Origin of the sequence: Chitinophaga sp. S165, from assembly GCF_003182155.1 — a bacterium.
GTDB lineage: Bacteria > Bacteroidota > Bacteroidia > Chitinophagales > Chitinophagaceae > Chitinophaga.
The window spans coordinates 1,546,991-1,777,676 of record NZ_QGTG01000001.1; the positions used below are offsets into that span (position 1 = coordinate 1,546,991).

At 45.5% G+C, this 230,686-nt stretch carries 172 protein-coding genes and 1 tRNA gene (1 of these 173 only partly in view); 73 read left to right on the forward strand and 100 right to left on the reverse strand.

Annotated elements, in window-relative coordinates; translation table 11 throughout:
- Positions 1–141: 141 nt before the first annotated feature.
- A complete protein-coding gene (locus tag C7475_RS05630; RefSeq protein WP_110052038.1) occupies positions 142–993 on the forward strand; it encodes a hypothetical protein in 852 nt (283 codons plus the stop codon).
- Here the strand turns inward: C7475_RS05630 and C7475_RS05635 are convergent.
- The 5 genes from C7475_RS05635 to C7475_RS05655 all read right to left on the reverse strand — a co-directional run bounded on the left by C7475_RS05635 (position 990) and on the right by C7475_RS05655 (position 9,159).
- A complete protein-coding gene (locus C7475_RS05635; protein WP_110052041.1) occupies positions 990–3,713 on the reverse strand; it encodes a response regulator in 2,724 nt (907 codons plus the stop codon). The two genes, C7475_RS05630 and C7475_RS05635, sit on opposite strands and share 4 nt — an antisense overlap.
- Positions 3,714–4,117: 404 nt before the next feature.
- On the reverse strand, positions 4,118–4,546 hold the full coding sequence (locus C7475_RS05640) for an SRPBCC domain-containing protein (protein WP_110052827.1): 429 nt from the start codon (positions 4,544–4,546) through the stop codon (positions 4,118–4,120).
- A gap of 149 nt (positions 4,547–4,695) precedes the next feature.
- Positions 4,696–5,136, reverse strand: a complete 441-nt coding sequence (locus C7475_RS05645) for a GNAT family N-acetyltransferase (RefSeq protein ID WP_110052044.1) — start codon at positions 5,134–5,136, stop codon at positions 4,696–4,698.
- 79 nt (positions 5,137–5,215) lie between these two features.
- Complete coding sequence (gene xrtN, locus C7475_RS05650) at positions 5,216–6,574, reverse strand: exosortase N (RefSeq protein WP_110052046.1); 1,359 nt, start codon at positions 6,572–6,574, stop codon at positions 5,216–5,218.
- Entirely contained in the window at positions 6,571–9,159 is a 2,589-nt protein-coding gene (locus tag C7475_RS05655; RefSeq protein ID WP_110052056.1) for an XrtN system VIT domain-containing protein, read from the reverse strand. The genes xrtN and C7475_RS05655 overlap by 4 nt, the downstream gene beginning before the upstream one ends.
- Positions 9,160–9,375: 216 nt before the next feature.
- Between C7475_RS05655 and C7475_RS05660 the strand changes: the two genes are divergently transcribed.
- From C7475_RS05660 to C7475_RS05685, 6 genes are read left to right on the forward strand one after another with little or no spacing between them, the layout of a single operon-like run.
- The gene (locus C7475_RS05660; RefSeq protein ID WP_110052059.1) at positions 9,376–9,657 is read left to right on the forward strand and encodes a DUF427 domain-containing protein; all 282 of its coding nucleotides are present in this window, start codon (positions 9,376–9,378) and stop codon (positions 9,655–9,657) included.
- A 26-nt stretch (positions 9,658–9,683) separates the two neighbouring features.
- A complete protein-coding gene (locus C7475_RS05665; RefSeq protein ID WP_110052061.1) occupies positions 9,684–11,066 on the forward strand; it encodes a mercuric reductase in 1,383 nt (460 codons plus the stop codon).
- A 43-nt stretch (positions 11,067–11,109) separates the two neighbouring features.
- Entirely contained in the window at positions 11,110–12,096 is a 987-nt protein-coding gene (locus C7475_RS05670) for an ABC transporter ATP-binding protein (RefSeq protein WP_110052063.1), read from the forward strand.
- On the forward strand, positions 12,071–13,639 hold the full coding sequence (locus tag C7475_RS05675; protein ID WP_110052066.1) for an ABC transporter permease/substrate-binding protein: 1,569 nt from the start codon (positions 12,071–12,073) through the stop codon (positions 13,637–13,639). Before C7475_RS05670 ends, C7475_RS05675 begins: the two co-directional genes overlap by 26 nt.
- A gap of 9 nt (positions 13,640–13,648) precedes the next feature.
- The gene (gene egtB, locus C7475_RS05680) at positions 13,649–14,800 is read left to right on the forward strand and encodes an ergothioneine biosynthesis protein EgtB (RefSeq protein WP_110052068.1); all 1,152 of its coding nucleotides are present in this window, start codon (positions 13,649–13,651) and stop codon (positions 14,798–14,800) included.
- Between the two features lie 29 nt (positions 14,801–14,829).
- Positions 14,830–15,822, forward strand: coding sequence for an L-histidine N(alpha)-methyltransferase (locus C7475_RS05685; protein WP_110052070.1), 993 nt, complete (start codon positions 14,830–14,832; stop codon positions 15,820–15,822).
- Positions 15,823–16,038: 216 nt separating this feature from the next.
- Here the strand turns inward: C7475_RS05685 and C7475_RS05690 are convergent, their stop codons facing one another.
- Positions 16,039–16,524, reverse strand: coding sequence for a DinB family protein (locus tag C7475_RS05690; protein WP_110052072.1), 486 nt, complete (start codon positions 16,522–16,524; stop codon positions 16,039–16,041).
- A 175-nt stretch (positions 16,525–16,699) separates the two neighbouring features.
- Between C7475_RS05690 and C7475_RS05695 the strand changes: the two genes are divergently transcribed.
- Together C7475_RS05695 and fabF are read left to right on the forward strand one after the other, a co-directional pair.
- Positions 16,700–17,260 carry a TetR/AcrR family transcriptional regulator gene (locus tag C7475_RS05695; protein WP_110052074.1) on the forward strand — a complete coding sequence of 187 codons (561 nt, stop codon included), beginning with the start codon at positions 16,700–16,702 and terminating at the stop codon, positions 17,258–17,260.
- 173 nt (positions 17,261–17,433) lie between these two features.
- A complete protein-coding gene (fabF, locus tag C7475_RS05700; RefSeq protein ID WP_110052076.1) occupies positions 17,434–18,687 on the forward strand; it encodes a beta-ketoacyl-ACP synthase II in 1,254 nt (417 codons plus the stop codon).
- Positions 18,688–18,699: 12 nt separating this feature from the next.
- Here the strand turns inward: fabF and C7475_RS05705 are convergent, their stop codons facing one another.
- The 5 genes from C7475_RS05705 to C7475_RS05725 form a co-directional block, all read right to left on the reverse strand.
- Positions 18,700–18,927 carry a DUF3820 family protein gene (locus C7475_RS05705; protein WP_110052079.1) on the reverse strand — a complete coding sequence of 76 codons (228 nt, stop codon included), beginning with the start codon at positions 18,925–18,927 and terminating at the stop codon, positions 18,700–18,702.
- Between the two features lie 387 nt (positions 18,928–19,314).
- Positions 19,315–20,538 carry a hypothetical protein gene (locus tag C7475_RS05710; protein WP_110052081.1) on the reverse strand — a complete coding sequence of 408 codons (1,224 nt, stop codon included), beginning with the start codon at positions 20,536–20,538 and terminating at the stop codon, positions 19,315–19,317.
- Between the two features lie 142 nt (positions 20,539–20,680).
- Positions 20,681–21,358, reverse strand: coding sequence for a DUF3823 domain-containing protein (locus C7475_RS05715; RefSeq protein WP_110052083.1), 678 nt, complete (start codon positions 21,356–21,358; stop codon positions 20,681–20,683).
- 18 nt (positions 21,359–21,376) lie between these two features.
- Complete coding sequence (locus C7475_RS05720; protein ID WP_110052085.1) at positions 21,377–23,266, reverse strand: RagB/SusD family nutrient uptake outer membrane protein; 1,890 nt, start codon at positions 23,264–23,266, stop codon at positions 21,377–21,379.
- A 19-nt stretch (positions 23,267–23,285) separates the two neighbouring features.
- Positions 23,286–26,453 carry a TonB-dependent receptor gene (locus tag C7475_RS05725; RefSeq protein WP_110052087.1) on the reverse strand — a complete coding sequence of 1,056 codons (3,168 nt, stop codon included), beginning with the start codon at positions 26,451–26,453 and terminating at the stop codon, positions 23,286–23,288.
- A gap of 115 nt (positions 26,454–26,568) precedes the next feature.
- On the opposite strand from C7475_RS05725, the gene C7475_RS05730 reads away from it, so the two are divergent.
- Together C7475_RS05730 and C7475_RS05735 are read left to right on the forward strand one after the other, a co-directional pair.
- Positions 26,569–26,913: a hypothetical protein gene (locus tag C7475_RS05730; RefSeq protein ID WP_146217480.1), complete on the forward strand. Its 345-nt coding sequence runs from the start codon at positions 26,569–26,571 to the stop codon at positions 26,911–26,913.
- Positions 26,914–27,105: 192 nt separating this feature from the next.
- A complete protein-coding gene (locus C7475_RS05735) occupies positions 27,106–27,648 on the forward strand; it encodes a hypothetical protein (RefSeq protein WP_110052092.1) in 543 nt (180 codons plus the stop codon).
- 14 nt (positions 27,649–27,662) lie between these two features.
- Here the strand turns inward: C7475_RS05735 and C7475_RS05740 are convergent, their stop codons facing one another.
- Together C7475_RS05740 and C7475_RS32920 are read right to left on the reverse strand one after the other, a co-directional pair.
- A complete protein-coding gene (locus C7475_RS05740; RefSeq protein WP_110052094.1) occupies positions 27,663–28,103 on the reverse strand; it encodes a hypothetical protein in 441 nt (146 codons plus the stop codon).
- 70 nt (positions 28,104–28,173) lie between these two features.
- Positions 28,174–28,341 (reverse strand): hypothetical protein, encoded by a 168-nt coding sequence (locus tag C7475_RS32920; protein ID WP_158286428.1) that lies wholly within the window; start codon positions 28,339–28,341, stop codon positions 28,174–28,176.
- Between the two features lie 620 nt (positions 28,342–28,961).
- Here C7475_RS32920 and C7475_RS05750 point away from each other — a divergent pair.
- On the forward strand, positions 28,962–33,218 hold the full coding sequence (locus C7475_RS05750; protein WP_110052099.1) for a sugar-binding protein: 4,257 nt from the start codon (positions 28,962–28,964) through the stop codon (positions 33,216–33,218).
- A gap of 164 nt (positions 33,219–33,382) precedes the next feature.
- On the opposite strand, the gene C7475_RS05755 is transcribed toward C7475_RS05750, so the two are convergent.
- Together C7475_RS05755 and C7475_RS05760 are read right to left on the reverse strand one after the other, a co-directional pair.
- Positions 33,383–33,775 carry a hypothetical protein gene (locus C7475_RS05755; protein ID WP_110052102.1) on the reverse strand — a complete coding sequence of 131 codons (393 nt, stop codon included), beginning with the start codon at positions 33,773–33,775 and terminating at the stop codon, positions 33,383–33,385.
- Between the two features lie 11 nt (positions 33,776–33,786).
- A complete protein-coding gene (locus C7475_RS05760) occupies positions 33,787–34,140 on the reverse strand; it encodes a hypothetical protein (protein ID WP_110052105.1) in 354 nt (117 codons plus the stop codon).
- 188 nt (positions 34,141–34,328) lie between these two features.
- Here C7475_RS05760 and C7475_RS05765 point away from each other — a divergent pair, with 188 nt between their 5' ends.
- Both C7475_RS05765 and C7475_RS05770 read left to right on the forward strand, forming a co-directional pair.
- Complete coding sequence (locus C7475_RS05765) at positions 34,329–35,225, forward strand: LysR substrate-binding domain-containing protein (protein ID WP_110052108.1); 897 nt, start codon at positions 34,329–34,331, stop codon at positions 35,223–35,225.
- Between the two features lie 78 nt (positions 35,226–35,303).
- Positions 35,304–35,576, forward strand: a complete 273-nt coding sequence (locus C7475_RS05770; protein ID WP_110052110.1) for a hypothetical protein — start codon at positions 35,304–35,306, stop codon at positions 35,574–35,576.
- Positions 35,577–35,578: 2 nt separating this feature from the next.
- On the opposite strand, the gene C7475_RS05775 is transcribed toward C7475_RS05770, so the two are convergent.
- The 21 genes from C7475_RS05775 to C7475_RS05875 form a co-directional block, all read right to left on the reverse strand.
- Entirely contained in the window at positions 35,579–36,049 is a 471-nt protein-coding gene (locus C7475_RS05775) for a hypothetical protein (protein ID WP_110052113.1), read from the reverse strand.
- A 1-nt stretch (position 36,050) separates the two neighbouring features.
- Entirely contained in the window at positions 36,051–36,431 is a 381-nt protein-coding gene (locus tag C7475_RS05780) for an SRPBCC domain-containing protein (protein WP_110052115.1), read from the reverse strand.
- Positions 36,432–36,599: 168 nt separating this feature from the next.
- Positions 36,600–36,884, reverse strand: coding sequence for a hypothetical protein (locus tag C7475_RS05785; RefSeq protein WP_146217481.1), 285 nt, complete (start codon positions 36,882–36,884; stop codon positions 36,600–36,602).
- A gap of 47 nt (positions 36,885–36,931) precedes the next feature.
- Positions 36,932–37,225: a hypothetical protein gene (locus C7475_RS05790; RefSeq protein ID WP_110052120.1), complete on the reverse strand. Its 294-nt coding sequence runs from the start codon at positions 37,223–37,225 to the stop codon at positions 36,932–36,934.
- 419 nt (positions 37,226–37,644) lie between these two features.
- Positions 37,645–38,004 carry a hypothetical protein gene (locus C7475_RS05795; RefSeq protein WP_110052122.1) on the reverse strand — a complete coding sequence of 120 codons (360 nt, stop codon included), beginning with the start codon at positions 38,002–38,004 and terminating at the stop codon, positions 37,645–37,647.
- Between the two features lie 7 nt (positions 38,005–38,011).
- Entirely contained in the window at positions 38,012–46,522 is an 8,511-nt protein-coding gene (locus tag C7475_RS05800) for an RHS repeat-associated core domain-containing protein (protein WP_158286429.1), read from the reverse strand.
- Positions 46,523–46,550: 28 nt separating this feature from the next.
- On the reverse strand, positions 46,551–47,336 hold the full coding sequence (locus C7475_RS05805) for a hypothetical protein (RefSeq protein ID WP_110052127.1): 786 nt from the start codon (positions 47,334–47,336) through the stop codon (positions 46,551–46,553).
- An 18-nt stretch (positions 47,337–47,354) separates the two neighbouring features.
- The gene (locus C7475_RS05810; protein ID WP_110052129.1) at positions 47,355–54,782 is read right to left on the reverse strand and encodes a hypothetical protein; all 7,428 of its coding nucleotides are present in this window, start codon (positions 54,780–54,782) and stop codon (positions 47,355–47,357) included.
- A 46-nt stretch (positions 54,783–54,828) separates the two neighbouring features.
- Positions 54,829–55,320, reverse strand: coding sequence for a hypothetical protein (locus C7475_RS05815; RefSeq protein ID WP_146217482.1), 492 nt, complete (start codon positions 55,318–55,320; stop codon positions 54,829–54,831).
- 240 nt (positions 55,321–55,560) lie between these two features.
- On the reverse strand, positions 55,561–56,274 hold the full coding sequence (locus C7475_RS05820; RefSeq protein ID WP_110052134.1) for a hypothetical protein: 714 nt from the start codon (positions 56,272–56,274) through the stop codon (positions 55,561–55,563).
- Between the two features lie 684 nt (positions 56,275–56,958).
- Entirely contained in the window at positions 56,959–57,294 is a 336-nt protein-coding gene (locus C7475_RS05825) for a hypothetical protein (RefSeq protein ID WP_110052137.1), read from the reverse strand.
- A 16-nt stretch (positions 57,295–57,310) separates the two neighbouring features.
- A complete protein-coding gene (locus tag C7475_RS05830; protein WP_146217483.1) occupies positions 57,311–65,938 on the reverse strand; it encodes an RHS repeat-associated core domain-containing protein in 8,628 nt (2,875 codons plus the stop codon).
- Positions 65,939–65,966: 28 nt separating this feature from the next.
- A complete protein-coding gene (locus C7475_RS05835) occupies positions 65,967–66,767 on the reverse strand; it encodes a hypothetical protein (RefSeq protein WP_110052141.1) in 801 nt (266 codons plus the stop codon).
- A gap of 15 nt (positions 66,768–66,782) precedes the next feature.
- Positions 66,783–74,240 (reverse strand): hypothetical protein, encoded by a 7,458-nt coding sequence (locus C7475_RS05840; protein WP_110052143.1) that lies wholly within the window; start codon positions 74,238–74,240, stop codon positions 66,783–66,785.
- Positions 74,237–74,734, reverse strand: a complete 498-nt coding sequence (locus C7475_RS05845; protein WP_146217484.1) for a hypothetical protein — start codon at positions 74,732–74,734, stop codon at positions 74,237–74,239. Before C7475_RS05845 ends, C7475_RS05840 begins: the two co-directional genes overlap by 4 nt.
- On the reverse strand, positions 74,734–75,831 hold the full coding sequence (locus C7475_RS05850) for a DUF928 domain-containing protein (protein WP_146217485.1): 1,098 nt from the start codon (positions 75,829–75,831) through the stop codon (positions 74,734–74,736). Before C7475_RS05850 ends, C7475_RS05845 begins: the two co-directional genes overlap by 1 nt.
- A 7-nt stretch (positions 75,832–75,838) precedes the next feature.
- A complete protein-coding gene (locus C7475_RS05855) occupies positions 75,839–78,238 on the reverse strand; it encodes a hypothetical protein (protein WP_146217486.1) in 2,400 nt (799 codons plus the stop codon).
- Between the two features lie 10 nt (positions 78,239–78,248).
- A complete protein-coding gene (locus C7475_RS32750; RefSeq protein WP_146217487.1) occupies positions 78,249–78,962 on the reverse strand; it encodes a hypothetical protein in 714 nt (237 codons plus the stop codon).
- 18 nt (positions 78,963–78,980) lie between these two features.
- Positions 78,981–79,697, reverse strand: coding sequence for a hypothetical protein (locus C7475_RS05865; RefSeq protein ID WP_110052154.1), 717 nt, complete (start codon positions 79,695–79,697; stop codon positions 78,981–78,983).
- Positions 79,698–80,736: 1,039 nt separating this feature from the next.
- Positions 80,737–83,055 carry a family 20 glycosylhydrolase gene (locus C7475_RS05870; RefSeq protein WP_110052157.1) on the reverse strand — a complete coding sequence of 773 codons (2,319 nt, stop codon included), beginning with the start codon at positions 83,053–83,055 and terminating at the stop codon, positions 80,737–80,739.
- 75 nt (positions 83,056–83,130) lie between these two features.
- Positions 83,131–83,769 (reverse strand): pseudouridine synthase, encoded by a 639-nt coding sequence (locus tag C7475_RS05875; RefSeq protein ID WP_110052159.1) that lies wholly within the window; start codon positions 83,767–83,769, stop codon positions 83,131–83,133.
- A 95-nt stretch (positions 83,770–83,864) separates the two neighbouring features.
- On the opposite strand from C7475_RS05875, the gene C7475_RS05880 reads away from it, so the two are divergent.
- From C7475_RS05880 to C7475_RS05890, 3 genes are all read left to right on the forward strand, one after another.
- On the forward strand, positions 83,865–86,270 hold the full coding sequence (locus C7475_RS05880; protein WP_110052162.1) for a beta-L-arabinofuranosidase domain-containing protein: 2,406 nt from the start codon (positions 83,865–83,867) through the stop codon (positions 86,268–86,270).
- 29 nt (positions 86,271–86,299) lie between these two features.
- Positions 86,300–87,121, forward strand: coding sequence for an MBL fold metallo-hydrolase (locus C7475_RS05885; RefSeq protein WP_110052164.1), 822 nt, complete (start codon positions 86,300–86,302; stop codon positions 87,119–87,121).
- An 85-nt stretch (positions 87,122–87,206) separates the two neighbouring features.
- Complete coding sequence (locus tag C7475_RS05890; RefSeq protein ID WP_110052167.1) at positions 87,207–88,502, forward strand: acetyl-CoA hydrolase/transferase family protein; 1,296 nt, start codon at positions 87,207–87,209, stop codon at positions 88,500–88,502.
- 6 nt (positions 88,503–88,508) lie between these two features.
- Here the strand turns inward: C7475_RS05890 and C7475_RS05895 are convergent, their stop codons facing one another.
- Positions 88,509–88,907, reverse strand: coding sequence for a helix-turn-helix domain-containing protein (locus C7475_RS05895; RefSeq protein ID WP_110052169.1), 399 nt, complete (start codon positions 88,905–88,907; stop codon positions 88,509–88,511).
- A 104-nt stretch (positions 88,908–89,011) separates the two neighbouring features.
- Here C7475_RS05895 and C7475_RS05900 point away from each other — a divergent pair, with 104 nt between their 5' ends.
- Genes C7475_RS05900 through C7475_RS05910 form a run of 3 tightly spaced genes read left to right on the forward strand, consistent with a single transcriptional unit; the run spans position 89,012 to position 92,203 of the window.
- A complete protein-coding gene (locus C7475_RS05900; protein WP_233259770.1) occupies positions 89,012–89,731 on the forward strand; it encodes a DsbA family oxidoreductase in 720 nt (239 codons plus the stop codon).
- A 58-nt stretch (positions 89,732–89,789) separates the two neighbouring features.
- The gene (locus tag C7475_RS05905) at positions 89,790–90,854 is read left to right on the forward strand and encodes a winged helix DNA-binding domain-containing protein (RefSeq protein ID WP_110052172.1); all 1,065 of its coding nucleotides are present in this window, start codon (positions 89,790–89,792) and stop codon (positions 90,852–90,854) included.
- A 20-nt stretch (positions 90,855–90,874) separates the two neighbouring features.
- The gene (locus C7475_RS05910; RefSeq protein ID WP_110052174.1) at positions 90,875–92,203 is read left to right on the forward strand and encodes a S41 family peptidase; all 1,329 of its coding nucleotides are present in this window, start codon (positions 90,875–90,877) and stop codon (positions 92,201–92,203) included.
- Positions 92,204–92,209: 6 nt separating this feature from the next.
- Here the strand turns inward: C7475_RS05910 and C7475_RS05915 are convergent, their stop codons facing one another.
- The 4 genes from C7475_RS05915 to C7475_RS05925 form a co-directional block, all read right to left on the reverse strand.
- Entirely contained in the window at positions 92,210–93,382 is a 1,173-nt protein-coding gene (locus tag C7475_RS05915; RefSeq protein ID WP_110052177.1) for an efflux RND transporter periplasmic adaptor subunit, read from the reverse strand.
- Positions 93,383–93,393: 11 nt separating this feature from the next.
- Entirely contained in the window at positions 93,394–97,752 is a 4,359-nt protein-coding gene (locus C7475_RS05920; protein ID WP_110052179.1) for a CusA/CzcA family heavy metal efflux RND transporter, read from the reverse strand.
- A 41-nt stretch (positions 97,753–97,793) separates the two neighbouring features.
- A complete protein-coding gene (locus C7475_RS32755; protein ID WP_146217488.1) occupies positions 97,794–98,069 on the reverse strand; it encodes a hypothetical protein in 276 nt (91 codons plus the stop codon).
- An 81-nt stretch (positions 98,070–98,150) separates the two neighbouring features.
- Complete coding sequence (locus C7475_RS05925) at positions 98,151–99,152, reverse strand: YeiH family protein (protein WP_110052181.1); 1,002 nt, start codon at positions 99,150–99,152, stop codon at positions 98,151–98,153.
- A gap of 219 nt (positions 99,153–99,371) precedes the next feature.
- On the opposite strand from C7475_RS05925, the gene C7475_RS05930 reads away from it, so the two are divergent.
- From C7475_RS05930 to C7475_RS05945, 4 genes are all read left to right on the forward strand, one after another.
- On the forward strand, positions 99,372–99,956 hold the full coding sequence (locus C7475_RS05930; protein ID WP_110052183.1) for a TetR/AcrR family transcriptional regulator: 585 nt from the start codon (positions 99,372–99,374) through the stop codon (positions 99,954–99,956).
- 65 nt (positions 99,957–100,021) lie between these two features.
- Positions 100,022–100,762 carry an SDR family oxidoreductase gene (locus C7475_RS05935; RefSeq protein ID WP_110052185.1) on the forward strand — a complete coding sequence of 247 codons (741 nt, stop codon included), beginning with the start codon at positions 100,022–100,024 and terminating at the stop codon, positions 100,760–100,762.
- Between the two features lie 64 nt (positions 100,763–100,826).
- Positions 100,827–102,368, forward strand: coding sequence for a DHA2 family efflux MFS transporter permease subunit (locus C7475_RS05940; RefSeq protein WP_110052187.1), 1,542 nt, complete (start codon positions 100,827–100,829; stop codon positions 102,366–102,368).
- A gap of 94 nt (positions 102,369–102,462) precedes the next feature.
- Entirely contained in the window at positions 102,463–103,101 is a 639-nt protein-coding gene (locus tag C7475_RS05945; protein ID WP_110052189.1) for a class I SAM-dependent methyltransferase, read from the forward strand.
- 117 nt (positions 103,102–103,218) lie between these two features.
- On the opposite strand, the gene C7475_RS05950 is transcribed toward C7475_RS05945, so the two are convergent.
- The 3 genes from C7475_RS05950 to C7475_RS05960 form a co-directional block, all read right to left on the reverse strand.
- The gene (locus tag C7475_RS05950) at positions 103,219–104,115 is read right to left on the reverse strand and encodes an SDR family oxidoreductase (RefSeq protein ID WP_110052191.1); all 897 of its coding nucleotides are present in this window, start codon (positions 104,113–104,115) and stop codon (positions 103,219–103,221) included.
- 16 nt (positions 104,116–104,131) lie between these two features.
- Positions 104,132–104,344, reverse strand: coding sequence for a hypothetical protein (locus tag C7475_RS05955; protein ID WP_110052193.1), 213 nt, complete (start codon positions 104,342–104,344; stop codon positions 104,132–104,134).
- Positions 104,345–104,501: 157 nt separating this feature from the next.
- Positions 104,502–104,900 (reverse strand): hypothetical protein, encoded by a 399-nt coding sequence (locus C7475_RS05960; RefSeq protein WP_110052195.1) that lies wholly within the window; start codon positions 104,898–104,900, stop codon positions 104,502–104,504.
- A 276-nt stretch (positions 104,901–105,176) separates the two neighbouring features.
- Between C7475_RS05960 and C7475_RS05965 the strand changes: the two genes are divergently transcribed.
- From C7475_RS05965 to C7475_RS05995, 7 genes are all read left to right on the forward strand, one after another.
- Positions 105,177–105,893, forward strand: a complete 717-nt coding sequence (locus C7475_RS05965) for a pirin family protein (protein WP_110052197.1) — start codon at positions 105,177–105,179, stop codon at positions 105,891–105,893.
- Positions 105,894–105,976: 83 nt separating this feature from the next.
- Positions 105,977–106,555, forward strand: coding sequence for a nitroreductase family protein (locus C7475_RS05970; protein WP_110052199.1), 579 nt, complete (start codon positions 105,977–105,979; stop codon positions 106,553–106,555).
- 9 nt (positions 106,556–106,564) lie between these two features.
- The gene (locus tag C7475_RS05975) at positions 106,565–106,876 is read left to right on the forward strand and encodes a hypothetical protein (protein ID WP_110052201.1); all 312 of its coding nucleotides are present in this window, start codon (positions 106,565–106,567) and stop codon (positions 106,874–106,876) included.
- 26 nt (positions 106,877–106,902) lie between these two features.
- Positions 106,903–107,763: a pirin family protein gene (locus tag C7475_RS05980; protein WP_110052203.1), complete on the forward strand. Its 861-nt coding sequence runs from the start codon at positions 106,903–106,905 to the stop codon at positions 107,761–107,763.
- 17 nt (positions 107,764–107,780) lie between these two features.
- Entirely contained in the window at positions 107,781–108,716 is a 936-nt protein-coding gene (locus C7475_RS05985; RefSeq protein ID WP_110052206.1) for a ring-cleaving dioxygenase, read from the forward strand.
- Between the two features lie 12 nt (positions 108,717–108,728).
- The gene (locus C7475_RS05990) at positions 108,729–109,034 is read left to right on the forward strand and encodes a GNAT family N-acetyltransferase (protein ID WP_110052208.1); all 306 of its coding nucleotides are present in this window, start codon (positions 108,729–108,731) and stop codon (positions 109,032–109,034) included.
- On the forward strand, positions 109,031–109,672 hold the full coding sequence (locus tag C7475_RS05995) for an alpha/beta hydrolase (protein ID WP_233259771.1): 642 nt from the start codon (positions 109,031–109,033) through the stop codon (positions 109,670–109,672). The genes C7475_RS05990 and C7475_RS05995 overlap by 4 nt, the downstream gene beginning before the upstream one ends.
- 173 nt (positions 109,673–109,845) lie before the next feature.
- Here the strand turns inward: C7475_RS05995 and C7475_RS06000 are convergent, their stop codons facing one another.
- Positions 109,846–110,427, reverse strand: a complete 582-nt coding sequence (locus C7475_RS06000; RefSeq protein WP_110052211.1) for a Crp/Fnr family transcriptional regulator — start codon at positions 110,425–110,427, stop codon at positions 109,846–109,848.
- A gap of 122 nt (positions 110,428–110,549) precedes the next feature.
- Between C7475_RS06000 and C7475_RS06005 the strand changes: the two genes are divergently transcribed.
- The 3 genes from C7475_RS06005 to C7475_RS06015 all read left to right on the forward strand — a co-directional run bounded on the left by C7475_RS06005 (position 110,550) and on the right by C7475_RS06015 (position 114,924).
- The gene (locus C7475_RS06005) at positions 110,550–113,006 is read left to right on the forward strand and encodes an MG2 domain-containing protein (protein WP_110052213.1); all 2,457 of its coding nucleotides are present in this window, start codon (positions 110,550–110,552) and stop codon (positions 113,004–113,006) included.
- A gap of 89 nt (positions 113,007–113,095) precedes the next feature.
- Complete coding sequence (locus C7475_RS06010; protein ID WP_110052216.1) at positions 113,096–114,256, forward strand: MFS transporter; 1,161 nt, start codon at positions 113,096–113,098, stop codon at positions 114,254–114,256.
- A 2-nt stretch (positions 114,257–114,258) separates the two neighbouring features.
- Entirely contained in the window at positions 114,259–114,924 is a 666-nt protein-coding gene (locus tag C7475_RS06015) for an HAD-IA family hydrolase (RefSeq protein WP_110052218.1), read from the forward strand.
- A 155-nt stretch (positions 114,925–115,079) separates the two neighbouring features.
- Here the strand turns inward: C7475_RS06015 and C7475_RS06020 are convergent, their stop codons facing one another.
- Positions 115,080–115,319 carry a hypothetical protein gene (locus C7475_RS06020; protein WP_110052221.1) on the reverse strand — a complete coding sequence of 80 codons (240 nt, stop codon included), beginning with the start codon at positions 115,317–115,319 and terminating at the stop codon, positions 115,080–115,082.
- Positions 115,320–115,430: 111 nt separating this feature from the next.
- On the opposite strand from C7475_RS06020, the gene C7475_RS06025 reads away from it, so the two are divergent.
- Together C7475_RS06025 and C7475_RS06030 are read left to right on the forward strand one after the other, a co-directional pair.
- Positions 115,431–116,039, forward strand: a complete 609-nt coding sequence (locus C7475_RS06025; RefSeq protein ID WP_158286431.1) for a DUF4142 domain-containing protein — start codon at positions 115,431–115,433, stop codon at positions 116,037–116,039.
- An 18-nt stretch (positions 116,040–116,057) separates the two neighbouring features.
- Positions 116,058–116,447, forward strand: coding sequence for an SPW repeat protein (locus tag C7475_RS06030; RefSeq protein ID WP_110052226.1), 390 nt, complete (start codon positions 116,058–116,060; stop codon positions 116,445–116,447).
- 2 nt (positions 116,448–116,449) lie between these two features.
- Here the strand turns inward: C7475_RS06030 and C7475_RS06035 are convergent, their stop codons facing one another.
- From C7475_RS06035 to C7475_RS06090, 12 genes are all read right to left on the reverse strand, one after another.
- Positions 116,450–116,839, reverse strand: coding sequence for a DUF6766 family protein (locus C7475_RS06035; RefSeq protein ID WP_199236173.1), 390 nt, complete (start codon positions 116,837–116,839; stop codon positions 116,450–116,452).
- Positions 116,840–116,855: 16 nt separating this feature from the next.
- Entirely contained in the window at positions 116,856–117,815 is a 960-nt protein-coding gene (locus C7475_RS06040; RefSeq protein ID WP_110052229.1) for a TIGR03885 family FMN-dependent LLM class oxidoreductase, read from the reverse strand.
- Positions 117,816–117,857: 42 nt separating this feature from the next.
- Entirely contained in the window at positions 117,858–118,109 is a 252-nt protein-coding gene (locus C7475_RS06045; protein WP_110052231.1) for a hypothetical protein, read from the reverse strand.
- Between the two features lie 32 nt (positions 118,110–118,141).
- A complete protein-coding gene (locus tag C7475_RS06050) occupies positions 118,142–118,690 on the reverse strand; it encodes a 4'-phosphopantetheinyl transferase superfamily protein (protein ID WP_110052234.1) in 549 nt (182 codons plus the stop codon).
- Positions 118,687–118,941 (reverse strand): phosphopantetheine-binding protein, encoded by a 255-nt coding sequence (locus C7475_RS06055; RefSeq protein WP_110052237.1) that lies wholly within the window; start codon positions 118,939–118,941, stop codon positions 118,687–118,689. The genes C7475_RS06050 and C7475_RS06055 overlap by 4 nt, the downstream gene beginning before the upstream one ends.
- A 5-nt stretch (positions 118,942–118,946) precedes the next feature.
- Positions 118,947–120,218 carry a beta-ketoacyl synthase gene (locus tag C7475_RS06060; RefSeq protein ID WP_110052239.1) on the reverse strand — a complete coding sequence of 424 codons (1,272 nt, stop codon included), beginning with the start codon at positions 120,216–120,218 and terminating at the stop codon, positions 118,947–118,949.
- Complete coding sequence (locus tag C7475_RS06065; RefSeq protein ID WP_110052242.1) at positions 120,211–120,657, reverse strand: 3-hydroxyacyl-ACP dehydratase FabZ family protein; 447 nt, start codon at positions 120,655–120,657, stop codon at positions 120,211–120,213. The genes C7475_RS06060 and C7475_RS06065 overlap by 8 nt, the downstream gene beginning before the upstream one ends.
- On the reverse strand, positions 120,654–121,457 hold the full coding sequence (locus C7475_RS06070) for an SDR family oxidoreductase (protein WP_110052244.1): 804 nt from the start codon (positions 121,455–121,457) through the stop codon (positions 120,654–120,656). The genes C7475_RS06065 and C7475_RS06070 overlap by 4 nt, the downstream gene beginning before the upstream one ends.
- On the reverse strand, positions 121,451–122,503 hold the full coding sequence (locus C7475_RS06075; protein WP_110052247.1) for a type III polyketide synthase: 1,053 nt from the start codon (positions 122,501–122,503) through the stop codon (positions 121,451–121,453). The genes C7475_RS06070 and C7475_RS06075 overlap by 7 nt, the downstream gene beginning before the upstream one ends.
- Positions 122,500–123,213 (reverse strand): methyltransferase domain-containing protein, encoded by a 714-nt coding sequence (locus C7475_RS06080; protein ID WP_110052249.1) that lies wholly within the window; start codon positions 123,211–123,213, stop codon positions 122,500–122,502. Before C7475_RS06080 ends, C7475_RS06075 begins: the two co-directional genes overlap by 4 nt.
- Before the next feature lie 6 nt (positions 123,214–123,219).
- Entirely contained in the window at positions 123,220–124,344 is a 1,125-nt protein-coding gene (locus tag C7475_RS06085) for an NAD(P)/FAD-dependent oxidoreductase (protein ID WP_110052252.1), read from the reverse strand.
- Between the two features lie 252 nt (positions 124,345–124,596).
- Entirely contained in the window at positions 124,597–125,553 is a 957-nt protein-coding gene (locus tag C7475_RS06090; protein WP_110052254.1) for a manganese catalase family protein, read from the reverse strand.
- 251 nt (positions 125,554–125,804) lie between these two features.
- Here C7475_RS06090 and C7475_RS06095 point away from each other — a divergent pair, with 251 nt between their 5' ends.
- The 4 genes from C7475_RS06095 (at position 125,805) to C7475_RS06110 (ending at position 129,836) form a co-directional block, all read left to right on the forward strand.
- Positions 125,805–126,050, forward strand: coding sequence for a hypothetical protein (locus tag C7475_RS06095; protein WP_110052256.1), 246 nt, complete (start codon positions 125,805–125,807; stop codon positions 126,048–126,050).
- Positions 126,051–126,154: 104 nt separating this feature from the next.
- Complete coding sequence (locus C7475_RS06100; protein ID WP_110052259.1) at positions 126,155–127,873, forward strand: carbamoyltransferase C-terminal domain-containing protein; 1,719 nt, start codon at positions 126,155–126,157, stop codon at positions 127,871–127,873.
- 7 nt (positions 127,874–127,880) lie between these two features.
- A complete protein-coding gene (locus C7475_RS06105; RefSeq protein ID WP_110052261.1) occupies positions 127,881–128,852 on the forward strand; it encodes a glycosyltransferase family 2 protein in 972 nt (323 codons plus the stop codon).
- 3 nt (positions 128,853–128,855) lie between these two features.
- Positions 128,856–129,836, forward strand: a complete 981-nt coding sequence (locus C7475_RS06110) for a glycosyltransferase family 9 protein (RefSeq protein ID WP_110052831.1) — start codon at positions 128,856–128,858, stop codon at positions 129,834–129,836.
- Here C7475_RS06110 and C7475_RS06115 read toward each other — a convergent pair.
- The 5 genes from C7475_RS06115 to C7475_RS06135 are packed head-to-tail and all read right to left on the reverse strand — an operon-like array spanning position 129,801 to position 135,295.
- Positions 129,801–130,919 (reverse strand): glycosyltransferase family 9 protein, encoded by a 1,119-nt coding sequence (locus C7475_RS06115; protein WP_110052263.1) that lies wholly within the window; start codon positions 130,917–130,919, stop codon positions 129,801–129,803. The two genes, C7475_RS06110 and C7475_RS06115, sit on opposite strands and share 36 nt — an antisense overlap.
- On the reverse strand, positions 130,919–132,403 hold the full coding sequence (rfaE2, locus tag C7475_RS06120; RefSeq protein ID WP_110052265.1) for a D-glycero-beta-D-manno-heptose 1-phosphate adenylyltransferase: 1,485 nt from the start codon (positions 132,401–132,403) through the stop codon (positions 130,919–130,921). The genes C7475_RS06115 and rfaE2 overlap by 1 nt, the downstream gene beginning before the upstream one ends.
- A complete protein-coding gene (locus C7475_RS06125; protein ID WP_110052268.1) occupies positions 132,375–132,974 on the reverse strand; it encodes an HAD-IIIA family hydrolase in 600 nt (199 codons plus the stop codon). Before C7475_RS06125 ends, rfaE2 begins: the two co-directional genes overlap by 29 nt.
- Positions 132,971–134,239 carry a glycosyltransferase family 1 protein gene (locus C7475_RS06130; protein WP_110052270.1) on the reverse strand — a complete coding sequence of 423 codons (1,269 nt, stop codon included), beginning with the start codon at positions 134,237–134,239 and terminating at the stop codon, positions 132,971–132,973. Before C7475_RS06130 ends, C7475_RS06125 begins: the two co-directional genes overlap by 4 nt.
- Before the next feature lie 15 nt (positions 134,240–134,254).
- Positions 134,255–135,295 (reverse strand): glycosyltransferase, encoded by a 1,041-nt coding sequence (locus tag C7475_RS06135; protein ID WP_110052273.1) that lies wholly within the window; start codon positions 135,293–135,295, stop codon positions 134,255–134,257.
- A 431-nt stretch (positions 135,296–135,726) separates the two neighbouring features.
- Between C7475_RS06135 and C7475_RS06140 the strand changes: the two genes are divergently transcribed.
- The 4 genes from C7475_RS06140 (at position 135,727) to C7475_RS06155 (ending at position 139,509) form a co-directional block, all read left to right on the forward strand.
- The gene (locus C7475_RS06140; protein WP_110052275.1) at positions 135,727–136,884 is read left to right on the forward strand and encodes a zinc-dependent alcohol dehydrogenase; all 1,158 of its coding nucleotides are present in this window, start codon (positions 135,727–135,729) and stop codon (positions 136,882–136,884) included.
- Positions 136,885–137,121: 237 nt separating this feature from the next.
- Positions 137,122–138,642: an FAD-dependent oxidoreductase gene (locus C7475_RS06145; protein ID WP_110052277.1), complete on the forward strand. Its 1,521-nt coding sequence runs from the start codon at positions 137,122–137,124 to the stop codon at positions 138,640–138,642.
- Between the two features lie 91 nt (positions 138,643–138,733).
- Positions 138,734–139,237 carry a CinA family protein gene (locus C7475_RS06150; RefSeq protein ID WP_110052279.1) on the forward strand — a complete coding sequence of 168 codons (504 nt, stop codon included), beginning with the start codon at positions 138,734–138,736 and terminating at the stop codon, positions 139,235–139,237.
- Between the two features lie 47 nt (positions 139,238–139,284).
- The gene (locus C7475_RS06155) at positions 139,285–139,509 is read left to right on the forward strand and encodes a hypothetical protein (RefSeq protein WP_146217489.1); all 225 of its coding nucleotides are present in this window, start codon (positions 139,285–139,287) and stop codon (positions 139,507–139,509) included.
- A gap of 43 nt (positions 139,510–139,552) precedes the next feature.
- Here C7475_RS06155 and C7475_RS06160 read toward each other — a convergent pair whose 3' ends face one another.
- The 3 genes from C7475_RS06160 to C7475_RS06170 form a co-directional block, all read right to left on the reverse strand.
- Entirely contained in the window at positions 139,553–139,957 is a 405-nt protein-coding gene (locus tag C7475_RS06160; RefSeq protein WP_110052283.1) for a putative quinol monooxygenase, read from the reverse strand.
- Positions 139,958–140,131: 174 nt separating this feature from the next.
- Positions 140,132–140,695: a hypothetical protein gene (locus C7475_RS06165; protein WP_110052286.1), complete on the reverse strand. Its 564-nt coding sequence runs from the start codon at positions 140,693–140,695 to the stop codon at positions 140,132–140,134.
- A 411-nt stretch (positions 140,696–141,106) separates the two neighbouring features.
- Positions 141,107–141,484: a response regulator gene (locus C7475_RS06170; RefSeq protein WP_110052288.1), complete on the reverse strand. Its 378-nt coding sequence runs from the start codon at positions 141,482–141,484 to the stop codon at positions 141,107–141,109.
- A 258-nt stretch (positions 141,485–141,742) separates the two neighbouring features.
- Between C7475_RS06170 and C7475_RS06175 the strand changes: the two genes are divergently transcribed.
- Complete coding sequence (locus C7475_RS06175; protein ID WP_233259772.1) at positions 141,743–142,483, forward strand: 4'-phosphopantetheinyl transferase superfamily protein; 741 nt, start codon at positions 141,743–141,745, stop codon at positions 142,481–142,483.
- Between the two features lie 241 nt (positions 142,484–142,724).
- On the opposite strand, the gene C7475_RS06180 is transcribed toward C7475_RS06175, so the two are convergent.
- The 5 genes from C7475_RS06180 to C7475_RS06200 form a co-directional block, all read right to left on the reverse strand.
- Entirely contained in the window at positions 142,725–143,876 is a 1,152-nt protein-coding gene (locus C7475_RS06180) for a putative sensor domain DACNV-containing protein (protein WP_199236174.1), read from the reverse strand.
- A 28-nt stretch (positions 143,877–143,904) separates the two neighbouring features.
- Positions 143,905–145,443: a SulP family inorganic anion transporter gene (locus tag C7475_RS06185; RefSeq protein WP_110052292.1), complete on the reverse strand. Its 1,539-nt coding sequence runs from the start codon at positions 145,441–145,443 to the stop codon at positions 143,905–143,907.
- Between the two features lie 191 nt (positions 145,444–145,634).
- The gene (locus tag C7475_RS06190; protein WP_158286432.1) at positions 145,635–146,378 is read right to left on the reverse strand and encodes a LytTR family DNA-binding domain-containing protein; all 744 of its coding nucleotides are present in this window, start codon (positions 146,376–146,378) and stop codon (positions 145,635–145,637) included.
- Positions 146,344–148,185: a tetratricopeptide repeat-containing sensor histidine kinase gene (locus tag C7475_RS06195; protein WP_110052297.1), complete on the reverse strand. Its 1,842-nt coding sequence runs from the start codon at positions 148,183–148,185 to the stop codon at positions 146,344–146,346. The genes C7475_RS06190 and C7475_RS06195 overlap by 35 nt, the downstream gene beginning before the upstream one ends.
- 5 nt (positions 148,186–148,190) lie before the next feature.
- Positions 148,191–148,661, reverse strand: a complete 471-nt coding sequence (locus tag C7475_RS06200; RefSeq protein WP_110052299.1) for a hypothetical protein — start codon at positions 148,659–148,661, stop codon at positions 148,191–148,193.
- Between the two features lie 48 nt (positions 148,662–148,709).
- On the opposite strand from C7475_RS06200, the gene C7475_RS06205 reads away from it, so the two are divergent.
- Positions 148,710–149,675: a DnaJ C-terminal domain-containing protein gene (locus C7475_RS06205; protein WP_233259773.1), complete on the forward strand. Its 966-nt coding sequence runs from the start codon at positions 148,710–148,712 to the stop codon at positions 149,673–149,675.
- 10 nt (positions 149,676–149,685) lie between these two features.
- Entirely contained in the window at positions 149,686–149,979 is a 294-nt protein-coding gene (locus C7475_RS06210) for a chaperone modulator CbpM (protein WP_110052304.1), read from the forward strand.
- 279 nt (positions 149,980–150,258) lie between these two features.
- Here C7475_RS06210 and C7475_RS06215 read toward each other — a convergent pair whose 3' ends face one another.
- The 3 genes from C7475_RS06215 to C7475_RS06225 form a co-directional block, all read right to left on the reverse strand.
- The gene (locus C7475_RS06215) at positions 150,259–151,572 is read right to left on the reverse strand and encodes a sorbosone dehydrogenase family protein (RefSeq protein ID WP_110052306.1); all 1,314 of its coding nucleotides are present in this window, start codon (positions 151,570–151,572) and stop codon (positions 150,259–150,261) included.
- A 184-nt stretch (positions 151,573–151,756) separates the two neighbouring features.
- Positions 151,757–152,413, reverse strand: coding sequence for a GDSL-type esterase/lipase family protein (locus tag C7475_RS06220; RefSeq protein WP_110052308.1), 657 nt, complete (start codon positions 152,411–152,413; stop codon positions 151,757–151,759).
- Positions 152,410–152,703, reverse strand: coding sequence for a hypothetical protein (locus C7475_RS06225; protein ID WP_110052310.1), 294 nt, complete (start codon positions 152,701–152,703; stop codon positions 152,410–152,412). The genes C7475_RS06220 and C7475_RS06225 overlap by 4 nt, the downstream gene beginning before the upstream one ends.
- 135 nt (positions 152,704–152,838) lie before the next feature.
- Between C7475_RS06225 and C7475_RS06230 the strand changes: the two genes are divergently transcribed.
- Complete coding sequence (locus C7475_RS06230) at positions 152,839–154,179, forward strand: NAD(P)/FAD-dependent oxidoreductase (protein WP_199236175.1); 1,341 nt, start codon at positions 152,839–152,841, stop codon at positions 154,177–154,179.
- Here C7475_RS06230 and C7475_RS06235 read toward each other — a convergent pair.
- The 3 genes from C7475_RS06235 to C7475_RS06245 are packed head-to-tail and all read right to left on the reverse strand — an operon-like array spanning position 154,163 to position 157,260.
- Complete coding sequence (locus tag C7475_RS06235) at positions 154,163–155,335, reverse strand: DUF5009 domain-containing protein (RefSeq protein WP_110052834.1); 1,173 nt, start codon at positions 155,333–155,335, stop codon at positions 154,163–154,165. The genes C7475_RS06230 and C7475_RS06235 overlap by 17 nt on opposite strands.
- Position 155,336: 1 nt before the next feature.
- Positions 155,337–156,953 (reverse strand): alpha,alpha-trehalase TreF, encoded by a 1,617-nt coding sequence (gene treF / locus C7475_RS06240; protein ID WP_110052313.1) that lies wholly within the window; start codon positions 156,951–156,953, stop codon positions 155,337–155,339.
- 37 nt (positions 156,954–156,990) lie between these two features.
- Positions 156,991–157,260 (reverse strand): hypothetical protein, encoded by a 270-nt coding sequence (locus tag C7475_RS06245; protein WP_110052315.1) that lies wholly within the window; start codon positions 157,258–157,260, stop codon positions 156,991–156,993.
- A 128-nt stretch (positions 157,261–157,388) separates the two neighbouring features.
- On the opposite strand from C7475_RS06245, the gene C7475_RS06250 reads away from it, so the two are divergent.
- The 3 genes from C7475_RS06250 to C7475_RS06260 all read left to right on the forward strand — a co-directional run bounded on the left by C7475_RS06250 (position 157,389) and on the right by C7475_RS06260 (position 159,791).
- Entirely contained in the window at positions 157,389–158,486 is a 1,098-nt protein-coding gene (locus C7475_RS06250) for a DNA alkylation repair protein (protein ID WP_110052317.1), read from the forward strand.
- Between the two features lie 109 nt (positions 158,487–158,595).
- The gene (locus tag C7475_RS06255; protein WP_110052320.1) at positions 158,596–159,357 is read left to right on the forward strand and encodes a thioredoxin family protein; all 762 of its coding nucleotides are present in this window, start codon (positions 158,596–158,598) and stop codon (positions 159,355–159,357) included.
- An 8-nt stretch (positions 159,358–159,365) separates the two neighbouring features.
- On the forward strand, positions 159,366–159,791 hold the full coding sequence (locus C7475_RS06260) for a hypothetical protein (protein WP_110052322.1): 426 nt from the start codon (positions 159,366–159,368) through the stop codon (positions 159,789–159,791).
- On the opposite strand, the gene C7475_RS06265 is transcribed toward C7475_RS06260, so the two are convergent.
- Positions 159,777–160,709, reverse strand: a complete 933-nt coding sequence (locus C7475_RS06265; RefSeq protein WP_110052325.1) for a hypothetical protein — start codon at positions 160,707–160,709, stop codon at positions 159,777–159,779. The genes C7475_RS06260 and C7475_RS06265 overlap by 15 nt on opposite strands.
- 193 nt (positions 160,710–160,902) lie before the next feature.
- On the opposite strand from C7475_RS06265, the gene C7475_RS06270 reads away from it, so the two are divergent.
- Positions 160,903–161,817: a hypothetical protein gene (locus C7475_RS06270; protein WP_146217490.1), complete on the forward strand. Its 915-nt coding sequence runs from the start codon at positions 160,903–160,905 to the stop codon at positions 161,815–161,817.
- A 123-nt stretch (positions 161,818–161,940) separates the two neighbouring features.
- Here the strand turns inward: C7475_RS06270 and C7475_RS06275 are convergent, their stop codons facing one another.
- Both C7475_RS06275 and C7475_RS06280 read right to left on the reverse strand, forming a co-directional pair.
- The gene (locus C7475_RS06275; protein WP_110052331.1) at positions 161,941–163,650 is read right to left on the reverse strand and encodes a GMC oxidoreductase; all 1,710 of its coding nucleotides are present in this window, start codon (positions 163,648–163,650) and stop codon (positions 161,941–161,943) included.
- Positions 163,651–163,664: 14 nt separating this feature from the next.
- Entirely contained in the window at positions 163,665–164,216 is a 552-nt protein-coding gene (locus C7475_RS06280) for a gluconate 2-dehydrogenase subunit 3 family protein (RefSeq protein WP_110052333.1), read from the reverse strand.
- Positions 164,217–164,338: 122 nt separating this feature from the next.
- Between C7475_RS06280 and C7475_RS06285 the strand changes: the two genes are divergently transcribed.
- Positions 164,339–165,982, forward strand: coding sequence for a carboxylesterase/lipase family protein (locus C7475_RS06285; RefSeq protein WP_110052336.1), 1,644 nt, complete (start codon positions 164,339–164,341; stop codon positions 165,980–165,982).
- 890 nt (positions 165,983–166,872) lie between these two features.
- Entirely contained in the window at positions 166,873–167,760 is an 888-nt protein-coding gene (locus C7475_RS06290; protein ID WP_110052338.1) for a hypothetical protein, read from the forward strand.
- Positions 167,761–167,945: 185 nt separating this feature from the next.
- Here the strand turns inward: C7475_RS06290 and C7475_RS06295 are convergent, their stop codons facing one another.
- The 13 genes from C7475_RS06295 to C7475_RS06355 all read right to left on the reverse strand — a co-directional run bounded on the left by C7475_RS06295 (position 167,946) and on the right by C7475_RS06355 (position 190,367).
- A complete protein-coding gene (locus tag C7475_RS06295; protein WP_110052340.1) occupies positions 167,946–169,319 on the reverse strand; it encodes an MFS transporter in 1,374 nt (457 codons plus the stop codon).
- A 12-nt stretch (positions 169,320–169,331) separates the two neighbouring features.
- Positions 169,332–171,656 carry a glycoside hydrolase family 65 protein gene (locus C7475_RS06300; RefSeq protein WP_110052342.1) on the reverse strand — a complete coding sequence of 775 codons (2,325 nt, stop codon included), beginning with the start codon at positions 171,654–171,656 and terminating at the stop codon, positions 169,332–169,334.
- A gap of 43 nt (positions 171,657–171,699) precedes the next feature.
- Positions 171,700–172,362, reverse strand: coding sequence for a beta-phosphoglucomutase (pgmB, locus tag C7475_RS06305; protein ID WP_110052345.1), 663 nt, complete (start codon positions 172,360–172,362; stop codon positions 171,700–171,702).
- Positions 172,363–172,388: 26 nt separating this feature from the next.
- Entirely contained in the window at positions 172,389–174,248 is a 1,860-nt protein-coding gene (locus tag C7475_RS06310; protein WP_110052349.1) for a glycoside hydrolase family 13 protein, read from the reverse strand.
- Positions 174,249–174,330: 82 nt separating this feature from the next.
- Positions 174,331–175,368 carry a SusE domain-containing protein gene (locus C7475_RS06315; protein WP_110052351.1) on the reverse strand — a complete coding sequence of 346 codons (1,038 nt, stop codon included), beginning with the start codon at positions 175,366–175,368 and terminating at the stop codon, positions 174,331–174,333.
- A gap of 42 nt (positions 175,369–175,410) precedes the next feature.
- Positions 175,411–177,003, reverse strand: a complete 1,593-nt coding sequence (locus tag C7475_RS06320) for a RagB/SusD family nutrient uptake outer membrane protein (RefSeq protein ID WP_110052353.1) — start codon at positions 177,001–177,003, stop codon at positions 175,411–175,413.
- 19 nt (positions 177,004–177,022) lie between these two features.
- Positions 177,023–179,986: a TonB-dependent receptor gene (locus C7475_RS06325; protein ID WP_110052356.1), complete on the reverse strand. Its 2,964-nt coding sequence runs from the start codon at positions 179,984–179,986 to the stop codon at positions 177,023–177,025.
- A 553-nt stretch (positions 179,987–180,539) separates the two neighbouring features.
- Positions 180,540–181,571 (reverse strand): LacI family DNA-binding transcriptional regulator, encoded by a 1,032-nt coding sequence (locus C7475_RS06330; protein ID WP_110052358.1) that lies wholly within the window; start codon positions 181,569–181,571, stop codon positions 180,540–180,542.
- Positions 181,572–182,655: 1,084 nt separating this feature from the next.
- Positions 182,656–184,125: an efflux transporter outer membrane subunit gene (locus C7475_RS06335; protein WP_110052360.1), complete on the reverse strand. Its 1,470-nt coding sequence runs from the start codon at positions 184,123–184,125 to the stop codon at positions 182,656–182,658.
- Positions 184,122–187,310: an efflux RND transporter permease subunit gene (locus tag C7475_RS06340; protein ID WP_110052362.1), complete on the reverse strand. Its 3,189-nt coding sequence runs from the start codon at positions 187,308–187,310 to the stop codon at positions 184,122–184,124. Before C7475_RS06340 ends, C7475_RS06335 begins: the two co-directional genes overlap by 4 nt.
- Positions 187,311–187,321: 11 nt before the next feature.
- Positions 187,322–188,455, reverse strand: a complete 1,134-nt coding sequence (locus C7475_RS06345) for an efflux RND transporter periplasmic adaptor subunit (protein ID WP_110052365.1) — start codon at positions 188,453–188,455, stop codon at positions 187,322–187,324.
- A gap of 59 nt (positions 188,456–188,514) precedes the next feature.
- Positions 188,515–189,114 carry a TetR/AcrR family transcriptional regulator gene (locus C7475_RS06350; protein ID WP_110052367.1) on the reverse strand — a complete coding sequence of 200 codons (600 nt, stop codon included), beginning with the start codon at positions 189,112–189,114 and terminating at the stop codon, positions 188,515–188,517.
- A gap of 494 nt (positions 189,115–189,608) precedes the next feature.
- Positions 189,609–190,367 carry a hypothetical protein gene (locus tag C7475_RS06355; RefSeq protein ID WP_110052370.1) on the reverse strand — a complete coding sequence of 253 codons (759 nt, stop codon included), beginning with the start codon at positions 190,365–190,367 and terminating at the stop codon, positions 189,609–189,611.
- Positions 190,368–190,752: 385 nt separating this feature from the next.
- Here C7475_RS06355 and C7475_RS06360 point away from each other — a divergent pair, with 385 nt between their 5' ends.
- From C7475_RS06360 to C7475_RS06375, 4 genes are all read left to right on the forward strand, one after another.
- Positions 190,753–190,998 carry a hypothetical protein gene (locus tag C7475_RS06360; RefSeq protein WP_110052372.1) on the forward strand — a complete coding sequence of 82 codons (246 nt, stop codon included), beginning with the start codon at positions 190,753–190,755 and terminating at the stop codon, positions 190,996–190,998.
- Positions 190,999–191,403: 405 nt separating this feature from the next.
- Positions 191,404–191,985: an inclusion body family protein gene (locus tag C7475_RS06365; protein WP_110052375.1), complete on the forward strand. Its 582-nt coding sequence runs from the start codon at positions 191,404–191,406 to the stop codon at positions 191,983–191,985.
- A 149-nt stretch (positions 191,986–192,134) separates the two neighbouring features.
- Positions 192,135–192,434 (forward strand): cytochrome c, encoded by a 300-nt coding sequence (locus tag C7475_RS06370; protein WP_158286433.1) that lies wholly within the window; start codon positions 192,135–192,137, stop codon positions 192,432–192,434.
- A gap of 20 nt (positions 192,435–192,454) precedes the next feature.
- Positions 192,455–192,982, forward strand: a complete 528-nt coding sequence (locus tag C7475_RS06375; RefSeq protein WP_110052835.1) for a DUF1772 domain-containing protein — start codon at positions 192,455–192,457, stop codon at positions 192,980–192,982.
- A 65-nt stretch (positions 192,983–193,047) separates the two neighbouring features.
- Here the strand turns inward: C7475_RS06375 and C7475_RS06380 are convergent, their stop codons facing one another.
- Together C7475_RS06380 and C7475_RS06385 are read right to left on the reverse strand one after the other, a co-directional pair.
- Positions 193,048–194,445 carry an aminopeptidase P family protein gene (locus C7475_RS06380; protein ID WP_110052380.1) on the reverse strand — a complete coding sequence of 466 codons (1,398 nt, stop codon included), beginning with the start codon at positions 194,443–194,445 and terminating at the stop codon, positions 193,048–193,050.
- Positions 194,446–194,499: 54 nt separating this feature from the next.
- Positions 194,500–195,546 carry a serine hydrolase gene (locus tag C7475_RS06385; RefSeq protein ID WP_110052382.1) on the reverse strand — a complete coding sequence of 349 codons (1,047 nt, stop codon included), beginning with the start codon at positions 195,544–195,546 and terminating at the stop codon, positions 194,500–194,502.
- 257 nt (positions 195,547–195,803) lie between these two features.
- Between C7475_RS06385 and C7475_RS06390 the strand changes: the two genes are divergently transcribed.
- Entirely contained in the window at positions 195,804–198,158 is a 2,355-nt protein-coding gene (locus C7475_RS06390) for a GAF domain-containing protein (protein WP_110052384.1), read from the forward strand.
- 81 nt (positions 198,159–198,239) lie between these two features.
- Here C7475_RS06390 and C7475_RS06395 read toward each other — a convergent pair whose 3' ends face one another.
- The gene (locus C7475_RS06395) at positions 198,240–199,469 is read right to left on the reverse strand and encodes a family 16 glycosylhydrolase (RefSeq protein WP_110052836.1); all 1,230 of its coding nucleotides are present in this window, start codon (positions 199,467–199,469) and stop codon (positions 198,240–198,242) included.
- A gap of 276 nt (positions 199,470–199,745) precedes the next feature.
- Between C7475_RS06395 and C7475_RS06400 the strand changes: the two genes are divergently transcribed.
- The 6 genes from C7475_RS06400 (at position 199,746) to C7475_RS06425 (ending at position 212,275) form a co-directional block, all read left to right on the forward strand.
- Entirely contained in the window at positions 199,746–202,682 is a 2,937-nt protein-coding gene (locus C7475_RS06400; protein ID WP_110052387.1) for a triple tyrosine motif-containing protein, read from the forward strand.
- 66 nt (positions 202,683–202,748) lie between these two features.
- The gene (locus tag C7475_RS06405) at positions 202,749–203,363 is read left to right on the forward strand and encodes an RNA polymerase sigma factor (protein WP_158286434.1); all 615 of its coding nucleotides are present in this window, start codon (positions 202,749–202,751) and stop codon (positions 203,361–203,363) included.
- Positions 203,364–203,439: 76 nt separating this feature from the next.
- Positions 203,440–204,654, forward strand: coding sequence for a FecR family protein (locus C7475_RS06410; protein ID WP_158286435.1), 1,215 nt, complete (start codon positions 203,440–203,442; stop codon positions 204,652–204,654).
- A gap of 316 nt (positions 204,655–204,970) precedes the next feature.
- On the forward strand, positions 204,971–208,216 hold the full coding sequence (locus C7475_RS06415; RefSeq protein ID WP_158286436.1) for a SusC/RagA family TonB-linked outer membrane protein: 3,246 nt from the start codon (positions 204,971–204,973) through the stop codon (positions 208,214–208,216).
- A gap of 55 nt (positions 208,217–208,271) precedes the next feature.
- Positions 208,272–209,669, forward strand: a complete 1,398-nt coding sequence (locus C7475_RS06420) for a RagB/SusD family nutrient uptake outer membrane protein (RefSeq protein WP_158286437.1) — start codon at positions 208,272–208,274, stop codon at positions 209,667–209,669.
- A 65-nt stretch (positions 209,670–209,734) separates the two neighbouring features.
- Positions 209,735–212,275: a zinc-dependent metalloprotease gene (locus tag C7475_RS06425; RefSeq protein ID WP_110052399.1), complete on the forward strand. Its 2,541-nt coding sequence runs from the start codon at positions 209,735–209,737 to the stop codon at positions 212,273–212,275.
- 143 nt (positions 212,276–212,418) lie between these two features.
- Here the strand turns inward: C7475_RS06425 and C7475_RS06430 are convergent, their stop codons facing one another.
- Entirely contained in the window at positions 212,419–213,342 is a 924-nt protein-coding gene (locus C7475_RS06430) for an NAD(P)-dependent oxidoreductase (protein ID WP_255412640.1), read from the reverse strand.
- Between the two features lie 247 nt (positions 213,343–213,589).
- Between C7475_RS06430 and C7475_RS06435 the strand changes: the two genes are divergently transcribed.
- The 3 genes from C7475_RS06435 to C7475_RS06445 all read left to right on the forward strand — a co-directional run bounded on the left by C7475_RS06435 (position 213,590) and on the right by C7475_RS06445 (position 220,634).
- On the forward strand, positions 213,590–216,757 hold the full coding sequence (locus C7475_RS06435) for an Ig-like domain-containing protein (RefSeq protein WP_110052404.1): 3,168 nt from the start codon (positions 213,590–213,592) through the stop codon (positions 216,755–216,757).
- 306 nt (positions 216,758–217,063) lie between these two features.
- Positions 217,064–220,459 (forward strand): carbohydrate-binding protein, encoded by a 3,396-nt coding sequence (locus C7475_RS06440; protein ID WP_110052407.1) that lies wholly within the window; start codon positions 217,064–217,066, stop codon positions 220,457–220,459.
- 102 nt (positions 220,460–220,561) lie between these two features.
- Positions 220,562–220,634, forward strand: a tRNA-Lys gene (locus tag C7475_RS06445).
- A 181-nt stretch (positions 220,635–220,815) separates the two neighbouring features.
- Here C7475_RS06445 and C7475_RS06450 read toward each other — a convergent pair.
- Complete coding sequence (locus tag C7475_RS06450; protein WP_110052409.1) at positions 220,816–221,442, reverse strand: hypothetical protein; 627 nt, start codon at positions 221,440–221,442, stop codon at positions 220,816–220,818.
- Between the two features lie 487 nt (positions 221,443–221,929).
- Positions 221,930–222,343 carry an SMI1/KNR4 family protein gene (locus C7475_RS06455; RefSeq protein ID WP_110052412.1) on the reverse strand — a complete coding sequence of 138 codons (414 nt, stop codon included), beginning with the start codon at positions 222,341–222,343 and terminating at the stop codon, positions 221,930–221,932.
- Between the two features lie 344 nt (positions 222,344–222,687).
- Here C7475_RS06455 and C7475_RS06460 point away from each other — a divergent pair, with 344 nt between their 5' ends.
- The 3 genes from C7475_RS06460 (at position 222,688) to C7475_RS06475 (ending at position 226,051) form a co-directional block, all read left to right on the forward strand.
- Positions 222,688–223,674, forward strand: coding sequence for a YhcG family protein (locus tag C7475_RS06460; RefSeq protein ID WP_110052415.1), 987 nt, complete (start codon positions 222,688–222,690; stop codon positions 223,672–223,674).
- A 540-nt stretch (positions 223,675–224,214) separates the two neighbouring features.
- Positions 224,215–224,937 (forward strand): hypothetical protein, encoded by a 723-nt coding sequence (locus tag C7475_RS06465; RefSeq protein WP_146217491.1) that lies wholly within the window; start codon positions 224,215–224,217, stop codon positions 224,935–224,937.
- Between the two features lie 574 nt (positions 224,938–225,511).
- Entirely contained in the window at positions 225,512–226,051 is a 540-nt protein-coding gene (locus C7475_RS06475) for a hypothetical protein (protein WP_110052422.1), read from the forward strand.
- A 90-nt stretch (positions 226,052–226,141) separates the two neighbouring features.
- Here C7475_RS06475 and C7475_RS06480 read toward each other — a convergent pair whose 3' ends face one another.
- Positions 226,142–228,541, reverse strand: coding sequence for an ABC transporter permease (locus C7475_RS06480; RefSeq protein ID WP_110052424.1), 2,400 nt, complete (start codon positions 228,539–228,541; stop codon positions 226,142–226,144).
- A gap of 338 nt (positions 228,542–228,879) precedes the next feature.
- Between C7475_RS06480 and C7475_RS06485 the strand changes: the two genes are divergently transcribed.
- Together C7475_RS06485 and C7475_RS33245 are read left to right on the forward strand one after the other, a co-directional pair.
- Positions 228,880–229,464 (forward strand): Crp/Fnr family transcriptional regulator, encoded by a 585-nt coding sequence (locus C7475_RS06485; RefSeq protein WP_110052837.1) that lies wholly within the window; start codon positions 228,880–228,882, stop codon positions 229,462–229,464.
- A 219-nt stretch (positions 229,465–229,683) separates the two neighbouring features.
- Positions 229,684–230,686, forward strand: the beginning of a protein-coding gene (locus tag C7475_RS33245; RefSeq protein ID WP_110052427.1) for a sigma 54-interacting transcriptional regulator. Its footprint extends 2,177 nt past the window's final position; 1,003 of the gene's 3,180 nt are visible here — the first part of the coding sequence; it begins with the start codon at positions 229,684–229,686; its stop codon lies beyond the right edge, outside the window.

The following is a 230,686-nucleotide window of genomic DNA, read 5'->3' on the forward strand; positions in this document are numbered from 1 at the left end:
ACATACCTTTAATGTTTCTTTATTGCCGCGGTATTCAGGGAGTTATCATCTGAATCCGGCTAAAGCGGAAATGCAATACTTTCCGGTATTTATGGGCAGGGAGGCTTTGAAGAAAGTGAATATTCACTAATTTTAACGATCATGAAAAATTACTCATATTTCTTACTCGCACTGATCCTTGCAGGTTGCGTGGAAAATAAAACAAAGGAACAACAGGCAGACAGCACGGTTCAACAGGTAGAAAACAACACCGCTCTTTCTGAGGTACCGGAAACAGCAACACCGGTTGCACCGCCTGCTGCGCCTGAAAAGATCATCAGGGAAAGGGCGCAGGGCAATGTAACGTTGCTGGACTCGGTGAATGGTCATCCTATTGTACAGCTCAATGATAACGTGCAACTGGAAGCCGGTATTCCGGCGAAAGGCTGGGCTTCTACACTGGTCACTACAGAGCTGAGTGAAACACAGACGGAAGGCCAGTTATTGAAGAAGGGCTCGCCCATTATTGCAAATGGTAAAACAGTGGGAAAAGTGCTGGAAGATGTTGTGATAGAAATGACATTTAAGAACGATAAGGGAGTTAATACAGGTGTATTCCATGCAGCGGTACAGCAAAGCAAGATAAAGACCGGTACGATCATAGAAAACGTGCTTGCCGCTTATCTGAAGGAGCATAGCGGCCGTACATTATCTGACATGCAGTCTTTTATCAAACAGTTCCAGCTGGAAGCGCTTGATATCAATAAACCTTATATCGAGTATTATAACTATGAAAGCGCAGCGGATGATCCGTCTCCGGGCTATCGTACCGTATTGGTATTCCACCAGGATAAACTGATCGGCGTGGTTGACTCCAGAACCTTACAGCTGGAAGGGGCAAAACACTATCAGCTTGACAGGGAGTATCATGGTTATTTCTTTACAGATACAGATGAGAAGATCAGGAAGGCCTATATTATGAAGTTTAACCAGTTTGTGAATTCGGCCGACTAAAGTTTAGCCATCTGTTCTTTCATGAGCCGGATCACTAGCGTAGATTCCTCTTGCATGGATTCTATGAGGAAACCGAATTCCGGCTCGCGCTTGACGGTTAGCGTATCTAACTGGTCTGCAATGCGGGCCAGTTTGCCCAGACCGATGATCTGTGAAGTGCCGCGTATTTTATGACCGATGCGGTTGATCTTACGGATGTCGACAGCAGCTGCGGCAGATCGTAATTCTGCAACGGAAGATTGCAGTTCTTCGATGGTCAGTTTTAACAGTTGTTTCAATACAGATCTGTCCTCACCCACCAGATAGGCTTCGAGGGTACCCATATCAAAATGGGCTTCTTTCGCTTCCTGTTCGGTGGTGAGGATCGCAGGTCCCTCTTCGATAACGATGGTCAGCCATTTACGGAACAGTTGTAATAGCTTTTCCTGGACCAACGGCTTGCCGATGAAATCGTTCATACCGGCCTCTATACACTTTTCTCTTTCCCCTTTCAGGTTACCGGCAGTTAATGCAATAATGGGTATACGTTGTCCGCCTGTTATTTCACGGATCTTCTTCGTAGCCTCATAACCGTTCATTACCGGCATTTGTACATCCATGAGGATCAGATCGGGCGTTGTGCCGCGACATACCCGTACGGCCTCAATACCGTCCTGTGCTTCATAGATACGTGCATCATGTGCGATCCTTCTGACTACGGTAGTGGCCAGCAGCATATTGACTGGATTATCCTCTACAATGAGGATATTCAGCCTGCCCCCGATCCATTGTTCTTCTTTTTCTTCTTTCTGATACCTGGTCTTTTTTTCTTTTCGGATCAGCATAGAAAGGCTGTTATAGAGTTCATTTATTTTGATCGGCTTCACCATACGTAATCCTATTTCCAGCTGATCGCAGACCCTGATGATCCTTTCATCGTCGGAAGAGCTGTGCAACAGCACAACCCCATGTTCTCCAGGTAATCTGCCGAATTGATGCCTGATCTTTTTCACTGTTTCCAGACCGTCCATGTATGGCATATGGTAATCCATGAGGATGACGTCATAGTTATCGCCCTTCGACAGGAACTCCAGCGCATCAAATCCGCTACGGGCTTCTGTACAGGCAATGCCTTTCATCGACAACATCTCTTTCAGGATGATACGGTTGTTATCGTTATCGTCCACGATCAATACCTGCCGGATCTTCTCAAGGCTTTCCCATTTATCGGCCGGTGCTTCAGCAGTAGCCAATTCTATATCAAAGAAGAAAGTGCTCCCTTCGTTTATAGTGCTTTTTATCTGTAAATGGCTGCCCATCAGGGCGAGTAGTTTATTGGAAATGGTCAGTCCTAATCCGGTACCACCGTATTTCTTGGTAGTGGAAGCATCTTCCTGACGAAAGGCTTCAAAGATCTTGTATTGCTTTTCCGGTTTAATACCGATGCCTGTATCCCTTACTTCAAAGCGGATGCTCGCCCTTCCATCTTTCTTTATTTCGAGCGGCACTACTTTTAATTCGATCTCGCCACTGCTGGTAAATTTAACTGCGTTTCCCAGCATATTGATCAGGATCTGTTTCAGGCGGACCTCATCGAACCAGGCGAAGCGGGGCAGATTGGTAGACACGTTGAGCAGCATTTCAAGTCCTTTGTGCTGGGCCTGATAGCAGACGATATCACTTACCTGACTGCTGAACTCATAGAGGTCATATTTATCAATATCAAGCTCTAATTTACCTGATTCTATCTTGGAGAAATCGAGGATGTCGTTAATGATACTTAAGAGCGCATTGGCAGACTGGTTTACGATAGATAGGTATTGATGCTGGGTCTCGTTCAGGTCTGTTTTTAATACGAGTTCTGTAAACCCTATCACGCCGTTTAGTGGAGTGCGGATCTCGTGGCTCATGTTAGCCAGAAATTCTGACTTCGCCTTATTGGCTTGCTCCGCCTGTTGTTTAGCGGCTGCGAGGCTCGCCTTTTGGGAGATCAGTTCCTGTTCGGTCTCTTTTGAAACGGAGATATCCTGGAAGGTACCATACAGTCTTTTACATTTACCGTTCTCAAATTCCGCATTGCCGATAGCACGTACCCAACGTTCGTTCCCTTTTGCAGTAACGATCTGTAGTTCGAGGTCCCAGGGCTGTCCTGTTTCGATAATGTCTTTAAGGGCGGCGGTGATCATCTTCCGGCTGTTCCCTTCTTTATAAAAACCGACAGCGGCAGATAAAGTAGGTTTAAAGCCCGGCGGCACTTCGTGAATGGTTTTTGTAATATCCGACCAAAACATTTCTTTGTGCACGAGATCAGCCTCCCATCCGCCTATGCGCGATAACTGGCTGGTACGCTGGAGGATCTCCCGGGTACGTTTCAGGTCTTTCTCTAATTCGAAGAATGCGGGAAAGTCACGTTCACTGATCTTCAATGCTTCTCTACGTCTATGATTAATGATTTCGGTAGTGATATCGGCAATGATCACGTCAATGGCTCTCCGCTGCCGGGCATCAAGTTGCCTCGGCGACTTATCCATGAGGGTTAAAGTGCCAAGCAGCGCTCCGTCTGCAGATGTCAGATCGTATGAAATGTAGAAGGCAGCGTCTTTTTGAGCTATGGCAATGCCATATGCAATGACAACGGATTGCTGTTGATCATTCATGATAGAGATCGTTGCTACCTGTACATTGCAAACCAGAGAGGCTAATTCAGTTTGTCTATTTAATTTCTCCTGTAAGATTTGCATTCAACCACTAAAATCTTTTTCAGTGTAACGAATTCGATGCTGATAATTATTACTGTTCTTATTGCAAAAGCCGTTTATGTAGAGTTGTGAAGATACGTAAATAAATGTATGCTACAACAGCGTGAAAAACAGATAGTTGATACGTTAAAGTTGTTCCGGCCGATATCCGGCGAAATCAGGCACTGATAAGGGTTTAAGAGAACAAGTGTATAAGTTACGTTTGCGGATGTGCTATTTATCGGGGGATATTTATGGACGCTGAACACCAGGCTGGACCATTGCAAAACGGCATAAAATCTAAAGGAAATCTGAATCAGTATTGTTCCTGGAGGGATATGAAATAACGATGCGGATACACAATGGTATGATACCATCGTGCATCCGCAAAGGTATATGCCTTGTTCTTATGCCTTCTCTACAAACTTCTTTAATGAAGTTCCGATCAGCTCTGTCCAACCCATTACAAAGTTCTCCTTTGCGAAAGCCTGTACTGCTGGGAAAGTTTCCAGGCCGGCATGTGTCAGTTTTAAGCGTGTTTTATTGCCCTCCGGGAAGAGTTCGAACGTAACGAAGGAATTTCCTTCGTATCCCTTATACCTCCAGCTGTAGGTCAGTTTCCGGTCTGTTTCGACCTCCGTCACCTTACAAAGATGGTTGTACTCATGTCCTTCGGTACCGATACCGGTAAATTCGAATTCTGTCCCTATTTCGGGCTTAAATGCAGGAACATCGAAATACCACTGTTTCATCTGGTCCTTATTGGTAATGGCGTCCCAGACTTTTTTCACCGGCGCATCATAAGTTCGTTCGATAACAAATGGTTCGCTTTTCATGATCTGTATCATTTTAACATGTTTAGATGAGCAGATAATATATATAACCGATCGGTTACAAATATAAAGGAAACCTTTCGGTTACAGAAATTATTTTCTCAACTACAGCCGGTCTGGGGGATCATATCTTCCTCCGGATGGGTTTCAGTTTACAGTTCTTTGATCATTTTAAAGTGTGGGATCCCTACTTCAGTAAACTGGTCGCCAACAATGGTATATTCGTTTTTAAGGTAGAAATTAACGGCTTCCTGGCGGGCATTCAGCTCAATGCGGGAATACCCCCTTTCACGGGCCACTTCTTCGCTGAACTTTACCATCCGGGTACCGGCATTAATGCCCCGGGCTGTTTCAGCAACCGCTACCTGCCTCATTTTGACATATCCCTGCCCAGGGGTCAGGATAAGCGTACCGATCAGCTCCGTATTATGGAACAGGCCAATATGGATATCGTTTACTTCTTTACTCAGGTCTTCGGTGAGCAGGTCCATGCCAAGCGGCTTACGGAGTATCTCATTCCTGAGTTTCACTTCCTGATCGTAATCGGGTCCCGGACAGGCTATTATTTTTGCGACGAGCTTTTCTGTGTTCATATCTTTCGTTTATTTCTAATCTCCGCAAAATTAGGCCTATCAGCGGAAGAAAAAGAAACAGGACATAAAACAAGTTCCTTTACAAAAAAACTGACAACTCTTTTTCAGTCAGTATTTTGTTTACCGCTAATCTGAGTTCTTCCTCGGAACTGGCAGTGACGTTCACGAGAGAGTAAGCATGCGCTCCCAATAACATGTCCATGCGCCACTCCAGTTGCCTGTTTGTTGTTGCTACACCGTTATCATACCACCATGCTGTATACAGCTGATCTTTGTCCTGCTGCAATAAGGCCGTGTATATTGTATGTCCGGCCACCAATGTCTCCTTCACTTTATACAAGTTATATCCGCTGCCTTTCCAACAGATCATGGGATTGTGCTCGGTATAATAACTGGCCGGGATATGTTTAATGTAAACAAGTAAGGTGTCGTTCTGTATCCTGATAATATTTCCAGGTAAAGGTTGTACAGCGAAGCCCTTCATTGCCGGCAAACCGGATAAGAGTTGATTGCCTGTCTCCCTGGGCTTGTTGACGAGGAATGCTGTTATCAGGCCTACGGGCAATAGTGCGTTCAGCAGGAACAACTTTACTGCAGAACGGAGTATGTAATATTTCCTGTGCAGCACTACCGGTTTGCCGTACCTGCGTACAAGCCAGGGTATGAGGAACAGCAGCGGAACGATCACGTACAACACAAGGCACATCATGCCTGCCACATCGTGCATGATTGTTCCTGGCATAATATTCAGCCACACAATGAAGATGATACGTAAAAGATTAGATACGACGTTCATCAATATCATAGCAGCCAGCAAGGCTAATACCAGCCATAGGTTTAACTCTTTTTTATACTGCTTCTGATAAAAGCCGATAAGTATGATGCCACACAACAATGCAGTTACCATCATTTGTAATCCCATGCAGGTAGGATCTACAGAAAACTCATTGCCATTGCAGATGATCATGTTACCCTGTACGCTGACCTGCTGACCTGCTACCCGGATGGCACTGCCGGCCCATGCGGTCAGTGCCAGGCGTATCGGGAAACTGAACACGTTCATGGCATATTCAAAGATCGGGGACATCATCACCAATACCAGGACGGGCAGGGAATTGATCCGTCCGTAAAAGGTTTCTGCCAGCAACAGGCATCCGCACAAACAGGAAACACAGAGGAATGTTTTGGCAGGTACCAGTAAATACAGGAACAGGGCTGTTACAGCAAGATAAAAATAGCGTGTATTACCTCTTTCGCTTTTGTTGAATGATGTAGTGAAAAGTAATGCGATCACTCCCAGCACAAGTCCGGCATCTAATACCAGATAACGGTGCAGCCCCACCAGCAGCACAAAGCCGTAACATGCAAGCACCGCCAGCGGCCAGCACCGGCCAGCCCGCAGGATGCCTGTTGTTAATGCAAAAAGTCCCTTGCTCATATATTGTCAGTACGTTTGAATAATGCAGGTCTGTATTTCAGGTATGCGATGAGCAGCAGACCGAGTACGATCAATAACCATTCATGCGGTTCCGGCACGGCGCCTTTATTCTTCAGCCCTGCATTTTTCAGACTGTTGTTGCTGTCTTCGATATTAAAGCGGTCATAGTCTGCCTGTGTTTCCAATACCACCAGGCTGGATAAGGGCGTTACTACGTATGCTTCCGCCGCCTCTGCTACAAGCGTATCACTTTCCTGTCCACCGGTCAGCAGACGAGGTCCCATGGCATGCATGATATGATTGTAGGCAAACAAGCGCTTCAGATGGTCCGGTGCTGTAGAGACTTCCGTGCCCGGTGTGCGTGTAATGGTCATACCGGCAGTTTCTATCACAACACGGTTGTCATTTTCAATACTGGATGGGAAACGGTGGTCGTCCAATAACGTTTGCAGACCGGCGATATCTCCCTGGTCATAACGGAAGGTCCTGCATTCCTTGAGCGTTCTGAGGTAAGGCGATAGTTCTCCTCCGAGATTGTACAACATTACATGCTGGTTGCCGCCCAGCCATTTTTTCAGGACCTGTATGAAAGATGTCCGCTCTATATTCTCCTGATCCTGCATAAAAGATACTTCTTCCAGATCATTTATTGCCGGTGAATTAGTAACACTTTTGGTAATGACAAGCGCGGTAGCCGGTTGAGAGATCTGGAAAAACGGGAACAGGCTGAAACGGTCCTCAGCAGCCTGCTCAAACAGTCCGTCAGTATTCGCCGGGGTTACCTGCTCCATCTTATCATTAACGTATACCCAGACACGCTTGTTATTCAGCAAAGCGAGTACGCTGCGGTACTCCTGTTTGCTCCAGGCATTATTGACATCCAGGTATACATCAGCGATATCCGCAGCGGCCAGTTCTTTTCTATAAGGAGACACGGTAAATGTCTGATTATTGTGGCTGAACAACTTGTGCACCAGCCCTTCATCCTTAAAGGAAACTTCCCAGTCTGCCAGGTAAGGGCCACCCGCAGTCAGGCGGTCATCATTTCCTTTACTGAAGATGCCTGACTGGTTGAGATCTGACGGTGGTGTTTCGAAGGAAATGTCAACGTGTTCGCCCGTGCCGGCTATAGATGGACCATCGAAATAAATATTGCGGTACATCAGTTTACCATGTTCCAATGACAATGGCGCGGTGATACCAATTTTAAACTGACGTTCTTCATTATCCAGTACGGGGAATACTCTCACAGTAACGGTATTTCCTTCCTGCCAGTGCACGACCGAAGGATCGCGTTGTTCAACGCCTACAATAGTTTTGTAGGCACTATCGGCTTTTGCTTTAGTAGTGAGAATGCCTTTTTCTTCCTTGTTATTGATCCAGAGGGACAGCGAAGAAACGACCGCTCCTTCAGGAAGATGAAAAATGTAGATGGCCTCTTCACTGTCTCTCCATCGCCCGCGACCGGCATTTCTCATATTCCTTACGCTAACCGTTTTTTCTGTGTATGCCATTCTTAACCGGGGCCATATGCGGGCAGCAGTCTGCACATGGGTAGTTTGCAGATCATCACCCGACCACAAACGCTCTTCTGCCTGGTAACGGGAATCGTACGTAGCCTTCAGCACTTTTATACGATCTTCCTCATACATTGACGAGTTACCGCCTAATGCGGCAGCGATCATTACAAGCGGGTCATGTTTTTTCCCTTCATTCCATCTGGATGGACCGATGCCAAAAAAGGAGTCGCTAGCCCCCCAGGTATCGGGAGTTGTATATACCATATCGGCCTTTAGTATCCTCTCGGTAATGAAATCAGGGGTAATATGCTGGGCGACGTTTAGCCAGCCGGGTAAGTAAGTATCACCTGTAACCGGTCTATAACGAGCCTTATCCATCTCCAGTACTTTAACCCTCCATATCAGTGAGTATACCATTACGATCAGCAGCGTAGTGCCGATACCAGACAAGAATGCCAGTTTATAAGTCCGCTTCTTCGCGTAACTGCGAAGGAACAAACGGATAGTATATAAACAGAATAAAAGCGGAACGAGGGCGTGCAGCGAAATACCAAAGAAAAAACTGGCTATGATACCCAATATAGCATAGGGACCTATATAGATGATCATATACAGGAAACAACAGAAAGACAATCCTAACAGGAAGAACATCGTCACGCGTACGGGAACCGGCATCACGCGCAGAAAGGCAAAGGCCGCATAGTTAACGGTACAGAGCACTATTGTTATGGCAAACCATGTCGTCGATACTTCAAAGATGGTGAAATAGCGGTTGAGGGAGTATGCACTAACCAGGAACATCAACAGGAAAAGAAAAAAAGGATGCAGCCCTTCCCTACCCTTGCGCAATCGTCGGCTGAATAATAAAATACAGAAATAAAGTACGGTAATAGCGTGGTTCATACAGAACCAGATGAATCCTTCTTCTACCGGTATGAGGACCGGCATCAGGTCGGGAATAATGAAAACGATCAGGGTAACAGCGAGGAGTATCAATCCTGCGCAATAGATCGGATCACTAAAATGTTTTCTTATAATTTTCAAAGGTATAGTTTGTCTGTTCATAATTAAATCACTTTGAATCACAAAGCACGTAGGGCTAAAAAAACAGGCTGTAGCCCGTTTAGATGTTTAATATTTACTTTGAGATACAAAGTAAGTAAAAGAAAATGATCTATGCAAATTCCATGTCAAAAAAAAGTGCTATCTTCTGACATCGCGACCTACCTCCGCAGGTATAATATTTGGTCCTGTAATTATAACACATTAAACGACAACACGATGAAAGCAATCTGGCAGAATGAGGTCATAGCGGAAAGCGATAATACTGTGGTAGTCGAGAACAATCATTACTTTCCTCCATCATCAGTAAAGACGACCTTACTGAGTCCTTCTAAAACGCATACGCACTGCCCGTGGAAGGGAGACGCCTCTTACTACGACGTTAACATTCACGGTAAAACAAACAGGGATGCCGCCTGGTATTATCCTGAGCCCATGAAAGCGGCGGAGAACATTAAAGGCTACATTGCCTTTTGGAAAGGAGTAGAAGTTGTACAATAAGAAACCTCTAAACACAAAGCTGAGTCATGAGAAAATTTGATGCAATTATCGTTGGCTCCGGCCAGGGCGGTATTCCGTTGGCTAAAAAGCTTGCGAAAGCCGGCTGGCAAACAGCCATCATTGAGAAAAGATGGATCGGTGGCACCTGTATCAACGATGGGTGTACGCCTACCAAATCGATGATCGCCTGTGGTGCGGCTGCGCACATCATTGCTAATAGCGAGGAATGGGGTATTACCGTGAGTGATTTTAAAGTAGACCTTGAGAAGATCGTTGCAAGAAAGAATAAAGTCGTGCAATCTTTCCGGCAAGGCAATATCAAAGGGTTGGAGAAAACAGAAGGGCTGACCATCATGTATGGAGAAGCTGTTTTTAGTGGTGATAAAACACTGACGGTAACTTTAAAGGACGGCGGGCAGGAAGAGATCGCTGCGGATCATATTTTCCTCAACACCGGCACGCTACCGACGATACCACCGATACCCGGTCTTGACAGTGTCAACTATCTCACTAACACGACCATCATGGAGCTTACCAAACTACCATCTCATCTGATAGTATTGGGAAGCGGTTATGTGGGACTGGAATTTGGTCAGCTGTTCCGCAGGCTCGGCTGTCAGGTGACGATCATTGACAAGAACAAGCAATTGCTGAATCATGAAGATGAGGATGTTGCTGTAGCTGTTAGAAAGGTCATGGAAGCTTCAGGCGTTACGATGGTTAGCAGTGCTAATGTTCAGAAGGTAGAACAAACCGGTGATGTGATCAGGTTACAACTGACAGCTAACGGGGAGACGCACGCTATCACGGGTTCTCATCTGCTGGTTGCGGTGGGCCGTACGCCACAGTCCAAATCTTTGCTGCCGGAGAAAACAGGGCTTAAACTTGACGAAAAAGGATACATCCCAGTTAATGATAAACTGGAAACGAACGTACCGGGTATTTATGTGATAGGTGATGTGAAGGGCGGACCGGCGTTCACACATATTTCTTACAATGACTATCTTGTTATTTATAAAAATATCATCAACAAGGAAAATATTTCTATCAAAGACAGACCTATCCCCTACTGCATGTTCACAGATCCACAACTGGGTCGTGTGGGTATGACAGAAAAGGAGGCAAAACAAGCCGGTTATAAAATAAAGATCGCCTGCCTTGACATGACAAGAGTAGCGCGGGCCATTGAAACCGGCAATACCCAGGGCTTTATGAAAGCCGTTATAGATTCTAACACGGATAAATTACTAGGAGTTGCTATCTTGGGGCCGGAAGGCGGAGAAGTGATGTCAGTTTTGCAGATGGCAATTATTGGTGGAATAACAGTGACACAATTAAAAGAAATGATCTTCGCACACCCATTATACTCAGAGTCTATCAACAATTTATTTATGACGCTGGACAGGTAGCCGGCAACAAAGTGCGGATTAAAATCCTCAATGGATCCCAACCATGATAAAACTTGAACATGTCAACAAATCTTTCCATAACAGCAAGCTGGCTGTCAGGGATGTATCCTTCGAAGTGAACACGGGGGAAACACTGATATTGCTTGGTACAAGCGGCAGCGGAAAGACGACAACCCTACGCATGATCAACCGGCTGATTGCTCCGGATAGCGGAGAAATACATGTGAATGGCGAGCAGGTAAATGCACAGCAAATTGAATCGTTAAGACGGAATATCGGGTATGTATTGCAGGATAATGGTCTCTTTCCTCATTATACGGTTGCCGAAAACATTGGCATTGTACCCACATTGCTCAAATGGGATAAAAAACGCATAGAAGAACGGACACGTTCTTTGATGGAGAAGCTGCATTTGTCTGCAGCGGACCATTACCATGCGTATCCGCAGCAACTTAGCGGCGGACAGCAGCAAAGGGTCGGACTGGCGAGGGCACTCGCTGCTGACCCTCCGGTATTACTGATGGACGAACCTTTCGGAGCACTTGATCCGGTAACACGGGCCAGTGTGAGGAAAGAATTCAGAACACTGGATGAGATCAGCAATAAAACTGTGATTATTGTCACACACGATGTGCAGGAAGCTTTCGAACTTGGCGACAGGATCTGCCTGATGGACGATGGTGCTATACAGCAATTGGGAACACCGGCAGAACTGTTATTTCAGCCTGCCAATGATTTCGTTAGCAGTTTCTTCCATGAACAACGTTTCTTACTGGAATTAAATGCATTGCGGCTGGCGGATATCAGGCCCTGGCTGGATATGTCTGTGCCTGCTGAAAGCAACGGTCCGGTCCTGCATGGAGATGATTCCTGCTGGGACGCGCTGGAGCAGCTGACTACGCTGTCTGCTCCCGTCACTATTTCATTTGAAGATGCGCTCATTCGCCTTGACACAAGCGAATTGATGCATGCCTTTACTCAGTATAAGCAAACTGTCAGCGGACATGGAAGAACAACCGGGCTTTCCTGAATTTGTGCAACAGCAAGCCGGCAAATTGCTGGAACAGACGTTGCAACATATCGGGCTTACATTTATTTCTTTGTTGATTGCCGTGATAATAGGCGTGCCGCTGGGCATCCTGATCACGCGCAGAAAAAAACTGGCAGGCATTGTACTGGGAATTGCAGGCGTATTGCAAACCATTCCCAGCATTGCGTTGTTAGGGTTTATGATACCATTGTTAGGCATCGGCGCTAAACCGGCTATCGTGGCATTGTTCCTTTATGCGTTGCTGCCTATCATCAGGAATACTTACACTGGTATCCTGCAGGTTGACCCGACGGTCATTGACGCGGCAACAGGCATGGGTATGAGTAAAAAGCAATTACTTTATCAGGTGCAACTGCCACTGGCAATGCCGGTATTATTGGCAGGAATACGGACCGCTACTGTCATCAATGTAGGCGTGGCTACCCTTGCTGCATATATTGCAGCCGGCGGATTAGGAGAATTCATTTTCGGCGGCATTGCCCTGAATAATTCGAATATGATACTGGCAGGCGCCATTCCGTCAGCATTATTAGCCATCCTCTTTGACTGGGGCATCGCCCGATTACAAAAGGTAAGAATGCAGAAGGTCAAAACGGCACTTTATCTGTTACCTTTCCTGTTAGTCATATTGTCATCTTTCTATCTTCTGCCGGCGGCTTATGGAACAAGTCTTGTGGCAGGGTTCACGCCTGAATTCATGGGCAGAAAAGATGGCAGTCTGGGGTTAAAACAGGTATATGGGCTTGACATGCGGACTGTCGTGATCAGTGACATGATCATGTACAAAGCGGCTTATGAAAAGACGCTGGATGTGATCAGCGGCAGTACTACAGACGGCAGGGTAAAGGCTTTTGACTTACAGGCGCTTGAAGACGATAAACATATTTTTCCGCCTTATTATGCGGCCCCGATAGCACGTCAGGAGACACTTGATAAGTATCCGGAGCTGGAACCTGTGCTGAATAAACTATCTGGTATAATTAATGATAGTATAATGACTGAGCTGAACTACAGGGTCGATTATCAGAAACAGGACCCGGCGGCTGTAGCCAGCGATTTTTTAAAAGCTAAAGGATTATTGCAGACTGCGAGACATGGTACTAAGGGAACCATTGTAATAGGCGCCAAGATGTTTGGCGATGGTTATGTCCTGGCCAATATCTATAAATTATTGGTGAACGGATATACGGACCTGGAAGCTGTGACAAAAACAGGTTTGGGGGGCACCAAGATAGCATTTGAGGCACTTACCAATGGTCAGATAGATCTTTACCCGGAATATTCTGGCACCGGATTACTGGTGATCCTGCAGACCAATAAAGCTGTTGTTGACACATTGATCAGCGATAAGCAGAAAGTATATGACTATGTTTCGAGAGAATTTATGCAACGGTACCGGATCAAATGGTTACCTCCTGTCGGCTTCAATAACACATATGCATTAATGATGCGCAGGCAACAGGCCGCGGATTTGCATATCACCACTATAACAGACTTAAAGGAATATTTACTGCATCACTAACACCAGCATATGCAATTGAAAAATGATTTTAATACCGTGCGAAAAAGGTCCATGCATATCTGCGCACCCTTGAAAACGGAAGACTATGTGGTCCAGCCAGTCGTGGATGTTAGTCCGCCGAAATGGCACCTGGGCCATACCACCTGGTTCTTTGAAACATTTCTTTTAAAACCACATGTTCCCGGTTACAAAGAATTTGATCCGAACTACAATTTTGTATTCAATAGTTATTACGAAACTGTAGGCGCCAGGGTGATACGTACGGACAGAGGTAATTTAAGTCGCCCGGCAGTAGAAGACGTTATGCGCTACCGTGAGCATGTTGACAAAGCGATGTCATCGTTCCTGGAAACGGAACTGACGGACGAATTACGTACCCTGGTCGTATTAGGCCTGAACCATGAAGAGCAGCACCAGGAGTTGTTGTATACCGACATCAAATACATATTGGGACATAATCCGCTGATGCCGGCATATTCTGAAACGGCAGCGCCTAATTATACTGCGCCCGCGTCGGGCACTCCTTTCCTGCAAATGGCAGCGGGTTTGTACGAAATCGGTTACGATGGAGACGGCTTCTGTTTCGATAATGAGCTGGGCAGACATAAGGTTTACCTGCAGGATTATCAGATCAGCACACAGCTGGTGACCAACGGGGAATACCTTGCGTTCATGGAAGCGGGTGGTTACGGAGATTTCCGTCACTGGCATGCGGAAGGTTGGGACTGGGTAAAAAGAGAGCAGGCAAAAGCGCCGTTATACTGGCATTTTGTAGATGGCAAGTGGCAGCATTATACATGGCAGGGATTACAGCCCGTAGCGATGGACGATCCGCTTTGTCATATCAGTTATTATGAAGCAACAGCCTACGCGGCGTGGAAAGGAATGCGTCTTCCTACTGAGTTTGAATGGGAGGCAGCTTCTCCACAACTGGCCTGGGGCCAGCGCTGGGAATGGACAGAAAGCGCTTATCTGCCTTATCCGGGCTTCACGAAAGCACCCGGAGCTATCGGTGAATACAATGGTAAATTTATGGTCAGCCAGATGGTGCTGCGGGGAGGATCGGAAGTAACACCTCCCAATCACAGCCGTCCTACGTACCGCAATTTCTTCCATCCTTCATTGAGATGGCAGTTCACCGGTATCAGGCTGGCGAAATAATAATTCTCTTTACACTTAACAATTACATTATGGCCACCACTTCTGTAATGCATACGGTATTAGTTCCTGTAAAACAGGACAGGCTGGAGATATTTTCACAGGATGTGACCCGCGGTCTCAGCGCAAAGAACAAATACCTGAACTCCAAATATTTCTATGACGCGGAAGGCGACCGCCTATTCCAGGAGATCATGCGTTGCCATGAGTACTATCTGACGGATTGTGAGATGGAAATATTACAGGAGCAGTCAGCTTTGATCAGTAAGACGATCCTCTCTCATGCCAAACAATTTGACGTAGTGGAACTTGGTGCGGGAGATGCTACTAAATCCATTCACCTGCTGAAGGAACTGTTAAAGACGGGACAGGATTTCACTTATTATCCGGTGGATATTTCAGGTAATGTAATTACGCAGCTGGAGCAATCATTGCCCAAACAATTACCTGCGCTGAAAATGCACGGCCTTAATGGTGAGTATTTCGAAATGCTGCAGCAGGCCGGCGTATTATCGCATAAGAATAAGGTTGTGTTGTGCATGGGCGGTAATATCGGCAACTTCTCTCCTTCAGAAGCGAGGAAGTTCTGTCGTCAGTTGCGCAGCTACCTGCAACCCGGCGACCTCGTGATCATCGGGATTGATCTAAAGAAGCATCCGAGGATCATCCTCGATGCATATAACGATACGGGCGGCTTCACAAGGGACTTCAACCTTAATTTGCTGAAGCGCATTAACCGGGAACTGGAAGGTAATTTTGATATCACGAAGTTTGATCATTATGCTACTTATGATCCGGGAACAGGGGCTTGTAAGAGCTATCTTGTGAGCCTGGAAGAACAGGATGTGAAGATCGGTGATCAGACGTTCCACTTCTCACTTGATGAGCCGATCTATATGGAGATCTCGCAGAAATATGATCTGGAATCGATCGAGCAGATGGCTACGCAATCGGGCTTTGAAACGGTAACGGATTTCTTTGACAGTCGCAGATGGTTTGCCGACTGTATGTGGTTGTGCGTATAATGTCGGAGAAAAATATATTGTGCCGGGGTGTAACATCTAAAATGTTATACCCCGGCCTATTTTTTCTGAGGTGTCATTTATCCGACGTTGATACCGGTATATTATTCCCCGGCATTACGTTCCCGGGGTTTACACCCCGCGTTACAAACAAGGGATTCCTACGGAGTCCTATTGTGTTTTGTTAGTATTGTGTTTTGTTAGTTTACATATGTCTATCTATGATTTCCAGGCTCCTAATAATCTTCTTAATACGATGATCTCTCCGGTGTGATAGCTGGTATGGTCGGCTATTAGTAATGCTTCACGCAGCAGATGCTGGCCGTCGCCATGTGGAAAGGGTGCGTACAGATCGGCTTTAGGGTCTTTTAACAGACCAATAAATTCTTTCAGGTCGCTTTTGATCTCTGCAAGACATTTCTTCCAGGCGGATTCGCTGGCAGGCACAGCTTCTTTGGGCCAGTATCCTTCGGGCCATGAGGGAGATTCATGTTCAGGGTTGCGGGAAAATTCCAGTATATCCCACTGCGTTATGCGTATGTGCTCTACTAACTGCCAGATGCTATAAGGCATTCCTTCAGGTACCACTCCCCGCAGTTCAGCAGGCAGCTGTTTTACAGCGTCATCGAAGGTAGCATGTGCATGCCCTCCTATTAGGAATTGTTCCAGCGTTTTTATGAGCTCTTTATTGTTTGTTGCCGTCATTGTTTAAAGATTATTGATGTGTTAAATGATTATTGATGTGTTGATTCGATGCGTTGAATCGATGCGTTGAAGATATCGATGTGCTGAAGATAATTGAGTTCCGGTTCTTCCTTCAATAAAAGTGCCAGCCGAAATAATTTGCTTACTTACTTACAAGTAAGTAATTTTGTAGTCTATGCAGGATACAAAAGAGAGAATTATTTCATTGGCGGACCAGCTGATAAAGACCAGGGGATATAATGCCTTTAGCTATAAGGATATATCTGATCCTCTGGAGATAAAGAATGCCGCAATACATTATCATTTCCCCACCAAAACAGACCTCGGAATAGCGGTAGTAGATATTGAGGTTGAACGCTTTACGACACAAACGGCCAAGTTGGCGGCACAACCGGAAGATAAACAGCTGAAGTTCTTATTTGACACGTTCAATAAGAAGAATAAAGAAGGGATGGTGTGCCTGATGGGCTCATTATCACCGGATTATGAAACATTTCCGACTGTCTTGCAGGAAAAGGTGACGAGTATGTCCTCCGCATTCCTGGACTGGACGGCAGGCTGCCTGGAGAGGGGCAGGGAAAAGGGGCTGTTCCGGTTCGACGGGGATGCATATGACAGGGCTTTACTGGTGATGAGTAATTTGCTGGCATCGTTGCTGCTGAGTAGGGTGATGGGCAATAAGATATTCGGCAGGATTACGAACCAGTTACTAAAAGACCTGAACGCAAAAAAATAACAGGAACGTAGTAACAGCGACAAGCATCGCACGGGAAAGAGAAAACAAATTGTGATCAATTAGTAAATCAAAAATATCTGAATGCAGGAAAATAATCGGGAGTGTAGTAACAGCTGCAAACATCTCCCGGGGAAAGAAAAACAAATTTTAATCAATTAGCAAATCAACAATACATGCAAACATTAAAAAGAGCAGTAATTACCGGTTTAGGCGCACTGACACCTATTGGTAATAACGTAACTGATTTCTGGAATAATCTGGTAGCAGGTAAAAGCGGAGCTGCGCGTATAACGAAGTTCAATCCGGACCCTTTCAGAACACAGTTTGCCGGTGAACTAAAAGACTATGATCCGGCGAAACTGCTGGACCGCAATGATATACGTAAGACCGATCCATTCACACAATATGCACTGGTTGCTGCGCAACAGGCAGTGACAGATTCAGGGCTGGATTTCTCCAAAATGGACCCGTTCGACAGTGGAGTGATCTGGGGATCTGGTCAGGGCGGTATGCAGACATTTGAAGAGCAGGTAAAAGAATATACTGTTGGTAATTATGTACCACGTTTCAATCCTTTTTTTGTACCTAAACTGATCGCCAATATGGCATCGGGCATGATCTCTATCAGGTTTGGACTAATGGGTATCAACTATACGACAGTTTCCGCCTGCTCCACTTCCAATACAGCCATTATGGATGCATTAAACTACATCAGGCTGGGCAAAGCGAAAGTGATCATTACCGGTGGATCTGAAGCACCGATCACGGAAGCCTCTGTAGGTGGCTTCTGCGCTATGAAGGCGATGTCTACCCGTAATGATGATCCGGCAACAGCGTCAAGGCCATTTGATACGGAAAGGGATGGTTTTGTGATGGGAGAAGGTGCGGGCGCCCTGGTAGTAGAAGAGTATGAACATGCGGTAGCCAGAGGCGCGCATATCTATGCAGAACTGGTAGGTGCATCCATGACGGCAGATGCGTATCATATGACGGCGACACATCCAGAAGGATTGGGCGCATTAACGGCTATGAGGAAGGCATTGGAAGATGCGGAGCTTACTCCGGCTGATGTGGATTATTTAAATGTGCATGCTACCTCTACTCCGGTAGGCGATTTAAGTGAGCTGGCAGCTATAAGGGCACTGTTCGGAGATGCACCGGAACATCTGTCAATCAGCGCTACCAAGTCCATGACAGGCCACTTATTGGGAGCCGCAGGCGCTATAGAAGCGATTGCCGCTATCAAGAGCATCAACAACGGCATTATTCCTCCAACTATCAATACGACGAACCTGGACCCAGCTATTCCGGCCGGCTTACAGATCGTACTCGGCAAAGCCATAGAGAAGAAGGTACGTGTGGCGATGAGTAATACCTTTGGGTTCGGCGGACATAACGGTATTGTGGTGTTCAGGGAAATGAAATAATTATGTCCCTAACTATCTCCCTTTAAGGGGAGTGAGCAGCCCCGTAAGGCCGTTCAGTTTTATTTCATACAGCGTAGCCAGCAGCATCCCCAGCTTGCCTTCCGGAAACCCCTTACGCTGAAACCATTCCAGGTACGAAACCGGCAGATCACACAGCAATGTATCCTTGTATTTGCCGTACGGCATCTTCATCGTTACCAGCTGGTTAAATATTTCCCTGTCAGGTTGAGCAAATTCCATTAGTGATTGATTTTAAATCGGATTCGTCACAAATATAGGACGACAAGTGCCGTGTTGCGAAAAAAAACTACATTTTTTTCGTTCTCTAAATCCATACGTCAAATTCATACGTAAGTACCATCATTATTAGAATTATTCTATATCTGTGCACGTAGAGCAGCATTCGTTTTAGGGACAATATTAAGAGAACAAACATTTATGGACGACTTTAGACTTCTTTAGCGTGAGGTCAACTTTATTATGCTTTCACCTATACTATAATAATGAGTTTTTTCATTTTGCAGTGTTGTAAACTTTTTGATTAAACATCCCCCCAGAAGAGTGGTTATTTTAGAACTCTCGGTTACAGCCCTTAGTGGCTGTAACTTTTTTTATGTCTGTCAGGTACTATAACCAACCCCGTTCTTTCCACGATGTAATCGTCTTTCCGGGAACACCGCATTCTTTCAGCACGTCTTCAAAGTCTTCCATTTCCACTCCCCAGTCAACTGCATACGCTGCAAATTCCTCTCCTACAGGAAGCCTCCCGAATAGCTTTTCTGATGTAAGTATATGCGCTACTTTACGCAATAGCAGGCTGCCCATTTCCCATTTCTCTTCTTTGCTGATGATCTTCATCAGTTGGATAAAAGGACGTTCAAACTTCTCACGTCTGATATCGAGATAGGCATGATCCAGCTCGGTTGCCAGGAAGATCAGATCAAAGATATCTTCGTCAGGATGTTGTTTAGAGATCTTCTTTGTGAATGCGACTGAACGGGGGGATAATGAAGGGATGTAAACATCTGCATAGTGGTAACTCAACTCAAGTAATGATACAGGCGTTTCTACCTCCTGTTCTTCCAGTGCATCAGCAACAGCGACGGCCATATTCTCTGCAACAGTGGCCATCAGGGTTTGTATATTCAGTTTTTCGTCAGGTCTTGCATAAGCCAGCTCGCTTTCACCTGATTCATGAACCGTCCTGATCTCGTCCAGGATGCCATCATTCGTGTATGTATAGACGTTCTCGTATTTGAATTCACCTTCACCGGGTGCTATACCGAGACAATAGGCTTTTTCAATACGGCCTTCGGTAAACTCATATTTTTCTATGTTACAGAAGAGTGAATGTTCGTAGCTCATGATGCTTTCAATCATCTCATCTGTGCTCATCTCAATGTAGTCTTCTCCCACTCCTCTCCCATTGACTGTTAGCGACTGATAGGCCACTTTCCGTCCGTTCGTATCAAACTGGACCCTTTTGATGCCTGAGGGGATTTTTGTAACCGTATTATATTCCACATATTCGACCCATTCTTTATCATAGGAGTAATATCCTTCCCAGAACACGTTGTTAATGGCATGACCATAAGAAGTGAAACAAGGTAATCCGTCGGCGGCAAAACCATAAAAGTGATAGTCGCCGATTTCCCTGACCGCGGCTACAGGAAACAGTTTTTCTTCGGGTTGCATAAAAGCGGGTGTGCCATAGTCTTCGAGGTCATAGCGGAAGCCTGGGATGTATTTTTCGGAGGTGACGTTGGTTTTATATTCCTGTAAGCGATCAAACTCGTGAAATGCCTGTTTCCATCGGGATAGTAGGTTCTGCTTCAGTATTTCCAGGTACATTCTTCTACATTTTGATTAAAAATAATATTTTAAACTAAAAGATGCTACTTGATTTGTTCAATTGGTTTACAGGATATTATAAAGCCCGCCAAAAAGCGAAGGCGCTTCCGGCGGGCTTTACAGGAGTAATTATGAGTCCTATCTATTCAATCTTAATTGGTTGTGTGTAGATCCGCTCTGCCACACCTGCTGTTTTAACGCCTATACGGACGTAAAAAAATGATTGTCCTGTCAAGGCAGCAGGAATGGTCACATTGATCGTAACAGGACCTGTAATGTCTCCTATTGCATCAGCACTGAGGGTTGTGGAGCCGAGGTTATTCACGGCATCTACGATATTCGTTTTTGCCAGGTAGAGCGATGCAGATTCCAGGGGCTGGGAGGCATTCACTCTTTCTATAGAAAACGTAGCTGTCACTCCAGTTCCTGCTTTAGCTGCAGTAGCGTTCTTTATGATGAAATAGGGTTGTACAGGAACCTCTACTACCGTGTTGCCGTTCACAGTGATATCGATAGAGTCGGTGTTGTTGATCCAGGGACCATTTCCCGGCAGCCGTACCAATTTATAATTGCCGTCGAACAATGAGGCGGAGAAACTTCCATCCTGCCCTACGTGCACCGGAATTTTAGTGAACAACTGAAAGCCACGTTGCCAGAGCTCCAGTTGTACACCGTTGGAGCGGACGCCCACTGCTTCTTTGTTATAGACCACCGTACCGGAAAGTGTAGACGATGGTTTTTCGAAGTTATCCTTTTTACATCCGGTCACGAGCATGCATAATAACATGGCGATGAAAGCGGATGATAGTATCTTATTCATATCGTGTGTATTAACGGGTTAATGAAAAGGATTTCTGATGATCTTCGGGTTGTTGTTCAACACTGCCTGGTTAATAGCCGTGTAGTAATTACCCAGCTGGAAAAAACGTGGTGCTCTGAAGCGCGGCGCGATCATCTTTACAAAAACATATTTGCCATCGCGATTAACATCTCCGGGGCGTATTACACGATAAGGATACAATGCGTAGATCATTGCATCGGGGCTTGATGCATTTCCATTCCAGACCTTATCGGCGATTCGCCAGCGTTTCAGGTCCCATAAGCGATGATCTTCAAACGCCAGTTCTACCCTGCGTTCATTCCTGATCCGGTCTATGGTTAATGTGGTAAGGCTATTAGCACCGAAGCCGGCTCTTTCACGCAGTGCGTTGATATAAAGCAGCGCATCACCTGTCTGTCCGAGCTCGAAAGCTGCTTCTCCTGCATTCAGGTATATTTCTCCCAAACGGAACCATACCCACCAGATATCACTTTGTATACCGCGGGTACTTGTTTTATCGTTCGGGTCGATGAATTTTCTTATATAAAATCCGGTGTTCGATACTTCCATTATGGACCGGTGGGGACCTGAAGAAGCAGTCAGTAATCTACCGTCGCTATACGTCGTACCGAGATCGCTGCCTTCTATCACATCGTATGCATTGCGCCCGCCGTTCCATACCATGACGCCTGCCTGTATTGACACTGTCAGCCCTTTGAAGGAAGCGCCGGGATAGATGATCGTGCCATACAAACGTGCGTCTTTATTAGCGAAGATAGCAGCAGGATTATCGTAGTAGATATAATCGGTGTTGTCGGGCGTACGTGTTTTCAGGGCGCCGTTTGATCCGTCGAGGTATTCAAAACTTTCCACCAGGTTTAGCGAAGGGACAACGGAAGAGGAACCGAGGTTATCTTCCCTGATGCCACGCGCGATATTATCGTAAGAGAACCAGTGCCTGCGTGTAGGGTACAGGAAGTCTTTTACGAAGATCACTTCACGGTTTGTCGCTTTTTTGGTAACTGCTTCGTAGAAGTTCTCACCCGGGTCAGGATTGTTCCTGTACAAGGCGTATGGACCACTGTTGATGATCTCTTTCGAAGCATCGAGTGCTTTCTGGTAATAAGCATTCGCCATATCAGCAGGTATACCTACTTCACCTCCGGGTGTTGTAATAGGCACCGGCATCAGATTGTTATATTTTGCAATGGAGCCTGCATATAACATTGCACGGCTTTTCAGTGCCAATGCGGTATACTTATTTGCCCGGCTATTGCTACCCGCATTACCCAGCTGGTCTTTGATGGCATCTACTTCCGACCCGATGAAGTCATAGATCTCCGATTCCTTTGCACGTGGTTGTTGCAGATCGGCCACGTTACCTGAATAGTCATAGATGAGTTGTTTCGTTACCAATGGTACCCCTCCCATTCTCTTCACCAGGTTGAAGTAGTTGAGGGCACGCAGGAAACGCAGCTCGGCGGAATACTGTTTCTTTGCTTCGTCCGGCAGGCTGATGCCGTACTTCTCAATATTCTCCAGGGCCAGATTTATATCGCGGATGTAGGTATAGTTCCACAGATACCAGCTACCGAAACCATAGGAAGTAATATTGTTACGTCCATCTTCATTAGATTGTCCGCTCCACATGGCTTCATCATAATTGGCCATATTTCGCCACTGGAATAATCTGCCATCAGCGCCGTCGTTGTTCACATCGGTCAGTCCTGATTCGGCAGGGATCCTGTCGTAGAAATTGGCAAGTAAAGCGGTGATCTGTTTAGGGTCATTCCATACCTGTTCGTCAGATAAGATAGTACGTGGTTCCCTGTCCAGCCAGTCTTTCATACAGCCTGTCAGTAACAGGAAGCTGCCGGTGATGAGGGAAAGTATATATAGTCGTTTCATAAAATAACATTAAGGAGCGTTAGAAGGATACGTTAAAACCAAAGTTGTACAGGCGTTGCTGCGGGTATACCAATCCGTTGGTGGAACTGATCTCGGGGTCTATTTCGTATTCTTTCACATTGTCCAGCGAGAAGAGGTTCGTCCCATTTACATACACACGCAGTCCGGCGAGACCGGCACGTTTAACGAGATCGCGGGAGAAGTTGTAGCCTAATTCCAAGTTCTTCAACCGGATATAGCGTACGTTCGTGATCCAGAAATCGTTTACAGCGTAGTTCACGTGTGTGGTGTTATCTTTTCTGATAGCAGGGTACTTGCCGCTGATCCAACGGCTGGAAGGATTGTAAGGGTCCTCTCTATGCCAGCGGTCGGTCAGCATGTATGCGGGCGACGAACCATTGTTCTGAAATGGATAACGCAGTTCCCAGTCGCGCAGGAAGGATTGCATGGTAGCACCTGCAAAGTCGAAACGCAGCGTGATACCTTTCCAGGCGACACTGCCATTGATGCCGAAGCTCACGTAAGGTTGTGCGCCTTGTGCGTAACCGATAGGGCGCTGGTCAAGGCCGTTGATGATCTTATCTCCGTTAACGTCTTCATATTGAAAGTCGCCAGGCAGTTCTGTACGGTTACCCTGCCCATCATTATCGACGCCGTAGGTTTTGATCTGTTCTTCAGATTCAAAGCGGCCAATTACATGATAACCCCAGGTTACGTTTGACCAGCGGTCTTCGATCGAGTTACGGTATTGGTCCCAGGCATTTCCGAAGCGGGGTTTGTAAGTACTAACAGACCTGAGGCGAGCATAGGTAGCATTCACTGCTAAAGAGTAATTTACTTTACCAGTTTGCCCCGTATACGCGACCATACCTTCAATACCACGTGTAGCATCGGCATTCAGGTTAGCGTTGGGTAAAGAATATCCTACTTCGCTGGGCAGTAATACATCATAGCGTGCAGCAGGCAGTCCGGAGCGGCGGCGTTCGAACACGTCGACCTGTCCGGTGATGCGATTATTCCATACGGTGAAATCAATACCGGCATTGATGGTCTTGTTTTTCACCCAGGACAATTCTGTTACTGGCAATCCGCGGGGACGGAGACCGATGGCATAACTACCGTTCAATACAGCACCTCCCTGGTTGAAATTATATCCCGAGAGGTAATCAAACGCATTAGGGGGATTTCCGTTCGAGAAACCGATCTCACTACCGGTCTCGCCATAGGAAGCTCTTAGTTTCAGGTCGTTCAGCGCATTGCCGAAACGGCCTTTCAGCCAGGGTTCTTCTGACAGTCTCCAACCCAATGATACACCGGGGAAGATGCCCCAGCGTTTACCACGGGCGTACAGATAGGAACCATCATACCGGCCGAGTACTTCCAGCAGATATTTTGACTTATAATCGTAGTTAATCCTTCCGATATAACCTGCACGTGCTTCCAGTGACCATTCGTCAGACAGATAGTCCTGTTCTACGAGGTACTGCGTTGGTACGTAGTTGTTCGAAGGAATGGTATGTACGACATAGTAAGAGTTATCGTAGTCGGACAGCTCATACGCGGCAACGGCGGATATGTTGTGCGAACCGAATTTCCGGTTGAAGTTTAGCTGGAATTGTGCATAGCGGGAGATCACATTTCTTTTGTGCCGTTCCCTCCACGGGTTCTGATTACCGAAACCGGGTTCGGTGTAGTAGTTATCGTTTACGGGATCATAGCGGTATGCGTTCCAGGTGTATTCGAAACCGTCAAATTCTTCGTTGAGGAAGTTATAGGAGTATACACCTTTCATACTGAGGCCAAAGCCAAAGTCGTACTGTGCGTTGAGGTTGACGTTCATACCTCTCCACCATTCGTCAACATAGCCTGTGACGTCGTCTCTGTAGGTGACAGGATTTACGTTAACGTTGTGCGTCTGATGAATGTAGTTTGGATTATCGTTCGCGTATGGGCTTTCTGTGGGCCACATACTGAAGATACTGAGGAACGGGTTGAAGTAATCGTCCAGACCCGGTACACCTACCTGATGTCTTTTTTCCAGTCTGCCGCTGATCTGTGTTCCTACCTTTAATCCTTTTGCCAGGCTGGTTTCCAGGTTTGCCTGCAAGTTGGTACGTTCGAAGCTGAAGTCTTTGACCACGGCGTCCTGTTTCAGGCGGCTGACAGACATGTAATAGCTGGAGCGTTGCGAACCACCAGAAGCGTTGGCGCTAATGTAGTACTGCGGTACATTTGGGCGGAGTACTTCTTTATAGTAGTCGTAACTTTTGTATCCTTTTTCTGTGCCGGCTTCCCATTTAGATAGTTCTGTGGGGCTATAGAGCAGAGATGGGTCGCGTCCCAGGTTTTGTTCTGATTCGAGTAAAGCGCGGACGTATTGTCCGGCATTAGCGGGATAAGGATAGCGGGTGAAGTTCTGGAAACCGTAATACCCGGAAAGGTTGATACTGGGTTGTTCATTCTTACGGCCTTTCTTGGTGGTAACAAGTACTACGCCGTTACTGGCTCTTAGTCCGTAGATAGAGGCGGAGGCATCTTTCAGGATGGTGATATTTTCGATATCGTCCAGTCCGAGGTTATTGAAGATGTCTTGTCCGGAGCCGGTAGTGAAACCGAAGGCGGTCGGAGTGGTACTACCGGTATAGGGCACACCATCGATGACGAAAAGCGGGTTACCGAGGTTACGGATCTGGATATTGGTACCGTTACCTGGCCGGGAGTCGGTAGCGCGGGCCGTAATACCGGGCATTTTTCCCACCAAAGCAGCCGATGTGGTAGTTGATGGCGTTCGCACCAGATCATCCGATTTAAGGGTGCTTACGGCCCCTGTAACGGACGCCTTTCTCTGGACACCATATCCTACTACGACGATGTCGGTAAGGTTGCTGGCTTGTGATGTGACTGTCACCTGTAACCTGGTTTGAGTTCCAAGTAGTACTTCTTTGGTCTGGAAGCCTACGATGCTGACAAAAATTGTTGTGCCGGGCGTGGCTTGAATGGTAAATGAGCCGTCATTCTTTGTTACAACTCCTTTGTTACTGTTCCTTACTGCTACTGTTGCTCCCGGAATGGGGATGCCTGTTGAATCTGTTACGGTACCTGAATAAGTCGTTGGGTTAGCTTGCTGCGAGAAACCCTGGGCATAGGTTAATAGCAGCATCGCTAAAAATGCGTAGAGCGTTTTCATAACGATGGGTTTTAGGTTGTGTTCTGGGTTTTATAAATACACTAGAGGTCCGGACCGGTCAGTACTCCCGGCGTTTTTCATGCTAACGGTGAAATTCATAGTGAATATAATATAATTGTCATTATTACAGTTATTTATTTTTATTTCAGGCTGCGATGTTTCGGGATTGGAATTCTATGGGGAATATTCTCTTTCAGTTATGTTGAAGGGCGGAGATATGGGGGAATATTTTTTCACTTGTGCTTTTCAGGAAGCACAAAATTGGCAGTGTTTCTTTGGTTGGATTTCTATCAGGCTTTTTCAAGCGGATGGGCTTTGGAAGCTTTTATTGAGCGGCATCAATCGTGTGTCAAAGAAACGAAGGCCCATTTTTTTGCTTCCTGAACCGCTGGCCTTAAAAATAATCCGGGGGGAGAATTGCGATGGCTTCCACTTGGTATCATTGCCGGGCTATTTTTAGCGTTCCCTTTTTTTAATTGTGATCTTCCTGTTGCATTTCCACTGCGGCAAAATCGGCATAATCGGCAAATCCGGCATAAAGTACGCTTTAAACCAGCCTTTGATACGACGTTAACACGACGCATCCATGAGAGTAGGTATATTCGCGACGGATGCTAATTCAGCATCTGAGTCTTTAAAATTATGATGGCTTATGGCTAAGTTTGTTGGAGGCTTACCTCCTTTTGTTGGTACCAGAGATAATCTCACCATTTATTTTATGAAGGGTGAGTATATCGTCCGTACTAAAAGTTCGCTTACAGGGAAACGTGTGAAGCGTGATCCGGCTTTTGCAAGGACTATGGAGAATGCTGGACGGTTAAAAAAAGCGGCAGGCATTGCTTCACTTGTCTATAGGCAAATGCCGGTAGATGCAAGGGTGTATAAACAATACCGGGAGTTGGTGGGGAAAGCGATGGGATTATTGAAAGATGGCTTTGATGTTGATCATGTAGTGATCGTTTTAGAGGCGCTCTATTTGTCTGATCATCTACATCAGGAAGAGCGGAAGAACATGGAGTGTCCAGCACAAAATAAAACGTATGAACAAAGGCTGGTCCGTAAGCCGGGATGCGTCACTTTATATAAAACCTTCGTACAGGGATATTACTGTAACAGGGGAAGGAACATGGACGGTAGGCGATTTCGTTTAAAAGACATCTATAATGCCAGCTTGTCAGGGGCCTCACTTTCATAGTTTAAAATAGATATCTATAACGGAGTTGGGCTAACTTCTACATCTTTATCCGTTAAATCTTTGAAAGCCAAGATCACTTCCTTAAACTGATCTTCAGTAAAACCATGGTTGGCATATACCTGATAAATGCATTTTGGGCCTTCAAAAACATTTAATATGGCGTCTTGCGGCTTACCGCTAGACCCGGAGTAGATGATTTCGAGGGAAATATTCTCTATTGGACGCCAGATGGTTTGTTCGACAAAGAAACGGCTCCAAACCACTGTTATTCCGGTTATGTCCAATTCAATGGAACATGTCGTCAGTCTTGCTGCGTTCAGGATAACACCGACAATCGCGAAAAACAGTGAACCTTCGGATACATATCCCAAAAGAATCAGTAACAACAGGACAATGCAACTTGCAGATGCGAAAAGAAAAAATTGACCTTTCGAAATTGATGTTTTAATCTTCATAATAAACCTGGATGGACACAATACACATCAGCGGCTGCAAAAGTAATATTTATGTCCATGAAAAGATATGTTAGCTTTTATACCTGCCGGCCTTCAAATCATCGAAGGCGAGGATAAGTTCCTTAAACTGCTCTACAGTAAAACCTTCATTAGCATATACCTGGTGAAAAGATGTTGTTCCCTCAAATATAGTTAACACGGCATCCCTTTGTTTGCCTGTAGCGCCCAGGTAGTCCATTTTCAGGGAGATATTTTCTAAGGGCCGATGGAGTGTTTGTTTAGCGAAATAGCTATACCGGATAATTTCTATTTCTTCTCTGTTCAGTATGACACCGTTTGAACTTTGTTGCTCCTCATGACATACATTGAGTAAAATCCCCTCTTTTTAGCTGTAGGGAGTGTGTAAAAAAGTTGTAGCTCGATCTCTCTAATATTGAAGCGTGTCGTTTTTTGCTCGAAACATTTTGTGGTCTGCAACACCAAATGGTCATCAACAACATCCATAGACAGCACAATATCAGAAGACCAATAAGATAGCAGAACAAACGCCGCAATGGCGAGCATGACCATCCAGTAGATCACTCCCATTTGGATACCGACAAGAAATCCGATCATGCCCCGCCTCAAAATGCCCTATATCAATCAAGATAATCATATATCCGCAGGATATTCATTTTTAGATATTTACAGTTATAGCAGGCATCACCAGGGGCTGTATTTTCTATATTTTCTCCGTACTACTTGCCCATTTCAGTCTACTTTGTTTCCTTTGGTATTACCACGGATGAAAAAATTATTACCACGTTGTTGACTCTGAGAGATCCTGGGAAATACTCCTGTCTCTAAATACCTACTATAATGAGAAAACCCTTTTCTTTTCCCTCGAAAGCGCGCTATGCTGCGTCCATTATGCAGGCTGGTCCTGCACGGCTCAAACACCTCAGAAAAGTACCTGGCTGGCGCAGGTCTTCACTTCTTATGTTGTTACTGACATTCAGTACGGCCTTGTTTGCACAGAGCGACGGATTGCCCCGTGGTGCATATCAATTGCCTTACACCCGTTATGAATCAGAGAATGCTACACTAGATGGCGGTGCTGCATTACAGCAATCGCCGCAGTTCATTCAGACGGATATTGCATCAGAGGCTTCAGATCAGAAGTATGTGAGCCTCAGTAGCAATAATGCCAGCATTGAATGGACACTGGCGCAGGCAGCGCAAGGCGTTACACTTCGTTTTACCATGCCCGATGATAATACCGGCGCAGGAAGGACTGGTTCACTTGGTGTATATGTGAACGGCACCAAGGTGAGGAACATCAACCTGTCTTCCTATTGGGCTTATCAGTATTTCCCGGCGGCTGATCCTGTACAGACGCCTGGCGGTAAAACCTTCATGCGTTTTGATGAGGTGCATTTCCGGCTGGACAATCCACTGAATGCGGGCGACAAACTCAGTATCCGGAAAGACAATGGCGATGCTATTACTTATGGCGTCGACTTTGTTGAACTGGAGCCTGTGCCAGCTGCGCTTACTCAGCCGGCAAATTATCTTTCGGTAACAGATTATGGCGCCGTAGCGAATGACCAGAATGACGACTTCGCGGCCTTTAATGCCTGTATTGCTGCAGCTTCGGCGCAGGGTAAACATGTGTATATTCCGGCAGGCCGTTTCATGTTGAGTGATAAGGTGGCGCTGAATGTCAGCAACCTCAAAATACAGGGCGCAGGTATCTGGTATACAGAAGTGTACTTCTCTACCGACAAACAATTCTGGGGCGGTTTTATGGGCCGTGCCAGTAATGTAGAGATATCTCATTTCACGCTTAGTACCATCAACAATGACCGTCTGAAATACGACGAACCTAATCCGAGGTTGCCGGGTGAGATGTATAAAACCTATAAGGGTTTTATGGGTACGTATGGTACCGGATCACGTATACATGACATCTGGGTGGAGCACTTTGAGTGCGGCTTCTGGATCGCTGGTTATGATGCGCCTTATCCTATTGACATAACAAGGGACCTTGTTATTTCCAGGTGTCGTATCAGGAATAACTATGCAGATGGTGTGAACTTCTGTCAGGGTACTTCGAACTCCGTAGTTGAACAATCCAGTGTGAGAAATAATGGTGATGATGGTTTGGCGGTGTGGCCTGCGAATGTAGCTGGTAATAATGAGACCTGCCGCAATAATATTTTCAGGTATAATACGATTGAAAATAACTGGCGGGCGGGTAGCATTGCATTGTTTGGCGGTACCGGTCATGAGATCCATCATAACCTGATCAAAGACGGTGTGGGCGGTTCTGCAATCCGCTTTACCAATGACTTCCCGGGATTTACGTTTGAATATCCCGGGGATGTGATCAAGGTGTATGAAAACACGATGACAGGCTGCGGTACCAGTTATGATCTGTGGAACCAGAAGAGGGGTTCTATTGAGTTCTATGCTGGTGGTAGTGGTATATTCAACATGCAGTTTGACAATAATACTATTCTACGTTCTCAACGCGATGGTATACAGATATATGGTAATAACCTGCATCATCTGGTGTTTAATAATACTGTTATTGATGGTACAGGATTGGACCCTGTTGTACGTGACGTGCCTTCAGATGTATATGGCGGTTTTGGCTTGTATGTGCAGGCTGGCTCACAGACTGCTACGTTCAACAATCTTACTGTTACTAATGCGGAATCTGGTGCTTACTTAAATCGCAATACAGGATTTCAGCTGATCATACAGAATATTAATATTCCTGTATCGGGAGTGAGTATCAAACCGGCGAATGATACTACGCTTACGGAAGGGCAGATATTGCAGTTGTCAGCCGATATCATACCTGTAGATGCTACCAATAAGAACGTTACCTGGAGCAGTTCTAATCCGTCTGTAGCATCGGTGGATGCTACGGGTAAAGTGACTGCGTTAGGAATTGGAGTAGCCAATATTACCGTGACTACAGCCAGTGGTAATTTTACTGCTGTGAGAAAGGTATCTATTTTGCCGGGTGTCAATGTATTAGCGACGATAGCGAATGCATCTGAGAATGGTACGGCTGGCAGATTTACTGTTAGTACTTCTTCATTGTCGCAAAGTATTAATGTTAAGTATACAGTAGCAGGTACTGCCAGTGCGGGCGACTATACTGCCAGTCCGGCGTTAAGTGGTACCATTACTTTGACACCGGCTCAACCATCCGCAGTAATCAATATCACGCCGGTGAATGATGCTGCGTTTGAAGGACCGGAGACATTACGACTGACCTTGCAGAAAGATCCATCCTATAACCTGGGAGGAGATACGGTAGCGGTGATCACTATTGCGGATAATGACAATCCACCTTGTGTATCGCCGGTGATAGCACAGGTATCGGGAACAGCGCCTGTTATCGATAATACGATTGATGCGGCGTGGGCTATTGCACCGGTGAGGAACATCAGCAATGTGATATTAGGTAGTTTACCATCTGATTATGCGGGTAAGTGGAGAGCGATGTATGATAATACAAATCTTTATCTGCTGGTGGAAGTGAATGATGCTACGAGAATCTCTGACTCCGGCGCCAGCTGGTGGGAAGATGATGTGGTGGAAATATTCATCGACGGCGATAACAGCAAGGGCGCTACGTATGACGGATTGAATGATTTTCAGCTGGGCTTCCGCTGGAATGATAATGTGGTACATACGGGAGGTAATTCTGCTACAAGGACTACGGGTATTAATTTCAGGCAATATGCTACGGCAACGGGGTATAATCTGGAGGTAGCTATTCCGTGGTCGACTATTGGTACGACAGCATCTGTGGGTAAACCACTTGGACTGGATGTTCAGATAGATGACGATGATAATAATGGTACACGTGATGCACAGATCGCATCATTTGCGACTAATTCTACGGCGTTCTCCAATCCCTCTGTATTTGGCACGGTTTACCTGACAACCTGCAGTGGCACTCCGAATCAGCCACCGGTGGCAAATGCGGGCACTGACCGCACACTGGCGGCCAATACGACTACAGTGACATTACAGGGTACAGGATCTGATCCTGAAGGTAATGCCGTGACTTACAGCTGGACGAAGGTGAGCGGCCCTAATGTGACGTTTAGCAGTACTACGATTGCTGCTCCGGTGGTATCGGGGTTGACGAATGGAAGTACCTATGTGTTCCAGTTAACTGTGAGTGACGGCAGTCTGACGAGCAGTGATCAGGTGCAGGTGGTAGTGGGCACTATCACAGATCCTAATCAGCCGGGAACTATACTTGCGCGTCCGGCATCGGGTACTATTACAGTGAACGGCAGTTTGAGTGAGAGCAGCTGGAACCTGTCGCAGAGCATCAGTAAAGTAACTACAGGATCGCCTAATAATACCGCTACTTTTGGTGTGCTGTGGGATGCCAATAATCTTTACATTGGTGTGAGGGTACTAGATGGTGCGCTACATTCAGATTCACAAGATCCGTGGGATAATGATGCGGTAGAAATATTCATTGATGCGAATAATAATAAGCTGAGTGTATTTGATGGAAGAGATAATCAGTTCATCAAACAATACAACAGCAGTTCACTCTTCACTAAAGTAGCTGTTACGGGAGTGCAACATGCGTATGCTGCTATTACAGGCGGTTATACCGTGGAGATCAGCATTCCATGGTCGCAGCTGAATATTACACCGGCAGCAGGTATCTCATTTGGTTTTGACGCCGGTTATGATGATGATGATAATGGTGGTGCACGTGATGGTCAGGCGGTATGGTGGGGTACCTTGTTTAATTATGAGAATACATCAGGTTATGGAACGGTAACATTGGCGAATGCATCTGCGGGAGCAGCAACTACGGCGGTGAGACATGAGGAGACCGTTGCGGAGAGAACGCCTGAGATCCGTATCCTGCCTAATCCGGCGACAGATGGACAGGCGAAGATCATGATATCTAACCATAGCGGTACAGGTAATGTGTTTGTGTACGACCTCAATGGTAAACAGGTGTATTCAGCGAAAGCACAGGCTGAAGTACGGTTGAATCTTCCGCAGTTACCGAAAGGCGTATATGTTGTTAAGTATGTATCGGGAGATAAAGTGATCACGAAGAAATTGTTGATACAGTAAGATCGTCATTACTAAAAAAGAAGAATGCCTGTTCCGTGAGCGGAGCAGGCGTTTCTGTGTATGTATGGAAACGCTAAAGATGCCAGGGCAATTGCCATAGCATCTGAAGCCTGAGGTTAGCAAAACAGTGAAGGCCGGGTATAGGGATAATGACAGACCGCGGTTTATCCTTCAACTTTGGGAAGAGGCGCAAGAGCCAGTGATTTTGCTTTTGCGATCCTTCTGCCTCTGAAGAACAGGTAAAGGTTGAAGAACAGCATGATGCCCAGGTAGATACAGAAACCACCGATCTTGGCGCTCAGCACTTCCAGCATACTACGGTTACTGCCGATGCCATATGATATTTCCATGATCCAGAAAGCAAAGCCCAGGTTGAGCAGATAGAAGCCAGTCTCGAATAGTTTATTAGTAGCTGTAGCGATATCCGTTTTGCCATGAAAGATATCCAGCATAAACACCTTGCTGTTTTTAAACAATGTGTGTGCTACATACCATGTCAGGATGATCACTACAGGCAGATAGATGAGGTAAGCAATGAAGTTAAGAGTCGGTTCCATACAACAGTGTTTTAAGGGTGAAAAATTGATTTATTACGTTTACTGATAAGATAGATCACAAGCATGTTGCAGTAGTGCATCACGGCCAGTGTCAGTAGGATCTTACTGGTCATGAATACCACTGAAAACAACAGTCCTGTCCAGCTGATGATCTCATCCCAGGTACTGATCATCAGTGCGGCGTAGCCCAGGTTTACGAGGTAATATCCGACGAGTAAGATGCGGTTAATTGCATCGGTCAGGGAGACATCGTTTTTCAGCAGATCAAGGATAAAGATCCGTCCGTTACGATAAAAGACGAAGCCCACGCGCACTGTTATCAGGTAAGTGATCAGGAGATAAATGATGTAAGCGAGTGTGTTCATACCGGGTACATTTCTGGTGACTGGCAGAAGGTTGCTTTTGTGATACAAAGCTATGTACTTATATCCGAACTTTCAAAATATTCTGAAAGTTTCGTTTTACCAAAATACTAAGTGATTGATATTGTGATGGATAATTTTTCCATGAGGATAGTTAGCTATTTTGAATACCTTGTTGTAAATACAAGGTTATGTTATCGACCCGGCATCTGGTATTTATGGAAGTGGCCCGTGAGAAGAGTTTTTCAAGGGCAAGTGAGGTATTGTTTATTTCCCAGCCTGCTGTGAGCGGGCATATTAAGAGCCTGGAAGAGCAGTATCAGACGAAATTGTTTGAGCGGAAGGGGCTGCATATTGAACTGACTGAGGCAGGGCAGCTGCTATATAAAAGGCTGTTAACTGTAAAGATGATCCAGCAGGAGACGGAGTTCGACATCTCCGTTATGCAGGACAAATTACAGGCAAGCGGTGTGCTTAACCTGGGCGCCAGTACGACGGCTGCATTGTATATTCTTCCCCGTGTGATGTCGGCCTTCAACCAGGAGTATCCGCGGGTGGAGATATCACTGTTAAACAGGAACAGCGAGATCGTTCTGGACGCACTGCTAAATAAAGAGATCAATATTGGCGTTACGGAAGAAAAAGGCAAACTGAGCAATGTGACCTATCAGCCGTTCCTAAAAGATCAGATTGTGGCTGTATGCAGCCATAATAACCCTCTCGTGAAGAAAAAGGAATATGCGGTGAAGGATATTCTCAATATGCCCATCGCTATCCGTGAACGCGGTAGTGGTACCCTTGAAGCTATCAAGCAAGGATTAAAGAAAAGTAAGATAGGTCTGGACGATCTCAAGATCAGTGTTCGCCTGGGAGGAACGGAGGCGCTGAAGAACTTCCTGGTAGAATCCGGTTGTGTCGGTTTTCTTTCTACCAGGTCTATCGTCAAGGAACTGCAACTTGGGGAACTAGCCGTTCTCAACTTTGAAGGTCTGCGTATTGAGCGTAGTTTTTATTTTATACAACGAAAGGGGGAAACCAGTGAGTTGAATAAGCGGTTCATCAAATTAGCAAAATCTATCTATAACTAAATCTTATGGATCATAAGATTTCAATATAGCTTTGATTATAGCGTAAGGCATACATTTGTCTTTCAAATGAGTGCTTTTATGAACATCCTTTTTTATTACGAAGAATTGTATAATACGACTTCTGAAAGATTGAAAGAACTTGCCGGAATCTCTATACAACACAAAAATAACCTGCTGAAACAGATGAGGGAACATACACCTTCCTTCCTCACTACCAGTACTGCAGATATAGACGTACTAGCTAAAAAAGTTGTGGCTTCTTTGGGGGCGGTTTTATGTCCGGAAGCAGCCGCCGAATATGCCGGGGTTAGTAAACTCCTGGAACTGGATATGGCTGAAGGGGCTGAATAACACTACAGCCTCTCCAGCTGCTTTTTATAGTCATGCTGGAGATCTTCATGCTGCAATGAAATAGACTTCTCGATCTTTTTCACCTGCGTTATATAGAGTTTGGTCAACGCCACACTCTCCCCTACCTTTATGCCTGACTTCTTCACTTTTGTGCAGAAGTACAGGAGCAGTTCAACTTCCGCTTGTTTGGAGCCGGTATATTTGATGTGTTTATTTACTGCTCTTAGCACCTTCCTCAGATGCTTCTTGACAAAATAAATATGCTGCTTTGTCGTTTCTGCAAAAGCCTCGTCCATTTCTTCCTTCACGGCTTCTATATACGCCTGGAGGTCGTGCGATTCGAATAACAAATAGTTAAGCAACTCCTTGTTCTCCTTCTTGAACTTTGCCAGACGCAGGCATAATTCCACCAGCTGCGCCGGTGGAACTTCCTGTAATTCCTTTTTTAATTCACTGACACTCGCCGCTTTCATGCTATTCTGTGTAAAAGTCAATCAACGCGCCGAAGTAAGAATCGTTCCAACCTTCTACGATGTCTTCATACGCTTCGTCAGGGATGTTTGTATGCCTTAATTCCACGTCGGTGCCTTTTTTATTCGGGTGGAGAATGATCGTTACTATAGATGCGTCATCCTGCTCTCCGAAGTACCACTCCTGGACGATCTTCTTGTCTTCTTCAAATTCCAGGTTCATGCCGACAATGCTTTCACTCCACAAAGCGAATTCACTACCGGGCTCTGTGGACATTTCGGCGGGTTCGCCGGTCCAGAGCTGGATGGTGGTAGGATTGGTGAGCGCTTTATAGAGATCTTCCGGCGGCGCCGGGATGATGAAATGCTTTTTGTAATCTTTCATGAGAGTGTTTGTAGAGGGCAAAGCTAGGGAAATTATTATTTTTAATAACTTCCGGGGGAATTATAAACGCGTTTTAATATAAATAGCTATTGTGCTTTTCCACTTCAAGTCGTAAATAGTTTGTATTTCCTAAGATAGGTTTGTGTTCTGAAAACGTGTTAGTAGTGTCTATAAAAAAGAAAACTTCCAGCTATCGAAGCTGTAGTCTTCGCCTTCTAAGAAGTCAATGAATATAGTTTCCTCATCTTCCATCCAAACAGTACAACCAGCGCCGTGTAATGAATATTGAATTTTGTTATTTTTATCTAAGAAACCGGTTCTTGCTATCAAGCCATCCCGCCATTTACTTGTGGGATTTCTTACACCAAATTTTTGATAGAACAGGTCCATTGCTATATTTGTTCTATTGTTGTATAGCGATAAATATTGTTCTAACAATGATTGCTTTGTCATCTTGGTTAATTTGGAGATTTAAGCCACTATGTATGGTAATCCATTTATTACGTCCATTCCCGCTGTTTTGCAAATTCAATAAATTCAAGTGAATTATCAGGTGGAGGCTCTTCAAGCGTCATACAAGCTGATTCGGAATTAGTAAAGGCTTTTATATCATTGAAGATCTTAAGGTTCTCTCTCACATCATCTACATCGTTAAAAGTGCCTATTACAGAAACGCCTAAAACCATTTTGCCATCATCCGTATAAGTAAGAATAGCAAAAGCAATTAACGATTCCTCATCGACGTTCTTCAGGTATATAGTATAGGGAGTAGTAACATTATACTCATAGTACACGAAATAAAATCTATGTCTTCTGCCTCAATTTCATCTTCACCGTTTTCTGTCGTAATTATGTAACTTTCCCAAACCGGCGCTCTTTTAGGGAGGTATTTATCAAGGAACTGGGCTACGAATTTTGAATCTCTTGTGTTGATTAAGAAATATTGGTCTATTAGTTCTGGCATTGGGTTTACTTTACTACTTTGCAAGGATAACTTCAATCAAGCAAAGCGAATTTAATAAATAGTATATCATTGGGTTTATCCATTTATTCTCCGCTCTTGAATGTTTTTTCATAGCAAATCTAAACTGCAAGCAATACTTAAATAAATAAAGAAAAAAGCCGTCCCAAAAATGAGACGGCTTGTATTAGTACAACTTTTTTACATACGTCAAGATGTTAGCACAAGGTAATTGCTCAATTATTAATTCAATCACTTATTCCGCTCTCCATCTCTTTTAACTAAATCTAATGCAACAGCAAGTTGTATTTGGCGTTGTTTTTTAAGTCCATTCAAGTATTGAGTGATCGTCTCTACCTCAATAACAGGCTCTTGATTATTATCATGCCTCAACTCAATTTTTACAACTTTATCATCATTAACTAATATCACATACCAGTCCGAGTCCTGGTCAGGTATATGCCGAAGGATATAAGCTGTTTTCATTCCAGCACATACCTCTCTAAGTATATTCAATAAATCCTTGCATTCTTCAGCATTAAATAATGCTTCGTTAGAGCGTACTAAGCGATCTCTAAATTCTGACTCTATTTCAGTTCCTCTAAGTTCCATATATACCTTATTTAACTACTCCAGGAGTTGCCGTCTGCAAGTTACCCAATTCATCTGTCATGATGGTCATTACATTTGTTGGCTGATAATTATTAAATTTATCCGTACCTATCGGAGTCTTAAAAACCACCTCTCTTACATATTTAGGCCCATCTTTACTAGGTAAAATCTTCGTAATAGGCCATTTCATAACCTCGTTGCTGCTGAGTACACTGCGTAACTGCTTGAGCGATATTGAAAATTTTGAAGCATTCGGGTTTTTATTGTAGTGACGATCTATTATATGTTTCCACCCTTCATTTGTTATATTGATCCTACTTTGAGCTCTTGCTGGGCTATTCTCTCCACTGGCTGGTTTGTCACTTGCCGATTGCTTGGGTGTTCCATATTCATAACTACTTGTATTGGCAAGTACAACATTAGTTGACATCAGCTCGAAATTTGCACCATTTGCCACAACTGGCGCTTCTCCAGCAAAAGAAAGCCTCGGTGAAGAACCCGCACCTGGCCCTACAGCCCCCTCGGGAAGTGGCTGAGATTTGCCTACCTTAGTTGCCCATTCATACCAACCTCTATATTCCTCTGGTAAGCCAAGTTCTTCAAAACTTTTATTAATTAAACCAAAGCTAAGCAGGTTGTTTGTTCCATTCATCAACCCTAAACTTGAAACATATACCTGTGCTGTAGTTTTACCAACAGCTTTACCAATATTTGTCTTAGCAATCTTCCCAACCAAAATCTCAGTTCCAGCCTTGGGGGCTTCATGCAACATCTTTAGTAAAAGCTCCAAAGCATCTCCAGGCCCTTCTCCATATACGTCAATATATCTAATAGGACTATTTCCTGCATATAAGTATGGCGAATAAAAGGGGTAAGTTTTCGTCAACGGATCCATACTCAAGAACTTTCCTAACCTCCCATCATACACCCTTGCACCAAAGTCCTGCTGGTTCCCCTCGCCCTTCACCTCATTATCATTCTCCTTCCCATTAAACCCATAACGATAACTCCCTAAACTCCACTGCCTATCAGGCTGCAACATACCAAAAGGATAATAATCCTGTGCGCTCAATATTTCCGCCTCATAATGATCTACCACACCACCAATCACTGAATCAACAGCCTTATCAGAGATCGTTGCCAGTACGTTACCCAGATGATTCGTCAGTTCATAGCGCTTATTGCCTTTCTTCAACCAATTTACATCACTTCGAACTGTTGAAGGCTCGGTCACATCTGTATCAGTATTCCAGATACCTAAACGGCTGCTACCGTACAAATGCTGTTCTTTCCAATATATCCGGCTATCATTGTCCTTATTTCCATATACTGCCAGCACATTCCCCTGCGCATCACGCACATACCAGGTGCTCTCTTTGATGGTACCGTTAGTATATAATTTGTACACCCGATTACCGGCAGCATCATAACGATATTCCAAAGAACTTCCGTCGGACTTGGTGATCTTTTCAATTTTTCCGTATAAGTTCCACTTAATTACATCTACATCACCTTTTTTATCAAAGATCAGATTACCGATGTTATCATAAAGATAATTATTTGCTGTCTGAGTTTTCAAATCTTCTGTATACGCAGCATCATTGGCAGCATCAACTACGTGTGACAACCTGTTATTCAACAGGTTACCGGCTGCGTCACGGGAGTAATTGTAAGTCAGCTGGTCCATAGCTATACTTCTGCTGCTACCATTGCGGATGTAGCTCAGAATGTTACCATTACCATCATAAGTAATATCCTCTTTGAATTCATCCCTTAATGAAGGACTCCAGTCAGTAGCTCCGTCTGCCAACAGATGCTGACGCATCCCTTTCAGGCGGTTTAACTGGTCGTAACGGTAGCTGTAGCCTACTGTTGGCTGTACAGCAACCCTTTTCTGTGCCAGGGTACTACGAGCTATATTTCCGTTGAAGAGGTCACGCCCTGCGTCAGTAGACTGACCATCAGTCCATTTCAGTGAGAAGGCGTTCGCACCACTGCCAATTGCCTTATAGTCTCCTTTAAAGTAGTCTAATGAATATGCATATGCGTCACGTGCTACGGGATTCTGCGCACCGTCTCCACCTATTTCACTTTGTGGGGACAAATAGTTCCCATTTACACCCTTCAACCAACCCTGTAAGGTGTAAGCATAATCAAGACCTTGTACAAGCTGCTCGTTTCCAAGCTCTGTCCTGGCAAGAGGACCATGTAAGAAGTAACGGTAAGCGGCATCCGCATGGGGCACTTCAATTTCCCAGCCATCTTTGGATACACTATTAATGCCAGTAACTGCTTTAGTCAGGCGATTCTCCGCGTCATACTCATAGCCATACAGGAACTGATCCGATTGTCCCTTCTGGTACCGTACCTTGTTTACCTTCCCGCTTACAAGGTCATATTGGTAATCAAATTGCTTTGTTCCCAGATCTCCTATCTGCTGCCACAACGTTTTTACATTTCCAATCTGGTCATAACTATAATAGGTGGCCTGTTGAGGAGTTCCATTACCATCTTCTCCATAAGTAACTGCGCTTACTCTTTTGCGCAGGTTAACCTGCGCATCAGCGATGTTTGAAACAGTGCCACTTTTAGGAACATCATAATAAGTTCTTGTAACCTGTTGTCCCGCGGCCCCATAAATACTACCGATACCATCGCCAGATAAAAAGGGTTGCGCACCTGGTTTCTCTGCAATATTCGTCTTCTCACCTACTTCTGTAATCCTGCCCTGCTTGTCATACATCGTATAGCTAAACCGGTTACTTGTTCCACGTCCCTGGGCATTCAGTTGTTCTGCATTTTGAGATGTAACCATTCTTCCCAACATGTCATACCAGAAACGGCTGTCACCACCGTCCGGAGTATGTTGCGCCTGTATGCCGTTCAGCGCCTGGTAACTATAAGATGTAGTCGATGTATGCTGCGGATAAATGCCAGCAAATTGGCTTTCAGTAGTAGAACCATTGCCAATTGTACCGTCCGCGCCAGGCGCCGGTGTATTAAAGCGGCTCCAGTTAAGTAGATTGACAGTTAAGGCATCTTTATATTCGGGACTAAGACCAAGACAAGGTTCGGCTGCATTAGCTGCAATTTCCTCACTTTTTAATAACCGGCTATAGAAGCGCAGCTGCTTCAAGGAAGCAAAGTTCTTTGGATATGTAAATGTAGAACCAGATCTTATTTCCCATCCGCAAGCGCCTGTAGGATCGATGGTAGCAAGCGGACAAAGTACACCGTTTACATATACCGTCAGATCATTCCTGTTCAACCCTGCTCCCTGGATCACAATATGCGTCCACTGGCTTAATGGTAATATGTCGGCTAAGCTTACTGTCGTATGAGCCGACAATACAATTTCAGACTCGTTTGTGGGAAGTGGTGTAACTGTATAAACGTCTATGTTCAGATAACTGCCATTCACACAAGTACTCAATACGTATTTATTGCCGCTGCCGGTCATTAACACCTGACTACCACCCGCATTCTTGTTATAGAGCCACATCTCCAGCGCCTCGTTAGTTGTACGGTCGAGAGCATTGGTTACCTGTTGCAATGCAACCGCCTCGTTGGTGTTTGAAGTAGCGCCATCATAGTTACAGGTCGCCTGCATATGTGCACGAGCAGAATCAACCAGCGGTACCAGCACCTCGTCCAGCGGATGAACGCCTTCAGGAGGAACTGTACGCACCAGGTTACCTGCCTGGTCATAGTAATACAATGTATAATGGTATGTCTGCCGTGGAGCATTTAAAGAAACTATTGGTTTGTTTGCGCCGCAATAAGCGATATAGCTCTTGCGGAACAGGCGTTTCTCTTCTTCGATATATTCTTTGTATAATACCTTCCCTGTTACTACTGCATCATCAATTATCTGCATCATGCATTCGTAATTATCCTGCTTTACACCTTTAAATACAGGACGATTGCATAACATTACTGTAGTGGAGGACGGATTTTCTGCTATCAATCCGGCGAAATCAGCATAATCTGCATAAGACAATGTAAATCCAAAACTGCTGTTAAAATAGTTGGCAACAATAGTCTCATAATTGATGTGCGCTACATCGAGACCACCTGATATCGCACCAGTTAAGATCGACATTGCCTGGGTATATTCCTGCGCAGTAATACAGCCTTTCGCCCCCTTTTCCATAAAAACAGGAAGCTTCACAGGCTTTTCCAGCAGGTAGCGGCAGTTATTACATCCTTTCTGTAACAGCTGTAATTCGGCGGCGGTGATGTCCATTGCTGCTCCATATTTCTGCTGCAGATATGCGTAGAAAGTGCCGCCGCCACCACCGGCTGTATACTGTGAAGATAATGCTGCCAGTGTGCTACATACTGAAGGATTAGTTGCATTCAGCACATGGTCAACGGCCTGCAATTTCACTTCATAAGGGTACGGTGCTTCGATCAAATAAGGATTACAGGTCATACTCATAGAACCACCAAGCACGCCTGTGATTACATCCTTAAATGATTTGTATCCCTCCGGAGTGGTGGCTCTTCCTGACGGGAGCGTGCTGGCGCCATTCAGATGTTCCGCATCCCCTCCTAACCTACAAACTTCAAGCAATTTATTTCTCAGTAAGTTAATAGTCGCAGAAGATTTCCCTACTAAGCAGTCATCCAGTTGGGACATCCAGGTATCTACCTGCGCTTCACAATTCTGTTTGATCATGAGTGCAAGCGCTTCATCAACCATTCCCTTCAATGCCAGGGTATCAGTTGTTATATCCGGCGTAGCGTATGAAATTTTACCAACACGGGAAACTTTATTGGCATATGCCGGATTACACGTTGGTGCTGGTGGCGCTTCTCCATCCACACATGATACTTTCGATATCTCCCAAGTCGTGATATTTCCCCTTTCTGTAAAAGGAAAACTATCAAGTGTCGAGTTGGTCAAATAGATAGGGAAAAACCTATCGGGATCATCCAGTAACCAGGTCACTTTCATACTAAGAGAGGCTCCATTAGGAAGAGCAGGGCCGGTGTATTCATAGACAACGGTAGTGTAACCTTCAATATCATGTCGTACTAATTTGGTAAAATCTTCGGGGCCGGCTTCTGCACAACTAAAAACGGGAGCCGCTCTCAGAGCCGAACCGCAATTAACACCTGAGATCCGCAATGAACTGATAGGAATGCCTTTCTTTACAGGAAAGTCAACGTAATATTTTCCTGCGCTTATACCAACACTTCTGGTTAATGTCAGGTCCTTATACTCTTCCGGATAGTAGATACTAATTGTTACCGGCTGAGTGAAAGGAACTCCTATATAAGATACCCTTACAGTATCACTGTCAGCGGCAGCATTGGCTACGCCGACCTGCTCCAGTGAAAATTGTGATGGGTCCGGACAGCTTGTTGTCGGATATTCGATCGGTTTACCTATAGGGCATGCACTACCGCAATAAATGGATGAATCTCTCAATCGCTGATAGTATCTCTCTTTCAGTTCCAGGTACTTATCCCTGTACATGGTCCATTCCCTGTCATAGATCCGGCAAGCTTCTACCGGAGAACAGTTCGTCCAGTTATCAGCTTCCCTCGTTGGTACGTTGTTGATATTAATATTGCCTGTATAATCTGCACAATAGAGCATATAGTCAACAAACTTCACAAGATTTCTGACGGGTGCTACTCCAATTACCCCAGCTATATTTCTTGAGTAATTCTCCAGGTCATTGATAAATAACGGTGCGTACGCGGCACCTTTACCCATAAAGAATGTATCATGATCAACAAGCCAACGAATATTATCTTTATTATAAACTGCACCGGTGACAACACCAGGTATATCTGCTATTGTATTAGCAAATGTGCGCAGTCTCAGATCCCAGTCCAGCAATTCTGAATTGTCACGACAAAACTGCAGTGCGCAGAATTCGGGATGAAATTCAACAAACCTGCCTGCCCATTCCGGCCGCCAGTATCTTACCAGTAATTGTAGTGTGAATGCACTGTCATGAGGAGACGAGATGGTGCCATCTTCCAGTTCGAACTGTTCATCAATATAATCCTGAGAGGTCTCCGGCGTTGGATTAAATACTTGCCTCCAGTAGAGGTTCAGTATATTAATAGAAGCTTCGACAGGAGCATAATTAGCATCAAAGAGAGCATATTGTCCTCCGGGGCTAACATCCAGCCTCATTTTATCCTCAAGGTCTTTACAGGGGGAATTGTTGCCACATGATGCCTTTAATGCCGCACATTGAGTGGATAAAGAATCATACAAATGATTGATCCACGGATTGATAGTCGCGTCATCTATAACAACACTATCAGACAACAATTGTTCTTTTATTCGCCTGCTGAACTCACTCAAATCACCCAGAGATTCCTTACAGGTCGTACAATCATTGAAACAAGATGTGAAATCTTTACCATGCAGTGCATTCTCGATAAATGACCACTGCGATTTCAGGTTTGTATTTTTTGTGATATATTCCCGTGTAAATGCGGCCACAGACTCTTCGGGAATAGTCAGGTCAAACGTCATATAATACTCCCCAATCTCAAAAGTGGCGTCCAATTCACCATGATCAAGGTACTCAACACCACATGAGCCACTTTGGAATCCTATGTGAAAAGGCAAAGTGTTTCTGAGTATTTCCTTACCGCAATTGTCAGTAATACGAACATATAACTGATAATAACAGTTACTGCAAATCTGAACGCCATTCTCCTCATATTTCCTGATCAGTCTCATTACGTCATAATTCAACTTTACAGGTCCACGAACTGTACTTGTGTAAGTAGCGGTACCAGTAACCATCATTTTAGACGCATCAAATGAGAACTCACGATTTAATACTACTTCTGTTTTTTGTACCACTTCAGGTTTTGATGGCAGTCCATCAAGATTTTCAGGAGTGTCTCCAGTTAATGCTGTAGCAATAGTCCGCCCCGCTGCATCCTGGTAACTGATGCTCACCTGGTTATTACCATCAACTGTCACGTTCTTCAGATAATGACTGGCGTAACCTACATCATTTCCAAAGAGCCTGTCAAGCTCGAACTGCTCCGGCTTACCGTAAAAAAGACGGGTGGCCTTACTTACGCCATTGTTAGAGCCTGGCTGAAATAACTCACCAACTCCGCCTTGCACGCTCACACGACCAGTATTATCACTTGTATAACGTGTAACCGCAAATGGATATCCTGCTGCATCGGGTATATATTTATTTTCAGATCTCACATTGTCTCCCTGCAAAAATTCATTCAGCGGAGAATAATATTTCGCCGCGCCAACCGACGTTTTTAATGGCTGCGGTCTGTCAATACAGAAAGCTGTGTTACCATATACGTGGTTGAAATTATAAGGCGTATTATCGCTCGCCTTGTGAAGTCCGGGATAATATTTAAACGCAGATTCCTTTAATGGCACAGGAAGAATGCTAACAAGCGGACGTCCGAATTCATCATAAATTGATTCCTGAACTACAGCACTTTTATCTGAGTTGTTTACTGTAACAGTCTGCCGACTGCGCAGCGTTCCATCAAAATAGCTGACTACTTCTTTCTTCTTGCCATCTTCCGCATATACGGCATTGTACTGCCAGTTCTTATTTTCCTCATGCCATTCATAGCCTGTCAGTTCCACTACACCAAGTTTCACCTCGTCTGCCGCTCCCTGTTTAGTCTCATATTGCCAGGGATGTTCAAGCCGGGAGCCATCGTCCTGATATTGTACAGGACGCATGCGTACCAGGAGATACTTCGAATTATTCACCAGGGAAATGTCAAACAGCTCCTTCTGTACGGTCACCCTTGTAGCATTATTCCGGAACATCGCCTTCAGGTCGGCTTCTTTAACACCTTCCGGTTTACCGAGCATACTACCATGATAAGAGTCTTCGTCAATAAACGTCCATTCCACGTCGTACTCTTCAGCACCGGTGATCTTATTCCATATAAGAGACACATCATTTGCTTCACCGGCATTCGGCATTATTATCTTGGGGAGTAGTTTGGCGGTATTATCAAGATCATAAGACCTTTCTACCACTATCTGGCTGCTTAAGCGGAATGTTGCAGGAAGGGGCGCTTCCAGTTCCGCACTGGTAATATCATTGATGGTGATCCTTACCTGATGTGCATTCATATAACGGTGCACAGCAGCATCCTGGTAGGCCACTCCAGCAACCGGATCATAATTTATGTTCAGTTTTACATGGTCCGTAATATCCGGTCCTGGCTGACCAGGTTCATACCAGGATTCAATTTTCAGATCTATTTCACATTTAAAAGCTTTGGATAACACCACACCCGATTCCCTGTAAAGACTAAAGGTGATGATATTGTTAACGGTTTGGTTATGTATCTTCCCCCAATCGGCACTCTCAAATTTCTCGTCTTTCAGAAAGAGAACATCCCCTTTCTTCAGCTCGCCCTGTATCTGATTCTGATATTTCTCAATGGCATTGAACGCTCTGGCCTGCAGTACTCCACATAACATGCAGACTACGGCGATCAGCCTTACCATTGACTTTCCAGCGTAAATGAAACGCATATATATTTTCACCATTAAGAGGTTAACACTATTGTTTTATCAATTCATACCCTTTCAGCCTTGCTGCAGGAAGAAGCCGGCCGTAGTCCTGCGTCAGGTACCTTTCCATCCGCAAAAGATCCTTTCTCACTACTCCCAACTCCCAGCTATTGACGGTTATTTTCAGGACCTTGTCTTTAGACACGTCTTCTAATTCCATAGGATCAGGCATACGCATTACGGCGCTGCGAATAATAGCCGCACTATCAAAAGAGATGCGATATTCGCGGCAGCTGGCATGTTTGCTGTTTACAAGAGCTATCTGTGTAAGCCTGTTATTTTCGGCACGGGACACTTTGTACATTTCTCTCGACAGGAAAGCAGCTTCCGTTGAAGCCGGTAATCTAACAGGATTAATGACTTCTTTCGGAGCAGACACGAAGATCTTTTTCAGGTCATGCGCTACAACAATATAAGCTTCCCGTAAAGAGACCATTTCATTTTGTCCCACACGGTAATATCCCTGATCGCCATTCCTGGTATAACAAAAATCCGTCTGCAGGGTATTGGTGCTGTCAGCAAAGTCTTGTGCGTCCATCATACCGGTGGCGGTCAGAATTGTAACAGTATCCATTGCGTGCAGGACTTTCGTCAACTCATCAAGAATAGCTTTGTCCTGCTTATTGTTTTCCGTGATCACTATATGCTTGCCTTCTTTTGGCCGTTTGCCGGTAAGCCGTTCCCTGAGGGAAGGAATAGCAGCGAAAGTCCCCACTGCTATAAGGATCACTCCTGTTACTATAAGCCCCTTTATATATTTAGTATTCAATTTCATGGTATAGTAATAACTTTGTTACTGAGCTTTTTTTCTGTAAGACGAACGCGTCTCTTTAATGGTCATAATACCTCTCTCCGTTTCTTTCTTCACACGGATCAGCGAGCCTTCATCATCATACTCATAGAACGTAGCATAGTTGTTCTCATCCATTTCCGCCATTACCCGCAAGGTCTTGTCATCATATGTGAATGTTTTCAATTGACCGTCATAAGGGAAGACCCTGATATCATCTATGTTCACATTACCTTTCAGTGCAACCCGTAACGGCTCCATATAATTCCCCTGGGTCCAGGCAGGAACATCCATTACACCCTCGACTAACATCCAACCTTCTACAACTGCTTTTTTCACAAGCGTCACGTCATAGACATTATTCACAGTTACAGTTATAGCAGGTCCTGAAGATCCGGATGTTCCACTTTTCACCCAGGCAGAGAAAATGTATTTGTTGCCCATTACGGGGTTGAATCCTCTTAAACCAAGCCAACCATCACCTTTTGTGGAATATTCACCATTTTTATTGTTAATGAGGTAAATACCCGGTAAGTGTTCATTTTTGAAAACGTATGCCGTCAACACGACCGAATCCTTCAACTTCAGGCTATAGTTACCACTATGCGCATCCTGATCATCCAGTTTGTCCGCATAGTTGTCGCCGAGCGCATTTCTGATATTAAACTCGTCCGGCTCACATGGCTTCACCGCTACGCATTGGCTATTGAACTTATAATCGTCAAATCCATCATAGAATATTTCACGCTGACGCATATTGGCACCTACCGCTACCGGCAGACTGGATTTATATCCATAACGTGCCGCACTATAACGATTCAACGCATCTTTATTCTCAAGGTCCTGGGAATATCTATCGTATAGGGTCATCGTGTTAGACGTCACCCATTCTATATTGGTAGCGATGTTCCAGCCGTTATTATATATCCAGAACGCCTGGAATTTCTCATAATATCCATTCTTACGAACGCCAACACCACCTGTTGTCTTAGAGATCACCTCCTGGCCAGAACGGCTGGAGAGCCACGCCATTTGCTTATAGGCCAGCCAATTTCCCAGGTAACCGTGGAGATAGGGATTTATTGCAGTGCTGTCACTAATACCGGGACATCCAAAGTTACCGGAACAGATATCAGCAGTACCGTAAGGACAGGAGTAACGGCGCTTTACAATATTTCCGAGGGTATCCTTCACATAAGTATCTCTGGGTTTTCCATCGAGCAAGTCTGCTGTTGTAAAAATCTTTCTGACATTTGATTCACTGGTTGCATTGACCAGTTGACTAAGTGTATTATTATACACTTCTACGGCTACAGCATGTTCCAATCCCTGATTCATCGCCTCTACAGTTAGTATATGTTGTCCAGCGGTTAAATAAACAGGATAGACCCTCCAGTCCAGATACGGATCATTGTCCGAACTATTTTTCATCAGTACCTGCCTTACGAGCACTCCATCGATCAATACTTTTACCTGGTTATCAGCGCCCATACCGAGATAATATGTTTTGCTTTCAGGAACACTAAGACAGTTGTTAACGCCAATCCATTTGAAGTCATAGGGTGATTGAAACCAGATACCAGCCCTGTTCAAACGGCCGCAAAGCCCGAAACCAGCAGCAGCAACACTTAACTTCGAACTGGTCCTTCCGGTATCTACTACGACCATTGAAGCATCAGTCTTTCTTATAGCCGGTGATCTACCAGCGAGACTTAAAACTGACGTATAACAACTTGAATCGGTTCCCCAGAAGCCATTCTTAACCCTCTGACCTTCCTTTCCGTTTGCATCATGAAATAGCACTCCCTGCTTTGTGTATACATTTAATTCATCTCCCTTTGCTATTTTAAGACCTTCATCACTATCTTCAGTTACAGCGATCGGTATGCAAGATTGTCCATCCGGACTTCTTTTGTATCCGTCAGGGCATGCATATTTATCTGCATAACCACAGTTTGGCGTTCCGTCGCAAAGATTCAGCGCCTTTCCGGCTGCACAGGTATAATTGGCCCAAACTCTTTGACCATTCTCGACTTTATATAAAAGAACATTCGGATCATTTGCCAAATCTTCTGCAGCCATTATCCTGCTGGCCAATATGTCGGCTCTTGGTTCACCTGACACCAACATTTCCAGATTATTCGTAGCATATATCTCGAACCCAATGGATTTGTCACCCGATATATTATATCCCTCCACGCGAATGGTATGTTTTCCCGCGGTCAATATTTTATGTCTCAAATTCCATATGTCCGAATTCGAGGCTGCAGTCCCACTGAATTTGAAGAAGAGAACTTCATCAATATAAATTTCCATGTATTCATCGGCGGAATGTCCGATGTAAACATCCGTATCAGTGTCTAAGTTGATACACTTCGCAAATCCCCAACGCTGACCGTCTTCTACTCCTCCCAGCCATATACCGGACAGTGTCAGCCTGTTCATCCACATCCACGCGAAACTTTCCCTTATTACCGCTGTACCATCACCTTCATAAAACTTACCTCCTCCTTCTCCATAATGTTTGTTAGTCCTACTACCGTCTATTATACTCAGGCTGTCACTATATTCAGCTGCTGCAAAACATCTTCCATCTGGCCCTTCCTGATAGCCCTCGGGACAGCTTTTCAGATTACAGTTGGTTGGTTGTCCCCAGGCCTCATCATATAATATAGCATTGGCATTTATTATCTTATATCCGGATAGATCATCTGCACTAATGAATTTCAGACTGTTACCAACAATCGGATTGTCCAGACTCGTAATTACCGTTGCCGGTGCAGACAGCAGGTTACGATAACCAGAACGACATACTTTCACCAATCCTCTCTGTCCACTGGCCAATCTTCCTCCAACGTCTATGAGCCTCATTTTTTTTCCGGTAATGCCTCCCTCGGTAGAGTTAACTACCCAGGTCCTGTAACCAGTCTGAATATTGATCAATTCATCTCCTGCCGTCAGATATGACTGGAATCTAGGATCCGGAATTCCATTTTTGTCTGTATAAAAATTAGTAAATACAGTCCCCAGTGTTTTATAAGCCATGCCCATCTGGCTGTACATCCAGTATGCGGGGATGCTCATTGAATAAACAGGTTCCTCAAATTCGTTCTCCGATTGCGTCACCACGGGTTCGCCTGTATATTTATCGTGCAATAAATAGGATGCGGTAACGGAAGAACCATTGATCCTTTTTACTACACTGTCGATCACACCGTAGTACTGGACCGTCTTCATTACGGATGAAGAGCGGAACAGGCGATAATCATCATTTTTGCCCCAGGGGAAATGCGGTAGTGGCAGCGGGAATCCATAGAACGGAATTACATCAACCCCGATATTGATACTCTTCCCTGTATTCTTCATTTCCGATTCACGCATGTCGGTGAACATTTCAATGTCCCTTCCAATCACCTGATCTTTCGTAATGGTACCAGTATTATCGACAACATCCACCACATTCTTTAACCGCATCGTTCCTCCCGATTCTTCCGCATTATAATAGTATTCAACGGCAGAGATCTCCTGACCCGTCTGGTTATAGACGCGTTCCGCCTTACTCTTTCCATGCATATCGTTCAGGAATACGGAATATCCCTGAGACATCGTCAGTTCATAGATGGAGTTACCACCAAAGAATGTTGACCATGCCGAAGGTTTATGAATATTCTTCTGCAACTCCGTTTGCTGCATGTATACCGGAAACTCTTTCGCCGTAAAAAATTCATAAGCCAGCCATCCCGTCTTGTTGGCTGGATCGACTTCACCTCCGGCACCCAGATTACGGACTTTCACCTCCCTGTAACCTACCACAGGACCAGGATACAATGACTCGGCAAAAGGCTGCTCCAGGTAAAAGTAGTTGCTAAGTGCCCACTTTGCCTTTTCAGTGTATCCGACCGGCTGACGCAGCGGGTTCTCATCTCCCCCAAACGTTGGCTCATAAGCAGCTACACCACTGCTGATCGTTTCCTGCCCTCTTTTTATGGTATAATCGTACTCCTGTCCGTAGATCGCATTGTCTACCTGTGTGTCCATGCCGGCCCAGTTATCAGACATCATTATCTTCTTCACACGGGCACCTCCTCCTAATTTCCGGCCCTTCATATTTACAACACGGGCAAAGCTTTTATTCAATTTCACATGACTGGCAAATTTCCTCCGCTTTGCTCTCAGGTTAAAATTCCCCTGTAGTTCTGACAGGGTTCCTGTAGCATTCGCTATCGCCGATACGATCGCAATTACCGGTTTGTCGTTACTGATCTTGTTCTTATATCCCGGATAGGCATAACGCTGATATTCCAGCCTCATTCTCTGCCATGCAGCGCTTGCGAATGGATTAACACTCACACCGCCATCGTTATCATCTTCAAATGTTACCCTCGCTACCCCATTACTTACTCTTGCGTCGCTTATCTTTCCATAACAGGCCACATAATCATATTTGTCGTCCAATTCTGAAGAAACTTCATCCGATAGGTTCACGAACAGTTTAAAGTACATGTAGTCTTCTCCATTGAGACATCTGTCCTTAAATGCCTGCGCATCATTTATAACAGCTGTATCGTCATCGATCTTAATATCGAAAGATTTTGCGTTCAACAGATTGGGTGTAGGATCGCCATCATCATCGAACATGCCTGTTATTCCCATCATGTTCATTGACTTTTTGTCCTGCACGTAACCATAATCATCAGACTCATATTTGACGTCGATAATTCCTCCTGTAGGTAATGCTATCTCACTGAGATGCCACATACCGGCATTAGCAGCCGCCGCAGCGGCATCGTGGCCTATATAAGGGAATTCATCATTCTTCAGATCGCCAAACCCTTCGCCATCGTTTACGGACAAAGGTTTTAACGTTCCCCACCGGTCTGTCAACATATAGTCATAAGCCTGACCATAGTTATAGTTAAAATCATAAGGATGATTCTCTCCCTTTTTAGAGCTTGCATATTTAAAATAGACCTTCTTCAGAGTCAGTTTTCCCCCACCATTTACACTGTTAGGAATACCGGGACATAACGAGTAATCATATTCAAATACGACTGTCTTAACAGGCGTTACCAAGTCGTTCTTTGAGTACAACCTGATCTCTTTCAGGCGCTGCTGCCTGACATTGCTTTCCTTTTCCCCCAGCCAGTTACAGCCAAGCGCATCCTCTCTGTCTTCCGTAATAAAATAGGCGATCATCGTCTTGGATTCTATGGAATGCAGATACCATAGTTCCTTTTCTCCGTAGATGAAGGATGCTTTATCATCCTGCGGATCTGCGTTTAATCCCCTGTTGAATTGCGCCTGCATTGGTGTCTTTCCATAAGGCGTACGCCAGTGAAAATCGTCCTTCAGTTTTGAATAGTTGAATTTGAATGCTGTTCCCCTGTCATCTTCGGTGATACCATCACCTGTCATGTCTACGTAGTCCGGAGATAGTATACCGCTAAGCAGATAAGAAGTTGCGTAAGCGGGTTGTGATTCTTTATGATAATATTCATCCAGGGAACCACCTTCGCCTTCCGGCTGATTATCTATCTGCCCGTTCTTCAGCTTAAAGGTGGCCAGGTTGTTAGTCTTATCGCGAAGCTTTTCGTGTGAGGCAAAAGAATATTCATCCTGTTTTTTATTATAGACCGGGATACCATATACCGTTCTCTTACCATCATCTCCTACTATGGTCATTTCGGAAATATGGTGTCTTTTCCGGATGCCATCTATCCTCGACAGCGTATCGAAAGGCATAGCGTTACAAGGTAATGGTGTGAATTTTTTGGATGGAATGTCCCTATTTAGATCATAGGTTCTGATCACTTTATCAAGGCCACCCATCCGTGCTTCTCCAGCGGTCAGATACATCACTGCAGCACGGCGTAATTGTCTTCCATCTTTTTTATAAGAGCCCTCCGGAGTAACAGGTCCCTGTGACCTAGAGGTTAATTTACCTTCGGCCGATTTACCGGATATAGGGACACTGACAGGTTCCTCGCCCAATATTTTGTTTACAAAAGCTGCATTATCTACATGTTTTTCACCTACCTGTTGGAAGTAGGCATCTTCTTCTTCAAGACTGTTTTTCTTTGCGAAGTCACCATTAGCTATAAATCCATTATCATCCTTCCATTTGCCATTTGTGCTTGTTACATCCTGCTGGTATACAGACCCTCCTCCGTGGAAATAGGCGCCCCCCGCATACTCAAGGCTCAGTGATTTATTATCACTGATATCCTTTGTTTCATTATCAAAGAAAATACCACTACTATGTCTGAACAAACGCACCTGTCCTCCACCTAACTGGCTTGTATAAGAGAATATATCCGGTGTTGCTATAGGCAATGCCAGATTATTCATATCGGGAACTACCTGGTTATCCTTTTCACGCATGAAGTCCATCAGCGCCTCAGAAACATTTGCTCCTTTCTCCGCATACAATAAGCCAAATGCCCTGTTCTCCTGTTCTCTGTTCAGTACCTCCCGTTTGGTTTTGTAGCCGGTAACACCTGCTCCGGCAAAAATGCCGACGGCAACACCACCGAGGTCGCCGCTGTATGTTGAGTTGGCAGATTTAAATGTAACGTTAGACTTAGGATAGAACGATGGCGTATTAAAGCTAATGCTCGAACCGGAGATATTACCCTCTGCCTTTCCATCCTTTACCTCTGCATTTTCAGCATCTCTCGCGTCCTTGGTAGTTCCTTCAGCCTTATACGAATTTGAAAGCGTCAATTCTTTCAAACCTTGCCGAGTATTAAATCCCAGGCTCAGCGAACTGCTACCCGACGCTATATTATCTTCGGATACTTTCTTATTTACAGAAAGTGAAACACTTGGCGTCACGGTAACTCCGTCCGCCGTACTGGAGGTTAGACCGATCCCCACTCCTGGAGTAAGCACATTGCTATTAGGTTTCGTTAAAGATGCGCCGGCATTCACTCCCACTTCAGCGCCGTAGCCGGTGTAGCTATCACAAAACACACCCAGGGACAATGAGCCCTGAATACCCTTCCCGAAAATCTCACCTCTCAGGGTAAGTTTTCCGCCACCGGTGATCTTTGGCTTCATGTAGTTTTCGCTTCTCACGGTATCGCCATTTGCATCGTCAGCAATACCCCTTATCTGACGGTTCATTGCTCCGGCGTTAAGGTTCCATCCAAGTCCTACCCAGCTGGCTTCATCATCCATTCCTACGCCTGATGCATAATTCAGGTTCACAGGATATCCGCCTACGTCGAGCAGCGGAATGTTATATTTGAAGTCGCCTGTAAACAGGTCTACCATGTCATTCGTTCCAGCAGCCTGAAACTGTTTACTCTCGGGTTGTACAGGTCCTGAGGTCAATGCCCAGGCGACAGTGGGCGTCAGCCCCTGTACTAGTAACAAAACAAGAAAAAAACAAGCGATCCGTACACGGGTACGCGCATTCCTGATCATCATATCTTCAGTCTTAAAGAATCAATTTGGGCTATTACACTTCCCGCAATTATTTATTTCCACGCTTCGCTTCCAGTGCTGCTAAACGTTTTTCTCTATCTGCAAGCACCTGCTCCCTATCATTTATAAGCTCGTCACGTTGCTTCAACTTTTTATCCTGTGCAATAAGGTATAAGGTCATTTCCTCTATCTTTTGCAGTAAACTCACCTGGCTTCCGCCGAGATTCAGATCATCTTTGCTAACCTCTTTTGCTGAAGGAATGTCCGGCAGATGTTTATGGTGAATTATAAATTTCTCCAATTGCTGTAGGGTCGGAAGGTCATACGAAGGCTCAAATACATAATCTGCCCAGTTAATTGGGGTGATCCTGACTTTCTTTGCCAGCACGACACCGTTCACTGCCAATCTTGCTTTCGGCTCCGCAGTTCCGATTCCAACCGTACCAGGGTTTTGCCTTATATACAGCAGCGACTTATTTGTATTCGAATTATAAAATTCCCATCCGGACCGTACGTCCATCGAACCACAATCAAAACGCATTACACCAGGATCAACCGGCGAAGCTCTTAACCAATGAGTTATGAGGGTTAAGTTACCAGGATCCGTTACTATACTTAATCCGGACTGATTAAAAATGGATATACTTTGGGTTGTCGTTCCTCCCTGGGTGGTAACAGCTAGTAAGTTGGGAGTTGTTTGTGACTGTGCCTTTAGGGCCGACCCACAGAAAATAAAAACGAAAAAAAATAACTTATTACTCATAGGTATTCTCTGTTGGGCTTATTTGTTATCAACTCTTTCCAATTCCGTCAAGCGCGCTTCCTGGGCTGCAAACTTCTTATCCTGCGCTTTCATTATTTCATCCTGGCTCGCTATTTTCTTATTCTGCTCTATCAGGTATAAGGTCATCTCTTCTATCTTCTGCAGCAATCTTGCTTCGTTCTGACCAAGGTCCAATCCCTGTTCACTCACTTCTTTTGCAGACGGGATACCAGGAAGATGTCTGTGTAATGTGATGAACTGCTCCAATTCCTGTAATGACGGCAGTTCATAAGATGATTCAAATACGAAATCCGGCCAGTTATCCGGCGTCACCTTTACGGCTCTCGCATAGATATCACCGTTGACTGCCAGCCTTGCCTTAGGATCAGTAGTACCGATGCCAACGAAACCAGTACTTTGTTTGATGAACATTACGGATCTACCTAACTGTGAATTATAGAATTCCCAGCCACCTGTAGTGGTAGGCGAAGTACAATCAAAACGTAATGTCCTGCCCTCTGTCGGCGAAGGTCTCAGGTAATGGGTAGTTACATTGTAGCCTGAACTTGCATCAACACCGATGTTTAATCCATTTGGATTCCAGATGGATATACTTTTGGTTGTCGTGCTGCCTTGTTCTGTAACTTGCTGGAGTGTAGGTATCGTTTGAGCTTGCGTGGTTAAAGCAAACATTCCCACTATAAAAAAAGCAAAAGCAGTTCTGAGTCTCATAAAATATAAAATGTTATTCAATTCAAATTATCGATCTATCAAAACATAGCTTTCCCTTCACCGACTACATATTTTGAAGCAGTGCGTTGATCACACTGTGACAACAGTGCTCATTGGGCAAACTATGTAAAGAGTGTATTACTAATCGAAGGAACGTACATAGGTATACGGGAAGGTATTTTCTTCCGAAATAGATATAGAGTCCCCTAAATAAATAATATAAATCAGTTCATAAGGTTGGTTTTCAGGACCTTTAATCCCGTTTCATTGGAAGTACGAAAATCATCAAGCACACACACATACAGGTACGGGGCAGTTAACAACGCCTGACAAATACGAACATTTATGACTTAACCATAGGTATACTGACTAACTTATGTACAAAGAAATGTATTATTCTGAATATTAGAAAATTTCAAGTGAAATTATCAAGATTATTTTTTGAATAATTGTTTGAGTTACAACGGTAACGGGTATTGTGAGATGTGAAGGTAAGGGGAGGGTGCGCAGGGGATGTGCGTAGTGGAGAAAAAAGTACCTAGTAAGCATTATTAAATTGTAGGTAGCGCCTGAATAGCCACATAAAAATAAGAGCCAGCTATTAATAGTTGGCTCTTATTTTTATGTGAATAGTCTTCTAGTATTACATATAACCAGTGCTTCAAAAACACCAGTTGATGTGTCCTACTTTGAATGCATTCTGTCATAAAGAAATCCGTCTATGGCACTCATCCCAAAACCGTTAGCTATACTTTGTTTCTTGATAAAAATATCTCCATTATCGCCAACCACAAAATCCATATGCTGTTCCTTAAGTATAATCTTTAATGTATCTCTTTCTTCAGCGCCAAGTTTAGCTTCAACATATTTATAGCCCAAAAACTTTTCGGCATCAGCAGAGTCATAAATTTCCTCCACATGGACAAATTTATAATAACATAGACTATCAGGCAGCGGAGATTTTATAGCCTCTCCACACCCCAACATTAGAAATACCATTAAAAAGCATATAAATTTCATAAACGGTATTTAATAATTATTCACCTCTATAATCGGATACCTTTTTTGCATCATTCGGAAGAGCATATCCATTTCCTGCGCGTGGTTCCATATTGGGTCTTGGCAAACCATATATATCGTACCTTGTGTCTTGCATGTCGGTTACTTGTTCAAGCCCTTTTTCGTTCCCTCTATATGATGCTTGGAAATAAGCTCTTAAATAAAATGGTTTTGCACCAATTTTCTCCAACTCAAGCATTGTATCGTGGTCCACCTCTTCATAAATATTTTTACCACGGCCGGGTTTCCATTGATATTTGTCCGCGAAAGTATAATAAATATCTCCAAAAACCTCTTTTTTCCCATTCTTATCCACATTAATTATGAAATTTCCTACTGCATAAATATTATATGAACCCATTGCCGTTCCCATGTCAGATAATATCGCTCCTCCTTGTTGGTAATTCACAAAGCTGTAATATGATTTCTCATATGATCCCGGTTGTGTAAGCTTTTTAGCGTAGTCCAAAATTGAACTCTTCACTGATTTTTCCACGGAATAAATATTATGCTTAAAGACACCGAATGAAAATGTAGAGGATAGATATTTATAGCTTAATATATCATATCCTCCTTTTCCTTCCATCCATCTTCCTAACAATCGCGCAGACATAGCTCTGCCACTATAAGAAAACATATAGAAGCGATTTACAGCAGTTGACAACGAGCTTGAAAAAGACCCACGTTGATTTTCAGGCATATTGTTAATTTTTTGAATATACGCTTTCCTAATTTTAGGTAATGCTTTGTCAAACCCTGTATCGGGATCAGACTCTTCCTCGCCATCTCTATCCACATATTTTATTGGCTTGTTGCCTGCGAACTGATATGGAGTATACCATGGATATTCCTGTGTCAATGGATCCACACTCAAAAACTTCCCTAATCTCGGATCATACACCCGCATCCCATAATCCTGCTGATTGCCCTCTCCCTTCACCTCATTATCATTCTCCTTCCCATTAAACCCATAACGATAAGACTGATTCGGCAACCGCCACTGCCTATCCGGTTGCAACATACCAAAAGGATAATAATCCTGTGCACTTAACACCTCCGCTTCATAATGATCTACAGCACCGCTAACAACTGATTCCACACGTTTGTCTGAAATAGTTGCCAATACGTTACCTAAGTGATTTGTTAATTCATAGCTTCTATTACCTTTCATTGACCAGTTTGGATCACTATTCGCTCCAGCCACCATTAGCATTTCCGGATTCCATGCACCCAACCTACTGCTGCCGTACAAATATTGTTCTTTCCAGCGTATAACTCCATTTGCATCACTATCATATGTTGCGAGGACATTCCCTTGAGCATCGCGTACATAAAAAGTCGGTTTAGCGTAAAAGCCGGGACCTACCCCAGCCTTGAAGGATTTCACCGCTCTATTCCCATTGGCATCATAGAAGTAGTTCAATGTATATGGATTTGCCGGATCACTACTCTCTACGCTTTCAATTTTACCTGAATAATTCCAGGCGATTTTGCTAATCTGCTCCTGATCATCACTGAGGAGATTTCCTATATTATCGTATTTATAGTTACCCGCCGATTGACCATTTTTCAGATCCGCAGCGTATGGTGAAGTTGTCACCTTATCATCAACCTGTTGTAAACGATTATTCAATAAGTTACCAGCGGCATCACGGCTATAAACATATGAAAGGTCATCCATGTCTCTAACCGTACTGTTGGTAGTGGTCTTACTACCATTACGTCCGTAAGTTAAAATATTACCGTTTCCATCATATGTAACATCTTCCATGAAAGCTTTCTGAGCCGTTCCCGCACGCCAGGTGAAAGCGGCTATGTTTATCGGATGCTGACGCATTGCCTTTAAGCGATTTAACTGATCATAACGATAGCTATAACCAACAGGGCTAGGTTCATTAACATTTTTCAAGGCGATCGTTGTTCGACTAATATTTCCATTGAACAAATCACTTCCTACCTCTGTTTTCTGACCAGCCAACCAGCTAAGTCTGAAAGAAATGGCATCTGTACCTCCGATAGACTTATAATCGCCGTTATAATAATCCAGTGAATAAGCGTATGCATCGCGGCCAACCCCAAAACGCTCACTTCCAGTAACACCGTCCAGCCCCATGTCCCTGTCCGCCTGAAGGAAATTACCATTTACCCCTTTCAACCATCCCTGCAAAGTATAGGAATAATCTATTCCCTGTACCAATTGCTTGTCTCCAAGTTCTGTCCTTGCCAACGGGCCATGCAAATAATACCTATAAACAGCATCTGTATGAGGATCTAATATTTCCCATCCTCCAGGCACTGTAGTTTTCGTACCACTGGACGCTTTTGTAACACGATTCTCTGAATCATACTCATAAGCATACAGGAACTGATCAGCCTCTCCCACCTGGTAACGCAGTTTATCTACTTTTCCACTCACCAGATCATATTTGTAATCAATTCGTTTAGCAGCAGTAAACCCCGGGTATGGTATATATTGCCAGAGTGACTTTACATTTCCAATCTGATCATAACTATAGTATGTCTTTACACCAGCAGCAGCCGGCCCTCCTCCGATTCTTGAGCTACTTTCTACCCAGGAAATCCGATTACGCAGATTCGTCTGCAAAAGTCCGATTGGACCACTCAAAGGTACATCATAATGGGTGTAGCCTCGCTTGTACCTGCCACCTACTGATATAAAATCTGTCACTTCAGCCGCACTTAAGAAAGGCACAATTGAAAGATCAGCTGTCCCTTTAGCTTTTTCTCCTGTTTCAATAATACGGTTCTGATCGTCGTAAATACTATAACTATACCGACCAACAATTCCGCCGTCAGCGATCGGCTCTTTCTGTTCCGCATTCTGGGATGCCACTATGCGTCCTAAACGATCATACCAGAAACGGTTCATACCACCATCAGGTGTATTCTGCGCCTCTACCTTATTCAAAGACTGATAAGCATAAGACGTAGTCAGCGTATGCTCCGGATATACAGGAGTATAACGCGTCTCGTTTGTCGTGCCGCCTATTGTTCCAGGCGCCCCTGCTTCCGGAATATTAAATCTGCCCCAATACGTCCTCACAGGAGGCGCAAGCGTTGTGGCGTATGCAGGACTGATATCCATACAAGTCTCCGCCGCATTAGCCGCTATCTCACTGGCCGTCAATAAACGGTTGTAAAGACGTAGATGCTTCAGCGCTGTCAGATTTTCTGGTACATTAACACCCGCTGATGCGGTACTCATCTCCCATAAACAAGGAGTGATCTCTGACAACGGACCCACAGGACAACGCTTTCCATTCACATACACAGTAAGACCGCCCTGGTTCAAACCTGCACCCTGGATCACTACGTGTGTCCACTGTGGTAACGGTAACATCTGCCTCATATCGGCAACGGTATGACCCGTTAATACGATGTCTGCGTCTTTACCATCTGATGATGGTATGATATTGTATACATCAAAGTTCAGGAACGGACCTGCAAGGCACGCATTAAACATAATGTTCTTGCCTGGCAAGGTTGCTGTTACCTGGCCACCGTTGGCAGCCGACAACCACATCTCCATCGACTGAGAACTTGTTGTCGTAAACAATGGGCTCAGTTTCTGATATGCCTCATTTTTATCAGCGCTTACTGTCACGCCATTATAGGTACAGGTAGAAGGAGTAGTTTTACGCATCAGATCTGCCTGACCACTCAGACCATCGTCTAACAGGTGTACACCCTCTGGTGGTACCGTACGCACCAGATTACCCGCCTGATCATAATAGTATAATGTATAATGATAGATCTGTTGAAGTGTCGTTAACAGCACCTTTGGTCTGTTTGCTCCGCAATAAGCTATATAGTCCTTGCGGAACTGACGTTTGATCTCCTCTATGTACTCCAGATATGATGTCCGGCCTGCGATCACCGCATCTTCCAGTACATCCATCATACACTGGTACTGATCCGGCTGTTGACTGCTGTAAACAGGACGATTACATAATAACGCATCAGGATGTACCACCAGCTCCTTCTCATAAGCAAGATATCCGCCGTACGATAAGGTAAAGCCGAAACGGCTATTCATATAATTAACGAAAATGGTCTCGTAGTTCTGGACGCCAGGAATAAACGCTACGCCCATTCTTGTGGTCAGTGCCGTTTTACCTGCTGCATACTCATTTTCCGTGATACAGCCTTTTGCCGGAGGATCCAAAAATACAGGCAGTTTTACAGGCTTAGCCAACAGATAGCGGCAATTGGTACAACCCATCTGTAACATCTGAAGCTCGGCACTGCTAATATCCATTGCAGCTCCATATCTTGTTTTCAGATAGTCATAGAACTGGCCCTGGCCGCCGGCTGCTGTAAACTCATTCTGTAACGTTGTCAGCTTCGCACAAACAGCGGCGTTGGTGCTGCTGATGATCACAGACGTCAGTTGTTGTTTAGTCTCATAAGGTGCCGGTGCATCCAACAGGTAACTGTTACATTTCAGATCTGTAACTGATACGCCTAACACGCCTGTGATCACGTCATCAAATGATTTGTAGCCTTCTGCGGTAGCCTTGCCTGATGGCAACGTACTAGCCCCCATTGGATGACTTACATCACCGCCTAATTTACATACTTCTATCAGCTTTGCACGAAGCTGGTTTCTCTTGGCACAATGCTCCAGGTCATCAGGGTTACTGCAATGTATAGCCTGCACCAGACACTCTTCCATCTGCTGCATCCAGTTATCCGCCTGCGCCTCACAATTAGCATTTACCTGTATGGCCAGCTGCGCTGCCGATAAGGTATTCAGCGTTGCTGGATCTGTGCTGACATCTGGCATTTCATATGCAAGATTGCCCGCACGTGATATTTTCGTTACATACGCTGGATTACATGCCGGCGTTGGAGGGGTATTCGGTATATCATCACAGCTTAGTACCTCAAATTTCACACCACTTACCGGACCACTTATATCATTGAATGTCCAACGGTTTTCCGTAGAAGATGCTGTAATTGTCTGTGTTGACACGTACACCCCATCTACCATACGATACAACATTGCCGTGATAAACATCCCTGGCAGTAACGGAGTACCGTTGTAATTAACAAAAATGCTTGCCTTTTGTGTTAAATCGTCATTAAACCAGCTGCCTGAGAAATCATCTTTGAGTACATCAAAGGGCTTGCATACGAAAACTGGATCACCTGATGGAGGTAACGCACAATCAGTACTTCTTACTACTATCATCGATGCAGGAACGTTCTTCCATACATAAAACACCGCCGATGTCTGACCGGCCGGTATCTGTACTGTAGGCGCTGGAGATACACTGCTATACTCCGCAGGATAATAGACCCCAACAGTTATAGCCCTGTCTAACGCCAGGCCCTGGTAAGACACTTTGTACTGAAGGGTTTCATTTGGCAATCCTCCTTCCCCACGTTCTATCACAAATTTCGACTTATCTATACAGTTGCCATTCGGAAACCTTACCGGTGTTCCTACCTGACAGATCGATCCACAATACTGGCTTGTATTCCGTAGTGCGGTATAGTACTTCTCCTTTAACTCAAAATACCTGTCACGGAACATCGCCCACTCAAGCTCCCGCTCACGACAGCTTTCAACACGTGCACAATTGTTCCACGTATCTTCTGATGGCGTCTGATTGGTATTACCATCTTTATTACTACAGTATAACATGAAGCTAACGAACTGCGGCAAGGTCTTTGCCGTAAAGTTCTTCGCCTTAAGATAAGGTTGCGTACGGGTGTAATCATTCAGGTCTGCTACTACCTCATTATAATAGCCATGACCCTTACCACCACTGAGGAAGAAGGGATCCTTATTGACCAGCCACAAAGGATCACTCTCACTATAAACACCTCCTGGCACTGCCTGCGGAATGTCAGCTATCGTTTCTCCTATTGTTCTTACCTGCTCGTCCCATTTCAGATAATTGCTGTTATCATTACAGAATTGCAACGCACAATACTCCGGATGATCTGGTAAAAATCTCGTCGCCCATTCTGGTTTCCAATACTGGACAAGCATCGCAAGCGTAAAGTTCACATCATATGGAGACGTGAACTTACCATCCGGCAGTTCTATCCGCTCCTCGATATACAACGCATTATCAGATGCCAGCACCGGGAAACGACCTGTTTTACGCCAGTTCAAGTATAGTACATTGATATCTTTCTCCAATGCATTACCTGCTGCATCAAACAAAGCATACTGCCCCCCTGGACTTACGTCCTGCTTCATTAAATTCGACAGCTCTTCACAAGGTGACGTCACACAGGATGCTCGAAGTGCGGCACACTGGCTAGCCAATGACGCATACAAACCATTGATCCAATCGGTTATCGTCTGATCATTAGTTGAAACATCTACTCCATTTGCCGTTAACTGCGCTTTGATCCGCGAGGTGAAAGTTGTCAGGTCGCCCAGAGACGCTTTACAAGTTGCACAATCATTAAAACAGGATAGAAAATCCTTGCCCAACAGCGCATCATTTATAAATGACCACTCTGATTTTAGATTCGTGTTCTTCCTGATATAATCTTCCGTATATGAAAGTAGTGCTGCTTCTGTTAGTCTTAATTCGAAATTAACATAGTAAACACCTACCAGGTCGAAGTTCGCGTTGATCTCTCCTGTAGCTGCGCCACCATTATTACAGTTGCTGATAGCGCTACCAACAGGTAACGGTTCAGTCGTCTTATATAAAACACGGTTACAATCGTCTGTTATCAGCACATCCATTTCGTAATAACAGTTACTGCAAATGGTCACACCATTTTCCGCGTAAGTTTTTATCAGCCTGTCGATATTATAGTGAATACGCACCGGACCAGGAACCGTCTGCATATGTGTTCCGGTAGCATAAATCTTTAATTTAGACTCATCAAAACGGAACTGCGCTGGCTCCAGTACTACTTCCGTTATCTCTTTTGCCACCGGTTTAGACGGCAAGGGGTCAACATTGTCCGGTGACTCTCCAGCCAGTGCTGTAGCGATCGTTCTGCCTGAGGCATCCAGATAAGTGATACTCATCTGACCATTACCATCAATGACCATATTTTTCAGATAATGATCTGCAAAACCAACATCATTACCGAACATGCGGTTCAACTCCCAGGACTGCGGTTCAGAATAATAATAGCGACTCGCTTTACTTACGCTCTGGTCCACGCCTGGCTGGAACAGCTTGCCCACTCCTCCCTGCACACTCACGCGATTGGTGTTATCTGGTGTATACCGCGTCACTGCGAATGGATAACCCTCTGCATCCGGTATATACTTATTTTCTGTGGCCAGCGACTTGAACTGGTTATTAGGTGAATAATATCTACCTGCACCTGCTATGGATGCCAGCGGTTTGGGGCTACCGATACATGCACCGGCATCACCATATACATCACGGAATGTATAATCCGTCGTCGCATCCTTCTTATGCAGGCTACCGTAATATTTCAGGATGGACTCATTCTCAGGAGACGGTAATATTTTCGCTAACGGACGTCCAAACTCATCATAGATCGTTTCCTGTACAACCGCCTTTTTATCCGCGTTATTTACGCTCACCGTCTGACGATTACGAAGTGTACCGTCAAAATAATTCACCACCTCTTTCTTCTTCCCATCTTCCGAATATACAGCGTCATACTGCCAATTCAGATTATTCTGATGCCATTCGTTCGCAAGGGTGATCACCGCACGGACGGGAACATTATCACCCGGGTTCTTCTGGTCATATTGCCACGGTTCTTCAAGCCTGATACCTTTATCATCATATCTCACCGACCGCATTCGAAGGATCAGGTATTTCGAATAATGTACAAGCGATATCTTGAACTCCTCCCGCTGTACTGTCACACGCGTTGCATTATTTCTAAACATCTGCTTCAGCACATTAACATCAGTCGATGTTCCTGTTGCATCCAATTTCTTCCCATTTTCAGACAGTTCATCGATAAATGTCCATTCCAGGTCATACTCTTCCGCGCCTGTTATCTTATTCCAGATGAGGGAAACCTCCGGCGACGTCGTCGTTTGCGGTTCTGGCCAGATAACAGTTGCCGCCAGTTTTTCGCTGGCATCCAGATCATAAGAACGCTCTACAATCACCTGACTGTTGATCTGGAAAGTGGCAGGAAGATCGGTGCCCAATTCAGCACTCGTTATATCATTAACAGTTATCCTAACCCTGTAGCCGCTCATAAAACTGTACGTCGCAGCGTCCTGGTAGGGTGTCCCCGGCGTCAGATTATAGTCAATCTTTAATTTTAAATGTTCGTTTAATACAAGAGGGTCCTGATTAGGCTGTGGCCAGTACTCTACTTTCAGATCAACCTCACAGCTAAAAGCCTTGTCCAACACTACTCCTGACTCGCGGTATAAACTAAATTTGATCAGATTATTTACTGACGCGTTGTGTATCTTACTCCAATCGTAGCTACTTTCGAACTTTTCATCCTTCACTGTCAGCACATCACCCTTCTTAATAGCCCCCTGCAGCTGGTTCTGATACCGCTCTATTGTATTAAAGGCCTTCAACTGCAGTGATGCCAGAAGCCCAACCGACAGTACTACGACCTTCATTATTGACACTTTCGCGTAAATGGAACGCATATTCATTTTTAACATTATGAGGTTAACATTAGAGATCATTGATTACATCATAGCCGCTAAATAAGCCGGATGGTACAGCGACCCCATTCTTAATAGTGACGTATCTGTCCATCTTGATCAAATCCTTGCGGGATGTTGTAGACGACCAGCTGGTTACTGTTACGTTTATCAGCTTGTCCTTCTGCAGGTCCACCATATCTGAAGGTTCAGATAAACGCATATTCACCTGGTAGATCCTTCCTGTGCTATCATATGAAAGACGGTATTCTCTGCAGCTAATGTGTTTATTGTTCAGCAGGGCGATTTCAGTTAATCCATCTGAAGTTTTACGGGAAATAGTATACCCCTCATTCCCTAACAGACCAACTTCATCCGTCGCCGGCAGTTTTACCGGGTTAGGCAAAGACTTAACAGGTGAGATGAAGATCTTCTTTACATCATTGGCAACAACGATATATGCATCATTTAATGCTGCCACTTCATTATCACCGATACGATAATATCCTTCCTTTCCCTGCCTTGTGTATGTAAACATGGTAGACATACTGCTTGTACTGTCTGCCTGATCGTTCACATTCACGGTTCCGGTAATAGTAAGTGCAGTCAGGGTATCCATGCTGTGCAACATATCAGTCAATTCTTTCAGAATAGCTTTATCCTGCTTGGAAATATCCTTTTTCACAAATGCTTCCGTTGTAAGCGTCTCCTGTTTTACTGGCGAAGTAACAAAACGTTCACGCAATGCAGGGATGCCGGCAAAAGCACCTGCAGTAGCCAGAATGGCCACTACAGGTACAACGATCTTTATATATCTGGTATTCATTTTCATGGTACAGGATAATTACTAATTAGTTTTTTTAAGGTAAGCGGATCGGCTTTCCTTAATGGTCATTATACCTCGCTCTGTTTCTTTTTTAACGCGTACGAGCGAGCCTTCATCGTCATACTCATAGAAAGTGGCGTAGTTGTTCTCGTCCATTTCGGCCATTACTCTCATCGTGTGATCGTCATAAGTATATGTCTTAAGCTGACCATCAAACGGGAATATCCGGATATCATCTATCAGTATGCCCGAACCGGTTCCCTCCAGTACAACAGGTACCTGAACGACGTCGCCGGCAGGCGCATTAGTTGAGAAATTTATCTCGCCTTCTATCAGCTTCCAGCCTTCCACTATCGCCTTATTTACCAGCTCTACATTTTGGCCGTTCACCTTCAGCGTTATATTCACTGATGAAGTTGTCGGACTGCCGTCTTTTACCCAAACAGAGAACACATACTTACGGTCATTGACAGGACAGAATCCTCTCAAGCCCAGCCATTCCTGTGTATTGCGATAGTATTCACCAAGTTTGTTGATATTCAGATAAATACCAGGAGCATGCTCATACCTGAAAAGGTAGGTCTTCAGGTCAAGCTTCTCCGATAGTCTGTAGCTATGATTACCACTATGGGCATCATCCGCACTTAGCTTAGCTTCGTAATTGGTGCCTACTATCTTTTGAATACTGAATTCATCCGGCTCGCAAGGTCTATCATCGCACTTATTATTGTTAAACTGATAGTCGTCAAAACCATCATAGAAGATCTCACGTTGGCGAGCGTTCACACCTACAGCAACCGGCAATGCAGACCTGAATCCATATTTGGCTGAGCTATAATGATTTAGGGCGTCTTTATTCTCCAGCTCCTGTGAATACTTGTCATAGAGCGTGCTTGTAGTAGCTGTCACCCAATCATTGTCTCCTGACATACTCCAGCCATTGTTATATATCCAGAAGGCTTTAAAGTTCTTAAAGTAACCTCCCTGGCGGACATTGGTGCTTCCTTTAGATGTTGTAAGCAATTCCTGCCCTGAACGGCTGGATAACCATGCCATCTGTTTATATGGTAACCAGTTTCCAAGGAACCCTGTCAGATATGGGTTAATTGATGACGTGATAGCTATCGGAGTACATCCCAGATTGTCTCCACAGAGATCCATCAAGGTAGGCGGACATGGATAACGGCGTATCTCAATCACTCCGGCAGCATTCTTTACATAGGTATCCTTCGGTTTTCCATTCACTAAGTTGCCCGTGCTGTAAATAATATTTACATTACCATTTCTCAACTCCGCCAGGGTATTGTTATACACCTCAAGCCCGACTGACCATGAAACACCGTGTGTTCCTATTTCCATTGCTTCAATAGTAATAATATGATTACCCGCCGGCAAATAACAAGGAAATACTTTCCATTTTACAAATGACTCTGTGTTGGTTCCATCTGACAGTATTTCTTTCCATAGCTTACCATCAATATACACGCGCATCTGGTTGTCCACTCCCATTCCTATATAGTACGTCTTACTCTCCGGCGCCGACAAACAGCTATTGAATCCAATCCATTTGTTTGTATAATCCCTACTTAACCATACTCCCGATGCATTCAATCTTCCACAACCTCCGGATGACGAAGCTAAAGCCGTTACAGACTTTGATGTCGAAGTGGATGATGTATACTTAACGACATCTCCCGTATCGGTATGCATTATTGTAGTACCGGGCAAGCCCAGATTACTGAAGGAAGAAGTAGTCCTGCTGCCACCGGAACCGGTACAATTATTGGTTCCCCAGAATGGAGATTTCTCCACTGCAACCACATTATTATTTTCATCATAAAATGTTGCTCCCTCCTGAGAATATTCAGGCAAATCTGTTGCGTCTTTAAGTACTAACCCGGCATCAGTGTTCTCTGTGCCGATAGGTATACACATTTGTCCATCTGCACTTTTTTCATAGCCCGGAGGACATGATCCTTTCTCACGAGAACCACAATCCGGATACCCGTTCATTACACTGATCCTTTCACCGTCCGGACAGACATAATTACCAATTGCCGGATTACCACTTTCATCCAGTTCATACAGGTATACGTATGGATCGCCTTTAAGGTCGGCTGTTGAAAAGATAGTGGCAGGTTTAATCGCCGTCTCTGACCCAACTGCTAACGTATTCATGTCGGTGGTATATATTTCCGCGCCAACAGTCATACCGTCGTTATCTGCCCAGGCTTCAACACGAATCCGGTGTTTGCCCGCTGTCATACGGTACTTTACCAGGTGCCATATTTCGTAAATTTGTACATCAAATTCCGGTGCGTATTCAACGAACTTCAGATCATCGATCCAGATTCTTACTCTCTTTGTACCGGCATGACCTATAAATACGTCCTGGTCTGTCGTCAGGTTCACCATTTTTTCTGCGCCCCACCAACGGTTACCAGGCAATCCATCCAACCAGATCCCAATGTTGTCCAGCCTTTTTTTCCAATATTCAGCGCTACTTTCACCAATTCTATTGGGGTCGCCGAAGTTATAGAAATGTGCGCCTTGCTTGCCATAGGCTGGTGATATACCAGGAAAACGGATGCTATATTTAAAGTTTGGATTTACCGGTGCAGTTTTATAACACAACCCATCTAAACGCTCTTCGAAGCCCTCAGGACATGTTTTGTAGTTACAATCTGCTGCCTGGCCCCAAGCTTCATCAAATAATACTGCTGTCGCATTAATGATCTTATCGCCCGACAGATCTACATTGCTGATAAATTTCAACTTATTATCTACAACAGGGTTTGTAAGACTAGTGATCGTCGTCGCAGCAGCTCCGAGTTGGTTACGATATCCCGACCGGTAAACTCTCATAGTACCGCTTAGCGATTTCTTCAGCCTACCATCCTCATCGATCACGCGCAATGCCTTCTCTCCTGTTCCATTCAGTGCTGTAGATACAACCCAGGCACGAGTAGTATGGTCAGCAACATCGATTAACTCATCCCCTGCCGTCAGATAGGGTTTAAATTGCTCCAATGGTACAGCATTATCATCCACATCGAAGTTCTCAAGGATCATACCCAGATTCTGATAAGAAAGCCCCATCTTATTATAGATCCAGTATGCCGGAACCGTTAATGTATAAACAGGGTCCTTAAATTCATTCTCTCCCTGAACCAACACCGGCTGGCCAGTATACTTGTCAAACAACACATTACTTGCGGTTGTCGACGCACCGTTCACCTTCTTAATGACGCCTTTTACCACTCCATAATACTGAACAACTTTCGTCAGACAGGATGAACGGAATAATCTATAATCCTCATTTTTCACTATAGGTCCATGCAATAGCGGTATGGTGAAGATGCCGATTGCGAATACGTCAATACCTGGATTAATGTTCTTACCGATGTTCCTGGTTTCAGATTCCCGCATGTCTGCGAACATCTCGATCTCACGGCCGATTACCTGATCTTTGGTAATAACACCAGCAGCATCAACTACATCCACCTTATTATTCAGGCGCAGGTGTTGACCTTCTTCCGTGGCCGCATATTGATACTCCGTAGAAGAGATCTCCTGTCCGGACTGATTAAAGATCCTTTCTGCTTTGGGCTTACCATGCATGTCGTTCACAACAATGGAATAGCCTTGCGACATCGTAAGTTCAGATACAGACCTACCGCCAAAAAATAAAAGCCAGGGGAATGGTTGATGTTTGTTCTTTTCAAGTTCAGTTCTATCAACTATTACCGGGAATTCTTTTGCCGTATAAAACTCATATGACAGCCATCCCGTTTTATTATTAGGATCAGCAACGCCATTTTCATTCAGGTTACGCACTTTCACTTCGCGGTAAACAACGGATGGAGCAGGATAGAATGACTCTCCCGCAGGCTCTTCCTGATAAAAGACGTTGTTAAGCCCAACCCCTGCACGTTGCTCATATATCACAGGCTGTCTCATCATATTTTCATCACCACCTACTGAAGGTTCATATGCCGCAACACCACTACTGATCGTCTGTTTACCATCAGTGATGGTATAGTCATACTCCTGTCCATAGCTGGCGCCTGCTTCGCCACCCGTCATTGTATTCCATTCATCAGACAGTTTTATTCTTTTAACACGTGCACCGCCGCCTCTTTTATGTCCGTTAGCTTTTCCCAAGCGGGCAAAGCTCTTATCCAATTTCACCTTAAAAGCAAAATTCTTACGGAAAGCCCGTTCATTAAAGTTTTCCAAGATCTCTGACAGGTTCTTAACGGAATTAGCCAGCGCGCCAATGGCGGCAGCTATCGGCCTGTCAGGTCCGATCCTGTTCTTATAACCAGGATATGCATATATCGGGTAGTCAACCCTCATGCGCTGCCATGCAGCGCTTGCAATCGGATTTACTTTTATCTGGTCGTCCACATCATCTTCAAATTCAACCAACACACGTCTATTGGTATTATCAACACGCAAAGCTTTTTTGAACTTCACATAACACGGTACGAAATCATAGGAAGCATCGAGATCGGAGTCAACAATGTCTGACATACAAACAAACATTTTGACATACATATACTGACTTCCTCCCAGAAACCTGTTGATAAAATCTGCGTCATTCTTAGGAAGATCGGCCTTCAGGTCAGTCCCTTCAGCTTTAGGCAGTTGTATCTCAAAATACTTCGCTTCAAGCAGGTTGGAGGTTTGTACATAGGGATCCTGGTCCCTGAATTTCTCTTTATACATGGCATAGATGCCTTGCATCGTAGCTGCACGCTTATCCTGCACAAAGGCGTAATCATCTGATTCATATTGCACGTTTATCTTTCCTCCTGTCGGCAAGCCTATTTCTGACAATTGCCACGCTCCAGCGTTTGCATCCGCTTTTGTTTTATCCTGCAACGAATATGGATACAGATCATTTTTTAAATTCCCCATGCCATCCACAGCATTGTCTCCCCTGCCTTTATACGTGCCCCACCTGTCAGTTGACCTCTCGGCGTAGTCAGGATTTACTGCATTATAACCGAATGTATATTTATGACTTTCTCCCTTAGTTGAAGTACCATACGTGAAGTATAATGATTTCAGCGTAAGTTTCCCCTGCCCTTCGTCTTTCGTATTAAGAACATTCTTACATAGGGATGTATAGTCATGTTCCAGCTTCACCGTCTTGATCGGTCTGGTCAGATCGCTCTTCGAGTACAGTCTTATCTCTTTTAAAACCCGCTGTTTTATTCTCGTTTCTTTGTTCCCCATAGAATCCAGCCCCAGTGCATCATCCCTCACATCGGTAATGAAATACGCAACTTTTGTTTTGGATTCTATTGAATGTAAATACCACAGCTCCTTCTCACCGAATACAAAGGAGGCTTTATCATCTGCAGGATCAGCCGCTAGTCCGGGATTGAACTGCGCCATGTCTTTCCTCGCGGGCGTACGCCACCTGTAGTCATATTTATCTGCATTATCCGTTCCGTCGTCTATTTTGGAATATTTAAACCTGATTGCGGTACCACGATCATCATCAGTGATACCATCACCTTTTACGTCAATGTAGTCCGGAGACAAAATGCCTGTCAGCAGATAAGATGTTGCGTAACCTGGCTGCTTCTCCCTGTGAAAATACTGATCAGTGAATTCCACACCACGGGTAGTAGGTTTATAATTAATCTTATCGCCGGTTTTTTTAATGGGAATAAGACCTTGTTCCTTCTGCTCTGCGCTAGCCTCGGAAGCGTCGGCTGAATAAGTATACTCCGTCTGACTTTTATTATATACAGGTATACCATAAACCAGTCTTTTACCATCTGTCTCATTCACTGTTATCTCCGATATATGCTTCGGTTTCCTGTGCCCATTCGACCGGGATTCAAACGTCACAGTTCCTCCCTCGGCACACCCTGCCGGCGAAAATGTATGCACATCATTTACTTTATAAGAACGGATCCTCTTCTCAAGGCCTATCTCTGCTGCCTGTTCGGCTGTGAGGTAAGTTATCGGGGACTGTCTCAGTTGACGGCCATTCTTTTTAAGTAATTCAGTATTTCCAACGGCAGACTTACCATCTGCTTTTAACTGAGGCATAGCTGTTTTTCCGTTCAGGGGAACTCTCACGGCCTCTTCGCCCTGGATCCTGTTTACAAAGGTGGGGTCTTCCATTCCCTTTTCTCCAGTCTGTTTGAAATAAACCTGTTCCTCGCCTAAACTTTCTGTTTTGGAGAAATCGCCATTGGGCAGAAAGAAATTGTCTGTATGCCATCTACCGCTTGCGGTAGTAATATCCTGCAGATATACAGAGATCCCTGTGTGAAAGATCCCACCGGAACCATATTCGTAACTTATGGAAGCGTTATCTGAATAGTCAGTGGTTTTACTGTCATAGAAAGCGCCTGTACTATGGCGAACAGCTTTGAACTGACCGCTCCCTGTCTGGCTGGTGTAGGAAAATATATCCGGCGTAGCTACAGGCAACGGCAGCATTTGCATTTTGGGTACAACAGCTGCCTCTTTTTCCCTCATAAAATCTGTCAGCACATCATCCCTGAACTTACCATTCTCAGCGTACATAAATCCATATGCCCTATTTGCTTGCAGCGCATTGTTAACCGTCCGCTTTGACATATATCCCTTTATACCGTAACCAAGATAGCCACCGAATGCCCCAGGCCCGAAATCGGCGCTGAAAGTAGTATTCGAGGACTTAAAGGTCATAGCCGGCTTCGGATAGAATGTAGGCGTATTAAAACTGAAACTACTTGTTATATCAAGCGCATTGAAACTTGCCCCCAGTGTCAGGCCCTTCAGTCCCTCCCTGGAGTTGTAAGAAGCATTGATTGACAGTCCGCCTCCGGCACCCTGCCTGTCGCTCATCTGGCCACTTAAGGAAAGTGACGGAGAGAACGTAACGCCCTCTGATGTATTAGAGTTAATACCTAATCCCAGTGTCAACGAACTACTGTTACCGTCAGTCAGCTTCTGTCCGATATTCAATCCCACTTCAGCACCGATACCCGTGTAATTATCGCTAAAAATACCAACGGATACCGTACCACCGAGACCGTTACCAAAGATCTCCCCTCTTACATTTACGGTACCTCCCACGGTTACTTTCCGTTTCATATCATTCTCGGTCAAAACAGTATCACCGTAGCTATCGTCCGCTACCCCGCGGATCTGACGGTTAATAGCACCTGTATTCAGGCTCCAGCCAAGTCCCACCCAGCTGGCTTCATCATCCATGCCCGCGCCTGACTGGTAGTTAAGGTTAACAGGATAACCATCAATATCCAATAACGGTATATTGTATTTAAAATCTCCTGTAGACAAATCAACCATATCACTGGTACCTGCCTGCATGAATTTCTTTGTTTCCGGTTGCGCTGGACCCGAAGTCAATGCCCAGGAAACAGATGGTATCAACCCTTGGATAATTAACAAAGCAAGAAAAAAACAAGCGATCCGTACACGGGTACGCGCATTTCTGATCATCATATATTCAGACTTAAAGAATCAATGTGGGCAATAGCCTTCCCTGACATGGGAAAGGAAATTAATTGCTGGGTGAACAACCAGTCCTTAAACAACAACCTGCACTGTGGCTGTGCGTACAACGTCTGCTTATCAAATACAAGCATGTATTCCGCTCCGTTTATAGTGCCATTAGCGATACGGTTTATATCCAGCGGAGTAATAGTATCAGTACCATTCACAACGGCGAAAAGCGTATCAAGTCCATAGCAGAAAGCTTTATCGTCAGATCCTTTTAATGGTACTCCTGTCGTATTGGATATATTCAGGCGGAAATATGACAATGCGGTATCTTCCGAGATCTTCTGATGCGGCATATACTGCAACAGGAACACATAGTCATTCACCGTTTTCTCCTGTAACAATTCATTATCTTTTACAGACTGCATGACTTCCTTTTTTCCAGCACCGCATGCACATAGTACAAGCGCCATCAATCCGTATATAACTCGCTTCATCACTCTTCAGGTTGTTTGTAAATAAATCGCAATTGTTTCTGTTCCCCTGACGGCAGTTTTACATCCATAATGTAGAAATAACCGTCTACAAAACCGCTCTTGCCGGACAGGTCGATCACTACCTGGTTCTGTCCTCTGGCAACTTTAACCTTCGGCAATTTCTTCAACTGCTGGTCAGGTTTTGTCAGACACTGAATACTATATTTCAGGTCTGCTTCCGCATAGGTATTATTAAAGGCAAACAGTACTTGTCCGCGGGCGATGTAGAAGTTTCCTTTTGTCAGATCTTCCAGGTTCCTGAAAGCCTCCGGTGTCGGATCTACAGGCGCTTTCTCACACTCTACAGTGAAATCCCACATTTCTGATTCTGCCAGCAGCAGATCGTTTTTGTAAGCAGATACCTGCCACGCATATTTCTTACCTTCCACCAGCTCATTAGCCAGTGAAGGATATAATAACATCGGCATCGGGATCTGGCGCTGGTTGATAATCGCCAGATTCATTCTCAATGCTTCCGCACGTTGCTGATCTCCTTTCACTTCTACCAGCAGCAAACGGTACATCACACCGTTGACAGCGGGGATCAATGGTTGCCAGGAGAAGGTCGGGCGTTTATCGCACAACTTCTCAGCATCGTAAGGCTGGATCAATTGCATAGCGCTGAACGGCTGCAGATTATAGCTGAAACATTGCTCATCAAGCAGTGTGCTGTTATGGTTGTTGCCCTCGTATAACTGGAAACAGTAGTCATAGTCTCCCTCCGGGAAAAATCCGCTCTGCTTCACTACCGTGGCTATTTTGCTTGCGCCAAACGATACGCCGGAATTATATACAGCACCAGGAGGCACAGTATTCATACCAGGCATCAATTCAAATGCATTCGTACGGATCGTTACTACTGCACCGGATTTCGCTTCCGTAACATTGATAACAAGGTTAACTGTTTGCCGGCCGGCGGGATTTCCCATCCTCACTTTATAAATATTCTCCAGTGTACGCCCTTGGATCTCCGGCATAAAGGCAAATGTGATCTGCGCTTTCAGGGGCATCAACGCACATAGTAACAGCCCTGTCAATAATATTCTATATCCTTTCATATTGCTGTTAGTTTATCTGGTAATTCAAAGACATTGCTGTATTGAACTTTCCATAGTAATAGTTGGCACTTGTATTTCTCAGGTTATGACGCCCGTCGGCTGAAATGCTCAGGCTCCAGTGTTTCAACAGTTGCGCAGCAACTTGCTGACGCAGACCGATCTGTGTAACCACATCTTTGCTGTCCATGTAGATCAGTGAACTGCCACAGGACAATTTCCACAGCGTGTACTGATAACCGCCTTCGGTATTCAACAGGTTATTATAAACTGCGGCGTTTTTCACATCACGGCTGTACATGGCGCTCACCATTACCATACCTGGTCCGGCCATCCATGTTTGCATAGACGCTGCATTCACGAAAAGGCTTTTCAGTGGAGCATCCGGCTGCATGTAATTCAGCTGCTGCAATCCGAGGCTACTGTTATTACTGAAAGGCTTACCTCCTATTTTACCATTTGCCTGGCTGGTGAAAGATATCTTCCGGTTAAGGAATGCAGTATGCTTCTCACCTTCTGTGGTTTCCTTCAGCGTATTCTGCAGCAAGTTCATACCAAGTGTAAAGCGGCGGGTAAAGCGGTAGCGCGCATCAAAAGCATACTGCTGGCTTTTACGTTTATTGTCGGTAAGCGGAGAAACCGGCAGATTACGCATATCCGTACGCAGGCTTACGGTAGCCTTGTTACGCAACCATGTGCGTTTCACATTAAAACCATACTGTAATGTACCCCTGCTGGCAAATGGAGCACCAGGGTTCACATATCCCAGACCAGCATAGTTGACGTATACTTTATGGGTAAGTCCAATCTTTTTTACATCACCGTTATAAGCCATGCCGATAGAAGCAGTAGCCCATATATCGTCCAGGAACTGTCCGGCGGCAGATTTAGAAACCGCAGCGGCATCCTGGCTATTATTACCAAACTGACTTGATGATTTAGACAATTCAAAATCCAGCGTTCCTAATTCACCCAGACCTATCTGTTGTGAAACGGAGCCTACAAATACATTCCGGCTGATTGCAGATGTATTGAAACCATACTGTTGCTGTGGTTTTGAATTCGCATTCAGTACAGACACATGGCTTTGTTTACTGCCAATATCTCCACGGCCCAGGCGTATGAACTGCATACTATAGTTTCCACGGCCGGTTGCTGATTGCAAACCTGCATCCTGTACACCTAATTCATTACTCTTACCTGCGGCGAGCATAATGAACTTGTTACTTTTCAGGAAGGAACCTGCAGCACCGGTCATAAAGAGGTCTGACATCGTTCCCTTGCTGGCATTAGCGCCGATACTGCCGACCTTCAGGTCTTTCATATTCATCATCAATCGCTGTAAAGGACTGAGATGCAGTAAATCACCCGCTACACGGGAAGTATTCTGCGGCTGTTGCAGCCATCCTTCAATATTTCCCTTTACACGTTTCTCGCTGCCCAGCATCTGGTTCATCTCTTTCACACCACCCAGTTGCTTTTTCAATGCCATGATCTTATTATAATAACCGCCGGATGTATCGCCCTGGTTGATCAGGACATTACTTAACTGGGTGCTGTCCAGGTACATGATCTGGTCCGGAGATAATTTCCCACGCGTACTATCGCCGTTGCCTTTGATAGCTGACAGCTGATCTCCCGCGTACTTTTTCATGCTGCTTTTCACATCCAGGTCTTCCAGGAAATATTTCTTCAGGTCATATTTCTTCTGCAACTGCTGGTTGATCTTGTTCATGTATTCCTCACGATTGAAGGAAATCTTCATGAAGTGGGCATCCTGTAAAGCGGCATTGCTGTAGTCGTATCCTGATAAAGTGGAGTAATTCAATTGGAAAGGAATACTACCAACAGAAAAAACATCCTGCACAACTCCTTCATTCCACCAACCGGACATCATTGCAGTTGAATCACTGTAAGTTGATGTCCAGGAAGCGCCTTTCAATTTGTTCTCCGGTTTTCCGGGCAATGATAAATTGCCGGGGAGCTGTTGTCCCTTCAGTGCATAGAATCCACGTAACTTATTATCTATATAACGGGCTTGCTTGCTACTGTCCTTCATACCATCAAAGAACCCCTGCATTTTGGTAATGCCTGTCGCAGTATTACCTGCGTTCATGTATTGTACGAATTGCATCCTGGCTCCCGGGTTAAGACCACTCAGTCCGAACTTGTTAAAAGGAAGCGCAGGCGATACCGTATCCTGCGGATGCAGACCAGGCGTCCGGTTATTAATGGCATTTACCACCGCCGACTTTAATGCAGGCTGACCTGACAAACTTCTCGTCGCCAGATCATTAGGCAAACTATCCTGAAAAACGCGGGGTATTAATGGGTCAGCAAAAGCAGCAGGCATCAGCCATACCATCAGACAAGCCATTGCAGGCAATGCCCTTTTGTACATTCTATACATAATGATGCAATTATTTATTTCCAACCATTGCCTCCAGTTCTGACAGGAGCTTCTCACGGTCGGCAAGCATTTGTTTTCTATCGTTTATGCGTTGTTCGTACGCATTCAGTTTTTTGTCCTGTGCTATCAGGTATAGGGTCATTTCCTCCACTTTCTTCAACAGCACCGTCAGGTTCTGGCCCAGGTACAGATCATCACTGATCACTTCTTTTGCAGAAGGAACATCAGGGAGATGTTTATGTTTTGCTATAAAGTGTTCGACTTCCTGCAATGATGGCAGCTGGTAGGAGGATTCAAATACGTAGTCAGCCCAGTCTTTACCTGTCACCCTTACCTTCTTTGCCAGCATCTCACCGTTTACCGCCAGTCGCGTTTTCGGATTGGGAGTGCCGATTCCGATAGCGCCGGTGTTTTGCCGTATATACATCAATGACTTATTTGTTAGTGAGTTATAAAACTCCCATCCCGACAAAACAGTATTCGAGCCACAATCAAAACGCATTACACCGGGATCAACCGGGGAAGGTCTTAAAGTATGTGTACCGACGGTCATATTGAGCGGATCTGTCACTATTCTTATACCCTCAAGGTTCCTGACTGTAATACTGTTTGTGGTACTATTACCCTGGGTGGTCACAGCCTCTAAGTCTGGCGTTGTTTGGGCCTGAACGCTCAAAGCCGCCCCTCCGAAAATGAATATGGAAAAAAGCAATTTGCAATTCATAGGTACTCCTCCGATCGGCTATTTGTGTTCAATTTTTGTCCTCAACTCCTTTAAACGCTGCTCCTGGTCCGCAAACATTTTATCCTGCGCTTTCATGGTTTCATCCAGGCCTGCGAATTTTTTATTCTGTTCGATCAGGTATAAGGTCATCTCTTCTATCTTTTGCAACAATTTCGCCTGGTTCTCACCGAGATCAATACCCTGTTCATTTACTTCCTTCGCAGAAGGAATTCCCGGGAGATGTTTATGTGATGCAATAAAACTTTCCAGCTCCTGCAATGACGGCAGTTCATAAGCAGGTTCAAATACGAAATCCGGCCAGTCATCAGGTGTTACTCTTACTCTCTTCGCATAGATATCACCGTTAACTGACAATCTAGCCTTAGGGTCTGTAGTACCGATACCAACGAAACCGGAAGCCTGTTTAATGAACATTACGGACCTGCCTAACTGTGAATTATAAAATTCCCAGCCGCCGGTGGTTGTATTTGAAGTACAGTCAAAACGCAATGTTCTGGACTCTGCCGGTGATGGTCTGAGAAAATGGGTTTTGGTGGTGTATCCTGTACTTGCATCAACACCGATATTTAATCCGTCCGGATTGAAGATGAGGATATTTTTTGTGGTGGTGCTTCCCTGATCAGTAACCAACTGGAGGTTAGGTATCGTTTGAGCCCGTACTGCCACAGCAGACATCCCCAATATTAAAAAAGCCAAAGCAGTTTTGATATGCATAAAATATTAAGCGTTATTCAGTTCAAATTATTGATCGGTAAAAACATAGCAATGCCATTCGCAACGACTTTATTAAAAAAGCGGCGTTGATCTATACGCTCAGACATCCCTGACCGGTAGTATCTATCGGTATAAATTATGTTAACAATGCATTATAATTCAAAGGAACATGCATAGGTATACAGGAAGATATTGTCCTTCCGTAATAGATATAGAGTCCCCTAACAAAATATTATGAATTAGCTCATAAGGTTGATTTCCAGGACCTTTAGTCCCGTCTCATTTGAAGCACAAAAAACCAAGCACACAGTACAGGTACGGGACGGTTAACAACGCCTGGTAAATACGAACATTTCCAACTTAACCATAGGTATACTGACTAACTGACTGCAAAGAAATACATTATTCCGAATATTTGAAAATTTCCCGCAAAATTGTCAAGATTATTTTTCAACAATTATTTGCGTTTCAATACATACGGTTATTGTGAGGCATAAAAGTAAAGCGGAGATACGCAAGGAATATGCGTAGCGGATCGGCGTCACATAACCAGGTGAAAAACTGACGCTTTACTCCTCGGTACCTTACCGGGTTACAGCTCTCTTTATCTGCTTCATACAAGGCTTATACAAGGATTATCTTACGTTCATCTTACGTTCAAAGACGTAAGATGAACGTAAGATAATCCTTGTATAAGCCTTGTATAAGCCTTGTATAATGAGAGCACAATGGCAGATTATTCCTGTTATCAGTTGACATCCGTGGTTGTTATTCCTAACGGGGTTAACGCGGGTCAACGAGATGATAAATGCATTTCATCCCCTCATTTTTGCGTCCTGTATACATGATTTTGCGCCCTGTATACATTGTCCAAAACTGCTTTTAAATCTTCCCTAATATTGCATAATAAATCGCGGAAACGTACCAGCAACCGGGGCTTGGGCGTTTCCAAGACAGTTCTTTGACTTATTGATCTATACATAAAAAAAACCGTCTCATTTCGTAATGAGACGGCTTATCTTTTGCTATAAAAGTATGCTTATTTTCTCTGGAACCAGGAATCTGGCACTGACTGTATCTTGCCTCCGTTCACCCTGTATTCCAGCTTTAGCGTATAACCGCCGCCGCCTTCAACAAACTTCAGTTCAAACGGATGCAGACCTTTCTGCAATGCTACCTGACCACTCTTCTGAACCGGTGCATGCCAGCCATCGTTATCTACTACCTTATCGCCCTCTATGTAGAGGTTAGCACCGTCGTCAGCTGTCAGGAAGAAGCTGTAAATAGCCGTTTCCGGAACATTGATATAGCCGGTCAGTTTAGCACCGAAGGCTTTACCGCCTTTACCCATTCCTTCAGGAATGATGGCGTTATTTACATTTACCAGGCTGTCTTCCTTTGCAGGTAATTTACCTACGCCTTTATAGGACCCGTTGAAATACTGCAATTGCAGACCGTTCTGTAAACCACTTACGTTTGCAGGCGGGAAGAATGATTGCTGACGATAGTTCAGGGTGTAAATATCACTCATGCTGCCGGAAGGGCTGAATGAAGCCAGTTTAATAGTACCAGGACCAGGAACGATATACGCGTCCGGTAAGGCCGGCGACTTCACATTCGGAGCCGTACCATCGGTAGTGTAGCGGATGGTGATACCAGGCGCTGGTTTTTCCAGTTTCAGGACGGTCTTACCTACCAGGACATTGTCGTCAGTGAAACCATCCAGGTCAGGCATGCGGTAATGTACTTTCAGCTGGTCCAGTCTTTTATACTGGCCGTTGAGCCTTTTCAGATAGTTATCATAATCCTGACGATTCGTCCACAGTACCTCCGCCAATGCCGTCATACGAGGCATGAACATAAAGTCTGCACGTTTTTCGGAAGGGATCCATTCTGTCCACATATTAGCCTGTGCACCGATGATGGTCTTCGCTTCTTCAGCTGTCAACCCTTTTGGAATAGGATTGAAATGATACACATTAGAAACAGAATTGCGGTCAGGAATGCCATCGAAGTAAAGCGGATTACCAGGCGTCATGATCACGGTATTGCCATTCTTTGCCGCCTTTACAGGCGCATCAGGCACCCAGCTGCGCCAGTACATCAGGATAGCAGTAGGGCTGATACCGCCTTCCAGGATCTCATCCCAGCCGATCAGCTTTTTACCTTTGGAATTGAAGAACTTCTCCATTCTCTTCACAAAGTAGCTTTGCAGCTCTTCTACTGTCTTCAGGTTATTGGCCTTCATCACAGGTTCGCACAACGGTGATTTTGCCCAGCTGCTCTTCTCTACTTCATCTGCGCCCAGGTGAACATATTCGGAAGGGAACAGCGCGAAGATCTCTGCATACACATTCTCTGCAAATTCAAAGGTCTTTTCATTACATGGGCAGATCGGTGTGGTGAACAATGGTCCCCAGGTAGAACCTCCCTCACAGCTCAGATAAGGATAGGCTTTGATAGCCGCCATCATGTGGCCTGGCATATCAATTTCAGGGATGATGTCTATATGACGCGCCGCCGCATAGGCAATCACGTCTTTCATCTGCGCCTGCGTATAGAAACCGCCGTAAAGCGTCTTACCGTTTTTCTGGATGATATGGGATTTGTCGATCTCCATATCAGGGTTCGTTTTCGCTTTCTGCATACATACGGAATCCTGGTTGTTAAATTCCCTCCAGGCTCCCTGTTCTGTCAGCAGCGGATATTTTTTGATCTCAATACGCCAGCCCTGATCGTCGGTCAGATGCAGGTGGAATTTGTTCATTTTGTACAATGCCAGCAGGTCGATGTACTTCTTCAGATAATCGACGGAGAAGAAGTGCCTGGATACGTCCAGGTGCATACCACGCCATTTATACGTCGGATGATCCGTGATCTGTACAGCCGGTACAGTGATCTTTACGAGTTTTCCAATCTTTACGCCTTCGATAATAGCCGGCATCAGCTGGCGGACTGTCTGCAAAGCGCGGAACATACCTGTAGGTGTTTTCGCGGAGATCACCAGTTGCTGTGAAGTTATATCCAGCGTATAGTCCTCCTCTCCTGTCAGCTGATCGTTCTGCTTTAATACGATAGCACCTGTACCAGCGGTTGCGGAAACAGGCAGCGTTTTGCCCAATCCCTGTTTTACCAGCGACTGCAATTGCGCCACTTCATTGCTGAAAAATGTCTTGTTTGCAGGTAATACCAGTTTGGTCTTCGCAGTGATCACAAATTCTCCCTGACGGGCTACCAGTTCCTGCGGATAAGGAACTAAAGCATAACGTACAGGATCTGCCTCCTGCGCCCGGGCAACAGAAATGCCCAGTAATACGCTGAAGACCACTGCGCCTGTAAGCCTGAATGGTTTGAACATAATAGATTCTTTAAGTATGATAATGGAAGCAGGCAAAATAACAAGAATATCAACAGTAAACTGATGCCATATTGCTCATTCCTGCGGCAATATTGACGCTTCAGACTGCCAGTTTTCGATCTTCAGCAGGCGGAAAAACTCAGTTTCTTCCATCTCCTTTACACCTCCCGGTTGCAGATCGCCCAGCTCCAGATCTTCGATCGAAATACGTATCAGGCGGTCGCAATGATGCCTGATGGCGGAAGTCATCTTACGCACCTGGTGGTATTTCCCTTCTGTCAGGGTGATCGTCAGCCAGGAATGCGGCAGGAACTCTTTCACCGGATGATGTTCCCGGGGTTTGATATAGGCCGGTTTTTCGACGATCTCCGCCTTGCAAGGGGTCGTTACCCAGTCAACGCCACCTTTTATACGGATGGTCACACCCTTTTCCAGTTGTTCTACTGTTTCCTGACTTACGACGTTCTTCACCATCACCAGGTAAGTCCGTTTATGCGGCTGCTCACTTTCAAATAACAGGCGGGTTACTCTTTTGTTGGTAGTAAGGATGAGCAATCCTTCAGAATTGTTGTCCAGTCTTCCCACGGCATGCGTACCTTCCGGGAAGTCAAAATCAAGGTCTCCCAGCAGCCTGACCTTATCAGGGCTGATAAACTGTGAAACCATGTTGTATGGTTTGTTGATGATAAAATAACGGTGACCGCTCTCGCTCATTTTTGATAAAATCTGACCAATTCTGATTAATATAGTTTCATCACAGTCACACAACTATCGATAATTTTAGTCATTGCCAAAATCGTCTTCGTTGTATGAAATTATCTGCTATCATTTTCATTCCGCTGGCCGGCGTCAGCATATTGACACAGGCACAGCTAAAAAAGGATTACCCCATTCAGCCTGTCGCCTTTACCCAGGTACAGGTAACGGATAGCTTTTGGGCGCCAAAAATACGAGTTAATGCGGATGTTACAATTCCCTATACGTTGGAACAATGCCGGCGTACCGGCAGGATCGATAATTTCAAACGGGCGGCACATGTATTACCAGCCGATACAATGACTGAATATACCTTCGACGATACTGACCTCTACAAGGTCATAGAAGGTGCCTCCTACAGCCTGCAAATGAAGAAAAATCCGGAACTGGAACAATACCTGGACACCCTCATCGCCATTATCGGCGCTGCCCAGGAAAAAGACGGTTACCTGTATACCTTCCGTACGATGAACGCCCCCAAGCCTCATCGCTGGATCGGTACAAAGAGATGGGAAGAAGAGGAAGACCTCAGTCATGAGCTATACAATTCCGGTCACCTGTTCGAAGCGGCAGTGGCGCACTACCAGGCTACGGGTAAAAAGAATCTCCTGAACATCGCCATAAAAAATGCCGACCTGCTGGTGCAGACATTCGGTTTTGGAAAAGAGGAACGTTTTCCCGGTCATCAGATCGTTGAAACAGGGCTTACAAAAATGTACCGTGTAACCGGTAACAGGTCCTATCTTGACCTGGCGAAGTTCTTCCTTGACGTACGCGGCCCCGGCAAACCACACAGCGGCGAATATAACCAGTCGTACAAAAAAGTGGTGGACCAGCATGAAGCTGTAGGACATGCGGTACGTGCCACCTACATGTATACGGGTATGGCGGATGTTGCTGCGCTGACCGGCGATCAGCAGTACCTGCATGCCATAGACGATATCTGGCATGACGTAGTGGAAAAGAAACTATACATCACTGGTGGCATCGGCGCTACCGGCAATGGTGAGGCTTTTGGCAAACCTTATGAACTGCCGAATATGTCGGCCTACGCAGAAACCTGTGCTGCCATTGCCAATGTTTACTGGAACAGCAGGATGTTCCTGCTTCATGGCGATGCAAAGTATGTGGACATCCTCGAACGTACGCTATATAACGGGCTGCTGTCCGGCGTTTCGCTGAGTGGCGATCGTTTCTTCTATCCTAATCCGCTGGCCTCAATGGGACAGCATCAAAGAAGCGCCTGGTTCGGGTGCGCCTGCTGCATTTCCAATATGACCCGCTTCCTGCCTTCCATGCCCGGTTATATCTACGCACAAAATAAGAACAACCTGTATGTGAATCTCTTTGCGGGAAACACTGCAAATATTCAGCTACCGGCAGGAAAGATCTCTGTTACCCAGGAAACGAACTATCCCTGGGATGGCACGGTAGACATTACTATTAAACCTGCCCGTGCTACGGCTTTCGCATTACACGTCCGTATTCCGGAATGGGCAAAAGGAAAACCTGTTCCCGGCAATCTTTATTTTGACGCGGATAGCGCAGCTAAAAGATCCTTCGAAATATTATTGAATGATCAGCCGGTAAAATATAACATGATAAAGGGTTATGCGGTCATTCAACGTACCTGGAAAGCGGGCGATAAGATCAAACTGGCATTCCCCATGCAGGTACAGAAGATCCTGGCCAATGCTGCGGTAAAAAGTGATACCAGCCGCTTTGCACTGGAACGCGGACCATTGATGTATTGCCTGGAAGGACCTGACAATAAAGATGCCGCTGTGCAGAATATTGTAGTCGACAAAAATGCGGTTATTAATGCTGTATACAAGCCAGATCTCCTCAACGGCGTAACAGTATTGGAAATGCCTGGTACAGCAACTTCCAGGCAACTGAACTCGGATCAGCTGGTGAGCACTACACAGACAGTGACTGCCATCCCCTACTACTCGTGGGCTAACCGGGGTCCTTCGGAAATGACCGTCTGGATCCCCTACGAAGCAGCAGCCGCACGGCCTAAACCGGCGCCTACTATCGCTTCCAAAAGCAAGATCAGCGCCTCCACATCGAATAAGCGGATGTACATAGCGCTGAACGATCAATACGAACCATCAAATTCTCATGATAATAACTCGATGTATCTCCACTGGTGGCCAAAACATAATACGCTGGAATGGGTACAGTATGATTTTGACCAGGAATACACGGTATCGGGCTCCCAGGTATACTGGTATGATGACAGCCCGTTCGGAGATTGCCGCATCCCTGCTTCATGGCGCATACTGTACAAACAAGGCGATCAATGGATACCGGTGAAAAACGTTGCCCCATACACGGTCACAAAGGATAAATACGATAGCGTGCAGTTTGAACCCGTGAAAACAAGCGCCCTAAAGCTCGAAATACAGTTACCGGCAGAAAATGCTTCCGGTATTCATGAATGGATTGTTAAATGACTAAAATTTTTAGCTAATATTGCAGTGCTATGTCACTGCAAATTACGTCACTCAATTCGGGCAGCAACGGGAACTGTTATTATATCGGGAATGCAACAGAAGCGGTCCTGGTAGATGCGGGTATCTCCTGCCGTGAAACGGAAAGACGGATGAAGCGCCTGGGATTGCGGATGGACAGTGTCAAAGCTATTTTCATCTCTCATGAACATTCCGACCACATCCGGGGATTGGAAGTGTTGTCAAAGAAATACAGCCTGCCGGTTTATATTACGGAAAATACCATGCAACATGGTAACCTCAACCTCGATGCACTTTATGTACGAACGTTCGATGAATATGCACCGGTGGCAATAGGAGAACTTAGCATCACAGCATTTCCGAAATTTCATGACGCCATAGAGCCCCGCAGCTTTATGATCAGCAGTAAGGAGATCCGGATAGGCGTATTTACAGATATCGGCGCCCCCTGCGATCACCTGATCCGGCATTTCAACCAATGTCATGCCGCCTTCCTGGAAGCTAATTATGATGAGCAGATGCTGGAGAAAGGCAGATATCCTTTTTACCTGAAGAAACGTATTCGTGGAGGGAAAGGCCATCTTTCAAATAAACAGGCGCTGGAGCTGTTCAAAGCGCATAAGCCGCCTTATATGAGCCACCTGCTGTTATCCCACCTTTCCAGGGATAATAACAATCCGGAACTGGTGCTCGAACTCTTCCGCCAGCATGCAGGACAGACCGAGATCATTGTGGCCTCCCGTGATGTGGAAACAGCGGTCTATCATATCAGTACCAACTATCAGCCCGCAGTTCCCAAAGTACAATACGTGCAGGGGCAACTCGCTTTCTAACATATATCATCTTTTCTGCTAACCAATGTCATATTTCAGGTGCTGATCCCGATATACTTTTGTAGTATTAATTAAACAATATACTATGCTTAGTATACCATATATAACAGCGGCGGAAGCCGTGAAATGTGTAGAATCAGGGAACAGGGTATTTATTCATGGCAGTGCCGCTACTCCTGCACACCTGCTCAAGGCCTTGCAGAACAGGCATTCCGATCTGAAGAACGTAGAACTGGTCAGTATTACAACCCTCGGAGACGTTGATTTTGATAATCCATCATACCGGGAAAGTTTCTATGTCAATTCACTGTTTGTTTCTGCCGCCAACCGGGCTGTGGTGAATAGTGACGACGGTGACTATGTTCCCATTTTCCTCAGTCAGATACCACAGTTGTTCAGGAAGAACATCCTCCCGCTTGACGTGGCTATCATACAGGTTTCTCCTCCTGATGATCATGGTTATTGTTCACTCGGTACATCTGTTGACATTGCCCGTGCAGCAGTAGATGTGGCTAAATACGTGATCGCACAGGTGAACCCCTTGATGCCCCGTACACATGGAGAAGGTTTCATTCATATGTCGAAGTTTCATGCTGCCGTGTGGCAAAAGGCTACCTTGCCTGAATTGGACTATTCCGCACAATCCAGTGCTATTACAGAAAAGATAGCCCATAACATTGCACAGCTGGTGGAAGATGGCGCTACCCTGCAACTGGGTATTGGCAGTATTCCTGACCAGGTGCTTAAAAATCTGACCAATCATAAGAACCTCGGCCTGCATACAGAAATGCTGTCAGATGGTGTGATCCCTTTAATTGAAAGTGGCGTGATCAATAACAGCCAGAAAAAGCTGAATAACGGCCGCTCAGTAACGGCCTTCATGGCGGGTACCCGTAAGTTGTATGATTTTGTGCATGATAATCCCGCGCTACGTGTAATGGACATCAGTTATGTGAATGATACGTCTATCATCAGGCAAAACCAGAAGGTGGTAGCTATTAACAGTGCTATTGAGATTGACCTGACAGGGCAGGTTTGTGCGGATTCTATCGGGACTTATCAGTATTCCGGTATCGGCGGACAAATGGACTTCATGAGAGGCGCATCCCTGTCAGAAGGCGGTAAACCGATTATCGCTCTTCCTTCTGTTACCAACAAAGGTATTTCCCGTATCGTACCCTTCCTGAAAGAAGGCGCTGGTGTGGTTACGACCAGGGGACATGTGCATTGGGTGATCACCGAATACGGTATGACCAACCTGTTTGGAAAGAGCCTGAAACAACGTGCAAAAGCGTTGATCGAGATCGCTCATCCTGATCACAGGGAAGAACTGGAAAAGGCTTACTTCTCCCGTTTTGTAAAAAATGTTGTTCTGCAATAATTAGTGTTAAAGATGGCTGAATGCATCCTGCATGTCTAACTGATTTGTGGGATGCATGATCCTTTTACGATGGATCTGTCCCCATTTAGCCATTTCGTCGATAATACTCTCCAATGTTTTGCCATAAGGAGTCAACTCATATTCTACCGTTACCGGTTTGGTATCGTAAACGGTCCTTTTTACCAGTTCGTTCAGTTCCAGCTCACGCAGTTCTTTGGAAAGCATTTTGGAACCAACCCCTTCTACTTCCCGCTGCAGTTCCATAAAACGCCTTTTACCAAAGCGCAGGGAACCGATAATGGCAATCTTCCATTTGCCGTTCAGCACATCCATAGTGTCATGGATAGCACGGAGATGCTCCGTACAGTTTTCAGATTTCTCAGGTCCTTCTTGTTTTTTGCTCATAAAGTTAACTTAGTTAGTTTCTTCGAAGAAAGTACTTTCCTCGGGGATACCACTTTCGAAAGTAAACCATCTTTCGGAACTTTACAAAAGAAATGAAGACTATTATGAGTAATACTAATAAGATGAAAGTTGAGATCTGGTCGGATATTATGTGTCCCTGGTGTTATATCGGTAAACGGAGATTTGAAGCTGCAATGGAGCAATTCCCGGATGCCGGCACCGTGGAAATAGAATGGCATAGCTTCCAGTTGGATCCTACGATACAGTCCGGTCATGGCGACAACCTGTATGCGTATCTGTCGAAAAGGAAAGGCATTCCATATGAACAGGCAGAACAAATGAATAACCAGGTCACTGCCCTTGCCAGTACCCTGGGATTAACATACAACATGGATGAAGCGGTAGTAGCCAATTCATTTGACGCCCACCGTCTTATCCAGCTGGCTAAAAAGCACCAGCTGGGCGATGCTGCGGAAGAACGTCTTTTCAGGGCTTATTTTACAGAGGGAAAGGATTTCAGCGATCCTGCCACACTGGTTGCCCTGGGTAAAGAAATAGGCCTGGAAGAAGGTGTTTTGCAGGACCTTGTAAACAGTCAGGCTTTTGGACAGGAAGTGCGCCAGGATATTGCTGAAGCGGAAGCTCTCGGTGTAAGAGGCGTTCCATTCTTTGTTTTTGACCGTAAGTACGGTGTATCCGGCGCCCAGGCTTCGGAGACCTTCCTGGAAGTCCTGAACAAGTCTGTCGGCGAATGGAAAAAAGCACAACCTTCTGGTCTGGAAATAGTCGAAGGACAAACTTGTGGTCCTGACGGGGACTGCTGACATACTGTTGTCATCGTCGTATCTTTCCTTTGTACTGGAAAATCAACAATACTACCCGATGACAGCAAAAAACCTTCTGCAACAACGACTTACAAATCAGCAACTGATAAGCCCTGTTTTCAACTCCGCACCGGAACTCGTACACTGGTGCGGAGCTGTACAGGCGCAGGATTATGAAATGTCCAAATGGGCAGTCGGGATGCGATTGCCTGCTGCCACTGCTCAACAGATGGAAGCCTCCATCAGCGGCGGGGAACTTGTCCGTACCCACATTCTCCGACCTACCTGGCACCTTGTTCACCCTAAGGACGTACGCTGGATGATGACCCTCACCGCTCCTTATATAGCTCAGTCAATGGGTACCTACAACCGGAAACTCGAGCTGGATGATGCCGTGTTCCGGAAAAGCAATAAAGTATTCGAAAAGGCCTTAAAAGACGGCAATCAGTTGACCCGGCCCGAACTGACGGCTATATTGAATAAAGCGAAGATCCCGACGAATGATCTCAGGATGAATTTCCTGCTGATAAAAGCGGAACTTGATATGGTGATCTGTAACGGCGCAAAGCGGGATAAACAGATCACGTATGCCCTGTTTGACGAACGTGTTCCTCCCGCAAAATCCCTGACAAAGGAAGAAGCGCTGGGTACACTTGCTCTCCGCTACTTTAACAGCCACGGCCCCGCCACACTTAAAGACTTCATTGGCTGGAGCGGCTTACCCATAACGATGGCAAGACAAGGCCTCAACCTCGTAAAAGATCAGCTAAAGAGTGATACCGTTTATGATCTTGAATACTGGGGCCCCTCCGATGCGCCTGCTATCAAAAGCCCGGATAACAACATACTGCTCGTGCCTAACTATGACGAATATCTCGTCGCATATAAAGACAGGGATGTGATCTACGACGGACTACATGATGATCATCTGAGTCGTGAAGGCAATCCTCTTTTCAATAATGTCATCCTCATCAGGGGACAAATAGCCGGTGTCTGGAAACGCACCATAAAAAAGAAAGAGATCGTGATGGACCTGCAGATGTTCACTCCTCTCAATAAAACAGACCAGGCCAGACTGGATAAGGCAGTAGCGAAGTACAAAGAGTTCATCCACTTACAATAAATATGCGTTAAATTGGGTACATGTTCACCCGTCTAACCAGATTATTGTCCGCCGCCATTTTCGTTTGCTGTTCACATGTTGTATCGGCACAACGTGGAGACTCACTTAAAGCTGATATCCGATATCTGAAAACAACACTGGAGGCTGTCCATCCCGATCTTTATGCTTATACTCCCCAGGCCAGAATAGAGCAGTTGTTTGACAGTTGTTATCAGCAGTTGCACGATGATACGGACGACAGGCAATTCTACGGTATTATCAAGAACCTGTTAAGTGCTGTTAAAGACGGTCATTTATCATCCGGGGCTTCGCCACGGTTCGCACAAGCTATTCATTCGGTAAACACCTATCTCCCATTGATCATTTACTTCAAAGGAGACAGCATATTTATCATCAACAGCGTTGACAGCAAGATCCCTGCAGGCAGCCGCCTTATCAGTATCAACTCTCACCCCGCTGATGCCGTACGGGAAAAGCTGTTAGATTATCTGATGTCAGATGGCTACGGTACCAGTAAACAACAGCTGACGCTTAATCAGAATTTCTATTTCTATTATTATCTGGCTTATGGCCATTCGGCGGGATTTACTGTTGAATATGTTACTCCTTCCGGAGATCATAAAACGGTTGCAATGCCTGCCGCCGAAGAAAAAGTCATCAATACACTGAAGGTTCCCGCGGCAGAAAAGCCTTTGTTATCCGCCACTTTTACGGACGATAAGATATGCATTCTTAGTATCGGTTCTTTCGATGAAAAAGATTTCCAGAAAGCGCAGCTGAATTACCCCTCTTTCCTTGAAAAGACCTTCAGGAAAATAAAACAGGAACGCGTACAAAAACTCATCATCGATCTGCGGGATAATGGTGGTGGTATGGACGAATATGGCGCCATGTTATATTCCTACCTCACCAGGCAACCGTTCCGGTATTACCTCTACCTGGAAAAAGATAAAAAGAAACTATCGGGAAGGCCAGGCCTGGGCCGGCAACAAGCTGCTGCTATCCCTTATAGCGGGCCGCTTTGGGTATTAACGGACGGACTGACATATTCTGCAGCGGCAGAATTCTGCTCCGTTGTATATAGTAATCACAGAGGCACTTTTATTGGTCAGGAAACCGGAGGAACATATGAAGGGAATCACTCCGGACAAATGATCACTATCGAGCTTCCCGCCAGTAAAGTAACTGTCTGGATCCCGACAACCAAATATGTCATGGATGTGACTCCCCCAAAGTATCCCGGTCGTGGCATTATTCCCCACCTGCAGGTGCAGGCTACGCCGGAAGAGTATATGCGTCATGAAGACAGGGTACTACAGGAAGGTCTGCGGCAGGCCCGTTCCCGTTAGTAGCTATTAATGTCCGTGCTCATCTTCTTCTTCGGTGTTCCTGAGCTTAGCAAATAATGCATAAGCGCCCTTTACAACAATGTCTGCGCCTTTGATATCAAAGCCCGGTGGCATGATCACTTCCGTATAGCCTAATTCGCTATTGCCCTTTTCAATGGGTAACATCTCATAGAGATAATTACCTTCTGCACCGGCCTCACGTCCCTTCGCAACAAAAACACAGGGCTTGCCTTCAAACTGGATGATCGCTTCATCCGGCAGGGCATTCACCATGGCATTACCGATCTCGATCCACGCGGTGAGGTACATACCGGGCAACAGTTCCCGGTCTTCATTATCCAGATGGCAGTGCACCTGCACCGTACGTTCATTACTGATCTCACGGCCGATGAGGTGTACCCTGGCAGTACGCTGTGTTGTTTCATTAGCGAGCGTAAAACGGACCCGTTGTTCCAGCTTCAATTTGGGAATATCTTTTTCAAAAACGGTGAGTTCTGCATGCAGGTGCTCTGTATTGACGATCTCAAATAATTTATCAGTCGGGTTCACATAAGCGCCAATGTTGGTATTCACGGCCGTTACGTAACCTGTAATAGGGCTGTACAGCTGGATCACACTCTGGATAGTTCCACCATTCAGTGCTGCCATGTCAATGTTGAGCAACTTCAGTTTTTCCTGTAACCCTTTAATACGGGCAGCGTTGGAAAGATAGTTTGCTTTGGCCTGCTGGAATACTTTCTGTGCGTTGACGTTCTCTTTAGCCAGGGCTTCCTGGCGCTCATATTCCGCCAGCAGGTATTCCTGCTGACTTTTATTCTCCAGGTAGTCCTGTTGTAGCTGAATGAGATCAGGATGCTGCAGGGAAACAACCAGCTGTCCCTTACGGATCAGCGTACCTTGCAACAATTCCGTGTTCTTTACGAAAGCCCCGAATGGTGCGGAAATAGTGATCATACTTTGCGGCGGCACATCCAGCTTGCCATTGGCACGGATATTACTGCTGATCTGTTTAGGTGTTATTTTCCCCGTCTGCACGCCTGCAGTGGCATACTGCGCGGGTGTCAATTCGGCTATCACACCATCTGCCGCAGCATGTTGTTCTTCCGGTGCTTCTTTCTCCGTCTTATTACCGCAACCGGCTAAAACAACAGCCAGGGCGCTATATATAAGATACTTCATAGTTCTATTGATTATTGCTGTACGTTCAGCATTTGTAATGACAATACCGCGTTGTTATAGTCACGGATAGTTTGCAGATAGGCCTCCCGGATGTTGAACACTTCCTGAAGACTTAACAGGTAAGTAGTATAACCTACATCCCCCTTTTCATAGCCCAGCAATGCCTGTTTCTCTATCAGCATGGCATTGGGCATGGCAGTTTCCCGGTAATAATCCAGGCTGCTCTTATAGCGCGAGAATTGTGCGATGGCCTGCTGCCACCTGCTTTTTAATTCAACATTTGACTGTTGATAATTGAAGTCAGCCTGTATCCTGCGTTGTTCAGCAGCCCGCACCTTTGCACGGAAAGGGCCTAACCATAAAGGGATGGAAACACCTGCATGCCATCCCTGAAAACGGTCGCCGCCTTTGGCAATAGCAGTACCGGCACTATTCAGCGGAGTAGCTATAAGCGACTGGTTAAAATAACCCAGTGACAGGTCAGGCAGTAGCGCGTTAGCTTCCAGCTTCTTTTCCTTTTCCTGTATAACCACTTGTTGCTGTTGCCACTGCAAGGCAGGATATTGCAGCAGTTGCGTAGTATCTCCCATTGTACCTGCGGGCAATGGCTCAAGGACTTGTTTGGTAATGGTTAAAGGAATTGCACTGCCGGAAAGCCCTTGCAGATCGGCCAGTAATACCTGTTCCTCTGCAAAGCTCTGTCTGTTCAGATGTTGCATTTCGGCCAGTCTTGTAGTAGCGGCTGTTTTCTCCAGTAAACCGGTTTCACCGGTCCTGAACCTAAGATCGGCGGCTTTTACAAATCGCTGGTAGATGCTATCCTGCTGTTCCAGCAGTTGCCTGTACGCATAGAGGTATTGCAGCTGATACCAGCGTTGTTTCACCTGGAATATCAGCTCATGTTTAGTCGCTGCCTGTTGCAGTTTGCTTCCCTGTAGTTGCGCATCGTACAAGGATGCACGTGCACCGAATACAGAAGGGAAAGGAAGCCGTTGTGTGACGGTAATGTTGTTATCATTTTTTACATAACTGTTGTACTGACCGTACATTAATCCCACATCCGTTTTGGGCAACTCACCGGCGGTCCGTTTTAACTGCTTGTAATATCCTACCCCGGCCTCCGCAGCCTGCAGACCTTTGTTTTGCTGTAATGTAAGCTGTAGCAGCCCATCCAGCGTAAGCGGCTGCTGTGCACGGGAGAGCATGGGAAGGCCTGTCAGCAGTAACAGGATGATCACTGTTTTAGACATGTTTCCGGAACCTTTTATTTTTTCAGATAAGATGTATAAACAAGGCAATACGAACAAGGTGAGCAAGGTGGCTGTTATCAATCCACCTATGACTACCGTGGCTAATGGCTTTTGTACTTCAGCGCCGCTACCCTGCGATAAAGCCATAGGCAGGAAGCCCAGAGATGCTACCGTAGCGGTCATGATCACGGGACGCAAACGGGTACCTGTGCCTTGCATCACGATGTCGCGCAGGTCAGTTAGTCCTTCTTTGCGCAGACGGTTGAATTCAGCAATGAGCACTATTCCATTCAGTACGGCTACACCGAAGAGGGCTATAAAACCAACAGCGGCTGAAATGCTGAAAGACATCCCCCGTAACCATAAAGCAACAATACCACCAACTGCCGATAAAGGGATGGCGGTGTAAATAAGCAAGCCCTGTTTTACAGAACCAAAAGAGAAATAGAGGAGCACGAATATCAGAAGTAAGGCTACCGGTACGGCGACCTTGAGGCGGGACCTTGCTTGCTGCAGATTCTCAAATGCACCTCCATAGGTTACATGGTAACCGGGAGACATTTTTACCTTCTGACCGACCTTCTGCTGCAACTCATCCACAATGCTCTCCACGTCCCTGCCACGTACATTGAACCCAACAACAATACGCCGTTTGGCGTCATCCCGCTGGATCTGGTTCGGGCCGACTTTCAGACTGATCTCCGCCACCTGGTTCAGTGGCACCTGGTTGCCATTGGGTGCTGTAACGTAAAGTGCAGATACGTCTTCCAGGCCTGCACGGTTTTGTTTGTCCAGTCTGACCACCAGGTCATACCGTTTCTCGCCCTCATAAACGGTCCCTGCACGCTGACCGGCGAAAGCAGTATTGATCACGGTATTGATATCTTCTATATTCAGACCGAAGCGCGCTATCTGGTCACGATGGTATTGCACCACGATCTGCGGCAGGCCGGAAGCCTGTTCTACATACAGGTCTGTCGCACCGCGTATACCGCTTACCACGTTGCCTACCTTACGGGCATAAGCAGCCAGTCTGTCCAGATCTTCCCCATAGATCTTTACGACCACATCCTGACGGGCGCCGGTCATGAGCTCATTGAAACGCATTTGTATGGGTTGCTGGAAACCGAAGTTCACACCGGGGATAGCGGCTAATGCCTCCGTCATTTTTTCTGCTAGTTCATCTTTGTTGCCGGCCTTCGTCCATTGCGAGCGTTCTTTCAGGGAGATGATCAGGTCACAGGATTCAACGGGCATCGGGTCTGTCGGGATCTCGGAGCTGCCTATCTTCCCAACCACTTCTTTCACTTCATCGGGGAACTGCTTCAGGAGGATCTCTGCTGCTTTACCTGCCACGTCTATTGTTTCATAAAGGCTGCTGCCTGTAAGCAATCTTGTTTCCACGGCGAAATCTCCTTCATCAAGAGAAGGTATGAACTCCGCACCCAGTCGTGTGAACAATAACAGGCTGGCGCCAAATAAAAGCACGGCGCCAACGATGACAGTCCGTTTGAAGTGCAACACAAATACCAGCGCTTTGCTATAAATGCGATGGAAAAAATCCATGATCCTGTCAGATATGGTGCGTTTATGCATGACTTCTTTACTCAGGAATAATGCACTGGCCATCGGCACATAGGTCAATGAAAGGATAAAGGCACCTAAAATGGCAAATGAGACCGTTTGAGCCATTGGGCGGAACATCTTCCCTTCAACCCCTGAAAGCGCCAGAATGGGCAGATAAACGATCAATATGATGATCTCTCCGAAAGCTGCCGATGTTCTGATACGGCTTGCCGCCGTATAGACTTCATCATCCATCTCGGTTTGTGTGAGCTGTGTGCCTGTTTTACGTAATCCCAGGTGATGCATGGTAGCTTCCACAATGATCACGGCGCCGTCTACGATCAGACCGAAGTCAATAGCACCGAGGCTCATCAGGTTACCGGATACATTGAAGAGTGTCATCATACACACGGCGAACAACATGGCCAGCGGAATAACGGAAGCTACGATCAGGCCTGCCCGGAGGTTGCCAAGCAGTAACACCAATACAAAAATGACGATCAGTGCACCTTCCGCGAGGTTACGTACAACCGTATCAACGGCCTTGTTCACCAGTTTGGTCCTGTCCAGGAAAGGCTCTATCAATACGCCTTCCGGTAAGGTCTTTTCTATCTGTTTTATCCTTTCCTTTACATCCCTGATCACGGCCGACGAGTTGGCCCCTTTCAGCATCAAAACAATGGCCCCTACCCTTTCTCCTTCTGCATTACGGGTCATAGCACCGTAACGGATGGCATGGCCGTAGCCTACCTTACCTACATTATCGATCAATACGGGTATACCGCTGCTATGTGTTTTTACTACTACGTTACCGATATCTTCCAGGCTGCCTATCAGTCCTTCACTACGGATAAACCAGGCGTTAGGGCGTTTGTCGATATAAGCGCCTCCTGTGTTCTGGTTATTCTTTTTAAGCGCATTGAACACATCGGTGATACTGAGGTCCATGCTGCGCAGTTTCTCCGGATCCAGGGCTATTTCATATTGTTTGAGATAGCCGCCAAAGCTGCTCACATCCGCCACTCCCGGAACACCCAGTAATTGCCTGCGGATGATCCAGTCCTGAATACTACGCAGTTCCATGGCGTTATATTTCTTTTCAAAACCAGGCTTCGTATGCACTACATATTGGTATATCTCTCCTAATCCTGTGGTGACAGGCGCCAGTTCAGGATTACCTACCCCTTCGGGGATCTGGTCTTTGACGGTCGTCAGTCGTTCGCTGACCTGTTGCCGGGCCCAGTAAACGTCGACACTTTCCTTAAAAACCACTGTCACCACACTTAATCCGAAACGGGAAAAGGAGCGTACTTCAGTGATACCCGGGATGGATGCAACAGATTGCTCCACCGGGAATGTAACAAGCCGTTCTATGTCCTGTGCCGCCTGTGAAGGTGCTGTAGTAATAATTTGTACCTGGTTATTTGTGATGTCGGGCAAAGCGTCAATAGGCAGTCTCGTGAGGGAGTAAATACCCCACGCGATCAGCCCGACGACAAAGAGTATTACGATCAGTTTATTCCGTACGGAAAAACTGATGATCTTATCGAGCATGGATTTAATTTAAAGATGAATAAAGCAATAATATGGACGTATTATGCTTTGGGAGGGTTCCAGCAGTTCGCTGTGTAACCGGGAAGAGAGATGGCCCGGAACTCAGTATACGGGGTGTGAATGATATTCGTGATGAGCTCTATCTGTACCGCCTTTTCTATGACGACAGGTACTGAGCAGTTATGGCAACTGAAGAAGGGAGAACAAATTCCCTGCGGCTCATCATGCCTGTCCCCTTCGCAATTATCAAAATTGCAACAGGGGATGACTGCCATCAGCAGTACATAGATCGATATGATCAATGTAAGTACTTTCATAATGCCGGGTCAAATATAGGTCAATCATCAGATTTAATTGTAATGAAAGATTGCAACACTGTTGTCAGTAAGAAAGATCCGTTATTTCACCAGCTGCATTACCGCCCATAAGGCTGCGCCTGAAATGATCGCCCATAAAAGTATGCCCTGTATCAGCGGCCTGACGCCTACGCCGCGGAGCACTGCACCGGATAGCCCGGCACCTATCAGGAACAATGTAACGGTTAGTCCTGTTTTAGACACCTGTACGATCACATCACTTACCGGCTGCATAGGTATATAAGTGTGAATGATCATTGCGAGGATGAACAGGCCTATAAAGTAGGGCACCTTCATTTGCTGTTTACCTGTCTTAAAACAGAACGCCGTTAACAACACGACAGGGATGATCCAGAGCGCCCTGGCCAGTTTTACGGTGGTGGCGATCTCCAGTGCTTCGGGACCATATTTGCTGGCCGCACCAACTACAGAACTGGTATCATGAATGGCAATAGCGCTCCATATGCCGAATTGCGTCTGACTAAGGTGCAACAGATGGCCGACGAAGGGAAAGAGGAACAGCGCTGCAGAATTCAGAATAAAAACCGTACCCAGGGCTACAGACAGTTGCTTCTCTTCAGCCTTAATAACGGGAGAGATAGCAGCGATAGCACTACCTCCGCAAATAGCGGTACCACAGGAAATAAGGTGTGCCGTCTTACTTTCGATCTTCAATAGCTTTCCTGCGATGTAGCCTATCAGCAGGGTGCCTGTAATAGATGCTACAGTAAACAGGAAACCCTGACTTCCTGCCTTTACCGCACTATGGATATTCATACCAAAACCGAGGCCGACGACAGAGACCTGCAATAATATATGTGTCGCTTTATGATTCAGGTGAAGGAAGGGATGGCCGATGAACTGTGCAATGACCAAACCTATCATTAATGCAACCGGAGGAGATACCCAGGGCGTGAGGCAGGCTGTAAGCGCTATAATAAATATTACTTCGCGGGTGGTGATGCTGCGGTCCAGGAATTTCTTCTTAGGAATGTTCACTATACCTTTAGGAACTGTTTCTTCACGATGTGCTATTGTGTTCATCTGTTGTTCTTTGAGGGTACAAAGTTGCAGCAGATCTGTTACTAAAGAAAATCACCATTCGTAATATCCGATAACCAGAAGTTATGATTTCCGACTTATAATAGTTATCGGTCCCCTGCCCGTTAGGGGTGATAATACCCATTATCCTAACAGTGTTTAAAATTTATTTGGAGGATAATACCAATTGGTATAATTTTACACTGTCTTAATGATAATAACATGAGTAAGGCAGAAAGAACAAAAGAATTCATAGTTGAGAAAACGGCTCCCATCTTCAATACGAAGGGATATGCCGGTACTTCTCTCTCTGATATGACGGAGGCGACTGGTCTTACGAAAGGTAGCATTTATGGCAATTTCGCCAACAAAGATGAAGTGGCCCTGGCCTCATTTGACTATAATATCCGTAAACTGCGGGCTTACGTCCATGCGGAAGAGGAAAAAGCACAAACCATCAAGGAAAAGCTAATGGTACGCACCCGGCTTTTCGGGGACACACGTCCTATCGCTTATCCGGTTGGCGGCTGCCCAATGGTCAATACAGGTCCTGAAGCGGATGATACGCACCCGGCGCTGAAAGCAAGGGTAGCGGAAGCGCTTGAAAGCTGGAAGGCAAGAACAATTGGCTTTATTGAAGAGGGGATCAGGAACGGTGAAATCTCTGCTAACACTAACGCAGAACAGGCAGCATTAACACTGATGGCAATGATCCAGGGGGCAATACTCGTCGCCAGGTCAACAGGCAAGGTTGAATATGGCAGACATGTCATGGACTCGGCCAGAAAGTATATAGAAGCACTCTAACTATTTTTTTAACTACAAATATACCAATCGGTATAATTATTCACTAAAGCGTAAACAGAAGCATCATGAAAACAAGTAACAATACCGTCTTAATAACAGGCGGTGGAGCAGGTATTGGCTTTCAAATAGCCAAATTATTATCTGAAAAAGGAAACCACGTTATTATAACGGGCAGAAATGCAGGTACTTTGACTAAAGCTGCTGCTCAACTTCAAAATGTAACTCCTATCGTATCAGATGTGTCGAAAGAAGAAGATGTACATACACTGGTAAATAAACTGAAAACGGATTTTCCTGACCTGAACATTGTGATCAATAACGCTGCTGCTGCAGAAGTATACAGACTGGAGCCAGGTGTAAATGCTTACGATAAAGCTTCTCATGAAATTCACACTAACTTTCTCTCTGTAATAAGGCTGAATGAATTGTTGTTGCCTGTACTGGAAAAACAAGCTGAAGCAGCCATCGTAAATGTATCTTCTATCGTAGCCATCTCTCCAGGCGCCAGACTCCCGGGTTATGCCGCCAGTAAAGCTGCGTTACACTCCTACACACAGGTATTAAGACATACATTAGCTGATGGTAATGTGAAGGTGTTTGAATTAATGCCGCCACTGGTTAATACAGAATTCTCCAAAGAGATCGGTGGTGAAAATGGTATGCCGCCTGCTGCAGTTGCAGAAGCATTCGTTGAAGCATTAGCTACCGACCATTATGAAATTCACGTAGGCAATACTGCTGATTTCTATAAATTGTTCCTCTCCTCTCCCACAGAGGCTTTCACAGTGATGAACAACAGAGGATGATCTGCTTTTTTTTGACAGTTATTATACCACTTGGTATAATAACTGTCGTATTTAATACAATTACATGAAAAGGACTATACTGCTGATCACCGTTATTGCTGCGGCTGTAATGGAGCTGATAGACATATCCATCGTTAACGTTGCGTTGTCGCACATGAGCGGAAACCTGGGTGCTACGCTCGAAGATACTTCCTGGGTGATCACGGCGTATGCTATTGCCAATGTGATCATCATTCCCATCACCAGTTTCCTTTCTAATAAACTTGGCCGCCGTAACTATTATATTGGTTCTATTATCGCTTTTACCTTCTTTTCATTTATGTGCGGGCAAGCTTCGAATATCTGGGTACTGGTGATATTCCGCTTTTTGCAGGGTATGGGAGGAGGTGCCTTGTTATCTGTTTCACAGGTCATTGTGTTTGAATTGTTCCCTAAAGAGAAACAGAACGTTGCCAGTGCATTGTTTGGCATCGGTGTATTTGTTGGTCCTACTATCGGTCCTACCCTGGGTGGTTATATTACAGAGTTTTATGACTGGCCCTGGATATTCTTCATCAACGTACCTATCGGTATTGTGGTAGCCCTTGTATGCTATGCCCTACTGAAAGAACCAGAGGTGAAAGTCTCAGCAGGAAAAATTGATTGGACAGGTATCATTCTGCTGGCCATTGGTATCGGTTCTCTGCAAACAGTATTGGAACGGGGAGAAACGGATGACTGGTTCGAAGCCGGATACATTATTTTTCTCAGCATCACTGCTTTCTTTGGATTACTGCTTTTCATATGGTGGGAGCTTACTACTGCTACACCGGTGGTGAACCTCCGGGTGCTAAAAAGCAGGAACCTTAGTCTCGCTGCGATACTTACTTTCGTATCGGGTGTCGGGCTCTTTAGTTCCGTCTTCCTTACACCGGTGTTTGCACAAAGACTGTTGAATTTTACGCCGACGCAAACAGGATTATTACTATTACCGGGTGCGATACTTGCTATCGGAGGACTGATCATTTCGGCCAGACTGTTACAGCGTGGCGTCTCACCTATTGTGCTGATCACTATGGGGATGTTTATGTTTGTCATCTTTAGCTGGCAGATGTCCGGTTATAACCTGGATGCGAGTGCCGGCAGCATCACAGCAACGCTTATCTGGAGGGGCGTAGGACTGGCTATCATCACCGTGCCATTATCTGTATTGGCAGTGTCGTCTCTTGCCCCTGCGGACTTTGCACAGGGGGCGGCGTTGAATAACATGATGCGTCAGTTGGGAGGTTCTTTTGGTCTCGCGATGGTCAACACATACCTGGCCAATCGCAATGCCGTACACAGATCAGACCTGGTATCCAATATTACTGCGGATAATCCAATAGCAGTCAAACGCCTGGCCGATTACACACAGTTCTTCATATCGAAAGGTGCAGGCGTTGCTGAAGCACATGCCAAAGCACTAAGGCTAATGGATAATGGTATTGTGAGACAGACTTCGGTACTAAGTTTCAATGATGCGTATCTGTTAGTAGGTTTAGTGTTCCTGTGCTCACTCCCACTATTATTCTTAGCATCAAAAAGGAAAAAGGGCGCCAAAGTGCAGGTTGCATTGGCCGATCACTAAAAGAAGTTTTCGCTTTGTGAGTGTACGGAGGGTTGGGGACCATTTGGCTCCCTGGCCCTTTTCGGTTAATTTACAGTCCCACACTCACCAGTAAATGAGAAACAACTACGATAACGTTGCGAGGTATTATGACTTTCTGAGCCGTTTGGTATTCCGTTCGGCACAACGGGATGCGCAGACGATATTACTTCCCTTTATCAGGGAGAACAGCGCCGTGCTGATAGCTGGCGGAGGAACTGGCTGGATACTGGAAGAGATGGCAAAAGTATGTCTGCCGGGACTACGCATCCACTATGTAGAGATCTCTGCGAACATGATCGCAATTGCCAAAGAGAAGAACTACCAGCCGCATGAAGTAACGTTCGTTAATATGGCGGTGGAGGAATTCGGCCATGAACTTACGGCGACTTTTGATGTGATCATGACGCCCTTTCTTTTTGACAATTTTTCACAGGAACGCATAAAGCCTGTTTTCCTTCATCTTGATAGGCTGCTCAAGCCGGGGGGCCGATGGTTGTTTACTGATTTCCATTATCAGCAACAGGCGCCGTTATGGCAAAGGGCATTATTAAATTCCATGTATCTGTTCTTCAAAATACTCTGCCATGTGGAAGCGAGTGCGCTGGCGGATATAGAACCGTTATTCAGTGATCATCAATATAACCGTCATTACGAAGCTTATTATTTCGGCAAGTTTATCCGGACAGCTGTTTATGATAAGAAGGGTTGTTAACAATTGTTAAATTATCCGCACTGCGAAATCGTTTCATGGATGATTCGTGAGATTTATTAAAATTTCATGCATTCTATCCTGAACAACCACTAATAAAAAGAGGGATAGGCTTACCGCCTATCTCTCTTTCAAATCTCCAGACTCCTGGCCTATAGATTCCCGCTCTTTACGGGAAGCGTCATGGTCGGAAGCCGTCCTTCCTTCTTCTTTCTCCGACGGTTCCATCAATTTACGCATGTTAACGGCGTTTGCTTCATCACTCAACAAATTTGCCATGTAGACATGCATTTTAGTTTTACCGCCTGATATAACACGACTTTCACCGCTCATCAGTGCTTCGTAACCATCCTGTGCAACTTCTTCAGGTGTTTGCAGAGACTCTTCACGGTATGTTTTTGTGTGTTCCATATTAGCTTTATGGAAGAAGTCCGTGTCTGCCGCACCAGGCAGTAAAACGGTTACATTTACGCCTGTATCCTGAAGTTCGTTACTGATAGCGGCGCTGAACGATATCACAAAGGCTTTTGTCGCGGCGTAGATTGACAGTAATGGCATGGGTGCCTTACCTGCTTCAGAGCCCAGTTGCAGAATATGACCTTCTCCTCTGGCTGCCATATCGGTACCAAAGTATTTGGTCAATGCAACCAGAGAACTGATGTTCAGCTGGATAATGTCCAGGCTGCGTTGCAGATCAATATCAATGAACCGGCCCCATTCGCCCTGTCCGGCATCATTTACCAGATAGTTGACTACAATGCCTCTTGCCTGCACCTCGTCATATATTTCCTTTGCAGCATTGGGCACAAACAGATCACTTGATATTGGCGTTACTTCAACATTGTATTGCTGCTTCAACTCATCCGTCACTTCCTGTAGCCTTTCTTCCGATCTTGCTACGAGTACCAGGTTAAAGCCATCTTTCGCAAATAGTTTGGCCAGTTCATAGCCAAAGCCGCTTGTGGCTCCGGTGATCAGTGCATATTGATTACGGTTGTTTACGTTAATTACCGGCATATACTTAGTTTAATTATTAACGGGATTTCTTAAGGCTTTCAGGTGCCTCTTTCAGTTCATCTACATCTTTCTCTGCTTCCGGTGTTACATCTTTTGCACCTTTATTATGACTTTCCCGTTCGGTTTGTTCAATAGAAGATTCAGCAGTATTCGACTGTTCAGCTGCTTCAGATTGTTCCGCTTTACCGGTAAGATCTTCTTTTGTCATCTTCGTTTTATCCTGTCCCATAACATAAAGTTTAAGCGTGAAGAATAAACTAAGAGGATCAAACAACAAGCCATATATGCCATAGTATAAGATCAGGCGTAGTCAACCGGCACGTTTGTATACATGCTGGTACAATAGTGTGGAATTAATTACAGGGTACAAACATTAGTAGTGCTCTTCAGTCTGCCGATTGCACAGGCGCTTCGTGCTCTGTTCCGGTAAGGCTTTCCCTTGCCATTAAATGCTGTTCTGCAAGCGTCAGTTCATCTGTTTGTGTAGTTTGCAGCCAGCCGGTCCTGAAGCGTCTGAATATCTGAATAGCCAGGCCCATGTCATGATAGAAGTCTCTTTCAACCTGTGCTACTGTACGATGTTCGCTGATATCGACCCAGCCAAAGCTATGGATCAGGCGGATATCTTCAATGGGTGTATCCGCAGAGACTTTTTTACTCCCGGCGGAACCTTCGCCACGTTCATGTGGAGAGAGATAACATTCCAGTTTCAGGTAAGGATATACCTCATGAAACTTATCCTGAATATTACCCCAAATGTCTTCTTCACTGATATACATTTCCATCTTACTGTGTTTTAATGAGTTAAAAATATCCTGTCAATCGTGTAAAGACATTCCTTTTTTGTAAAACAAACAGGTGAATTATTAGTTGCAGGAATGACCAGATGTTTCCAAAGGTAGCCCACCGTTAAAGGCCTCACAATGATGGTAGTTATGGATAAGCATGTTTATGATCAGGGCAGTATCTGCCTGGCAGTACACCATTTTCTTAAGCTAGGTTAATGGATTACTGTCCTTTCCGGCGTATATTTGTTGCAACATATAAATACCCACAAGATCATGGCAAAAACAATATTACATAAGGCAGCAACCCGCGGACATGCAGATCATGGTTGGCTAAACAGCCATCATACCTTCAGCTTCGCCAATTATTATCATTCTGAAAGGATGCAGTTTGGCGCCCTGCGGGTACTGAACGACGATATTGTTGCAGGCGGAAGAGGGTTTGACGCCCATCCTCATGATAATATGGAGATCATCAGTATTCCACTGGAAGGTGCTTTGGAACACAAGGATAACCTCGGCAATACTGTTATTACAAAAGCTGGTGAAATACAGGTGATGAGCACCGGTACTGGTGTTTTTCATAGTGAATACAACGCCAATTCAGATATACCTGCTCATTTCCTGCAGATCTGGCTGTTCCCGAACAAGCTGAATGTTGCTCCGCGCTACGATCAGGTGACAATAGAAACCGGCAGGCCAAATACGCTGCAACAACTGATCTCTCCTGACCAAAATGGCGAAGGCACATGGCTCTACCAGGACGCCTGGTTCCATATGGGTAGTTTTGACAAAGGTGGTGCAGCTACCTATGACGTCAAAAAACAGGGCAACGGCGTGTACTTCTTCGTCATTAAGGGGAAATTCACTATCAACGGACAGGAACTGGATAGCAGGGATGGCTACGGCGTTGAAGACGTTTCCAGTTTTAACATCACTTCCCTGGAAGACGGCGCCCGCTTACTGATGATGGAAGTACCACTAATCCGTTGATATTGACAAGTTATTTTGTCAAAAAGCGTCCTCTTCAACATATACCTTTGCTTAACGTAAACATTGAATATAAACCGAACAACATGTCTCCCATTAAGATTGCCAACACGAAGAATGAAGTAATAGACCTGATTAAGAACAGATGGAGCCCTCGCTCCTTTTCCGGAAAAGACCTGAGTCTCACAACACTGGAAACTATCCTTGAAGCAGGTTCCTGGGCGCCTAGTGCGAACAATACGCAACCCTGGCGTTTTATATATGCACTAAGGGGCACACCTGGTTTTGAGAAATTGCTTTCGACATTGTCTCCCGGTAATATTCCCTGGGCAAAAAATGCGGCGGCACTAGTTGCTACGATTGGCATCCGTGAGCTGCCCGATACTCAGCAAAAGAATCACTATTACATGCATGACGTGGGTATGGCATCTTCCTTTATGCTGTTACAGGCGCTTGAAATGGGGGTATATGGACACGTGATGGCGGGATATAGCAAACAACACGTGGCAGAACTTACAGGACTTCCTGCCAATGAGGAATCAGTATCTATGATCGCATTGGGATATATTGACAGTCCAGAGAAACTGGACGAACCTTATAAAACAAGGGAATTAACAGCCAGAAGCCGTAATCCGCTGTCAGCGATTGCTGCTCACCTGGACTAAACATGATGTATGGAACCTAAACAACTAAACATACTGGCAGTAGGAAGAAATGAGGAGATCATGACGGTGATGCAAAGACTGCTGAATGCGCCCGAGAACTGGAAAGGTCTCACCGTTACGACAGACGAAGCTGCCATCACAGCATTTGAGAAAGAGACGTTTGACATTGTGCTGATCTGTGCAGGCGTGACGCCTGATGAAGAAGCCGTATTAACTGCTTACTTCAAAAAACATTCTCCGGATATTATCGTCAAAAGACATTATGGCGGCGGTAGCGGTTTATTAAAGAATGAAATATTGTACGCCCTGGAGCACAGATAACATTCAGGCATTATAAAACATCGGCTATGAAAAAGAATATTGCACACATCCTTGCAGGAAGAGAAAAGAACATCACCCCGACCCAGAAGGTATTGCAACCACTGCCTCATGCAGATTTCCGTTTTGCCAATCCGTTCATAGTACTGCATCACGGAGGTCCGGACCACATACCCGCAGGATCAGATGACAGGATACATCCTCACCCTCACAGGGGGTTTGCACCTGTTACGTTCCAGTTACAGGGACAGGCACATCACAAGGATACTGCCGGCAACGACCAGATACTGAATGCAGGTGATGCACAATGGATGTTTGCAGGAAAGGCCATTCTCCATAGCGAGGGACCTTCAGCCCAGATGCATAAAGACGGCGGCACAAGCGAAATATTACAATTGTGGGTCAATGTTCCTGCAGCGCACAAATGGGAAGATCCGCGCTACCAGTATGTAGCGAAAAAGGATATGCCTAAAATCCTTGAACAGGACGGCGTCAACCTTCGCCTCGTAAGCGGGCAGTTCGACGGTAAAACAGGACCGGTGAACATTTCATTTACGCCCGTTATATCCGCAGTGGGAGAAATAGCAAACGGTAAGGAAGTAGAATTCCAGGTAACGGAAGACTACTGGACCTTGCTGTATGTCGCCCACGGACGGGTCACCATAGACGATATCACTCCCGTTCCCGAACATAGCCTGATCGTTTTCAAAAGAGAGGGTACGATGTTCTCTGTAGCGGCCAATGAAGACAGCCAGATATTGTTCCTCTCCGCCGAAGTGATAGATGAACCGGTAGCAGCCAAAGACAATTTCGTAATGAGCACGAAAGAAGAAGTGGACCAGGCAATAGAAGATTATAAGAACGGGCGCTTTGGCACATTGGAGTATTAAACACAAAAAATTATTTTATGGAAGATAGAATACTAGGCCTGCATCACATTACGGCCATTGCTGACAATGCTAAGAGAAATCTGCAGTTTTATACAGATACCCTCGGTGTTCGCTTCGTGAAGAAGACCGTGAACTTTGACGATCCCGGCACTTATCACTTCTATTTCGGAGATGAACAGGGTACACCGGGCACCATTCTGACTTTCTTCCCCTGGGAAGGTATCGGTCGTGGGCAAACGGGAACAGGTATGGCGACTGAGATCGGCTATTCTGTGCCCGCTGGCAGCCTTGATTTCTGGACCGACCGTTTTAAAGCGAAGAATGTTGTTCATGGCCCCGTGGCTGAAAGATTCGGCGAACTGTATCTGCCTTTTGAAGACCCCGACGGCCTGAAACTGAACCTCATCGTTCCTAAAACTGCCGATAGCCGCAAGGCGTGGGAAACCACAGAAGTGAAAGCCGGCCAAGCCACCAAAGGATTCCACAGCGTTGTGCTGAACCTGAGAAGTATAGGTCCGACGGCCAACATCCTGACAGACGTACTTGGTTATAAGTTCCAGGAACAGGAAGGCAACCGCCACCGTTTTGTTACGGACGCAATTCCGGAAGCTTCTATCATCGACTTGATAGAATCTCCAAAGGAACCCAGTGGTAAAGGCGCCGCCGGTACCAATCACCACGTTGCTTTCCGTGTGGAAAATGATGAAGTCCTGATGAAGTTCAGGGAAAAGGTTGCGAAGAAAGGATTGAACATCACACCGAAGATCAACCGCGACTACTTCTTCTCCCTTTATTTCAGGGAACCGGGCGGCGTACTGTTTGAACTGGCTACCGACAATCCCGGCTTCACTGTAGACGAACCGCTGGACCAGCTGGGACAACACCTTAAATTACCGGTACAGTATGAGTCAATGCGTGCCGAGATCGAAAAAGTATTACCTGCACTTAAATAAGCAATTAACCAAATGGATGAAGTAGTACTCAGGCTCAATGCCAAAAATCACGGTGCTTTCTACCTGATGCACGAGGGAGAACAGGATGGCGAAATGGTCATCAGTATTGAAAACGGTATACTGACAGCCTATCACACGGAGATAGATCCCAAGTTTGAAGGTAAAGGCCTTGCAAAAATACTCATGACCGGCATGGTGGATTACGCCCGTGCGCATCAGCTGAAAGTTAAACCACTGTGCGCTTATGTTCATGCTCAGTTTAAGCGGCATCCGGAAGAATTTGCCGATATCTGGCTGAAAAAGGAAGGTGAGGAATGATCACACAAACAGTACTTATGCATAGCAAAAAGATAATAAGAGCAGGGAAAAAGACGACAGAAGCAAAGAAGGCGCTGATTATGGTGCATGGTCGCGGAGGAAGTGCGGAAGACATCCTAACTCTCGCTAATTACCTGGATGTCAGGGAGTATGCATTGCTGGCCCCACAGGCCACCGGCAACACCTGGTACCCTTATTCGTTCCTGATGCCGCCTGCACAAAATGAGCCCTGGCTGTCCTCTGCACTGTCCGTGCTGAAAGAAGTTATGGCAGATGTAGAAGCAGATGGTATCTCCCGGGAAAACATCTATTTCCTGGGATTTTCCCAGGGTGCATGTCTTACACTGGAATTCGTAACCCGCAACGCCGGTAAGTACGGCGGAGTCGTAGCTTTCACCGGTGGGCTGATCGGCGATAAGATATACCCGGAAAACTATACCGGCAATTTTGAAGGCACTCCTGTATTCATCGGCACCAGCAACCCTGATCCGCATGTACCGGTAGACCGTGTAAAGAAAAGTGAGAATATCCTGAAAGGAATGGGTGCCGACATTACCGTCAACATTTATAATAATATGGGACATACCATCAGCCAGGATGAGATCAATCTGGCTAACACACTGGTGTTCCGCAAGTAAGATATTCTCTCCGGAGAAAGAGTTGTGTGTATATTGAACAAAGAAGAAAGGACGAGCTGTTATTAGCCTCGTCCTTCTTCATTTTTAGTATGATGTAAGTATCGCAGAGAGGTCAATTTATCAGCCGGCAATAAACTACATCAACCTGATAAACAACCACTTACTGCATCTGCTTAATGTTTTCTATACATCGTGCTCCTCACCTTACTCAGAAATTCCGGAGACACTCCTATATACCTGGCGATATGATGTTGCGGCACACGTTGTACGATTGACGGGTATTTGTCAATAAAAGCCAGGTACCGCTCTTCGGCAGTCTGTGAAATAGAGGCATAGATCCTTTGCTGGAGTACCCCCGCGGTACGCTGAATCAGGATACGGAAAAGCTTTTCGAACTTCGGCACCCGCTCGTACAAGGTGTTTTTATCCTCGTAGGTGATGGTCAGCAGTTCAGCATCTTCCAACGTTTCAATATTCTGCCTGGAAGGCTGCCGCTCGGAAAAGCTGGAGAAGTCCCCCACCCACCAGTCTTCTATGGCAAACGTCAGGTTTGTTTCCACCCCTTGCTTGTCGACATAGAAAGTACGCACGCATCCTTTCAGTATATATGCCTCATAATCACAGATTTCTCCCTCTTTCAGGAGAAAACTCTTTTTCTTTACCTTCCTGAACTGCAGCAGTGAATGAAAGATCTCCTGCTCTTCAGGGGTAAGCTGTATATACCTTGCAACAAATTGGTCAATTGGGCCGAACATAGTAAATTGATGGGCGGTTGTCTTAAATTTTGCTTAAAAGCTTACTTTCAACCGCAATAATAAGCAAAGCACATATTTTTTGATAGTAAATTAGATAAGTATATATCAATAAATCGTCCCGCATGGAATTTTCATCTCTTAGAAAGTACTCCCGGCTGAAATGGCTCATCCCTATCTGTTCGGCAGGCGTACTTACAGCATTCTCCCTGGTGCCGGCCGACGACTGGCAGGATAAGGTTACAAACGCTCTGGCTATCTTCGGCAAACGCTTCCCGCAGGAAAAGGTTTACCTGCACCTCGACAAAGATTTTTATGCCTCCGGAGAAACGATCTGGTTCAAGGCATATATCATGATACAGAATCAACCTTCACTTACTGCGTCAAACCTGTACGTGGAACTGCTTGATAAAGAGGGCAATGTGGTGATGAAGAAACACCTGCCTGCAGCCGGTGCCGCCGCAGCAGGCGATTTTGAGCTTCCTGAAACATTGAAAACCGGTCAATACCAGATAAGAGCTTACACTGCCTGGATGCTCAACTACGACCAGGAATTCCTGTTCTATAAAAACATCGAGATCTTCGACCCGTCCAAAAAGAATACACTTCCTTCAAGAGATACCGCCGTGGCACGTGACTTTGCCGTGCAGTTCTTCCCGGAAGGCGGTAATCTCTTGCAGAATGCTCCCGGACTGGTGGCCTTCAAAGCGATAGACCAGAATGGTTATCCAATTGCCATTGCCGGTATTGTGCAGAACAGTAAGAAGGAAAAGGTAGCCGAGATCAAAACCGTACATGACGGTATGGGTAGCTTCGAACTGACGCCTGCAGCGGGAGAGACCTATCGCGCAGTTGTTAAAGTAGGTAGCGGACAACAGAAAGAGATCGAACTGCCGGCCGTACAGACGACGGGAGTTGCCCTTAAGCTCTATAACCGCGGCAGCCGTATCTTCTATCAGGCGACCGTGGCTAATCCTGACGACACTGCCTACTATCATATGATGGTGATCGCCCAGGTACAGCAGCAGCTGGCCTATAAAGCCGTACTGGATGTCGGCGAAGGCAGGATCAGTGGTTTTATTCCTACACAGTCACTCCCATCCGGTATCGTACAGGTAACCCTGTTCAGCGATAAAGGACAGCCCCTGTCCGAAAGGCTGGCGTTTGTCAGGAAGAATGACCAGATAGACCTCAGTTTCATGAATGCCGAGATCAGTACTGCTCCAAGAGGCAAAAGCTCCATCGAGCTGTTTGCACCGGACAGCATGCCTACCAGCATGTCTATCTCCATTACAGATGCCGACCAGGTGCTGAAAGATCCCGATGAGCACAATATCATCTCAAATCTGCTGCTAACCTCCGACCTGAAAGGCTATATCTATAATCCAGCCTGGTATTTCAGAGATACCACCAAAGAGACGGCCCAGGCACTTGACCTTGTGATGATGACAAACGGCTGGAGACGGTTCAGCTGGCAGAAGATCCTCAATAATGAACTGCCACAGATCAAGTTCCCGTACGAGCAGGGCATGTCTCTGAAAGGAACTGCCGTGACCAATACCGGCCGTTATCCATTGGTCGGCGGCAAGGTGGATTTCATTTTCAAACAACCGCTGGACAGCACGACTTCCTTTGCGTCAGCACCTACTAATGATAAAGGTGAATTTGAAGTACCTAATCTTCAGTTCATGGACACGGTGTTAGTCTACTTTCAGGGAAATGACAAACAGAAAAGATGGAAGGACGTACAGGTAACATTCGAGTCACACTTCTTTGACAGATCGCCGCAGGTAAAATTACCCTACCCGATGCGGGTACCGGAAGGTCTGGACATTGCAGCTATGAGCCGGTTCCTGAATACCGCCAGTGAAAGCAATAAGGTCAACCGTTCTATCAGCAACAAAACAGTTTACCTGAAAGAGGTGAACATCCGCGACAAAAAGATCACGCCACAGCAAACGATCGAACAACGATATACTTCGGGTATGTTCTCTTCAGGCGATGGATATACTTTTGACCTGACAAAGGAAACACCGTTCCAGACGAACGTATTCCAATACCTGCAGTCTAAAGTAGCTGGGTTGAACATTACCGGCGATATTAATAATCCGGGATTATCATGGCGCGGGGCCAAACCGTCCCTGTACCTGAATGAGATGCCTGCAGACGTAGGCCTGCTGGCCAACGTCAACGTTAACGACATTGCGCTGGTGAAAGTATTCCGTCCTCCGTTCATGGGCGGTTTCGGCGGAGGCGCCGGTGGTGCTATCGCTGTATACACCAAGAAAGGCGGCGATAATACCGGTAGTGATCCGACCATCCGTGGCTTTGAACGTATGAAAAAAGCCGGATACAGCCTGGTGAAGGAGTTCTATTCTCCGGATTATGCTGTTAAGAAAGAAGTGCATGCGTTGCCTGACAAGCGCCTTACGCTCTTCTGGAGCCCTTATATTACGGTAGATTCTATTACCCATGCATCTACAATCCACTTCTATAACAATGACTTCTCCAAACGCTTCCGTATCGTGGTGGAAGGTATTGCGGCGGATGGACGTGTAGGACGTGCGGAACAGGTATATTAATTAACCGTTCAGTTTAATTATCAGGAATTGAGGAATAAGCATTAAATTCTTATCCCTTAATTCCTGATTCTTTTTAGCTTTGAGCTCTTATGAGCACACCGAGATCTGCGCGTATTGCAACAGCTGTCTACTTCTTTATTTCAGGCTTTAGCTTTGCCAGCTGGGCGTCCAGGATTCCGGACATCCAGCGCAAATTATCCCTGAATAAAGCCGAATTAGGCCTTGCTCTCCTTGCTTTACCTGCTGGTCTTATGCTGACCCTTCCAGTTACCGGTTACCTGTTACAGCGACATAGCAGCCGGAATATCATGATGATAGGTGTATTGACATTTAACCTGATGCTGGCGCTGATCGGTGTGGTAACCCATCCCTGGCAACTGGCCCTGGTTCTTTTTGGCTTCGGTTGTTCTCGGAACCTGATGAATATTTCGGTAAATGCACAATCTGTCGCTGTTCAGGCATTGTATACCCGGTCAATAATTACTACTTTTCATGGCGTATGGAGCCTGGCAGGTTTTGCGGCGGCGGCAATCGGGGTAATCATGGTGAATGCCGGCATCATACCCTTCTGGCATTTCTTTGTGGCCGCAATAGTGATGACTATTATGGCGCTCCTTGCTTTCCGCGCCAGTCCTCATCTGCCGCCGGCCCGGCAGGCAAACACGAAACGGTTTATATGGCCTGATAAGCCTTTACTGAAATATGGATGGATATCATTTGCAGTAATGGCCTGTGAAGGAACAATGTACGATTGGAGTAATGTTTATTTCAAAGAAGCAGTACATCCGCCGGAAAGCCTCATCGCAGCAGGATATGTCATTTATATGCTTGCCATGAGCACCGGACGGTTTACGGGGGATAGTCTTGTTAACAGGATAGGCATCCCAACAATGATCAAACACAGCGGTATACTGGTCTTTTCCGGATTTATGGTGGCTGCTCTGCTGCCACATACTATTTCCGCCAGTCTCGGTTTCCTAATGATCGGATTTGGCGTATCCTGCGTAGTGCCCCTGGTATTGCGCATGGCCACTCAGACTACCACTATGGCAAGTGGTCCTGCGATAGCCGCCGTATCTACCGTGGGATATATGGGCTTCCTTGTGGTCCCTCCGTTAATAGGCATAGTAGCCCAGGTTGCAGGATTACGGTGGGTATTTGCAATGATGGCAATGTTCGGCATGCTGATCACTATTTTGATATCGCAGATAAAAGAAACAACAACAGTAAAAGAAAGTATAAAAGCATAAATATGAAAAAGCCAGGATGTATCATATTTGATTGTGACGGTGTATTGGTTGATAGTGAAGTGATCGGTGTTAAAGTGTTACTGGATATGGCATCCCAATACGGCGTTACCATGGACCTCCAGGAAGCAGTAGAAGAATTCAGCGGTATTCGCTTAAAAGAGGGTATCAAAATGCTGCAGCAAAAAGCCACAAGCCCTTTCCCTGAAGACTTTGAACAGGCATTCCGCGCCCGTTCCTATGAGATCTTTAAAACCGAGATGCGGCCAGTCAGGGGCGTTAAAGAAATCCTTGATAGTCTGACTATCCCTTTTTGTGTTGCCTCCAGCGGGCCAGTAGAAAAAATGAAACTGAATCTGAGCATTACCGGATTACTACCTTACTTTGAAGAAGGTAACAGGATCTTCAGCGGATACGAGATCAACAGCTGGAAACCAGATCCGGGCATTTTCCTGCATGCTGCTAAAGTAATGGGATTCGCGCCTGATGATTGCGTAGTGATCGAAGATAGTAAAGCGGGAGTTATTGCCGCACATAGAGGCGGGTTTCGGGTATTTGGATATGCAAAACCATTTAATGGTAACGAGCTCAGAAAAGAAGGCGCTAATGTCTTTTATGATATGAAGGAACTGCCTTCATTGTTATCCCTCAACAGTACTGAACATGCGTAAGTATTACACTTTCAAAATACACTAAAGATAAGTCGTTATCTGGCCCGGGTATGCAAGGAAACACTTCTATGTAAATACTTCGCGCGTTATAAAAGAGAAATGTCTGAATACCAGGATATGTTCCCTGTATTCAGACATTTTCTTTTTCAGATTCCTTAGTCATGCCCTTCCACCTTAACAATTTTGTTGTAGATACCCATCAGCAGGAAGGGGGCGGCCCATTGGCCAATAAACAAACTGATATGTTTCTGCCTCAGGCACTGTAAAGCCAGGGAAACGCCCATAGCGCCTACAGCAGCCCATAAATAAGTATCTGAAGGCAATTTGGCTGTTTGTTTTTCAATGGCCCTTGCAACTGGTCCTTCTTCATGACCCTGGTTAAGTACGGAGTTCATAATTACATGTTTTTAAGTGAAACAATACTGTTCATTGTTGTAATAAGGCTATAAAACTATGCCAGCATGTGTGGTATTTTTTTTGTCGCTCATTATCATAAAGCACATTGTATGAAAAGGATGCCCTTAGTTTTGATAACAGCCGCCATGCTCATGTATGGTTGTGGCAACGATAGCTCCAAAAGCCGTCAGGAAGCCAGCAGTGACAGCACCGCTGCCATGGCAGAAAGTATGGACCATATCAGTAATGCTTCTGTCGATTTTGCCACTGACCTGGCCAGCAGCAATATGAAAGAAGTCGAACTGGGTAAAGTTGCGCTCAAAAATGCAAATTACGGCCGGTTAAAGGAGTTCGCGCAGAAAATGATAGATGCGCATACACAGTCTAACAGTGAGCTCCAGAAGGCATGTTATACAGCAGGTGTAACGCTTCCTGCAGGATTGGAAAAATCTGATCAGGAAGAAGTAGATAAATTAGCTGGTAAAACCGGGAAAGACTTTGACAGGGACTACATTAAAAAGATGGTGAGTGAACATCAGAAAGCAATGGAAAGATTGGATGCCGCTGCTACCAATATGAAAGATGTTTCGTTACGCAATTATGCGGAGAAGACACTGCCTGTCGTAAAGGCACATCTTGCAGAAGCAAGGACCATCCTGGAGGATGTACGCAAGCAATATGATCCGACACAGTTTGATGATGTTGAATCTTATCAATAACATTTAAGCATACAAGCAATGGGTCTCATCAGCACTAAAACACATGCAATCCTGGATTACACAGTAAGCATACTTCTTATCGCAACTCCGTGGATGTTCAGCTTTCATGACGGAAGCGCCGCACACTGGATTCCGGTTATTAACGGCATAGCTGCGCTGATCGTATCTTTTTTCACAAATTATGAGGGAGGGTTCTTCAAAATAATATCCATGAAAGGACATCTTACAATAGACGTCTTAGCTGGTGTCATTCTTGCGCTTTCCCCATGGTTATTTGGCTTTGCAGATCAGATATTCCTCCCTCATCTGTTGATCGGTATATTTGAAATAGCGGCCGGTTTGATGACAAACCGGGCGCCATTCCAACTGGGAAAGGAAATGTCGGTAAGAACTGCCCATCATTCCTGATGTTAACTTTCAGGATACTTTTCTTTCCATTCTGCCAGCAATTGTTCTGCATTCTCGGGGTCCAGCCGGCGGATGATGAAATCCAGTTTCTCCTCCTTCCGGTCATCTCCCTCTTTTGATTGTGATGATCCGCAATACCAGAGAAATGCAAGACCAGCTACCTGCCATATCAGTTGCAGGAACTCAGACTGCCAATTCTCCATGGTGTCCCTCATCATCTCGGTGATATAATCGCTGGTATTGACTACCTGTCCGTGTTGCAGTTGTTCGCTTACAAATACTTTCCAGCCGAAATACCAGTGTAGTACAACGGAGATAAGGAAGAATGCCAGGGTATACCATAAATAGCCTTTTCTTTTGAAGATAGAATACCTCTTAGTACCTGTAGTCATATTTAATCCTTTAGGGTTATTGAATATATGGCAGCACTTTCTCTTTGAAGCTTTTGATAAAAAATTCCTGCTGCCTGTACACGTTATGAAGAATAATGCGGTCGAATCCCATTTGAACGTATTTCCGGATCATGGTGATGCATCGTTCAGGATCAGCTGTGATAAGCATTTTTGCTGCAATATCTTCCAGTTTTACGTGAGAAGCGATGCTATCAAACTGTGTAGGCCTGCTCAGGTCATTCAACACATCCGGTGTAAAAAAATTTGTACGCCATTGATCGTAAGCTGCTTCCTCTGCTTCTTTTTCCGAGCCGGCGTATGAAAATGCGATCTGTATATAGACAGGTTTTCCCGCACCGCCGTTGTTCCGGAAAGCGTTTACGATGCGCTGCAACTGTTCATCTTCCAGCGCTACAGTGATCAATCCATCAGCCCATTTACCCGCCCATGCAGCAGTTTTCTCAGACAACGCTGTTGCCATTAATGGCGGCGGCGTAACAGGCAGCGTGTATAACCTGGCTTCTTTCACCCTGACCAGTCCATTGTGAGTAACAGTCTGGCCTTGTAAGAGATCCCGTATTATCTGCACACATTCAAGCAAACGTGCATTCCTCTCCTCCTTCTGTGGCCAGACATCACCGGTGATACTTTCATTAAGCGCCTCGCCACTGCCCAGCTCTACCGAGAACCTGTCCGGAAACATCTCACTCAAGGTTGCAATGGCCTGCGCAACAATAGCGGGATGATAACGTTGTCCCGGAGCACATACCATACTGAACGGCAAACTGGTTGCCTGCATGGCTGCACCGATCCAGGAAAAGGAAAAGCCGCTCTGTCCCTGCCGTTCGCTCCATGGATGAAAGTGGTCAGAGGAATGGATAGCCTGAAATCCACCCTGCTCTGCAGCTACTGCATAACGCAGCAATGCAGATGGCGGATGTTGTTCGTGCGATGCGTGATAAGCGATAACTGCCATACCGATATCATTACCATCTCCGTACCAAACTCACCATATACTTCAAGTAGCTTTACCTTTCAGTTCCCAGTGGTCTTTAATACGATTACCTTCACGGTCGTATTTCAAGGTACGCGCATAACGTTCTCCACGTACATTTCCATCATTTGTTCTTTTTCCGATAAACAGGAGTATAGGATTTCCTGCCTCGTCCGTTTTAAAAGAGAGATCATATCCTTTGAATTCCATGTCTACCATACTGGATGGGGCATACTGCTGCGACAGTTTTTTCACAAGTGTTTCACTGAGCTTCATGTAATGTCTTTTAACATTACTCACTCAAAAAATTACACCCCTGGAAATAGATTGTTTCGTACGAGCCCTACATAGTCACCATGATGACTGATGGAAACAGGTATAGTAGAATAAGTGCCGCAGTTCATGAGATAAGGAACACCATCCTGGTTTTTCACCAGTGCATTACCTGTAGTAAAAAGATGTGATGGCAGACTATTGCCTGTATAGATATCTATGCGATTGAGGAAAACATCGTGAGAGACTGCTACTGTGTGAATATAACTATTGTTGCGATAACTGATAAAAGGATAATTACAGGCTTCAAACAACACCGTTCCGGTAATTGTGTCCTCCTGTTCATCCGACAAAGTACAGTTGAATTTTACGGGGTTATATACTCTGTTGTTCGTAATACGGTTAATGATCTTATAAGCAGCTTCTTTACAGCTCCAGAGCAGCCATACCATATCCGACGGTATGGTAGCCTGACAGATCATTTGTTGCTCCGCAGCTGTAAAGATCTTGCTGAGAAATCCTTTTCTTTGCCAGTTACTTTCCCGGCGTGCAAGGTGGAGGTCTATGATATCATTACCGATCATTTTGCAGCCAGTTTGGCTTCTATGATCTCCATAGCGGACTTTACGTCCAGCATGCGCTCCATTGATTCATTATCGATCACAATATTGAATTGTTCTTCCACATCCAGGATCACGTCCACCAGGTTGGCGGAATTGATCTTCAGATCATTGACAAAATCTGTGTTTTCATTAATGTTCAGCAGGGCTTCCTGGTTTTTCGCATACGGTTTTACGATCTCTTTTAATTGTGCTATCAGCGTTTCTTTGTCCATTGGTTTTATTTATACTTCTTTAAAATCACGCAGGCATTTACATCACCAAAGCCAAAGCTGGCTTTCGCTATCAAATTTAAATCTTTATAAAGCAACTGTTGAGGTATTTTTTCAGGATCTATGATAGCCGTGATATCGGGGTGCAGGTCTTCGCAATTGATATTGGGGAATAAGAACCCTTCGTGGAGTTGTAATACGGCAGCAACTAATTCAATACTGCCCGAACCGCTCAGACAGTGCCCTATCATACATTTGAGGGCATTGATATAAGGAAAGTCCTTTCCCTTTCTGCCTAGTGCAATGCTCCAGTTTTCAATTTCCAGTGCATCCTTTCCCGTTGCTGTCAGATGTCCGTTGATCGCATCTATTTCTTCCGGTGTTACACCTGCCGCTTTTATAGCTTCACGGATACAACGCTGAACAGCTGTACTGTTTGGCGCTGTCATGGACCCATCGCCTCTCTGCGCACCGGAGTTCATATGCCCGCCCAGCACTTCTGCATAAATAGCAGCCCCACGCTCCAATGCACTGTCAAGTGATTCAAGCACCAGCGCCCCTGCGCCACTACCGGGTACAAAACCACTGGCAGAAGCGCTCATAGGACGGGAACCCGCCGCCGGGTTATCATTATGCTTAAACGTGCAGACTTTAAGCCCATCGAAACCGCCCCATATGTAAGGACCTGCATCGCTGGTACTACCGGCCAGCATACGTTTAGCATGACCATAGCGGATACGGTCATAAGCCATCAGCACACTTTCCGCACCTGTAGCACAGGCAGACGAATTGGTCGTCACCTGGTTAGCCAGGGCCAGCTTTCCTCCCAGCCATGCACTGATGCCGCTGGCCATGGTTTGCGGCACTACGGTACTGCCCAGGCGGCGTACCTGCATGTCGTCCACTTTATAGATCGCTTCCCGTAATTTATCTACTCCGGCAGATCCTGCACCGAAAATAGTACCGCTGTCCCAATCGGGCGGCACACCGGCGCCTGCCGGTAACTGCGCATCTTTCCAGGCGTCCATACCGGCAATGAGGCCATACAGGATACCGTTACTATTGAAGTTCCTTAGTTCAAGAGGGTCGAGGTATTGCAGTTGCAAACTCTCCGGCACTTCCGGTTTTCCTGCTATCTGGCAGGAGAACTGTAATGCCGCCAGCCCGGCATCATGGCGGATACCGGAAGTACCTGTTTTGATCGCTTCTGTAAAAGCGGGGATACCAACACCGTTAGGAGCCGCAACTCCCAGTCCGGTCACTACAACTCTTTTATTCATGTGGTTTCGTAATGATCATTCCGGCAATAGTGCCACTACACACATCCTCTCCTGCTTCATTTTTCAATATAACCCTGCACTTTAGTTTACCAAAGCGGAAATATACTTTCTCAGCATATACTGTCACTTTCTCGCCAGGGAACACTGGTCGCAGGAATTCTATTTCTGTGGATGTCAGACCGAAGGTCATGTTTCCCCCCAATACTTCATCGCCCAAAAGATAAATGCCCAGGCAAACCAGCCCGGTTTGCGCCATCACTTCGGTGAGCAATACGCCCGGGGTAATGGGGTTGCCTTTGAAATGCCCTCTGTAACAATCCATGTCTTTCCTGAAAGTAAAGTGTCCCTGCACTTTCTCACTATTGATATGGTCCAGTCCATCCACAAAAAGGAACGGCGGGGCAAAGGGCAATTTTTGCAGAACTTCTTGTATTGTCATGCCTGACTGATATGTTCACCACCATTCACCGGAATCACTGCCCCGTTGATCCATGCCGCTTCATCTTTGCATAGAAGGTAAACGGCATTGGCTATATCTTCCGGGGTGGTGAGACGTTGAAAGGGGTTGCGTTGTTTAGTATATGTAATGATATCTTCACTACCGGGGATCATTTGCATGGAACGGGTCACTGTTACTCCCGCCTGTATGCAGTTAGCCCTGAGGCCCAGGGGCGCAAATTCAAGCGCTATATTACGGCTGATAGCCTCCAGCGCCGCCTTCGCAGCTGCTACTGCGGCATAATGCTTCCATGCCTTACTGCTGCCTTCACTCGTGAAAGAAAGTACCCTGGCATCCGGTGCAAACAATTGCAGTCGTACCATGGCCTGTGTCCAGTCGTACAGGCTAATGGCCATACTGTCGATCGTAATGTGAAAGTCCTCATTACTCAGCGTTGCATCGTCATTACTGTGCATGGCTTTCAGATTACCTTTAGCGATACTATGCACAAGCGTCCTGACGCGGCCATTTGCACCCATAGCAGTCTTCAATGCCATGAGCACTGAATCACGCTTCTCAGCGCTCATAGCATCGGTATTAAATGCAATTGCCTGAACACCGTTAGACCTGATTGCGTCCAGATCCTTATCGATGCGCTCCATTTCCACTCGCGGATCTCTGTGTACTATACAGATGTTCATGCCATGCAACGCCAGTTTACGGGCGGCGGCCAGCCCTAATCCGCTACTGCCTCCCAGTATCAATGCCCAGTAATGATGTGTTGCAAATTCTTTTACCATTGTAATAATATTCGCTGTGCGGAAAAGCCGGGGCCAAAACTCAGCATCAGTCCTTTTTCCCCTGCCGGCACGCCTCTGTCCATAAAACGCTCCAGCACATATAACACGGTGGCGCTGGACATATTTCCGTATAAACGTAAAACTTCTTTCGTATCGTCAATATTCTTTCCCATCTCACTGAAGAGCTGTTCTACGGTCTGAATGATCTTTTTTCCTCCGGGATGGAAGATCAGGTGATCAACGTCTTCTATGCGGTAGCCATATTTATCGAGGAAAGGGTGTATAATAGCCGGGAAATGGGCGGCAATGGTATCAGGTACCTCAACGTCCAGCACCATCTGCAAACCGGTATTAGTGAGCTTAAAGCCCATCATGTGCTCGGCCTCATAGAAATGATACATTCCTTCTGCCAGGATCTCAGGACCATTGTCGTCTTCATGCGAGGAAAGGATGGCACAGGCAGCGCCATCACCGAAAATAGCTGCACTTACAATATTCGGCATCGAATAGTCTTCCAGCTGAAAGGTAGCAGTGGGCGATTCAATTGCGATCACAGCGGCCCTTTTACCCGGATTCACTTCCAGGAACTTCTTCGCGTAGATCATACCGGAAATACCTGCTGCACATCCCATTTCAGTTACCGGTAAGCGAATGATATCCTGGCGTAACTGCAGGCGATTGATCAGGTATGCGTCCATCGAAGGGATCATGATACCCGTACAGCTGACTGTGATAATGTAATCAAGGCTTTCTGCTTCCAGACCAGCCTTTTCAAGTGCGCTCACCAGGCATTGTTCTCCCAGTTTAACCACTTCCCTTACATAAATGTCGTTCTTTTCTTCAAAGGATGTATTCGTAAAAACCTCTTCAGGGCTCATGATAGAATAACGCCTGTCAACGGCCGCATTCTCAAAGATCTTTTTAACTTTTCTTGCAAAACGGTCTTCCTGGCCGGACAACCAGATATCAAGAAAGGGCATGATCTCTTCCGTGCTTCTGGTATAAGGAGGTAAGGCTTTCGATACTGCTGTTATTTTAACGCTCATACATTAGTAATTATCCACTGATAACGGAAAGCCCATTTCCATTTGAGTGTATATTGATTGAAATTTAATTTTTGTGACAGTTCTTCTATTTCTTTTCTTTTGAAACCCCGCAGGATGGACACCAGTCCATCTTCTTTCGCCATCTTTCCCATACCCGTTAACCGGCTGAAGACCTGAAATAAGCGGTAGGCAAGTGCGCATCTGTGCAGATCATTGATAACAATTCCGATAGTGGAATTCCTGCGAAAAAGCGACATCAGCTTCGTGATCTGCCGGTCTTCAAAATGGTGCAGTGTGAGTGTGCATAATACGATATCATAGTGCATTTCCCGAAACTTTCCATCCAGAATATCCATACAATAGTAAGTGATTTCCGGGTATTGTACGGATAAAAGGGCCGCGTAATTGGCGGTATATCCATTCGCATCAATACCTGTGAGTTTCACTCTCCAGCCTTTCTTCCTGGCCTTTCTTGCCAATGTTCGCAGCATATCGCCATTACCACAGCCCACATCAACGATCGTCACCTCCTTCCCGGATGGCACATTTTCCATCAGCATACTAACTGCCTCAAGCGTGATGCTATTTCCACCCAGCAGCTGGTTAACCTGTGCTATCTGGTCCAACGTACTTCTGAGCGTTTCTCCCTCCATCCGGAGGTCATCCATGATCTCGGGAGCAAGGGTCCTCTGACTGGTCTTGACAAACATACTGGTTTATAATTTAAAAGGTTTTCCATGTGTTTGCCGGACTATCACCGGCAATAGTGCAGGGAAAAGCACAAGACCACTCATAATACCGGCTGCCAGCTCCTGTTTCCTGAAAACGGCTGACAGCACTTTTCCCGCCTGCATCCGTTTACTGAACTCCCTTTTCCAGGCCCTGATGTAGTTCCTTTCCATTTCCTGCCTGGAAGACAGATGGCCCGAAACGAGAGACAATAACTGCTCTGCAGCGATCTTTGCACTATGAATAGCCATTGCCATGCCGTTTCCGCAAAGCGGATGAATAAGACCGGCCGTATCGCCGGTCATGAGGATATGGTTATCTACTTTTTGCTTTTCTGCGAACGACACCTGGCTGATCGTCAGCGGCCGCTCAAACAGTGGCCTGCTATGTTCCAGCACTTCCTTCAGATGCGGGTTCCGGCACAGCACTTCCTGCTGATGAGCAGTTATATTCTTAAACTGCCGGAATGTATCGTAACTGACGAGGTAACAGATATTGATGATATTATTCTCCACTTTGGACACCCCACAGTACCCACCCATAAAATTATGGAGCGCCACCAGCCCGTCCGGGAAATCGCCTTCATAATGGCTCTTAACTGCCAGCCAGGGCGATCTTTGGGTTGAGAAATCACGGATCAGCTGCTGGTCCAGTGCCGACCGCTTCCCATAGGCTCCGATCACGAAACGGGCCGTCAGTTGCCGCATGCCGGTTGTCATAACCCCGAACCTATCATTCTGAAAAGAGATATCATCTACAGTATCCTCCAGTACAATGCCTCCTGCCGCTACTACCTGCTGCATCAGGAACTGGTCCAACGCATAACGGCTGATACCAAATCCGCCCAGTGGCAGCTGTGCTTCCACACTCTTACCCGAAACCGCCGATACCCTGACCCTGCTGATCCTGGCAGGGCCCAGAACGGCCGGATCAGCCCCTAGCCACTGCAGGTATGGCAATACCTCGTTCGAGATGTACTCACCGCACACCTTATGCCTCGGGAAAGGGTATTTTTCTATGACTGTAACGCGCAGCCCTGCACGTAAAAGGTGCAATGCCCCGGTTAGGCCGGCCAGTCCCCCTCCTACAATTATGACATCCGCATCAGGCATTTGTAACTAATTGATTTTCCGCATTTGAACATTCAAGATCAAACTATATGTTGCAACAAGTGTACGTTTTTTTCCTGAAATGAGAAACGACGCTATATATGAATACGTGATTTTTTCCTCTCGGGCGCGTTCAGCCTACTATTTTTTTCAGTAGTGGGTCAGGGCTAACAAAAGAGATGTCCGAAGTTATAGGGAATTACATACCGGCATTAAACAGAAGAGGGGCCGGCTCCCGCCGACCCCACTCCACCCTTATCTGATAAAACCATTGCCACTTTCATTGTAAGTACTCCATTGCGCCTCGCCGGGTGCAGCGGTGGCGTTGATCTCTGTACTTCTTAATTCGCTCATACTCTGATCAAGCTCCTTTACTCCCTCCAGCGTCCTGTCCGTGCCTTCGGGCTCAATGCCCGAGAGGCCCTGTGTTTCATGCACATACTGCAGTGGATCTTCAATGTACTGCCACTCTTCCCCAAGCTGTGTACTCGTTCCCTTGTTCCACGGTCCCCGCACTTTATTCGTATCTGACATGTTGAAATACTTATTGCTGTACCTCGGATCGCCCTGCAATACGGCCGGCGGGAAGTTAGGTTTAATGGTATCCAATGCCGCTTCAAACATCTGGAAGTGTGCTATCTCCCTCGTCATAAGGAAAGTCAGTGTTTCCTTCACATAAGGATCGTCTGTAAACTTCATCAGGTATTCGTAAGTGATCTTGGCGCGGGATTCAGCCGCCATATCAGAACGCAGGTCAACCGTCAGATCATTATTCGCGTTTACGTATGCGCCTGTCCATGGCACTCCCTGACTATTGGTCAGCATAGGGCCTCCTCCGCTATGTACAAGAAATTCAGGATGCATCATCGCGTGATGAATATATTCTTCTTTCCTTGTCGTACCCTGCATCGTTTCCATGATCTCCGAATTGTCGGCCGCATTCTTCAGTTCACCATTAATGCCCTGTAGCAATAATTGTATTGTAGCGCCCACTATTTCAAGATGACTGAACTCTTCCGTCGCAATATCCATCAGCAGATCATACTTGTCAGGATATGGTTTCCTGGCGCCGAAGGCCTGAACGAAATATTGCATTGCCGCTTTCAGTTCACCATTGGCACCACCAAACTGTTCCAGTAAAAGAGCAGCAAAGCGAGGGTCAGGTGCAGATACACGTACGTTAAATTGTAGATCTTTTACGTGATGAAACATAGTTAATCCTTTAAATGGTAAACAATTGTACAGAATGATCATCTGCCTATGTACGACTATAAACATGCCATACAGCACTTACAGTAAGTGCTTCTCATTAACTGTTTCTCATTTTACATACGTGTGTAGATAAGCTTTCCCTTTTGTCTGTACAATAAATCTATTCTCAGTGCACAGATACAGTGGCGTAATCTTTGGACACGTTCCCTGTACCATCGTTCATAATTTATCACTTCACAAAATTGATTCACATGCAAAAGCAAAACTCCAAACAGCAGCCGTCTGATGAACAAGATCCACTGAATGCAAGGCTGGCTGAAGACCAGGAAAATAATGATGAAATAAATGATGTAGATAATGACGCCGATCTTGAGGGAGATGAAGAAGAAGAATTAGACGATACTCCTGAACTCGACGAAGAAGATCTTGAAGAAAACAACCTGTCAGAAGATCAAGCAGACGACGTTCAGTGGGACCCTTCCAAAGAAAACTCATAAGTAGTGGTTTTTACTAGCACTGCGACAAACAGGGCAATAAACGAATGGTTCGTTTGTTGCCCTTCTTACTGATCTCACCTTCATATTGATAAACCCGTTCTATTATGTATACACTCGGTATTAACGCTGCTTTTCATGACTCAGCAGCATGTCTTATAAAAGACGGCCAACTTATTGCAGCAGCGGAAGATGAACGCTTCACGCATGTTAAACACGGGAAAAGACCCATTCCTTTTTCTGCTTACGAACTGCCATATCATGCAATTGATTACTGCCTTAAAACCGCGAATATTCATCTCGGCGATATTGATCATATTTCTTACTCCTTCGATCCGTTTATTCTCTTACCTGAAGAAGATGCTGAAAAGAGCCTCATTGATATTCCATTACGGCAGCCCTCGCAATTTGTGCCTGAGAAGTGGGTGTCGCCCTGGGACCCCTTGTTCCTTTCTGCTATCATTAATGCTCCGGGACAGCTAACTGACGGCTATCCTCATCATCTGCAAAAGCGCTTCAGCGGCGCACGCTTTAACAACGACCAATGGCATTTTGTAGAACATCATCTGTGTCATGCGGCAAGCGCATTCCTGCCTTCTCCTTTTCACGAAGCGGCCGTGATGACGATGGATGGACGCGGTGAGAAAGCGACCACTACATTCAGCATAGGCAGAGGTAATAACCTGGACCGTATCAGTCAGGTGAACATGCCACATTCCCTGGGATTACTGTACGAAAAAGTAACAACACATCTTGGTTTCCTTCATTCCTCCGATGAGTATAAAGTAATGGCGCTGGCCTCTTATGGCAAACCTGAATTTGTAAATGCTTTCAGGTTCATGATCAGCTTGTCCGACAATGGTGAGTACTGCATTAACGATGAGCAGATGACCGAGTTGTTAGGCCCTGCCAGAAAGAAAGGGGATGAATTTACAGCACATCATTTCAATATCGCGCATTCTTTACAAGCGGTATTACAGGAGTCTGTTCTGCAGATCAGCGAGTGGTTGCAGAAAAGGACGGGCGCCGACAACCTTTGCTTTGCCGGAGGTGTTGCTTTAAACTGCGTACTGAACGCCCGTATCAGGGATGCAGGCATCTTCAGGAACATATGGGTACAACCTGCTTCAGGTGACGCGGGCACTGCATTAGGCGCGGCATTATGGACGGATGCCACCCTTCGTAACAGCCAAGAAAAGACCTTTCAAATGGACCATGCTTACTGGGGACCAGAGTACAATGATGAAGAGATCAAATCCTTCCTCGACTGGACTAAAACACCTTATCGCCGACTGGAGAACGTAGCGGAAGAAACAGCTGAACTGTTGGCACAGGACAAGATCATCGGCTGGTACCAGGGAAGGATGGAATTTGGTCCGCGCGCCTTAGGCAGCCGTTCTATCCTTGCTTCACCTATCTCTGCCGATATGCAGGCACGTCTCAACGAGGTGAAGGACAGAGAAGATTTCCGTCCCGTAGCACCGGTAGTATTAGAAGAAGTAGCGGCCGAATGGTTTGAGGGTGCGCATTTTTCTCCCTTCATGCTTTTTGTATACGATGTTAAGCCTGATAAGAAAGACAGGATCCCGGCAGTGACGCACGTCGATGGCACCGCGCGCATACAAACTATCAACAGGAGCCAGCATAGCAGGTATTATGATCTCCTGCAATCATTCTATAAAAAAACAGGCGTACCGGTGCTGATCAATACATCATTCAATACACTCGGCAAACCCATTGTTTGTACACCGCGCGATGCTGTTGAATGTTTCTGGTCATCACCTTTTGATGCTTTGGTAATAGGTTCTTTCCTCATTCAAAAATAACCCGCTAATGGAGAAAAAAATCACAGTCGTTATCCCCTCTTATCAGCGCCCGGAACTGCTGTCCCGTTGCCTGAGGGCATTGGAAGACCAGGAGTTTGACAAGAGCGCATTTGAAGTGATCGTAGTCAGTGACGGACCGGACAAGTATACACGTCAACTGGCCTGCAGCTGGAAATATGCAGGGCTGATAGATGTCAGATACCTGGCCCTGCCAGTCAAGAAAGGCCCGGCTGCTGCCAGGAATGCCGGTTGGCGTGCTTCCGACGCACCTATGATCGCATTTACAGATGATGATACCATACCGGACCCTTACTGGCTGCAAACTGTATGGCACGCCTGGAAAGGTGAACCTGCCATCGTTTATACAGGACAGGTGATCGTTCCTTTAAAAGGACGTCCGACCGATTATGAGTGGAATACCGCACAGCTGGAAAAAGCGGAATTCGTGACTGCAAACTGCGCCTGTACAAGAGAAGCGCTGGAGCTGGTAAATGGCTTCGATGAATCTTTTGAGGCTGCATGGCGGGAAGACAGTGATCTTGAGTTCAGATTGTTACAGCAACAAGTGCCGATCTATCATCTCAAGAATGCTATCGTTCTGCATCCTGTGCGAAAGGCCGGCTGGGGTGTGAGTATCCGGGAACAACGGAAGAACGTTTTCAATGCACTACTGTATAAGAAGTTCCCCAGGCTCTACAGGGAAAAGATCCAGCGCAGCCCTACCTGGAATTATTATTTAATGATCTTTCTATTTATACTGGGCGTTGTTTTCGCACTAAATGAGGCATACACGGGATCTGCCGTTTTATTTGGCGCATGGTTATTGATGATCGGTTTGTTTGCCGGAAGGCGGTTAAAACATACATCTCATGCCACTTCACATGTGCTTGAAATGATCGTTACATCAGCGGCCATACCTTTTGCAGCTACTTACTGGAGTTTGTATGGGGCATGGCGATATAAAGTACTTTACCTGTAAATGATGCCAGAATCAATTAGTAAAATTGCGGTCTTCCGCGCGTTGCAATTAGGAGATATGTTATGTACGGTCCCGGCGTTGCGGGCACTACGTACTGCATTTCCGGAAGCGCATATCACGTTGCTGGGACTGCCCTGGGCAGCATCTTTTGTGGAACGCTTTTCCAAATACCTGGATGCGTTCGTACATTTTCCCGGTTATCCCGGCCTGCCTGAACAACAGGTGGTACCTTCACAGTTCCCGTCATTTATGGCGGCCATGCAGAAACAACGGTTCGACCTGGTATTGCAGATGCAGGGAAATGGTTCCATCGTGAATCCAATGATCGCGTTAATGGGTGGACGATATACGGCCGGTTACTGGCGCCAGGAAGATGGTTGCCCGGATGCCGGCCTTTTTCTCGAATACCCGGAGGATGTATCGGAAATAGAACGACATCTCCTGTTGATGGAATACCTGAATATTCCTGAACAAGGCTCACACCTCGAATTTCCTATTACAGCAAAAGACATGGACGACTTCAATAAGCTGGACCTGCCACTGGAAGCACAGGAGTACCTGTGTGTACATCCGGGATCGAGGGGCAGCTGGCGCCAATGGCCGCCACACATGTTTGCTGCTATGGCAGACGAATTTGCGGAGAAAGGTTGGAAAATAGTACTGACAGGTACTAAAGAAGAACGCCCGCTTACAGAAACAGTTGCAGGCCTGATGAAACATACGTCGATCAATACAGCAGGTCTTACCACATTAGGCAGTCTGGGAGTACTGATCAAAAATGCACGGGCGCTTTTATCAAATTGTACCGGCGTCTCGCATATGGCCGCAGCATTTGAAACCCCCAGTGTGATCATCAGTATGGATGGAGAACCTGTGCGTTGGGCGCCACTGAATAAACAATTACATTATACGATTGACTGGACGACCGAACCGGATTATGAGATCGTATTAAGACAGGGCATGCGGCTCCTCGAAGCTACCTGAAGATGCCGCTGTCAATTCGAGCAATGCCTTAGTCACTTCCATTATGTTATCAGGAGTAGCAAGTGGTAAATCCTCTGCAGAAAAAGATCTGTATACATATTTCACTACCTCGTTCCTGCTTTGTAAAGCGGCAGGAACATCGAAGTATAACACCATGCTGGCAACACGCCAGGGCGTATGCTGCGGATTAGTCAACGCGTACAATACCACTACAGGCGTATGCACTGCCGATGCAATGTGAATAGTGCCGGTGTTTACAGATAATAACAGCGGCGTATGTTTTATCAGGACGGTCAGTTCTTCCAGGTTAAACAATCCTGCAGCAGAAAACGCGCAGCCGCCTATTCCCTTTGCGATCTCCTGCGCTTCAGTTATATTGTTCTTCCCTGTTATAAGCAGCTGACAACCTGTTGCTGCAACTATCTTCCTTCCTGCATTGATCCAATCTCGTACAGGGTACTTCCGCTTTTGTTCGGAGACTTCCGGATGTAATATGATCCATGGTTTCTGCGGGTCCATTCCCAGCTCCTCCAGTTTTCTTTCTACCTCCGGCCACAATATTCCATTTCCCTGAATGCTCAGACGAAGGTCCTTCGTGACGGCGCCTACCTGTGCTACCAGTTCAAGATCGCGTATTACCTGGTGCCTGATGAACGTATAAGGTTCTTCGTCGGGCACCCAATGTGTCAGTAACTGATAAGGGTTTTCCCTGCAATAAGCCAGTCTGAGCGGTATTTCGGCCAGGTATGCCAGCATAATAGAAGGCATGGGGTTCTGACTATATACAGTGAAGATAACAGCTGCATCGAAGTTATATGCTTTCAGCTGTTTTACCATTTGGTTGAACTGGCGTGCATCCGGAGTTCCGTTTACCTGTACCCAGGGTACGTCAAATACGATAGCGTCGTCTATTTCGGGTATCTGCGGCACCACTGCCGCGCCCATAGAAGAAACGAGTACCGTAATATGACAGTTAAATGTTTGCTTTAAGGCCCTGATCGCAGGTGTGCTCATTAACAGATCGCCTATGTTATCCGGCCGTATACACAAGATACGGCGGCATTTCTTCCATTCGTTTTCCATTATGCCTCCGCTACTTTTAAAGCAGGTGTTGTATAAATACGTTTAATGATCAGCGTAGTTGAACGATCAGGTACGAGTGGCAGCAATACCACTTCTCCTCCAAATTCTTCTACCGCTGCTGCTTCCGGCAGGGACTCCCTGCTATAGTCGCCGCCTTTCGCGAAAATGGAGGGCCTGATGATGCGGATCAGCGATTCCGGTGTATCATCTGTCTCATTGCCGAATGAAATAACATGCGCGACAGCCCCGAGGCCTGCCAGTACCTGCACACGGTCATTCAGGCTGTTTATAGGCCTCTCCTCTCCTTTTAAACGTTTGATACTCTCGTCTGTATTGACACCCACAATAAGGATGTCTCCCAGGGACGCCGCCCTTTCCAGGTAACTGACATGCCCGCTGTGCAGGATATCAAAGCAGCCATTTGTGAACACGATCTTTTTACCCTGCGCTTTATACATTTCGCAAAGTGCATCCAGCTCTTCCTGGTCACGAATGTATTTATCCTTCATAGAGAAGTAAGCGATCAGCTCTGACTGTTTACAGTAAGCGGTATTGCTTTTGCCGATCGCAACTGATGCTGCGACACCTGCTATTTCAGCGGCAGCCGATGCACTTGCACCCGCCAAAGCAGCCAGCGTGAAGGCGCTGATGTAAGTATCTCCGGCACCAGATACGTTCGGATTATTCACAGGACGTGCTGCAACATGGCAAAGCAATTTATCTTCACGGAAGATAAGCGCCCCTTCGTCATCCAATGTTAATGCTGTGATACCAGCTCCTGTAACTGCGAACACTGCATGCCCCATTTCTTCCAGCTGTTGCGCTTTGGAAAATGGCTGTTCCGGCAGTTCCAGCATGGCCATCATCTCCTTATAATTAGGTTTCGCAAGCGCGGGCTGTAAACATTTATACTGTTGCAGCTTTTTGGCATCCGCTGCAATGAATTTCCCGTGCTGCTCATTTAACCGTTGCAAAGCGGCAATGATACGCGGCGTCATCACGCCCTTATTATAGTCAGCGATCACGATCGCATCATGTAATGGAAACTCTCTTTCCAGTACCGCTATGAACTGTGCTTCACAGTTTTCATCAAGTGGTACCTCCGTACCTTCATCGTACCTGGTGAGCAGTTGCTGCCCGGCAATGACACGTGTCTTTATCATCGTGGTGCGGCTTTCACAACGAACCACTTCATCCCTGATACCTTCTTTCTTTAACAGGTCGCCAGCCAGTTCTGCACCGAAATCATCCCCTATCAGGCTGACAAAGGTGACTGTTGCCCCCAGTTGGCGCAGGTTAACAGCGGTATTGGCGCCTCCTCCCAATACGGAGGTATGTGAACTGATATCCACCACGGGCACCGGTGCTTCCGGCGACAAACGTGTACTGGCGCCCCGCAGGTAAGTGTCGATCATCAGATCGCCCAATACCAATACAGCAGGCTGCATAAAAGTTTTAATCAACGTTTGATATATAAGTTCCATGTTTCAGATTTTCCGTAGTATGATTCACAATAAGCCGGGCAGCCTCCAGCAGGTTTTCCGCTATATATAAAGGTTTATTCAACGTATTCATTTCCCAGACAGTTTCATTCCCGTTATTCAGTAGTACCGACTGACAGCCAGCGCGGTTTCCCGCTTCAACATCATTCAGAATGTCACCTATCATCCACGACCCGGGAAGGTCCAGATCCAGCTCTTCAGCAGCCTGCACCAGCATACCAGGCAATGGTTTCCGGCATTCACAGGTGACTGCGTACTGTACTATTTTTCCGGCAGGATGATGCGGACAGTAATAAAACCCTTCTAATACGATCTCGTGTTCATACAATAATCTCTCTAACCTCGCAATAACCGGCAGCATTTCTATTTCCCTGAAATAACCATGAGCGATCCCTGCCTGGTTTGACACAACGATCAATACATATCCTTCATCCTGCAGCAGGCGTAACCCTTCAATGGCGCCGGAGGCCAGTACGATCTTGTTGGGATCCGCATTGTAAGGCACATTGTCGATCAATGTTCCATCCTTGTCTATGAATATTGCTTTTCTCATAAGGAAATGCTTTGTGCGGTTTCGAAGTCTGTAGGACGGGCAATGACATCACTCCCGATGATACGTTCGTACGCGGCTTGCATATCTGTCGCAACCAGCTCCCAGGTGAACAGCTTATTCACCCTTCTTATCGCGTTGTTACTCATTTCGCGTAACAATGCAGGCGAGCGAAGTAATGCATTGATCGTACTGGCTAGTGCATCCGGATCTTTAGGAGGTACCAATGCTCCTGTTTGTCCGTTTGCCACACTGAACTTGATTCCTCCCACATTACTGCCTATCACCGGTGTGCCGCATGCCATCGCTTCCAACGGCGTAATACCGAAGGGTTCATACCAGGGTGTGGTAATGAAGAGATCAGCCGCAGCATAATAATATTTCAATTCCTGCCTTGACTTTTGTCCGGCGAAATACACCTTGTCCCCTACTCCTAACTCGCGGGCCAACTGTTGCAACCGCGTCAGTTCTGCTGCAGTATCTGCATCTCCCCCCACGATGAGCAGCCTTACTTTTGTTCCTCCACACTTCACTTTAGCTAATGCAGCTATCACATTATCAACGCCTTTCCTGGGTACCATCCGCCCCAGCTGCAACAGGACCCTTTCATCATATGGCAGCCCCAGTAATGACCGGGCCATTGACTTGTTCACCGGATACAGCTCTTCGGTATTAACACCACACGGAATGATGACGATCTTTTCCGCAGGTGCATTATAGTAGTTCATAAGATCTTCTCTGTCCTGCGGGCATTCGGCAATGATCAGGCTTGCTTCCTTCACCGCCTGCTCTTCAATAGCGATGCGTTCTTCCGGGAAGCGGTCATTGCTGCCCTGATGGATGCGACGGATATGACCTAAGGCATGAAAGGTAACTACGAAAGGTGTTCCCAGTATTGCTTTCAGTTCCATTGCCACCAGTGCTGACATAAAAAAATTAGCGTGTATCAGGTCATAAGACAGCTGTTCCTGCACCATGAACCGGATCATATCTGCTTTGAAAGCAGGCATGTATTGCAGCAGTGTTTCCTTCGGTATATCTTCCGGTGGTCCTGCATTCACGTGAATGATCCTGATACTGTTGCTGAAGGATACTACTTCAGGCAGCTCTTTCTCTTCCCTTCTTGTAAAGATGTCGATCTGGAATCCTTTCGCGGCCAGTTGCCTGGCTACTTCACCCACATAGACATTCTGTCCGCCCGCATCTGCACCTCCCAGGGCTGCCAACGGCGAGGCATGTTCACTGATGAAAGCAATCCTTCTTCCCATATATTTATTTTTAGATCAGATATCACTGGCAATAGCGTTATCGGACTCGATTGCCTGCTTTCCAAATAGTTGGTCATTATAAATTATCTCATTTATGTTCCCGTTGCATACAGTATTAAAAAGTCTTTCCCAGTCGGCCGTAAAGCGATGTATATTGAACCGTTTCATTGCGGTAGCCTTCGCTGCTTCTCCCATCTGTGCAGCCAGTTCAGGTTCATTCAGCAAAAGCTTCATCTTCTTAATAAGGTAGTTGACATCAGTGTGTATGAATCCGCTCTTGCCGTTTTCAATGACCGTTACCAGTTCGGTAGTAGCTAATCCGATAACGGGCATGCCCTGCATCATCGCTTCACATACAGCAAGCGCGAGGCTCGTATGCCGTACAGGATGGAAATAAAATCTGTACCTGCTTCTGAAGGAAGGCAACTGCGGATGTAATACTTCTCCCAGTCCTTCTTCACCGTTACCCATTCCTACGAGATCGACCGGCAGTATATTACGCACCTGCTGATAGATGTCCCAGCCAAGTCCCCTGCCGCGCTGCGGCAAATGATTGATCGTAACAAGTCCTTTAGCTAATTCTCCGGTGTAAGGAATATCAGGCGTATTTACACCATGTTCAATAACAGTAGCTGGTGTACGGTTATTATCCCACATCAGCCGGTTATAGTGGGTTACATGCACAAGGCAAATACGGCGGTCGTTTACAACATGTCTTGTCGTAACCGGGTTCTTTGCCGGCGTGTTATGCTCCAGATAAATTCGCGGTAACCTGCGTTGCGCGGGTGAGAGCACTTCATACTGATCTACCAGGTAGTCTTTGGTAGACTGATAAAGGATCACATCGAAGTCAAAATCCTTTACCATCTTCACCGGGATCTCATGCACGTTATCGCCGAACGGGAATGTTTTTCCTTTCCCATAATAACCGGGTGTCCGTTGCTCGTTGACAGGAATATAGATGTCATAATTTCCCTGAGACAGGTAATACAGGTAGCTTCCATGGATATGCCAGGTAAATATCTTAAGCCGTGGCTTTTGCTGCGTAGTCGTCATTATATTTAATTAATAGGATTGACAGTGGTAACAGAATTTGCTTATTGACCCCACAATGTGTCTTTTGCTATTCCTCGACATTCTCTTCTAACTCCAAGATGGTTCAAAAGCAAGATCAATAAGCAAACCAAACATGGGCTGCCGGAAATAATTGATTTTTAGACAATTATTTCTACTATTGAATATTGGATGTAAGTACTGCACAGAAGCGCTTACACGGCGGGCGCTGCCGGATTGCAAAGAAAAACTGTTATTATAAACTGGTGCAACAGACGCTGCACCCCAATTGCCCCAAGAGTTCTACACTTAATGTAACCTGTTCACGTTTCAAAGAATGTATATATATCCGATGTTTGAGGATAGCCATGGCACGATTTTCCACGCTCCTATATGTTATCTGCAACTTTTTCTTACCAGTAAATTATCATCTTATGAAGGCAGCCGTATTTCATAAAATCGGGGACATTAGTGTTGACAATGTACAAGACCCTCGCATTGAACATCCGGAAGATATTATCGTGAAAGTCACGTCCACCGCTATTTGCGGCTCAGACCTCCATATTTACGATGGCTTCTTTCCACAGTTGAAAGACCAGGTAATGGGACATGAGTTCATGGGCATTGTAGAAGAAACAGGCCCGGGTGTTTCAAAGATCAAAAGAGGCGACCGCGTAGTAGTACCTTTCCCTATTGCCTGTGGTCATTGCTTTTTTTGCAATCATGAATTGCCTACTCATTGTGAGAATAGTAATGTAGAACATTATGGTCCGCAGGGAGACATGACTTCAGGTAAAGGTGGTGGTCTGTTCGGATACACTGATCTCTACGGCGCTTATGCCGGTGGTCAGGCGGAATATGCACGGGTGCCATTTGCGAATTTTGGTCCGCGGGTAGTGCCGGATAACCTGACTGACGAGCAGGTGTTATTCCTTACTGACATCTTCCCTACAGGCTGGTCTTCTATTGACTGGGCGCAGCCAAAAGGTGGTGAGACTGTTGTTATCTTCGGTTCCGGCCCTGTAGGATTAATGGCACAGAAGTCTGCCTGGTTGCAGGGCGCTGGTCGCGTAATTGCTGTAGATCCGCTACCTTATCGTCTTGATATGGCGAGGAATGTTAACCGTGTAGAAACGATCAACTCTTCCGAAGTAGATGCTGTGCAAACGATCTACGATCTTACACAGGGTCGTGGCGCAGACATCTGTGTGGATGCTGTGGGTATGGAAGCGGACAGGAGTTTCTTCGAAAAAGTGAAAGCGGTTGTCAACTTTGAGAAGGGCACACCGAAGGTAATAGAAGATTGCTTTAAGGCTGTTCGCAGGGGAGGTACTGTAACGATCGTTGGTGTTTACGGTAGCCCTTATGATAACTTCCCTGTGCAGCGGATCTTTGATAAAGGTATTACTATTAAGACCGGTCAGGCGCCGGTGCAGAAGTACATTGACCATCTTATATCTTTAGTGTCTTCCGGGAAGGTCACGTTAGATGATATTATCACACATAAACTGCCACTCTCGGCGGCCAGTGACGCATATGATATTTTTAAGAAGAAAGAGGACAATTGTGTGAAGGTGATATTACAACCCTGATCTCTTTCAGGGAACGGCTTTAAAGAACAGCGGGTTCAGGATGGATGTCCATCTGAACCCGCTGTTCTTTAAAGCATCAGGTTGAGCTATAACCTTTCGGTCTTTAAGACTATATTTTTGCTAACAGATCTCCCAGGTACTGCCTACCTCTTTTTCCAAATGATTTATGACACGAATGATCTCTCCCTGAACAGGCATGCTAATTGATTCATTTACAGCGAACCAAACTGCAATAACATGATACAGAGAGATGGCGCACTCACCAGTTTATGGCAAGGGAATACAGCTCCTTATATAGTTTCGAACAGACCCGATAAAAACATAGTTTATGATGTGATCATTGTTGGAGGTGGTATTACAGGTATCAGCACAGCTTTACTGTTACAGGAGGCAGGCAAACAGTGCCTCGTGCTTGAAGCCGTTGAGATCGGCTATGGTACCACGGGTGGTACAACTGCACATCTGAACACGTTACTGGACGTTCCTTATTATGTTATTGCAAAGAATTTTGGAGAAGAAAACGCTGCACATGTAGCGGAGGCGACTGCTGCTGCCATCAGCCTGATAAAAAATAACGTGCAGCGTTTCAACATAGATTGTGGATTTAAAGAGGCAGATGCATATCTTTTTGCACAAGATGAAGAACAGGAAAAAGAACTTGAGAAGATCCGTGATACATCGGCAAAGGCTGGGCTGGATATCACCTATATAGACGGGACACCAGTTCCCGTTCCTTATACAAAGGCTGTGCGCGTTAAAGGACAAGCTAAATTCAGTCCGCTGGAATATGTACATGGTATTGCAAAGGCATTTGAAGATGCCGGCGGCGTCATTCTGCAAAACTGTAAAGTTATTAATACAAGCAGGGAAAGTACACTGAAGGTAGAGACAAATGCCGGTATTTTCTCTGCTGTTGATCTTATTTATGCTACTCATATTCCTCCCGGTATTAATCTGCTACATTTACGTTGTGCTCCTTACAGAAGTTACGCAATGGCTGTTACACTGAAAGACGGCACTTACCCCGAAGAACTGAGTTATGACATGCATGATCCTTACCATTACTATCGCAGCCAGGTAGTGAAAGGTGAAACATATCTTATCGTCGGCGGTGAGGATCATAAAACCGGGATGGAAGAGAATACTGAAAAGTGTTTTCAGCGACTGGAAAGCCATATCAGGAAATACTTTCCGGTGAAGGAAGTCGCCTATAAATGGTCTTCCCAGTATTTTGAACCCGCAGATGGCTTGCCATACATCGGATATCTTCCTGGTGCAGAAGATCATATCTATGTGGCTTCCGGTTATGGCGGTAATGGCATGACCTATAGCTCTGTTGCAGCTTTGCTGCTTAAGCAGATCATCCTACAGGAAAAACCTGCTCTTGAAAAACTTTTTGATCCTAACAGGATAAAACCCATCGCAGGATTCACCAACTTCGTCACACACAATACAGATGTTGTTAAAGAGTTTTTCGGTAAACTGTTCTCTGGTGAAGAGATCACCCAGCTGGCGGAACTAGCCCCTGGTGAAGGAAGACTGGTAGAGTACCACGACCGGAAAATTGCGCTTTATAAAAATGAAGAAGGACGCCTGTATGCGCTCAACCCAAACTGTGCGCATATGAAGTGTGATGTAAAATGGAACCAGGCTGAAAGATCATGGGATTGTCCCTGCCATGGCGCCCGGTACAATTATGACGGCAAAGTAATGACAGGTCCGGCGGATAGCGACCTGGAAGGGCTTGCACTGACTTAAGGAATGTTCGAGATCATCAGATTGGAGAGTAAAAGTATGACAAGATCATCTGAAAAATAAACGAGACGAGTGAAGAAAAAAGAAGTGATATATGATTGACTACGGTTATGATATCGATACGATAAACAGTATTTCCGACATACTTAAGCACAAATACGAAACACTGGCTGTAGCAGAAAGTGTAACAGCCGGTCAGCTACAAGTCGCATTTTCTCTTGCAGAAGGCGCCACACAGATCTTCCAGGGCGGCATCACCGCCTATAACATCGGGCAAAAATCAAGACATCTGCTGATCGATCCTATTCATGCAGGAAATTGTAACTGCGTATCGGAGAAGGTGGCAGATCAGATGGCCGCACAGGTGATATCGCTCTTTGCGGCAGACTGGGGCATTGCTATTACAGGATATGCATCTCCTGTTCCCGAACAGAATATCCATGACTTATTTGCTCACTATGCTATTTATTATAGGGGCAAGTGCGTAAAACATGAACGTATTACATCGCCCAATAATGATGTATTGACTGTAAGGCTGCATTTTACCAATACGGTATTAAAGAAGTTCTACGAGACCTGCCGACAGATCGGCATCTGATGCAGTACGTGGAATAATCTTTGCGGCCTTTCTAAAAAACGTGTCTTATGGAAAGAATGTCACTTGAAAAAGAAACCGTACATATTGATTACACCGCAGAAGGTGTTCCTGAATCGGTAAAAAACTTTCGTCCGACGGTATTCAGAGATGGGGACAATTACTGCGTAATCCTGGGAACTGACAAAGAAACGGGGGTATTCAGTTGTGGTGGATCCATAGAAGAAGCGCTTCAGGAATGGGACCGTGCCTACCAGGATAAAAAGAGGAAATAAATCATCATAACAAAATAATTGAGGCAGCTTATAGTAGTTGCTGTTAATCAGATTTTTTTGCATTACCTATCATAGTCACATCTACGAGCTCAAGTTTTTGCACCATGTTTTGCACGGTTGTTTTGTACTTCGTGAAATGTGGTGTAGTGATATGATAACGATAGGCTACTGAGTCTGCGTAGATTTCCAGGATAGTAATATGTGATGGATCTTTTTTGTCGGCAACCGCAACATAACTCAACACACCGGCCTCCAGACGTACCGCTGTTTGCATTTGCTCTTTTAATGCTGTATTATATGCGTCCAGTTGGGCTGGGTCAACCTGTATTTTGGCGATCCGGACCATTCTATTGTCTGTCTGGGCGTTAGCGGATGGGCAAACCATCAGGCTAAATATGAAGGCCCACATTAATAACAGGAGGCTGTATCCTTTTTTGTATTTTTTCATTCTGATAAATTTGTCAGATCCTGCTCCCTTGCGGCAAAGCCAGCATCAGGTAAAGTTGTTATTCTCTGAAACGGCAATATACTGTTTAGTTCAATTTTTTGAAAGTAAAAAGCGAAAGCGCCTCATTTTCAAGATGAGATGCTTCCGCTTATTCATTGAAATTATTGAGATTTATCAGGGTGTGCCTTCAGTCATGTTGTCGTTATCGACGCCGCCCCTGCTGTATGTATTATTCTCTTCGTCTTCCGCTCCGATGTCTTCATTATCGTCGTCCAATTCTGTGCCTGGCACATCGAGATCCGCTCCGGAAGTTTCTTCTCCGAAGCTTCCTTCATTCAGTGGATCACCATCTTCATCGGTGCTATCCAAAGACGCTCTTCTTAGTGCATCTGCGTCTTCTTCTCCCGGTGTTACATTGGCGCTTGTTTCCAGGTCCTGTATTTCCTCATCGGTGACATCCGCATCATCATAGTCATCATCTTCATCGTCATCGTCTATATCATCTTCATCATCCTCATCGTCCAGTATTCCTTTTCCTTCTTCATCGTCTGATGAGATGGTTGTATCTGCCAATTCGCCGAGTGGTGGTACGATCACATGTTCCTGCCCCGGGATATCAGATACGTCGGGCAGTGACATTTCTATTTCTTCTTGCTGCATTTTCTGTTCATCCTGCGGACTGTCCTGTAGATCCAGGTTTTCGGCACTGCTTTTAACACGTGTGAATGCTTTTTCCATATAAAAGATTTTTAGTTTTTATTTCCCTGATCTTTCGTTTTGCTTCCTGCCTGGAATATCAGGTAGGTAACAACGATGATCACTACAAACAATAGCGCAATTGCTGGAACTAACATAAGCTATCGGTTTAGAGGATGTATCACAAATAATCTGCCATGCAGGGAATGAAGCCTGCTAATGGCATAGCGATGCACTTTCATATGGTAATTAGCCGAAAGGCTGCAAGCGCGGCAAGGAGCCGTGGATGAAATACCCTTTTATGTAATAAATGCGGGGATGTTTATGCACAGGTAGTTACTGACGTGAACTTTCGGGTAAGGTTCAGTCTGACATTCATGGAATGACTAATGTATAGCTCATTCCTGGGCTGTTAAGATAAGCGCAGTATTAACATGTTGGAATAACGGGGTTTTATACTTCGGCAAAAAGATACTTTAATTCTTTCACGAGGTCATACACTGAAGCTGGCTTTTGTATGCAGCGAAAGGCGCCTTTGATCATCGCTTCCCGTTGCATATCAAAATTAATGCAGGTGGAATACATGATCACAGGAATGTGCTGCAGTTCTTTCTTCTTTTTGATCTCTGTGAGGCACATCAGTCCATCAGCACCAGGCATATTGTAATCCAGCAAAATGAGATCAGGTTTTGTAATTCTTAAAACGCCATAGGCCTTTTCGGCTCCTTCCGCCCAGTCACATGTGCTGTCACTACCGGCCATTTCTACTGCCTCATTAAGAATACTAATTTCATCGGCGTCGTCATCGATCAGAAGTATGGACTTTATCATAGCAGAAAAGTTAACGCATTCAGACAATCAAAGTTCCGGGATAGTGGCTATCCGTTGTTATGTTATGCAATCAGGTGTGTTTCTCGTATAAGGGGTACAATCATTCCAGGGATGAAAAGAAAGAAGAATGCAGAGCATTCAATTATAAGACCCGAACAAAGCAAAAACGGCTAATGGTTAAAACCGTTATAGAATTAAATTTAAGGTATTTTAATGAAAGGCCAAAAGAAACCGGATGAACGTCAATATCTTTGTTTTATGATGTTGATCCACAGAGGCAAATTCACGTTACAACGCGAAAACAGTACACATTACGCCGGATTCTGTATTCTGCATGCCGCCCCCGGGCATCTTGCACAGCAACTATCACTGTTGCATCCGGAAGAACGTTCCTACTACGATACACTCCAATTTGATAAACGCCGGGAAAGCTATCTTTTAGGCCGTATTTCCGCCAAAAAAGCGATCGGGGCACTCTCGGCCTTCGAAGACCTTCAAAAGATCGCTATTGAGGCCGGGATCTTCCAATTTCCGGTAGTTAAGTACAGCGTTACACGCAACCTCCAGGTCAGCATTACTCATTGCGACGGATTAGGTATCGCCCTCTCCCACCCGGAGGTCCATCCGCTGGGTGTGGATGTGGAACGTACGGATAAAGCGAATACGGAGGCCATTAAGGAACAATTGACGGCTAATGAGCTGGCCTTGACGCTGACGGTCCCCTTACCACAGCCCATTGCCTGTACGATGATCTGGACAATGAAAGAAGCCCTGTCCAAAGTACTCCGGACCGGCTTAACTATGGACTTAAAACTACTTGAAATACAATCTCTTGTAAAAGAAGGAGAACTTTATACCAGCCAGTTCAAACACCTTATCCAGTACAAAGCGATCTCCTGCCAGGCAGGCGCCTATGTGTGCTCGCTGGTCGTTCCCGGTAAAACGACCCCCGACCTTGAGCAATTCTGGCAGTTTTTCAGGGAAACGGTCTCTGACTGACCGGGGCGAGTACGCTTTATACATGCCTTTGACATGCCTTTGACATGCCTTTGAGGTGGAACTGAACCAGCCGAAGTACGCTTTATACCCGACGCATACAGGGCGTATACATGACGCATCCCCGACGCATCGTTTGGATACGTTATAACTATACTAAAGTGTCATTAAAAGGTCATCTAAAGGTCACTTCAATATCGATTCGATATATAAATGACCTTTAAATATCCTTTTGGTGATCTAATTACAGCAGTAAAGTATCGATACGGTGAGCTTGTACCAGCTGCACCTGTTCTGACCAGGAGAACACAGTAAAGTAGCCGTCCATAGAAGCGACCAATGCAATTGCATCCCGTTGATCATAAACGAATTGCGCGGCAGAAAGGTGCCGGGTGCCTCCTATTGCGGAGGGATGCATGAGTTCGGGCGTACCACCTATGACAGGCTCTATCATCACCACCCGGTCCACTCCCCTGGTTGACCAGGTAGCCCGGGTGATCTTCGCGCCGAAGGTCAGCAGTTCATGTTTATCGTTGATAAGGGTAGCTCCATCCACAGCCGTGAGGCCGGTGATATTGTCCACTTCCCGGCGCATGGCGTTCTGCCAGTATATTTCGGTCACCTTACCTCCATCCTGGCGGATGAGGTCAGAAACGCCCGTAAAAGCAGGGGAAATCGGGTATTGTAAAGGGTGAATAATCGATTCTTTCCATTTCTCGCTACCGGAGGGTACCACGAGCAGCGCGCCACCTCTTTTATGTGCCCGCATGGATACGGCTATCTGGATAAGGACGTTCACCGGGTCGTTCCACATCGCGGAAGAGGTCAGTCCTAAGAGGGAGGTCACGATTTCGGGACTATCAGGCAGCAGACCGCAGGATTCGTCCACGATCTTTACCTGGTCGCCCTTCAGGACGGCAACGTTGGCAAATTTGCCTAATCCTATACTCCGCCGGTGTTTTACTACCAGCAGTCCGGGCTCGGATACGTCCAGTACAAAACAGAAATTAGGCAGTTTAAGGGTGGTTCCCCATATGTAAAGCTGCTCTCCTTCGTACCAGATGCCTACATGGACACCAGCTCTTTCCACACCGGGAGCGAGTTTGGTGAGTACGCGAACATCAAAAGGGAGTTTTTGTGCAAACTTAAGCGGCTTTCCTGCCTGGCAGGGATTCAGGAAGGCCAGGGAGATACGTGTAGGAATGCCCTCTTCCCGGCGCAGGCTGGCCCAGAAGGCCACATCGAGCATTTTCTCGATGAATTTGGCCTGGGGGACCGTAGCAAGGTCTTCTTCCCCACTCACAGCGGCAATGGCCAGGTGTTTGGAAAAATGAGTTTCTATCTGGTCGGCTACCTTAACGGCAGCCTGATAAGTTGAGTCAAGAGTCAAATCCATAGCTATACAATTAGCGCCAATATCAAAATTAACTTTTTATTCCGTCGGTCGCCACCCGGTAATGTGGATCTTCCATTACGTTTACATCAATCACGGCTGCTGCATTCTGTAACAAAAGCCTGCTATCTTCACTCAGATGCCTGAGATGCAATGTTTTACCCGCCTCTTTATACCTGGTGGTCAACCGGTTCAATGCTTCTATGCCCGACATGTCCGCCACGCGGCTTTCTTTAAAATCGATGATCACTACTTCCGGATCGTCCTTTACGTCAAACTTTTCACTGAAGGCAGCTACCGAACCAAAGAACAAGGGACCGTAGATTTCGTAATGCTTTACACCCTGTTCGTCCACATACTTCCTGGCCCGGATACGTTTGGCACTTTCCCAGGCAAACACCAGGGCTGAAAGGATCACACCGATCAATACCGCCAGCGCCAGGTTATGCAGCCAGATGGTGATCAATGCCACCAGGATGCCGACTATTACGTCAGGCCGTGGCATTTTATTGATGATCCGGAAACTGCTCCATTCAAAAGTTCCTATGGACACCATCATCATGACACCGACAAGGGCCGCCATCGGTACCCGCTCAATAACAGGCGCTCCGAACAGGATCACGAGCAGGATGGTCATAGCAGCAATGATACCAGACAGCCGCGCACGGGCCCCGGCAGACAAATTGACAAAGGTTTGCGCAATCATGGCGCATCCTCCCATACCTGAGAAGAAGCCATTGAGCATATTGGCACTTCCCTGGGCAATACATTCCCGGTTGCTGTTGCCCTTATTACCTGTGATCTCGTCGACCAGGTTCAGGGTCAGTAGACTTTCAGTAAGCCCTACTCCTGCCATAATCAACGCATAAGGGAATACGATGGCAAGCGTATCAAGGTTAAAGGGAACTCCCGGGAGGTGAAAAGGAGGAAATCCGCCGCTCACAGAGGCAATATCCTTTACCGTACGGGTATCTATGCCGAAGCCCAGTACCAGCAGGAAAACGACGATAATTGCTACCAGGGACGCCGGAACGGCTTTCGTAAACCGGGGCAGAACCACAACGATCGCGATGGTCAGCGCCACCAGTCCCAACATGATATACAAGGCATTCCCTGTCATCCAGGTATGTTCAGCGCCGGTTTTAAACTGTTCTAATTGTGAGGTAAAGATGATCACGGCCAATCCGTTCACAAATCCGTACATCACCGGCTGTGGTACCAGGCGAATGAATTTGCCCAGTTTAAAGATGCCGACGGTTATCTGCATCAGGCCGGCCAGGACGATTGCTGCGAAGACGTAATCTATGCCGTGCGACTGCATCAGGGCGATGAGCACTACTACGGTAGCACCTGCGCCACCGGATACCATTCCGGGCCGGCCACCGGCGATAGCCGTTACCAGTCCCATAATGAACGCGGCATATAATCCCACAAGCGGAGGAAATCCGCCAAGAATAGCGAAAGACAGGGACTCGGGCATCATGGTCATGGCCACGGTCAGCCCGGCCAGTATTTCACTTTTGTAATTGATCTTTTGTTTGAAGTCGAAAAGGTTAAGGAATCCACTCATAAAGCTACAATGAGGCGCAAAGCTATTCATTTTATGCCCCAAATCATACCGCTTATTCCTTTCATATGTCTTCTTATGGCATTTCAAAGAAAGTGGAAAGGGATTATGTTGATCTTCGTATTCCTCTTTTAAGACAAGAATATGGATATGGTCGTGAGAAGGAATGCCATCCCCAGGCGTTCCTTTCTCGTTTATTTAAAGATCTTAAAAGCCTGCATGAATTCATCGATATACCGCCGGCTGAAGAAGAGGGATTCCCCGTCTTTAAAAAAGATCTCATTATTGAACACGTTGATCTTGGTGACCTCTTTTACGTTGACGATGTAGTTCCGGTGGACCCGGCAGAATTGTACTGCAGGCAGCTGGACCTGCAGGTCCTTGAGTGACTGCTGGATAACGAATTTCTCGGTATGGCAGACCACTTTGCTGTACTTCCCGTCCACTTCGATGTACCTGATATCATCAAACGCGATCCTTTGCAGCAGGTTCCCTTTTTTAATGAACATGGTATCGGTAGGCTGAGGCAATGCCTGTGCTGGCGGCGTTACTGATTCCTGTTTGAACTTTGAGAGGGCCAGTTCTATCGCGTATTGCAACTCCAGCGGATTGTAAGGTTTCAGCAGGTAGTTGTATGGTGAGGTAAATTTTGCCAGCCTGAAGGTGGTATTGTCATTTGCACTGGTCAGGAAAATGAAAGGGCGTTTATGTTCCCTATGCTCATTGATCGTTTCGGCAAACAAGATCCCGTCTGGCTTATCACCCAGGTAAATGTCAATCAGGCAGATGTCCGGAAGCTCGGCGTCATAAGCGGCGACTGCATCATTTAGAGCAGTCGTGAGTCTGATATCGGTGCAGCCAAGCTTACGTAAAAAACTCTCCAGGAAGTCCGCTTCTGTCGGGCTATCTTCCAGGATGAGCACTTTTAATTCCTTCATAATGTTCATTTGCAGGCAGGCATACTACAATAGTGGTACCGGCGCCAATGCTGCCGGTGATCCTTAATGTACCGCCGTTCTTTTCCGTCATGGCCTTTACCAGCCATAATCCCAGTCCAGTGCTTTTACTGCCTGCCGTGTCCTGTTGTATACGTTTTGTATCCCGTTTGTAGATAGCCTGTATGATCTTTTCATCCATACCAATACCGGTATCCTGTACGGTTATTTCGCAGCTGTTATCGATAGTGCGCGCAGTAATGGTGATGGTCCCGTTTGCGTGCGTGTATTTGATCGCGTTATCTATAAGATTTCTGAAGATGATCTTGACAGTGTTCAGGTCTGCATAAAAAGGCATCCCTTCCGGCACTTCATTGATTATGCTGACCCTTTTCAGGGCGGCGCCTGCATTAAAATCGTAAGCTACCTGGGAGATGATCCGCTGTGCATCATGTTGTTCCGCCTGCAGGCTTAACTGGCCGGTCTGGCCCAATGACCAGTATAACAGATTGTTGAGCAGTGCATAGGTATTGTCGGAGATCTTTTCAATATTCTCCGACAATGCCGTGGCCTCTCTGATCTTGTTACGGGCAAGCGTATCCTTCAGATAGGACAGATTTATCTTAAGGTGATTTACAGGGGAACGCAGGTCGTGCGCAACGATAGAGAACAACTGGTCTTTCGTTTCATTCAGCAGTTCCAGTTTATCATTCTGCTCGGCGATGATGCGGTTACGTTTATTCGTTTGCCGGTAGGCGTAGTAGATCAATCCTGCACCGGACAGCAGGAACAGTGAAAGGATAAAAAGAGAGTTCCGCTGCCATCTTCTTCTTTTCAGTTCAGCAGTACGTAGTTTATTATCTTGCCGCAACAGCTGCAGTTTGTATTCCTGTTGTTGTACGGCGATCTTTTTTTCTTGTTCCGCCAGTTCCCATATCTTATCCCTGTTGGCGATCTGCGCTTCCAGCTGTTCATATTCTTTTCTGTATTCTAAAGCCGCCTGCGGATGCCCTTCGCGCTCTTCAACAATGGCGAAGTTCAGGTAGACCTTACTGCGGATCTTCAGATCACTGGCTTTTTTAGCCAGTGTAAGTGCCCGCTGGAGATAACGCCATGCTTCTTTCTGACGAACGTTCAGATCGTATAGCAGGGCGGTGTTCAGGAAAGTGTTCACCAGTGCTGTAGTGTCTTTCAGTTCGGCGGCAATCGCAATACTCTTTTCAAACTTCTCTTCAGCTTCAGCAAAGCGTCTCAGATGAAGCAGGCTTACGCCTGTATTGTTCAGGATCTTCCTGGCCACTACAGGTTCGTAAAGATGGAAAAAGCGTTGCTGTATAAGCGTGAAATATTCCAGCGACTTATTGAACTGTCTCTGTTCCAGGTAGATCTCCCCGATGTTGGGATATATGTTTGACTGGATATTGATATCGAGAGAAGGGATCTCCGCCAGTTTCAGGTATTCTGACAGTGCTTCCTTATAAAAGTCTTTATAATAAAGGATCTTGGCCTTCAGGAACCTTACGGTAAGTATTCTTGGGGCTATAGAATTGCTGTCGGTAATTGCTGCTACTGTGGCTGCGTATTTAAATCCGTCGTCCAGGTTGCCGCTATCGACGGCGGCGTGACACTGATGAAAATATCGGGCAACCATGCTGTCCTGCCGGGCCGGCCGCTGACTGCACACATTACATTGTTGTGAGATCAGCTGCCGGATGGCAGGAGGCAAATTAATTTTCTGTGCAGCCACCTTATTGAAGGTAGTGCAACATAAGAATACAATAAGCAGCAGGTAACACAGGTTTCTTATCATGCGGATCAGGTCTTCTCAACGCTGGTAACAGTACCATTTGTAGTTTCAGGATCGCCAATTACGTAACGTACACGGATAGCCGGCATTTCACGGCCTTCCACACAGTAGCGGAATTTGATCTCCCACAGGGAGTAGGCATAAATTTCCGGATGACCGGCAGGATTGTCATAGATAATATCTATCTCTCTCACTTCTATAGGGCCATTCCAGATCTCGATAATGCCACAGTTGGAGATATTTTCACTCAGATGTAAGTTCCTGGCATGATCTGGCAAGTACATGTGAATGAGCACATCGTAACAGTCCTGGAAGTCGCCGGACTTGTGTAATGACACCAATGGTTCTTTGGATGCCATCTGTCCCATTAATCCTGATGCGATTAATCTGAGGCTTTGTTTTTTAATTGTTGCTTTCGATGACTCTGTAGCAGTAAAGGTGCCGGAGGCACTGCTGGCAATCGGTTGTTGTGTGTCCAAGGGATAAGGGTTTAAGAACCAAATATAAATAAATTATTATAATGAGAGATGGCAAAGATTTTGTGCAGCAATGGTATATACACTATACATATGGCTTTTATCGATTATTACAAGGTACTTGGAGTAAGTAAAGAGGCCTCCCAGGAAGACATTAAGAAAGCATACAGGAAACTTGCCAGGAAACACCATCCTGACATGAACCCTGATGATAAGGAGGCACACATTAAGTTTCAACAGATCAATGAAGCGAATGAGGTATTAAGCGATCCGGAGAAACGTAAGAAATACGATGCATATGGGGAGCACTGGCAACATGCGGAACAGTATGAACAGGCCAGGCAGCAGCAACAGAGCGGCGCCGGTTACGGAGGGCAGCAGGGATATGGCGGCTTTGGCGGACAAGGTTTCGGCGGACAGGATTTCGGCGAATTCTCAGAAGGCCAGTTCTCGGACTTTTTCGAGTCCCTCTTCGGCAACCGCACGGGAGGCAGCAAGCGCAAATTCCGCGGTCAGGATTATAATGCGGAACTGCATATCAGTCTGCGTGACGCCTACACTACCCATCAGCACACACTTAACGTAAACGGCAAACAACTCAGGATCACCATACCCGCCGGTATTGCCAACGGACAGGTCATCAAGCTGAAAGCCCATGGCGCACCCGGAGGCAATGGAGGCCCGAACGGCGACCTTTATATCACCTTTGTCATAGCGGAAGATCCCATCTTCAAAAGAGTGGATAATGACCTGTACATGAACGTAGACCTCGACCTGTACACTGCGGTGCTGGGAGGAGAAGTCACTATCGACACATTAAGCGGAAAGGTAAAACTGAAAGTAAAACCGGAAACACAGAACAACACAAAGACAAAGCTGAAGGGCAAAGGCTTTCCTGTATATAAACAGGAAAATGTTTTCGGAGACCTGATCGTTACCTATTCCATACAACTCCCGACCAATCTGACCGAAGCACAGAAAGAACTGTTCAGACAACTGGCCGCATCATCACATTAAACTATCCGTTATGCAAACAGCAATGATAACCATCACACAATATTGCACCATACATGAGATCGAGGCTGACTTTGTAAACTCACTGGCCGACGAAGGACTTATAGCCATTACCGTTGTAGAAGGCGACAGCTTTATTCCGGAAGAACAGTTGCAGGACCTCGAGCTGTACACCCGCTGGTATTGTGAGATGGGCGTCAATACAGCAGGTATTGAAGTGATAAAACATCTGCTGGACAAAATCAAGTACATGCAATCGGAGATCACGGCATTACGGGAGCGATTGCAGTTGTATGAAGGATTCTGATCGGGCCTGATTATTGTTTTATTTCTGTTAAATTATCAACCATGAACAAATTCTTCAGAGCCATTATTGCCTTTTGGGGTGCTAAAAAATTTGGAGGCGGATGCCTCGGGACCATCGTGTTATTTATTATTATTTATTGGGCTTTGGGGCATTGCAATTGATTGGTGGTTTGGGAATAAATACAAACGCCATCATCCCGGTTTACGGCGGGATGATTATTACGTCCGATTCCCCGGGGTTGACACCCCGCGCTACAAACAGGGTACTCCTGACGGAGTCCTATTGTGTTTTGTTGATTACAGTTTGTTTAGCCACCGGTTCAGATTTTGATGCACCGTAGCTGATCCTCCAGACGCGATTTGTTTTGTCGTCGGTAATGAACATGGCGCCTGTATTTGATACAATGATACCTACCGGTCTTCCGCGTACTTCTCCGGATACACTGTCCTTAACGAAACCGGTCAGAAAATCTTCCTGCTCACCGGCAGGTTTACCATCCTTGAAAGGAACAAATATTACTTTATAACCTGAGAGAGGTTTGCGGTTCCATGATCCATGCTGGGTAATAAACGCCCCATTCTTATATTTATCCGGGAAACTGTTCTTTGTGTAAAAGGCCAATCCTAAGGATGCGGTATGTGCTTTCAGCGCATAATCAGGCACTATTGCTTTTTCTACCAGTCCGTCCGGTGCAATGGGTACTCTGGGGTCTTTATGCTGTCCATAATAACTGTAAGGCCATCCGTAGAAAGCGCCTTCTTTAACGCTTGTCAGATAATCCGGTACAAGATCATTCCCCAGCTCATCACGTTCGTTCACCACTGTCCAGAGGGTATTGGTCCCTGGCGCCCAGCCCATGCCTACGGGGTTCCTCAATCCGGATGCATAAACACGCAAACCGCTGCCGTCGGGGTTCATTTCGAGGATATTAGCTTTTAATACTTCATGCTCCATGCCTTTTTCGCCATGATCATCACCACAGCCTACAGCTACATAGAATTTAGTATTGTCCTTATTGGCGATGATATTACGCGTCCAGTGCCGGTTTACTTTACCTGCGTTAAGAGCGACTATTTTCTCCCCTGTTGCATTGATAGTCGTAGCCCCTTCCGTGTATGGGAAACGAAGTAAACCGTCTGTATTAGCCACATATAAATAGTTCCCCACCAGCAGCATTCCAAGAGGTTGATTCAAGCCCTTCAGGAATATTGTCCTGGTTTCGGGGGTACCGTCATGGTCCGCATCTCTTAGCAGGGTGATACGGTTTGCGCTTTTTTTCACATTGTTAGACTTCGTAGCGCCGATAAGGGCAGCGCCTATCTTTTTAAAGAAGCCATAGTGGGAATTGGATTCCGCAACTAACAGGTCGCCGTTAGGCAGTTCGTATAGCCAGCGGGGATTCTGAAACCCATCAGCGTAAAGGTTTACCATAAAGCCATCGGGAGCAATGGGCTTCGTTCCGTCATCCCAGCCTTTTACTTTGCTGTAGTTAGTGTAAGATTTCGTTGCATGCGGCGGGGGTAATTCTGGCTGCTGTGCGTAAAACGGAAGCGAGTAGCACAACAATAGAAGCGATGGAAAAAGCTTGTTCATAACAGCAGGTTTATAAGATAGATAATACAAAAGATGTGCCCCTGCTGCAAAACGGCATATATGCGCTTTTCTATAAATTGACGCCAGCGTTAATATGAACGAAGTTCGTCAGTTATAAAAACAGAACGCTGCAACATTTTGTTACAGCGTTCTGACTTACGTATAGTCTTTTATGTGAAGGTCGTTACTTCTGGATCAGATGTGGCCTGACAGCTTTCTGCCAGATGGCATATCCATCTGGATTCATGTGCAGCATATCTTCCACAAACAGTTCTTTTCTCGGGTTACCGTTCCTGTCAAGCATGAGATTAAATATATCTACATAGGCGATCTTCCGCTGCTTTGCAATGAAGTCTTTGATCATGCTATTGGCCTGCCTGGCTGTTGATAAGAACTGGATCCTGCTTGGGCTCGGTTTTATTGAAATGTATACAATTGAGATATCAGGCAGCTTATTCCTGATGGTTTTGTAGAGGTTCTTGAACCTGTTAAAGACAGTATCTGCAGTTACGCCTTTCTCTACCAGGTCGTTCTCACCAACGTAGAGCACGATCTGGCGCGGGTGATATGGGAAGATGATCTTATCTGCGTAGTAGATGATATCATTCGTTACAGTCCCTCCTACTCCCCTGTTCATCACTACATAACTGCTGAACGTGCGTTCAAGATCATCCCATTTACGGATAGAAGAGCTTCCGGTAAACAGGATAGGATTCGCCGGAGGCGCATACATTTTGTCCCACTTCAGGATGGTACTGACATCTTCCTGGTATCTCTGGGCGCGGACAGCTGTAATGCAAACGATCAATGACAATGTAAAAAGACAAAATAGTTTTTTCATAAACGTGTTATCTGATTAGTTATTTGTTTGATAGCGCGAAAGGTCAGGCTCATTCTTCCGTTGTCTGTTTCTGACGCAGGAATAGCATGCAGCCATTCCTCCTGTACATCCTGTGTCATATAGATCAGGGAACCGGCTGGTAGCTGGAAATCGACCTTTTCCGATGAATCCCCGAAACTGGCCGTTTTACGGGCATGTATTCTTTCATCCCATAAGACGTTATTTCTCAGTGTACTAAATAACCCTTCAGGATCTGGTATAAAAGCTAATAAAAAGTTAACGCCATTCATGTGCGGCAAAAATAGAAAATCTCTTTAATTGAACGCTATATCAATAGTTCATAGATTAATCCAGATTAACTTTCTTGTAATGCGGATTGACTATCTTTACATACCAGATTTACAACACCAGGAAATAAGTTTACAATGGAAAGCTCAGAAACAAAAGCACAAGCAATTAAGGTAGTGATCATTGGCGGTGGATTTGCAGGCATTAATCTGGCCCAGCGGCTACAGCACGACAAGCGTTATCACATCACACTGGTAGACAAGAACAACTATAATTTCTTCCCGCCACTCATTTATCAGCTGGCAACGGGATTTCTGGAAACCTCCAGCATCTGTTATCCATTCCGCAAATTATTCAGGGACAGGCCAAACCTCCGCTTTCATATGGGCGAATTCCAGCGGGTTGATGCGGCAACACATACCGTTTACCTGCACAATGGCGAATTACAGTATGATTACCTTGTCTTTGCCACAGGTACTGAAACAAACTATTTCGGCAACGAAAACATAAAGCGCAATGCCATTCCGATGAAGAATGTGAATGATGCGCTGGAGATGCGGAATACCCTCTTAAAAAGGCTGGAAATTGCCTGTATTACGGAAGACCCCGTTGAGCGGAAGAAGCTGACCACTATTGTAATAGCAGGTGGTGGTCCGACGGGGGTTGAAGTATCCGGAATGCTGGCCGAGCTGCGCCAGTTTGTAGTCAGAAAGGATTATCCCGAACTGCATGGACACGGTGGCGAGATCTACCTGGTAAACGGAGGCGAGTCCCTGCTTGAACCGATGAGCAAGAAATCGCAACGGCATACTTACAACGCCTTACGTAAGCTGGGCGTGAAGATCAAGCTGAAAACGAGGGTGAAGGATTTTGTGGATGACCAGGTAATTCTGAACAATGGCGACACTATTCAGACCAAAACATTGATCTGGGCCGCAGGGGTTACTGCGCAGATCATGGAGGGTATCCCGGTGGCCAGCACCGGGGCCGGCCGTAGGATGATGACGGATGCCTATAACAGGGTGATCGGAGTAGATGACATTTATGCCATCGGCGATACCTGTATCCAGACGACAGACAAAAACTTCCCGAACGGACATCCCCAGCTGGCACAGGTAGCCCTGCAACAGGGTAAACACCTGGCGAAGAACTTCTCTGCCATGGCAGACAATAAACCGCTGAAACCGTTCAGTTATGTAGATAAGGGCAGTATGGCAATCATCGGCCGTAATAATGCTGTAGCCGACATCCCCAAGCCAAACCTGCATGTAAACGGGTTTATGGCCTGGGCAATGTGGCTGTTCATCCATGTCATGGCGCTTATCAACTACCGCAACAAGCTGAAAACCATGTACAACTGGACCGTGGCTTACTTTACAAGAGATCAGGCACTGCGCATGATCATCAAACCGCTGCCAAAGCAGTCTGAGACGTCTAAACCGGTCGAAATGCCGGCAATGGCTAAATCTTCAGTCTGATCCTTTTCTTCTCCATCCAACCTACCAGCAGGATTACCAGGAAGGAGATAGCAATTGAGCGGAGTAACCCTCCTGCGCCCTCACTGAGCGCAGCGGGATATTTCACCCCTGCCAGCATCATTAAGGAGTACAGCAGGTAGGGGATCAGGTAACAGGTCAACGTACTGGTGCCTGCCGGACGGATCAGCTTAAACCAGTTCATCTTTCCCTTCACATCTACCAGCCAGATCATAGCTGTAAATACCAATATGCTGATGCCCGTACAGATCAGCACCCATGCCGGTGTAGCCCTGATCTTTGAGATACCGGCAGTATGAGGTCGTAATATAAAAGCGGCGACTATCGCCAGCACTCCCAGACCAATAAATATGACCCAGAGGGACCCCAGTTTCCTTTTTTTATCCAGTAACGTGTACAATGATGAGACAACCGCACCTGCCATGATGAGGGAGGCGGAAGAGGCGTCATTTATAACCGGAATACTGAAGTGTAATAAGCCGGCGTGGGTCAAAATGTTAATCAGCAGAAAAAGGCCTAAAATGGCCGTTATAGCCCCAAAATTGCCTTTCACTATTAAGTACAGCATAGCACATACCAGGTACGCCCAGCCAATAATACCCAGGATCCCCCACCAGGAAGGTTCCATCCAGTGAGGCGCATCTGCCGGACCACCTTTGTACAAAGCGGCCATAGCGGCCAGGAGGAGAATACCTGCACCTGTCAGTCCGTAACGTTTCCGTTTGTCCATATCGGCAGGATAGTCCAGCCATACCAGGAAAAAGCCGATAGTGATCAGCAACTCCCATAGCGGGTAAGGCAGTATTGCCGCCTGACTGTAATTTTCCAGGTTGACGTGAAAAAAGCCCATGACGATCAGGGCCAGTGAGCGGACCAGGATGTGCATGGCGGTACTGAGGAAAGACTTCTGTTGGCTGATACGTTTTCCGATGGCAAAAGGGATGGACAGGCCGACTATAAAGAGGAAGGCCGGAAAGACCGTGTCGGCAAAACCCAGGCCGTCTTCCTGGGCCTGTACGTGCCCGATCCAGGCAGGGATATTTTTCACACCGCTGACGTCATTAACAAAGATCATGGTCAGCATGGTAAGGGCGCGGAAGGCATCTATCGATAAAAGGCGTTGTGATGGTTTAAGCATGTTATAAGGTATCAATATTTTTTGCATTATTCAATATGCCTTCCTGTTGCATGTGCAATATTTTCAACAGGACGCCATTCGTCCATCCGAACCCGTCCTGGTTAGGATATTCGCCTCCTCCACCCGGCAGCGAGGTGTCTTTCACGTTATACTTCTCCAGCAGTTTGCCGGTTTGTTTAAATACGCGGATATTCTGATGTGCCCAGCGCCCGGCAATGTCCGACGCAAGGGAATCATTATCATAGGTCAGTAAGCCTGATATGGCCATCCAGTGAAGCGGCGCCCAACCATTAGGCGCATCCCATTGCTCCCCGGTTTCGATAGGCGTGGAAACCAGTCCGCCGGGATAGAGGAACTGTTGTTTTAATACTCTCGCCACACTATCAGCCTGTCCTTTGCGTGCCATTCCAAAAAATAAGGGGTATGTACCTCCCAGGCTCAATACAGGCGTGCGGGCACCTTTTTTAAAGTCATAGTCCCGGAAAAAGCCTGTCTTCGCATCCCAGCAATAGCGTTGAATGGCATCTCTGCGAAGGGCCGCGGCAGCTTCATATTGCAGTACTTTTGGGGTATTGCCTTTCATACGATAGGCGTCGCTCAATGTCATTTCCAGGTTATATAACAGGCAGTTGAGATCTACAGGGACGATGTCTGTAATGTGGATAGAGCCCAGTGTCTTCTCATCGGCCAGCCAGCGGGCGCTGAAGTCCCAGCCTGATTCAGCGCAGGTACGCAGTTCCTGGTAAACCTGCTCGACCGGCTGACGGCCGGATGTTTTAGCGGTATTGATATCTTCCGTCCATGCCTCTTCCCTGGGCCAGTTCCCCCTGTCGTAATAACGATTGAGGGTGGCGCCATCGGGCAGGATGACCAGGTGTTCACCGGTCTTACCATCCGCAGTTTTCTTCATCCAGAAATGGTATTCCTTTTCCAGGGCATCAAGGTAGGTGGTCAGCAGCTCCTGCTTACGATCTTCTTTAGCGGAGATCAGCAACTGAAGCATCAGGGCGAAATAAGGCGGTTGCGAACGTGTGAGGTAATAGGTGCGGTTGCCGTTAGGGATAAATCCATAGGTACGGATCAGGAAGGCGAAGTTCTTTATCATGCTTTCTACAAGGTCGGTACGGCCGCTTTCTTTCAGTCCCAACATCGTGAAATAGCTGTCCCAGTAATATACCTCACGGAAACGCCCCCCCGGTACAACATAAGCGCCCGGCAAACTGATAAGGGAGCCCCATGTACTGGTGCTGTCAGGCTCCCGTTTAAGGACAGTCCACAGCGATTCAATGTGCGCGATAACGTCCTGCATCGTATCAGTATGATATTGCAGTGTAGTACCGGCAGGCACGTTAAAATACTTCTGTACAAACGATACCAGACTAAATCCTTCATCGCCCTGCTCTTTTGCATAATAGCGGAGCACCTTTTCGGGCGCGTCCTTTGGAGAACAGTCCGCAAATGTTTTGCTGTCCGGGAATACGTGGGCAGATTGTACGGCTTCAAATAAACCGGGGAATTCCTGCCGGGGAGAACGTTCTTTGATTTGGGGTGGCTGCTGTTGTTTACAGGCAATACCACATGCCATTGCACTGGCAATGAACAAGAGTTTTCCATTCATACGTTACGTGGTTTCTATAATTATACGCGCTCTCTGCTTACCGGTTAATACGGTTCAGCAGGATGGCGAAAGATCGCATATGTACGCGGGTTGCGTTGACATCACTTTCCGATCCCTCCAACAATTGCCTGGTGTCTTCCATCTGGCTTAGCAACACAGGTGATATAAAAGTATATTTTTTCACGATGTTAATGGCTTCATCTACCTGAGGCATTGCATAGCTGTTTATCCTAAAGGTGTAAGGCGGGTCAAGGAAATAGGATTTGATCTCTGCAAGACGAATGATATCCTGATTACTTATTTTCATAATTACCCCTTTTCTGACAAAACAAAATGCAAAGTTACGCTATTACCGGGGGATACGGATAAATTAATCTCTATACAACCTTAACCGCGACAATCCTTACTTTTGCAACTCCTGTAAAATACCTTACTATGAGCAGTTTGCTGAAAGACATTTACTCCCCGGCCTTTTACAATAGTTTGTCCGATGTGCTTACCCAGACAGTACCGGCCTTCAATAAACAAAAGTTTATCAAAAAGATTTACCAGGAAGGGTTTGAAGACAAAGAACTGAAGGAGCGGATGAAGCATACTACAGAGGTATTACACGCATTTCTGCCTGCCGATTATGAGCAGGCCATTCCACTGATCGAAAAGACCATTAACGCCCTCAGAAAGGCCGGATACGGGGAAGCGCTGGAGTTCATCTTCTTTCCAGACTACCTGGCTACTTATGGACTGGAACACTATGAAACGTCGGTAAAGGCGCTGGAGTTCGTAACACAGTTCATTACCTGCGAATTTGCCATACGTCCCTTTATCCTGAAATATGGCGACAGGATGTTGCACCAGATGCTGGCCTGGTCTTTACATAAAAGTGAAAAAGTAAGGCGGCTTGCCAGTGAAGGCAGCCGGCCCCGTCTTCCGTGGGCTATGGCCATCCCTTTTCTGAAAAAAGACCCCTCTCCCATACTTCCCATCCTGGAAAATCTGAAACAGGACCCTTCCGAATCGGTAAGACGCAGTGTGGCGAACAGCCTGAACGACATTGCCAAAGACAATCCGGCTGTTGTTAAAGCCATTGCAGCAAAATGGAAAGGGATCAGTAAAGAAACCGATGCGATCATCAAACATGGTTCCCGCACTTTGCTGAAACAAGGTGATAAAGACATCCTGCAACATTATGGACTGGATAGCACCCATGTGGCCTTCAGCGACTTCAGGATACTGACGCCCAAAGTAAAGACGGGCGACAGCCTGGAGTTCTCATTTGTTATCAGGAATAAAGATGCGCAGCCGCAGACTATCAGGCTGGAATATGGGGTGCACTACCTGAAGCAGAACGGGACCTTATCCAAAAAAGTATTTAAGATCAGCGAGAAGATATATGCCCCTGGCGAGCGGGCAGAGATCCTCCGGAAACAATCCTTCCGGCTTATTACTACCCGTGTATTTTACACCGGCAAGCACCAGTTATCGATCATCATCAATGGTGAGGAATATCCTGCCAAAGCCTTTGAATTGGTATAGGGCTATTCAGACATCCATTTGTCTCAATTCCCCCCCTAAATTGGCAATAATGCCCAGCGGTTTATTGTACGCATAATTGGACATTTGTAGTACACTAAACCTCAAAGACATGAAAGAACATATCGCTGATCAAACCGCTACTGCTGATCATACCGTAGTGTCTCAAAAAGAATGGATAGAAGCCCGCAAGCAACTGATGCTGAAGGAAAAGGAGCTCACCCACCTGAAAGACGAACTGACCAAACAGCGTATGCAGCTCCCCTGGGTAAAGGTTGAAAAGAACTACGTATTCCAGGGACCAGATCGTGAATACTCCCTGTCAGACCTTTTTGACGGCCGCAGTCAGCTGATCGTGCAACATTTCATGTTGGGGCCTGGCTGGAAAGAGGGTTGTCCGGGCTGTTCCTTCCTGGCCGACCATGTGGATGGCACATTACCTCACCTGATGAACCATGATGTATCGTACGTAGCTGTTTCAAGGGGTACCATGAGTGATATTGAACCTTTCCAGAAACGGATGGGCTGGGGTTTCAAATGGGTATCTTCCAACAAAAGCGATTTCAATTATGATTTCCATGTATCTGCTACGGAAGAGGAAATTGCTAAAAATGAGATGATCTACAATTATGAAACAATTCCTGTATCGGAGGAAGAACTGCCTGGTTACAGTGTATTTTACAAAGATGAGAATGGAGACATCTTTCATACCTATTCCACTTACGCCAGAGGAGCAGACATTCTGCTCAACACATACAATTTCCTGGAAATGACGCCGAAGGGACGTAATGAAGAAAGTACTATGGATTGGGTAAAACACCATGATAAATATCAAACCCAGGCTCCGGAACACAGTTGCTGCAGCCACAATTAACGGATATCATGAGTACATTCAATTGTTGCAGGGGGCGTGCCGCAAGGATCGCCGCCTGCAATACTCCTTCATCAACAGCAGCTCCGGTTGAAACAGCTGTTCCGGTTTCTATGATTAAACCGGATAGTTTTTTCAGACGGGCGGGCCGTTCCATTAAACCCTTACTACCGGCCTTTCTCCTGGCTATTGTTCCCAAGTGTCCTTTCTGCCTTGCGGCGTATGTTGCTTTAGGTACAGGGATCGGCCTGTCGGTCACAAGTGCTCGATTACTTCATATTTCCTTATTATGTGCGGGGCTGATACCCTTATCATTGTTTGCTGCGAAGCATATCAGGGACCACTTCTTCCCTGTTCCATTTGCAGGATGGCACCCGCAGGTATTTACAGGCATGGCCGGCATCCTGATAGGGAGCAGTATTTTATGGCTGTTTTGAATTGAATACCAGCAAACACCAGTCTATCAGTTCCTTCTGATCAACGATACTCCATGCATTCGGAAGCCTGTCTTCACCATCGTATCCCTTATTTTCTGTAGTGATAAGTTCTGCATTAGTATTACCGTTCACCTTTAGCTGGTTGATCATTCCGGCAGCATCCAGGGCATTCATACCGTAGTAATCTTTCTGTCTGTTCTCAATCCACCAATTAATGTCTGGCTCAGTATACAGCCTTACATGCATGTTGTTCAACAGGCCTGCATTGCCACCTTTGGCGGCGGTATAGGAATAAGGCGATAGTTGCTGATATGCGGACTGGTTTCGCCCCGGAATATCTTTTATCTCACGAAAAAACATGTCGTTCAAAGCCAGCGCTTCTATTACGGCGCCAACATTATCTTTTCGTTCAATAGAATGAGCAGCATCATACCACATGCGTTCATAATCGAGCGGCGGATCTGCAGCAAAGACACCGGTTGTTTTAATGTGGTAAACCGATTTTCCCGCAGCGCAATACTGGGCATAACGTATAGCGCCTGTACCTCCGTCTGACATTCCACCTATAATAATTTTATCTGCAGGCACCTTATGTGCAGTTACTATTTCATGGATCAGTGTATCGATACAACGTAATACGACCTTCCCGACCATATTTTGGTTGAAGCGGTCTGAATACCCCGGAGTAATACAGGCTACCAGAATGCCCTTCTCCATAGCGTATTCATTGCCGGTAGCAGAGAGCTCCTGGTTGTTTAATACCAATATTCCCTTTACAGGAACTGAGGGGATCAGCTTTACGTAGAAGTTATGTGTGGTGTCGTGGGCATCCCGGTATACATACTTCATTTTCTGGGCGCTTACCTTCAAATAGGAGAAACAGAAAAAAAGGAAGAAATAATAACTTTTCACAGGCATATTATTGAGTAGTTAAATATAATCATTTGCCGCTGGGGAATAAATGATATCTTCGTATCCGTCAAAGCAACCTATGAGATTTCCCGGGAACAAAGTCCCGCAATATACCTATATGCAAACCACCCAACCCTTAACGCAAGAGGAACTTGCTTTTCTTAAAAAATTTCAGGGCGATAGTAAATCTTCAGTGATCATGGCCTTTATAGTAGGCGCTATAATAGCCCTGATCGGCACGATACTGCTCATATTTGTATGGGACCAGGTAGCGCTCTTTGCCAGATTTGCGATAGCGGGCTTTCTGATAATCGGTTCTCTTGCAGTACGCGCCGCCATTAAAAAATACTTCAAAAACAAAACCGAAGAGGAACATCCTTCACATGGGCAGATGAAACAGGTTTACTCCGGAGTGCTTAGTCATACGGAAGTGATCAAACAAGAATACGTACGCTACCATTTCAATGGATTCACTGTTGACGCCTGGATTGCAGCACCGAATACAGGTCATCCCAAACCTCACTTCAGCTATGTACCAATAACTGAGCAATTTGCAACAATGACGAATGTTCACGTTACGCTCTCAGTAACACAACTGGAGCCCGGTATTAATGTTGTAATTGGCATCCACTATGATCAGCAATATTATACAGAATCCCAACAGCCAATGGATGTAGAAGACAAAAAGAAGCTGTTAAAAAGCGGAAGGAATAGTGCGGGCTGTTTCATATATGGAGCAGCATTCTGCTTTATTCTTTTTAATGTCGTTTCAAAGTTTAACTTCAATACGTTTCTTGTAACGTTAGTACTCTTTGTAATACCCGCCCTATTCTGCATCCGTCATCTATATCGTACGGCGGGTAAAAATGTGCAGGCAGACGGATATAAGTTCATCATCAAAACGATCATTACTGAGAAATTAAACCAGCGTATCCCGTCAAGTGATAACGATCGTCACTACCATTATTTAAGGCTTGGAAGCGGCTGGCTGACAGAGGTTACCGGTGCAAAGAGTTATAAGAGCAAATGCAATCCGGGAGATGAGATCGTACTGGAATATGAAGTGCGTAAAAGCGGAGGAAAGGGCACCCTACTGGAGATCAGGAATGCGTAGTATATTATTATTGCTGCCTTAAAAACAAAACAGCATGTATTACCCTATTGTGACCAATTCTAAGAGCAAAAAAAAGCGTCTCATACTTCATGTGGTATGAGACGCCTTTTACTATTAATGTTCTTATATTTCGCCTTTCTTCAGCTGAGACACCGCATAGTCTACCGCCCTGGCAGTTAACGCCATATAGGTCAATGACGGGTTCTGTGTTGAAGTTGAAGTCATGCTGGCGCCATCTGTTACAAATACGTTACTCACCGCATGCATCTGGTTCCATTTATTCAGCATGGACGTTTTAGGGTCTTTACCCATACGCACACCGCCCATTTCATGGATATCCAATCCAGGCGCCTGTTTTGAGTCTTCCGTTCTGATATTGGTGAAGCCTGCTTTGGTATACATTTCAGTCATCTGTTCGAAGAAGTCTTTCAACATCTTCTCGTCATTATCATCGTAACCGAGATTCACGTGAAGTACAGGCATGTCCCATTCGTCTTTCTTCGTTTTATCGAGCGTTATCTGACTTTCTTCTTTAGGGATGGTTTCTCCCATCATATGAGAGCCTACATACCAGTTACCCATTTCCTGGTTGAACAGCTGATCTTTCAGCTGCTGACCAAAACCATCATGACTGTTCCAGGTACGTCTGCCGGTACTGAAACCTGCTGCATAACCACGAAGGAAATCTGTTTCCTGTTTCACAACGTTGCGGAACCTCGGGATGTAGGCACTCGTAGGACTACGGCCTTCTGTGGTAAAGTCCAGCAGACCGTCATAGTCGGCGGAGATACGACCGCGATAGTTATGGAACGCAAAATATTTACCCAGTACGCCGCTGTCATTTCCTAAACCATTCGGGAAACGGTTGGAAGTAGAGTTCAGCAGGATCAGGTTTGTATTAACGGCGGCAGCATTCACAAAAATGACCTTTGCATAGTACTCGGTCGTTTCTTTGGTCAGCGCGTCCACTACACGTACACCGGTTGCTTTTCCTTTCTGGTCATCGTAAATAACAGAGTGAACAACTGCGTGCGGATGCAGGGTCAGGTTACCCGTCTTTTCCGCCCAGGGCAGTGTAGACGAGTTACTGCTGAAGTAACCACCAAACGGACATCCACGTTGACAGAGCGTTCTTTTCTGACACTTCACCCTACCTTGCTGAAGGTGGATAGGCTGCGGCTCAGTAAGATGCGCACAACGGCCATATATGACGTGGCGGTCATTATAATTTTTTGATACAAAACCTTTGAAGTAGTTCTCTACGGCGGTCATTTCCAGTGGTGGCAGGAACTCGCCATCCGGCAGGTTAGCGATGCCGTCTTTATTACCGGAGATCCCTACGAATTTCTCTACGTAGCTGTACCACGGAGCGATATCCGCATAACGGATAGGCCAGTCTACAGCGAAACCGTCCCTGGCAGGGCCTTCAAAATCGAAGTCGCTCCAGCGTTGTGTTTGTCTTGCCCAGAGGAGTGATTTACCGCCTACCTGGTATCCGCGGATCCAGTCGAAAGGTTTGTCCTGTTCGTAAGGATGTTCCTTATCCTTTACAAAGAAGTGCATAGCATCTTCTTTAAAGGCATAACAACGGCTTACAACAGGTGCTTCGTCCTGTATTGCCTGTGGGACCTGTCCTCTGTGAGGGAATTCCCAGGGCATCTTATTTGTTGTCGGATAATCTTTGAGATGTTTTACGTCGCGGCCCCTTTCCAGTACCAGTGTTTTTAATCCTTTCTCCGTGAACTCCTTTGCAGCCCATCCTCCACTGATACCTGACCCAATTACAATCGCATCGAATGTGCGGTCCTGAGCGCCTGTATTAATATTCGCCATACTGATATATAAAATTAAGCTGTCCTTTTAGGGATCGGTTTAACAGGTACGCTTCCGTGGTAACGTGCAGGTACCAGCTCGTATACCTGTACCTTAGTGAGATAATATTCGGAATTGGTATATCCTGTAATGATGAAATGTTTTGCGCTGCGGTAAAATGAGGCAGCGGCATCCTTGCCGGCATCAGCAGCTTCCAGTTCTTTCAGTAGAGATTCTCTTTCAGCCGGACTGCTTTTTACAAAAGAGTGCCCGTTCTTTTTCTCACACAGGTCTGAAAATGCTTTCATGCCTGCCATGAATTTCTCCTGGTCCTCTTTTCTCAGGCAATCATCTACCATTGTAAGGGTAAATAAATGCGTATTCAGATCCTTTGCCCCCGGTGTAGCGGTGGTTGGGATCAATGTATCTGCCAGCGCTGCCAGCATACTCTCCCCTTCAGCATCTACGGCTATATTCTTCAGTGAGATGGAGGCGGGAGACGGTTTCCGCAAACAGGAAGGCAACAAAGCCAAACCTGCGGATACTACTAAGACCTGTTTTAACGCGGTTCGTCTATTTACTAGCATGAATAGATTTTGTTTACATACAAGCCGATAAGGTATAAGTTATAATTAATATTTCCAAGCCAATTGTTTGCTAATTTCCGATGTAGTAACTTCAGTGCCATCTCCACATTAATATACATGTTATGAAATTATATTGTTTATCGCTCCTCCTGTTGGGCCAGCTGGGCTGGCTACCGGGTATGTCCCAATCCCGGAACGGTGTATCTCTCCAAGTTGTCAAGACCGAAAACGGCCGTATTCAGGGCACCAGGACTAATCCTGCCGGTATCAACATGTACAAGGGCATCCCCTATGCGCAGCCGCCTGTAGGTCCGCTTCGCTGGAAGGCCCCGCAGCCTGTAAATGCCTGGGATACCATCCTGAAAGCCGATCATTTCGGTCCGAGGGCAATGCAGGGGAATATCTTCGGAGATATGGGTTTCCGTTCCAATGGCATGAGTGAAGACTGCTTATACCTGAATATCTGGGCGCCTGCACAGCCTTCTAAACAGAAGCGGCCGGTACTGGTCTATTTCTATGGCGGCGGGATGGTGGCAGGAGACGGTTCAGAAGCCCGTTATGATGGTGAAAGTATGGCCAGGAAGGGTATTGTGGCGCTGACCGTGAATTACAGGCTAGGCATATTCGGATTGCTGGCCCATCCTGATCTGTCGAAAGAAGCACCTTATCATACTTCGGGCAATTATACCCTGCTGGACCAGCAAGCCGCCCTGGCCTGGGTTAAAAAGAATATTGCCGCCTTTGGCGGAGATCCTGACAGGGTAACTATTGCAGGAGAATCAGCCGGTTCTATTTCCGTATCCGCCCTGATGGCCTCTCCCCTATCCAAAGACATGATTAACGGCGCTATCGGTGAAAGCGGCGCTATGATCTTCCCGACCATGCCACCTGCCAGTAAGGAAGACGCTGAAAAGAACGGTGTAGCCTTTGCCAATGCCATTGGCGCCACTTCTCTTGAGGCGTTACGTGCCATTCCCGCGGAAGAGCTGTTAAGAAGAGCTTCCGGGCCGGATATGCCGCATTTCTCGACCAATGTGGATGGTTATGTGCTGCCTAAAAAACCGGTGGAGATCTTTGCCGCAGGAGAACAGGCACATGTACCGCTCCTGGTAGGCTGGAATTCGGCAGAAGTACCTTACCGTGCATTACTCTGGAAAGATGATCCTACACCGGAGAACTATGAAAAAAAGATCAGGGAATTATATCCTGCAGATGCTACGGAAGTACTCCGGTTATACCCCGGCAATACAACAGAAGAAGTGATCTCTTCTGCCACTGACCTGGCCAGCGACCGGTTCATTGTATACAGCACCTGGAAATGGGCCGCGCTTCATACCGCTACGAGTCAGCAACCGGTATACCGTTATATCTTTTCACGCAGCCGTCCGCCGATGGCACCTAAGATGGGGAATGCTAAACCTGGCCTCGCAGGTGGTGTGATCAAGGCCAGTTCTCCGCAACCGGCGGCTAAACCGGCGGAAGTATTTAAAGGCGCTCCGCATGCGGCGGAGATCGAGTATGCTATGGGGAACCTCCGGCATAATAAAGTGTATGCCTGGACGAAAGAAGATTACATGGTGTCGGCTACTATGCTGAACTACTTCGCTAACTTTGTTAAGACAGGTAATCCGAATGGGGTTGCTATGGCTAAATGGGAGGCAGATGCTGTTACAGGTTCCAGGTATATGAATATTGATGTAAAGCCTTCGCTTCAGAAAGAGAATAACCGCGAGCGGTATCTCTTCCTTGATAAAGCGTATAAGTAATAAGTTATCGGTCTTGTTTTGGGCAGTATGCAGATTGCGTACTGCCTTTTTTTTGGGCTTACGGTTATTCTAGCGTTGACCTTCTAGCTCGCAGTTTGGATGGAATCACAGGCTGCAGTTCTTTGAAGTTCCTATGCATTTAGCTTTTTTTGGCGGTTAGGCTTTAGTAGCTCTGTTAAACTCCCGGTATGTCGCTTCGGCATACTTCAAATAACTGAGGCCAGTGATTTCCATCCAAATGCTCGCTGCGGCCGGTCTCCAAAATAATTGCAGGACAGCATTATCATTGTTCTCATAACGGTTAGTTTTGGTAACTATTCTTATTGGGATGCGCAGATATCTGTGCTACATTACTCAATCCCGTTTTACGTATTTACATAGACATATTCACTCGTATAACCTCGTATAACCTCGTATAACCTCGTATAACCTCGTATAACCTCGTATAACCTCGTATAACGGACTAGGGTATCCGTAAAATTTGAGTCTCACTATTCAAAAGCATGGCATAACATAAGATGGTATAGCATCCCTTATTGTTAGTGACCAAACTATTTAAATTGGAAGTATGGGCTTAACCAGCATAACATCCTATGTCAGAATACTTAAGATCATCCTCTATCATCAATGCGATATCAGAACACTCATCTTCCTTTTGTTTTGTCAATAGTTGCGTAAACGTTGATCCAGCTGTAGTTACAGCGCACACAGGGATCGACGGAAGCAACTTCTTAGCTTCTTCATAAGAATGAAGACGTTAGTCAATTGGGCAACGCGTAATAAAAAAAGGAAAAAGATTTTTATAACCTCCAGGCAACCTTTCGAATTTACCTCTCGTATTAAGGAGATGACACAAGTGCTCACAATTTGCTTATTTAAAAATTAACACCATGCATTTATTAAAAAGATCTGCACTGGCAATGCTATTGCTTGCCACAGTGATGACTTCATGTTCCGACGATGATGATAACAATGGCCCTCAGTACCCGCCGACAAATCCTCCGGGAGCACAAACAACAATCAAATTAGCTAACAATAGTAAGTTTGGCGCTATATTAACAGATAGTACAGGCAGGTCACTGTACTTCTTTTCTAACGATGCACAAGGTACTCCTACGTGTTCAGGCGGTTGTTCAGCTATATGGCCTACATTCTATGTAGATCCTAATAATCTGACAATAGACAGCACACTGAACAAGGCTGACTTTACCACTGTTACCCGTGCCGACGGCAGTAAACAAACTGTATATAAAGGATGGCCTTTGTATTACTATGCAGATGATGAGAAAGCTGGCGATACTAACGGTGATAACGTTCTTAGCACCTGGTTCGTAGCTAAACCTGACTACAGCGTAATGGTTGCTAACTTCCAGTTAACTGGCAATGACGGTCAGAAGTATGTGCTTGATAATACTGGCAAAATCGTAACAGGAACCGGCCTTTCAAAATACCTTGTTGATGACCGCGGTCATACCCTTTACAAATTCGCAAACGATAAAGCTGGTACAAATACATTCACTAACAACGATGAAACACACAATGCTATCTGGCCTATTTACGAGATCGCAGATGTGAAGAATGTTCCTACCGGTTTTGCTAAAACTGACTTTGCGATTATTACGGTGTTAGGTAAGAAACAAATTACCTACAAAGGCTGGCCAATGTACTACTTCGGTCAGGATGCCAAGGTAATGGGCGCCAACAAAGGTGTGAGCGTACCTTCACCAAATGTATGGCCTGTACTTTATACAACTACAGCTGCTGCACCGTTACCGTAAATCAGCTTATCCATGTAATACTGCCGCACTTGTGTTAAGGCCCGGCAGCATTATATAAGCAGATTGCCCGACCTGGTTGTACCGGGTTGGGCAATCTGTTTTTTATTTGCTTAAGCAACCTGGAAAAGTTCCTGGAGAAAAATCCTAACATCGCAAAGAAGAAAAAGAAATCCTGATGTGGATCACTATGCAACACCGTATGTCGGCATCAGTTTCTCTGCTGCTTTTCTCTCCCTGTCTTTCACATATAGCACCGCTACCGCTGCTATGATCATGAATATGCCGCCCATTACAAGAGCGAAGATCGCTTCATTGTGAAACAGATGTTTTACGATCAGGCCTCCGAAGATGCCGTTCACTATTTGCGGGAAGGTGATGAAGAAATTGAATATTCCCATATAGACGCCTGTTTTATGGGATGGTATGACGCCAGACAGGATCGCGTATGGTGTGGACAGGATACTCCCCCATGCCATACCGATCCCTATCATGGGCCATATAAGCAGGTCTGGATTTTGTATAAAATAAAAAGAGATCAGCGATAGACCTCCGGCTGTTAATGAGATAGCATGTGCCGCCCTGCGCGATGTTTTACGCGCTATATAAGGCAGTATTAATGCATAAATGGCGGATACCGCACTGTAGATACTGAAAAGGAATCCCACTTTATTACCCGCATCTGCAAAGAGCGCGGAGGACGTATCGCCCGGCGGTACTTTATAAATATGCTGGGCTACTGCCGGCGTCGTGAATACCCACATAGAGAACAATGCAAACCAGGAACAGAATTGTACTACGCCCAGTTGCTTCATGGCAGACGGCATGTTAGAGAAATCTTTCAGGATAGTCCTGATGCCTCCTGTATGTGTTTCTGCCGTATGCTCCGGATTGAATTGCGCGAATTCTTCAGGAGAATATTCCCTGGAAGTAAATATGGACCAGAGGATTGTTGCGAGCAGCACCAGTGCGCCTACATAAAAGGAATAGATCACATTATCCGGCACAACACCCGGAGCAGCAGTCTTTGATACTCCGCCATACTCTGCCAGCAGATACGGCAGCGACGAGCCTAAAACAGCCCCTGCGCCTATTAAGAACGTTTGTGCAGAGAACCCCTGACTACGTTGTTCGTCTGGAAGATTATCTGCCACCAATGCACGGAAAGGTTCCATCGCCACATTGATAGATGCGTCCATCAATGTCAGCATACCCGCCCCTATCAATACAGGCGGTAGCAAATAAGCCAATAGTGAGGAATTGGGCAGCAGGATCAACGCCAGTGCCGTAGCGATTGCGCCCACCAGGAAATAAGGACGGCGTCTGCCCAGCCTGTTCCAGGTACGGTCACTGTAATGCCCGATAATGGGCTGTACGATCATACCTGTAAGTGGCGCCGCCAGCCAGAACAATGACAGATGCTCTACTTCTGCTCCATAGGTTTGAAGGATACGGGACGCATTGCCGTTCTGCAATGCAAACCCGAACTGAATACCGAAAAAGCCCATGCTCATATTCCAGATACGTGCAGCAGACAACCGCGGCTTAATCATTCCTTTCATGGGATAAATATTTTAATTGACTAAGTTTCCTTGTTTTGTCGTCACCGTTTTTCCCGCCGGTACCTGTACCGGTTCTCCATAAACGAGTACTGTAATATCCTCCGCAGATCCATTCTCAATATTCACTCCCTGCTGACCCACTTTTATTTTCAGCACTTTTCCTCTGAAACGGATATTGAAGGCAAAAGACTGCCATTTACCAGGCAGGAATGGCGTAAACTGTAATTGGCCCTCTCTCACACGCATACCGGCAAATCCCTCCACTACGCTCATCCAGGTGCCCGCCATTGATGTAATGTGCAAACCGTCTTCCGTATCGTTGTTATAATCATCCAGGTCAAGACGGGAAGTGCGCAGATAGAACTCATGCGCGCGTTGTTCATCTCCCAGCTTCGCCGCTAGTATTGCATGTACGCAGGGCGACAAAGAACTTTCATGTACGGTGCGCGGTTCATAAAAATCAAAGTTACGGCGCAGCGTGTCTATGTCGTAACGGTCTTCGAGGAAGTACAGTCCCTGCAATACGTCGGCCTGTTTGATATAACATGAGCGCAGGATCCGGTCCCAGCTCCATTTCTGGTTCAATGGTCTTTGAGCAGGGTCCAGATCTTTCACAAGGATCTGTTCCTTGTCCATATAACCATCCTGCTGAAGGAAGATGCCCAGTTGTTTATCTTCCGCATAATACATGTTATCGATGATATGCTGCCATTTCTCTGTTTCCCTGCCGGTGTCAAAAGATGTCCGTTTCAGGATAGCTGCATACCTCTCAGGAGCAGTGTCCTTTACCTGTTGTGCTGCCTCTATTGCATATTGCAGGCACCACGTTGCCATTGTGCTGGTGTACCAATTATTGTTTACGTTATTCTCATATTCATTCGGACCGGTTACACCCAGCATCACATACTGGTTACGCGCGTCACTCCAGTTCACCCGTTGCGACCAGAAACGGGCTATACCGATCAGTACTTCCAGTCCATATTCCGCCAGGTAACCTTCATCTCCTGTATAACGAATGTAGTTGAAAATGGCAAAAGCGATAGCTGCATTACGATGAATTTCTTCGAATGTGATCTCCCATTCATTGTGGCATTCTTCGCCGTTCATTGTCACCATCGGGTAGAGTGCCGCACCATTGTTAAAGCCGAGTTTAGCAGCATTTTCAATGGCCTTACCCAGTTGCTTGTAACGATAGATGAGCAGATTCCTTGCTACCTGCTGATCGGCAGTGGCGAGGTAAAAAGGAATACAGTAAGCTTCCGTATCCCAGTAGGTGGAACCACCATATTTCTCACCGGTAAATCCTTTAGGTCCGATGTTGAGACGGGCGTCCTCACCTGTATAGGTCTGGTTCAGCTGGAAGATATTGAAGCGGATACCTTGCTGTGCAGCAGGATCGCCTTCTATGATGATATCACTTTCTTTCCATTTCAACGCCCAGGCAGCAGCCTGTTCGGCCAGCATCATATCAAAACCTTTCGCGGCCGCTTTGCTTACAGCTGTCTCACAGTTGTTATCCAGCGCAGCTGCTGCATGATTTTCTGAAGAAAGATTAGCTGCGTATTTATAGATAATTGTTTCCTGGTTACGGGTCATAAAGACAGCAGTACAACCGCCTACATACTTTTCCCTTCCTTCCGGAGTAACGGTCAGTTGTATTGGTTTGCCATCCTGATGTATACTGAACTGCATACCGGTACATACCAGGAAACCTGTCTTTTTTGTTTTCAATGTCAGGTAAGCACTATTGCCTTCTACATGGGCGTTCATCTCATCCCAGAACTTCTCGTCATAATTGGCGTCCTGGTTCTTTATATCCCCATCGATGTAAGACGTGACCTGTAATGTACCGTCAAAGTTCAATGGCGTGACGCTATAACGGATCGCACCTGTTTCATCATCAACGATACTGCAGAAGCGGGTGGCCACCACACGTACCTGTTTACCACCGGATAAAGTTGCTGTAAATGAGCGCTGCAAATATCCTTCCTGCATGTTCAGTACACGGCGGAAATCACTGACCTGCGCGGTGTGCAGGTCCAGCACTTCATTGTCAATACGTATATCAATACCGATCCAGTTGGCGGCATTCAATACTTTAGCAAAATATTCCGGGTAACCATTCTTCCACCAGCCAACACGGGTCTTATCGGGATAGTACACACCGGCCACATAGTTGCCCTGCAGTGTTTCTCCCGAATAAAACTCTTCAAAGTTGGCCCGCTGCCCCATACGGCCATTGCCCAGGCTGAATATGCTCTCGGAAATCTTATTGTAATGTGGCACAAAACCTTCTTCAATGATGTTCCACCCGTCTATTTTAATGTATTGCTTCATGACTCTTACTAATGGCACCGTTTTGCAAATGCAAAGGCATTTTTTATTTTGAGTTGTATAAATTGGTCAGTATTTGAATATCGATCTCCCGCAGGCTTTCGACAACCAGGTCAGCCTCGTGCAGCAACTCCTTCTCCCCTATACCCACGACTTTCATTCCTCCTGATTTGGCGGCCTCTATACCAGCAATGGCGTCTTCAAACACGATACACCTTTCAGGAGATACACCCAAAGCCTCCGCTCCTTTCAGAAATACTTCCGGATCTGGTTTCGAGGCGGATACCATATTACCGTCCACTACCACATCAAACAGGGGCAGAATACCCACCTTTTCCAGTATAATACCTGCATTCTTGCTGGCCGATCCAAGCGCAGTTTTTATACCTGCCGCCCGCAGACTTTCCAGTAATTCTTTTGCACCCGGCAGTATTTCGTCCGGCGTCATCTGATGCACCATGTCCACATACCAGTCGTTCTTCCGGGTAGCCAGTTCGTGCTGCTCTTCCGGAGATTTTTCCATACCGCCCCATCCCAGGATGAGCTCCAGGGATTGTACACGGCTGATACCTTTCAGCTTTTCATTCTGTGCTTCTGTAAAACTGAATCCCAGTTCGTTGGCTAGTCTCTTCCAGGCCTTGAAATGATAGACTGCTGTATCTACTATTACGCCATCGAGATCAAAAATGCATGCTGCTATTCCTTGCATATATTCAGGTAAATCTTTTATTAATATTATCGCTGCAACTCCATCACAACTGTGCTCTCTGCAGGAATACGGAGGCTGTCTGACAGGCTGAAACTATCCCCCGAAATGATATCCTTTGCACTGGAGAAACCACTGGTCCTTTCCATAAACCTGCTCGTAGATAATGCGATCTCTTTTGCATTCGGGTTCAGTACGATCATCACCGTCTTTTCCGCATTGTAACGGAAATAGGTATAGACATTATCCTGCGGGATGTATTGCATCAGTTTTCCTGTTTGTAGTACCGGGTTATTCTTCCTGTAATTAGCCAGTTTGCTGACATAATCATGTAACTCGTTCTCTTCTGCATTGCGACCGGCAGTTGTGAATTTATTCTGCGTATCACCAGCCCATCCACCTTTGAAGTCTTCCCTCACCAGTCCGTCCGGATTGCTGAAGTTCTTCATGCCTATCTCGGCGCCATAATACAACTGCGGGATACCACGGGTAGTCATTAACCAGGCCAGGGCAGCTTTATATTTGTTCTTATTGCCGTTTACGACAGAGTAAAAACGGCTCAGATCATGATTGTCCAGGAATACCACATTACGCATAGGGTCCTGGTACTGATAATCCTGCACCAGTGTAGCATACAGCTTCACAACACCATCATCCCAACCCGGTTTCTCATTCAGCGCTGCACCAATAGCCCAGAGGCTCTGGAAATCGGTAGTGCCAGGCAGCTGTGTATCGAATGCCCTGTTAACTGTATTTCCCTGGGTAAAAAAGACCTGTTCGGGGCCGCTGTGTACCCACACCTCGCCAAAGAAGGTAAAGCCCGGATATGCGGCTTTAATGGCCTTTCCCCATTCTGCCATAAAATCGGCATCGTTATACGGGTAGGTATCCAGTCGGAAAGCGTCCACACCGGCATACTCTATCCACCAGATATGACTTTGCGTAAAGTACCTGCGTACATATGGGTTAGACTGGTCCATGTCGGGCATATGTAAGTCAAACCAGCCCTCGGTCATCTGTTTTCTGTCGGCAGCTGCACTGTATGGGTCCATCAAAGGAGCAGCCCTGAAATTAGACCTGGTGAATGCCGGCCATTGATGTACCCAATTCTTCATTGGCAGATCTTTCATGGTCCAGTGCTGACTGCCAATGTGATTATGCACAAGGTCCTGCACCAGTTTCATCCCCCGCTTATGCAGACTGTCGGCCAGTACTTTATACAGTTCATTGGATCCGAAACGCGGATCAATGCGATAGTTTTCCGTAGCCGCATAACCATGATAGGAAGCCGCAGGCTGATCGTTTGTAACGAGTGGCGTCATCCACAATGCGGTCACTCCCAGCGACTGCAGGTATCCCAGATGATCAATGATACCTTGTATATCGCCGCCATGACGTTTATACATGGAATCTCTGCTCAACGATGTTTCCTGCATTCCTTTGACGATATCATTGCTTTTATCGCCATTAGCAAAACGGTCAGGCATGATCAGGTATACCAGGTCACTGCTGTTCACGCCCTGCGCTTTAATACCTTCTTCCCGTTTCTTCAGCTCATACTGATAAACAAGATCCTTCTGCCCCTTCTGTCTGAATACAATGGGGAACGTTCCCGGAACAGTTGAAGAAGAGATAGTAATATCAACGAACAAATAATTCTGATTCTCTACCTTATGCACTTCTCCCAGTGTTACGCCAGGATAGCTGATCGATACTTCACGTGTGGCAATCTTATCTCCATGCACGATCAGCTGCACCATTGGGTCCTGCATACCTGTCCACCAGAAAGCGGGTTCTATCCTTTCCAGTTTGGGCACCTGTGCTATGGATGTACAAACAGTGGTCAGCATCAGGATAATGGTCAATAAAATTCTTCTCGTCTGTAACATGCGTGTTGAGTCTTCTGTTGTTTAAGATAATGCAGCCCGGCAGATTGGGACCGGGCTGCATTTTTCATGCAATCATTCTATCCTATAAAGCAAGTGTGTAAATGTAGTTGCCGGGATTGTTCAGGTCCATTGTGATGGTATATGTTCCGGCAGTTTCAATATTAATGGCGCCGGTACTCCCGGCGGTCAGCACCCCGTTATTGTCATCATCGCTCAGTGCAATGGTGTTGGCGTTATTAGCTCTGAAGTAGAAGTTGCCGGCCTGCAGCGCAGTTGTCACACTCCATTTTTTTGTGGCCGCATCGAAGGTCATTGTTTTGTCCGCCCCGCCTGTAGCACTACCGGTAATACTCCAGGTAGTGTTCGTGAGCGACCATGTCAATGTATTCAGGTTAGCCGTCAACCGGTAATAACCTGCTTCTGCGGCTTTCATATTATTACTTCCATTTGACACCATAGCGCCACCGCCACCATCACCATAATTAACATCCCAGCTCTTGGCAGCGGCTACTTTAAACTCGGTATTGGCATCTGGAAAATGGAGATAGCCTTCATATACTTTATCGTTATTTACAGAAGCCAATGCACCCAGACGCGGATCGTCGAAAGACCATCCTTCATATGCGCCGGGCACATAAACGGAAGGATATACCTTCGGTACATAGTATGGTGTAACGGTCAGCAGTACACTGTCAGAATATACTTCATCGCCAATAGTATCCACGGCAGCTTTTACACGGATCACCAACTCATGTTGGCGGCCAGCGGCCAGTCCCATATTATTGATAACCTGGTTCAGCGCAGCAACTGTAAATGTTTTGTTCAGACTATTGTTTGCACTGAAAGCTTCAGCAGGCTGTCTGAAGCCATTGCCTTTCTCATCGATCTGTAAGGTATAGTTTACTACGGCCCTGTATCCCCAGTCGGCGGAGGCCGTCCAGGAATAAGTCACGGCATCTTCTCCGGCGGTTGCTTCTGAAAAAGTAAACTCAGTGGCCGTAGCGGAAAATGTAGGTGCAGTACCCGTCTTCACCTGTGTGAAGCTGTCTTGTTTTTCGCAGGAGAGTAAACCTATCACACAAAAGCTTCCTGCTATTATTTTATTCAACCAGGCATTCATGATGCGAGTATTTTGATATTGTGGTTAAATGCTGTTTTGCGATCAATAATCCTTGTTCTGGATCAGATTAGGATTAGCCACCAGTGCACTGGTAGGTATCGGGTATACGTTACGGAAATCTGCTACAGAAGTACCTGCTGCTACTCCGCCCTTGAACGGCCATACATAAGTGCTTCCGGTGAACAGTCCATAACGGATCAGGTCTGTTCTGCGATGCCCTTCCCAGTATAGTTCACGTCCTCTTTCTTCCAGGATGAATTTCAGATTCAGTTCACCGGCGGTGATGTTACCTGAAGTGTTACCGTATGCCCTTTCCCGCAGCTCATTGATATAACCAAGTGCAGTTGTTGTGCTGCCTCCGGTACCGCCACGTAATACTGCTTCTGCATAGGTCAGGTACATTTCTGCAAGACGCATCAGTGGGAAGTCCGTATCTACGAATGTAGAATTGGAACCATCTGCACCTTTAGATGTTTTATTGGACCATTTGGTAATAGCATAACCATCAGTGAATGTTCCCAGGTCGGCAATAGTTTTGTTCTGACCATCGGTATGGAACATCGCACGTTTATCAGTAGCACCGGTGAGATCAGTAAACAGGTTCACAAAAGCACTGGTAGTACGTAAACCACCCCAGCCACTGTTCACACCGAAATCTGCCGCATTCATATTACCACCTACAGCCGCATGTACCAGGTAAGTAGTACCGCCGTAAGTCTGTGTACGCGTACCGTCGAAGTTAGCGGTAAGCAGGAACTCAGACTGAGAAGTGGCATTATTATCGGCCTTGAACATATTTGCATAACTGGCTGCCAGTGTATAACCGGAGGTGATCACTTTGCTGCTGTAATCAACCGCTTCTGTATAACGGTCAGTACCTGTATATACGGCTGCATTGAGATATAACTTCGCCAGCAGCGCCCATACACAGGCTTTGTCGGCACGGCCATATTCATTGGTATGCGCGTCCACCATCTCCCCTTCTATATCTTTCAGTTCACGTTCTATGTAAGCGAAGAGGTCTGCACGGGAGATCTGGTTAGGATAATAGTACGCCACTTCATTACTATCTGTTACAAATGGTACACTGCCAAACAGGTCCATCGCATGATAGTATGTCAATGCACGCAGGAAGCGGGCCTCTGCACGGAAGGTCTTTGCAGTCGCCTGGTCTTTATCGGCAATGCCGTTACTACCCAGATTAGCGTCAGACGTTTGCCTGATGAACTCATTACACTGTGCTATCTGGTAGAACAAGCGGGAGAACATGGCATTAATAAAGTTATCGTCCGCAGTCCAGTCCATCTGGTGGAAGTCCTGCAGGGTACCATCATTCCAGCCGATCACCGCTTCATCTGTAGGTAATTCCTGCATCTGGAAATAACCGCGGATATAACTTGATGTACCTTCATCGATACCGGTGATATCAGGGCTACCGGTAGGACCTACCTGTCCGGTCACTGAAAAGCCTCCATACAATTTGGCGAGGATAGGCTTGTAATTGTTAAAGTCTTTATATACGCTGGCAGATGTAGCTTCTGTGATTGGCGTACGATCCAGGTCTTTGGTACAGGAAGCCAGTCCCCATGCCATTGCTCCGGCCAGTACTATCTGATATATGAATTTCTTGGTCATAACGTTTCCTGTTTGTTAATTAAAAATCGAGGTTAACACCTAGAGAATACACACGTGGACGAGGATAGAACTTATCATCTATACCACTGAACACTTCCGGGTCCTGGCCGCTGTACTTCGTGATCACAAATACGTTCTGTACGTTGAAGTTCAGGCGTAATCCCAGTTTGTCGTGCATCAGGCGGCCGAAGTCATAACCGAGGTTGAGGTAATCCATACGGAGGAAGGAACCGTTTTCCACGTAGTAATCAGACCAGTATTGCGTGGTGGCGAACTTTGTGGACATTACATTCCTAGACAGATTAGCCAGGTAGTTACTGTTCTGGAAGGTTTTGTAAGATCCGTTGTTCGATGCCTGGTTGTTGTAGATGTAGTTGCCCAGATTACTGCGTACGCTAAAACCGAGGCTCCATTGTTTGTAATTGAACTGGGAATTGAAGTTCAGGTATACGAGCGGATTGGAAGATTTGTAACGGTATTTATCATCCGAAGTAATGGCGCCATCACCATTTGTATCTTCATACACACCTTCTATCGGATTGCCACTCTTGTCATATACCTGTTTGTATACGTAGAAAGAATTGATCTGGTGTCCTACAGAGTTGATCTGTATATTATTTCCCGTACCACCGCTGATATTACCTGTAGCAATACCTACAGAAGTATCTGACTTGGCTTTGGAAAGAGAAAGTATCTGGTTCTTGTTATAAGTGACATTGAAACCTGCGTCCCAGCGGAAGTCTTTGGTTTCAATCGGTGTAGCATTGATAATGAATTCCACACCTCTGTTCTCCAGGCTACCGATGTTGGTATAGAGTGTATTGGTCAGGTTCGTACCGGCAGGTGTAGTTACATCGGCCAGCAGGTCGGTGGTTTTCTTGTAGTAGAAGTCAATACTACCGGAGATCCTGTTGTTCAGGAAACCATAGTCTAATGCTACGTTGTAAGTAGCAGTCTGTTCCCATTTGATATTCTGATCGTATCCGGCAGCACGTAGTGTTTTATAAAAAGCATCACCTAACTGGTAAGAGGAGTTTGCATCACCATAAGTATAGCGGGATAACGCAGCGTATTCTTTACCGACACCGATGTTTTCCTGGCCCGTCACACCATATCCCAGTCTCAGTTTCAAGTCGGAAAATGTCTTTGAATCTTTCAGGAAAGACTCGTCTTTCAGCTTCCATGCAAATGCTACAGAAGGGAAATTGCCCCAATGCTGTTTGAAACGGGAGGTACCATCACGACGCATCGTGAAGGTCAGCAGATATTTTTCGTTGAATGTATAGTTCAAACGACCGAAGAAAGATACGAGTGTATGTTGCGCTTCACTGTAGTTACCGGCAGCAGTAGTAGTATCGCCGCTTTCATCAAGTGTCGGATAACCAGGAGTGGCAATGATGAAATCCTGGTAGGAATAACCGCCCATTACATCGATGCGGCTTTTGATACCTTTCAGGTCTTTTGCATAGTTCAGGTAGAAGTCAAATAACTTGTTCTTCATCTCCTGAGAGTAATGTTTGTAAGAACCGCCGGTACCGTTATAGTAAGCCAATGCAGCATACTTGGGAATGTTGGTATTACCTTCTCCTTTCTGATAGTCATACCCCATATTCAGGTTAGCATGCAGTTCTGGCAGGAAGTGAAATTTATAGTCAAACTGGATATTACCGATACTTCTTTTCACTTCGGATCTATCTACTTTCTGTTCCAGCATCGCTACAGGATTTTTGGTAGCAAGGTCATACAGTTTACCGTTATACAACCATTCGTAGTAGCCTCCAAATGTTGCACTATCCGTGCGTACAGGCTTGGTAGGATCGTAGGCGATAGCGGCATTGATAGCTCCCTGGTCGGCAAAGCGGTTATCGGCCATAGAGCCTTTTACGTTCACATTTATCTTCAGATGATCATTGAATAAACTAGGAGAAAGGTTGATGGAAGCCGACTTTCTTTCCAGATTGGATGTTTTCAGGATACCATCCTGATTCAGGTAACCCACTGAAATGCGGTAAGGTAATTTCTTCCAGGAACCGCTAAGAGCAAGATTGTTATCACTGCTAAGCGCAGACTGGTATATTTCCTTCTGCCAGTTAGTATTAGCAGTACCCAGCAGCGCAATCTGTGCAGGAGTGCCATTCGCTTTTACCACATCAGTAAACTCACTTGCATTTAATACTGGTGAATAGCCGGTTACTTTTGCAACTGCATTGGTAGAGCTGAAAGAAACGCGGAACTTATCGCCCAGACGGCCTTTTTTGGTAGTGATGATGATAACGCCATTGGATGCGCGGGAACCGTAGATCGCGGTAGCAGAGGCGTCTTTCAGTACGTTGAAAGATTCAATATCATTCGGGTTGATAAGACTTAATCCGTTGGACTGTCCGCTTACGTTGTTATTATCCAGCGGCACTCCGTCAACGATGATAAGAGGATCATTTGTAGCATTCAGAGATGCACCTCCACGTACGCGGATAGTACTACCAGCTCCGGGAGCACCACCATTGGAGGTGATCTGTACACCGGGAACTTTACCGGTGATCAGCTGTTCCGGAGAGGCTAAAGGTCCTTTGTTAAAGTCTTTGGTAGAAACAACAGCTATAGCGCCTGTGAGGTCGCTCTTTTTCTGTGTACCGTAACCAACTACTACAATCTCGTTCAGACCTTTGGTATCTGCTTTCAACTGCAAGGTAAGCGGTGCTGCATGATTGCCTGCATTTACAGGCAGCTCAAACGTTTCATACCCCATAATACGCGCCACCACAACGATATTGCCTGGTGCCACACCATTGATGGTGAAGTTACCCCCGGCATCAGCAGTAGCGTTCTTGCTGGTGCCTTTGATGAAGACGGTGGCGCCGGGAATCGGCTGCCCTGTTTCGTCCGTCACTTTTCCGCTGATACTGCCCGATTGTGCATAGGTTAAAAGGGACATCAACACGAAACACAGCAGAAATGCAAAACTGGCAAAGCGTGTTCTTTTCATTGATCGATTAATTAGTTGATAAGAAATTTGTTTCACAATAGTTCACTGCCGGACTTTTTAAGCAAAGTCCCCCCCTGTCGAATTTTTTTAAATTCAACAACTATGGATTCTTCTTGTCGTGATTAAACCGGTTACTGACCGTTACCTGTTTTCCCAGAGGTCCGGAGTTATTCCGGAAGTTCAATAGTTACGTGCCGATGATCTGTCATTTTTCCCGGGATGATCCGGGTAGCATAACCTTTTCCCGGCCGTCCCGGATGCTGCCATCCGGCCTTGTCTGAATGCTGTAATTGCTTTAAGTAGGATTCATTTTGGCTTATTTTTCATTTCCGGGAACGTTCCCGGAGCGTGGAACACTTTTGCTAAAGTAGAGTATTTCCTGAATAGTGTAACATTCTGAAACACTTTTTTTTAAAAAAAAGTTAAAAAGTGACAGAGAAATAGAGGGACAAGACAAGTTAAATCAAATTCAATTAATTGATAAACAATTAATTGAATTCAAAAGCACATATAACAAGTGAAATGTAGTTGCTTTCACTTTCTTTCTTTTTGCTTACTCCCTTCCGGCAGCCCCTGCTTTTACACCGGTAGAGGATGTTCTTGGGATCAATTTAGAGCTAAGTACGACCTGATCATTAATCGGAGTGTCACTTTCCAGGGCTTTGAAGAGTAGCTGGGCGGCATTCGTACCCAGGTCATAAGCCGGTTGTGTAATGGTAGATAATGCAGGGTTGAGCAGTGATGCAATTTCCAGACTGGAGAAACTAACGATCTTAATATCTTCCGGTATCCGGATCCCCAGGTCGTGACAAACGTAGTAACTGGAGATAGCCAGACGTTCTACGGAAGCTAGCAGACCATCTGGACGCTGTTCTTTCAATACCTTCGACAGTATTTCAAAGTTCTGGTCATAGTCATTCGAACAGTCTATTACCAGGTGTGTGTTGTACTCAATGCCGGCGTCTTTCAATGCATCCTGGTACCCCTGCATACGGACATTACCAATTGACAAGCTTTTGTTGATCACCAGGAAAGCGATCTCCTTACAGCCCATTTCTATCAGGTGACGCGTAGCGGCAAAGCTGCTGTCATAGTCATCCGTAGTCACTTTAGGTACATCGATATCATCGTATACCCTATCGAAGAATACAAGTGGGATATGCTTATTATCAAGCCTGTTCAGGTATTTGTGATCATTCGCCTCACCGGAAGCCGACATGATGATGCCATCCACACGGCCATTATAGAGCTTATCGATGAACGTTACCTCTTTCTGATACTCATCATCTGTCACATAGATCAGTGTATGATAGCCCTTTTCCCGCGCTACGCGTTCTATACCGTGGATGGCTTGTGAGAAGAAGTTATTGGCTAGTTCTGGCACTATGATAGCTATCGTTTTGCTCTTTTTCTCTCTCAGGTTGCTGGCATGATGGTTCGGCTGGTAATTGAACTCTTTAGCCATAGCAAGTATCCTTGCCTTCGTTTCAGGATTGATGTCACTGTTACCTCTGAATGCTCTTGAAACCGTGGAAGTAGACAAGTTCAGTTTTTCCGCTAACCTTTTAATATCAACGCGATCCATTGCTAAAGTCGTTTAAATAGGCTCAACGGCCAAATTAATCAAATTAGCTGAAAGCTTGGGGAGTTATTACAGATATCCCATCCTTTGTTCCAGATCGCTGGAAAGGTGCAGGGTCGCTGTGATTATTGCCCCTCTTGCACGGATTATCCTGTATTCCTGATCGCTGGAAGGTGCAGGGTCGCTGTGATTATTGCCCCTCTTGCATGGATTATCCTGTATTCCTGATCGCTGGAAAGGTGCAGGTGGGATCGCTGGCTGTAGTTCTTTGAAGTTCCTTCCTATCGGGCGTTTAGGGGCGTATTGGACTTTTTAATACCCTATTGAACCCCTTGTACGTCGCATCAGCCCACTTCAAATAACTAAGGCCAGGATCTCCACCTGCACACTTTCCTTGCTACCAATTAGTATAATTCCTCTTTTTTTAAGGGGCAAGCAATTATCAGGTCTTAAGCCGGTTTTATGAAACTTCAGTCCCTCCGATTCCCAAAACGACATATTCAATTCATTTACAGCTAATTATAAACAGCTATTCTCATACAAAACGCTTCAAAGTGTCTCTGAGCAGGCTTTGATCTCTATATCTCCATATCGTGAAACCGCCATCTGGCCGTCACTTTACCGTCATATGTATATCCTTTCGATATAGAGATGCCCCTAAAATGATATGGAAGTGACGGTGAAGCGATATGGACGAAGCGAGAAAAGGCCCTGTAGACAAGGATATAAGGCCGATAAAACGATGAAAACGCAATACAGTAGGTTATTAAGGAGAAACCGACAAGAAGAAACGGAGCGAGGAACAAGTGGCGGCAGCTCACTCCTGCCATAGTTTGGGAGACCGGCCGCAGTGAGCATTCGGTTGGAAATCACTGGCCTCAGTTGTTTGAAGTATGCTGATGCGACGTACAAGGGGTTTAATGGTTATTCAAAAGCTAAACACGCCCCGAAACGTCCAATAGCACGTAACTTCAAAGAACTGCAGCCTGTGATTCCAACCGAACTGCGAGCTAGAAGGTCAGCGCTGGAATCACTGTAAGCCTCATCCGCGTAAATCCATTCGCGTAAGCCCCTATCCGCAAAAAAGCTATTTCCAGCCCCCTCCCACTGAACGGTAAAGATCCACAGTAGCATCCAGCTGTGCTCTCTTGATAGACGCTATCTCCAATTCACTCTGCAACACATTACTCTGTGCCGTTATTACTTCGAGGTAGTTCGCAAGGCCATTCCGGAACAACAGCTGTGCATTCTGTATGGCTTCCTGCAAAGTATTTACACGATCAGTAGCCAGCTGTTGCTGCTGCTGTAACTTCTCAAGTTTTACCAGTTGGTCTGAGACTTCGCCTACAGCAGTGAGTACGGACTGCCGGAAACGGATCACCGTTTGCACACGATTGATCTTCGCCGTTTCATATTCTGTTCTTAGTTTCTTTTGCTGGAACAGCGGTTGTGTAATGCCGCCCATTACAGCACCAAACAGTGAGGCAGGAATCGTGAACCAGTCGCTCGCCTTGATGGCATCCAGCCCGCCTTGTGCAGTAACCGTTAATGATGGGTACATACTTGCTTTAGAGAAGCCCACCTCCGCATTTGCTCTCCTGAGTGCCAGCTCGGACATCTTCACATCGGGTCTGTGGCTTAACAGATCTGATGGTACACCAGCGCCCAGTTTGTTGCTAAGCGGAATGGCGTCCAGCCTTTTGCTGCGCTGTACTGCTGCCGGTAGCTCTCCACTTATCAGGCGTAGCGCATTTTCCTGTATGGCGATCTGCTGCTCGAACTGAGGTACCAGACCTGCGGCCACCAATCGTTGCGCTTGCGCCTGTTGTAATGCCAGCTGAGTAACCTGCCCTGCCTGTCGTTGCAGACGGATGATCTCAAGTGTGCTGTCATTCAGTGATACGTTCCGTTTGGCAATGGCCAGTTGTGCATCCAGCATTAACAGATTATAGTACCCTTTTGCTATGTCGCTGATCACCTGTGTTTGTACTACCTTGCGGGCCTCTTCTGTGCGCAGGTATTCTGCCAGTGCAGCACTTTTATAACTGCGGATCTTCCCCCATATGTCGGCCTCCCAGGAAAGAGAGGAGGCCACGGTATAATCTTCAATGTGTGATTTCTGGAGGAACGCGTTGAGCGTAAAACCTGTCAGACTATTATCTGACGGCCTGCTGGTGGAAGCGCCCACCTGTAGTCCGACAGATGGAAAGAAGGCCGCCTTCACCTGTCCCAATATAAGGCGGGAAGCTTCTATGTTCTTAATAGCGATCTGCAGATCGAAGTTGTTCTTCAGTGCATTATCGATCAGTGTTCTTAATTCCGGATCAGTAAAAAATTCCTGCCAGGGCAGATCAGCGATCCGTGATGTTGTATCTGTTGCTATGTCTCTGTATGTTGCAGTAGTTAATCCGTTGTCCGGAGGAGGAATGTCTTTTGATACCCTGCAACTTCCCAGCAGATCCAATAAGAGCAGACCTGCCGCTATCTGATATATTGACTGATGCTTCAATTTATGTTTCAATTTATATTTCGATTGATGCTTCGACTGATTACTCATGATTCGACAAGATTTAGAGATTCTTTGTGAACAGCTGCATGCGGAGCGATCGGCTTACGGCTGATCTTTTCATGCAAGGCCTGGAAGATGACGAACAGTACGGGAATGATGAATAATCCCATCACTACGCCGCTCAGCATACCTCCGGCAGCGCCAATGCTGATAGAGTGGTTACCGTTTGCAGAAGGCCCCTGTGCCCGCATCATAGGAATGATACCTACTACGAAGGCAAAGGAAGTCATGATGATAGGGCGTATGCGCAGGCTTGCAGCTTCCAGTGCAGAGGCAACCAATGGATGTCCGTCGCGCCTGCGTTGTACGGCAAATTCCACGATCAGGATAGCGTTCTTGGCGAGGAGGCCTATTAGCATGATCAGCGCTACCTGTATGTAGATGTTATTCTCGATACCGGCTAATCCGATAGCGATGAATACCCCGAAAATACCTGTTGGAATAGACAGCAATACGGCAAATGGAAGAATATAACTTTCATATTGTGCCGCCAGCAGGAAGAATACAAAGAGGAGACACAAACTGAAGATGATGACTGATTGTCCGCCGGAAGAGATCTGTTCTTTGGTCAGACCAGAGTATTCAAAAGTGTAACCTTCCGGCAGCGCTATTTTGGAGACTTCATCCACTGCGCGGATGGCATCGCCGGAACTGAAACCGGGTTTAGGCATTACTGTTACAGCAATTGAATTAAAGAGATTATAACGGGTGGCGGTTTCCGGACCGTACACTCTCTTAAAACTGACCAATGTATTGATGGGGACCATCTCACCACCTGCATTCTTCACATAGATACCATCAATTTTTGTAGGATCATTACGGTACTGCACGTCCGCCTGTGCCACTACTCTGTAGTATTTCCCAAAACGATTGAAGTCAGATGCCTGTATGCTGCCAAAGTAGGTCTGCATAGTTTGCAGAATATCCCGCACACTAACACCTAATTGTTTAGCTTTGAATTTATCTACTTCAATGTTGTATTGAGGATAATCTGATCTGAAAGTGGTGAAGGCGACCGCTACTTCTTTACGTTGCATCAACGCACCCATAAATTTGTTAGCGATGCCGCTGAATTTATTGAACTCACTATTACCAGTACGGTCCTGCAATACAACGTCCAGGCCTTCCACATTACTGAACCCGGGAATAGATGGGAACTCAAATACAAAACTGGAAGCACCTTTTATCGCTGCCAGTTTACCATATGTAGCGCCGATTATTTCGGGGATTGTTTTAGCCGGTCCCCGCTCTCCTACTGGTTTCAGCAGAATAAATATGATTGCAGCATTAGGTGTATTTGAATATGTCAGGAAGTTGAATCCTGATGCAACATTCACGGAGCTTACCTGCGGCAGGGAACTTACGGCTCTCTGTATTTCGTCCGTTACTTCATCCATCCTGGATGCGGAAGAACCTGCAGGTATAGTGGAAGCGATGGCCAGGAACCCGACATCTTCAGTAGGAATAAATCCTGTAGGCGTTTTTCTGACCATGTAAATGGCGACAGCTGCTACTAACGCCAGACCACCTATAGCCAGCCATTTTCTTTTTATCAGAAAACGAAGACTGCCTACATACTTGTTCGTGAGATTATGAAAGCCGGTATTAAAGGCCACAAAGAAGCGCTCCTTAAAGTTTTTAGGAGCTATTGAATGTTCGTGCTCATCATGCTTCAGATCTCTCAGCAACAGGGCGCATAACGCAGGACTTAGTGTCAACGCATTTACTGCCGAGATAACGATAGCGATGGCCAATGTAAAGGCAAACTGCCGGTAAAAGAGGCCGGTTGCGCCTTTCATCAGACCGATAGGCAGGAACACGGCGGACATGATCAGCGTGATGGAAATAATAGCGCCTGTGATCTCATGCATAGCAGATAAAGTCGCTTCTTCAACAGGCAATCGTTCACGCTCCATCTTCGAATGGACGGCTTCCACAACAACGATCGCATCATCGACCACGATCCCTATCGCCAGTACCAGCGCGAATAAGGTCAGCAGATTTATCGTGAACCCTAACAGGTCCATAAAGAAGAAAGTTCCCACAATAGCAACAGGTACTGCAATGGCAGGAATGAGTGTAGAACGGAAATCCTGCAGGAAGAGGAACACCACGATGAATACCAGCACGAATGCTTCTATCAGCGTATGCAGCACCTGTTCTATAGAAGCATCCAGCGCTCTCTTGGTATTATAGATTGGCATGTTCTTAATGCCTTTGGGGAATTTCTTTTCTGCCTTCGCCAGCAGTTTGTTCACCTGGATCTGTATTTCGTTGGCATTGGAACCAGACAGCTGTGAAATAACAAGTGTTGCGGCAGGCTTGCCGTCCAGCTTACTATGACTTGTATATGTGTAAGCCCCGAACTCTACTCTGGCAACGTCTTTCAGCTTCAGCATGGAACCGTCGGGATTAGCGCGGATGATCATATCCTCATATCCCTCTGGTCTGTTCAGTTTACCGTCATACTTGATCACGTATTCAAAAGCTTCGTCACTGGCTTCACCAAACTTTCCCGGAGCGGCTTCCAGGTTCTGATCGTCAATAGCTCTCAGCACTTCCTGGGTAGAGAGATTATATGCCGCCATCTGCGCTGGCTTCAGCCAGATACGCATGGAATAATCTTTATTGCCCCCAAAGAGGAATGCTCTTCCGACGCCCTGTATCCTTTTGATATCGGGCAGAATATTAATGTTAACGTAATTGGTGAGGAAGGTCTCATCATAACGTTTTGCATCTTCACTATAGATAGTGTTCACCTGCATCAGGCTGTTCACCTGTTTAGACGTAACGATACCCCGCTGTACTACTTCCGGCGGCAGCTGACTGGTAGCCTGTGATACCCTGTTCTGTACATTCACGGATGCCTGATCCGGATCAGTACCAGACTTAAAAAAGATAGAGATCACAAGAGAGCCGTCATTACTTGCTGTGGAGCTCATATAGCTCATATCTTCCACGCCGTTAATGGCTTCTTCAAGAGATGGGGCAACAGCGCGCAGGATGGTTTCAGCATTAGCGCCGGGGTAATAGGCGGTTACCTGCACTGCAGGCGGGGCTATATCGGGGAAACGCTCTAATGGCAGCGAGAGCATTCCCATAATACCCAGAATAACGAGTATGGAGGAAACGACCGTCGCCAGTACGGGCCTTTCAATAAATTTCTTCAACATGGTTAATTGGATTAATTGTGTACAACTTGATTAACAGAATCAGGAGCAAGGGGCTGCGGCTGAATGATCTCTCCTTCATGTACATGGTCCAGGCCATCAAACACGATATGGTCGCCAGCTTTCAGGCCTTCTTTTACCAGGTAGTTGGTACCGCTTCTGCCGGCAATGAGAATAGGCTGTTTAACAATTCTGTTGCTATCGCCTACCAGGTATACAAAGATCTTATCCTGCATTTCCATGGTGGCCGCCTGTGGTACGGTAACTGTATTATCGATCTTCAGCGCGAGCCTTAACTTACCGGTATTACCGGAACGCAGGAGACCATCTTCATTTTTGAAAGTGGCGCGCACAGTAATAGCTCCTGTAGTGCGATCAAACTGGCCATCTATCATATCGATCCTTCCCTTAAGGCTGTAAGAGCTGTCGTCGGGCATTATCAGTTCTACGTCAGGTACCTGTTTCAGTTTTTCCGCCAATGTCTTACCGGCATATTTTGTTTTGAAAAGGATGAAGTCCGTTTCACCTAAAGCAAAATAAACATGGACATTATGTACATCAGACAGGTTAGTCAGTGAAGTAGGATCTTCGGGCGATACCAGGCTACCCTGTTTTCTCAATATGCGTCCGATAAAACCGCTGACAGGCGCTTTGATCAATGTGTAACCGAGGTTGATCTCTGCGGCGGCAATATCTGCTTTCGCCTGTTCTACATTACCCTGTGCTATCTGCTTTGCAGATTGCGCGGTCTTCAGCTGATAGTCTGCTACGACCTGGTGCTCTACCAGTGGCGTCAGCTTCTCGATTTCGATCTGAGCGTTGGACAATGCACCTTCTGCAGCATGTAGTCTGGCTTTGGCATTATTGAGCCTTTCGCGGTACGGCGCATCATTGATCTTAAACAATGTCTGGCCGGCCTTCACGTAAGCGCCTTCATCTACAAAGACATGGTCAAGCGTTCCGCTCACCTGTGGGCGGATCTCGATATTAATGGCCCCTTCAATAGAAGCCGGATATTCCTGGTAAGTAGTTGCTTCTCCGGAACTGACCTGTATAACAGGTAATGACTGTATCTGCGCAGTCGGTTGTGGTGTTTTTGGGGCACAGGCAGACAATACCACAAGGGCAATTAAATTGTTCACTTTCATAATTCGTATTTGACGGTGTTAGATTCTATAATGATGTTAGAGGGTTAATCAAAAAAAAATCAATCAGCAACAGAAGCCGTCACGTTTCTGATAGCGTTTAATAACACCTGTTGGTTGAAATCGCTGCTATTGCCTTTATACACCAGATTGAGTGATATAAGGCCATGTACGACCGACCACATAAAAAAGTACATTTCGGATATCTGTTCTTCCGAACGTTGATGTTCCGCCATGATCTGCCTGATCACTTTACGGACCAATGTAGCAGGACCTTCTATTTCGGGCATGGTGTTGTTATCGCAGCATCCGTGTGTGCCGATGCCGAACATCAGCTGATAGAATTCCTTTTCTGCGAATGCGAAATTCCAGTAGGCCATCCACATGTTCTCCAATTGCTTTTCGGGCAGATCATCTTCCAATTGTGCCCTGTACATGTTTCCGGCCAGCTGCACAAATCCTATCTTCGCCAGTTCCATTAATATGGCTTCTTTGTTGAGGAAGTAATCATATATCACCGGCGGTGTATGCTCTATCATGTCAGCTATTTTCCGCATGCTGACTGCCTGCCATCCATGTTCTTTGGCAATGCTCAAAGCGGCTTCCAGAATGTTGGTGCGGCTCTCTTCTTTAAGACGTAGTCTTCTTTCTTTAACTCCCATAACTGATTTGTTATTATTATTTATTCACCGGCTATCCGGTCAATGCTGTCGTAAAATGGCATAGGCGATCCTGGTGGTTTCCTGCATTCTTCGCAGTACCATTCACATGACTATGCATAACATTCACTTGGGAACAGACTATTTAGTCTCTTGTATAAAGAAAAAAACAGCCCCTTTCACAAGGCTGTTTACGTTAATATCGATTTGTTCGTTTTAAACCAGGCTATATGCTGCCAGTTCTTTTTTCATTGCTTTCACTACTGTCTTCATTGGCAGCGGGCTACCGTCACGCGTGACATCAAGGTAGCTCCTTCTATTGTTGCGAACATCTTCAAGGTCATCTCTTCTGGATTGATGTCTGGTACAAACTCGCCCGCCGTAGTCAAAATTAGACTAAGTAGTCTTACCCGGCAAATTTAATTTCCATAAGTCCATCCCCAGTTTTGGGGATGGACTTATTCTTTTCACCACATTGCTTGATATTTATATCATGACTATCTTGGCGTATGCTCTACCGACATACTTGTTTCCAGTGCGGATTTCAGCCTGTTGTTGGAATCGAGGTTCGCGTCGATCTTCAGCACAAGTTTTCCGCCAACAAAGGTGCCGGTGAAATCTCCTATCTGTAGTTTGGTCATCACTAAATTCAGATCGAGTTTCAGTTTGCCGTCGAATGTGATGCCGTCGTTCCCGATCGTCACATCCTTGCCTTCTGCGGTCAGTTCAAGCTTTCCGGCTATCATTACTATTACAGGAATATCTGATCCGCGGAAGGTGATCCTGCCGTTCATTAACACAGCTGGTTTAACAGTATCTCCTTCTACACGTACATATACTTTTACCTTCTCGAAATTCCCCAATGGAACGAAGATATTCCCCAGTTCAGTGCTGTCGAGGATATCAATCCAACGGTCTGTTTTGATACTGAGATTAATTTCGTCAGGGCCGTTCTTAGCAGCGAATTTCAACTCCCTGAACCTAACCTGGATACTGTCCCAGGTGAAGTCAAATCTTAAAGACGGGAAGGCCGCTAAAGAAGGATCATTGATGATCCTGCCAAGACGTTCTGCTCCCGCATTATCTCCCTCAATACTCCCGGAAGGATTCACAGCCTGGAGTTGATAATTGACAGTGGCTTTACCCTCTGCTTGCGGAGGAGCGACAGTTTCTTCGGAACTTTGTTTGGAGCAGGCAGCGAACATTACGGCAACCAGGGTCACAGTTGCACTTAACTGAAAAAATGATTTTTTCATGAGTGAAATTGGTTTAAGTGTTTCCAATAAAATAGAGGTAGATGGCTTTTACAACGATATGTTAGACTTCCGGAAATAACAGTCAAGTGCTACTGACGCTCTTAAATGACATATGGTTTTAATATGGGTCTCAGCTGGTATTTCAGGTTGCTTACATTCTCACAATTTTCGTACCGCAAGTTTCATAACGATGTTAATATTAAGCAGATATAGGCCTATTCTTCGTTTCCGAAGTGAGCAATAAAACTGCAGGGCCGCCTGCTGTCTCCTTTTCAATACACAGTGGGGAAATATTACGATACTGATCCCAGTATCACTATTCACATTAAAAGAAGGGATCGCTATTAAGGTCTGATTCTTGTGGCAAATCGGGAAAAGGATAACTATGAAGAAATTATCATTTAACTTATTAGTTGACGGTGTTCCATACATGGTGAAAGCGGAACCTTTTTCATTTAATGACGAGCAGCGTTATAATGTAAGTTTTAATGGCAGCGAGACCTATGTCTTTGCCTGGGATGAAGAAACATTGCGATATGCGCCAGTTGGAGAAGTAGCGGTAGAACTTTCAATGGCGTTGGAACAGGAAATTGCCAACAGGCTTTATGAGGTCACGCCCAGCAGGGAGTAAATACATTTCCCTATACCTATTTTTTTTAAAAATTACTCCCACCTACGAACAAAACCAAAACATGTACTGTTATCTAACAGTGTAAAAACTTACTAACTCAAGTAACCGAATAGATTCACCACATCTAACCTCAAGTACCAGACAACTATGAAGAACATCAAACACCACCTGACCGGATATATTTTGTATCAATAAACAACCATACAATACCTCCGCAACTTCTATTATACAGGTCACTATCAATCTCTGCCGGGAGGTATTCATTTGCATGTCTGCAATAGCTGACTTCTCTTAAGAGATGATCAGTATCTCTTTATCTGATATGTATCGCTCATACATAAACGAATTTCTATGGCGAATACCGAAAAGCCTTAACAGAGTAGGTAAAACTTTAAACCACATTTTATGTCAAACACAGCGCAAGCTCCCAGCCGTGCAACAGGATCTCAAAAGTCCGTATTTAACACTGTTAACGTAATAACCATCGTCGACACTGATGCTATTAAGAATGCCTATCCACGTAATGCCGGCCCAGGTGAAGCCCAGGGGCTTAACCATCATGAAGGCATCACCATGTTATGCGCTGGAAAAAACTTTCTGGGAGACATTGGCAATGACCCGGCTAATCTGAAGTTTTCTGCAAACGTAGGAGACTTTGTTTCGTTCTGGGCTACCACTATTTCAAATGATGCTGACGACTCCGTTATCATCTACGATATATCGTCCTCCAGTCAGACCAACGTATTCAATAACTTTCAGGCAAACGAAGAGACCAGGAGCGGCGCCGCAATACCTGATACTTCAAAACAGAATGGCCTGCCCGCTTTACAGGTAGCCCGGTCGTTTTATTCATATGATTCCAAAGTAAAAAACAGCGGCACTGAAGCTTTCGTTGTAAGTTTTGCGCTGTATGAGCTGGATGCCGCCAGGGAAACCCAGACCCTCTATGGTTGTTTCTTCTGGGACCCAACTATTGTTGTGCAATAATCGCATTTAGCATCACACCACATATCGGACGTTTATGTACAGCAGTTCTGCTTATGCGGAACTGCTTTTTTATATCTGTTCCTGACGGATTTGTTCTATTTTCCCTTTCGCCGGCCGCCTAATTTTGTTAAAAAAAGATGAGACGGACCATGCGAATTATTTTAATCCCCTTATTCCTCCTGCTGTTTGCCACAGGCTTTAGCACCGGCCAGCCCGGAGAGGGAAAAACCCTATATGAACATCATTGCTCCCGCTGTCATGGCACTGATGGCGCCAGGGGGTTATTCGGGGCCAAAAACCTGCAGAAAAGCCTGCTTCCTGACACCGCTATCGCCCTGCAGATCAGGAACGGAAAACGGATCATGCCATCCTTTAAAAAGAAGTTTACGCCAGACCAGATCAACGAAGTTTCAGCTTACATTAAAACCCTTAGAATACCTGCAATATGACACCTGTAAAAACGACTAACATGTTTACAATTGCCCACATCGTATTAATTGTTACCGCTACTATGACGGCGCTGATCAGCGGATTATTTTATGCATGGTCCTGCTCTGTAGTGCCCGGCCTCGCCAGGGTATCTGACAGTACTTATCTTGAAGCGATGCAACAGATCAACAGAGCTATCCTGAACCCTGTATTCTTTATGAGCTTTATAGGTACTGCCCTGCTTCTGCCCTTAAGCACGTGGCTGCATTACGGGCCTGACCTTAACGCCCGTTTCTGGTTATTGTTACTGGCTTCCGTTGTTTATCTGGCGGGTACTTTCGGTGTGACCATGTTTGGCAATGTACCGCTGAATGAGGCACTGGATGCTTTCAACTTATCATCTGCCACTGCACAGGAACTCGCAGCACAAAGAGCCCGTTTTGAAGGTCCCTGGAACAATCTGAATATCATCCGTACTATTGCAGGCATTGTGGCATTAATACTGATCATTCTGGCCTGCCTGAATCCGGCTGCTGTTACGGCCCGTACAGCGGCTGTTTATAGATAACGTTATTAACGCAAAAGGCGCCTCAGTTATCTGGGACGCCTTTGCTATTTAAATGAATGGGTTAGTTATTGTCGTAATGCCTCGATCCCGGCTATTGTTTTCGGCAGATCTTTACCCAGCTTTTTACTACCCTCTGCTGTGATCAGGTAGTTATCTTCAATACGGATACCTCCGAAGTCGCGGTAAGACGCTACCGTCTTATAGTCAATAAAATTACTCAGTTTATCTTCCGCCAACCAGCGGTCGATCAGTTCAGGAATAACATATACACCAGGTTCTACCGTCAGTACGAATCCGGGCTTTAACTCCCGTCCTAAACGCAGCGATTTCCAGCCAAATTCAGTACCCTTTTTCAGCGTATCTGTATATCCTACATATTGCTCACCAAGATCTTCCATATCGTGCACATCAAGTCCCATCATGTGTCCCAGGCCGCACTGGAAGAACAGGGTATGTGCACCGGCAGCTACTGCTTCTGCGGGATCGCCTTTCATCAGGCCCACTGCCTTCAGCCCTTCTACCAGTTTAATACTGGCCTGGGTATGTACTTCTTTATATTGTATACCGGGTCTTAAAAGGCTTACCGCATGATCGAGCGCATCCAGCACCACCTGGTAAACTTCCCGCTGTCTTGTAGTAAACTGTTTACCTACGGGAAAGGTCCTTGTAAGGTCACCGGCATAACGCATTACGTTTTCCGCACCGGCGTCACAGAGTACCATCTGGCCTTCTGCTACCTTGTTGCCATGAAAGTGATTATGCAGGATTTGTCCGTTGATGGTCAGGATGGTCGGATATGATAAGCGTCCTCCGGCAGCAAGTGCGGCTTCTTCTACTTTCGCAGCTATCTCATATTCCATCATACCGGGCTTCGTGAACTGAATAGCTGCAAGGTGCATATCTGCGCTTACAGACACTGCTTTTTCCAGCTCCGCCACTTCATGCTCATCTTTGATCTCACGTTGAGATATAACGGCCTTAATAAGCTCCAGAGAGGCATATTCCTGTAGCTGCCCTACCGGTTGCTGCAACCATTCGGACAACCTGATCTTGTTCTCTGGCCGGTAAGGAGGCAGAATATGTATACGGCGGCCGGAAGCCTTTGCCTTCGTTAGCACTTCCGCCAGCTGTGCATAAGGACGTGTCTTAGCTATGTTTACTGCTGCTGCCAGATCTTGTAAGGAAGGTAATGCACCTGTCCAGATGATATCATCTATACCCGCCTCTCTTCCAAACAGTGTCTCCTCTCCTGTTTCCGGGTCCAATATCACTGCCAGTCCGGGTATATCTATACCGGCATAATAGATGAATGTACTGTCCTGACGAAAAGGATAAGTATTGTCAGCATAGTTCATACTGCTGTCCTCATTACCCATCAGCAGGATAAGCCCTTTGCCAACCTGTGCCGCCAGCTTTTGTCTGCGGTTAACATAAACTGATCTATCAAACAGATGTAAATGCATAGTTGTTATAAATGAGCCACGAATTTAGTACTTCATGTGCAATAATACACATCACTACTGCGCTGCTTTCACAATATTCAGGATCTGATCATGATAATAAAAGCTTTGCTTAAGATCAGTCATGTTCCTTGCTATATTCTCCAGTACGATCACACTTGTTTTTGTTTCAGGAAAATAGAGGTCCATAGAAATAAATCCCGGTACTACGCCTGTTACTGCCAGTTCAGGCTTGACCGTTTGCCGTGGTATAGTGATACCATAACCATAATCGACCGTTCCCAGTGTCTGGTGTTCCCTGTATGCATTCTCTTTTGGGCTGATCATTAAACGATAACTCTTATCCGACAGCAGTTTACCACCGTGTAAACAGTTGTTCCATTTTACAAGATCATCCGCAGAAGAGATCAGTCCACCGGCTGCCGTCGCCACATTTGAATACATTTCCAGCACGCCGTCTTCTCTCTTCAACCGACCATCCTGACCGGCAGTATATCCTGGTACCAGATGTATATATTCCTTCTTCCGGGGATCAAAGCTATACTGCATACCACATTGTTTGAACAGTGCAGCGCAAAGGTCAGGGAATGACTGTCCGGATGTTTTCTCCACTATCTGAGACAGCAGATCAAAGCTGATGAACCCATAGGCAAAATGCGAACCGGGCCTGAAAGCAAGCGGCTTATCAAGTGCGGTAATACCATGCGTATGTGACAGCAGGTGATGGATGGTAACTGTATCTGCCCATTTCTCAGACAAAGCAGGCAAGTATTTGTGAATAGGATCATTTAAATGCAGATGCCCTTTCTCCATCTCCTGCAATACGATAACGGATGTGATCTGTTTGCTGATAGACCCGATCATAAATTCACTTTCAATGGTAAAAGGCTGTTGCTGTTCGACGTTGGAAAAACCGCCAAACCTCCTGTAAAAGCTCCGGCTTTCATTGCCGATCACAACGACGCCGTTAAAGGGAACGGTAGCCGTATCCGTTAGCAGGGAATCAAGTTTCCGGGTAAGATTCCTCTGTTGTTGTTGTTGTTGAGCAAATACATTGAAAAAAGAACATAAGATGGCAATGAGGACAAGGATACGTTGGGTCATTGAACGGGAGTTTAATAGAGTCAGATTAATTATTCACAAGTTCAGACAAATTAAGCTGAAATCATGGCTATGGCGGTAAAATATTTTCTGCGGAGGGATATAGCTGGATATTTACAAAACAAATGGAGACGGACGATCTGTTGTTAATCAGGAAAGAATATATCCAGAAAGGGGCGAAGACCGGAACAGGTTTTGCTGTTGTTGCCCGAAAGCAATTAAATAATGATTAATTTTAGGCTGGTAAGATACTAAAAAATATGAACGGGCATTCCTTTCCAGACAGTCCATTTCAGATTGAGCTAAGTTTTTTCCATGTTATCGGAGAATTGGAAAAACAGGCTGCAGGGCCAGAGAGCGAAACATCCATCCGGGCAAAAGCTTTACTTGCCGAGGTAGAGAACTGCCCTGAACTGATCGAAGGACTTACGACTGCCGGGCAGATAGAAAAGAACCGGGACCTGATCCGCCGGCTACTGGCAGACTACTTCCCCGAAGCCCTGACCACAAATGAAATTAAAGCGGTCAACCTCCCCTATGCAGATCTCATTTTCAATCATACAGCCCGTTTTAAGAAAATACTGGAAGCAGCCGGACCTGAGTTCTCATTCAATATCAGGGACTTCGATGAGCATCAGTTCTATGTACTGAGCTGCTGTATTATCCTCAATGAGTTTTACGGCACATCGTTGGATTTCGCCAGGCCGTTGTTTTATGATATTCCTACAGCAGATGGTGTTATCAAACATTACAGGATCTTATACAATGCAGATTTCCTTGATATATTGCCAACGCCACGGTCTCTTACGCTGACGCCTGAAGATATAGACCTCCTGCTGAACAATTATGATGACCTGGACCTTTGGAAATCAAAATTTCCGAAAGAAAGCTGGATACTGAGAGGGTTTGCCATCATGACCCTGTACGACGCCACCGTGGAGAATGCAGTATCTATCCTGAAGGAGCAACTGCTTGGTTTGAATGCGGGTTTTGAAGACAAGATACAATCCATCTTCCGGTCAATATACCGTATTCCCGACATCAAGGTGGGGTTCACGTTGTATAATCCGGAAGAGGACCATTTCAGTATCGATACATTAGGAAAACACCTGGAAAGTTACATCGTACAGGGAAATGGCGAACATGAGGCCCACTCGTTACTTTGTACCAGTTCGTATAATTGCCTGATAAAGAAGAAACAATATTATGCGATATCTGATGTGAATGAATTACTTGCCATTGATCCGGAACACCGGTTAGGCAATTACTTCCATCAACAGGGTATCAATAGTTTCATACTGGCGCCTGTTGTCAAACACGGTAAGCTGTTGGGAGTACTGGAAATTGTCTCCTTACGTAGCAAAGAACTGAACAGCATCAATGCCAATAAGCTGCAGGTGGTGATGCCTTTCATGACAGATAACATCGAAAGAGTGATCGTTGAAATGCAGAACCAGGTGCAGGCTGTCATACAGGAGAAATACACCGCCATTCACGGCAGCGTATACTGGAAGTTCAGGGAGGAGGCCAAACAACTGATCCTTCAGCAGCAGGACGGGAAGGATTACGGTTTACAGGAAATCGTATTTCCGGATGTGTACCCGCTATATGGACAGATCGATATCAAGGGCTCGTCCGATATACGTAATACCAGCGTGCAACAGGACCTGCAACTGCAGGTAAAGACACTGGCCACCCTTCTGAAACAATTAAGTAATCTGTCATATGCGGAAGTGCTGGAAGAGCTATGGAACGGCAATCCATCTGAAGGAGAAGATCAACCGCAGTACCAGCATGATTTTCAGGCGGTACTGGAACAACTGCGAGAATACCTGGTGGAGCTTTCTTTCCCACTAAGAGCGGGAACAGAACAATACATCACAGCTTACCTGGTGAATGAGGTGCATCCGCTATTACAACCTTTGGCAACCGATCCGCGGGTACAGGCATACTTTAAAGAGAATGATAAAGAAAAGGGTCAGTTTCATTTGCAAAGGCGGAAATATGAGAAGACGATCTCTACCATCAATAATAAACTTTCGGACATTATAGACCGGAACCAGTCTATAGCCCAGGTGTTATTCCCTCATTATTATGAGCGATTTAAAACTGATGGAATAGAGCATAACCTGTATATCGGTGCTTCCATCTCACCGAAACTGCAATTCAGTCTGCAACGGCTGTACGACCTTCGTTTATGGCAGTTACAGACGCTTTGTGAAATGGAAATAGCGCATCATCAGTTGAAGGAGGAATTACCTTATCCCCTGGATGTGACCTCACTGATACTCGTTTACAATGCCACTATCGCCATCCGCTTCCGGATGGACGAGAAACGGTTTGATGTGGATGGCAGCTATAATGCCCGCTTTGAGATCGTGAAAAAGCGGATCGACAAAGCCTTTATTAAAGACACGACCGAGCGTATCACCCAGTCGGGCAAGATCACCATTGTTTATTCCAACTATACCGAAGAAGAGGAATATCTGCGATACATCAGGACCTTACAGTCGCAGATGATACTGGACAATGATATTGAGCAATTTGATATTGAGGACCTGCAGGGCGTATCCGGGTTAAAAGCGATCAGGGTAAAGATCATTCACTTAGTCTGATCATAAACTGACAGGCCCATTATGCTATTGGACTAGCATAATGGGCCTGCTCTATACAATTGAAACCCTATCAGACAAATATTAGCGGGTGAATTTCTCCCAACCCTGAATAGTAGGGCGGTTACATGTCATAGGCTGAAGACCGTCTTCAGAAGACACATATGCGCCGTTGTTACCGCGCAGAGAGAAAGTACCATCACCGTTATCGATCCAGTCGAATTTCTCCCAGTCCTGGATAGTTGGACGGTTACAGGTCATAGCCTGTACGCCATTTTCAGAAGACAGGTATTTACCCATGCTCTGCAGGGCAACTTTACCACCATCAGCATCAACAACTGTGAACTGTTCCCATGCCTGAACGGTAGGACGGTTACAAATAACTGGCTGTACGCCATTCTCACCACTTACGAAGGAACCATTGTTACCTCTGAGAGAGATAGTAGAGCCGATAGGAGCAGTACCGTTACCACCGTCAGGAGAGTCGGTGATGCTGTACACTCTTACGTAGTCTACCAGCATGGTAGCAGGCAATGCGGCGTCGTTGATGTTGTTACCAGGCAGGTTACCACCTACTGCGATGTTCAGCAGGATGAAGAAAGGTGCATGGAACTCTTCAGTACCGTTGATGTTGTTCAGGATATTCGCTTCATGGAATTGAACGCCATCCACAAACCAGCGGATAGAAGAAGCATCCCAGTCAACCGCGTAAACGTGGTAGTTGGTAGGCGTAGTCTGGGTGTTACCGCCATAATAAGAATACACGGTATTAAACCAGTGGATAGTACCCAGCACAGTGTTGCCGGTGTTTACGTGCTCCATGATGTCGATCTCACCGCAAGCAGGCCAGCCAGCGCCGGTGCTGATGCTGTTACCTAACATCCAGAAAGCAGGCCATAAGCCCTGTACACCCGGAAGTTTAATACGGGCTTCGATACGGCCGTATTTTGTAGAGAATTTACCATTACTGTTGATACGACCGGAAGTATACGGTTGTCCCTGAACAGTTTGTTTACGTGCAGTGATCACCAGGTTGCCACCGGTAACAGCTACGTTTTCAGTTTGGTAGAACTGCTTTTCATTGTTTACGCCCAGGTTACCATTTTCATACCCCCATTTAGAAGTATTAAGGCTGGTACCATCAAATTCGTCGGACCAAACCAGGTTGTAAGCTTTAGCAGCTACAGCGCCCTGGGTTTTGTCGTTGGCAGAGAGTTTAGGCGCTTTCTCGGCCTGGTTGTCTTTTGTACAGGATGTGATTGCTGCTGCGAGCAGCAGTAGGCTCAGTAGCCCGGAGAAGGTCTGTTTTTTCATAGTTTTAATAATTCCGGTTTTCATTGTTCCCGCATAGTGCATTCATCGCTCCGGAAATTGGGTGACACGCCCTTTATCCGAAGACGGGAAAATGTTAACGCGGAAACTGGTTATTTTGATCAGGGCAAAGATGGTGTTAATTTTTATGTTCCCTCATTTTAGGGGTACGTCTAATCTACTACAAGCTAAACACAGTCTATTGATTATCAATAAACATTATTTACGTCACCGCTACTTCAAGCGATAATATTCATATTTTTATTAAAACGTTATGAAATGAACAAGCTTCTTTTGCTTGTCTTGTCTATCCTATGGACTGGCGATAACCTGGCGCAACAGATCATCGGTTTACCGCCAATTGTTAACTACACCCGACAGCAATACCCGGGAGGTGGTCAGACCTGGGACCTGGATATGGACCGGAATGGCATCCTTTATTTTGCCAACAATGAGGGGTTGATGACCTTTAATGGTCACTCCTGGAAATTAGTGCCGGTTCCCAATCATACACGGCTACGGTCGGTGAAGGCCGATAAGGACGGGCGTATCTATGTCGGCGCCCAGGATGATTTCGGCTATTACCTGGCCGATGGGGATGGCGTATTGCGGTATACGTCCCTCAAACCGGCGGTAAGGGACCGGAAAGACCAGTTTGCAGATGTGTGGGACATCGTGCTGTACGATGGCGGGGTCTATTTCAGAGGTACTACCAAGATATTTTATTACGACAAACATCGTATACATGTTTATCCCGCGGCCTCACAATGGCATGTGATACGCAGCACCGGCAACGGACTATACGCCCAGGATGCCGAAAAAGGACTGATGCAGTTTAAGGCGGGCAGCTGGCAACCTGTTTGTAAGGAAGTGGCCGACAAGGGACTGCTGATCAGGGAGATCATAGGCGCAGCGGATAAGGGAGATACCAGCGGAGAACATCATAACATAGATGCAGCTAGCGACACCCTCCTGATCTGCACCTTAAAACATGGCCTTTTTAAGTTGTATCAGGGACACCTCTACCCTTTCGAGACGGCTGCTTCTTCCATTTTCATCCAAAACCAGATCTACTGCGCACGCCCTTGGGGAGATAAGCAGTTGCTGGTCGGCACCTCTTACGGAGGCTGTTATATCATGCACAGGGAAACGGGGGCGCTCATCCAGCAGTTTACCGTCAGCGAAGGACTACAACATAACAGCGTGCTGAAGATCTTCACTGACAGGGGAAAGAATATCTGGCTGACGCTGGACAATGGCATTGACATGGTGCGGTATAACACGGCGGTAAAACAGATCCTGCCGGACAATAAACGTTACCTGACCACTTATACAGCGACGGTCTTTGACAAGCAATTATATATCGGCACTTCAGACGGTGTATTCAGTACCCCTCTCGGCGGGCAGTCCGACTTCAGTTTTCTTGAGAGCCGTTTCCGGCAGATCGGTAATACGGCCGGCCAGGTATGGAGCATTGCCAATGTAGGATCACATCTGCTGATGGGGCACCATGAGGGTGCGTTTGAGATCAGGGAACAACGTGCGGTACCCTTATCGAAGCTTACGGGATGCTGGTTGTTTCAGCCACTGTCTTCCTATATGCTGGCAGGATGTTATACAGGATTGCAGCTGATGGACAAGAGAGGAAATATATTATCGGCCGCCAGAAAACTAAAAGGCTTATCCGAGTCGCTCCGGTTCCTGACGGTGGAGAACGATAGTACAGTATGGGCATCCCACCCCTACCGGGGCGTATTCAAAATGCATTTGGGCAAGGATACCATTCTGCGATATACGTTATATACACAAAAGAACGGGCTACCGGCCGACTACAATAATTTTGTATTCCGGATAAGGGGTAAAATGATGGTGGCCACACAGGCCGGCGCCTATGAATATGATGCAGCACTGGACCGTTTTGTGCCATCACACTGGCTCCATCCTATTCTCAGGAATGCCAGTTTGCAGTACCTGTCGGAAGATGCTGTAGGGAACGTCTGGTTTATCTCTAATAAGATGCCCGGCGTGATCGACTTTCATAAACCGGTACCCGAACATGCTTATAGTATTGTTTATTTTCCGGAATTAAAAGGACAGATCGTCAGTGGTTTCGAATTCCTGTTTCCTTATAATGACGAGAACATTTTCGTAGGGGCGGAAAAGGGAATGTATCATATCAATTACCGGCATTACCGGCAGGCAAAAGAGCAGCCGCTGGTGCTCATCAGCCAGGTGAGCGCACATGGAGCGGTGGACAGCCTGTTATTCGGCGGGTATCATCCCCTGGGAAAGCATTCTTTCAAGGCGATGCCCAATGCCTTTTCCAGCTTTCATTTTGAGTATGCCTCACCGGTATACGGTCAGGGTAATACCATTGAATACAGTTATAAGCTGACGGGCTTTGATCAGCAATGGAGCGAGTGGTCGGTTAAAACAGAGAAAGACTATACGAATCTTCCTAACGGCCGCTACAGTTTTTTGGTGAAGGCGAAAGACAATCTGGGTAACGTGTCTACAGCTGCCGTATACTCGTTCCGGATACTACCGGCCTGGTATCAGACTACTTTGGCCAGAAGCGGGTATGTGCTCCTGGGATTGACATTGCTGCTGTGGTTCTATATTTCCCAGACAAGGAAATTTGCCCGGCAGCAGCGGCGGTATCAGCAGAAACAGGAGCAACTCATCCTGCGGCATAAATTTGAAAAAGAACAACGTGAAAAGGAACTGATAAGTCTTCAGAATGAGAAACTGACCACTGAAGTACGCTTTAAGAACAAAGAGCTGGCAACGGCTACCATGTACCTTCTTCACAGGGGGAAAGTGTTGTCTAATATCAAGGAGGAATTGCAGGTGGCGATAAAAAAAATAACACCTGCGCCTGACAGTGCGTTTAAAAAAGTGCTGCGCCTGTTTGAAGAAGCGGAAAACAATGATGAGGATTGGGAGCAGTTCTCCCGGCACTTTGACGAAGTGCATAACAACTTTCTGTTCACACTGAAACGAAAATATCCTGACTTAAGTACTACCGACCTCAAGTTGTGCGCCTATCTGCGTATTAACCTGACTACAAAGGAAATAGCGCAGTCGCTGGGCATTTCGGTAAGGGGTGTGGAAACGAGCAGGTACCGGTTGAGAAAGAAGCTGGAACTACCGGCGGATACGAGTTTATATGATTTCCTGATAGCGATCACCGACACGCCGGAGAAACCGGCGTAATCATGATGAAAACCAACGGGAAACGGTTATATTTGTAGTTCATTACGCCTTTACCACAAATTGTCATTGCCAGAATCTATTATTCATACACGCATAGCGGAAGAAGAGGAAAGAAATTTACTTCACAATGTTGCAGCAGGTGACTGGCAGGCCTTTACGCGCCTTTATGAGGCATATTCTCCACTGATCATACATTATTTGCAGGTATACCTACAGGACAAGCATGACGTAGAGGAGATCGGTCAGGAGGTCTTCCTGAAAGTCTGGAAAAAAAGAGAACTACTTGTAACAGTACGTTCTTTTAAGAATTATGTATTCATCATGGCCAGAAATGCCCTGAATGACTTTTTAAGGGCTCAACAGTCGCAGCAACAGAAGCAGGCGGGATATTCCAAAGATTATGTACAGCCGCATTACAGTGCCGACGACAAACTGATCACCGATCAATATGAATCCATTGCCAGGGCGGCGCTGGAAATGCTTCCGGAAAAGCAGCGCCGTATTTTCCTTTTACGAACGCGGGACGAAATGACCATACAGGAAATTGCCGATGCTGTAGGCATGTCTGTAGGAGGTGTTCACAAATCACTACAGCAGGCAACTAACCACCTCAAAGACTATCTCGCCAAAAACGGCATTAGTTTTACACTCCTTCTTCTGATACTGTTCTTTCAGCCCTAAAATTATTTTTTAGCTTTTTTTACTGTCCTGGTGAAAATTCGGATTTAGTCACCGTCTTTATACGTATATGTCATATATGAATATATCCGAAGCCATCGCACATATTACAAAACTTGCGGAGGGACAAGCTGTTAGCACGGAGCAGACAGCGCGTTTCCGGCAATGGTTCCTTGAGGAAGCGACCGAAGAGGAACTGGAGCAGCTGGCAGTTGCCCATGAATCTGTTTTGATGAGCGTTCAGGAGCCGGCATATAATAACAAAGAGATTGTCAGTAACATATATAGCCGGCTGACGGCCTACTACGAGGCTGAAACGACCGCCATGGAAGAGAGCAACAGACAGGAGACCCTTATCAGGAAGGCAACGATACGTAATTACTGGTGGGCCGCAGCGGCTTCTTTGCTTTTAATTGGCGGTGGCGCGGTATGGTTACTGCGTCCGGCACAAAATTCAGGGGCCATCGTGCAAAATACGGATACCACACTGGCGCCGGGGGGGAACAAGGCTATCCTGACACTGGCGAACGGCCAGCAAATCATATTGGACAACCAGGCTAACGGCAAGATTGCCGTTCCGGGTGGTGTGGATATTATAAAAGCAGATAGCGGTGCTATCGCTTACATAGGAACAGGGAACAATGTACAATACCACACACTGTCCACTCCCCGGGGTGGACAGTTCCAACTCACATTACCTGATGGTTCACAGGTTTGGTTGAACTCGGCCTCATCCATACGTTATCCGACGGCATTCACCGGAACCGAAAGAAAGGTGGAGATGACCGGAGAAGGATATTTTGAAATTGCCCCCGACGCCGCCAAGCCCTTTACCGTGAAAGCTGACAGACTTGATGTGCACGTATTGGGCACAGGATTTAACATCATGGCTTATGCCGACGAAAATGCCATCCGTACGACGTTGCTGAGCGGATCGGTAAAGGTGGAGGCAGGCGATGCAACAACGGTACTGACACCGGGCGTACAGGCAAGTCTGAGCCCAGAAGGAAAGACATTCAAAACCAGCAGACCGGACCTTGCGGAAGTGCTGGCCTGGAAGAACGGACAGTTCCGCTTCAACCGGACGGGTATTAAAAACATTATGCGGCAGGTGTCCCGCTGGTACAATGTAGAAGTAAGTTATGAGGGCAATGTGGACAATATTGAATTCCAGGGCATCTTATCCCGCAAGGTGACGGCGAAAGCCTTGCTGGAGACCCTGGAGGCCACAGGAGATGTACATTTTGAAATACAGGGAGATCATATAAGCGTCATACCAGGCGCCAGAAAATAATATGGGATAATACGATCAGGTATAGGGTACAAATCAGCATTCAAACAAATGTTCTGACAGATCAATCAAACATCTAATTAACATCAACAACCAACCAACAGAGTATGTAGTAGAACAGTAACCAAAGAATCAGCAACAGCTTCGAGAGCGTCCTGAAAAAAGCGGGACCCCAACTGGAACTTGGGGTCCTGCTATAAGGACTACTTCATTAATGTCTCTTACGTCATTTAATCAGTAAATCCCTAAATGTACAAGTATGAAGAATATTGTACCTGGCAAAGGTATGCCAATTCCTTTTTCTAAATTATTAATGATTATGAAATTAATCATTCCGCTTATCCTTGTTGCAGTACTCCATGTAAGTGGAGCTACCTACGGGCAGAAGGTGACGATAAGCAAAAAAAAGGCGGCACTGGTAGAGATCTTTAAAGCCATCAGTGAACAGACAGGACGCGAATTCCTGGCCAATCCGGCTCTGTTGGAAAAGACCCAGCCGGTGGATATTAACGTAAAAGATAAAGAGATCAGCGAATTCCTGCCGGCATTACTGGCAAAACAGGGGCTGACCTACTCTCTCCTTAACAATGTCATTGTCGTTACGAGGGACACTAAGTCCTTTTTTCCCGTGGCCCCGGTGGCTGTTACACCCCCTGACCCTCCAAAGATCGTGAAGGGGTGGGTAATGGACCCTACAGGAATTACACTACCTGGAGCAACAGTAATGATAAAAGGCACCCACAAAGGGGTGAGCACTGATGCCAAAGGCTATTTCGAACTGAAAGTAGATGATGGTGTAGAGAATGTGGAACTGACGATCAGCTATACAGGTTATGCTGTAAAAACAACCACTGTAAATCTTAGCCGTCCTGTAGTGATCTATATGAGACCATCCACCAGTGAACTGGACCAGGTACAGGTGATCGCATATGGTACTACTACCAAACGTTTCAATACAGGTAACGTATCGACAGTCACTGCGGCTGATATTGCTAAAAATCCCGTGAGTAACCCACTGCTGGCATTGTCAGGAAGGGTATCCGGGCTGGTGATCAATCAAACGACAGGTATGCCGGGAGGTGCTGTAAGTGTGCAATTGCGCGGACGTAATTCTATTGCAGCCGGTAATGACATTCTTTATATTATTGACGGGGTGCCATTCAAAGGAGGCACATCAGGGACCATCAGCAGTGGACTTGTACAGGGCAATCTGCTTGACCTGGTAAACCCTGCGGATATTGAAAGTATAGATGTTCTGAAAGATGCTGATGCAACATCTATCTATGGTTCCCGTGGTGCGAATGGCGTAATCCTGATCACTACCAAAAAAGGAAAGCCCGGACGTACACAAGTAAATTTGACCGCCTACACAGGATTCAGTAAGATCACCCGTATGCCGGAATATATGAACCTGCAACAATACCTTCAGATGCGCCATGAGGCGTTCAGCAATGACAATGCGAAACCAGGTTTTCTTGATTACGATCTGAACGGTAAATGGGATACCACCAAATATACCAACTGGCAGAAGCTGATAATGGGCGGGACTGCGCATACTTCCGATGTGCAGGGAAGCATAACAGGTGGTTCTGACAATATTCAATATCTCGTAGGCGGTGGCTATCACCGGGAAGATCCCGTAATGCCGACAGATGGCGCTTTGAAGAAAGGATCAGCACATTTCAGCATTACCGGTACAAGTAACGATAGAAAATTGAGTGTGAGTGCTGGTGGTATTTATGTATCGAACACGAACAACATTACGCCACTTGATCCAACATCTACGATCAGAGGCCTTGCGCCCAATGCACCGGATCCGTATAATCCGGACGGAACACTTAACTGGGATAACGGATCATGGGACAATCCATTTGCTGCGCTGGCACAACCTTACAAGGGTCGCTCCAACCACCTGAATGGCAATGTTACCGTAGGTTACAAGGTTGTTAAAGGCATGGAAGTAAAAGTGGCAGCCGGCTATGAGAATGTAACGCAGAATGAATATGTAGGCAGCCCGGTTGCCCTGATCAATCCTTTCTCAGTATTCGCGAAGGTGTCTTCCGCCAGATATAGGACTGCTACCTACGGAGGCTGGAACATAGAACCTCAGATCACTTATAATTTCGGTCTTGGCAAAGGTCATTTTGAAACATTGCTGGGAGCAACGTACAGACGTCAGCAGAATGAGAATCTGACACAAAGAGGCGTGGGGTATGCCAGTGATGCGCTACTTAGAAACCCACAGGCAGCTGCTACTATTACTGTTGAGGATTTTAGCGACAACATAAACAAATACACTGCAACCTTCGGCAGGATCAAATATAACTGGGACAATAAGTATATCCTCACACTGAACGGACGTCATGACGGTTCCAGCCGCTTTGGTCCTGACAGCAGGTTCCACTTCTTCTGGTCTGCGGGTGGTGCATGGATCTTTACCGAAGAAAAAGCTGTAAAAGACCTGGTGCCTTTCATGAGCTTTGGTAAACTAAGAGGCAGTTATGGTACAACCGGTAATGATAATGTAGGAGACTACGCCTTCCTTGATCTATATAAATCTCTAGGTTACAGCTATCAGGGCGACAAAGGTTTGCAACCAACGGCATTATTTAATGCAGACCTGGCCTGGGAAGCTACCCGTAAAATAGAAGGCGCCATTGACCTCGGTTTCCTTGATGACAGGATACTTGTTACGGCATCATACTATACAAATCGCAGTAACAACCAATTGCTGTCCTATCAGCTGTCGGCAGTAACTGGCTTTGGATCTATTCAACGTAACCTGCCAGCGGTGGTACAAAACACAGGATGGGAATTTGAATTACATACTACTAATATAAAACGTAAAAACTTTGAATGGACCAGTTTCCTGAACATATCATTACCGCGTAATAAACTGCTGGAGTTTCCCGGACTTGATCCGAATGATCCGAATTTCATTATCGGCCAGCCTCTTGGTATTACAAGAGTGTACCAGTATGCAGGTGTAGACCCACAGCTGGGAACTTACCAGTTCATCAATAGTGAAGGTAAGAGTGTAGGAGCGCCTGACCAGAAAACAGCTTTTATCAGTCCTACGGTAAAGTATTACGGAGGCTTCCAGAACTCATTGAGTTATAAGGGTTGGTCACTCGACCTGCTGTTCCAGTTTGAGCAGCATGTTGTTAAAAATCCGCTGCTAAATGGCAACTTCGCACCTGGTTTCATAGGCAATCAGCTAATAAGTGTAGCGTTAGACCGCTGGCAGCAACCAGGCGATGTGAAAGATATTCCCAAATACAGCCAAAACATTTTTGGCTACCTGCCATGGGCTTTATATGCAAGATCCAGCACGCTGGCTTATTCAGATGTTTCTTTCTTACGGCTGAAGAATACTTCTATCTCGTATCAATTGCCATCAAAATGGCTGCAAAAGATGCATCTGCAGCAGGTAGCGTTATTTGCACAGGGACAGAACCTACTGACCTTCAGCAAAAAAGCATTCCGGGATTTTGATCCGGAGTCTGGTGGTCTTAACCTGAGCCCGATGAAGACGTTTACAGGTGGTATTAAAGTAACCTTATAAAAGAGAAACAATGACCTTACAATATAAATCATTACGTTACCTATATACTGGTTTTATGCTAATTGCATTCAGTACGGGCTGTGACAAGGCAGTGGAGATAGACCCGCCGGCATCAAAGATCGTGAGCGAGGAAGCATTTGCCGGAAACTCATCTGCAACTTCTGTCATGACAGGACTATACAGTGGTATGGTCAAAGATGCAGGATTTGTAAGTGGCATCAACAGCATTAGTATGCTGGAAGGGATGGCTGCAGATGAGATCAAGAACTATCTACCCGCCGTGTTGGGCTCTTCCCTAGCTGAATTTTATACCAATACTTACAATGTAGGCAGTGGATACTTCTGGAACGAATTCTACCAACGTCTATATACCTGTAATGTCACCATAGAAGGCGTTACTGCCTCTAAAGGACTGTCAGAACCTATCAGGCAGCAATTGCTTGGAGAAGCCAAATTTGTACGTGCGCTTATATATTTCTACGCGGTGAATACTTACGGTGATGTACCGCTGGCGCTGACAAGCGATTACAGGATCAACAATACATTATCACGCGCACCCAAAGAACAAGTGTATGCGCAGATCGTTGCTGACTTGAAAGATGCTCAATCAATGATGGGAGAAGCCTATTTTGCAGGTATTTCTCCTGGCTCTGCACAAAGAGCACGTCCGAATAAGCTGGCCGCAACCGCGCTGCTTGCACGCGTCTATCTATACCTGAAAGATTGGTCCAACGCAGAAGCACAAGCCACCGCTGTGATCAGTAATGCAGCTTACCAGCTGGAACAAGATCTTAACAAAGCTTTCACTACAACTACTAAAGAAGCGATCTGGTATATGCTGACAGTTGATCCTATCAACTATGCGACCAATGACGCACAGGCATTCATCCCGTCTACCAATCCGCCCGGCGTTACACCCAACACTCCGGGTGCACTCAGCGAATCCCTGGTAAATAGTTTCGAGCAGGGAGATAGCCGCCGGGAAAAATGGGTTGGCACGTATCTCGCCAATAATGGTACGACATATTATTATCCTTTTAAGTACCAAAAAAATCCGAGCGGTACACCCGAAGCACTGATGGTTTTACGTCTTTCAGAGCAATACCTGATACGTGCGGAGGCTAGAGCACAGCAAGACAATATTACTGGCCCCGGCAGCGCACAGGAAGATGTGGATGCCATCCGGGCAAAGGCACTGCTGACCGGCACAACAGCCACAGGTAAAGATGCTATGCTGGCAGCCATTGCGCAAGAACGAAAAATAGAATTGTTTAGTGAATGGGGACACCGTTGGTTTGATCTTGTCCGTACAGGTAAGGTGGATGAGGTAATGAGCGTACTCACACCCCAGAAAGGCGGTGTGTGGGACCCAAATCACAAAATACTGCCCATACCGTTTAGTGAAACACAGCTCAATCATAACATCAAACAAAATCCGGGTTATAGCAATTGATGAAGACAACCTTTGCCATATCCATAGAGGTAACCATGCCATCATTTTAAATACTAAAGCTAACAATGAAATCAGCAACGACAAACGTTTTGCTTGGAACCTTATGTGCTGCGGCGATGGCTTTACCAGCTACCGCACAGAAACAACAAAAGGGAAAAGACACGACCGCTATAAAAAAAGATAGTCTCGCCGCAGCACTAGCTTTAACTAAATTTGGCCTTCCTGCGAAACAGGAAGCACTGAAGCCATATAAAGAGATCATTCCGCCAGGTACAATTACGACCAACGGTCTGTTTAAAGTGCATAAGTCTAATGACAAGTATTTCTTTGAAATACCTGATTCATTGCTCGGGAGAGATATGCTGGTAGTAGGCAGAATATCGAAAGGGTCTTCGGAATTCCGTTTTTTTATGGGCTCTTACAGCGGTGATCAGATCGGCGAAAAAGTGATCCGCTTTGAAAAAGGCAGTGGTAATAAGATCTTCCTGAAGACGATTTCATACAAAGAACGATCTGCAGATAGTTCTGCAAACGGTTTGTACCGCTCCCTGCTGAACAACAATCTGCAATCCATACAGGCTGTATTTGGCATCAAAGCGATCAACGACAGCACTAAAGGAAATGTGATAGAGATCACTGATTATGTGAACAATGATAACTCTATCCTGTTCTTCGACCCGTCACTCAAAAACCTGATGGGTTTAGCGATGATGGCTCCTGACAGGTCTTACATTGAGGATATCCGTTCTTATCCGATGAATGTGGAAATAAAAACGGTACGCACCTACAATTCCAGACCAGCTCCTAATAGCGAGTCAAAGACCTACAGCTTTGAGCTGAACAGCTCTATTGTGCTGTTGCCCGCCGAACCAATGCAACCGCGTTTCTTTGACCCGCGGGTAGGATTCTTTGCTGATGAGTACATCAACTTTGATGCTAATTCACAGGGTGTAAAGAGTGAGAGCATGATCTGGAAATGGCGTATGGAACCCAGAGAAGAAGATCTGGAAAAATATAAACGCGGAGAACTGGTGACGCCTAAAAAGCCGATCGTCATTTATATAGATCCGCTGACGCCGAAGAAGTGGGTACCATACCTGATAGCTGGTATTAACGACTGGCAGGGCGCTTTTGAGACTGCAGGATTTAAAAATGCGATCATGGCGAAAGAAGCGCCGGCAGACGACAGTACCTGGAGCATTGAAGATGCCCGTCATTCTGTATTGGTATACAAGCCATCCAATATCTCCAACGCAATGGGACCAAGTATCAAGGACCCGCGCAGCGGCGAGATACTGGAAACGCATATCAGCTGGTACCATAATGTGATGGACGTGTTATACAAATGGTATTTCATACAGGCAGGCGCGATAGACAAACGTGCACAGGCACCGCAGCTACCGGATTCATTGATGGGAGAACTGATCCGTTTTGTTTCTTCTCACGAAGTAGGTCATACGCTGGGATTACGTCATAACTGGGGAGCATCTTCTACCGTTCCGGTAGATAGCCTTCGCAGCAAACGCTGGGTAGAAGCACATGGCCATACGCCATCTATTATGGACTATGCACGTTTCAATTACGTTGCACAGCCGGAAGATAATATTGGTCCAAAAGGTATCTTCCCACGTATCGGTGATTATGACAAATGGGCTATTGAATGGGGGTACAAACTTGTACCATCTGCTAACAGTGCAGCTGCAGAAACGCCGGTGCTGAACAAAAGGGTTATCGATAAACTGGCATCCGGTAAACAATACTTTTTCGGTATTGAAAAAGTACCTAACGATGCAAAGACATATTATGATCCGAGGAATCAGCGTGAAGACTTAGGTGATGATGCGATGAAGGCCAGTATGTACGGTATTGCCAATCTGAAACGGATTGAGAAACACCTGATCGATTGGACACGTCAGCCGGATGAAGACTATACCAGGGCCGGTGAGATGTACATGGAGATCGTGAAGCAGTTTGATCTTTATGTAGGACATGTTGCATCGCAGGTAGGCGGTATACTGACCACACCAAAAACTGTGGAGCAACAGGGACCTATATATGAATTCCCTACTAAGAGCAAACAACAAAGGGCTGTAGCATTCCTGAACGAGCAACTGTTTACGACACCGGCGTGGTTAGATGATAAACAATTATCGACGCTCACACCGACAGGTTTCTCAGCAGTAACGGCTGTCCAGAAGAAAGTGTTGTCTCAGTTGTTGTCGCCCGACTTGTTAGACAGGTTGTATGCACAGGAAGCGTTTGATGCATCCAAAGCTTATACTGCGTCACAGCTATTGCAGGACCTGAAGCTTGGCGTTTTCTCTGAATTAAGTACGCACAAAACAATTGATCCTTATCGCCGTATGCTGCAGCGTGTATATGCGGAGAGACTGAATTTCATGCTGACGCCAGCACCTGCCGGAACAATATCATTCACTCCGACAACTAACAGGGATAGTGATGTTATGGCGCTGATCAGGGCACACGCGAAGGAATTGATGAACATAATTAAGGTAACTACACCACAGATGTCAGACGCCACATCCCGTAATCATCTGCAGGATCTTTACGAAAGATTGGATAATGGGCTGCATCCTAAGAAGTAGTTATCTAAAAGTAATCTTATGTGGTAAAGAGCACATGAGCTCTATTAGGTGTAAACAACAAACGTGCGATATCTATCGCACGTTTTTCTGTAAGTTGAAAAGGTTTAACAACCGGCACCGGTCGTGGTGCCGGTTAATTATTTTCAGAACTTCTTGATGATCGCAATGATATCCTCCTCTCCCAACGTTCCTTCAGCCTCATGGAAAGTATCAGCAGCAACTGTCGCCAGCGGCGAAGACAGGCCTTCTGCTTTTGCAAGACGCAGATCTTTCGCAATATGCTTCAATGCGAAGGCGGCTTTATAGTTATCGTTCATGATGGCATCACCTTTTATTTTACCGAACACATTTCCCAGGGCGCTATTGTTGATGACAGCCATCAGGTCTTCTGTACGAATATGTTGCTGATTGGCAAACGTAACTGTTTCTGCCAGCCCCTGTGCAAAGATGGCCAATAGGGTATTTACAGCAAGTTTGGTATTATTACCGGCACCGGTGTCGCCTGTCAATAGCACTAATTTGCCCATTTTCTCCAATATAGGTTTTACCTGCTGGAACGCGGTATTATCACCTCCGACCATGATGACCAGCAATGCATCTTCCGCCTGTTTTACGCTACCGGATACAGGTGCATCCAGGTAAGTATTTCCCTGTGCAGCACACAAGGCAGCCATGTCTTTACTCACTGCAGGAGAGACTGTACTCATATTAATGATGATCTTCCCGGATGTTTGCACAGATAATAATCCGTTGTTGCCAGTAAATACATCCCTGGTAGCATTGTCGTCAGATACCATCAGAAAAACGATATCAGATTGCAGTATCACTGCTGCGGGCGTAACTGCTGAAGAAGCGCCCATTGCCTGTATGGCTGCTTCCCTGTCTTTATTGCGGTTATACGCTGTTACACCATAACCGGCCTTTATCAACTGCTGAGACATTGGACCGCCCATTTTACCTAGTCCGATCCATCCTATTTTTGCTGTAGTCATGTTATGTGGTTTATGTTGATTGTTATAAAGTTCCGGAAAAAATGGAGGTACAGATGAACAAATGGCAAAGATCAAAATTACGCGATACCATTGTGATAGTGGCCAACATTGTGATAAAAGGAGTATGCCGGTGCCGGTTTAAGCGCATCCGGTTTGTGAACAAAAGATTCCTGATCGGACTACCGGTTATGCGCTGCAATCCTTACATTTGTATGAAGCGAAAATCCAGAAAACACTATGAAGAGAGCCACCCTCAAGCCTATGTAGTGTGATCCTGTACTGATGTTGTTTGCCACGTTCACGTTACCTTAAATATTCCCATATGAAGAACCCGGTTTACCCAACAATCAAGTTGAAAAAGAGCCCATGGATAACTGCCGCGCTCTGTCTTTCACTGTTACCTTTTGCGACCTATGCCCAGCGACAACTAGTCTGGGAGGAAAACTTTACCACCACCACCCTCAACCCACAGACATGGACCTATGAAACAGGCGATGGCTGTAACAAAGGCAATTGCGGATGGGGTAATGCCGAGTTGGAGTACTATACCAACCGCACGGAAAATGTGAGAATTGAAAATGGAACCCTCATCATTGAAGCCCGCCGGGAAACGATGGGCGGCAAGCCATTTAGCTCCGGACGTATCAAGACCGCAGGGCGGATGTCATTCAAGTACGGTTCCCTGGAGGCCAGGATTAAAGTACCCAACGTGACGAATGGCCTGTGGCCTGCGTTCTGGTTGCTGGGTGCAACCGGCGGTACCTGGCCCCGCAACGGAGAGGTTGATATCCTCGAAATGGGCTTTGCCGGCGCGCTTGCCGAAGGCAGGGCCAACAGAACTGTCAGTGCCGCCACACACTGGTGGACAGAAAACCCCGGAGGTTATACCGGGCATGCTACCTACGCAAAAGATACTATCCTGCAGAACACACAGTTAAACGATGGTTATCATCTGTATAAACTGGAATGGGACCCGCAGTTCCTGACCATTTACCTGGACAACAGCCCATATTACAGGATCGGTATCAATGGCGGAAATGGGTTTGAAGCTTTTCATCATCCCTTTTACGTTATCCTGAACCTGGCGGTGGGAGGCAACTATCCGGGCATTCATTCCGCAGCGGGAGTGACTGCTCCCCTACCCGGCCGTATGGAAGTTGATTACATTAAACTGTACCAGGACATCACACAAGGAGAAGAGCTCGTACTTGGTTCCAACAATGCGCCTGAAGGCAACTACGGTATCTTTACCGACAATACTACGGTCAACGACAAGGTTGTTTTCGGACAGGGTGCTAATCTCTTTCTCTGGAACAATATCACAAACATCACGACGCCAACACCCGCGCCATTTGAAGGTAGCAATGTATGGGCATTCCGCGCCAATGCAGGCAGCTGGTTCGGGCTCGGTGTAGCCAATGATAGCAAGAATATGAGCAACTACGCAGGCGGTAGTCTGAAGTTCCATATGAAAACCACCTCCACTGCTACTTTCAAAGTAGGTATTGTGGCGGATGGTGTGGAAGGCTGGGTGAACTTCAACGGTAGTAACGAGCATGGACTGGTAAGGGACGGTCAATGGCACCAGGTGACCATTCCTGTCAGCGAGTTCGGTACGCTGGATCTCAACCAGGTGGGACAGCTGTTCATGTTCTCCGGCGACGCTCCGGCAGCTACAGCAGATTTCTACTTTGATAATGTCTATTATACCGGCGGTGTATCGGACAATCCGGCACCAAGTGTAGCCATTACGAACATCGCCAATGAAGCAGTATATACAACTCCTGCATCCATTTCTATTCAGACAAATGCAAGTGATCCTAATGGCACTATCAGCAAAGTGGATTTCTTCAATGGTGCGAACTACCTGGGAACAGTGACATCTGCTCCGTTCAACTATACCTGGCAAACATCTACCCAGGCTATTGCTAAACTGATTGCAAAAGCAACAGATAACCAGAACAAGACCACCACTTCGAAACCTGTAACAGTATTGGTAGCGGCACCGGGCAATACAGCCCCCCAGGTGAGCATCACCTCTCCTACAGCCAGCACGCCATACAGGAAACCGGCTAAAGTGGTGATCAATACCAACATCACTGACAATGGTCTGATCTACAAGGTTGAATTCTTTAACGGTAGCACATTACTGGGTACACTCAGTCAGCCGCCTTATAACTTTACCTGGGAGAATGTACAACCCGGAACTTATACCATTACGGCCAAAGCAACGGATAATGGAAAACTGAGTACCACGTCTGCTCCTGTGACGATCACTGTGCAGGATAATAAGATCCTTTCCAACAGGTATGGCATCTATAGTGAGAATGCATCCATTACAGATAAGCTGACCTATGGGCTGGACGCTAACCTGTATGTATGGAATAACCTGGCGACCATCAGCGGAGCAGCACCATATGAAGGATCGCAGGTAATGGGCTTTACCGCTGCTGCCAATAACTGGTTCGGTCTGGGCGTAGCAAATGACGTGCGCGACCTGAGTAATTTCAGTAATGGTTTCCTGAAGTTCCACTTTAAAACCAGCTATCAGGGTTCTTTCCGTTTCAGCGTAATTTCCCAGAACGGAGATCAGGCCATTCAGTTTGCGGCAGGAGAACAAAAGTTAGGATTGATCAGGGACGGACAATGGCACGAAGTGACCATTCCTGTCAACACGCTGACCAATGTTGACCTGACCACCATAACACAAGCCTTCACATTCTCCGGAGATGCACCGGCAGCTGCCGCGAGTTTCTACATTGATAATGTGTATTATATAAAGACAGATACAGCGGTAACACAAACTAACCTAGCGCTTAATAAACCTGCTGTTGTCTCTTCCTATGAGAACATCGTCTTTACCAGCCAGAATGCGGTAGATGGCAATATCAATACCCGCTGGTCAAGTGCCTTTAGCGATCCACAGTGGATACGTGTGGACCTCGGAGCAGACTATAACGTCAACCGGGTGAAGCTCACTTGGGAAACTGCGGCAGGGAAAGACTATATCGTGCAGATTTCCAACGATACCATTAACTGGTCGCCGTTGAGGACCGTTACGAATAACAATGTCCTGGTGAACGATTATACCGGGCTTACAGGACATGGACGTTACCTCCGCATATACGGAACAGCGAGGACCACTCCATATGGCTATTCTATTTTTGAACTGGAAGCATATGGTACTTTACGTACCGGCGGCTCTTTGTTAAGCAGTTCAAATCCGGTAAGATCAGCAGGAACATGGAAGGCAAGTCTGTATCCCAATCCGGTTGTAAACGACAGGATACAATTGTTAAGTAACGAAGGACTGAAACAGGTAAGAGTTGTAGACATGAACGGACGTACATGGTCTACACAATTATCACAGGAAGGTAAAATCTCCGGTACTTACGGTATTACGGTAAGTCACTTACCGGCAGGTGTTTACTTCATTCAGCTGACGAACAAGGAGCAGAAAACACTCCTGTTGAAATTCATTAAGCAATAATCTACAATCACTTAAATGGACGATGCGTTTGCCTATCACCGTTAGGTAAACGCATTGTTCATTTTCGGGATGCGCAATAAAATCTTCTACTTGTATTAGTATAACATCAAAAGTTCATTAATAGATAATAGTAGTATCAAACTAATGTTGTAAATTTCGCCGTCAAAAAAATTAAAAACCTTATCCTGTATTTTATTCACTCAGTCCCTTAAAACCTTTTTCTTAATATCCTTTATTGGTCTAAATCGATTTCTCACAAGAAAACACAAATACAATCTAGTATTCAACAAAAAACCATTACTCACAATGAAGAAAAACCTGCTGCTTAAATTTCACAAGCACATGTTGACTGCGTGCTGTGGAGTAGCCATGTTCCTGGCTAGTACGAGCATTGCGTACAGCCAGTTGCCAACTGGTTTCACTCAGAAAAAGTTAACCAACGGTGGTATCGCCGAAGCGACTGCCCTTGCCCATGCGCCGGATGGCAGAATTTTTATCGCAGAACGCGGAGGTAACGTTAAGGTATTCCAGAATGGAGCTGTCACTACTGTGCACACTGCACAAACTGTGACCGATGCTGAACAGGGATTACTGGGTATTACCCTCCATCCGAATTTTGCAACAAATGGTAAGATCTACATCTTCTACACCAACACGCAGATGACGTACCATTACATTGATGCGCTGACCATCACTGCTAACAACCAGGTAACTTCGGTTAACCGCGTTATGCAGCTCGATTCGATCATCAACGGAGCTCATAATGGGGGTGCACTACTCTTTCGTCAGGGCTATCTGTATGTAGCTGTAGGAGAAAGTAATTCTGCTTCCTGGTCACCCCGCCTGGATACTTACCGCGGTAAGATCCTGCGTTTAACAGAAGATGGTCAACCAGCACCTGGCAACCCATACTACGATACTCCTGGCGCAAACCGTCAGCAGAGGAGTATCTGGGCGCGTGGCTTGAGAAACCCATGGAAAATGGCACTTGACCCGGTATCCCAGAAGATCTTTGTAGTAGACGTAGGCGGCGATTACGAAGAGATCAACGATGTAACAAACCCTGATGCCAGCAAAGGTTACAACTATGGCTGGAGCCAGGATGGTAAATCAGGATCCAGTCAGCCTGCAGGTACCATCACCGGTGTTTACTACTATGACCATAGTAATGACAAGGGAGGCTGTGCCATTACATCTGGTGTATTTTTTAACCCGCCTGCCACCAACTATCCGGCAGAATATCGTAACAAATTCTTCTTCACCGACTGGTGCAGGGATTGGTACAGATTTGTGGACGTGAACAATTTGACACCTCAGTCTCAGTATACTGAGTTTGCAGCAAAAGGTTTCGGACGTATATTAGGTACAAGTGTTGGCAATGACGGCAACATTTATTATATAGAATATGCTAACAATGGTAACTTATGGAGAATTGAATACAATAATAATCAGGCACCTATTGTCGTAAACCAACCTACTCCGCTGACAGTAACTGCAGGTGATCCTGCACAGTTTTCTGTTACAGCTTCAGGTGGTGTACCTATGTCATTCCAATGGCAGAAGAATGGCGTAAATATTCAGGGTGCTACAGCTGCTACTTATTCTATCGCACAAACAACACGTGCAGATTCTGGTCTGTACCGTTGTGTAGTGATCAATCATATTGACACTGCAATCAGTAATCCGGCAAAACTGACGGTTCTTCCTTTCAATGCAAGACCAGTTCCACACATCCTTACACCGGCAAACACGCTGAAATGGAGTGTAGGAACAGTAGTAAGCTACTCTGGTAGCGCGACTGATACTGAAGACGGCACACTGCCAGCTTCTGCATATAAATGGGAGGCGCGTTTCTTCCACAAAGACACAGAGACCAGCGAACACTGGCACCCTGGTCCCACCCTGCCAGCAGGTGCTAAATCAGGTACCTTCACTGCAGACAACCTCGGTGAATCTTCACCAAATATCTGGTTCAGACTGATGCTGACCGTTACAGATTCCAATGGCCGTACCGGTATTGATTCTGTTGACATCTATCCTAACAAGGTACAGGTTACTGCAGCGACTAACATTCCTGGTATCCAACTGGTATTAGGTAAAGAAGCTGCTACACCATTTACAAAACCAATGGTAGTAAATTCTCAGACCACACTGCAGGCTATCACTCCTCAGATCCTGGGCGACACTACCTACGAATTCGTATCCTGGAGACATGGTGGCGATACTTTACAGGCTATCCGTGTTCCTTCAGTTGACACTACCTTCTTCGCTACTTACAGATCAATTGGTTCACGTCAGAATCCGTTCCCGCTCGGTAGCGCTCCATCTACCATCCCTGGTAAGATCGAGATCGAAAACTTCGATACAGGCGGTGAGGGTATCGCTTACCACGACAACAGCACAGCTAACCAGGGCAACCAATATCGTACTAACGAGGGTGTAGACCTGGAGAACTGTAACGAAGGCGGCTTTAACATCGGTTATGTAAATGGTGGCGAATGGCTCGAGTATTCTGTCAATGTCACTGTTACTGGCAAATACACCTTCTCTGCACGTGTTGCAAACCCTGGTAATGCTAAGTCCCTGAACCTCCTAATGGATGGTCAGGATATCATTGGCAGTGCTGTTACCGTTCCAACTACAGGTGGATTCCAGGCATGGCAGACAGTTAATGCGACTACAACTACATTGACTGCCGGTACGCACGTGATCCGCATTCAGCTGAATGATAATGACTTCAACGTAAACTACTTCTCCTTCGCGCTGGCGATCGGTAATGCTCCTACAGTGAACATCACTGCTCCTGCCAATGGTGAAGCGTTCTTAAGCAATGCTGATATCCTGCTCAAAGCTGATGCAGCTGATTCAGATGGTACTGTTAAGAAAGTTGAATTCTTCCAGGGTGCTACCAAGATCGGTGAAGACACTACAAGTCCATATCAATTCCTGTGGACAGGCGTTCCTGTTGGTGCTTACAGTCTGACTGCAAAAGCTACCGACAACACACAAATGACCACTACTTCCGCTCCTGTTGCTATCAATGTAACTAAAGCCGTTACTGAGAAGAGCGTACCAGGCCGTATCGAGGCTGAAGAATTCGATGCTATGAACGGTATCGGTACTGAAGGTTGCGCTGACATCGGCGGTGGTGAGAACATCGGCTGGGTTGGTACCGGCGACTGGATGGATTACAATGTGAATGTTACTGCTGCCGGCACATATAATGTTGCCTTCCGTGTTGCCAGCGCTCCTGGTGGCGGTCAGCTGCAACTGATGTCTGGTACTAACGTACTGACTACCGTTGACGTAGCAGCTACCGGTGGATGGCAGTCATGGGTTACTGTAAACACTACAGCTACCCTGGCAGCAGGCAGACAAACCCTCCGCGTTTACGCTTCAAAAGCTGACTTTAACCTGAACTGGTTCGAATTCAGCGCTCCTACTCAATTCGGTGGTAAACTGGCTGTAGTTAATCCAGAACCAGTAGTGAAAGTTTATCCTAACCCGGTAACTGAACTGCTGACCGTAGGTAATGTGAAAAACGACGGTGTGTTCACTGTAACTAACGTTGCGACTTCTCAGACCACTACTATCAAAGCTGTTAATGGTATCCTGAATGTAGCTAACCTGACTCCAGGCGTTTATATTCTGAAATTTACCAACGCAGGTAAACCAGTAGTGAAGAAGTTTGTGAAGATGTAATTTTTATAAGGATCTCTATTGAAAGCCGTCTCATTTTTTATGAGGCGGCTTTTTTTATTTGGAGGTTATAAATAATTGATGTAATCTTGCAGCCCGTTAGATGATTCCGTAGCTCAGTTGGTAGAGCAATACACTTTTAATGTATGGGTCCTGGGTTCGAGTCCCAGCGGGATCACAGAAAAATTAAGCGCTTCAAGTTCAAGGACTTGAAGCTTTTTTGTTTTAGGATTATCATTGTAACTATTGCATTATCAATTAATAAGGCGTTCGAGGGATCAAGTTAAAAACGGATCAAGTTGAATTCTTGGGGGAAGGTTAAAAGTTGTTGTCTACCGGCACCCTTACTTATAACTAACTTATAACAAAACGCTTTTGAGCTTAATAATGATTCGGATTGATTTCTTTCCTTTGAATAAAGCTCCATTATTTAATTTCCACTTACCACCTTTTAGCACATCAAATGCATTAAGACTATCCAGTAATTTAGCTTCATTCTGTATCTGTGCAGCAATTGTAAAAGAGAACTCAATATTGGCAATATCATCATTTACTGGGAATCCATGTTCATTCACTTTAAACTTGGTTAAATCTACTTCGTATGTTTCAATGTCTATTTCACGGATAATCAAATCATCACCGATAAAGACTTTAGTTGCATTTAATATAGAAATATCTTCTTGGGCAATACAGAAAGCACTTGCATTCATTAAGCACCACTCTATATATTCCGGGTCACATTTGTATACAGCTGCTACCGTATTGCCTCTATGTTTACCAAATGGTAGGATTGAAGTTAGTCTATATCTATAGCTACCATTGAATGCTTCTACCCTAAAGTCCTCTACTAACATTCGATGAAATCCTTTCTTTCTTTCTTCCAAAATAAACCTACTCAGCTCATGATTTGAAATTGACCATTGAATACTTTTTTCGCCACGTGCTTTTAGCTCAAGATACTCTTCAATTGTATTTACAAATGCCATATCGGGATAATTTTATGTTGTATAAAGCATTATTGAACTAGCGTTGGTTATATTTAGTCTTTATCCAATCGGTCATTAAAGTCGGAATTGTTGAGTTATCTATTTCAAACTTTCTCGGAAATATGACTCTTTTCTATTGTAAAATAGGAAAATCAAAGCGAAAATTTCTTATTTATTAATACTCTCGACGATACTTCAAAAAAAAATAATCTACATTTATTAGTGAAAAGAAGAACACCATAGTATGAATAAGCGAGCCTCATATTGGAAATTTGTTTATGTGCGTACTTAACAACTGTGAAAAAATCAAACACGCACGGTTATCCAGCGGAAATCAGATCTTTTATTAGCCTCTCATTGCATTTCCTTCCTTATTAAGCAGGATTATCAGATCTTTAAAATTATCGGCCACCTGTTTTATTCGTCCCGATCATCATGATCCCATAAGACAATTGGGTAATCTTTGTCGTCAAAATCGCCGTTTGTATTAAAGCAAAGTAAACCTCAAATCACTCCAATCCGCAAATGGAATGAGTCCCTTTTCAATAAGTTCATCTGCAGGCCATCCATCGAAAATCATCTTATGTTGATGTTTTAGCCATGTATTTACTGGATGACTGCAAAAAGATGCCGAGATATGTAGTTCATAAAAGTGTTTATACCTTAAAAACGTCCTATAATCATCTGGCAACTTATATCCGAGCTGCTTTTCAAAAGACTCTATATCGCCATCTGTAACTGTGCTATCGATCGGGAACCATCTTCCCCAGTCTTCCTCAGATACAAGAGTGTGATCAGTCATCTCAGACTCTATCTCACCAGGGTATTGATTGAACTCGTTTTCTACACATATTTTTAAATGAGCATCGATGATGTTTTTTAAAGTTTCTCGATTTGTCATAGGATGAATTTTATTAGTTACTGTCAAAAGAGGATAATATCATAACCTCGTAGATTTAATACCGATTTCGAAAATTAACCACAGTATATTATTATTCCAAACGAACCTCAGGGATTTATGTATATAAAATGCACCAATGTAAATAATGAATATAATGGCATCAATAGAGTCTATTCCTAATCTTTCAAAAACATTAGATTTACAGAAGGAATTAAATGGAACAATAAATTAGTTAAGGGATACTCATGCCTAAATAGAGGCTGATTATTCTCAAAAAAGGTAAATTTTAAACCTATTTGATGACTTACATTGTCCAGTAATTAGTATAAAATAAGAATCTTGTCATGCTACAGAAGAAGTTCGCCGATATAGTACAACTTATAAAACAAGCACGCACAAATGCTATTAAATCCGTAAATACTGAACTAATAAATCTTTACTGGAATATAGGTGAATATATTAGTAAGAGAGTTGAAAGTGCAGAATGGGGAGAATCCGTTGTAAAAGAATTAGCGCAATATTTGCAACATAATGAACCAGACTTAAAAGGCTTTTCGGATAAAAATCTCTGGCGAATGAAGCAGTTCTATGAAACATACCAAGCTTTTCCAAAACTCTCAGCACTGCTGAGAGAAATTAGCTGGACAAACAACCTTACTATTTTGAGTAGAGCTAAATCGATCGAAGAGCAAGAGTTTTATTTAAAACTTTGCAGCCAAGAAAAGTACAGTAGCAGAGAACTAGAGCGACAGATTAATAGTGGCATTTTTGAAAGAACCATGATCGGAAATTCGAAACTCTCACCAGCGATTAGAAAAGTCCATCCTGAAATTACGGATACATTTAAGGATAGTTATGTATTTGACTTTTTAAATCTTTCAGAGCCCCACAAGGAAAGTGATCTACAAAGAGGCTTAATCAGTCAAATGAAGAATTTTATTCTTGAATTAGGTAGAGATTTTTTGTTTATGGGCGAAGAATACAAGGTTCAGGTAGGCAATAGCGATTTCTACATTGATCTCTTATTTTATCACAGGGGGTTACAATGTTTAGTTGCATTTGAGCTAAAATCTGATAGATTTAGACCAGAGCATCTGGGCCAAATTAATTTCTATCTGGAAGCGTTGGACAGAGATACGAAAAAAGATAATGAAAATCCTAGTATTGGAGTTTTACTTTGTAAAGATAAAGACAACGAAGTTGTTGAATATGCATTAAGCCGTAGCCTTTCTGCCACTATGGTTGCCGAATATAAAACTCAACTTCCCGATAAAAGGATATTGCAAAAGAAGCTTCATGAATTATTTGAAGGAGGAAATGATAACAATTAATTTTCACAATTCATTATCAGCCTTCAATATTTCAACATAGCGACTTCATGTAAATTGTCCAGAACGCATCTGGGCAATTGGATATCCTATTTCAAACTAAACAATACGGAGGTATGCTGTTATTTGTTTTTTCTTATATGTCCGGTGTTCCAGATACCTAGTTATATTGTACAATTGTATTGAAATAATGACAGGTAACCTAACAGATACCTCGAACTTTTCTGATGTTAGATTAACCGATTTTTGAGATTATCATTGATAGTTTTAATAATTCCTGCACAATCTGGTTCGAGTTTCCGATACCTGGGATCACAGAAATTCAAAGGCTTTCAATCTGAAAGCCTTTTTTCGTTTAAACCCTTAATGGTAGCGAGTTCCCAAATACAAACGAGTAGAACCACTAACCTACTTTGATATCGTGATCAGCTCCTCTTTAATTCCAGGGGTAGTGTTTTTACAATATTTACATATTTATTTACAATTGTCATTCGTTCATCTTAAAGCATCGATGTAGGTTCACTGTAGCTAAACATAGACATCATGAAATTCGCATTTATTTCCTTTTTGACCTTGATATCTTTGGTGATTACCTCCTGTGGTCAACCACATACAGACAGGACTATTGAAAAGGTCAAGTCAGCAAGCAAAGATAACGCAACCTCCATTAGATCTTATACAGGGTATCACACGATGTACGAGTACACAGATTCCAGCGGTAATAGCCTGGTCATTAAAAATAGCTTCCCAAAGGGTGAATTGTATACTGGCCCTAATGGGGAGAAATATGTCAAAGCCATATTTTGGACGCAAGTAACTAATAATGCGGATGTCCCTCTTGAATTGTCAATCAATTTTTCTGGGAATACATATGACTTCTTAGATTCTACCGGATCTTCCGTTGTTAGGTCTTATAAACTATTAGTACCACCCGACACCATGACTCTTGGCAAGGAGAGTTTACTGAATTTTGGCCTAACGAATATTGACGATTTCGTGAGAAAAAGTATTGATAAGCCGACTTCGTTAAGGAGGACAATTAATCCCAAAGAATCTAGCGGTGTGTATTTGATAAGGCTTGCTATCATGCAAAAAGCAGATAGTCTACAGGTTAAGACGAAGGCCAGAGGAGGCGGTGTGACACGTGCAGGATTCAGTCTGAAAGGGCAAAATCTCATTTATACGCTCAACGGCAAGGAATTTCCTGGTGGGAATATTAATTTAAAGTATTTGACTTTGAAGGATCACCGTAAAGTGGGTATATAGCAATGCCGTAATATGATTATAGAGCCTGAAGGGCTTCAGCTTTCAGTTTTATCCTCGCACTTTTATTGTATTTTTTTACCTGATTTATGTCAAATCTTATTTAGTGATGCAAAATCATCAATAATCTGGTTCGAGTTTCCCATACCTGGGATCACAGAAAATGAAACGCTTCAAGTTGAAAAACTTGGAGCGTTTTTGTTTTTACCTGCTTTGTATAAAATGTTATTTATCAATCAATAAGCAATTCGAGTCGTTCTTGGATGTTTTGATAATTCCATGATTACCTAACAAAAGGATTCAAATCTTAACTGAACATTTTTCCTCGCACCGTGGAATCGTTGGATGATAGCATACGGGGTATAGTTATCATTCATCAGTGTTCAAATAAACTTTCTATTGGCTTTATATAAGCTTACTAAACGATGACCAAAAGGATATTTAAAGGGCATTTATATATCAAATCGATATTGAAGTGACCTTTAGATGATATTTTGATGTCAATTTAGTATCCTTATACGTACCTTAGAGAAACGATACAGTAAACTTGTATTACTAACCTCAAAACGACCTTTTTATGGCCATTGTTAAAGACAATATCCTCATGCAACTGGTGCGGGGCACCCTCGGCAAACAGATCACGATCTACGAAAGGAACGGGCAGATCATTATGGCGAAGAAACGCGGCCCATCAAAGAAAAAGCCTACCCAAAAGCAGCTGGAGGCAAGGCATAAGATGACCATTGCTTCGATGCTCGCGCAGCAAATGCTGGAAGATCCGCAGATCAAGGCTTATTATCAGTCGCTGGCAGGGCCGGGGCAAAATGCTTATAATATAGCGGTGAAGGATGCATACCGCAGCCCAGAAGTCCAAAATATCAGATTGGAAGGTGATGAAGTTACAGTGACTGCCCAAAATGAGTTTCGAGTAGCAGAAGTGGAGGTACGGGTAATAGACGCTGACGGTGTTATTACCGAAAGCGGGCGTGCATTTTCGGGCTGGAACGGGATTGATTGGCATTATAAGATCACCGCGCGGCCCGCAGGCGGTAAAGTCATTGTGATAGTAAGAAGTTTGCCGGGGAACCCAACCATAAAGGAATTGCCGCTTACATAAAAACGGCCTCACTGTTTACGAATGGCTTCAAAATGCTAAAAGGCAGCTCATCAAAAGGTAAGAAAGGGCAATGAATCGGTTGGGTACTCCTTAATCGTCCCTCAGACTTTTTACCGGATTTGCAATTGCCGCTCCGATTGTCTGAAAACTTATCGTAACCAATGTAATGATAATTACAGAAGTTGTGGTAATTAAGAAAATTGAAAAACCAATATCGATCCGAAAAGCAAAGTTCTGAAGCCAATTATTTGCGGTCCACCATGATACCGGTATGCCGATTAAAAGTGCCAAAAAGATCAGCTTTATAAAATCGGCCGACAGCATCAACACTACTCTGCTTACAGAAGCGCCTACAACTTTTCGTATACCGATTTCTTTTCGCCTGCTTTGGATGGTAAATGTTGTCAATCCAAATAGCCCCAGGCATGAAATAGTTATTGCGATGCCAGCAAAAAATTTTGATAAAAGAGCCAGCCGTTGCTCGGGGCTGTAAATTTTCTGGTAGTCGTCATTTAGGAATGTATATTCAAATGGGATCCCGGGACTGAATATTTCATAAAGCTTTTCTATGTCGGCAAGGATTTTTTGTTTTGGCCCTTCTTTTATTCTCACCAGGATGTTATTCCCATTAGGATAGCATTGCAGAACACATGGCCTTACCTTTTCATGCAACGATTCAAAATTAAAATCTTTTACTACGCCTATTATCTGTTTTCGCTTGCCAAATATCGTAACAGTTTTGCCTACCGGATCTTCCAGCCCCATCGCCCTGATAGCTGCTTCATTAAAAATGACCTTTGAAGTATCAGAACGATACGTCTTTGAAAACATACGCCCCTGCTCCATTTTAAATCCTAGCAATTCCATCAGCCCATAATCTAATTCCAGATTCCCGAATTCGACAGCTTGTCCGGATCTTCTACCTTCCCAGTCAAGAGAGAGTCCGCCATGATCGCCGGTCAAATTGTGCTGAAATCCGGAAGCACCGGCAACACCGGGTATGTTTTTCAATTCATCTATAAAAGTTTGGAAATTCACATCAAGCCTTCCTTCATTTTTGAAGGAAATAACGTTGTTTTTATTGTATCCCAGGTCTTTCGTTTGTATAAACTCCGTCTGCTTATAAATAACGATGACGGACACTATAAAAATAGCTGATAACGCAAACTGGAATACTACCAATCCTTTACGTATAAAAACTGCTCCAATAGAAGTCTTCAATTTGCCCTTTAGGAGCGCTATGGGTTTAAACCCGGAAAGATAAAAGGCAGGATAGCTCCCGGCAATAATGGCCGTGAAAAAACCGATCCCTAAAATCGATAGGATAACAGTCGTATCAGGGTGCAGCGAAATGACTTTCCCTGTAATGGTATTGAACCAGGGAAGGACTAACCACACTATTATCAATGCTACTACCAGAGATGAAAAAGTGAGCAGAGCAGACTCACCCAGGTATTGAAGAACCAGGGTGGTCCGGTTGGCGCCAATACATTTTCTTATACCAATTTCTTTAAATCTGCGTGAAGCTCTCGCCGTAGAAAGATTCATAAAATTGATACAAGCGATAACCAGGATAAGTAACGCAATCCACGAAAATAGTTTGACATACTCTATTCTCCCACCGTTCTGGACACCGTTCTCGTACTTGTCATATAAATATCTATCTGAATACCGCTGGATCTGCAGTGTTCCTATCCATTTTGCATCGTTTCCAGATAGTGCTTTATTAGCATCCTTGTTGAAATTGACGATCTTTTTATTAAATGCCTTGACATCTGTACCCTCCTTCAGGATTATGTAGGTGCTGGGATCACTGTTCCTCCAGTTTAGAGAATTAGGTCGCTTATCGATAAATGCCTGGTAGGGCAATAAAAGGTCAAATTGGGCTGTGGAGTTAGGCATTTTTCTGAAGATCCCCGAAATAGTAAATAATCCTTTAAAGTCGGTGCCTGAATCTTCATGATCCCATTTAATCGTCTTACCAACAATACTTTCAGTGGTATGGAATAATTTGAGGGCTAGTTCCTCCGATATTACAACTGAAGATTTATTGGCAAGTACATTTTCTCTATTGCCATATAACAGATCATATGAAAATATACTGAAGAAATTAGCTGTTGCATACTGCTCATTTGCTTTGATTTGATTGTCACCATATGAAATAACCCCTTTACTTGCAAACCAGGAGACTGGTATAACCGAGGCAGCGTCTTCAACCTCCGGCATTTTTTCTATCAATGCCTTTGACAAAAGGGCGGGAGTTGCGTCAATAGTAGTTATTTTATTATCGCCTAACGGAATATTTTGCAAAACCTGAAAAAGCCGGCTATCATCTTTATTAAATTTGTCGATATGAAATTCGTCATGAACCCATAAAAAGATAAGCATTGTGCATGCTAAACCGATCGCCAGCCCAATTAAATTCAAGGTTGTGAATTGCCGGTCTCTTACCAGATTACGGTATGCGATTTTGAAATAGTTCTTCAGCATAGCAGCAAAAATTATAGCAATCGAAGCTAATTCTATACCGCTTTTACAAAAAGCTGCCTATTAAAATATTATGATAGTATAAAATACTATAACTGTTCATATTCGTACAGTAGACGTTCATTTGTGAGCGCAATTGAATATACTTGTCATAGGACAAGTAATGAATTATAGTTATTCCTTAAATTGCCGCTCCATCTGTCACCTCACGTACGACAGGTAAGTAAAGTTAGTCATGACAATTAAACCTCTAAAATTGAGCCGGAAGATATAATAGGCAGGGCCTTTTACTACGGATGTTCGATGTAATAAAATCAGTGAATAATGTTAATACAAATAAAATGGACAAACAGGGATTAAAAAACTACATCATAAAAAATTTGGCATTTCCTGATCGTACTTTAGATAATGTCGTTGAATACTTTGAAGAAATTACCATTTTAAAAAACGATTTCTTTCTTAAAGAAGGAAAAGTAAATGATCGCTATTTCTTTTTGCAAAGTGGTTTTATGAGAGCCTTTACACATGATGCCGATGGCAAAGAAATAACTACTGCTTTTTACCAAAAGGACAGTGTCGTATTTGAGGTGTCATCGTTCTATTTGAAAACCCCATCCACAGAGAATATACAAGCGCTAGCGCATTGCAGAGGCTATGCAATCAGCTATGAGCAGTTGAATTTATTGATGCATACTATTCCGGAATTCAGGGAATATGGAGTGAAGATGTTGGCTAAAGAATATGTAATGTATAAGAAAAGAGCTTTGGAGTTAATAAATCTTAGCGGTGAAGCCCGGTATGAAAATCTCATCGCCAACAACAAAGAGGTGTTTAAACATGCCCAACTCAAACAGATAGCGTCTTACCTCAATATAACAGATACCTCTTTAAGCAGGATCAGACGTAAATTATCGATGAATAAATAGATCTTATGAAAAGATACTGTATTCTACTGCCATATTGCATGGGGTTTGACGCTTAAGCGCAACAAACAAAAAATCAGGTCAACGGCATAAAAGGAAAGTTCATGTCTGATACAGCGATTTAGATCAGTTGTTGAGATGAACGATAATGCTGCGAATTGCCGGGTAAGAAAAAAGCAGGCATGTGCACCTGGGCTGTGAGAAACAAATGCTAAACCAACCATGAGCAATCAATCAACAACCAGAAGCATCGACAATTATCAAAATCTGATACTTTCGATTACCCGTGATATCGCAACTGTACAAAACCGTGAAGATTTAAATAAACTCATAAAAGGCACTTTAAGCCCTGTACTTGGATTCACGCACTCAACGGTATTTATCCTGAATAACGAAGGAAGTGAAATAATAAATTTCCTGGACAACTACAGTAATATCAGAGACGGATACCAGGAGCCAGTCTTCATCGGCAAAATACCTTTTAGCCATAAGGCAAACGCTGGTTCTGCCATCAGACATTTTTTTGATCTTGATGATCTGGTTCAAAAAGGAAACATCGCCCCTTTCTTAACTAGTAGTGATGCCCCTGAATATGGCTCCTTTCTCACCTTTGAGCTGGTAAAGGGTGGAGAAGGTATTGGACTATGGCTACTATTATTCGAAGAAGAATATAAAGGAAAAGCAATTTCAACAGTATTATGTGAACTAATTGCAAGTAATCTCACGCTCGCCATCCTGAATATTAAAGCACAGGAAACGATTGAAAAAAACAAGAAGGAGCAAGAGATCGTCCAGGCATTAAATGTAGATTTTGTCACAATACGGGAAAAACAAGATCTGCTCAAAATCATCCATTTCAAGCTCGGAAGTATTTTCAATTTCCGTCACCATTGGGTGGCAACGGTAAACGAGGACCAACTTACCATGAGTACTTTTATGCAGGACACTGAATCAAAAACAAAGTCCCACCCAAAGTACAAACATTTGACCTACGCTAAATACACAATCGCCGATAAGATCTTTAACAGGGTTATCTTGGCCGGAGAGCCGCAGGTTTTTGATCTGGAAAAAATACTCGCTACAGGAACACTTCCTGAATATCTGCAAATAAATTACGAAAGCGGGATCAGAAAGGTCGTGATGCAAAGCCTGGAATTAGCGGGTAAGTTTATTGGAGTTTGGGCCTTATGTCTTGGAGAGCATGATGAAATTGATCATAATTACA

What these genes read in the sequence shown, in the direction of transcription:
- C7475_RS05630 (WP_110052038.1), top strand. Translation starts at nt 142, where the DNA reads ATGAAAAATTACTCATATTTCTTACTCGCACTGATCCTTGCAGGTTGC.
- C7475_RS05635 (WP_110052041.1), bottom strand. Translation starts at nt 3,713, where the DNA reads ATGCAAATCTTACAGGAGAAATTAAATAGACAAACTGAATTAGCCTCT.
- C7475_RS05640 (WP_110052827.1), bottom strand. Translation starts at nt 4,546, where the DNA reads ATGAAAAGCGAACCATTTGTTATCGAACGAACTTATGATGCGCCGGTG.
- C7475_RS05645 (WP_110052044.1), bottom strand. Translation starts at nt 5,136, where the DNA reads ATGAACACAGAAAAGCTCGTCGCAAAAATAATAGCCTGTCCGGGACCC.
- xrtN (WP_110052046.1), bottom strand. Translation starts at nt 6,574, where the DNA reads ATGAGCAAGGGACTTTTTGCATTAACAACAGGCATCCTGCGGGCTGGC.
- C7475_RS05655 (WP_110052056.1), bottom strand. Translation starts at nt 9,159, where the DNA reads ATGAACAGACAAACTATACCTTTGAAAATTATAAGAAAACATTTTAGT.
- C7475_RS05660 (WP_110052059.1), top strand. Translation starts at nt 9,376, where the DNA reads ATGAAAGCAATCTGGCAGAATGAGGTCATAGCGGAAAGCGATAATACT.
- C7475_RS05665 (WP_110052061.1), top strand. Translation starts at nt 9,684, where the DNA reads ATGAGAAAATTTGATGCAATTATCGTTGGCTCCGGCCAGGGCGGTATT.
- C7475_RS05670 (WP_110052063.1), top strand. Translation starts at nt 11,110, where the DNA reads ATGATAAAACTTGAACATGTCAACAAATCTTTCCATAACAGCAAGCTG.
- C7475_RS05675 (WP_110052066.1), top strand. Translation starts at nt 12,071, where the DNA reads ATGGAAGAACAACCGGGCTTTCCTGAATTTGTGCAACAGCAAGCCGGC.
- egtB (WP_110052068.1), top strand. Translation starts at nt 13,649, where the DNA reads ATGCAATTGAAAAATGATTTTAATACCGTGCGAAAAAGGTCCATGCAT.
- C7475_RS05685 (WP_110052070.1), top strand. Translation starts at nt 14,830, where the DNA reads ATGGCCACCACTTCTGTAATGCATACGGTATTAGTTCCTGTAAAACAG.
- C7475_RS05690 (WP_110052072.1), bottom strand. Translation starts at nt 16,524, where the DNA reads ATGACGGCAACAAACAATAAAGAGCTCATAAAAACGCTGGAACAATTC.
- C7475_RS05695 (WP_110052074.1), top strand. Translation starts at nt 16,700, where the DNA reads ATGCAGGATACAAAAGAGAGAATTATTTCATTGGCGGACCAGCTGATA.
- fabF (WP_110052076.1), top strand. Translation starts at nt 17,434, where the DNA reads ATGCAAACATTAAAAAGAGCAGTAATTACCGGTTTAGGCGCACTGACA.
- C7475_RS05705 (WP_110052079.1), bottom strand. Translation starts at nt 18,927, where the DNA reads ATGGAATTTGCTCAACCTGACAGGGAAATATTTAACCAGCTGGTAACG.
- C7475_RS05710 (WP_110052081.1), bottom strand. Translation starts at nt 20,538, where the DNA reads ATGTACCTGGAAATACTGAAGCAGAACCTACTATCCCGATGGAAACAG.
- C7475_RS05715 (WP_110052083.1), bottom strand. Translation starts at nt 21,358, where the DNA reads ATGAATAAGATACTATCATCCGCTTTCATCGCCATGTTATTATGCATG.
- C7475_RS05720 (WP_110052085.1), bottom strand. Translation starts at nt 23,266, where the DNA reads ATGAAACGACTATATATACTTTCCCTCATCACCGGCAGCTTCCTGTTA.
- C7475_RS05725 (WP_110052087.1), bottom strand. Translation starts at nt 26,453, where the DNA reads ATGAAAACGCTCTACGCATTTTTAGCGATGCTGCTATTAACCTATGCC.
- C7475_RS05735 (WP_110052092.1), top strand. Translation starts at nt 27,106, where the DNA reads ATGGCTAAGTTTGTTGGAGGCTTACCTCCTTTTGTTGGTACCAGAGAT.
- C7475_RS05740 (WP_110052094.1), bottom strand. Translation starts at nt 28,103, where the DNA reads ATGAAGATTAAAACATCAATTTCGAAAGGTCAATTTTTTCTTTTCGCA.
- C7475_RS32920 (WP_158286428.1), bottom strand. Translation starts at nt 28,341, where the DNA reads ATGGACTACCTGGGCGCTACAGGCAAACAAAGGGATGCCGTGTTAACT.
- C7475_RS05750 (WP_110052099.1), top strand. Translation starts at nt 28,962, where the DNA reads ATGAGAAAACCCTTTTCTTTTCCCTCGAAAGCGCGCTATGCTGCGTCC.
- C7475_RS05755 (WP_110052102.1), bottom strand. Translation starts at nt 33,775, where the DNA reads ATGGAACCGACTCTTAACTTCATTGCTTACCTCATCTATCTGCCTGTA.
- C7475_RS05760 (WP_110052105.1), bottom strand. Translation starts at nt 34,140, where the DNA reads ATGAACACACTCGCTTACATCATTTATCTCCTGATCACTTACCTGATA.
- C7475_RS05765 (WP_110052108.1), top strand. Translation starts at nt 34,329, where the DNA reads ATGTTATCGACCCGGCATCTGGTATTTATGGAAGTGGCCCGTGAGAAG.
- C7475_RS05770 (WP_110052110.1), top strand. Translation starts at nt 35,304, where the DNA reads ATGAACATCCTTTTTTATTACGAAGAATTGTATAATACGACTTCTGAA.
- C7475_RS05775 (WP_110052113.1), bottom strand. Translation starts at nt 36,049, where the DNA reads ATGAAAGCGGCGAGTGTCAGTGAATTAAAAAAGGAATTACAGGAAGTT.
- C7475_RS05780 (WP_110052115.1), bottom strand. Translation starts at nt 36,431, where the DNA reads ATGAAAGATTACAAAAAGCATTTCATCATCCCGGCGCCGCCGGAAGAT.
- C7475_RS05785 (WP_146217481.1), bottom strand. Translation starts at nt 36,884, where the DNA reads ATGACAAAGCAATCATTGTTAGAACAATATTTATCGCTATACAACAAT.
- C7475_RS05795 (WP_110052122.1), bottom strand. Translation starts at nt 38,004, where the DNA reads ATGGAACTTAGAGGAACTGAAATAGAGTCAGAATTTAGAGATCGCTTA.
- C7475_RS05800 (WP_158286429.1), bottom strand. Translation starts at nt 46,522, where the DNA reads ATGCGTTTCATTTACGCTGGAAAGTCAATGGTAAGGCTGATCGCCGTA.
- C7475_RS05805 (WP_110052127.1), bottom strand. Translation starts at nt 47,336, where the DNA reads ATGAAATTGAATACTAAATATATAAAGGGGCTTATAGTAACAGGAGTG.
- C7475_RS05810 (WP_110052129.1), bottom strand. Translation starts at nt 54,782, where the DNA reads ATGATGATCAGGAATGCGCGTACCCGTGTACGGATCGCTTGTTTTTTT.
- C7475_RS05815 (WP_146217482.1), bottom strand. Translation starts at nt 55,320, where the DNA reads ATGCGTTTTGATTGTGGTTCGATGGACGTACGGTCCGGATGGGAATTT.
- C7475_RS05820 (WP_110052134.1), bottom strand. Translation starts at nt 56,274, where the DNA reads ATGAGACTCAGAACTGCTTTTGCTTTTTTTATAGTGGGAATGTTTGCT.
- C7475_RS05825 (WP_110052137.1), bottom strand. Translation starts at nt 57,294, where the DNA reads ATGAAATTTATATGCTTTTTAATGGTATTTCTAATGTTGGGGTGTGGA.
- C7475_RS05830 (WP_146217483.1), bottom strand. Translation starts at nt 65,938, where the DNA reads ATGCGTTCCATTTACGCGAAAGTGTCAATAATGAAGGTCGTAGTACTG.
- C7475_RS05835 (WP_110052141.1), bottom strand. Translation starts at nt 66,767, where the DNA reads ATGAAAATGAATACCAGATATATAAAGATCGTTGTACCTGTAGTGGCC.
- C7475_RS05840 (WP_110052143.1), bottom strand. Translation starts at nt 74,240, where the DNA reads ATGATGATCAGAAATGCGCGTACCCGTGTACGGATCGCTTGTTTTTTT.
- C7475_RS05845 (WP_146217484.1), bottom strand. Translation starts at nt 74,734, where the DNA reads ATGAAGCGAGTTATATACGGATTGATGGCGCTTGTACTATGTGCATGC.
- C7475_RS05850 (WP_146217485.1), bottom strand. Translation starts at nt 75,831, where the DNA reads ATGAAAGGATATAGAATATTATTGACAGGGCTGTTACTATGTGCGTTG.
- C7475_RS05855 (WP_146217486.1), bottom strand. Translation starts at nt 78,238, where the DNA reads ATGTATAGAATGTACAAAAGGGCATTGCCTGCAATGGCTTGTCTGATG.
- C7475_RS32750 (WP_146217487.1), bottom strand. Translation starts at nt 78,962, where the DNA reads ATGAATTGCAAATTGCTTTTTTCCATATTCATTTTCGGAGGGGCGGCT.
- C7475_RS05865 (WP_110052154.1), bottom strand. Translation starts at nt 79,697, where the DNA reads ATGCATATCAAAACTGCTTTGGCTTTTTTAATATTGGGGATGTCTGCT.
- C7475_RS05870 (WP_110052157.1), bottom strand. Translation starts at nt 83,055, where the DNA reads ATGTTCAAACCATTCAGGCTTACAGGCGCAGTGGTCTTCAGCGTATTA.
- C7475_RS05875 (WP_110052159.1), bottom strand. Translation starts at nt 83,769, where the DNA reads ATGAGCGAGAGCGGTCACCGTTATTTTATCATCAACAAACCATACAAC.
- C7475_RS05880 (WP_110052162.1), top strand. Translation starts at nt 83,865, where the DNA reads ATGAAATTATCTGCTATCATTTTCATTCCGCTGGCCGGCGTCAGCATA.
- C7475_RS05885 (WP_110052164.1), top strand. Translation starts at nt 86,300, where the DNA reads ATGTCACTGCAAATTACGTCACTCAATTCGGGCAGCAACGGGAACTGT.
- C7475_RS05890 (WP_110052167.1), top strand. Translation starts at nt 87,207, where the DNA reads ATGCTTAGTATACCATATATAACAGCGGCGGAAGCCGTGAAATGTGTA.
- C7475_RS05895 (WP_110052169.1), bottom strand. Translation starts at nt 88,907, where the DNA reads ATGAGCAAAAAACAAGAAGGACCTGAGAAATCTGAAAACTGTACGGAG.
- C7475_RS05900 (WP_233259770.1), top strand. Translation starts at nt 89,012, where the DNA reads ATGAGTAATACTAATAAGATGAAAGTTGAGATCTGGTCGGATATTATG.
- C7475_RS05905 (WP_110052172.1), top strand. Translation starts at nt 89,790, where the DNA reads ATGACAGCAAAAAACCTTCTGCAACAACGACTTACAAATCAGCAACTG.
- C7475_RS05910 (WP_110052174.1), top strand. Translation starts at nt 90,875, where the DNA reads ATGTTCACCCGTCTAACCAGATTATTGTCCGCCGCCATTTTCGTTTGC.
- C7475_RS05915 (WP_110052177.1), bottom strand. Translation starts at nt 93,382, where the DNA reads ATGAAGTATCTTATATATAGCGCCCTGGCTGTTGTTTTAGCCGGTTGC.
- C7475_RS05920 (WP_110052179.1), bottom strand. Translation starts at nt 97,752, where the DNA reads ATGCTCGATAAGATCATCAGTTTTTCCGTACGGAATAAACTGATCGTA.
- C7475_RS32755 (WP_146217488.1), bottom strand. Translation starts at nt 98,069, where the DNA reads ATGAAAGTACTTACATTGATCATATCGATCTATGTACTGCTGATGGCA.
- C7475_RS05925 (WP_110052181.1), bottom strand. Translation starts at nt 99,152, where the DNA reads ATGAACACAATAGCACATCGTGAAGAAACAGTTCCTAAAGGTATAGTG.
- C7475_RS05930 (WP_110052183.1), top strand. Translation starts at nt 99,372, where the DNA reads ATGAGTAAGGCAGAAAGAACAAAAGAATTCATAGTTGAGAAAACGGCT.
- C7475_RS05935 (WP_110052185.1), top strand. Translation starts at nt 100,022, where the DNA reads ATGAAAACAAGTAACAATACCGTCTTAATAACAGGCGGTGGAGCAGGT.
- C7475_RS05940 (WP_110052187.1), top strand. Translation starts at nt 100,827, where the DNA reads ATGAAAAGGACTATACTGCTGATCACCGTTATTGCTGCGGCTGTAATG.
- C7475_RS05945 (WP_110052189.1), top strand. Translation starts at nt 102,463, where the DNA reads ATGAGAAACAACTACGATAACGTTGCGAGGTATTATGACTTTCTGAGC.
- C7475_RS05950 (WP_110052191.1), bottom strand. Translation starts at nt 104,115, where the DNA reads ATGCCGGTAATTAACGTAAACAACCGTAATCAATATGCACTGATCACC.
- C7475_RS05955 (WP_110052193.1), bottom strand. Translation starts at nt 104,344, where the DNA reads ATGGGACAGGATAAAACGAAGATGACAAAAGAAGATCTTACCGGTAAA.
- C7475_RS05960 (WP_110052195.1), bottom strand. Translation starts at nt 104,900, where the DNA reads ATGGAAATGTATATCAGTGAAGAAGACATTTGGGGTAATATTCAGGAT.
- C7475_RS05965 (WP_110052197.1), top strand. Translation starts at nt 105,177, where the DNA reads ATGGCAAAAACAATATTACATAAGGCAGCAACCCGCGGACATGCAGAT.
- C7475_RS05970 (WP_110052199.1), top strand. Translation starts at nt 105,977, where the DNA reads ATGTCTCCCATTAAGATTGCCAACACGAAGAATGAAGTAATAGACCTG.
- C7475_RS05975 (WP_110052201.1), top strand. Translation starts at nt 106,565, where the DNA reads ATGGAACCTAAACAACTAAACATACTGGCAGTAGGAAGAAATGAGGAG.
- C7475_RS05980 (WP_110052203.1), top strand. Translation starts at nt 106,903, where the DNA reads ATGAAAAAGAATATTGCACACATCCTTGCAGGAAGAGAAAAGAACATC.
- C7475_RS05985 (WP_110052206.1), top strand. Translation starts at nt 107,781, where the DNA reads ATGGAAGATAGAATACTAGGCCTGCATCACATTACGGCCATTGCTGAC.
- C7475_RS05990 (WP_110052208.1), top strand. Translation starts at nt 108,729, where the DNA reads ATGGATGAAGTAGTACTCAGGCTCAATGCCAAAAATCACGGTGCTTTC.
- C7475_RS05995 (WP_233259771.1), top strand. Translation starts at nt 109,031, where the DNA reads ATGATCACACAAACAGTACTTATGCATAGCAAAAAGATAATAAGAGCA.
- C7475_RS06000 (WP_110052211.1), bottom strand. Translation starts at nt 110,427, where the DNA reads ATGTTCGGCCCAATTGACCAATTTGTTGCAAGGTATATACAGCTTACC.
- C7475_RS06005 (WP_110052213.1), top strand. Translation starts at nt 110,550, where the DNA reads ATGGAATTTTCATCTCTTAGAAAGTACTCCCGGCTGAAATGGCTCATC.
- C7475_RS06010 (WP_110052216.1), top strand. Translation starts at nt 113,096, where the DNA reads ATGAGCACACCGAGATCTGCGCGTATTGCAACAGCTGTCTACTTCTTT.
- C7475_RS06015 (WP_110052218.1), top strand. Translation starts at nt 114,259, where the DNA reads ATGAAAAAGCCAGGATGTATCATATTTGATTGTGACGGTGTATTGGTT.
- C7475_RS06020 (WP_110052221.1), bottom strand. Translation starts at nt 115,319, where the DNA reads ATGAACTCCGTACTTAACCAGGGTCATGAAGAAGGACCAGTTGCAAGG.
- C7475_RS06025 (WP_158286431.1), top strand. Translation starts at nt 115,431, where the DNA reads ATGAAAAGGATGCCCTTAGTTTTGATAACAGCCGCCATGCTCATGTAT.
- C7475_RS06030 (WP_110052226.1), top strand. Translation starts at nt 116,058, where the DNA reads ATGGGTCTCATCAGCACTAAAACACATGCAATCCTGGATTACACAGTA.
- C7475_RS06035 (WP_199236173.1), bottom strand. Translation starts at nt 116,839, where the DNA reads ATGACTACAGGTACTAAGAGGTATTCTATCTTCAAAAGAAAAGGCTAT.
- C7475_RS06040 (WP_110052229.1), bottom strand. Translation starts at nt 117,815, where the DNA reads ATGGCAGTTATCGCTTATCACGCATCGCACGAACAACATCCGCCATCT.
- C7475_RS06045 (WP_110052231.1), bottom strand. Translation starts at nt 118,109, where the DNA reads ATGAAGCTCAGTGAAACACTTGTGAAAAAACTGTCGCAGCAGTATGCC.
- C7475_RS06050 (WP_110052234.1), bottom strand. Translation starts at nt 118,690, where the DNA reads ATGATCGGTAATGATATCATAGACCTCCACCTTGCACGCCGGGAAAGT.
- C7475_RS06055 (WP_110052237.1), bottom strand. Translation starts at nt 118,941, where the DNA reads ATGGACAAAGAAACGCTGATAGCACAATTAAAAGAGATCGTAAAACCG.
- C7475_RS06060 (WP_110052239.1), bottom strand. Translation starts at nt 120,218, where the DNA reads ATGAATAAAAGAGTTGTAGTGACCGGACTGGGAGTTGCGGCTCCTAAC.
- C7475_RS06065 (WP_110052242.1), bottom strand. Translation starts at nt 120,657, where the DNA reads ATGACAATACAAGAAGTTCTGCAAAAATTGCCCTTTGCCCCGCCGTTC.
- C7475_RS06070 (WP_110052244.1), bottom strand. Translation starts at nt 121,457, where the DNA reads ATGGTAAAAGAATTTGCAACACATCATTACTGGGCATTGATACTGGGA.
- C7475_RS06075 (WP_110052247.1), bottom strand. Translation starts at nt 122,503, where the DNA reads ATGAGCGTTAAAATAACAGCAGTATCGAAAGCCTTACCTCCTTATACC.
- C7475_RS06080 (WP_110052249.1), bottom strand. Translation starts at nt 123,213, where the DNA reads ATGTTTGTCAAGACCAGTCAGAGGACCCTTGCTCCCGAGATCATGGAT.
- C7475_RS06085 (WP_110052252.1), bottom strand. Translation starts at nt 124,344, where the DNA reads ATGCCTGATGCGGATGTCATAATTGTAGGAGGGGGACTGGCCGGCCTA.
- C7475_RS06090 (WP_110052254.1), bottom strand. Translation starts at nt 125,553, where the DNA reads ATGTTTCATCACGTAAAAGATCTACAATTTAACGTACGTGTATCTGCA.
- C7475_RS06095 (WP_110052256.1), top strand. Translation starts at nt 125,805, where the DNA reads ATGCAAAAGCAAAACTCCAAACAGCAGCCGTCTGATGAACAAGATCCA.
- C7475_RS06100 (WP_110052259.1), top strand. Translation starts at nt 126,155, where the DNA reads ATGTATACACTCGGTATTAACGCTGCTTTTCATGACTCAGCAGCATGT.
- C7475_RS06105 (WP_110052261.1), top strand. Translation starts at nt 127,881, where the DNA reads ATGGAGAAAAAAATCACAGTCGTTATCCCCTCTTATCAGCGCCCGGAA.
- C7475_RS06110 (WP_110052831.1), top strand. Translation starts at nt 128,856, where the DNA reads ATGCCAGAATCAATTAGTAAAATTGCGGTCTTCCGCGCGTTGCAATTA.
- C7475_RS06115 (WP_110052263.1), bottom strand. Translation starts at nt 130,919, where the DNA reads ATGGAAAACGAATGGAAGAAATGCCGCCGTATCTTGTGTATACGGCCG.
- rfaE2 (WP_110052265.1), bottom strand. Translation starts at nt 132,403, where the DNA reads ATGGAACTTATATATCAAACGTTGATTAAAACTTTTATGCAGCCTGCT.
- C7475_RS06125 (WP_110052268.1), bottom strand. Translation starts at nt 132,974, where the DNA reads ATGAGAAAAGCAATATTCATAGACAAGGATGGAACATTGATCGACAAT.
- C7475_RS06130 (WP_110052270.1), bottom strand. Translation starts at nt 134,239, where the DNA reads ATGGGAAGAAGGATTGCTTTCATCAGTGAACATGCCTCGCCGTTGGCA.
- C7475_RS06135 (WP_110052273.1), bottom strand. Translation starts at nt 135,295, where the DNA reads ATGACGACTACGCAGCAAAAGCCACGGCTTAAGATATTTACCTGGCAT.
- C7475_RS06140 (WP_110052275.1), top strand. Translation starts at nt 135,727, where the DNA reads ATGAAGGCAGCCGTATTTCATAAAATCGGGGACATTAGTGTTGACAAT.
- C7475_RS06145 (WP_110052277.1), top strand. Translation starts at nt 137,122, where the DNA reads ATGATACAGAGAGATGGCGCACTCACCAGTTTATGGCAAGGGAATACA.
- C7475_RS06150 (WP_110052279.1), top strand. Translation starts at nt 138,734, where the DNA reads ATGATTGACTACGGTTATGATATCGATACGATAAACAGTATTTCCGAC.
- C7475_RS06155 (WP_146217489.1), top strand. Translation starts at nt 139,285, where the DNA reads ATGGAAAGAATGTCACTTGAAAAAGAAACCGTACATATTGATTACACC.
- C7475_RS06160 (WP_110052283.1), bottom strand. Translation starts at nt 139,957, where the DNA reads ATGAAAAAATACAAAAAAGGATACAGCCTCCTGTTATTAATGTGGGCC.
- C7475_RS06165 (WP_110052286.1), bottom strand. Translation starts at nt 140,695, where the DNA reads ATGGAAAAAGCATTCACACGTGTTAAAAGCAGTGCCGAAAACCTGGAT.
- C7475_RS06170 (WP_110052288.1), bottom strand. Translation starts at nt 141,484, where the DNA reads ATGATAAAGTCCATACTTCTGATCGATGACGACGCCGATGAAATTAGT.
- C7475_RS06175 (WP_233259772.1), top strand. Translation starts at nt 141,743, where the DNA reads ATGATGTTGATCCACAGAGGCAAATTCACGTTACAACGCGAAAACAGT.
- C7475_RS06180 (WP_199236174.1), bottom strand. Translation starts at nt 143,876, where the DNA reads ATGGATTTGACTCTTGACTCAACTTATCAGGCTGCCGTTAAGGTAGCC.
- C7475_RS06185 (WP_110052292.1), bottom strand. Translation starts at nt 145,443, where the DNA reads ATGAGTGGATTCCTTAACCTTTTCGACTTCAAACAAAAGATCAATTAC.
- C7475_RS06190 (WP_158286432.1), bottom strand. Translation starts at nt 146,378, where the DNA reads ATGAAGGAATTAAAAGTGCTCATCCTGGAAGATAGCCCGACAGAAGCG.
- C7475_RS06195 (WP_110052297.1), bottom strand. Translation starts at nt 148,185, where the DNA reads ATGATAAGAAACCTGTGTTACCTGCTGCTTATTGTATTCTTATGTTGC.
- C7475_RS06205 (WP_233259773.1), top strand. Translation starts at nt 148,710, where the DNA reads ATGGCAAAGATTTTGTGCAGCAATGGTATATACACTATACATATGGCT.
- C7475_RS06210 (WP_110052304.1), top strand. Translation starts at nt 149,686, where the DNA reads ATGCAAACAGCAATGATAACCATCACACAATATTGCACCATACATGAG.
- C7475_RS06215 (WP_110052306.1), bottom strand. Translation starts at nt 151,572, where the DNA reads ATGAACAAGCTTTTTCCATCGCTTCTATTGTTGTGCTACTCGCTTCCG.
- C7475_RS06220 (WP_110052308.1), bottom strand. Translation starts at nt 152,413, where the DNA reads ATGAAAAAACTATTTTGTCTTTTTACATTGTCATTGATCGTTTGCATT.
- C7475_RS06225 (WP_110052310.1), bottom strand. Translation starts at nt 152,703, where the DNA reads ATGAATGGCGTTAACTTTTTATTAGCTTTTATACCAGATCCTGAAGGG.
- C7475_RS06230 (WP_199236175.1), top strand. Translation starts at nt 152,839, where the DNA reads ATGGAAAGCTCAGAAACAAAAGCACAAGCAATTAAGGTAGTGATCATT.
- C7475_RS06235 (WP_110052834.1), bottom strand. Translation starts at nt 155,335, where the DNA reads ATGCTTAAACCATCACAACGCCTTTTATCGATAGATGCCTTCCGCGCC.
- treF (WP_110052313.1), bottom strand. Translation starts at nt 156,953, where the DNA reads ATGAATGGAAAACTCTTGTTCATTGCCAGTGCAATGGCATGTGGTATT.
- C7475_RS06245 (WP_110052315.1), bottom strand. Translation starts at nt 157,260, where the DNA reads ATGAAAATAAGTAATCAGGATATCATTCGTCTTGCAGAGATCAAATCC.
- C7475_RS06250 (WP_110052317.1), top strand. Translation starts at nt 157,389, where the DNA reads ATGAGCAGTTTGCTGAAAGACATTTACTCCCCGGCCTTTTACAATAGT.
- C7475_RS06255 (WP_110052320.1), top strand. Translation starts at nt 158,596, where the DNA reads ATGAAAGAACATATCGCTGATCAAACCGCTACTGCTGATCATACCGTA.
- C7475_RS06260 (WP_110052322.1), top strand. Translation starts at nt 159,366, where the DNA reads ATGAGTACATTCAATTGTTGCAGGGGGCGTGCCGCAAGGATCGCCGCC.
- C7475_RS06265 (WP_110052325.1), bottom strand. Translation starts at nt 160,709, where the DNA reads ATGCCTGTGAAAAGTTATTATTTCTTCCTTTTTTTCTGTTTCTCCTAT.
- C7475_RS06270 (WP_146217490.1), top strand. Translation starts at nt 160,903, where the DNA reads ATGGCCTTTATAGTAGGCGCTATAATAGCCCTGATCGGCACGATACTG.
- C7475_RS06275 (WP_110052331.1), bottom strand. Translation starts at nt 163,650, where the DNA reads ATGGCGAATATTAATACAGGCGCTCAGGACCGCACATTCGATGCGATT.
- C7475_RS06280 (WP_110052333.1), bottom strand. Translation starts at nt 164,216, where the DNA reads ATGCTAGTAAATAGACGAACCGCGTTAAAACAGGTCTTAGTAGTATCC.
- C7475_RS06285 (WP_110052336.1), top strand. Translation starts at nt 164,339, where the DNA reads ATGAAATTATATTGTTTATCGCTCCTCCTGTTGGGCCAGCTGGGCTGG.
- C7475_RS06290 (WP_110052338.1), top strand. Translation starts at nt 166,873, where the DNA reads ATGCATTTATTAAAAAGATCTGCACTGGCAATGCTATTGCTTGCCACA.
- C7475_RS06295 (WP_110052340.1), bottom strand. Translation starts at nt 169,319, where the DNA reads ATGAAAGGAATGATTAAGCCGCGGTTGTCTGCTGCACGTATCTGGAAT.
- C7475_RS06300 (WP_110052342.1), bottom strand. Translation starts at nt 171,656, where the DNA reads ATGAAGCAATACATTAAAATAGACGGGTGGAACATCATTGAAGAAGGT.
- pgmB (WP_110052345.1), bottom strand. Translation starts at nt 172,362, where the DNA reads ATGCAAGGAATAGCAGCATGCATTTTTGATCTCGATGGCGTAATAGTA.
- C7475_RS06310 (WP_110052349.1), bottom strand. Translation starts at nt 174,248, where the DNA reads ATGTTACAGACGAGAAGAATTTTATTGACCATTATCCTGATGCTGACC.
- C7475_RS06315 (WP_110052351.1), bottom strand. Translation starts at nt 175,368, where the DNA reads ATGAATGCCTGGTTGAATAAAATAATAGCAGGAAGCTTTTGTGTGATA.
- C7475_RS06320 (WP_110052353.1), bottom strand. Translation starts at nt 177,003, where the DNA reads ATGACCAAGAAATTCATATATCAGATAGTACTGGCCGGAGCAATGGCA.
- C7475_RS06325 (WP_110052356.1), bottom strand. Translation starts at nt 179,986, where the DNA reads ATGAAAAGAACACGCTTTGCCAGTTTTGCATTTCTGCTGTGTTTCGTG.
- C7475_RS06330 (WP_110052358.1), bottom strand. Translation starts at nt 181,571, where the DNA reads ATGGATCGCGTTGATATTAAAAGGTTAGCGGAAAAACTGAACTTGTCT.
- C7475_RS06335 (WP_110052360.1), bottom strand. Translation starts at nt 184,125, where the DNA reads ATGAGTAATCAGTCGAAGCATCAATCGAAATATAAATTGAAACATAAA.
- C7475_RS06340 (WP_110052362.1), bottom strand. Translation starts at nt 187,310, where the DNA reads ATGTTGAAGAAATTTATTGAAAGGCCCGTACTGGCGACGGTCGTTTCC.
- C7475_RS06345 (WP_110052365.1), bottom strand. Translation starts at nt 188,455, where the DNA reads ATGAAAGTGAACAATTTAATTGCCCTTGTGGTATTGTCTGCCTGTGCC.
- C7475_RS06350 (WP_110052367.1), bottom strand. Translation starts at nt 189,114, where the DNA reads ATGGGAGTTAAAGAAAGAAGACTACGTCTTAAAGAAGAGAGCCGCACC.
- C7475_RS06355 (WP_110052370.1), bottom strand. Translation starts at nt 190,367, where the DNA reads ATGAAAAAATCATTTTTTCAGTTAAGTGCAACTGTGACCCTGGTTGCC.
- C7475_RS06360 (WP_110052372.1), top strand. Translation starts at nt 190,753, where the DNA reads ATGAAGAAATTATCATTTAACTTATTAGTTGACGGTGTTCCATACATG.
- C7475_RS06365 (WP_110052375.1), top strand. Translation starts at nt 191,404, where the DNA reads ATGTCAAACACAGCGCAAGCTCCCAGCCGTGCAACAGGATCTCAAAAG.
- C7475_RS06370 (WP_158286433.1), top strand. Translation starts at nt 192,135, where the DNA reads ATGCGAATTATTTTAATCCCCTTATTCCTCCTGCTGTTTGCCACAGGC.
- C7475_RS06375 (WP_110052835.1), top strand. Translation starts at nt 192,455, where the DNA reads ATGTTTACAATTGCCCACATCGTATTAATTGTTACCGCTACTATGACG.
- C7475_RS06380 (WP_110052380.1), bottom strand. Translation starts at nt 194,445, where the DNA reads ATGCATTTACATCTGTTTGATAGATCAGTTTATGTTAACCGCAGACAA.
- C7475_RS06385 (WP_110052382.1), bottom strand. Translation starts at nt 195,546, where the DNA reads ATGACCCAACGTATCCTTGTCCTCATTGCCATCTTATGTTCTTTTTTC.
- C7475_RS06390 (WP_110052384.1), top strand. Translation starts at nt 195,804, where the DNA reads ATGAACGGGCATTCCTTTCCAGACAGTCCATTTCAGATTGAGCTAAGT.
- C7475_RS06395 (WP_110052836.1), bottom strand. Translation starts at nt 199,469, where the DNA reads ATGAAAAAACAGACCTTCTCCGGGCTACTGAGCCTACTGCTGCTCGCA.
- C7475_RS06400 (WP_110052387.1), top strand. Translation starts at nt 199,746, where the DNA reads ATGAACAAGCTTCTTTTGCTTGTCTTGTCTATCCTATGGACTGGCGAT.
- C7475_RS06410 (WP_158286435.1), top strand. Translation starts at nt 203,440, where the DNA reads ATGAATATATCCGAAGCCATCGCACATATTACAAAACTTGCGGAGGGA.
- C7475_RS06415 (WP_158286436.1), top strand. Translation starts at nt 204,971, where the DNA reads ATGAAATTAATCATTCCGCTTATCCTTGTTGCAGTACTCCATGTAAGT.
- C7475_RS06420 (WP_158286437.1), top strand. Translation starts at nt 208,272, where the DNA reads ATGCTAATTGCATTCAGTACGGGCTGTGACAAGGCAGTGGAGATAGAC.
- C7475_RS06425 (WP_110052399.1), top strand. Translation starts at nt 209,735, where the DNA reads ATGAAATCAGCAACGACAAACGTTTTGCTTGGAACCTTATGTGCTGCG.
- C7475_RS06435 (WP_110052404.1), top strand. Translation starts at nt 213,590, where the DNA reads ATGAAGAACCCGGTTTACCCAACAATCAAGTTGAAAAAGAGCCCATGG.
- C7475_RS06440 (WP_110052407.1), top strand. Translation starts at nt 217,064, where the DNA reads ATGAAGAAAAACCTGCTGCTTAAATTTCACAAGCACATGTTGACTGCG.
- C7475_RS06450 (WP_110052409.1), bottom strand. Translation starts at nt 221,442, where the DNA reads ATGGCATTTGTAAATACAATTGAAGAGTATCTTGAGCTAAAAGCACGT.
- C7475_RS06455 (WP_110052412.1), bottom strand. Translation starts at nt 222,343, where the DNA reads ATGACAAATCGAGAAACTTTAAAAAACATCATCGATGCTCATTTAAAA.
- C7475_RS06460 (WP_110052415.1), top strand. Translation starts at nt 222,688, where the DNA reads ATGCTACAGAAGAAGTTCGCCGATATAGTACAACTTATAAAACAAGCA.
- C7475_RS06465 (WP_146217491.1), top strand. Translation starts at nt 224,215, where the DNA reads ATGAAATTCGCATTTATTTCCTTTTTGACCTTGATATCTTTGGTGATT.
- C7475_RS06475 (WP_110052422.1), top strand. Translation starts at nt 225,512, where the DNA reads ATGGCCATTGTTAAAGACAATATCCTCATGCAACTGGTGCGGGGCACC.
- C7475_RS06480 (WP_110052424.1), bottom strand. Translation starts at nt 228,541, where the DNA reads ATGCTGAAGAACTATTTCAAAATCGCATACCGTAATCTGGTAAGAGAC.
- C7475_RS06485 (WP_110052837.1), top strand. Translation starts at nt 228,880, where the DNA reads ATGGACAAACAGGGATTAAAAAACTACATCATAAAAAATTTGGCATTT.